209 protein-coding genes and 27 pseudogenes (2 of these 236 running past the window's edge) are annotated in these 224,323 nt (G+C 63.2%); 117 read left to right on the forward strand and 119 right to left on the reverse strand.

Going from position 1 to position 224,323, the window contains the following annotated elements:
* The 3 genes in view from ACFQDL_RS19240 to ACFQDL_RS19250 are tightly spaced (each overlapping or abutting the next) and all read right to left on the reverse strand, a layout consistent with a single transcriptional unit that may run on beyond the window.
* Positions 1–269: the 5' end (the start) of a glutathione S-transferase family protein gene (locus ACFQDL_RS19240; RefSeq protein ID WP_379910428.1), read on the reverse strand. 439 nt of this gene lie to the left of the window's left edge; the window shows 269 of its 708 coding nt (coding positions 1–269); the start codon lies at positions 267–269; the stop codon falls past the left edge of the window.
* Positions 266–748 (reverse strand): 2-hydroxychromene-2-carboxylate isomerase, encoded by a 483-nt coding sequence (locus ACFQDL_RS19245; RefSeq protein WP_379913189.1) that lies wholly within the window; start codon positions 746–748, stop codon positions 266–268. The genes ACFQDL_RS19240 and ACFQDL_RS19245 overlap by 4 nt, the downstream gene beginning before the upstream one ends.
* A complete protein-coding gene (locus ACFQDL_RS19250; RefSeq protein WP_379913191.1) occupies positions 643–879 on the reverse strand; it encodes a DsbA family protein in 237 nt (78 codons plus the stop codon). Before ACFQDL_RS19250 ends, ACFQDL_RS19245 begins: the two co-directional genes overlap by 106 nt.
* Before the next feature lie 255 nt (positions 880–1,134).
* On the opposite strand from ACFQDL_RS19250, the gene ACFQDL_RS19255 reads away from it, so the two are divergent.
* A complete protein-coding gene (locus tag ACFQDL_RS19255) occupies positions 1,135–1,347 on the forward strand; it encodes a DUF3820 family protein (RefSeq protein WP_379910429.1) in 213 nt (70 codons plus the stop codon).
* A 23-nt stretch (positions 1,348–1,370) separates the two neighbouring features.
* Here the strand turns inward: ACFQDL_RS19255 and ACFQDL_RS19260 are convergent, their stop codons facing one another.
* On the reverse strand, positions 1,371–2,762 hold the full coding sequence (locus ACFQDL_RS19260) for a diguanylate cyclase domain-containing protein (RefSeq protein ID WP_379910430.1): 1,392 nt from the start codon (positions 2,760–2,762) through the stop codon (positions 1,371–1,373).
* A gap of 492 nt (positions 2,763–3,254) precedes the next feature.
* On the opposite strand from ACFQDL_RS19260, the gene ACFQDL_RS19265 reads away from it, so the two are divergent.
* From ACFQDL_RS19265 to ACFQDL_RS19275, 3 genes are read left to right on the forward strand one after another with little or no spacing between them, the layout of a single operon-like run.
* Positions 3,255–3,695: a DoxX family protein gene (locus ACFQDL_RS19265; protein ID WP_379910431.1), complete on the forward strand. Its 441-nt coding sequence runs from the start codon at positions 3,255–3,257 to the stop codon at positions 3,693–3,695.
* Between the two features lie 9 nt (positions 3,696–3,704).
* Complete coding sequence (locus tag ACFQDL_RS19270; protein WP_379910432.1) at positions 3,705–4,127, forward strand: pirin family protein; 423 nt, start codon at positions 3,705–3,707, stop codon at positions 4,125–4,127.
* Between the two features lie 5 nt (positions 4,128–4,132).
* A complete protein-coding gene (locus ACFQDL_RS19275; RefSeq protein ID WP_379910433.1) occupies positions 4,133–4,450 on the forward strand; it encodes a pirin family protein in 318 nt (105 codons plus the stop codon).
* On the opposite strand, the gene ACFQDL_RS19280 is transcribed toward ACFQDL_RS19275, so the two are convergent.
* From ACFQDL_RS19280 to glaH, 9 genes and pseudogenes are all read right to left on the reverse strand, one after another.
* Positions 4,411–5,367: a choline sulfate utilization transcriptional regulator gene (locus ACFQDL_RS19280; protein ID WP_379910434.1), complete on the reverse strand. Its 957-nt coding sequence runs from the start codon at positions 5,365–5,367 to the stop codon at positions 4,411–4,413. The genes ACFQDL_RS19275 and ACFQDL_RS19280 overlap by 40 nt on opposite strands.
* A 46-nt stretch (positions 5,368–5,413) precedes the next feature.
* Positions 5,414–6,316: a lysophospholipid acyltransferase family protein gene (locus tag ACFQDL_RS19285; protein WP_379910435.1), complete on the reverse strand. Its 903-nt coding sequence runs from the start codon at positions 6,314–6,316 to the stop codon at positions 5,414–5,416.
* Positions 6,199–7,871, reverse strand: a pseudogene (locus tag ACFQDL_RS19290) (fatty acyl-AMP ligase). Before ACFQDL_RS19290 ends, ACFQDL_RS19285 begins: the two are co-directional and overlap by 118 nt.
* Before the next feature lie 5 nt (positions 7,872–7,876).
* Entirely contained in the window at positions 7,877–8,221 is a 345-nt protein-coding gene (locus ACFQDL_RS19295) for an acyl carrier protein (RefSeq protein WP_379910436.1), read from the reverse strand.
* 55 nt (positions 8,222–8,276) lie between these two features.
* Positions 8,277–9,491, reverse strand: a complete 1,215-nt coding sequence (locus ACFQDL_RS19300) for a quaternary amine ABC transporter ATP-binding protein (RefSeq protein ID WP_379910437.1) — start codon at positions 9,489–9,491, stop codon at positions 8,277–8,279.
* Positions 9,484–10,383 carry an ABC transporter permease gene (locus ACFQDL_RS19305; RefSeq protein WP_379910438.1) on the reverse strand — a complete coding sequence of 300 codons (900 nt, stop codon included), beginning with the start codon at positions 10,381–10,383 and terminating at the stop codon, positions 9,484–9,486. Before ACFQDL_RS19305 ends, ACFQDL_RS19300 begins: the two co-directional genes overlap by 8 nt.
* A gap of 81 nt (positions 10,384–10,464) precedes the next feature.
* Positions 10,465–11,463 (reverse strand): ABC transporter substrate-binding protein, encoded by a 999-nt coding sequence (locus tag ACFQDL_RS19310; RefSeq protein ID WP_379910439.1) that lies wholly within the window; start codon positions 11,461–11,463, stop codon positions 10,465–10,467.
* Between the two features lie 140 nt (positions 11,464–11,603).
* Positions 11,604–12,821 carry an L-2-hydroxyglutarate oxidase gene (gene lhgO, locus ACFQDL_RS19315; protein ID WP_379910440.1) on the reverse strand — a complete coding sequence of 406 codons (1,218 nt, stop codon included), beginning with the start codon at positions 12,819–12,821 and terminating at the stop codon, positions 11,604–11,606.
* A gap of 329 nt (positions 12,822–13,150) precedes the next feature.
* A pseudogene (glaH, locus tag ACFQDL_RS19320) lies at positions 13,151–14,109 on the reverse strand (glutarate dioxygenase GlaH).
* Positions 14,110–14,269: 160 nt separating this feature from the next.
* Here glaH and csiR point away from each other — a divergent pair.
* Positions 14,270–14,959 carry a DNA-binding transcriptional regulator CsiR gene (gene csiR / locus ACFQDL_RS19325; RefSeq protein WP_379910441.1) on the forward strand — a complete coding sequence of 230 codons (690 nt, stop codon included), beginning with the start codon at positions 14,270–14,272 and terminating at the stop codon, positions 14,957–14,959.
* 193 nt (positions 14,960–15,152) lie between these two features.
* Here csiR and ACFQDL_RS19330 read toward each other — a convergent pair whose 3' ends face one another.
* Complete coding sequence (locus ACFQDL_RS19330; RefSeq protein WP_379910442.1) at positions 15,153–16,085, reverse strand: LysR family transcriptional regulator; 933 nt, start codon at positions 16,083–16,085, stop codon at positions 15,153–15,155.
* 187 nt (positions 16,086–16,272) lie between these two features.
* Between ACFQDL_RS19330 and aptA the strand changes: the two genes are divergently transcribed.
* From aptA to ACFQDL_RS19355, 5 genes are all read left to right on the forward strand, one after another.
* Positions 16,273–17,589, forward strand: a complete 1,317-nt coding sequence (gene aptA, locus ACFQDL_RS19335; RefSeq protein WP_379910443.1) for an omega-aminotransferase AptA — start codon at positions 16,273–16,275, stop codon at positions 17,587–17,589.
* 299 nt (positions 17,590–17,888) lie between these two features.
* Entirely contained in the window at positions 17,889–18,668 is a 780-nt protein-coding gene (dctP, locus tag ACFQDL_RS19340) for a TRAP transporter substrate-binding protein DctP (RefSeq protein WP_379910444.1), read from the forward strand.
* Positions 18,628–18,903, forward strand: a complete 276-nt coding sequence (locus tag ACFQDL_RS19345) for a type 2 periplasmic-binding domain-containing protein (RefSeq protein ID WP_379910445.1) — start codon at positions 18,628–18,630, stop codon at positions 18,901–18,903. The genes dctP and ACFQDL_RS19345 overlap by 41 nt, the downstream gene beginning before the upstream one ends.
* Positions 18,904–19,033: 130 nt before the next feature.
* A complete protein-coding gene (locus ACFQDL_RS19350; RefSeq protein WP_379910446.1) occupies positions 19,034–19,582 on the forward strand; it encodes a TRAP transporter small permease subunit in 549 nt (182 codons plus the stop codon).
* Positions 19,572–20,888, forward strand: a complete 1,317-nt coding sequence (locus ACFQDL_RS19355) for a TRAP transporter large permease (protein WP_379910447.1) — start codon at positions 19,572–19,574, stop codon at positions 20,886–20,888. Before ACFQDL_RS19350 ends, ACFQDL_RS19355 begins: the two co-directional genes overlap by 11 nt.
* Before the next feature lie 133 nt (positions 20,889–21,021).
* On the opposite strand, the gene trpA is transcribed toward ACFQDL_RS19355, so the two are convergent.
* Together trpA and trpB are read right to left on the reverse strand one after the other, a co-directional pair.
* Entirely contained in the window at positions 21,022–21,795 is a 774-nt protein-coding gene (trpA, locus tag ACFQDL_RS19360; protein ID WP_379910448.1) for a tryptophan synthase subunit alpha, read from the reverse strand.
* Positions 21,792–23,027 (reverse strand): tryptophan synthase subunit beta, encoded by a 1,236-nt coding sequence (trpB, locus tag ACFQDL_RS19365; protein WP_379910449.1) that lies wholly within the window; start codon positions 23,025–23,027, stop codon positions 21,792–21,794. Before trpB ends, trpA begins: the two co-directional genes overlap by 4 nt.
* Before the next feature lie 84 nt (positions 23,028–23,111).
* On the opposite strand from trpB, the gene ACFQDL_RS19370 reads away from it, so the two are divergent.
* Positions 23,112–23,639 carry a TetR/AcrR family transcriptional regulator gene (locus ACFQDL_RS19370; RefSeq protein WP_379910450.1) on the forward strand — a complete coding sequence of 176 codons (528 nt, stop codon included), beginning with the start codon at positions 23,112–23,114 and terminating at the stop codon, positions 23,637–23,639.
* 160 nt (positions 23,640–23,799) lie between these two features.
* On the opposite strand, the gene ACFQDL_RS19375 is transcribed toward ACFQDL_RS19370, so the two are convergent.
* From ACFQDL_RS19375 to pspA, 5 genes are all read right to left on the reverse strand, one after another.
* Entirely contained in the window at positions 23,800–24,411 is a 612-nt protein-coding gene (locus ACFQDL_RS19375; protein ID WP_379910451.1) for an antibiotic biosynthesis monooxygenase, read from the reverse strand.
* Positions 24,412–24,494: 83 nt separating this feature from the next.
* On the reverse strand, positions 24,495–24,617 hold the full coding sequence (locus ACFQDL_RS19380; protein WP_379910452.1) for a hypothetical protein: 123 nt from the start codon (positions 24,615–24,617) through the stop codon (positions 24,495–24,497).
* The gene (locus tag ACFQDL_RS19385; protein WP_379910453.1) at positions 24,614–24,883 is read right to left on the reverse strand and encodes a PspC domain-containing protein; all 270 of its coding nucleotides are present in this window, start codon (positions 24,881–24,883) and stop codon (positions 24,614–24,616) included. Before ACFQDL_RS19385 ends, ACFQDL_RS19380 begins: the two co-directional genes overlap by 4 nt.
* Before the next feature lie 18 nt (positions 24,884–24,901).
* Complete coding sequence (gene pspB, locus ACFQDL_RS19390; protein WP_379910454.1) at positions 24,902–25,159, reverse strand: envelope stress response membrane protein PspB; 258 nt, start codon at positions 25,157–25,159, stop codon at positions 24,902–24,904.
* Complete coding sequence (pspA, locus tag ACFQDL_RS19395; RefSeq protein ID WP_379910455.1) at positions 25,159–25,836, reverse strand: phage shock protein PspA; 678 nt, start codon at positions 25,834–25,836, stop codon at positions 25,159–25,161. Before pspA ends, pspB begins: the two co-directional genes overlap by 1 nt.
* A gap of 190 nt (positions 25,837–26,026) precedes the next feature.
* On the opposite strand from pspA, the gene ACFQDL_RS19400 reads away from it, so the two are divergent.
* Both ACFQDL_RS19400 and ACFQDL_RS19405 read left to right on the forward strand, forming a co-directional pair.
* Positions 26,027–26,548, forward strand: a complete 522-nt coding sequence (locus ACFQDL_RS19400; RefSeq protein ID WP_379910456.1) for a sigma 54-interacting transcriptional regulator — start codon at positions 26,027–26,029, stop codon at positions 26,546–26,548.
* A 2-nt stretch (positions 26,549–26,550) separates the two neighbouring features.
* Complete coding sequence (locus tag ACFQDL_RS19405) at positions 26,551–27,054, forward strand: AAA-type ATPase lid domain-containing protein (RefSeq protein ID WP_379913193.1); 504 nt, start codon at positions 26,551–26,553, stop codon at positions 27,052–27,054.
* Between the two features lie 3 nt (positions 27,055–27,057).
* Here ACFQDL_RS19405 and ACFQDL_RS19410 read toward each other — a convergent pair whose 3' ends face one another.
* A complete protein-coding gene (locus tag ACFQDL_RS19410; RefSeq protein ID WP_379910457.1) occupies positions 27,058–27,303 on the reverse strand; it encodes a DUF6455 family protein in 246 nt (81 codons plus the stop codon).
* A 211-nt stretch (positions 27,304–27,514) separates the two neighbouring features.
* On the opposite strand from ACFQDL_RS19410, the gene ACFQDL_RS19415 reads away from it, so the two are divergent.
* Entirely contained in the window at positions 27,515–28,432 is a 918-nt protein-coding gene (locus ACFQDL_RS19415) for an aldo/keto reductase (protein WP_379910458.1), read from the forward strand.
* An 88-nt stretch (positions 28,433–28,520) separates the two neighbouring features.
* Here the strand turns inward: ACFQDL_RS19415 and ACFQDL_RS19420 are convergent, their stop codons facing one another.
* The 5 genes from ACFQDL_RS19420 to ACFQDL_RS19440 form a co-directional block, all read right to left on the reverse strand.
* Positions 28,521–30,917: a patatin-like phospholipase domain-containing protein gene (locus ACFQDL_RS19420; protein ID WP_379910459.1), complete on the reverse strand. Its 2,397-nt coding sequence runs from the start codon at positions 30,915–30,917 to the stop codon at positions 28,521–28,523.
* Positions 30,918–30,929: 12 nt separating this feature from the next.
* Positions 30,930–32,801: a GMC family oxidoreductase gene (locus tag ACFQDL_RS19425; protein WP_379910460.1), complete on the reverse strand. Its 1,872-nt coding sequence runs from the start codon at positions 32,799–32,801 to the stop codon at positions 30,930–30,932.
* A 31-nt stretch (positions 32,802–32,832) separates the two neighbouring features.
* Positions 32,833–33,366 carry a hypothetical protein gene (locus tag ACFQDL_RS19430; protein WP_379910461.1) on the reverse strand — a complete coding sequence of 178 codons (534 nt, stop codon included), beginning with the start codon at positions 33,364–33,366 and terminating at the stop codon, positions 32,833–32,835.
* Positions 33,264–35,333 (reverse strand): hypothetical protein, encoded by a 2,070-nt coding sequence (locus ACFQDL_RS19435; RefSeq protein ID WP_379910462.1) that lies wholly within the window; start codon positions 35,331–35,333, stop codon positions 33,264–33,266. The genes ACFQDL_RS19430 and ACFQDL_RS19435 overlap by 103 nt, the downstream gene beginning before the upstream one ends.
* 451 nt (positions 35,334–35,784) lie before the next feature.
* Complete coding sequence (locus ACFQDL_RS19440) at positions 35,785–35,922, reverse strand: hypothetical protein (protein WP_379910463.1); 138 nt, start codon at positions 35,920–35,922, stop codon at positions 35,785–35,787.
* 18 nt (positions 35,923–35,940) lie between these two features.
* Between ACFQDL_RS19440 and ACFQDL_RS19445 the strand changes: the two genes are divergently transcribed.
* The 3 genes and pseudogenes from ACFQDL_RS19445 to ACFQDL_RS19455 all read left to right on the forward strand — a co-directional run bounded on the left by ACFQDL_RS19445 (position 35,941) and on the right by ACFQDL_RS19455 (position 38,868).
* On the forward strand, positions 35,941–36,513 hold the full coding sequence (locus ACFQDL_RS19445; RefSeq protein ID WP_379910464.1) for a metallophosphoesterase: 573 nt from the start codon (positions 35,941–35,943) through the stop codon (positions 36,511–36,513).
* Between the two features lie 61 nt (positions 36,514–36,574).
* Positions 36,575–37,080: pseudogene (locus ACFQDL_RS19450) on the forward strand (DUF255 domain-containing protein); the annotation flags it as partial.
* Positions 37,081–38,430: 1,350 nt separating this feature from the next.
* The gene (locus tag ACFQDL_RS19455; RefSeq protein ID WP_379913195.1) at positions 38,431–38,868 is read left to right on the forward strand and encodes a protein-disulfide reductase DsbD domain-containing protein; all 438 of its coding nucleotides are present in this window, start codon (positions 38,431–38,433) and stop codon (positions 38,866–38,868) included.
* 195 nt (positions 38,869–39,063) lie between these two features.
* On the opposite strand, the pseudogene ACFQDL_RS19460 reads toward ACFQDL_RS19455, so the two are convergent.
* A pseudogene (locus ACFQDL_RS19460) lies at positions 39,064–39,216 on the reverse strand (hypothetical protein); the annotation flags it as partial.
* Positions 39,183–39,782 (reverse strand): annotated as a pseudogene (locus ACFQDL_RS19465) (phytanoyl-CoA dioxygenase family protein); the annotation flags it as partial. The pseudogenes ACFQDL_RS19460 and ACFQDL_RS19465, both read right to left, overlap by 34 nt.
* A 459-nt stretch (positions 39,783–40,241) precedes the next feature.
* On the opposite strand from ACFQDL_RS19465, the gene ACFQDL_RS19470 reads away from it, so the two are divergent.
* Positions 40,242–40,802 carry an ISAs1 family transposase gene (locus tag ACFQDL_RS19470; protein WP_465263970.1) on the forward strand — a complete coding sequence of 187 codons (561 nt, stop codon included), beginning with the start codon at positions 40,242–40,244 and terminating at the stop codon, positions 40,800–40,802.
* 422 nt (positions 40,803–41,224) lie between these two features.
* Here ACFQDL_RS19470 and ACFQDL_RS19475 read toward each other — a convergent pair whose 3' ends face one another.
* The 15 genes from ACFQDL_RS19475 to ACFQDL_RS19545 all read right to left on the reverse strand — a co-directional run bounded on the left by ACFQDL_RS19475 (position 41,225) and on the right by ACFQDL_RS19545 (position 56,849).
* Positions 41,225–43,711, reverse strand: coding sequence for an efflux RND transporter permease subunit (locus ACFQDL_RS19475; RefSeq protein ID WP_379910465.1), 2,487 nt, complete (start codon positions 43,709–43,711; stop codon positions 41,225–41,227).
* 15 nt (positions 43,712–43,726) lie between these two features.
* Positions 43,727–44,326: an ABC transporter substrate-binding protein gene (locus ACFQDL_RS19480; protein WP_379910466.1), complete on the reverse strand. Its 600-nt coding sequence runs from the start codon at positions 44,324–44,326 to the stop codon at positions 43,727–43,729.
* A 151-nt stretch (positions 44,327–44,477) separates the two neighbouring features.
* Positions 44,478–45,650 carry a DesA family fatty acid desaturase gene (locus tag ACFQDL_RS19485; RefSeq protein ID WP_379910467.1) on the reverse strand — a complete coding sequence of 391 codons (1,173 nt, stop codon included), beginning with the start codon at positions 45,648–45,650 and terminating at the stop codon, positions 44,478–44,480.
* A 204-nt stretch (positions 45,651–45,854) separates the two neighbouring features.
* Positions 45,855–46,181, reverse strand: a complete 327-nt coding sequence (locus tag ACFQDL_RS19490) for a DUF4387 domain-containing protein (protein ID WP_379910468.1) — start codon at positions 46,179–46,181, stop codon at positions 45,855–45,857.
* A gap of 15 nt (positions 46,182–46,196) precedes the next feature.
* Positions 46,197–47,558 carry an acyclic terpene utilization AtuA family protein gene (locus ACFQDL_RS19495; protein WP_379910469.1) on the reverse strand — a complete coding sequence of 454 codons (1,362 nt, stop codon included), beginning with the start codon at positions 47,556–47,558 and terminating at the stop codon, positions 46,197–46,199.
* A gap of 489 nt (positions 47,559–48,047) precedes the next feature.
* Positions 48,048–48,938 carry an ISAs1 family transposase gene (locus ACFQDL_RS19500; RefSeq protein ID WP_465263971.1) on the reverse strand — a complete coding sequence of 297 codons (891 nt, stop codon included), beginning with the start codon at positions 48,936–48,938 and terminating at the stop codon, positions 48,048–48,050.
* 221 nt (positions 48,939–49,159) lie between these two features.
* The gene (locus tag ACFQDL_RS19505; RefSeq protein ID WP_379910470.1) at positions 49,160–50,173 is read right to left on the reverse strand and encodes a sigma-54 interaction domain-containing protein; all 1,014 of its coding nucleotides are present in this window, start codon (positions 50,171–50,173) and stop codon (positions 49,160–49,162) included.
* 30 nt (positions 50,174–50,203) lie between these two features.
* A complete protein-coding gene (locus tag ACFQDL_RS19510; RefSeq protein WP_379910471.1) occupies positions 50,204–50,701 on the reverse strand; it encodes a carcinine hydrolase/isopenicillin-N N-acyltransferase family protein in 498 nt (165 codons plus the stop codon).
* Complete coding sequence (locus ACFQDL_RS19515; protein ID WP_379910472.1) at positions 50,701–51,165, reverse strand: C45 family peptidase; 465 nt, start codon at positions 51,163–51,165, stop codon at positions 50,701–50,703. Before ACFQDL_RS19515 ends, ACFQDL_RS19510 begins: the two co-directional genes overlap by 1 nt.
* Positions 51,166–51,274: 109 nt before the next feature.
* Complete coding sequence (locus tag ACFQDL_RS19520) at positions 51,275–52,327, reverse strand: ABC transporter ATP-binding protein (protein ID WP_379910473.1); 1,053 nt, start codon at positions 52,325–52,327, stop codon at positions 51,275–51,277.
* 26 nt (positions 52,328–52,353) lie between these two features.
* Positions 52,354–53,385, reverse strand: coding sequence for an ABC transporter ATP-binding protein (locus ACFQDL_RS19525; protein ID WP_379910474.1), 1,032 nt, complete (start codon positions 53,383–53,385; stop codon positions 52,354–52,356).
* A gap of 13 nt (positions 53,386–53,398) precedes the next feature.
* Entirely contained in the window at positions 53,399–54,292 is an 894-nt protein-coding gene (locus ACFQDL_RS19530) for an ABC transporter permease (RefSeq protein WP_379910475.1), read from the reverse strand.
* Complete coding sequence (locus tag ACFQDL_RS19535) at positions 54,289–55,296, reverse strand: ABC transporter permease (protein WP_379910476.1); 1,008 nt, start codon at positions 55,294–55,296, stop codon at positions 54,289–54,291. Before ACFQDL_RS19535 ends, ACFQDL_RS19530 begins: the two co-directional genes overlap by 4 nt.
* A gap of 24 nt (positions 55,297–55,320) precedes the next feature.
* A complete protein-coding gene (locus ACFQDL_RS19540; protein WP_379910477.1) occupies positions 55,321–56,370 on the reverse strand; it encodes an ABC transporter substrate-binding protein in 1,050 nt (349 codons plus the stop codon).
* Complete coding sequence (locus ACFQDL_RS19545) at positions 56,289–56,849, reverse strand: ABC transporter substrate-binding protein (protein ID WP_379910478.1); 561 nt, start codon at positions 56,847–56,849, stop codon at positions 56,289–56,291. The genes ACFQDL_RS19540 and ACFQDL_RS19545 overlap by 82 nt, the downstream gene beginning before the upstream one ends.
* A 319-nt stretch (positions 56,850–57,168) precedes the next feature.
* On the opposite strand from ACFQDL_RS19545, the gene ACFQDL_RS19550 reads away from it, so the two are divergent.
* The 3 genes from ACFQDL_RS19550 to ACFQDL_RS19560 all read left to right on the forward strand — a co-directional run bounded on the left by ACFQDL_RS19550 (position 57,169) and on the right by ACFQDL_RS19560 (position 59,144).
* Entirely contained in the window at positions 57,169–57,351 is a 183-nt protein-coding gene (locus ACFQDL_RS19550) for a hypothetical protein (protein WP_379910479.1), read from the forward strand.
* 94 nt (positions 57,352–57,445) lie between these two features.
* The gene (locus tag ACFQDL_RS19555; RefSeq protein ID WP_379910480.1) at positions 57,446–58,495 is read left to right on the forward strand and encodes an alkene reductase; all 1,050 of its coding nucleotides are present in this window, start codon (positions 57,446–57,448) and stop codon (positions 58,493–58,495) included.
* Positions 58,496–58,586: 91 nt separating this feature from the next.
* Positions 58,587–59,144 (forward strand): NnrU family protein, encoded by a 558-nt coding sequence (locus ACFQDL_RS19560; protein ID WP_379910481.1) that lies wholly within the window; start codon positions 58,587–58,589, stop codon positions 59,142–59,144.
* 80 nt (positions 59,145–59,224) lie between these two features.
* Here the strand turns inward: ACFQDL_RS19560 and ACFQDL_RS19565 are convergent.
* The 3 genes and pseudogenes from ACFQDL_RS19565 to ACFQDL_RS19575 all read right to left on the reverse strand — a co-directional run bounded on the left by ACFQDL_RS19565 (position 59,225) and on the right by ACFQDL_RS19575 (position 62,626).
* A pseudogene (locus tag ACFQDL_RS19565) lies at positions 59,225–60,003 on the reverse strand (SDR family oxidoreductase).
* Positions 60,004–60,091: 88 nt separating this feature from the next.
* On the reverse strand, positions 60,092–61,306 hold the full coding sequence (locus ACFQDL_RS19570) for a CaiB/BaiF CoA transferase family protein (protein ID WP_379910482.1): 1,215 nt from the start codon (positions 61,304–61,306) through the stop codon (positions 60,092–60,094).
* A 134-nt stretch (positions 61,307–61,440) separates the two neighbouring features.
* Positions 61,441–62,626: pseudogene (locus ACFQDL_RS19575) on the reverse strand (acyl-CoA dehydrogenase).
* A 138-nt stretch (positions 62,627–62,764) separates the two neighbouring features.
* Between ACFQDL_RS19575 and ACFQDL_RS19580 the strand changes: the two are divergent.
* The 3 genes and pseudogenes from ACFQDL_RS19580 to ACFQDL_RS19590 all read left to right on the forward strand — a co-directional run bounded on the left by ACFQDL_RS19580 (position 62,765) and on the right by ACFQDL_RS19590 (position 65,517).
* Positions 62,765–63,532, forward strand: coding sequence for a FadR/GntR family transcriptional regulator (locus ACFQDL_RS19580; protein WP_379910483.1), 768 nt, complete (start codon positions 62,765–62,767; stop codon positions 63,530–63,532).
* A 93-nt stretch (positions 63,533–63,625) separates the two neighbouring features.
* Positions 63,626–64,605: pseudogene (gene ubiU, locus ACFQDL_RS19585) on the forward strand (ubiquinone anaerobic biosynthesis protein UbiU).
* Positions 64,606–64,653: 48 nt separating this feature from the next.
* Complete coding sequence (locus tag ACFQDL_RS19590; protein ID WP_379913197.1) at positions 64,654–65,517, forward strand: U32 family peptidase; 864 nt, start codon at positions 64,654–64,656, stop codon at positions 65,515–65,517.
* A 69-nt stretch (positions 65,518–65,586) separates the two neighbouring features.
* Here the strand turns inward: ACFQDL_RS19590 and ubiT are convergent, their stop codons facing one another.
* Both ubiT and ACFQDL_RS19600 read right to left on the reverse strand, forming a co-directional pair.
* Positions 65,587–65,916, reverse strand: a complete 330-nt coding sequence (ubiT, locus tag ACFQDL_RS19595; RefSeq protein WP_379910484.1) for a ubiquinone anaerobic biosynthesis accessory factor UbiT — start codon at positions 65,914–65,916, stop codon at positions 65,587–65,589.
* On the reverse strand, positions 65,886–66,068 hold the full coding sequence (locus ACFQDL_RS19600) for a hypothetical protein (RefSeq protein ID WP_379910485.1): 183 nt from the start codon (positions 66,066–66,068) through the stop codon (positions 65,886–65,888). The genes ubiT and ACFQDL_RS19600 overlap by 31 nt, the downstream gene beginning before the upstream one ends.
* Before the next feature lie 166 nt (positions 66,069–66,234).
* On the opposite strand from ACFQDL_RS19600, the gene ACFQDL_RS19605 reads away from it, so the two are divergent.
* From ACFQDL_RS19605 to ACFQDL_RS19615, 3 genes are all read left to right on the forward strand, one after another.
* A complete protein-coding gene (locus ACFQDL_RS19605; protein ID WP_379910486.1) occupies positions 66,235–67,977 on the forward strand; it encodes a ribonucleoside triphosphate reductase in 1,743 nt (580 codons plus the stop codon).
* A 336-nt stretch (positions 67,978–68,313) separates the two neighbouring features.
* The gene (gene nrdD, locus ACFQDL_RS19610; protein ID WP_379910487.1) at positions 68,314–68,463 is read left to right on the forward strand and encodes an anaerobic ribonucleoside-triphosphate reductase; all 150 of its coding nucleotides are present in this window, start codon (positions 68,314–68,316) and stop codon (positions 68,461–68,463) included.
* Between the two features lie 122 nt (positions 68,464–68,585).
* On the forward strand, positions 68,586–69,308 hold the full coding sequence (locus ACFQDL_RS19615) for an anaerobic ribonucleoside-triphosphate reductase activating protein (protein WP_379910488.1): 723 nt from the start codon (positions 68,586–68,588) through the stop codon (positions 69,306–69,308).
* A gap of 38 nt (positions 69,309–69,346) precedes the next feature.
* Here ACFQDL_RS19615 and ACFQDL_RS19620 read toward each other — a convergent pair whose 3' ends face one another.
* The 4 genes from ACFQDL_RS19620 to ACFQDL_RS19635 all read right to left on the reverse strand — a co-directional run bounded on the left by ACFQDL_RS19620 (position 69,347) and on the right by ACFQDL_RS19635 (position 75,623).
* Positions 69,347–71,071 carry a protein kinase domain-containing protein gene (locus tag ACFQDL_RS19620; RefSeq protein WP_379910489.1) on the reverse strand — a complete coding sequence of 575 codons (1,725 nt, stop codon included), beginning with the start codon at positions 71,069–71,071 and terminating at the stop codon, positions 69,347–69,349.
* Positions 71,072–71,195: 124 nt separating this feature from the next.
* Positions 71,196–72,668, reverse strand: coding sequence for a NarK family nitrate/nitrite MFS transporter (locus ACFQDL_RS19625; protein WP_379910490.1), 1,473 nt, complete (start codon positions 72,666–72,668; stop codon positions 71,196–71,198).
* 448 nt (positions 72,669–73,116) lie between these two features.
* On the reverse strand, positions 73,117–73,767 hold the full coding sequence (gene narL / locus ACFQDL_RS19630; protein ID WP_379910491.1) for a two-component system response regulator NarL: 651 nt from the start codon (positions 73,765–73,767) through the stop codon (positions 73,117–73,119).
* Complete coding sequence (locus tag ACFQDL_RS19635) at positions 73,764–75,623, reverse strand: type IV pili methyl-accepting chemotaxis transducer N-terminal domain-containing protein (RefSeq protein ID WP_379910492.1); 1,860 nt, start codon at positions 75,621–75,623, stop codon at positions 73,764–73,766. The genes narL and ACFQDL_RS19635 overlap by 4 nt, the downstream gene beginning before the upstream one ends.
* Before the next feature lie 236 nt (positions 75,624–75,859).
* Here ACFQDL_RS19635 and ACFQDL_RS19640 point away from each other — a divergent pair, with 236 nt between their 5' ends.
* Together ACFQDL_RS19640 and ACFQDL_RS19645 are read left to right on the forward strand one after the other, a co-directional pair.
* Positions 75,860–77,209 carry a nitrate/nitrite transporter gene (locus ACFQDL_RS19640; protein WP_379910493.1) on the forward strand — a complete coding sequence of 450 codons (1,350 nt, stop codon included), beginning with the start codon at positions 75,860–75,862 and terminating at the stop codon, positions 77,207–77,209.
* A gap of 98 nt (positions 77,210–77,307) precedes the next feature.
* Positions 77,308–78,711 (forward strand): NarK family nitrate/nitrite MFS transporter, encoded by a 1,404-nt coding sequence (locus tag ACFQDL_RS19645; RefSeq protein WP_379910494.1) that lies wholly within the window; start codon positions 77,308–77,310, stop codon positions 78,709–78,711.
* A gap of 59 nt (positions 78,712–78,770) precedes the next feature.
* On the opposite strand, the gene ACFQDL_RS19650 is transcribed toward ACFQDL_RS19645, so the two are convergent.
* The 5 genes from ACFQDL_RS19650 to ACFQDL_RS19670 all read right to left on the reverse strand — a co-directional run bounded on the left by ACFQDL_RS19650 (position 78,771) and on the right by ACFQDL_RS19670 (position 85,064).
* On the reverse strand, positions 78,771–79,610 hold the full coding sequence (locus tag ACFQDL_RS19650; RefSeq protein WP_379910495.1) for an efflux RND transporter permease subunit: 840 nt from the start codon (positions 79,608–79,610) through the stop codon (positions 78,771–78,773).
* Positions 79,607–81,169 carry an efflux RND transporter permease subunit gene (locus ACFQDL_RS19655; RefSeq protein ID WP_379910496.1) on the reverse strand — a complete coding sequence of 521 codons (1,563 nt, stop codon included), beginning with the start codon at positions 81,167–81,169 and terminating at the stop codon, positions 79,607–79,609. Before ACFQDL_RS19655 ends, ACFQDL_RS19650 begins: the two co-directional genes overlap by 4 nt.
* The gene (locus tag ACFQDL_RS19660) at positions 81,166–82,311 is read right to left on the reverse strand and encodes a WD40/YVTN/BNR-like repeat-containing protein (RefSeq protein ID WP_379910497.1); all 1,146 of its coding nucleotides are present in this window, start codon (positions 82,309–82,311) and stop codon (positions 81,166–81,168) included. The genes ACFQDL_RS19655 and ACFQDL_RS19660 overlap by 4 nt, the downstream gene beginning before the upstream one ends.
* A gap of 374 nt (positions 82,312–82,685) precedes the next feature.
* Positions 82,686–83,753, reverse strand: coding sequence for a helix-turn-helix transcriptional regulator (locus tag ACFQDL_RS19665; RefSeq protein WP_379910498.1), 1,068 nt, complete (start codon positions 83,751–83,753; stop codon positions 82,686–82,688).
* A 264-nt stretch (positions 83,754–84,017) separates the two neighbouring features.
* On the reverse strand, positions 84,018–85,064 hold the full coding sequence (locus ACFQDL_RS19670) for a Rieske 2Fe-2S domain-containing protein (RefSeq protein WP_379910499.1): 1,047 nt from the start codon (positions 85,062–85,064) through the stop codon (positions 84,018–84,020).
* Between the two features lie 277 nt (positions 85,065–85,341).
* Between ACFQDL_RS19670 and ACFQDL_RS19675 the strand changes: the two genes are divergently transcribed.
* The 4 genes and pseudogenes from ACFQDL_RS19675 to ACFQDL_RS19690 all read left to right on the forward strand — a co-directional run bounded on the left by ACFQDL_RS19675 (position 85,342) and on the right by ACFQDL_RS19690 (position 89,190).
* The gene (locus ACFQDL_RS19675) at positions 85,342–86,190 is read left to right on the forward strand and encodes an SDR family NAD(P)-dependent oxidoreductase (RefSeq protein ID WP_379910500.1); all 849 of its coding nucleotides are present in this window, start codon (positions 85,342–85,344) and stop codon (positions 86,188–86,190) included.
* Positions 86,191–86,239: 49 nt separating this feature from the next.
* Positions 86,240–87,164, forward strand: a pseudogene (locus ACFQDL_RS19680) (alpha/beta hydrolase).
* A 17-nt stretch (positions 87,165–87,181) separates the two neighbouring features.
* On the forward strand, positions 87,182–88,369 hold the full coding sequence (locus ACFQDL_RS19685; protein WP_379910501.1) for an NADH:flavin oxidoreductase: 1,188 nt from the start codon (positions 87,182–87,184) through the stop codon (positions 88,367–88,369).
* A 65-nt stretch (positions 88,370–88,434) separates the two neighbouring features.
* A complete protein-coding gene (locus tag ACFQDL_RS19690) occupies positions 88,435–89,190 on the forward strand; it encodes an SDR family NAD(P)-dependent oxidoreductase (RefSeq protein ID WP_379910502.1) in 756 nt (251 codons plus the stop codon).
* A gap of 99 nt (positions 89,191–89,289) precedes the next feature.
* Here ACFQDL_RS19690 and ACFQDL_RS19695 read toward each other — a convergent pair whose 3' ends face one another.
* A complete protein-coding gene (locus ACFQDL_RS19695) occupies positions 89,290–90,216 on the reverse strand; it encodes a GlxA family transcriptional regulator (RefSeq protein ID WP_379910503.1) in 927 nt (308 codons plus the stop codon).
* 117 nt (positions 90,217–90,333) lie between these two features.
* Here ACFQDL_RS19695 and ACFQDL_RS19700 point away from each other — a divergent pair, with 117 nt between their 5' ends.
* Positions 90,334–90,915: a cysteine hydrolase family protein gene (locus ACFQDL_RS19700; protein ID WP_379910504.1), complete on the forward strand. Its 582-nt coding sequence runs from the start codon at positions 90,334–90,336 to the stop codon at positions 90,913–90,915.
* A gap of 146 nt (positions 90,916–91,061) precedes the next feature.
* Here the strand turns inward: ACFQDL_RS19700 and ACFQDL_RS19705 are convergent, their stop codons facing one another.
* The 7 genes from ACFQDL_RS19705 to ACFQDL_RS19735 all read right to left on the reverse strand — a co-directional run bounded on the left by ACFQDL_RS19705 (position 91,062) and on the right by ACFQDL_RS19735 (position 99,048).
* Positions 91,062–91,823: an SDR family NAD(P)-dependent oxidoreductase gene (locus ACFQDL_RS19705; protein WP_379910505.1), complete on the reverse strand. Its 762-nt coding sequence runs from the start codon at positions 91,821–91,823 to the stop codon at positions 91,062–91,064.
* Between the two features lie 52 nt (positions 91,824–91,875).
* Positions 91,876–92,346: a nuclear transport factor 2 family protein gene (locus tag ACFQDL_RS19710; protein ID WP_379910506.1), complete on the reverse strand. Its 471-nt coding sequence runs from the start codon at positions 92,344–92,346 to the stop codon at positions 91,876–91,878.
* 109 nt (positions 92,347–92,455) lie between these two features.
* Positions 92,456–94,483 carry a methyl-accepting chemotaxis protein gene (locus tag ACFQDL_RS19715; RefSeq protein WP_379910507.1) on the reverse strand — a complete coding sequence of 676 codons (2,028 nt, stop codon included), beginning with the start codon at positions 94,481–94,483 and terminating at the stop codon, positions 92,456–92,458.
* 97 nt (positions 94,484–94,580) lie between these two features.
* Positions 94,581–95,957 (reverse strand): DUF1329 domain-containing protein, encoded by a 1,377-nt coding sequence (locus tag ACFQDL_RS19720; protein WP_379910508.1) that lies wholly within the window; start codon positions 95,955–95,957, stop codon positions 94,581–94,583.
* A gap of 23 nt (positions 95,958–95,980) precedes the next feature.
* A complete protein-coding gene (locus ACFQDL_RS19725) occupies positions 95,981–97,573 on the reverse strand; it encodes a DUF1302 domain-containing protein (protein ID WP_379910509.1) in 1,593 nt (530 codons plus the stop codon).
* 405 nt (positions 97,574–97,978) lie between these two features.
* Entirely contained in the window at positions 97,979–98,227 is a 249-nt protein-coding gene (locus ACFQDL_RS19730) for a hypothetical protein (protein ID WP_379910510.1), read from the reverse strand.
* Between the two features lie 134 nt (positions 98,228–98,361).
* The gene (locus ACFQDL_RS19735; RefSeq protein WP_379910511.1) at positions 98,362–99,048 is read right to left on the reverse strand and encodes a hypothetical protein; all 687 of its coding nucleotides are present in this window, start codon (positions 99,046–99,048) and stop codon (positions 98,362–98,364) included.
* Between the two features lie 166 nt (positions 99,049–99,214).
* On the opposite strand from ACFQDL_RS19735, the gene ACFQDL_RS19740 reads away from it, so the two are divergent.
* The 11 genes and pseudogenes from ACFQDL_RS19740 to surE all read left to right on the forward strand — a co-directional run bounded on the left by ACFQDL_RS19740 (position 99,215) and on the right by surE (position 108,964).
* Complete coding sequence (locus tag ACFQDL_RS19740) at positions 99,215–99,709, forward strand: nuclear transport factor 2 family protein (protein WP_379910512.1); 495 nt, start codon at positions 99,215–99,217, stop codon at positions 99,707–99,709.
* Between the two features lie 24 nt (positions 99,710–99,733).
* Entirely contained in the window at positions 99,734–100,222 is a 489-nt protein-coding gene (locus tag ACFQDL_RS19745; protein ID WP_379910513.1) for a nuclear transport factor 2 family protein, read from the forward strand.
* A 23-nt stretch (positions 100,223–100,245) separates the two neighbouring features.
* Positions 100,246–102,030 (forward strand): FAD-dependent oxidoreductase, encoded by a 1,785-nt coding sequence (locus tag ACFQDL_RS19750; protein ID WP_379910514.1) that lies wholly within the window; start codon positions 100,246–100,248, stop codon positions 102,028–102,030.
* Positions 102,017–102,879, forward strand: a pseudogene (locus ACFQDL_RS19755) (SDR family NAD(P)-dependent oxidoreductase). The gene ACFQDL_RS19750 and the pseudogene ACFQDL_RS19755 overlap by 14 nt, the downstream one beginning before the upstream one ends.
* A gap of 115 nt (positions 102,880–102,994) precedes the next feature.
* The gene (locus tag ACFQDL_RS19760) at positions 102,995–104,107 is read left to right on the forward strand and encodes a DUF1214 domain-containing protein (RefSeq protein WP_379910515.1); all 1,113 of its coding nucleotides are present in this window, start codon (positions 102,995–102,997) and stop codon (positions 104,105–104,107) included.
* 9 nt (positions 104,108–104,116) lie between these two features.
* Positions 104,117–105,295: a sulfotransferase family protein gene (locus ACFQDL_RS19765; RefSeq protein ID WP_379910516.1), complete on the forward strand. Its 1,179-nt coding sequence runs from the start codon at positions 104,117–104,119 to the stop codon at positions 105,293–105,295.
* A 145-nt stretch (positions 105,296–105,440) separates the two neighbouring features.
* Positions 105,441–105,986: pseudogene (locus ACFQDL_RS19770) on the forward strand (SDR family NAD(P)-dependent oxidoreductase); the annotation flags it as partial.
* A 38-nt stretch (positions 105,987–106,024) separates the two neighbouring features.
* Entirely contained in the window at positions 106,025–106,219 is a 195-nt protein-coding gene (locus ACFQDL_RS19775) for an SDR family oxidoreductase (RefSeq protein ID WP_379910517.1), read from the forward strand.
* Between the two features lie 219 nt (positions 106,220–106,438).
* A complete protein-coding gene (locus ACFQDL_RS19780) occupies positions 106,439–106,873 on the forward strand; it encodes a nuclear transport factor 2 family protein (protein ID WP_379910518.1) in 435 nt (144 codons plus the stop codon).
* Positions 106,874–106,966: 93 nt separating this feature from the next.
* Positions 106,967–107,881, forward strand: coding sequence for an NAD-dependent epimerase/dehydratase family protein (locus tag ACFQDL_RS19785; protein ID WP_379910519.1), 915 nt, complete (start codon positions 106,967–106,969; stop codon positions 107,879–107,881).
* Positions 107,882–107,995: 114 nt separating this feature from the next.
* The gene (gene surE / locus ACFQDL_RS19790; RefSeq protein WP_379910520.1) at positions 107,996–108,964 is read left to right on the forward strand and encodes a 5'/3'-nucleotidase SurE; all 969 of its coding nucleotides are present in this window, start codon (positions 107,996–107,998) and stop codon (positions 108,962–108,964) included.
* A gap of 308 nt (positions 108,965–109,272) precedes the next feature.
* Here the strand turns inward: surE and ACFQDL_RS19795 are convergent, their stop codons facing one another.
* The 3 genes from ACFQDL_RS19795 to ACFQDL_RS19805 form a co-directional block, all read right to left on the reverse strand.
* Positions 109,273–110,022 carry an SDR family NAD(P)-dependent oxidoreductase gene (locus ACFQDL_RS19795; RefSeq protein WP_379910521.1) on the reverse strand — a complete coding sequence of 250 codons (750 nt, stop codon included), beginning with the start codon at positions 110,020–110,022 and terminating at the stop codon, positions 109,273–109,275.
* 178 nt (positions 110,023–110,200) lie between these two features.
* Positions 110,201–110,797 (reverse strand): NAD(P)/FAD-dependent oxidoreductase, encoded by a 597-nt coding sequence (locus ACFQDL_RS19800; protein WP_379910522.1) that lies wholly within the window; start codon positions 110,795–110,797, stop codon positions 110,201–110,203.
* A gap of 47 nt (positions 110,798–110,844) precedes the next feature.
* Positions 110,845–112,119: a flavin-containing monooxygenase gene (locus ACFQDL_RS19805; protein WP_379910523.1), complete on the reverse strand. Its 1,275-nt coding sequence runs from the start codon at positions 112,117–112,119 to the stop codon at positions 110,845–110,847.
* A gap of 381 nt (positions 112,120–112,500) precedes the next feature.
* On the opposite strand from ACFQDL_RS19805, the pseudogene ACFQDL_RS19810 reads away from it, so the two are divergent.
* Positions 112,501–113,220 (forward strand): annotated as a pseudogene (locus ACFQDL_RS19810) (SDR family NAD(P)-dependent oxidoreductase); the annotation flags it as partial.
* Positions 113,221–113,429: 209 nt separating this feature from the next.
* On the opposite strand, the gene ACFQDL_RS19815 reads toward ACFQDL_RS19810, so the two are convergent.
* The gene (locus ACFQDL_RS19815) at positions 113,430–114,614 is read right to left on the reverse strand and encodes a flavin-dependent monooxygenase (protein WP_379910524.1); all 1,185 of its coding nucleotides are present in this window, start codon (positions 114,612–114,614) and stop codon (positions 113,430–113,432) included.
* A gap of 236 nt (positions 114,615–114,850) precedes the next feature.
* Here ACFQDL_RS19815 and ACFQDL_RS19820 point away from each other — a divergent pair, with 236 nt between their 5' ends.
* The 8 genes and pseudogenes from ACFQDL_RS19820 (at position 114,851) to ACFQDL_RS19860 (ending at position 122,498) form a co-directional block, all read left to right on the forward strand.
* A complete protein-coding gene (locus tag ACFQDL_RS19820; RefSeq protein ID WP_379910525.1) occupies positions 114,851–115,360 on the forward strand; it encodes a flavin reductase family protein in 510 nt (169 codons plus the stop codon).
* Positions 115,361–115,486: 126 nt separating this feature from the next.
* Positions 115,487–116,386, forward strand: a complete 900-nt coding sequence (locus tag ACFQDL_RS33010; protein WP_465263972.1) for an FAD-binding oxidoreductase — start codon at positions 115,487–115,489, stop codon at positions 116,384–116,386.
* A gap of 180 nt (positions 116,387–116,566) precedes the next feature.
* A complete protein-coding gene (locus tag ACFQDL_RS19835) occupies positions 116,567–117,349 on the forward strand; it encodes an SDR family NAD(P)-dependent oxidoreductase (RefSeq protein ID WP_379910526.1) in 783 nt (260 codons plus the stop codon).
* A 32-nt stretch (positions 117,350–117,381) separates the two neighbouring features.
* Complete coding sequence (locus ACFQDL_RS19840; protein WP_379910527.1) at positions 117,382–118,971, forward strand: FadD3 family acyl-CoA ligase; 1,590 nt, start codon at positions 117,382–117,384, stop codon at positions 118,969–118,971.
* A gap of 97 nt (positions 118,972–119,068) precedes the next feature.
* Positions 119,069–119,500, forward strand: a complete 432-nt coding sequence (locus ACFQDL_RS19845) for an FAD-dependent oxidoreductase (protein WP_379910528.1) — start codon at positions 119,069–119,071, stop codon at positions 119,498–119,500.
* A pseudogene (locus ACFQDL_RS19850) lies at positions 119,395–120,560 on the forward strand (FAD-dependent oxidoreductase). Before ACFQDL_RS19845 ends, ACFQDL_RS19850 begins: the two are co-directional and overlap by 106 nt.
* Before the next feature lie 324 nt (positions 120,561–120,884).
* Positions 120,885–121,601 carry a polyamine aminopropyltransferase gene (locus ACFQDL_RS19855; protein WP_379910529.1) on the forward strand — a complete coding sequence of 239 codons (717 nt, stop codon included), beginning with the start codon at positions 120,885–120,887 and terminating at the stop codon, positions 121,599–121,601.
* A 33-nt stretch (positions 121,602–121,634) separates the two neighbouring features.
* Positions 121,635–122,498 (forward strand): PA4780 family RIO1-like protein kinase, encoded by an 864-nt coding sequence (locus ACFQDL_RS19860; protein WP_379910530.1) that lies wholly within the window; start codon positions 121,635–121,637, stop codon positions 122,496–122,498.
* Between the two features lie 149 nt (positions 122,499–122,647).
* Here ACFQDL_RS19860 and ACFQDL_RS19865 read toward each other — a convergent pair whose 3' ends face one another.
* Together ACFQDL_RS19865 and ACFQDL_RS19870 are read right to left on the reverse strand one after the other, a co-directional pair.
* Entirely contained in the window at positions 122,648–123,919 is a 1,272-nt protein-coding gene (locus tag ACFQDL_RS19865; protein WP_379910531.1) for an MFS transporter, read from the reverse strand.
* 310 nt (positions 123,920–124,229) lie between these two features.
* The gene (locus tag ACFQDL_RS19870; RefSeq protein WP_379910532.1) at positions 124,230–124,694 is read right to left on the reverse strand and encodes a hypothetical protein; all 465 of its coding nucleotides are present in this window, start codon (positions 124,692–124,694) and stop codon (positions 124,230–124,232) included.
* A 632-nt stretch (positions 124,695–125,326) separates the two neighbouring features.
* Here ACFQDL_RS19870 and ACFQDL_RS19875 point away from each other — a divergent pair.
* Positions 125,327–125,572: a hypothetical protein gene (locus ACFQDL_RS19875; protein ID WP_379910533.1), complete on the forward strand. Its 246-nt coding sequence runs from the start codon at positions 125,327–125,329 to the stop codon at positions 125,570–125,572.
* 93 nt (positions 125,573–125,665) lie between these two features.
* Here ACFQDL_RS19875 and ACFQDL_RS19880 read toward each other — a convergent pair whose 3' ends face one another.
* Entirely contained in the window at positions 125,666–126,400 is a 735-nt protein-coding gene (locus tag ACFQDL_RS19880) for a GAF domain-containing protein (RefSeq protein ID WP_379910534.1), read from the reverse strand.
* 644 nt (positions 126,401–127,044) lie between these two features.
* On the opposite strand from ACFQDL_RS19880, the gene ACFQDL_RS19885 reads away from it, so the two are divergent.
* Positions 127,045–128,319, forward strand: coding sequence for a M12 family metallo-peptidase (locus tag ACFQDL_RS19885; RefSeq protein WP_379910535.1), 1,275 nt, complete (start codon positions 127,045–127,047; stop codon positions 128,317–128,319).
* A gap of 290 nt (positions 128,320–128,609) precedes the next feature.
* Here the strand turns inward: ACFQDL_RS19885 and ACFQDL_RS19890 are convergent, their stop codons facing one another.
* The 6 genes from ACFQDL_RS19890 to ACFQDL_RS19915 form a co-directional block, all read right to left on the reverse strand.
* On the reverse strand, positions 128,610–129,455 hold the full coding sequence (locus tag ACFQDL_RS19890) for a transposase (RefSeq protein ID WP_379910536.1): 846 nt from the start codon (positions 129,453–129,455) through the stop codon (positions 128,610–128,612).
* Between the two features lie 553 nt (positions 129,456–130,008).
* Positions 130,009–130,290, reverse strand: a complete 282-nt coding sequence (locus ACFQDL_RS19895) for a carboxypeptidase-like regulatory domain-containing protein (protein ID WP_379910537.1) — start codon at positions 130,288–130,290, stop codon at positions 130,009–130,011.
* Positions 130,291–130,381: 91 nt separating this feature from the next.
* On the reverse strand, positions 130,382–131,221 hold the full coding sequence (locus ACFQDL_RS19900; RefSeq protein ID WP_379910538.1) for an ion transporter: 840 nt from the start codon (positions 131,219–131,221) through the stop codon (positions 130,382–130,384).
* Positions 131,222–132,011: 790 nt separating this feature from the next.
* A complete protein-coding gene (locus ACFQDL_RS19905; RefSeq protein ID WP_379910539.1) occupies positions 132,012–134,195 on the reverse strand; it encodes an OsmC domain/YcaO domain-containing protein in 2,184 nt (727 codons plus the stop codon).
* Positions 134,196–134,537: 342 nt separating this feature from the next.
* Complete coding sequence (locus ACFQDL_RS19910; RefSeq protein WP_379910540.1) at positions 134,538–134,840, reverse strand: CopG family antitoxin; 303 nt, start codon at positions 134,838–134,840, stop codon at positions 134,538–134,540.
* 1 nt (position 134,841) lies between these two features.
* A complete protein-coding gene (locus ACFQDL_RS19915) occupies positions 134,842–135,072 on the reverse strand; it encodes a DUF4258 domain-containing protein (RefSeq protein WP_379910541.1) in 231 nt (76 codons plus the stop codon).
* Between the two features lie 246 nt (positions 135,073–135,318).
* Here ACFQDL_RS19915 and ACFQDL_RS19920 point away from each other — a divergent pair, with 246 nt between their 5' ends.
* The 19 genes and pseudogenes from ACFQDL_RS19920 to ACFQDL_RS20010 all read left to right on the forward strand — a co-directional run bounded on the left by ACFQDL_RS19920 (position 135,319) and on the right by ACFQDL_RS20010 (position 150,805).
* Entirely contained in the window at positions 135,319–136,218 is a 900-nt protein-coding gene (locus ACFQDL_RS19920; RefSeq protein WP_379910542.1) for a VOC family protein, read from the forward strand.
* A 52-nt stretch (positions 136,219–136,270) separates the two neighbouring features.
* The gene (locus ACFQDL_RS19925; RefSeq protein ID WP_379910543.1) at positions 136,271–136,420 is read left to right on the forward strand and encodes a hypothetical protein; all 150 of its coding nucleotides are present in this window, start codon (positions 136,271–136,273) and stop codon (positions 136,418–136,420) included.
* Between the two features lie 4 nt (positions 136,421–136,424).
* On the forward strand, positions 136,425–137,294 hold the full coding sequence (locus ACFQDL_RS19930; RefSeq protein ID WP_379910544.1) for a CoA transferase subunit A: 870 nt from the start codon (positions 136,425–136,427) through the stop codon (positions 137,292–137,294).
* Between the two features lie 19 nt (positions 137,295–137,313).
* On the forward strand, positions 137,314–138,129 hold the full coding sequence (locus tag ACFQDL_RS19935; RefSeq protein ID WP_379910545.1) for a CoA-transferase subunit beta: 816 nt from the start codon (positions 137,314–137,316) through the stop codon (positions 138,127–138,129).
* Positions 138,126–139,025 carry an enoyl-CoA hydratase gene (locus ACFQDL_RS19940; RefSeq protein WP_379910546.1) on the forward strand — a complete coding sequence of 300 codons (900 nt, stop codon included), beginning with the start codon at positions 138,126–138,128 and terminating at the stop codon, positions 139,023–139,025. The genes ACFQDL_RS19935 and ACFQDL_RS19940 overlap by 4 nt, the downstream gene beginning before the upstream one ends.
* A 3-nt stretch (positions 139,026–139,028) precedes the next feature.
* Positions 139,029–140,144 (forward strand): NAD(P)H-dependent flavin oxidoreductase, encoded by a 1,116-nt coding sequence (locus tag ACFQDL_RS19945; RefSeq protein WP_379910547.1) that lies wholly within the window; start codon positions 139,029–139,031, stop codon positions 140,142–140,144.
* Positions 140,113–140,763 (forward strand): annotated as a pseudogene (locus ACFQDL_RS19950) (enoyl-CoA hydratase family protein); the annotation flags it as partial. The gene ACFQDL_RS19945 and the pseudogene ACFQDL_RS19950, both read left to right, overlap by 32 nt.
* A gap of 121 nt (positions 140,764–140,884) precedes the next feature.
* The gene (locus tag ACFQDL_RS19955) at positions 140,885–141,184 is read left to right on the forward strand and encodes an acyl-CoA dehydrogenase family protein (protein ID WP_379913201.1); all 300 of its coding nucleotides are present in this window, start codon (positions 140,885–140,887) and stop codon (positions 141,182–141,184) included.
* Entirely contained in the window at positions 141,184–141,729 is a 546-nt protein-coding gene (locus ACFQDL_RS19960) for an acyl-CoA dehydrogenase family protein (protein ID WP_379913203.1), read from the forward strand. Before ACFQDL_RS19955 ends, ACFQDL_RS19960 begins: the two co-directional genes overlap by 1 nt.
* Positions 141,666–142,049 carry an acyl-CoA dehydrogenase family protein gene (locus ACFQDL_RS19965; RefSeq protein ID WP_379910548.1) on the forward strand — a complete coding sequence of 128 codons (384 nt, stop codon included), beginning with the start codon at positions 141,666–141,668 and terminating at the stop codon, positions 142,047–142,049. The genes ACFQDL_RS19960 and ACFQDL_RS19965 overlap by 64 nt, the downstream gene beginning before the upstream one ends.
* A 17-nt stretch (positions 142,050–142,066) precedes the next feature.
* Positions 142,067–143,125, forward strand: coding sequence for an acyl-CoA dehydrogenase family protein (locus tag ACFQDL_RS19970; RefSeq protein ID WP_379910549.1), 1,059 nt, complete (start codon positions 142,067–142,069; stop codon positions 143,123–143,125).
* A 216-nt stretch (positions 143,126–143,341) separates the two neighbouring features.
* Positions 143,342–144,520: an acetyl-CoA C-acetyltransferase gene (locus ACFQDL_RS19975; protein ID WP_465263973.1), complete on the forward strand. Its 1,179-nt coding sequence runs from the start codon at positions 143,342–143,344 to the stop codon at positions 144,518–144,520.
* 92 nt (positions 144,521–144,612) lie between these two features.
* Positions 144,613–145,488, forward strand: a complete 876-nt coding sequence (locus tag ACFQDL_RS19980; protein WP_379910550.1) for an SDR family oxidoreductase — start codon at positions 144,613–144,615, stop codon at positions 145,486–145,488.
* An 85-nt stretch (positions 145,489–145,573) separates the two neighbouring features.
* Complete coding sequence (locus ACFQDL_RS19985; RefSeq protein ID WP_379910551.1) at positions 145,574–146,728, forward strand: acyl-CoA dehydrogenase family protein; 1,155 nt, start codon at positions 145,574–145,576, stop codon at positions 146,726–146,728.
* Positions 146,729–146,835: 107 nt separating this feature from the next.
* Positions 146,836–147,048: pseudogene (locus ACFQDL_RS19990) on the forward strand (acyl-CoA dehydrogenase family protein); the annotation flags it as partial.
* 119 nt (positions 147,049–147,167) lie between these two features.
* A complete protein-coding gene (locus ACFQDL_RS19995; protein WP_379913205.1) occupies positions 147,168–147,929 on the forward strand; it encodes an acyl-CoA dehydrogenase family protein in 762 nt (253 codons plus the stop codon).
* Between the two features lie 12 nt (positions 147,930–147,941).
* A complete protein-coding gene (locus ACFQDL_RS20000; protein ID WP_379910552.1) occupies positions 147,942–148,724 on the forward strand; it encodes an SDR family oxidoreductase in 783 nt (260 codons plus the stop codon).
* A gap of 377 nt (positions 148,725–149,101) precedes the next feature.
* Positions 149,102–149,590 carry a MaoC family dehydratase gene (locus tag ACFQDL_RS20005; RefSeq protein ID WP_379910553.1) on the forward strand — a complete coding sequence of 163 codons (489 nt, stop codon included), beginning with the start codon at positions 149,102–149,104 and terminating at the stop codon, positions 149,588–149,590.
* A 12-nt stretch (positions 149,591–149,602) separates the two neighbouring features.
* On the forward strand, positions 149,603–150,805 hold the full coding sequence (locus ACFQDL_RS20010) for an acetyl-CoA C-acyltransferase (RefSeq protein WP_379910554.1): 1,203 nt from the start codon (positions 149,603–149,605) through the stop codon (positions 150,803–150,805).
* Positions 150,806–151,537: 732 nt separating this feature from the next.
* Here ACFQDL_RS20010 and ACFQDL_RS20015 read toward each other — a convergent pair.
* Positions 151,538–152,311: an enoyl-CoA hydratase gene (locus tag ACFQDL_RS20015; RefSeq protein ID WP_379910555.1), complete on the reverse strand. Its 774-nt coding sequence runs from the start codon at positions 152,309–152,311 to the stop codon at positions 151,538–151,540.
* An 11-nt stretch (positions 152,312–152,322) separates the two neighbouring features.
* A pseudogene (locus ACFQDL_RS20020) lies at positions 152,323–153,104 on the reverse strand (SDR family oxidoreductase).
* 129 nt (positions 153,105–153,233) lie between these two features.
* Here ACFQDL_RS20020 and ACFQDL_RS20025 point away from each other — a divergent pair.
* The 6 genes and pseudogenes from ACFQDL_RS20025 to ACFQDL_RS20050 all read left to right on the forward strand — a co-directional run bounded on the left by ACFQDL_RS20025 (position 153,234) and on the right by ACFQDL_RS20050 (position 160,097).
* Positions 153,234–154,064, forward strand: coding sequence for an alpha/beta fold hydrolase (locus ACFQDL_RS20025; RefSeq protein WP_379910556.1), 831 nt, complete (start codon positions 153,234–153,236; stop codon positions 154,062–154,064).
* A gap of 4 nt (positions 154,065–154,068) precedes the next feature.
* Positions 154,069–154,857 carry a fumarylacetoacetate hydrolase family protein gene (locus ACFQDL_RS20030; RefSeq protein WP_379910557.1) on the forward strand — a complete coding sequence of 263 codons (789 nt, stop codon included), beginning with the start codon at positions 154,069–154,071 and terminating at the stop codon, positions 154,855–154,857.
* Between the two features lie 216 nt (positions 154,858–155,073).
* Positions 155,074–155,982, forward strand: a pseudogene (locus ACFQDL_RS20035) (acetaldehyde dehydrogenase (acetylating)); the annotation flags it as partial.
* A gap of 7 nt (positions 155,983–155,989) precedes the next feature.
* Positions 155,990–157,015, forward strand: coding sequence for a 4-hydroxy-2-oxovalerate aldolase (dmpG, locus tag ACFQDL_RS20040; RefSeq protein ID WP_379910558.1), 1,026 nt, complete (start codon positions 155,990–155,992; stop codon positions 157,013–157,015).
* Between the two features lie 706 nt (positions 157,016–157,721).
* Positions 157,722–158,872 (forward strand): annotated as a pseudogene (locus ACFQDL_RS20045) (FMN-binding glutamate synthase family protein).
* A gap of 340 nt (positions 158,873–159,212) precedes the next feature.
* On the forward strand, positions 159,213–160,097 hold the full coding sequence (locus ACFQDL_RS20050) for a LysR substrate-binding domain-containing protein (RefSeq protein ID WP_379910559.1): 885 nt from the start codon (positions 159,213–159,215) through the stop codon (positions 160,095–160,097).
* Positions 160,098–160,116: 19 nt separating this feature from the next.
* Here ACFQDL_RS20050 and ACFQDL_RS20055 read toward each other — a convergent pair whose 3' ends face one another.
* The 13 genes and pseudogenes from ACFQDL_RS20055 to ACFQDL_RS20115 form a co-directional block, all read right to left on the reverse strand.
* Positions 160,117–160,632 (reverse strand): ACT domain-containing protein, encoded by a 516-nt coding sequence (locus ACFQDL_RS20055; RefSeq protein WP_379910560.1) that lies wholly within the window; start codon positions 160,630–160,632, stop codon positions 160,117–160,119.
* A gap of 68 nt (positions 160,633–160,700) precedes the next feature.
* Entirely contained in the window at positions 160,701–162,170 is a 1,470-nt protein-coding gene (locus ACFQDL_RS20060) for a sodium:solute symporter family protein (protein WP_379910561.1), read from the reverse strand.
* 405 nt (positions 162,171–162,575) lie between these two features.
* Positions 162,576–163,790, reverse strand: coding sequence for a M24 family metallopeptidase (locus ACFQDL_RS20065; RefSeq protein WP_379910562.1), 1,215 nt, complete (start codon positions 163,788–163,790; stop codon positions 162,576–162,578).
* A gap of 353 nt (positions 163,791–164,143) precedes the next feature.
* Positions 164,144–164,605, reverse strand: coding sequence for an REP-associated tyrosine transposase (locus tag ACFQDL_RS20070; RefSeq protein ID WP_379910563.1), 462 nt, complete (start codon positions 164,603–164,605; stop codon positions 164,144–164,146).
* Positions 164,606–164,777: 172 nt separating this feature from the next.
* The gene (gene ptsP, locus ACFQDL_RS20075; RefSeq protein WP_379910564.1) at positions 164,778–167,132 is read right to left on the reverse strand and encodes a phosphoenolpyruvate--protein phosphotransferase; all 2,355 of its coding nucleotides are present in this window, start codon (positions 167,130–167,132) and stop codon (positions 164,778–164,780) included.
* A gap of 97 nt (positions 167,133–167,229) precedes the next feature.
* Positions 167,230–167,583, reverse strand: coding sequence for a magnesium transporter (locus tag ACFQDL_RS20080; RefSeq protein ID WP_379910565.1), 354 nt, complete (start codon positions 167,581–167,583; stop codon positions 167,230–167,232).
* Complete coding sequence (locus ACFQDL_RS20085; protein WP_379910566.1) at positions 167,549–168,535, reverse strand: CBS domain-containing protein; 987 nt, start codon at positions 168,533–168,535, stop codon at positions 167,549–167,551. The genes ACFQDL_RS20080 and ACFQDL_RS20085 overlap by 35 nt, the downstream gene beginning before the upstream one ends.
* Positions 168,525–169,355, reverse strand: coding sequence for a magnesium transporter MgtE N-terminal domain-containing protein (locus ACFQDL_RS20090; RefSeq protein WP_379910567.1), 831 nt, complete (start codon positions 169,353–169,355; stop codon positions 168,525–168,527). The genes ACFQDL_RS20085 and ACFQDL_RS20090 overlap by 11 nt, the downstream gene beginning before the upstream one ends.
* Positions 169,348–169,917, reverse strand: coding sequence for a mechanosensitive ion channel family protein (locus ACFQDL_RS20095; RefSeq protein ID WP_379913207.1), 570 nt, complete (start codon positions 169,915–169,917; stop codon positions 169,348–169,350). The genes ACFQDL_RS20090 and ACFQDL_RS20095 overlap by 8 nt, the downstream gene beginning before the upstream one ends.
* A complete protein-coding gene (locus ACFQDL_RS20100) occupies positions 169,806–170,186 on the reverse strand; it encodes a mechanosensitive ion channel family protein (RefSeq protein WP_379910568.1) in 381 nt (126 codons plus the stop codon). Before ACFQDL_RS20100 ends, ACFQDL_RS20095 begins: the two co-directional genes overlap by 112 nt.
* Positions 170,187–170,358: 172 nt before the next feature.
* Positions 170,359–171,528 (reverse strand): annotated as a pseudogene (nhaA, locus tag ACFQDL_RS20105) (Na+/H+ antiporter NhaA).
* On the reverse strand, positions 171,465–171,704 hold the full coding sequence (locus ACFQDL_RS20110) for a hypothetical protein (protein ID WP_379910569.1): 240 nt from the start codon (positions 171,702–171,704) through the stop codon (positions 171,465–171,467). Before ACFQDL_RS20110 ends, nhaA begins: the two are co-directional and overlap by 64 nt.
* 90 nt (positions 171,705–171,794) lie before the next feature.
* Complete coding sequence (locus ACFQDL_RS20115) at positions 171,795–172,481, reverse strand: Crp/Fnr family transcriptional regulator (protein ID WP_379913209.1); 687 nt, start codon at positions 172,479–172,481, stop codon at positions 171,795–171,797.
* Positions 172,482–172,801: 320 nt separating this feature from the next.
* On the opposite strand from ACFQDL_RS20115, the gene ACFQDL_RS20120 reads away from it, so the two are divergent.
* Complete coding sequence (locus ACFQDL_RS20120) at positions 172,802–173,023, forward strand: glycine zipper 2TM domain-containing protein (protein WP_379910570.1); 222 nt, start codon at positions 172,802–172,804, stop codon at positions 173,021–173,023.
* A gap of 232 nt (positions 173,024–173,255) precedes the next feature.
* On the opposite strand, the gene ACFQDL_RS20125 is transcribed toward ACFQDL_RS20120, so the two are convergent.
* Both ACFQDL_RS20125 and ACFQDL_RS20130 read right to left on the reverse strand, forming a co-directional pair.
* Positions 173,256–173,420, reverse strand: a complete 165-nt coding sequence (locus ACFQDL_RS20125) for a DUF1328 domain-containing protein (RefSeq protein WP_379910571.1) — start codon at positions 173,418–173,420, stop codon at positions 173,256–173,258.
* Between the two features lie 63 nt (positions 173,421–173,483).
* On the reverse strand, positions 173,484–173,795 hold the full coding sequence (locus ACFQDL_RS20130; protein WP_379910572.1) for a BON domain-containing protein: 312 nt from the start codon (positions 173,793–173,795) through the stop codon (positions 173,484–173,486).
* A 346-nt stretch (positions 173,796–174,141) separates the two neighbouring features.
* On the opposite strand from ACFQDL_RS20130, the gene ACFQDL_RS20135 reads away from it, so the two are divergent.
* On the forward strand, positions 174,142–174,621 hold the full coding sequence (locus tag ACFQDL_RS20135; protein WP_379910573.1) for a hypothetical protein: 480 nt from the start codon (positions 174,142–174,144) through the stop codon (positions 174,619–174,621).
* Positions 174,622–174,627: 6 nt separating this feature from the next.
* Here the strand turns inward: ACFQDL_RS20135 and ACFQDL_RS20140 are convergent, their stop codons facing one another.
* Positions 174,628–175,335 carry a Crp/Fnr family transcriptional regulator gene (locus ACFQDL_RS20140; RefSeq protein ID WP_379910574.1) on the reverse strand — a complete coding sequence of 236 codons (708 nt, stop codon included), beginning with the start codon at positions 175,333–175,335 and terminating at the stop codon, positions 174,628–174,630.
* Between the two features lie 462 nt (positions 175,336–175,797).
* Between ACFQDL_RS20140 and ACFQDL_RS20145 the strand changes: the two genes are divergently transcribed.
* The 17 genes and pseudogenes from ACFQDL_RS20145 to ACFQDL_RS20225 all read left to right on the forward strand — a co-directional run bounded on the left by ACFQDL_RS20145 (position 175,798) and on the right by ACFQDL_RS20225 (position 190,593).
* Positions 175,798–176,310: a glycine zipper 2TM domain-containing protein gene (locus ACFQDL_RS20145; protein WP_379910575.1), complete on the forward strand. Its 513-nt coding sequence runs from the start codon at positions 175,798–175,800 to the stop codon at positions 176,308–176,310.
* Positions 176,311–176,446: 136 nt separating this feature from the next.
* Positions 176,447–176,674 (forward strand): hypothetical protein, encoded by a 228-nt coding sequence (locus ACFQDL_RS20150; protein WP_379910576.1) that lies wholly within the window; start codon positions 176,447–176,449, stop codon positions 176,672–176,674.
* Positions 176,675–176,742: 68 nt separating this feature from the next.
* On the forward strand, positions 176,743–177,531 hold the full coding sequence (locus ACFQDL_RS20155) for a transglutaminase domain-containing protein (RefSeq protein ID WP_379910577.1): 789 nt from the start codon (positions 176,743–176,745) through the stop codon (positions 177,529–177,531).
* Positions 177,532–177,584: 53 nt separating this feature from the next.
* Positions 177,585–178,430 (forward strand): transglutaminase family protein, encoded by an 846-nt coding sequence (locus ACFQDL_RS20160; RefSeq protein ID WP_379910578.1) that lies wholly within the window; start codon positions 177,585–177,587, stop codon positions 178,428–178,430.
* 127 nt (positions 178,431–178,557) lie between these two features.
* Positions 178,558–178,788, forward strand: a complete 231-nt coding sequence (locus tag ACFQDL_RS20165) for a hypothetical protein (RefSeq protein ID WP_379910579.1) — start codon at positions 178,558–178,560, stop codon at positions 178,786–178,788.
* 260 nt (positions 178,789–179,048) lie between these two features.
* Positions 179,049–180,264, forward strand: a pseudogene (locus tag ACFQDL_RS20170) (DUF2254 domain-containing protein).
* 14 nt (positions 180,265–180,278) lie between these two features.
* Complete coding sequence (gene atpD, locus ACFQDL_RS20175) at positions 180,279–181,760, forward strand: F0F1 ATP synthase subunit beta (protein WP_465263974.1); 1,482 nt, start codon at positions 180,279–180,281, stop codon at positions 181,758–181,760.
* Positions 181,735–182,139 (forward strand): F0F1 ATP synthase subunit epsilon, encoded by a 405-nt coding sequence (locus ACFQDL_RS20180; protein ID WP_379910580.1) that lies wholly within the window; start codon positions 181,735–181,737, stop codon positions 182,137–182,139. The genes atpD and ACFQDL_RS20180 overlap by 26 nt, the downstream gene beginning before the upstream one ends.
* Positions 182,132–182,467, forward strand: a complete 336-nt coding sequence (locus tag ACFQDL_RS20185) for an AtpZ/AtpI family protein (protein ID WP_379910581.1) — start codon at positions 182,132–182,134, stop codon at positions 182,465–182,467. The genes ACFQDL_RS20180 and ACFQDL_RS20185 overlap by 8 nt, the downstream gene beginning before the upstream one ends.
* The gene (locus ACFQDL_RS20190; protein WP_379910582.1) at positions 182,460–182,774 is read left to right on the forward strand and encodes an N-ATPase subunit AtpR; all 315 of its coding nucleotides are present in this window, start codon (positions 182,460–182,462) and stop codon (positions 182,772–182,774) included. Before ACFQDL_RS20185 ends, ACFQDL_RS20190 begins: the two co-directional genes overlap by 8 nt.
* Entirely contained in the window at positions 182,764–183,468 is a 705-nt protein-coding gene (locus ACFQDL_RS20195) for a F0F1 ATP synthase subunit A (protein WP_379910583.1), read from the forward strand. The genes ACFQDL_RS20190 and ACFQDL_RS20195 overlap by 11 nt, the downstream gene beginning before the upstream one ends.
* 176 nt (positions 183,469–183,644) lie before the next feature.
* Positions 183,645–183,926, forward strand: coding sequence for a F0F1 ATP synthase subunit C (locus ACFQDL_RS20200; protein ID WP_379910584.1), 282 nt, complete (start codon positions 183,645–183,647; stop codon positions 183,924–183,926).
* A 3-nt stretch (positions 183,927–183,929) separates the two neighbouring features.
* Positions 183,930–184,865, forward strand: a complete 936-nt coding sequence (locus ACFQDL_RS20205) for a F0F1 ATP synthase subunit delta (protein WP_379910585.1) — start codon at positions 183,930–183,932, stop codon at positions 184,863–184,865.
* Entirely contained in the window at positions 184,862–186,418 is a 1,557-nt protein-coding gene (locus tag ACFQDL_RS20210) for an alternate F1F0 ATPase, F1 subunit alpha (RefSeq protein WP_379910586.1), read from the forward strand. Before ACFQDL_RS20205 ends, ACFQDL_RS20210 begins: the two co-directional genes overlap by 4 nt.
* Positions 186,415–187,299, forward strand: coding sequence for a F0F1 ATP synthase subunit gamma (locus ACFQDL_RS20215; RefSeq protein WP_379910587.1), 885 nt, complete (start codon positions 186,415–186,417; stop codon positions 187,297–187,299). The genes ACFQDL_RS20210 and ACFQDL_RS20215 overlap by 4 nt, the downstream gene beginning before the upstream one ends.
* A 142-nt stretch (positions 187,300–187,441) precedes the next feature.
* Positions 187,442–188,683: a cardiolipin synthase ClsB gene (gene clsB / locus ACFQDL_RS20220; protein ID WP_379910588.1), complete on the forward strand. Its 1,242-nt coding sequence runs from the start codon at positions 187,442–187,444 to the stop codon at positions 188,681–188,683.
* A gap of 53 nt (positions 188,684–188,736) precedes the next feature.
* Entirely contained in the window at positions 188,737–190,593 is a 1,857-nt protein-coding gene (locus ACFQDL_RS20225) for a PHA/PHB synthase family protein (RefSeq protein WP_379910589.1), read from the forward strand.
* Positions 190,594–190,920: 327 nt separating this feature from the next.
* On the opposite strand, the gene ACFQDL_RS20230 is transcribed toward ACFQDL_RS20225, so the two are convergent.
* The 6 genes and pseudogenes from ACFQDL_RS20230 to ACFQDL_RS20255 form a co-directional block, all read right to left on the reverse strand.
* Positions 190,921–191,028, reverse strand: a complete 108-nt coding sequence (locus tag ACFQDL_RS20230) for a DUF3309 family protein (protein ID WP_465263975.1) — start codon at positions 191,026–191,028, stop codon at positions 190,921–190,923.
* Between the two features lie 268 nt (positions 191,029–191,296).
* A pseudogene (locus ACFQDL_RS20235) lies at positions 191,297–193,125 on the reverse strand (DUF6600 domain-containing protein).
* Positions 193,122–193,844, reverse strand: a complete 723-nt coding sequence (locus ACFQDL_RS20240; RefSeq protein ID WP_379913501.1) for a FecR family protein — start codon at positions 193,842–193,844, stop codon at positions 193,122–193,124. The pseudogene ACFQDL_RS20235 and the gene ACFQDL_RS20240 overlap by 4 nt, the downstream one beginning before the upstream one ends.
* 441 nt (positions 193,845–194,285) lie before the next feature.
* Complete coding sequence (locus ACFQDL_RS20245; protein ID WP_379910590.1) at positions 194,286–194,567, reverse strand: hypothetical protein; 282 nt, start codon at positions 194,565–194,567, stop codon at positions 194,286–194,288.
* Between the two features lie 144 nt (positions 194,568–194,711).
* Positions 194,712–194,903, reverse strand: coding sequence for a Thivi_2564 family membrane protein (locus tag ACFQDL_RS20250; RefSeq protein ID WP_379910591.1), 192 nt, complete (start codon positions 194,901–194,903; stop codon positions 194,712–194,714).
* Between the two features lie 163 nt (positions 194,904–195,066).
* Positions 195,067–195,627, reverse strand: coding sequence for a lipid-binding SYLF domain-containing protein (locus ACFQDL_RS20255; RefSeq protein ID WP_379910592.1), 561 nt, complete (start codon positions 195,625–195,627; stop codon positions 195,067–195,069).
* A 403-nt stretch (positions 195,628–196,030) separates the two neighbouring features.
* On the opposite strand from ACFQDL_RS20255, the gene ACFQDL_RS20260 reads away from it, so the two are divergent.
* The gene (locus tag ACFQDL_RS20260; protein WP_379910593.1) at positions 196,031–196,234 is read left to right on the forward strand and encodes a CsbD family protein; all 204 of its coding nucleotides are present in this window, start codon (positions 196,031–196,033) and stop codon (positions 196,232–196,234) included.
* A 21-nt stretch (positions 196,235–196,255) separates the two neighbouring features.
* On the opposite strand, the gene ACFQDL_RS20265 is transcribed toward ACFQDL_RS20260, so the two are convergent.
* The 3 genes and pseudogenes from ACFQDL_RS20265 to ACFQDL_RS33015 all read right to left on the reverse strand — a co-directional run.
* Entirely contained in the window at positions 196,256–197,314 is a 1,059-nt protein-coding gene (locus ACFQDL_RS20265; RefSeq protein WP_379910594.1) for a PA0069 family radical SAM protein, read from the reverse strand.
* A gap of 300 nt (positions 197,315–197,614) precedes the next feature.
* A pseudogene (locus ACFQDL_RS20270) lies at positions 197,615–197,803 on the reverse strand (hypothetical protein); the annotation flags it as partial.
* Between the two features lie 52 nt (positions 197,804–197,855).
* Positions 197,856–197,939 (reverse strand): annotated as a pseudogene (locus ACFQDL_RS33015) (hypothetical protein); the annotation flags it as partial.
* Between the two features lie 195 nt (positions 197,940–198,134).
* On the opposite strand from ACFQDL_RS33015, the gene ACFQDL_RS20280 reads away from it, so the two are divergent.
* A complete protein-coding gene (locus ACFQDL_RS20280; protein ID WP_379910595.1) occupies positions 198,135–198,605 on the forward strand; it encodes a VOC family protein in 471 nt (156 codons plus the stop codon).
* A gap of 30 nt (positions 198,606–198,635) precedes the next feature.
* On the opposite strand, the gene corA is transcribed toward ACFQDL_RS20280, so the two are convergent.
* From corA to ACFQDL_RS20295, 3 genes are all read right to left on the reverse strand, one after another.
* The gene (gene corA, locus ACFQDL_RS20285; RefSeq protein ID WP_379910596.1) at positions 198,636–199,724 is read right to left on the reverse strand and encodes a magnesium/cobalt transporter CorA; all 1,089 of its coding nucleotides are present in this window, start codon (positions 199,722–199,724) and stop codon (positions 198,636–198,638) included.
* A 226-nt stretch (positions 199,725–199,950) separates the two neighbouring features.
* A complete protein-coding gene (locus tag ACFQDL_RS20290; protein WP_379910597.1) occupies positions 199,951–200,952 on the reverse strand; it encodes a phosphoenolpyruvate--protein phosphotransferase in 1,002 nt (333 codons plus the stop codon).
* Entirely contained in the window at positions 200,949–202,118 is a 1,170-nt protein-coding gene (locus tag ACFQDL_RS20295) for a phosphoenolpyruvate-utilizing N-terminal domain-containing protein (protein ID WP_379910598.1), read from the reverse strand. Before ACFQDL_RS20295 ends, ACFQDL_RS20290 begins: the two co-directional genes overlap by 4 nt.
* Positions 202,119–202,297: 179 nt before the next feature.
* Here ACFQDL_RS20295 and ACFQDL_RS20300 point away from each other — a divergent pair, with 179 nt between their 5' ends.
* On the forward strand, positions 202,298–202,447 hold the full coding sequence (locus ACFQDL_RS20300) for a hypothetical protein (RefSeq protein WP_379910599.1): 150 nt from the start codon (positions 202,298–202,300) through the stop codon (positions 202,445–202,447).
* Between the two features lie 184 nt (positions 202,448–202,631).
* Here the strand turns inward: ACFQDL_RS20300 and ACFQDL_RS20305 are convergent, their stop codons facing one another.
* The 4 genes from ACFQDL_RS20305 to ACFQDL_RS20320 form a co-directional block, all read right to left on the reverse strand.
* Positions 202,632–202,967 carry a hypothetical protein gene (locus tag ACFQDL_RS20305; RefSeq protein ID WP_379910600.1) on the reverse strand — a complete coding sequence of 112 codons (336 nt, stop codon included), beginning with the start codon at positions 202,965–202,967 and terminating at the stop codon, positions 202,632–202,634.
* Positions 202,968–203,159: 192 nt separating this feature from the next.
* Positions 203,160–203,486 (reverse strand): hypothetical protein, encoded by a 327-nt coding sequence (locus ACFQDL_RS20310; RefSeq protein WP_379910601.1) that lies wholly within the window; start codon positions 203,484–203,486, stop codon positions 203,160–203,162.
* A 13-nt stretch (positions 203,487–203,499) separates the two neighbouring features.
* Complete coding sequence (locus ACFQDL_RS20315; RefSeq protein ID WP_379910602.1) at positions 203,500–204,567, reverse strand: metallophosphoesterase family protein; 1,068 nt, start codon at positions 204,565–204,567, stop codon at positions 203,500–203,502.
* An 88-nt stretch (positions 204,568–204,655) separates the two neighbouring features.
* Entirely contained in the window at positions 204,656–205,678 is a 1,023-nt protein-coding gene (locus ACFQDL_RS20320; RefSeq protein WP_379910604.1) for a cytochrome-c peroxidase, read from the reverse strand.
* 270 nt (positions 205,679–205,948) lie between these two features.
* On the opposite strand from ACFQDL_RS20320, the gene ACFQDL_RS20325 reads away from it, so the two are divergent.
* The 11 genes and pseudogenes from ACFQDL_RS20325 to ACFQDL_RS20375 all read left to right on the forward strand — a co-directional run bounded on the left by ACFQDL_RS20325 (position 205,949) and on the right by ACFQDL_RS20375 (position 213,860).
* The gene (locus tag ACFQDL_RS20325; RefSeq protein WP_379910605.1) at positions 205,949–206,317 is read left to right on the forward strand and encodes an SPW repeat protein; all 369 of its coding nucleotides are present in this window, start codon (positions 205,949–205,951) and stop codon (positions 206,315–206,317) included.
* A 165-nt stretch (positions 206,318–206,482) separates the two neighbouring features.
* On the forward strand, positions 206,483–207,844 hold the full coding sequence (locus ACFQDL_RS20330; protein WP_379910606.1) for a sensor histidine kinase: 1,362 nt from the start codon (positions 206,483–206,485) through the stop codon (positions 207,842–207,844).
* On the forward strand, positions 207,808–208,248 hold the full coding sequence (locus ACFQDL_RS20335; RefSeq protein ID WP_379910607.1) for a response regulator: 441 nt from the start codon (positions 207,808–207,810) through the stop codon (positions 208,246–208,248). Before ACFQDL_RS20330 ends, ACFQDL_RS20335 begins: the two co-directional genes overlap by 37 nt.
* 127 nt (positions 208,249–208,375) lie before the next feature.
* Complete coding sequence (locus ACFQDL_RS20340) at positions 208,376–208,960, forward strand: sigma 54-interacting transcriptional regulator (protein WP_379913213.1); 585 nt, start codon at positions 208,376–208,378, stop codon at positions 208,958–208,960.
* Entirely contained in the window at positions 208,957–209,175 is a 219-nt protein-coding gene (locus ACFQDL_RS20345; protein WP_379910608.1) for a helix-turn-helix domain-containing protein, read from the forward strand. Before ACFQDL_RS20340 ends, ACFQDL_RS20345 begins: the two co-directional genes overlap by 4 nt.
* Before the next feature lie 219 nt (positions 209,176–209,394).
* Positions 209,395–209,838 (forward strand): Hsp20/alpha crystallin family protein, encoded by a 444-nt coding sequence (locus tag ACFQDL_RS20350; RefSeq protein ID WP_379910609.1) that lies wholly within the window; start codon positions 209,395–209,397, stop codon positions 209,836–209,838.
* 33 nt (positions 209,839–209,871) lie between these two features.
* Positions 209,872–210,267: an Hsp20/alpha crystallin family protein gene (locus tag ACFQDL_RS20355; protein WP_379910610.1), complete on the forward strand. Its 396-nt coding sequence runs from the start codon at positions 209,872–209,874 to the stop codon at positions 210,265–210,267.
* A gap of 77 nt (positions 210,268–210,344) precedes the next feature.
* Positions 210,345–211,487 carry a monovalent cation:proton antiporter-2 (CPA2) family protein gene (locus ACFQDL_RS20360; protein WP_379910611.1) on the forward strand — a complete coding sequence of 381 codons (1,143 nt, stop codon included), beginning with the start codon at positions 210,345–210,347 and terminating at the stop codon, positions 211,485–211,487.
* Positions 211,445–211,897, forward strand: a pseudogene (locus ACFQDL_RS20365) (NAD-binding protein); the annotation flags it as partial. The gene ACFQDL_RS20360 and the pseudogene ACFQDL_RS20365, both read left to right, overlap by 43 nt.
* 260 nt (positions 211,898–212,157) lie before the next feature.
* Complete coding sequence (locus ACFQDL_RS20370; RefSeq protein WP_379913215.1) at positions 212,158–212,325, forward strand: TrkA C-terminal domain-containing protein; 168 nt, start codon at positions 212,158–212,160, stop codon at positions 212,323–212,325.
* Between the two features lie 68 nt (positions 212,326–212,393).
* Positions 212,394–213,860, forward strand: coding sequence for a Do family serine endopeptidase (locus ACFQDL_RS20375; protein ID WP_379910613.1), 1,467 nt, complete (start codon positions 212,394–212,396; stop codon positions 213,858–213,860).
* 79 nt (positions 213,861–213,939) lie between these two features.
* On the opposite strand, the gene ACFQDL_RS20380 is transcribed toward ACFQDL_RS20375, so the two are convergent.
* The 5 genes and pseudogenes from ACFQDL_RS20380 to ACFQDL_RS20400 form a co-directional block, all read right to left on the reverse strand.
* A complete protein-coding gene (locus ACFQDL_RS20380) occupies positions 213,940–214,185 on the reverse strand; it encodes a formate dehydrogenase subunit delta (RefSeq protein ID WP_379910614.1) in 246 nt (81 codons plus the stop codon).
* Between the two features lie 11 nt (positions 214,186–214,196).
* A complete protein-coding gene (fdhD, locus tag ACFQDL_RS20385) occupies positions 214,197–215,021 on the reverse strand; it encodes a formate dehydrogenase accessory sulfurtransferase FdhD (RefSeq protein ID WP_379910615.1) in 825 nt (274 codons plus the stop codon).
* A pseudogene (gene fdhF, locus ACFQDL_RS20390) lies at positions 215,021–217,869 on the reverse strand (formate dehydrogenase subunit alpha). Before fdhF ends, fdhD begins: the two are co-directional and overlap by 1 nt.
* Positions 217,870–217,888: 19 nt before the next feature.
* Positions 217,889–219,424, reverse strand: coding sequence for a formate dehydrogenase beta subunit (locus ACFQDL_RS20395; protein ID WP_379910616.1), 1,536 nt, complete (start codon positions 219,422–219,424; stop codon positions 217,889–217,891).
* Positions 219,424–219,915, reverse strand: coding sequence for a formate dehydrogenase subunit gamma (locus ACFQDL_RS20400; protein ID WP_379910617.1), 492 nt, complete (start codon positions 219,913–219,915; stop codon positions 219,424–219,426). The genes ACFQDL_RS20395 and ACFQDL_RS20400 overlap by 1 nt, the downstream gene beginning before the upstream one ends.
* Positions 219,916–220,042: 127 nt before the next feature.
* On the opposite strand from ACFQDL_RS20400, the pseudogene ACFQDL_RS20405 reads away from it, so the two are divergent.
* Both ACFQDL_RS20405 and ACFQDL_RS20410 read left to right on the forward strand, forming a co-directional pair.
* Positions 220,043–221,120: pseudogene (locus ACFQDL_RS20405) on the forward strand (substrate-binding domain-containing protein).
* A gap of 171 nt (positions 221,121–221,291) precedes the next feature.
* Complete coding sequence (locus ACFQDL_RS20410) at positions 221,292–222,317, forward strand: MBL fold metallo-hydrolase (RefSeq protein ID WP_379910618.1); 1,026 nt, start codon at positions 221,292–221,294, stop codon at positions 222,315–222,317.
* 174 nt (positions 222,318–222,491) lie between these two features.
* Here the strand turns inward: ACFQDL_RS20410 and ACFQDL_RS20415 are convergent, their stop codons facing one another.
* Positions 222,492–222,824: a DUF1840 domain-containing protein gene (locus ACFQDL_RS20415; protein ID WP_379910619.1), complete on the reverse strand. Its 333-nt coding sequence runs from the start codon at positions 222,822–222,824 to the stop codon at positions 222,492–222,494.
* Between the two features lie 379 nt (positions 222,825–223,203).
* On the opposite strand from ACFQDL_RS20415, the pseudogene ACFQDL_RS20420 reads away from it, so the two are divergent.
* Positions 223,204–224,323, forward strand: a pseudogene (locus ACFQDL_RS20420) (acyl-CoA dehydrogenase C-terminal domain-containing protein); it runs 675 nt beyond the window's last position.

The following is a 224,323-nucleotide window of genomic DNA, read 5'->3' on the forward strand; positions in this document are numbered from 1 at the left end:
TCGTCCTGCGGATAGAGTTTCCCTGTCTTGCGACCCAGGTACATCAGGATCGCGCCGGACTCGAATACCGAGATCGGCTCACCGCCGGGACCATCGGTATCGACGATGGCCGGAATCTTGTTGTTGGGCGAGATTTTCAGGAACGCCGGATCGAACTGGTCGCCCCGGGTGATATCGATCGGGTGCACTTTATAGGCCAGGCCGCATTCCTCGAGCATGATGGCAACCTTCTGGCCGTTGGGTGTCGGACTGTGGTAGAGCTCGATCATGTTGCCTCCTGGTTGATCTCGGTGAGTGCATCGGCCAGCAGCTCCAGTCGGTCCTGGCCCCAGAACTGCTCGCCGTTGAATACATAGGCCGGCACGCCGAGGATGCCGAATTCGATTGCCTGTTCGGTATTGCTGTCGTAAATCGCGGCAATCTCGTCGGCCTCTGCGCTGAGCATCACCTTCGCCCCATCCTGGCCGCAGTGTTCAAGCAGATCCAGCAGTATGTCCGGGTCGGCAATATTGCGATCTTCCTGCCAGCAGGCCGTGAGCACCTGCTCTACGAAGGCGGCCGGGTCCTGCCGCGCCTCCTGCAGCGCGATGATGCAGCGATCGGCCAGAGAGGGGTCTGCCGGGAAGAAGCGTGGCTGCAGGTTCAGGGGCGGGCACGCTTTTTCGACCAGCGTTCGAGTTCTACCAGCCGGTAGTCGCGGCGAGGCTGCGGCCTTTCGTTCAATGGCTTGGCGCCGGACGCGGTGAATACCGGGCCCAGGCGGATCGGCAGATAGCGGATGTTCGCCCCGGCATCGGCTGCGGTCTGCAGCAGCCTTGCATGGCCGAGGTAGGTGAAAGGGGAAATGGAACTGAGGTAGTAATCGATCTGTTGGCCCATGGCAAACCTCTATGAAAAGTGGACGGAGACCTGTTTTGCGTGGCTGATACACAGTGTAGAGTGTGGGAGCCCAATTTATCGCGTCCCGGGAAGCGGAGAGACACTGCGGTCGTTACGCCTTCCGCGCATGGTCCGGTCAGCGATGGGGCCATCGGAGCAAGAACTGGCAGTGGCGCAAGAAACGAGGGTCGCATATCGCTACCGACGCTGCGAAAAAATAGAGCTGTATACAACAGACAGGATGCATGAATTTCGATGTTTGAGAAACAGGATCTGCTGGATATCGCCCGCATGCCGATGCCGTTTGGCAAATATGCCGGGCGTATGCTGATCGACCTGCCCGAGGAGTACCTGCTCTGGTTCAGGAAGAAGGGCTTGCCCGCAGGCCGGCTCGGGCAGTTGCTGGCGCTGACGCTCGAGGTCAAGATCGAGGGGCTGGAAGGGGTGATCCGGCCCCTGAAAAAATAGAACAAGTCCTGCGCACCGGCATATCAGCCCCGAATTAGCGCCTGGTCGGTGATTCCGGCGCCTTCCGGAGGGCGCGGCCCATCTTCGGCTGAAAGCGACATCTTTTTGGTTTTATACATGGCGTTGTCGGCATAACTCATCAGCTCCAGCTCTGAGGTTCCATTGTCCGGGTAGAGGGCGGTGCCGATACTCGTGAAAATCTGAAACGATGCCCCGGGAAAATCGTAGCGGGCGGATAACGCCAGATGAATTTTCCCGGCAACCCGTTCCACATCGCCGGACTGCCGAATGTTCTCCAGCAGAACAACAAATTCATCGCCGCCCAGGCGGGAGACGGTATCCGATTCACGTATGCAGCCGGTCAGGCGACGTGCCACTTCCTGCAGCAGCCTGTCACCGACGATATGACCATAGGTGTCATTGACCTGTTTGAATTTATCAAGGTCCAGATAGAGTACCGCCAGCCGTGTCCGGCTCCGGTGTGCTTTTCTCAAGGCCGTTTGCAGACGGTCCAGAAAGAGCGTGCGATTGGGCAGGTCCGTCAACTGGTCATACTGAGCCATGTGTTCCAGCCTGAGAACGATTTTTTTGCGCTCCATCGCGGTGGCAACCTGGGCCGCGACAAACTGGAGCAGCTCCATGTCCTGTTCACTGAATCGCATATGGTCTGCCGAACTTAGTACCAGCAGTGCGCCGAAAACTTCGTTTTGCGACTTGATTGGAACCGCAAGCCAGTTTGCGATGTCCGGACTGATCGGCTCATTGAACTGCGATAACAGGTCGTCGGATGTCAACAGCAGGCTCTGTCCGGCATGAATCACCCGGTCTGTCAGTAGGCTGGATATCAGCGCTTCGACATGGGGCGCTGAGCGAAAGGGGTGCGCCTGATACGGGAAGTCGAGTCCCTGCATTTGCGCATCATAAACGGCGACGACGAAATTGGTGGCACATAAGAGGTCATCGACGACCTGATGAATGCGCTGAAATAGCCCTTCCAGATCACCCAGAATGTTTGCCGCATCCGAGATTGCGTATATTGCAGCCTGCAGGGACTCGGCATGTTTTCGTTCGGTGACGTCCCGGGCGACGGCGACCCGGACCCGATCTGACTCGGACCAGCGGGCAGACCACATGATATGGGCCGTGCTGCCGTCCTTGCGGACATAGCGATTTTCAAAATGAGGCTTGGGTTCGCCGGCCATGATCTCGTTGACGGCATTGAGTGTTCTTTTTCTATCACCGGGATGAATGAAGGTGATCATGTTCCTGCCGATCATTTCATCGGGGCGATAACCAAAGATTTTTTCGCTGGCCGCGCTCACATAGAGAAAATTGCCGTCACGATCAACGACACAGATCGCATCCAGAAGGAGGTCGGTAAAATTTTCAAGGGGCACTTGAGCCGTCGCTTTCATGGGATCACTGCCGCGCCTGATACGCCCTGGACCGGACCCCAAGGCTAGTCACCCGTCTGCGTTCCGACAGCGGGACAAGGGTCCTGTTGCCGGTGCGCCCGACGAGGGTCGCGAATTCCAGGTCACGGCAGAAGTCTGTTGCCATCTGTATCTGCTCAACGAAAAGAAAGCGTCCATCGATCCGTCCTTTCAGCGAGGTCTGCGCAATCGCGCGGTAGCGACCACTGCCTCATGACGCCGCAGGGCACCAGTTTGGACCGATTCGGTTCCGGGCACAAGCTGGAGCGACATGGCGCTGCACGCTTCGTTTCGACGACACCCGCATCGGATGATCACCGAACAGCACCATGCCCCGGAAGGCTCCCGGCGGGCCCGATCCGTTCGGGTTATTATTCAGTATTACTGAACTAAAGACTCGAAAAGCTCCGGTTTTTTCCCTCGAGAGGTCTCTCTATAGTGGTTTCATCAACCCGCTACCAAGAGGAAAACAGCATGAAATCACTGCACACTGTTATCGATGCCGGCCAGCACTGGTCTGGGCTTGCACTGCGTCTGCCGCTGGGGCTGATCTTCGCCGCCCACGGCGCGCAGAAACTGTTCGGCTGGTTTGGAGGATACGGGCTGGAAGGAACCGGACAGTGGATGGCGTCGATCGGTCTCGAACCCGGTTTCCTGATGGCATTGCTGGCCGGCTCTGCGGAGTTCTTTGGCGGGCTCTTCCTGCTGGCGGGCCTGCTGACCCGGCCGACCGCGCTGGTGCTGGCCGTGACGATGCTGGTGGCGATCTTCTCGGTGCATTTCGCAAACGGTCTGTTCATGAGCAACAACGGTTACGAATTCGGTCTGGCGCTGCTGGCAGGTTCCCTGTCCCTGTTGATCTCCGGTGCCGGCCGTCTCAGCCTCGATCGCCTGATCACAGAGACGCAGAGCTGAGGAGGTTTCATGATCGAGATTCGTTACGCCGACGAGCGCGGCCGTGGAAACCACGGCTGGCTCGACAGCCGGCACAGTTTCAGCTTTGCAGGCTATTACGATCCCGGGCAGATGGGGCACTCGGTACTGCGCGTGATCAACGAGGACCGGGTAGCGCCCGGCGCAGGATTCGGTACCCACGGTCACCGCAACATGGAAATCATCAGCCTGGTGCTCGAGGGCGCGCTCGAACATCGCGACAGTGAAGGCAATGTCCATTGTCTTCCGGCGGGGGAGTTCCAGTTGATGTCGGCCGGCTCAGGTATTCGTCACAGCGAATACAACGCTTCTGGCTCGGAGCCGGTGCGCTTTCTGCAAATCTGGATCGAACCGGATCAGCTAGGCGGCGCCCCCGCTATCAGCAAAAGGGCTTCGGCGGTAACCCGGGACTGACGCTGGTGGCCAGCCCGTCCGGCGCGCAAGGCAGTTTGCACGTTCGCCAGGATGTGTATCTGTATCAGTTGCTGCTGGCGCCTGGGCAGACGCTCGGCCAGACGCTGGAGACGGGGCGCAGACAGTATGTTCACCTTGTGGAGGGTGACATCGAGGTGAACGGAACCTCTCTGAATGCCGGCGATGGCGTGCGGCTCGATGAACTGGTCGAACTGGATCTGCGAGCCGGTATGCGGGGGCACGGGGGCTGCTGTTCGACCTGCCCTAAACGTTTCGACCGGATTCAGGCCCGCTTTTCGTCACCGCTCCCGCCAGCGTTTTGACTTTCGCGGATCAGCCAGTCGGCGAACTTCTGCACCATTGGCGACACCGCCTTGGTGGCGGGCAGCACCAGATGATAGCCGTAGGCCGAGGTCGTTCGTTCCGGAATGACCGGCACCAGCAGACCCGAATCCAGCATCGAGTCGACCATCGGCAACCAGCCTATGGCGGCGCCTTGGCCGGCAATGGCAGCCTGCAGCAACAGCGTATAGTTGTTGAACACCAGGTCCGGTTCCCTGGGCCGCTCGCGTATGCCAAGCAGGGTGAACAGTCGCGGCCAGTTGAACCACTTGGCGTCGTATTCCGCTTCCAGCTGCAGCAGAGGCAGCCGGCTCAGCTCGCCGGCACTGTTGACGGGCCCATGCCGTTCGAGCAGAGCCGGGCTGCAGACCGGCACCACCGATTCACGCATCAGCAGCCGCGAGGGCGCCCGGTCGTCCTGTCCATCGCCAAACAGTATGGCAATGTCGATATTCGCCTGATCGGGTGTAATCCGCTGCTGGGCCGTTACCACCCGCACTTCGACGTCGGGGTGGGCGTCACGGAATCCCGAGAGCCGGGGCAGCAGCCAGAAGGCCGCCAGCGCGAAGTCCGTGGCGACATTGATCACGTCGTGGCTGCTGTCCTGTTGTGCAGCGGCAATGCCCCTGGCAATCCGGGACAGGCCATCGGACACGTCTTCGAGCAGCTGTTCGCCGGTTTCGGTCAGGCGCACGCCACGGTACTGGCGATAGAAAAGCGTGACGCCCAGGTCCTGCTCCAGCCGGCGTATATGCTGGCTTATCGCGGACTGGGTGCTGTCCAGTTCGCGGGCCGCGGCCGTGAAATTGCCAAGCCGGGCCGACGCCTCGAATGCCTGCAGTGTCGCCAGCGGGGGAGCCTGATTTTGCGTGACATAAGTATGGCTTATCGGATGCATGGGTTGGGTCCAGTTTACAGCATCGCTACTGCCGGACAATATCGCGTCAGCGGGCCAGGTCCGGCTCCCGGCAATGCTCGAGGATATGGGTCCGGGCCGCCTTTCGCAGCGCCAGGGCCCGGGACCAGGCGTCGCTGCTGTCCAGGTTCTCCGACGGTACCGGAACGGGCGCGCCGATCACCAGGCCGATTTCGCCCCGATAGCCATACCAGCGCTGGCCGCGCAGGATCGAGCGGGTGCCCTGTATCGCGACCGGAATCAGCGGCGCGCCGGTTTCGGCGGCGCAAGCGAAAGCGCCCATTTTGAATGGCATCAGCCCGGGGCTGTCCTGCAGGGTGCCCTCGGGAAAGAACAGCAGCCGTCCGCCCTGCTGCACCCGGAGCAAGGTACTGCGGGCATCGGTCAGGCTCTGCTCCGGGTCCTGGCGGTTGACGTACTGAACCGCCAGCCGCTCCAGCAGGGTGCGAAGAAGCAGATTGTCGCGCAGCTCCTCCTTGGCGACGAAACTGATGGGCTGGCGCAGCGTTGCCAGCATGACGAACGCATCCAGATAGCTGGCGTGGTTCGCAACCAGTACACAGGGACCCGTGGCCGGGAGCTGTTCGAGGCCCGTCACGCGAAGCGGAGTGCGGGTCAGCCAGGCCCAGAGGCGGGTCAGCCGGTGCAGGGCATGCCAGCGACGTTCCAGTCCCGGCAGCAGGAGGATCGAGGCGAACGCCAGGGCGGCCAGCACAAGACCGGTGGCGAGGGCATAGCCGGCAAACAGATGATTGCCGGCTGTGCGGCGAAAACGCCGCAATAGCGGTACCGTCGTTTTCAGCAGCAACCGGGTCAGCTGCCACCAGGGGGCGCGGATGCGGTAGTCGCCGCGGCGATAGCGCTCCCGGCAATCGGAGCGGCGCAGCTTGCCGCTCGACGTCTTGAGCAGGATGCCGGGCGCAAGCAGCACGACATCGTCGGGGGCTCGCCGATCAGCCGGGTGACCCGCGATACGGTTTCCCGGCGCAGGCGTTCACGTTCCCCGTCGTCGCGGGCACGGGATTCGGCCATGATGACCAGCCGCTCGGTGCCGCTGCCGTTGTCCCGCACGCCGAAGGCGGCGACGCGGCCGCGGCGAAGCCCCGGGATTTCGCCGACGGCGGCTTCCAGCTCCTCGGGGTAGAGGTTGCGGCCGGCACGGATGATCAGGTCCTTGCTGCGGCCGGTGATATGAACCCCCTGTTCGCCCATGTAGGCCAGGTCGCCGGTGTCGAGCCAGTCGCCGCAGAAGAGCTTCGCCGTTGCCGTGGCATTGCGGTAATAGCCGCTGGTGGCCGAGGGGCCGCGGAACTGCAGCCGGCCCTGCTGCCGGTACGGCAGCTCTCGGCCGGTCTCGTCGCAGATCCGGAGCTGGTGGCCGGGCAGGGCCTGGCCGCAGCAGACGAATTCGAGGCTGTCCTCGTCCGGACCCGCAGCCGGGAGGGCACGACCTTCACGCATCAGGGTATCGCGCCGCACGCGGTCGATGACCGGCTCGGTACCGGGGGCCGGGAAGGCCAGGGCAACGCTGCATTCGGCCAGGCCGTAGACCGGATACATCGCCGTGGCGCTGAAGCCGCAGCCGGCGAAGCGGCGGGAAAAGTCGCGTAGCGTGCGCGGATTGACCGCCTCGGCGCCATTGAGCGCCAGCCTCCAGCGACTCAGGTCGAGCTCGCCGAGCATCGCATCCGGTACCTTGCCGAGACAGAGTTCATAGGCGAAGTTGGGCGCGGCCGACAGGGTGCCTCCATGACGGCTCAGTGCCTGCAGCCAGCGGGAGGGGCGGCCGAGGAAAGCTTCGGGCGGCAGGCTGACCAGCTGTGCGGCATGGTAGAGGCTGCCGAGCCAGGCGCCGATCAGTCCCATGTCGTGGTAGAGCGGCAGCCAGCTGACGAAGACGTCCCGGCTGTCCGCGCCGATCACCCGGCCGGCCGTGCGAATATTGCTCAGCAGATTGGCATGGCTCAGGATCACCCCTTGGGGTTGCCGGTGCTGCCGGAGGTATATTGCAGCAGGGCGATATCGTCGGCCTTTGACGGGACCGCTTGGAGCGCTGTCGTTGCGGCCCTTTCCAGTGCCGCCGTGGTGACCACGGCCCTCAGCCCCGGCACCTGGGCCTTGAGCAGGCGGGTCAGGGCGGCGGCCTCGGCGGGGGCGATCAGCAGTTTTGCCTGGGCGTTGTCGAGGATGCCGGCCTGGCGGCCGAGATGGTCTTCGAGCTGGCTGCGGCGCAGTGGCGGATAGATCGGAACCGGTATGGCACCGGCCAGCAGGATGCCGAAGAAGGTCACGAAATAATCCCGTCCGGTCGGCAGCATCAGCGATGCGGTCTGACCCGGCGCCAGACCGAACTGCTGCAGACCGGCGGCGACAGCGCTGGCGCCCTGCCACAGTTGCACATAGCTGAGCGTCTCGCCACTGCCCTGGTCGCTGTAGAACTGGATATGGGTACGCTGCGGATGCTGCTCGACATGCCAGGCCAGCACGTCGGTCAGGGTTCGTGCCTGCAACGGGAGACCCGCCGCCGTCTCTGGCCTGGAGGGCGGTGCGGCGTCGGCGACAGGGCCCAGGGGGCGGCCCGCGCCAGCGCCCGCAGCAGATCGCGCGGCGTTTCGGCTTCGGCGAAGGTCTGGCCGGGCAGGCTGACGCGAAAGCGCTGCTCGATACGCGAGAACAGCTCGGCCCGGCTCAGGCTGTCGAGTCCCAGGTCCCCGTCGAGGGTGCTGTCCAGCAGTACCGGGCCCTTCGGCTGGCCGGGCCGAAGCTCCGAGCTCAATTCGTCAATCAGTTGCAGTAAGGTGGCGGCCGGCTCGGCCCCGGCGCGATCATTCGGCATCGGCAGCGCCTATCCTCTGTTCGGGTACCTCAAGGATAGATGAGCGCCGCCGACTTCAGGCTGCGTTTCGGCTGGTGCCGTCTCCCAGTACATCGACGAGGCAGGCACGGGACAGTTCGCCCTGCAGCTGGCCGTCGCTGCCGACAACCGGCAACGGGTAGCGGTTGTCCAGCGTATCGGGGATTACCGACTCGATCAGCGCATCGGGCGAAACCGCGGTCGTCGCTTCCAGCAGCGAGTGATCGATCCGCTGGCCGGGGTCGCGGGCGGCGGCGGCCTTCAGTGCCTCCAGGCCCAGCGTGCCCTGGTAGCCCTCGGGACCCACGTAATAGCCATGGTCTGTGCCCGATTTCTCGACTTCGGCCAGGGCATCGCCGATGGTTCCGGCCCCGACGCAGCAGGCCGCCGGTTTCATCACCGTCGAAACGGTCAGGGCCCGCGCCCGGTTGACGTCCTTGACGAAGGCGCTGACGTAGTCGTCGGCCGGGTGCAGCAGAATGTCCACCGATGTGCCTTCCTGCACCAGCACGCCATCCTTCAGAATCGCGATGCGGTCGCCCAGGCGCAGGGCTTCGTCGAGGTCGTGGGTGATGAAGATGATGGTCTTGTGCAGTTTCTTCTGCAGCTCGATCAGCTGGTCCTGCATCTCGCTGCGGATCAGCGGATCCAGTGCCGAAAAGGCCTCGTCCATCAGCAGGATCTCGGCGTTGGTGCACAGCGCCCGGGCAAGGCCCACGCGCTGCTGTTGACCGCCCGACAGCTGCGACGGGTACTGATCCTCGTAGCCGGCCAGTCCCACGGTTTCGAGCCAGTCCCGGGCCTGCTGCTGGCGGGTGTTTTTATCGATGCCCTGGACATTGAGGCCGTAGGCGACATTGTCGATGACGGTGCGGTGGGGCATCAGGCCGAAGCGCTGGAACACCATCGACATCTTGTGGCGCCGGAACTCGATCAGCTCTTTGGGCGACAGCTTCATGACGTCGACACCCTCGACCAGGATGCGGCCTTCGGTCGGGTCGATCAGGCGGTTGAAGTGGCGGATCAGGGTCGATTTTCCGGAGCCGGAGAGCCCCATGATGACGAATATCTCGCCCTTGGCGATCTTGAGGTTGATATCCTTGAGACCGAGCGTATGGCCGGTTTCGGCGAGAATGTCATCCTTGGTCTTGCCCTGGTGCACCAGCGGCATCACCGCCTCGGGATTCGAGCCGAACAGCTTGAACAGCCCCTCGATCCGGATCAGGGGCTGCACGGCATCTACATCATGCATTTTGAGACCCGCCCATATGTTTCTGGGTGCGCCTGGCATAGGCCTGGGAGACGCGGTCGAAGATGATCGCCAGCGCCACGATCGCCAGGCCGTTCATCAGGCCGAGCGTGAAATACTGGTTGGTGATCGACTTGAGGACCGGCTGCCCCAGCCCCTTGACGCCGATCATCGACGCGATCACCACCATCGACAGCGACATCATGATGGTCTGGTTGATACCGGCCATGATGGTCGGCATCGCCAGCGGCAGCTGGACGCCAAAAAGGCGTTGTCCGGGACTGGCGCCGTAGGCGGTCGCCGCTTCGAGCACTTCGCTGTCGACCAGCCGGATGCCGAGGTTGGTGAGCCGGATCACCGGCGGTATGGCGTAGATCACCACGGCGATGACACCGGGAATCTTGCCGATGCCGAGCAGCATCACCACCGGTATCAGATAGACGAAGGCCGGCATCGTCTGCATGATATCCAGCACCGGCGTGACGAAGGCCTGGGTGCGATCCGAGCGGGCCATCAGGATGCCGACCGGTATGCCGACGGCAATCGCCAGCAGGGTGCACACCGTGATGATGCTCATGGTGCGCATGGTGTCCTCCCACATGCCGAAGTAGCCGACCGCCAGCAGCGAGACGATCACGCCGAGGCAGAGTTTCCAGGACCGGCTGGCGGCATAGGAGAGGCCGGCGATGCAGAGCAGCACGATCCACCAGGGCGAGTCGAGCAGGAGCTTTTCGAACCAGACCAGAAAGCTGAGCAGGGGGTCAAAGAAGTTTTCGATGGTTTCGCCGTAGTTGCGCGAAAAATCACGATAACCCTCGTCGAGGGTCTTGCGTATGGCCAGCAGATCACCGCGATCCAGCTGCGGCATTCGGCTCAGCCAGGATTCGTCAGCCATGAGGGTTCCCCGTGCAGAAATGGATATTCAGGCACGTCCACAGGGAGCAGGCGTACCTTCATGCATTAACCCGGTGGCTGGTCAGAAATTTTCCAGTGCCGCGTTCACCTTCGTGGCGGTATCGTCAGACAGCCAGCCGGTCCAGACATCCTGATATTCCGAAAGGAAGTGCTCCATGGCGATTTCGCCGTCGGCCTGATTATCCTCCATCCAGGCCAGCAGCTCGTTCAGCTGATCGTTGGTAAAACTGCGCGTCGCCAGGTATTCGAACACCGCGGGGGCCTGTTTCGCGAATTCGTCCGTGGTGTAGGTATAAACCGGTGACTCCGGGTACATGGTGACTTTCGGGGTCTGGCAGTCCACCTGAGTGATGCAGTCGAGAAAATGGTCCTTGTCGACGCCGCTGCCAAAGTCGACCTTGACCATCTGGTATTTGCCGAGAATCGCGGTCGGGGCCCAGTAATAACCGAACCAGGGCTGTTCCCGCTCGTAGGCGCGGGCGATGGCACCGTCGAGGCCCGCGGCCGAGCCCGGGTCGACCAGTTCGAAACCGGCGCTCTCGAGGTCCAGGGCACGGAACAGATTGGAGGAGGTGATCTGGCAGCCCCAGCCGGCCGGGCAGCCGTAGAAAGCGGAGCGGTCGGGGTCTTCCGGATGGGTGAAGAGGTCGGCGTTGGCCCTGATGCCCTCGATGGTTGCGAGGCTCGGGTCCTTGTCGACCAGGTATTTCGGTACCCAGTAGCCCTCTTCGCCGCCGTCGGAGAATACCTTGCCGGCGACCTTCAGACGGTTTTCGGCCACGGCCTTGTCCAGCGAAGCCTGGAAGGAGTTGGTCCAGAGTTCAGGCGCGATATCCGGCTCCTGCTTTTCGATCATCGAGGTACTGGTCGGCATGGTGTCGCCGGGCACGAGTTCGGCGTCACAGCCATAGCCATGTTCGAGAATAAAGCGGTCGACATTGGCGATCAGGGTGGCAGAGTTCCAGTTCATATCGGCGATGGTGACCCGGCCGCAGGATTCGTCCGCCTGTACCGCAGCGGCCGACAGCACGAGCGGGAGTGCGGCGATCAGTGCTTTCATATCAAACCTCTTGTCATTCTTTATTTTCTGACATTATTTACCTTAGCAGCCTCATTAATAAATTAAACCTATACCCCTCCTGAAACAAAAGCGTTATGGGTGACGCTTTTCACGTAACGCTCCACCCGTCACTTGTCGATTCAGGCGGCGTGCGCCGGCGTGCCGAGGTCGAAACGCCCGATCGCCGTCTCGAGGATATGCCGGCCGATCGGCAGCGCCGAGGTGGCGGCCGGCGACGGGGCGTTGCAGACGTTGATGGTGCGGGCGCTGTTGACGAAGAGGAAGTCGTCCACCAGTCGGCCGTCCTTCGACACCGCCTGGGCGCGAACACCCGCGGGGTAGGGCAGCAGGTCCGCCTTTTCGATTGACGGGCAGTACTTGCGCACCTGTTCGAGGTAGCCGGCCTTGAACAGCGAGTTTTTCAGCTCGGCGAGGCCCGGTTTCAGGTTCTGTTTCAGTACCTTGAGTATGCCCGGGTAACCGAGGGTTTCGAGGCTGTCGCGCAGCGAAATATCGGTCTTGCGATAGCCCTCCCGCTTCCAGGCCAGTACCGCATTGGGGCCGACCGTGACGCTGCCGTCGATCATCCGCGTCAGGTGGACGCCAAGGAACGGCATCGACGGGTCCGGGATCGGATAGATCAGGTGATTGACGATCTGGTTGTGCTCGGGCTTCAGGCGATAGTATTCGCCGCGGAACGGGCAGATGCGGAAACCCGGATCGATGCCCAGCATGCGCACGATGCGATCGGCCATCAGGCCCGAGCAGGAGATCAGGTGGCGTGTAGCGAAGGTTTCCTGCCCGGTTTTCACCCGCACCTCGGATGACAGTTCCTGGATGGCGCTGACGCGGCAGCCGAAGCGGATCTCGCCGCCCAGGGCGCGGAATTCCCGGCCCATCGCTTCGGTGACGGCGCGATAGTCGACGATGCCGCTCGAGGGCACGAAGATGCCGCCGAGACCGGTAATGTTCGGCTCGCGCTCCTTCAACTCCCCGGCGCTGAGCCATTCCCGCTCCAGACCGTTGGCCTCGGTGCGCTCCCAGAGGGCCTGCATGCGGGTCATCTCCAGCTCGCTGGTGGCTACCAGGAGCTTGCCGCACGCGTCGTAGGGAATGCCGTGGTGATCACAGAAAGCCCTGGTGGCCCGGTTGCCCTCGAGGCAGAACTTCGCTTTCAGGCTACCCGGCGTGTAGTAGACGCCGGCGTGAATCACGCCGCTGTTGTGCCCGGTCTGATGTTCGGCCAGCCGGTTCTCTTTCTCGATGACCAGGACCTTGCGTTCGGGGAAGGCCTGCAGCAGCTGCATGGCGGTCGACATGCCGACGATACCGCCGCCAATAATGATGAAATCGTACACCCTGACCTCGCTTGTCGCTAACGGTGGCTGGTCGCGGTTCGCGACCGGAAGTATAGGGCTGCCCTTGCCCAACAAATCCCGCTCAGCGAGTCGCCAAGGGGTCAGCCGCACGACGCATTTTCGAAGGCATAGTGGGCCTATGTCGAGAAAATGCAACACAGCGGATGACTCCTTGACGGCTCGCCCGGAGGAGTCCCCAATTCGTCCTCGACTGTGTTGCCGTTTTTGGCAAGAGAACCTCTCTTCCCTGCGAACGGCGCCTTGCCGAGAACGAATTGGGGGCTCTGAGGGGCGACTTGTGGGGCAAGGGCAGCCCAAGGGGCCCGGAATCACTGGCGGGGGTTGCGCAGTGTCTTGGCATGGGTGAAGTAGCCGCGCTGGCGCATCAGTTCGCGGCGCAGGCCCTGGTGAGCCGTGAACTTGTCGCGACCGTGCAGCCAGAAATGGTTGTTGATCAGCAGGAAGCTGCCGACCGGGACCGGAACCGACAGGATCTGCCGGCTGTTTTCGAGTGACTCGGACAGGTCGGCGAGCCAGTTGCCCTCGTCGAAGTCCTTCGGCTGCACGAACTGATCGATGTAGGACATGATCGGCCGGCCCTGGTTGTCGACGTCGAACACCGGGTGAAAGACATCCTTGCGGGTGTTCTTGCTCGGCGGCGCGGTCCAGCGCATGACCCGGTGGGCCATCGGGCCGGTGCTGAAACGGTCCAGATGTTCCCAGTCGTCCAGGTGCAGCAGCAGCGAGTTGCCACCCTCCATATTCTGTTCGTCGATTTTCAACATCAGCACGTAGTCGGTGTCCTGTTCGACGAAGGTTCCGTCGTTGTGCAGCTCCATCACCCGGTGCGCCTTGCGCAGGTAGCTGTCGGAGTTGTCGTCGTTCTGTACCACGAAGCGCGCGTAGTACTGGCCACTCATCGCATCGAAGTTGGAACGTCCGAACAGGTGGGCCACGGCGGTGGTGAACTTCACCATCTCTTCGGCCTGCTCGACGCGGTCGAGTCCCCGGGGGTGATCAGCAGGGCGCCGCTGTCGCGATCCACCAGGGTGTCGATCAACAGCGACTGCAGTCGGTTGCCGCACAGGTCGTCGAGGATCCTGCCGGCGCGAAAGCGCAGGAATGATTTGTATTCCAGTGCCTGTACCGGGTAGGGCGCCATCTGTTCCAGATAGCGACTGACGATGTCGGCATCGAATTCGAGTTCCAGCAGGCGCCCAGACTGGGAACTGGGCTTCAGGCTGAAGCCCGGGGCGTCGAAATCAAGTGCGGTGGCGGGCTGCGTCATCGGTTTGGCCTCATTTGTTACCGGGGGCAATGTCTGCGTTTTTTAAAAATATCTACATTTTTTATTTTCGTCAACATTTAATCGAAATCGGAGCTGCCTAAAGAGAGAGGGGATGGGTATAATCGGGCGTCGCTGAAGTGCAGGCAGGACAGGATGAACGATGGAATCTGAACGACAGAACCTGGCGGTGGTGGCCTACGGGCTGCTGAAGCGGGATATCACCAGCGGCCATTTCCGGCCCGGTGACAAGCTGCTGATGAGCCAGCTCAAGGAGCGTTACCAGATCGGTACCGGGCCGATGCGTGAGGCGCTGTCACAGCTGGTGACCGAGCGGTTGGTGACGGCGGCGAGCCAGCGCGGCTTCCGGGTGGCGAAAATGTCGCTGCAGGAGCTGAACGATATCTACGATGCGCGGGCCCATCTGGAAGCGATGATCGTGGGCCTTGCGGTCGAACGGGGCGACGAGCACTGGGAGGCGGAGGTGATTGCCAAGGCCCATACGCTGGCCAGTGTGGCCGAGATCCACAGCGCCGACGAGATGATGAATCTCTGGGACAAGCGTCACAAGGCGTTCCATGGCGCCATCGCTTCGGGTTGCGGCTCGGAGAAGCTGCTCGAGCTGCGGGCGGTGCTGATGGACCAGGCCGAACGCTATCGCCAGCTGTGGCTGCGCCAGACCGTATTCTCGGCCGAGGCGCTGGAGCAGAAGCGCCGCGAGCATGCGGCGATCGTCGACACCCTGTTGCGGCGCGATGCCGCCGGCGCCTCGAAGATGATGCTGGAGCACCTGCTGAGCCCGGTGCCCATCATCACCGCCATCGTGCGCGATGCCCGGCTGGTGGATGCCTAGGGTGGAATGAGCCCGAAGGCGAATTCCACCGCTACTGTCAGGCATTGGCGAGGTAAATCGGCTGATCCACGGCGTGGCCGGAGACCGATGGAATGCGATTCACCGGTGGAATTCGCAAGCTCATTCCACCCTACGCATAACGGATCAAAGAACCACTGCGGCCCGGCATGCGTCCGGTAGCAGCGAGTGGCGTTCAGCCGCTATGAGGGCTGTGCACGTCCTCGATGATGTCGAGGAACAGCGAGGTCGCCTTGTTCGGCTGACAGCTCTTTTTTGTCACTGCGGCGATGCCGAGCCTGTAATAGCGTTCCGGGCCGCCGAGACTCTTCAACTGGCCGCTCCCGACCCAGGGTTCGGCATAGGCTTCGGGCAGGAAGGCGATGAACTTGCCGGACAGAATCATCGCCAGCCGGGTTTCGTAGAAATAGGCCCGCCCCTTGAGACTCATGCCCGATAGCTGCTGGGTGGCCTCCTCGTTCGGCTTCACGCCAGGTTCCACGGCCGTGAAGCAGTTGATCACCTCGTCCGTCAGTTCGCTCTCTTCCAGTGCCAGTAGGGGGTTGTTGCGGCTGCAGTAAAGGCGGCAGACATCGCTGTAGAGGTGAATGTAGTTGAGACCATCGAGCTGGCGGTGGTAGGGCATCAGCCCGACATCGGCCTCGTCGTTCAGCACCATGCGCTCGATATCGGCGAGGGTTGCGACCTCGGTCTGCAGCAGGATCTCCGGTGCCCGGCTGCAGAAACGGGCGATCATTTCGGGAAAGCGGCTGCGCGGGTCCAGGCTGGTGCCGTCGCTGACCGCGATGCGCAGCTCTCCGGCCGGGTTCTGGCTCATTTCATTGACCTGGTTGCGAAACTCCTCGAGGGAGTCGAGCAGCCGGCTGGTCATTTCGTAGATCGCCGTTCCTTCCGGCGTCAGTGCAAAACCGCCCCGGCCGCGGCGGCACAGCCGCAGGTTCAGCCGCGACTCCAGATTGGAGATATGAATGCTGATCGTCGAACGGCTGATATTGAGTTCGGTCTCGGCGGCCGAGAAGCCGCCGTTGTCGACGACCGATTTGAATATCCGCAACTGCTTGATTTCGAAGTCGCCGACCTGCCCGAGCGAATAGTTCTTGAGACTCATGGATATCATACCGCCACAGAATTTGCGGCTATTTTACCGGCATTTACCCGAATCCGGAAAAGTGCGGTTTCTAGGTTGGGAGAATGTTTGATCGCGTTAAACCTTTAATTGCAGAGCCGGTGATTTTCCCGCCGCGCCGACCTGCCTATCGTTGACCGGGCTCAATGATGACGGTGGTTTTAGCGAAATGAAACGATACGAAAACATGGATGCGTTCTGGATGCCCTTCACGCCGAACCGGGCATTCAAGGCCAGTCCGCGCATTATCGAAAGAACCGAAGGGGTCTTCTGCTACACCGACGACGGGCGCGAGATTCTCGATGCGACCGCCGGCCTATGGTGTGTCAATGCCGGCCATGTCCGCCCGGAAATTGCCGAGGCGATCGGCCGTCAGGCGCTTGAACTGGACTATACGTCGCCGTTCGGCTTCGGTCACGATATCGGCTTCGAGTTCGCCGAGCGGCTGATTCAGCATACGCCCGGCGATCTCAACCGGGTATTTTTCGCCAACTCGGGCTCCGAGGCGGTGGAGAGCGCGCTGAAAATTGCGCTGGCCTATCAGGCCTCCCGCGGCAAGTCCGGCAAATACAAGCTGATCGGCCGGGAGATGGCCTACCACGGCGTAAATTTCGGAGGCATCTCGGTCGGAGGACTCACCCCCAACCGCAAGGGCTTTGGACCTTTGCTGCCGGTTGATCACCTGCCCCATACCCTGGATCTTGAGCGCAATGCCTTCAGCCGGGGGCTGCCGGAGCACGGCCTCGAAAAAGCCGATGCCCTCGAGGCGCTGATCCGCTTCCACGATGCAGCCACCATCGCCGCGGTGATCGTCGAGCCGGTCAGCGGTGCCGGCGGTGTCATCCTGCCGCCGGCCGGCTACCTGAAGCGGCTGCGCGAGATCTGCGACCGCCACGACATCCTGCTGATCTTCGACGAGGTCATCACCGGCTGGGGCCGGCTGGGTTCGCCTTTCGCTGCGGTCGAGTTCGACGTGGTGCCGGACATGATCGTCTCGGCCAAGGGCATCACCAACGGTATCGTGCCGCTGGGCGCGGTCTTCGTGGCCGATCCTATCCACGACTGCATCCTGGACAATGCCCCGGAAGGCGCGGTGGAGTTCTATCACGGTTACACCTACTCGGCCAATCCGGTGGCCTGCGCGGCGGGCCTGGCGACGCTCGACATCTACGAGGGCGAAAGTCTGCTGACCCGCGCCGGCGGCGATATCGGCCGGTACTGGGAGGATGCGCTGCATTCGCTGCGCGATATCGAGCAGGTCGTGGACGTGCGCAATTACGGCCTGATCGGCGCGGTGCAGTTCTCCGACGCGGCGGGCAGCGGCAAACCGGTCGGTGGCGCCTTCCAGGCGGGCTGCTACAACAATGGCGTGATGATCCGGGCGATGGGCAATATCATTGCATTCTCGCCGCCGCTGACCATCGAGAAGGCCCATATCGACCGGCTGGTTGGTGCAATCCGAATGACGGCTTCCGAGCTTTTCTGAGGCGCCCGGCCGGAGCCTGTCCGGCCTCAAGGGTCCTGTTTGCTTTTGCGAAACCGGACCGAGCCCTTCGACCCCGGGTGTACAAAGGTTTCGTCAAACCTGAGCAAGGTCAATGACTTCTCAGGTTTTATATCGCTATTTCAGAGACTTATGAAATTCGCGGGTAAAGTTTGATCGGGCTGAAACTTTAGGTGGCAAGGGCTTGATGTAACGGGCGAAGGGCCTTTGTTAACGTGTTGCGGCTGACATTCGAATGACGCTGCAACGCTATTTAAAACAATTAGAAAGGGTACAACGACATGCTCAAACTTCTTGGCAACGTAAAGAAACAGCTTATTTGCGGTTCACTTGCGGTGGCGCTGGGCCTGGGCGGCCTGGCATCGGGCGCCCAGGCGGCCGAACACAACTGGCGCTTCGCCAACCTCTATACCCGCGGCACCGCCTTCGGCGAGGTCTATGCGGGCCTGGCAGAGAATATCGAGTCCATGTCCGGCGGGCGCATCAAGGTGAAAATGATGTATGCCGGCGAGGGGGTCGACACCACCGGCATCCTGGGCGCGGTCAAGTCCGGCCTGATCACCATGGGCGCGCACTTCCAGCCGATGAATGCCGGCGAGCTGCCTGCCGGTATCGTCGAGGTCGGGTTGCCCGGCGGTACCGCCGATGTTGGCGAACTCAGCGTGCTGTTCCACGAGAAGGGCTGGGACAAGGTGCTGACGCAAGCCTACGGCGAGCAGGGGCTGGTCTGGCTCGATCCCTACATCCAGCCGCCGGTCTACCTGCTGACCAAGGAGCCGATCAACTCCATCGAGGACTTCAAGGGGCTGAAACTGCGTGCGCCCGGCGCCTATGGCAAGTTCGTCCGCAATCTCGGCGCCTCGCCGGTGTCGCTGACCTGGAGCGAAATTTACACCGGTCTCGCGACCGGCGTCATCGATGGTTCCATCGGCAGCAACCTGATCGACCATCGCGACGGCAACCATGTCGAAGTGGCCAAGTACATGTACCGCCTGCCCCTGGCCGGCGCCGGTGCTGCCGGTGGTGGTCAACCAGAAGGCCTGGAACAAGTTGCCGGATGACCTCAAGGCGATCGTCAGGGCCGCTACCGCCCAGCATGCCCGCGAGCAGATGACCAAGTCCCGCCTCTGGGAGTCCCAGGCCATCGCCGACATGGAAGCCAAGGGCATGCAGTGGAGCCCGGCGCCGAGCGACGCCGATCGCACGGCCTGGAAGGCCGCCGGCGAATCCCTCTGGGACGAGTATGCGGCTGACGACAAATACAGTAAGCAACTGGTGGATATCCTGAAGCAGTAATGGCGGTGGGCCCTGGCGGGGCCCGTTCGTCCCGGATTCATCCCGGTCCGTCCCTCCAGCCGAGGGTGCGGCCCGGGGCCGTTGCAGGTAGAGGCGATCCCTTTACCCATTCTCCATCAGGGCTGTATCCATGATCACGACCTTATGCAGAACCTATTGTGCCGCCGTCGAAAGCCTGGTGGCTTTTATCGGTCGCTCGACCTCGCTGCTGATGCCGTTGCTGGCGCTGGTGGTTGCCTTCGAGGTATTTTCCCGCTATCTGCTGAACGAACCGACGGTCTGGGCCTATGATCTGTCGCTGTTCTTTTTCGGCTATCTGGCGGCGCTTGGCGGCGCCTACGCCCAGCAGCGCAAGGCCCATATCAATGTCGATATTCTCTATATGTCGGTATCCGGCAATACCCGGCGCATCTTCAATCTGCTGTCGGCGGGACTGGCGATCTTTTTCATGCTGGTAGTCGTTGTCGTGTGCATCGACAAGTTCAACGAAGCGATCCAGTTCAACTACCGCCGGATGAGCGAGTGGGCACCGAGCATGCATCATTTCTGGATGATGCTGGTGGTCTCGGCCGCACTGCTGATCCTGCAACTGTCCAGCGACATGATCAAAGACCTTTATCATCTGGTGGCCGGCGAAGATCTGCTGCCGCAACTGCAGGGGGCGGGCGATGGCCATTGAACTGCTGACGGGCATTCTGCTGCTCTGCATCCTGGTGGCCTTTGCCATCGGCGCGCAGGTCGGGCTCGCGCTCGGCGGCATCGCCATGGCCGTGGGTTATGGCACCTGGGGCGAGGGCATTTTCAATATTCTGCCCAGCACCTTCGAGTCGACGCTGTTCAGCTTTATCCTGCTGGCGATCCCGCTCTATATCTACATGGGGCAGCTGCTGACCCGGTCCGGCATCGGCGATGCGATGTTCAATGCCAGCCAGCTGCTAATCGGCCGTCTGCGCGGCTCGCTGGCGATCAGTGTCGTCGGCGTCTGCTCGATGATCGGCGCCATGGTCGGGATCATCGGCGCCGGTATCATGACATCCGGCAGCATCGCGCTGCGGCCGATGCTGGAGCGTGGCTACGACCGGCGTCTGGCGCTGGGCGTGATCATGGCCGGCGGGGGCCTCGGGATCCTGATTCCACCGAGCGTGCCGATGATCATGTTCGCGGCCTCGACGCAAAACTCGGTCGGCAAGATGTTCATTGCCGCGCTGGTACCGGCGCTGGTCACCATCTGCCTGCTGGTGCTGTACATCATCATCAGCTGCAAGCTCAATCCGGCCCGCGCGCCCATGGGTACCGGCAAGGAAGCGGCGATGTCGCCGAAAGAGAAGTTGCGTACCCTGCGTGACGGTCTGTTTTCGGTACTGCTGATTGTCGCGGTGCTCGGCAGTATCGTCAGCGGCATAGCGACGCCGACCGAGTCCGGCGCCATCGGCGTGGTCGGCGCCATCATCCTGGCGTTCTTCTTCAAGCGCTTTCGCATGGGGATGTTCCGCATGGCCGGCGTCGAGACCGCCATGCTGGTCAGCGTCGCGATGTGGATCATTCTGGGCGCGACGCTGTTCAGCAACTTTCATCTGCTGATGGGGGTGCAGGACATGGTCGCCGGGTTCACCCGGGACCTTGGGCTGCCGCCGCTGGGCGTGGTGATGCTGATGCAACTGATCATGCTGCTGCTGGGTTTCGTCATCGACGAGTTCATCATCGTGCTGATGTGCGCGCCGCTGTTCACGCCGATCGTCGTCGATCTGGGCTTCGACCCGATCTGGTTCGGTATCCTGATGATCCTGAATATCGAGATCGCCGTGCAGACACCGCCCTATGGCTTTGCGCTCTTCTATCTCAAGGGCATCGCACCGCCGGATGTCAGCATGCTGGATATCTACAGGTCCGTGACGCCCTTCATTCTGCTCAAGCTGCTGGTACTGGTGCTCTGCATGCTGTTCCCGGAGGCCGTGATGTGGCTGCCGAATCGGGTGATGGGGTAGGGGCCGCCGGCGGTGATGCCGTGAACAGACCCCTGCGACGCTGGCGGGTTATGCGACGCCTAGCCGTGGACGCGACGTTCACAGCGAGGTGATGCGTCGCTAACCCGCCCTGCGTGGAAAGGCGCCGCGGTCCTCAGTTGCGCAGGGACCGAACCAGGTCCCTGACCGCCGCCCGCCCGCCTTGATTGTAGGCATCGAGCAGGCCGGAGCCGACAATGGCGATATCGGCCTGGCCCTGCAGCGCCGCGACCTGGGCTGGCGTGCGGATGCCGAAGCCGACCGCCAGCGGCAGGCCGGTGTGCTGTCGGATGGCGGCCAGATAGGCCTCCAGCGGCTGTGTCGATTCACCGCTCTGCCCCGTGACGCCCTTGCGGCTGACGCAGTAGAGCATGCCGGTCGCGGCCTCGCAGATCTGCCGCATCCGCGCCGGCGGTGTTTCCGGGGTCAGCAGCCAGACCGGTTCGACGCCGGCTTCAGCACAGGCGTCGCGGTAGGACGCAGCCAGCTCAATCGGCAGGTCCGGCACGATGAACCCGACGATGCCGGCGGTGGCCGCTGCCGCCGGCAGGCGCTCGAGGCCGTGGCGAAAGAGGGGGTTGAGGTAGCTCATCAGCAGGACCCGGCTGTCCGGAAAGTCCCGACTCAGCACTGCGATATCCTCGAGACAGCGTTGCAGCGTCGGCGACTGCTGCAGTGCCTCGTGACAGGCATGCAGGATCGAGGGGCCGTCGGCCGAGGGGTCCGAGAACGGGAACTGCACCTCGAGCAGTTCGACGCCGGTCTCGAGCAGGTCGCGCATCAGCGCCAGGCTCTCGTCGACACTCGGGTAGCCGTAGACGACATGGGTCATCAGCAGAACGGGTCTGGCGCTGCGCTGCTGTTCGATAAAGGTGTGTAATGCGCTCATGCCTGGGCCTCCCGTGCCAGATACCGTTGCAGAAACTGCCCGAACTCCGGGTCCTTCAACGCGCTGGCGACATTGAAGATATCCTTGTCGCCGCGACCGGAAATATTGATCACGATGCGCTCGTCCTTCGACAGTTGTGGTGCCTCGCGCAGCGCGCCGGCCACCGCATGGGCGGACTCCAGTGCCGGGATGACGCCTTCGTGGCGCAGCAGCATCTGGAAAGCGTCGATGACCTCGTCGTCAGTGGCGGCGTCCATCCGTACCCGGCCGGTTTCGGCCAGATGGGCCAGAATCGGCGAGACGCCGACGTAATCGAGACCGGCGGCGACCGAATGGGTTTCCATCAGCTGTCCCTGGTCGTCCTGCAGGAACATCGTCGAGAAGCCCTGGGCGATGCCCGGGCTGCCGAGGTTGCCGGACAGCCGGATCGAGTGTTCGCCGGGCTCGCGACCGCGGCCGCCGGCCTCGATACCGACCAGCTCCACCCGCTGATCGTCGAGGAAAGGCAACAGTATCCCGGCGGCGTTGCTGCCGCCGCCGACACAGGCGTAGATGCGATCCGGCAGGGCGCCGAACTGCTCCAGGCTCTGGGTGCGGACCTCGCGCCCGATCACGGACTGAAACTGCGCCACCATCTCCGGATAGGGGGCCGGGCCGCAGGCGGTGCCGATCAGGTAGTGGCTGCCGGAAGGGTCGGCGGACCAGTCCCGCAGCGCCTCGTCCAGCGCATCGCGCAACGTCTGGCCGCCGCTGGTGACCGGCACCACAGTGGCGCCGAGCTGTTTCATCCAGAACACATTGGGATACTGGCGTTCGATATCGCGGGCGCCCATATAGACCGTGCAGTCGAGTCCCAGGCGGGCGGCGACCAGGGCCGAGGCGACACCGTGCTGACCGGCGCCGGTTTCGGCGATGATGCGCTTCTTGCCCATGCGCTTGACCAGCAGTCCCTGGCCAATAACGTTGTTCATCTTGTGGGCGCCGCTGTGATTCAGGTCCTCGCGCTTGAGATAGATCTGGGCGCCGCCCAGTGCCCTGCTCAGGTTGGGGCAGGGTGTCAGCGGGGTGGGACGACCCGAATACTGCTGCATTTCCCGGTCGACACTGGCCATGAAGTCGGTATCCCCGGCGGCCTGCTGCCAGGCGGCCAGCAGTGCCTGCTGGCTGGCGTAGAGTATTTCCGGAATGTAGCTGCCACCGAAGCGGCCGAAGAAACCGTTGTTGCCTTGCATGGTCCAGTCCTAATTAATTAACTATACCGTTTAGTTAAAATAATAGTAGAATCCGGTTTCGTCAACTGTAATTTGGACAGCGTCATGGCCAGAGGGCGGCCCTCGAAGAAACAGCAGATACTGGACAGCGCCCGGCAGCTGTTTAGCGAGCTCGGCTATCAGGGCACCACGGTCGATCTGGTGGTGCAGACGGCGGGCGTTTCCAAGCCGACGGTGTACAGCCATTTCCCCAGCAAGCAGGTGCTCTGGCAGGCGATGCTGGAGCAGGCGATCGAGCAGTCCGAGCGTCAGCGCGCCGCCATCGCGCGCTCCGATGGTGACTGGGTCGACGCCATACTGTCGGCGTTCGGTCAGCTGGCGGCACAGCCTGAGATGCTGGCGATCTATCGCATCATGCTCGGAGAGCGGCACAAGATGGCACCCGAGGCGTTGCAACTGTTCGATGATTTCGAGCGTCGCCTGGAAAGCTGGTGCGACCATCTGCTGGAAACCGAGGGGCTCCGTCCTGATCAGGAGCGGCGCTTTGTGCTGCTGGCGCTATGCCGGGAGGGGTGCTGCAGCCCGCGCTGCGTGGACAGGAAGGGCTGCCACGCGAAAGGCTGGAGGTGTTGATCCGCAACGCGATGGACATATCGTAGGGTGGCAATGAGCCCAGCGAATTCCTCCGGTGAATCGCATTCCGGTGAATCGCATTCCGGTGAGTCGTATCCCATTGGGCTCCGGACCCGCCGTGGCTGGCGGTGGCATTCGCGCCTGCGGCGCTCATCCCACCCTACCGTTCGCTACGGTCGCGCCGGGGATAGAGCCAGAAGGCGAGCAGCTTCGTCAGCAGCGGCATCAGCACGTAGGTCATCAGCAGCGTTACCGCCACCGTCATGCCCAACGTTCTGGGTATCAAGGGTAGCTGACCGAGCCAGGGACCGAGCAGCCAGGTGATCAGGGTGATCAGCGGGAAGATCGCCAGCCAGGCCACCACGGCCATCTTGTACTTCGGCGGCGGTTTCACCGGGTTCTGCCCCGGCAGAGAAAACCAGGCCACCAGGCCCGACAGCACTTCGGTGCTGTCCGGAGCATCGAGGCAGTCCTCGATCGCATCCAGGTACTGGTTGCGCTCCGGCGACTGCTGCCAGCGGTCAAGGTCTTCCCGCGAGCGGAACTTGAAGACGATGCGGTATTCGGGATCGGCGCTGCCGGACGGTCGCAACAGCGTCGAACCGAGAAAACCGGGAAATTTCACGGCTTCCTGGCTGAGGGCGTTGCTCAGGCGCTCGAACTCCCGTTCCCGGCCGCTCTTGATACGCCTCGAAATGACCACCGTGACGGCTTCCTCGGCCGCCCCGGTGCTATTGTTCTGCGGTTCTCCAGACGGGGGCCTGTTGTCCATGTGCCTTTGATCCCAGGGATTGATCCGGTCCTGCCATCATACCCGAAGGCCCGGGGCTCTGTTCAAGGCACATTCGCGCAGGACTACAGGTCCCTGAACTCCTTGTTGAACCGGTAGCGGCTCGACGTCACGTAACGTTCCATCGATTGCAGACGCTGATCCAGGGCGCGCATTCGTTCGTTCAGCCGGCGCAGTCGGGTGCTCATGGGCTGGCCGTAGTCGAATGCCGGCTTGCGGGGGCTTCCCGCGGTGCCGCCCGCGGACGACGCTCCAGCAGCACGACGGCGACCAGATACAGCAGAACCGCCAGGCTGCCGCTGAACAGGAACAGGGTCAGGAAGATGATCCGTGCGAGCCACACCGGCTGGCCGTAGGTTTCGGCGAGCCCGGCGCAGACGCCGGCGATCCAGCCCTGGGTCGAGCTGCGGTAAAGATTGCGGTTATAGCCATTATGCTTGGTTGCCTTGTCCATCGTTTGCCTCCTTCGGGCTCAGGCCCGGCGCTCGCGGTCGTCGTCCCGGGCCGTGCGCCAGCCGGCATGTTCGCTATCGAGAATGGTCTCCAGGGTGGCGACCCGCTGCTCCAGACGCTCGGCCAGCGCCAGGGCCTCCTCGAGATGCTGGCGCTCGTCGGCCGACAGGCCCTTGTTGAGCCGGGCACGGGTCCAGTAGTGCAGAATCAGCCACATGGGCACCACGACGGTGAGAAAGATCACCGTCGGGACGAAGAAAAACACCATCGTCGACATTAGGCCTCACTCCCCTTGCCGGACCGCATGCGTGCCTTGAGGGCTGCCAGGGCCTCTTCGACCTGGTCGTCCCGCTCGAGCTCTTCGAACTCGTCGGCGAGGCTGCGGTTGCGGCCCAGGTCATGGGATTCGAGCTCGGCTTCCATGTCGTCCATGCGCCGCTCGTAGGCTTCGAACTTGCGGAACGCCTCCTCGAGCTTTTCGCGGTTGCCGGAGCGGTGCATGTCCATGCGCGAGCGGTTGGTCTGTTCCCGAACCTGCAGCGATTTCTGCTTCGCCTTGGCGTCGTCGAGTTTCTGCTGCAACTGCCCGATCTCCTCGTTGAGAATGCCGAGCTGCTCCTCGATGGCGCCGAGTTCCCGGCCGGCCTGCTGCAGCGCGTCCTCGACCGCCTGCTGCTCGGCCAGGGCCGCGCGGGCCAGATCCTCGCGTTCCTTGCTCAGCGCCAGCCGGGCCTTGCGTTCCCATTCAGAGGCTTCGCTTCGCAGGCGCTCGATACGGCGCTCGAGGGATTTGCGGTCAGCGATAACCCGGGCCGAGGTGGTACGCACTTCGACCAGGGTGTCCTCCATCTCCTGGATCATCATGCGGATCATCTTGGCCGGATCTTCGGCGCGGTCGAGTAGGGCGGTGATATTGGCGTTAACGATGTCGCCAAAGCGTGAAAAGATACCCATGGCTGCGGTCTCCTTGCTGGTGGATTCGCTCTGTTGCTTGTCAGTAGAAAAGCCAGAGACGTGCCAGCTATTGGTATCTTATTGATATTAAAGCTGTTATTGCCTGGCATACGAGGAATCACAGGAAAATTGAACTAATGTCTGTGCTTTTTTGACTAATATTTGGTTTAAATGGCTAAAAGGTGGTTTTATGCCTCAGTTCAGGCAGACGCTGATTGGCAGTTCCGACCGCTTTCACCGACTGCTGACCCAGGCCTCGCGTCTGGCGCCGCTGAGCCGGCCGGTACTGGTGATCGGCGAGCGGGGGACCGGCAAGGAGCTGATCGCCGAGCGGCTGCATTATCTGTCGACCCGCTGGCAGCAGCCCTATCTCCAGGTCAACTGCGCGGCCATGAGCGAATCGCTGCTGGAATCCGAACTCTTCGGTCACGAGGCCGGCGCCTTCACCGGGGCGACCCGCGCCCGCGCCGGGCTGTTCGAGCGTAGCGAGGGTGGCACCCTGTTTCTCGATGAGCTGTCGACCGCCTCGATCCGGGTACAGGAGAAGTTGTTGCGCATCATCGAATACGGGCGTTTCGAACGCCTTGGCGGCAGCCGGACGCTGCAGGTCGATGTGCGGGTGGTCGCGGCGACCAACGAGGATTTGCCACAGGCGGTAAGGGAGGGCGCTTTCGCGCCGATCTGCTCGACCGGCTGGCCTTCGATGTGCTGAACATGCCGCCGCTGCGTTACAGGCGCGACGATATCGCCGAGCTGGCTGAGCATTTCGCCCAGCGCATGTGCCGGGAGCTGGGTTACGACTGGTTTGCCGGTTTCGATCGCGCCGCGCTGGCGCAGCTGCTGGAGCATGACTGGCCGGGCAATGTGCGGGAGTTGAAAAACGTCGTCGAGCGCAGCGTCTATCGCAACCCGGATCCCGCCGAACCGGTCCGCCATATTGTGCTGGATCCCTTCGAGGCGCCCTGGCGCCATCCCGGACATTCAGAGACTGACGCAGAGCCCGAGCGTCAGAAAACGGCTGCGCGGGAAGCGCCGGCGAAAACCGCCGCGGGCGACCTGCGTCAGCGCGTCGCCGAGTACGAGCAGCGGCTCATCCGCCAGGCGCTGGAGGCCGCTCAGTTCAATCAGCGCCGCGCGGCCGAGGCCCTCGGGCTGACCTATCACCAGCTGAGGGCTTCGCTGCGCAAGTATCCGGGCCTGCTGTCCGGCGGCGACTGAGCTTCAGTCGCGAACGCTGTTCATCAGTTCTGCGTTGGGGCAGAATCCGGGCGCCTTTTCATGGCGATGTTCTTCGTTCAGCCATCTTTCGCACTGTTCCTCCTGTCGGCACCCCAGGCAGCGGTAGGCGGCGGAGCGGAACTGAGCATCCAGGGCGCCGGGAGACAGTTTTGTCAGGTCCGCACCGGTTGTCTCCAGCATCAGGCCCATCAGCTCAAGTCGATCGTCGATATGTCGTATAAAGCCCATGATCAGGTCCTCCCAGGGGTCTTGAGCTTTATCATGGTACGAAGCGGCGACGACGGAATTGACCGGAATCAACTCCCTGATAATTGGATACTAAAAAAATAATTAATATTGGTATTTTGTGTCGTTACTGCGTGACAGGTGGGGTCACGGATCCTGGCGGCGACTTCGTTGTCTGATGCCGATACAACACCCGGACACCACGAGGGGCGCCATGACACCGAAACCCAGTCGACGCGCACTGCTTGCGGGGATGCTCGCGGCCGGGCTATGGCCATTGCTGCCAGACCCCCTGAGGGCGATGGGGATGCATTTTCGCACCATCCCGTCCAGCGGCGAGGCGATCCCGGCCATCGGCATGGGGACCTGGCTGACCTTCGATGTCGGCGACGATGCCGAAGCTTTGAGGGTGCGTACCGACGTATTGCGAACCTTCTTCGCCGCCGGCGGCGGCATGATCGATTCGTCACCCATGTACGGTTCGTCGGAACAGGTGGTCGGGCGCTGCCTGGAGCGATTGGGCTATCCGGGCGGGCTGATATCCGCGACCAAGGTCTGGACGCCGCTGCAGTTCCACGGCCACATGCAGATCGAGCAGTCCTTCGACCTCTGGGGGCTCGAGCGTTTCGACCTGATCCAGGTGCACAACCTGGTGGCCTGGGAAGCGCAACTCGAGACGCTGCGCCAGCTCAGGTCCGACGGGCGCCTGCGTTATATCGGCGTGACCACCTCCCATGGCCGTCGCCACGACGAACTCGAGCGGATACTGCGCAGCGAGCCGCTGGACTTTGTCCAGCTCACCTACAACGTCCTCGACCGGGAGGCCGAGTCCCGCCTGCTGCCGCTCGCGGCGGAGCGGGGCACCGCGGTGATCGTCAATCGACCGTTCCGGCGCGGCGCGCTGTTCGACCGCTTCGGCCGCTATCCGCTGCCGCCCTGGGCCGTCGAGATCGAGGCGCGCAACTGGGCACAGTTTTTCCTCAAGTTCATCCTGTCTCATCCGGCCGTGACCTGTGCCATTCCGGCGACCCGGCGGGTCGATCATATGGCGGAGAACATGGGGGCGCTCGCCGGTCCGCTGCCGGGCCGGCGGATGCGCGCGCAGATGGTCGACTACCTCACGGGCCTTTGAGTCCGCGTAGGAGCCCGGCCCTCCGGGCGAAGCTTTTGTTCACCCGTAGGAGCCCGGCCTCCGGGCGAAGCTCTTCAAGGAATGCCGCTCAAGGCAGCAGCGCCATGGCCTCCTCGTTGCTGAGCAGTTGCCGGGTCAGCTGGTAGCCCAGCTCGCGATAGGCCTCGAACTGGCGTTCGTCGAAGAACTGGTCGCTGGTCGGCTGGTTCGGGTAGCTCGGGTTGGCCAGCTTGTAGGCATAAAGGTCGCCCGGCAGGTGACGGGTCAGTGCGGACTTGATGTAAACGAGGCGGCCGACGAAGGCTCTCTGGTCGCCGGCATCCGGGTAAAGGACGTCACCGATGGCATAACCGCGCTCGGCGAGCTGGTACTTCTCGTCGTAAAGGCGGACGCTGCTTTCGCTTGCGGCGGCCTGACTGCCGGGCTGAACGCCCGACATGTCGAAAGCATCGTGCGGGAAGCGAATCGAGACGCCGAAGTCGACGCGGATGCGTTCGACGGCGTTGCCGAAGTCGTCGAAGGTCGCGTCGGGGTCGGCGCTGCCGTCGGACAGGACGATCACCGAAGTGCGCCTGCGGATCAGCTCGTAGAGGCCGGTATTGTCGAAGTGCCCGCCGTCGGACAGTTCGATCATCAGGCTGCGTTCCCTGTGGCCGTAGTCGAACAGGCTGCGAAAGCCCGGCAGCAGGTAGTTCGGCCGAATGAGATGTTGCAGCGAGAACAGCGGGTGGCTCGGGTTGAAGGCCCAGTAGCCGAGGCGCAGCCCGAGGAAGGTGGCCAGGAACGACAGCAGTGGGCTGGTGACGCCGCCGGCGCCGGCCACGCCCGAATGGGGATTCTCGGCGGCGCCGGAAATCGACATCGCGGTGGCCAGCGTCAGGTTGCCGTTGGCGAACGTTTCGGTGTCGATGTAGTGAGTGGCCTGGCTGCCGCAGTAGAGAGGCGACAGCAGGAAGCTGTCGCCGAGGCGTCCGCGATAGCGCGGCGTGAGCGCATTGTTGAGAATGACGTTGCAGTTGATCAGGTGATAGGGCGACCAGTGGCCGGAGCGAGCGATCTCGGCGAGGGCGGTGTCGTTCGCGGCCTTGCCGCGGCGACAGAGTGGCGCGCTGGCGGTCACCTCCGGTGCCTTAAGGAAGGTTTCCATCAGCCGGTCACGGTACATCTTGTGCGGCGACACCTGGTTGATATTAACGAACAGCGGAATCAAAAGTGTCAGCAGTACGAACAGCACCAGCCAGGTGGCATCGTTCGTGGTGCGGTACAGCTCGTGCACGTACTCGGCGACAATGTAGGCGATCAGGAAGATGAAGAAGGTGAAGACCAGCGTCGCCAGGACCGCCAGCAAACGCCCGGCCAGGCCGGCTCGATCCGTACCTGTGTCCGAGGCCTCGGTATTGAGCCGGAACTGCCGGACCGAGAGCAGTATGCCGGCGACGCACGATACCATCGAGCTGAAAAATCCCGGGTCCTCGAACTCGAATTGACTGCCGAATACCAGGTGCGCGACCAGCGGGAGGGCGGCCAGGAAGAGGGCAAGCGCAATGCCCTTGAGCAGCAGTCCGAGTCCCCGCTGCACGCGCACGCGATAGCAGTAGGCGCGGGAAAAGGAGGCGCTGAAATAACTGCTCAGGCCGTAGACGAATACGGTCGCCAGAAAGGCCCCCGCGACGAGCAGCGCCAGGGTGAGGAAAAACACCGAGAAGGCGATCCTGTGGCCGCTGACAGCCTCTTCCCGGATCGAGGCCAGCATCCTCGGGCCCCGTGCCAGCAACGACTCGATGCTGGTGGTATCGATGAGCGTCAGGTTCAGGATGGGGTCGAGCATGCCGGTGGTGATCAGGATCGAGAACAGCAGGAACGCCAGCCCGAACATCAGGGTGTAGGCCACCACCGAATGGATCACGCTGAGCAGGATATTGCCGATCAGAGAGGCGCCGCCCAGTTGTGCCGGCGTCAGGTATTTGCCGTGCTGGCGGATATAGCCGAGGATCCGGTCTTCCTCATGCCGGCTTTGCAGGGTGCCGGCGAAGGTGTCGATATTGCCGAACGGGAAGCGGTTGAACAGCTTCTGGTACCAGGTCAGCGCCGAACCTGCATAGCCACCGCCGGAAACGGTGGACAGGTAGGCAAGACGCTCGAACACCGGCGGCTTGTTGCCGGCCAGGTAGCGGTTGCGCAGGGCCTGGATGACGCCGATGGCGAAGGAGGCCGAACGAATACCGCCGCCGGACAGCGCCAGGCCGTAGCAGGGGCGCGCCCGGTGCGGAAAGGCATCAGGATCCATGTAGGCATAATGCTTGCACACATAGTCCGGATACTGCTGCTCGACGAAGCTACGGTAATGGTCCTCGAGATAGTGCCGGTGGCTGTCGTCGAAGGCCCGGGCCTGCCCGGCCTCGATATGACGCCGCTCCGCCGCCTGAACGGTCTCGAAGTTGACCGGCTCATTGCGTTCGAGCCGCTTGCTCAGCCACTTCAGCATCTGTCGTGCACCTCAGCCGGCGTCCTTGAGAATCACGTCGGCCGCCTTTTCCGCCACCATGTAGATGGCGCAGACGATGAAGAAACCGGGGATGCGGGGAAATACCGAGGCATCGACGACCCTCAGGTTCTGCACGCCCCGTACCCTGAACCGGCTGTCGAGCACCGCCATCGAATCGTCATCGGCGCCGATCGGGCAGGTGCAGGAGGCATGGTGGCCCCAGGCCTGGTTGCGGATGAAGTCGCGCAGCTCCTCGTCGCTCTGCAGCGCTTCGCCCGGCAGCTCCTCTTCGGCGATCAGCCCCTTTTTCTTGAGTGGCCCTGTCAGTTTGCGAACAAAGCGGATGCCGGCGACCACCGAATCGAGGTCCTCGCCACTGGCGTCATTGCCCTCGTCGAAGTAGCGGAAGTTGATATGGGGGGTGTCCAGCGGGTCGGCGGAACGCAGGGTCACCGAGCCGGCGGTGTTGTTGGTATGGGCCTTGAGGATCGCCCAGGTCAGGTAGTTGAGATGCTCCGCCAGCAGTTTCGAATAGCTCGGAAAGTAACCCTTGAAGAGGCCGAGCAGGGCGAAGCAGAACAGGTCGGGCAGCGGGCGCTCCTGGAGCGAGCGCTTGATGACGGCGAGCACCGCGCCGTTGCTGGTGTAGACGCCCTCGCGCTTTTCCTCCCACTGGCGGTACTGGGGATCGCCCTTGGCGTATTTGGCACCCTTGAGCACTTCCCAGTGATCGAAGTTCATGCGGTTGACGACGCCCACCTCGTAGCGGTCCTGCAGGTTCTGCCCGACGCCCGGCAGCTCGACCCTTGTCTCGATGCCGTGCTTTTCGAGTTCGGCGCGCGGGCCTATGCCTGAGAGCATCAGCAACTGCGGGGTGTTGAAGGCGCCGCCGGCGAGAATCACTTCGCGGGAGGCGGTGGCGGTGCGTTTCTCGCCGGTCTCGCCGCGGGGCTGGCAGTGGGCGCGGTAGAGGCGGGCGCCCTTGAGATATTCCACGCCGGTGGCGCGGTTGTCGTCGTCGAACAGTATCCGGGTGACCAGTGCATCGAGTTCGATATCGAGCTTGTCCGGATGGTCCTTCTGCACGTCGAGCAGCCGCTCCCGGGCGCCCGTGCGGCGGTGGTGACTGGTTGCCAGCGGCGGATAACGCAGGCCGGTGGCATTGTCCTTGACCAGGCGCCAGTCGTTGGGGTCGCCGGTGCCCTGGCGCAGCCATTCGGCGCGCTTGCCGGGTTCGCCGAGTTCGGAGAAGGCACTGTCGACCGAGCTCACGAGCGACTCGACCAGCTCTCCGTCCCCGAGGGCGCTCTTGGGGATCGCCTTTTCGGTGCGCAGCCAGCCTGTCCAGCCATGCTTGCTGGGGTTCGACAGCCGGCTGAACAGACGATGGTCGGGCCGGTGGTGGCAGTTCTCCAGCTTCTGGAAATAGCCGCGCATCTTGAACGCATCCCAGGAGTCGTCACCGGTCAGCCGGGCGATGTGATCCCAGTCGTCATTGTGCGGATAGACGGTGATCATCGCATTGTGGGCGGTGCAGCCGCCGAGGCAGCCGGCGCGCGGATAGAGCACGCCGTCGACCGCTTCGCCCTCGTGACGGGCGGTAAACTTCGGATCCCTCTTCTGGCGCTCGTCGTCGCCGTAGTGACGCACGAAGTAGTCCCATTTCATCGCCCGGTTTTCGCTGGCGATGGCATGGAAAACCGGCACGTCGTAGTCGTCCGGCAGGCGATTCTCGTCGCTGACCGCATCGCCGCCCTGCATCACGCGGGGATCGCCGCCGGCTTCCAGTACCAGCACCCTGCGACCGTTCTCCGCCAGCCGGGCCGCGAGGGTGCCGCCGCCGGCACCGGATCCCACCACGATATATTCGTATTCCGTACTCATGTTCGGCCTCCCGACTCAGCAGGTAGATTTGTTAGAGCGTTTTCAGATAGGCGATCAGGGCCTGCTTGTCGCTGTCGCTGAGCCCCGGTTCTTCGGCCATGTAATCGGTGCCGAAGTAGTGACCCTTGTTGACGACGAAGTCGGGGCACTTGTTGACCGCCAGCAGCGGATCGACGAGGTCGGCGAATTCCGCCCGCGCCTGCTCGTCGCTGGCATCCCTGGGCAGCGACTTGAGATCCTTCTTGGCCTTGAGCAGCACGCCAAGCACCTCCCTGCGCTTCTCCATGTCGATATTGGAGAGCAGGTTGATCGGGGTGCCGGTGGGGATCGGGCCGATATCGACGCCGGACTCGCCGAACAGCCAGGGCAGAAGCCGGCTCAGCGGGCCCACGAGCGGTTGCAGGAAGTCCGGCAGATAGCCGCGATCGACCCTCAGGTAGCTGGGCTCGGTGGTGCGGTCGATCAGGCCCGGGTGGGTCTTGCCGGAGCGGGTGATGACGGTGAAATCGCCCTCGCGTTTTTCCGGCCAGAGCATCTTCTCGATGCCATCGTCGAACGAGGCCATGCGGTCTTCCACGGAGCCTGTCCACTTGAAGTCGCCGACGGTGTTGTTGAGCAGGAAGGGCGCCGACGACCAGAGGCTGACCAGCGAAGCCGGCCGGGTGTAGCCGCGTCCGCCGGCCGGCAGTTCCAGGGCCTGGGTTCGCCGGTGATCGGGTGCTGCACGCTGAGTGTGCCGGCCGATGGCAGTTGCTTGTAGGATTCCGACGAGAAGTTGTCCCAGATATTGCCTTCGATGGCATTGGTGGCCATCGGGCTGCAGGCATTGGTTTCCAGCAGGGTGACCGGAATGCGCAGCTCGGTGGAGAGGAAGTTGTTGTCCAGGAAGTCGTCCCGCTTCACGATGCTGCGCATCTGGCCCTTGAACTCGTCGCTGCGGGTCCAGTTCCAGTAGTTGGCGAAGCAATGCAGGTAGCCGTCCTCGACGCAGCCGTGGTTGGGGAAGAACTCCCAGGTTTTCTCGGGCAGTTTGCTGGAGTGGCAGCGGGCACAGGTGTCGGCGAAAACCTCCTCACCTCGTTGCAGCTCGGTCTCGTTCCGGCTCAGGTAACGCTCGCCGCCGGGGGCATTGGCCAGATAGTCGGGGCGGGCGGATGCGAGCAGGAACAGGGCCAGGTCCGGTGTCTGCGCCTCGTTGGCGTTCCAGTAACTGGAGTTGCGGCGCGCCACCTCGATCTCGAACGGTGTGATGATCTTGCCGCCGATCAGCGCCTTGAAGTGCTCCAGCCACTCCTGGCTGAACAGGCCGATATTGACGTAGACGCGGTTCAGCGCGCCGAGCGCGCCGACCGAATCGGCACCATCCTTGAGGACACGTGGGGTGAAGACGGTATCGGGCGCGTTGTAGAACTGGTTCAGCGGGCTGCTGTCGGGGACGTTCTCGAGCTGGTTGAATTGCCTGTTGTCGAGGCCGCCGCCGGCGAGCTTTTCACGCCCGAGTTTCGAGGCGATCTCCATGCGCGCGCCGAGGTTGTAGATGGCATTCATGGTGCGCGGGTTGTTGATGTAGTCCGACGAGATCAGCGAGGTGTCCAGGGCGCCGGGACGGGACGTGTGGAACAGCTGGAAGGCGAAGCTGCTGCTGTCGGCGTTCCACATGAAGATACGGTCGACCCAGAAGTACTGGGCCCCGGGATTGGAGTTCAGGTTTTCCCATTTCGGATTCTCCGGGTCCTCCGGCGGGTTGGTCGGGTTCGGACCGACATGGCAGAAGCCGCAGGACATGCCGACGCGGTAGGGTTTGACCAGGTCCTTGTCCTGATAGTAGTCGGGATCGGTGTAGTAGCGCTGCGGATCCCAGTTGGCCTCGGCCTCCTCGTCGAAATCCGGGTTCGGGAACAGCCGCAGACCGACAATGCCGGTACCGTAGCCGTAGTAGGAACCGGTCGGGATGTTCTTGCCGCGCGCGCCGATCTCGACGCCCGGGTACTTGATTTCATCCTCGAACGGATCCGGTTTGCAGGACGGATCCCGTACATCCAGCCAGAGGCCGTAACGGTCTTCCCTCGGGCCTTCGGGCTTGCGGTAGCAGGGCTCGTTGACCACCCCCAGATAGCGCCAGCGGTTATCACGGCTGAACTTCAGGTCCGGATGGTTGGACAGGGTCTTGAGAAAGTCGAGATTACCGACACTGACCCGGGATATCTCGTCCCAGAGGGCATCATTGCCGGCGGTCCAGACGATCCAGTTGTTGCGTCCGCGGACAATGGCGTCCCGGGCCTGCTGTGGCGTGATGCCCGGAATGTAGGGAGCGAGGCGCTGCGCGATTTCGTCCGAATCCTGACTGATGCCGTAGTCCATGTCGGCGAAGTAGTCCTCGGTCGAGCCCTGCAGGGAGTCGGCAGTGCGGCCGACACAGAGCGCCTCATCGCGCACCTTGCCGGCGCCCGATCCGCAGATATTGCTTTCGGTGCAGGCCTGTAGCAGCAGGGAGATCGTAGCGAGCAGTATCGATAATCGCAGGACTTTCATGTCTGTGCTCCTTGTCCGTGGCCGGTTCGGAAAAAGGCTGCGCGCCTGCCTCAGATGGGCTGAAGACAAGGGCGCAGCAGGAGTCCGGTGAATCGGGAGGCGTGCAAAACTGGCCCGGAATTAAATCGGTGGCTCAGATCTGGCTGCTCAGTGCGGGGAAACAGGAGCGTCCCTGCCGCCTTTTCACCAACATCCGCATGTCGGGTGTGCGGGGAAGTATAGATAGGCTTTTTCCTGAATATAAAATCGCAACGGCTGGATTTTAGCCGTGATTACGCTGAGTTATGGGCGGCAGGCGGCTTCGGACCCTGTTTTCTATGGCGATTAAACAGTTGTTTTAAATAAATTTTTGATGCGGTTGGTGGCTGTTTTATTCGGCTAAATAATATCGTTATAAAAATATCGTTTAATTACAGTCGATCACCATGACCGTCGCTTTATGGATACGGTTTTAGATGCGTTGCTCCGGATTTTCCGAATAGGGGCCGCGAACAGTTTCAGTCGCTTTGAGGTCAAATGTTAAATGAGGAAGCTGCAGCGATACTCGTATAACAGGACCGGCCATGATTATGCGGTTGGCGATCTGCACGGACACTACTCCCTGCTCATGACACGACTGGAGCAGCGGGCCTTCGATCCGGCACGGGACCGGCTGTTCGCGGTCGGCGACCTGGTGGATCGCGGCCCCGAGTCGCTGGCCTGCCTGGAGCTGCTGCAACAGCCCTGGTTTCACAGTATCTGCGGCAACCACGAGGCGATGATGGTGGACGCGCTGTTACATGGACGGCAGTTCGACCTGTGGATGCTCAATGGCGGCGAGTGGATCTACGAACTCAATATCGACCGCATCGCCCGCCTGTGCGACCGTCTCGTTGCCGGGCTGCCCTATGGCATCGAGGTCGAAACGGCCCAGGGCCGCGTCGGGCTGATCCATGCCGAAGTGCCGGGGGACGACTGGCGCCAGGTGGCGGCCGGTGACGCCCGGACGATGCTCTGGGCTCGGGAGCGTCTCGAGCAGTGGCGCACGGATCCTGTGCGGGGAATCGACCAGGTGGTTTGCGGCCACACCCCGGTGAAGACGCCGGTACGGCTCGGCAATATCCTCTATATCGATACCGGCGCCTACTTCACCGGCAACCTGACCCTTATTGAGCTCGGCGAGCTGTTTCAGGCGGGCTGAAAGCGCCTGATCCCAGACACGGGGGCCGCATTCAAATCATCCGGCAACAGAAGGTGGCAAGATGGCATCGGATCCGCAACTCGAACAGATCAGACAGTCGAAACAGCATCTCTACAGCCCCCGTACGCGGCACTGGCAGGGGACCGGCGTCCCGCGCTTCACCAACCGCCTGATTCGCGAAGACTCGCCCTACCTGCTGCAGCATGCCCACAATCCGGTGGACTGGTATGCCTGGGTGATGCCGCCTTCGAGAAGGCGAGACGCGACAACAAGCCGGTGTTTCTCTCGATCGGCTATGCCACCTGTCACTGGTGTCACGTGATGGAGGAGGAAAGCTTCGATGACCTCGAGGTGGCGCGGGCACTGAACGAGGGGTTCATCAGCATCAAGGTCGACCGGGAGCAGCGTCCGGACCTCGACGACCATTTCATGACCGGCGTGCAGCTGATCAGCGGCCAGGGCGGCTGGCCGATGTCGAGTTTCCTGACCCCCGACGCCAAGCCCTTCTTCGGCGCTACCTACCTGCCGAAAGCGGGCTTTCTCAACCTGCTCGGGCAGATCCGGCGATACTGGCGCGACCGCCCCGAGGCGCTGATCGAAAGCAGCGAGCGGGTGCATCAGGCCATACTGGCGCAGAACCCGGTGCCGGGTACAGCAACGGGGATCGACCCGCACCTCGTCGATCAGGTGCTGCAGGCGGTGCTGGCAGGCGAGGATCGCGCCCATGGCGGCACGGGTCAGGCACCCAAGTTTCCACACGAGCCCCAGCTGCTGCTGTTGCTCGATGAGGTGCAGCGGGCCGGCACCGGTGCGCTCGAACAGCCGGCCTGGGGCTTTGTCTGCCGGGCCCTCGACGGCATGCTGCGCGGCGGCATCTTCGACCAGGTCGGTGGCGGCTTCCACCGCTATGCCACCGATGCGGCCTGGCAGGTGCCCCATTTCGAGAAGATGCTCTACAACCAGGCACAGCTGGCGCTGGTCTATCTGCGGGCCTGGCTGCTCGGCGGCGACCCCGAATACCGGCGTGTAGCGCGCGAAACCCTCGATTATGTACTGGCGGAGATGCGCTCGCATGACGGCGGCTTCTACTCGGCCTCCGATGCCGACAGCGAGGGCGCCGAGGGGCGGTTCTTCACCTGGTCGCTGGAAGAGCTCGAGGATAGGCTGGGGCCCGGCGACCTTGCCTTTTTGCAGGCACTTTACGGCATCGATGCCGCCGGTAACTTCGAGGGGCGCAATATCCTGCATCTGGTGAAGCCGTTGCCGGACCAGGTGCCGGCGCTGGCCGCCTCGTACGAGGAGCTGCTCGAACGGCTGAACCGGCTCAAAGCGCAGCTGTACCGGACGCGTCAGCAGCGTCCGCTGCCGTTGCGCGACGACAAGGTGATCACCGAATGGAACGGCATGATGATTGTCGCCCTGGCGGAAGCGGGGCGGTTACTCAAGGTGCCACGCTATCTCGAGGCGGCGGCGGCCTGCGCCCGGGCGATCTGGCAGCAGGGGCCTGCGCCCGGTGAGCTGTACCGCAATGCCATTCATGGCCGCGCCTCGATCGCCGCGACCCTCGCCGATTACGGCTACTATCTGCAGGCGCTGATCGCCCTCTACGATGCCACTTCGGATCCCGGTTGGCTGGACCGGGCGCTGCAGGTGCAACGGCGGATGGACGAGCATTTCCGGGACGGCCAGGATGGCGGTTTCTTCAATACCGCCGCGAACGCCGGGCAGCCGGCGATCGGCCGCAGCAAGAGCGCGATGGACATGACGGCGGCTTCGGGCAACTCGGCGGCGCTGATGGCGCTGGTGCTGCTGCAGCAGCGCACCGCCGAGCCTTCCCTGGCAGCGTCGATCGAAGGCCTCGAAGCCTGCTTCGCCGACACCGTCGGACAACAGCCGCTGGCGTTTCCGGCGCTGCTGATGGCACTGGGCCGTTACCACCGGCCGCTGCCAACGACGCTGCAGTATGGTGCCGACGGGCGGGTGCGGATCGAGGCGTCTCACCAGCACCGGGGCATCGTGACGGTCCGGCTGCAGATCACCGACGGCTGGCACCTTTACAGCCATGCGCCGGAGTCGGCGGATCTGTATCCGACCGAACTGCTGAGCCGGGATCCGCAGCGTCCGCTCAGTCAGATCGAGTATCCGGTGCCGCTGAAGGTCGAGCCCGGCCCGGGCCAGGCGCCACTGGCGCAGTACCGGGGCGAGGTTCAGATAAGGGCACAGCTGCCGCCGGGCACCGAAGACGCCCTGCAGCTGCTGGAACTGAAGTTTCAGGCCTGCAGCGACAGTGCCTGCCTTGCGCCCGAAACGGTGATGCTGTTGCTGCCGCGCCGTGCGCCCGACGGACGCCGCTGACGAAGCGGCGGCTCAGAGGCTGTCGGCGGGCTGCAGCGGTGCCTGTTCCCGGCTGCTCAGGTATCCGGGTCTCGGCGCCTGTCCGCCGAAGGGTTCGACCGGACGATTTTCGCAGCTGTTGTAGACGAACATCAGCAGTCTGCGCGGCTGGTTCGAAATATTGTCCGGCGAGCCGTGCATGATATTGCATTCGTGGAAAACAACGGTCCCGGCCTTGCCATAAACCCCCGGATGCTGCGGTTTTGCAGCAGCCTGTCCATCGTTTCCGGTCGCGGTACGCCGGCCGTCTGTTTTTTCAGCGACTGCTCGTAGTTTTTCTCGGCGGTTTCGCCGGCACAGGAGACATATTCATGATGCGATCCGGGAATCACATACAGTGGTCCGTTGTGCTCGGTATTGTCATTGAGCATGATCCAGGCTGTGACCGCGCGCATTCTCGGCATGCCGTCTTCGGTGTGCCAGGTTTCGAAATCCGAATGCCAGGGAAAGGATTTTCCCCTATATGCCGGTTTTACATTGATGCGCGACTGGGCAATATAAACGTCGGAACCTAGCAGCTGTTTTGCAATATTTATAATCTGCGGATCGCGGGAAAAGCGGTCGATCAGCTCGCTGAAGGCGTAGGGTTTGAAAAGGGTTCTGAGCTCGTCGCTGTCAGGTTCCGTATAGAGTTCCTCACGGCCCTGCATCGAATCACGCAGACTTTCCATCTCCTCGAGCAGCGGTGCGACCATCTCCGGCATATAGTCGGGCAGGACGATAAAGCCGTTTTGTCCGTAAGATTCGAGCTGTTCTGCGCCGAGTGTATGCGGTACTTCCGGTTGCGGGCCGCTGTAAACAACAGGATCTTGTCTTGGAAGTATTCGTTCTTCTTCTCCACGGCGTGATGGATAAAGATCGGTTACTTCGTTCATTGATATCTCCCTGGGTTTTAAAGTTCGGATGGGTTTAATATGGGCATCCAGGTGCCCGCTTCAGATATCTCCTGTATATAGGATTGGGTTCTGCAAGCGATCGCGAATTATGGGTTGAAGGCATTTGTTATTTCAAATCGGGTGCCCCGAATGAACAGTTTTAGGTTGCTTTCAATGACCTGAATCAAACATGTGAACCAGCAAGGATAACCCGCAGTCCTCGAAGATTGCCGCGCATGCTAGGGTGGAATCAGGGCAATCGCACTATCACGAGGCGATGACAAGATCGTCAGGGTCGATGTGGTCGGGCCTGTCTGACACGCCGTGAACTCGTCCCTGAGGGCTCGGCTGCCGCCGTCCTGGCGGCAGACGGTCAGCCAGACCCGACCACATCAGCCTCGGCGAGCCCGGTACCGGTACGAAAACGGCTTACTTCCGGCATTTGCAGAAACCGTTGCCATGCTGCCGAACCCCAAGCCTTTCTTCGAATCCCTCCCCGATCCGCGCCGGACCACGCAAAACAAGCTGCATGGGCTGTCGGAGATCCTCGGTATCGCCCTTTGTGCAATACTCTCCGGCATGGATGACTGGGAAGCCGTGGCAGAATTCTTGTTCGACCTGGACGGCGTCACGGTGACGATCGACGCTATCGGCTGTCAGAAAACGGTGGCCCGGCAGATCACCGAGGGCGGTGGCGACTATGTGCTGGCCCTCAAGGGGAACCAGAGCACCTTGCATGACGACGTTCGCTTGTTCATGGACACCGAAGCCAAACACCATCCCCAGGGCCACGCCGACGCCGTGGAGAAAGACCACGGCCGGATCGAAACACGCCGCATCTGGGTCAGTGACGAGATCGACTGGCTGGCGCAGAATCTGGCCCTCATCCGGCGCTTCGCCCTGAACCTCCTGCGCCAGGCCAAGGGCTCCAAACCCGGGGTCAAGAATAAGCGGCTGCGTGCTGCCTATGACGACGCCTTCCGGGCCTCGGTGCTGCAGCTGACGCCGCGAGTGCACTGAGGGTTCTCGCCGCCGGCTTGCCTGGCCATTGTCGGGTAGCGAACCGGGTTCGGTGCGCCTGTCGGTTGGCACCGCGCTGTCGAGGGGTGGGGGTACCGCTTCAGGGCGACCGTCTGCCGCCATGGAGGGCGGCAGCCGAGCGGTCAGGGACGACGTAAAGCGTGTCGCCCGGAAACGGTACCGCCGGCCCGGACTGGCACTCACAGTCGTCAGGTAGTGCGATTGCCCTGAGGGTGGAATAAGGTCCGAAGGACCGCATTCCTCCGACGGGATCAGGCATCGGCGAAGTCAATTAAAACCGACGACGGAGCATTGGGAAAATACCGCTGGAACGCCACCGGAGTGCGACTCACCGGAGTGCGACTCACCGGAGTGCGACTCACCGGTGGAATTCGCAGGTTATTCCACCCTACATCCTCCCCTTATTTGCCCAGCGGCTTCAACAGCATCAGCAGTTTGGGCAGCAGCAGCAGGGCGCCGAGCAGGGCCGACAGCATGGCCAGGCCGGTCAGCAGGCCAAAGTAGATGGTCGGGGTGAAATTGGACAGCGTCAGAATCGCGAATCCGGCAATGATGATGACCGAGGTGTAGAACATCGCCTTGCCGATACTGCCGTGGCAGCGATAGAGGGTCGCACGGTAGTCGCGGTCCCTGGCGAACTCCCTGCGAAAGCGGTGTATGTAATGAATAGTGTCGTCGACGCCGATACCGACGGTGATGGCGGCAATGGTAATCGTCATCATGTCCAGCGGGATGCCGGCCCAGCCCATGATGCCGAGTACGGTGGCGGCCGCCAGCAGGTTCGGCGCTATGGCGATCAGGGCCAGATAGAGGGAGCGGAACAGCAGTGTGAACATCAGGGTGATGGCAACGAAGACCGCGCCGAGCGTTGCGATCTGGGAGCCGAACAGGCTCTGCAGCATGTTGTTGTAAAGCACCAGCATGCCGGTCATGCGAACCCGCTCCGGCGGGTAGCCCATCTCGTCGACGAGAAAACCCTGGATCTTCTCGAGCAGTGCCTCGCGCCTGAGGCTGCGGCTGGTTTCCATCACCCGCACATTGAGCCGGGTTTCGTTACCCTCGCTGGCGAGGTAGCTTTGAATCAGCAGCCTGCGGACATCCTCCGGCAGGTTCTTGCGCACCAGCGCCAGCTGGAAGTCGTCGATATCGTCACCGCTGAGATCTTTCAGCACCTCGTAGAGCGAGGCCAGCGACAGCACCTTGCCGGTTTCGTCCAGCGATTCGAGGAAACGATGTACCCGGGTCAGCTCCTCCAGGCCCGAACGGCTGTACCAGTAGCCGGTCTGGGGGCGCGCGGTCGTCGCAAAGGGGTCGTCCGCAGTACCCTCGCCGAAGGCGCCGGCAAAGGGGTCTTCGCTGTCGGTTTCATAAGCTGCCGTCGGCTCCGGGGCCGTCAGCAGGATATCGAGGGGGATGGTTCCGCCGAGTTCGCGATCGATCACGACCATGCCCTGGTAGATCTCGGTGGTTTCATGAAAGTAGTCGATGAAACGGTTCTCGACCTGCAGCCGGCTGATACCGACCGCACCGAGAATCAGCAGTGCCGCGCTGACGGCCAGTACCGCCGTGCCATGGTGGTCGGTGACGCGTGCAAAATAGTGGGTCAGCGGGCGGTGCCGGGGCCGGGACTCGGACCGGATCCGCGGCAGCAGCATCAGCCCGGCCGGCAGGATCGTAAAGGCGGCCAGCAGGGCGGCCAGGACGCCGATGGTCATCATCCAGCCGAAATCGATCACCGGTCGAATGCCGCTCACCACCAGCGAGGCGAAGGCCACCAGGGTCGTCAACGAGGTGTAGAGGCAGGGTTTGGCCATGAACACGAGAGTTCGGATCACCAGCTCGCGCTGGGACGCGTCCGGTGTTTCCTGCTGGTATTCTCGAAAGCGCACCACCAGATGGATGCTGACCGACAGCGTGATGATCAGCAGCAGCGCGACGAAATTGGACGAGATCACCGTCAGCTGCCACTCGAGCCAGGCGATGAATCCCAGCATCGCGCCGGCGGCCAGCAGACAGGTCGCCAGTGGCAGCACGATCCAGCGCAGGCGGCGGAAGATCACCGCCATCAGCACGATGATGAACAGCACCGTGGCGCCGCCGAAGATCAGCAGATCGTTTTCGATGAAGGCGATCATGTCGGCGGCGATCATCGGTACGCCACCGAGGAAAATGGTGGCATGGTTACGGTAACCATCCAGGATCAGGCGCACGGCTGACACCAGCTCGCGCTGGCGTTCGTTGGCCGCGACCGCATAGTCGCGGAACGCTTTTTCGGCTTGTTTCAGGGCCGCGCCTTCCTGCCCGGAAAGCCCCTCCCGTCGCTGTTTCCCGCGCAGACTGTCCCGGGCCTCGAGCAGTTCGAAATAACGCTCGTCCCGCTGCAGGTTGACCTGCAGCGCCGTGGTACCGCCGTCCTTGCCGGTCAGCAACTGGCGGTACAGCGGACTTTCGCGGAACTCCCGTGCGGCCAGTTCGCGGTCGACGTCCTGCTCATGCAGGTAACGGATATCACGGTCGAGATTGCTGAGACTGACCGGCGGACTGTAGAGCAACGGCACATCGAGGATGCTGGTCACCGACGCAACCCCGGGCAGGGCCGCCAGTTCGTCCCGCAGCCGGGCGAGGCGGCCGAGCACGGCGTCGGAATAGAGTCCGGCATCGGGCGCGTAGGTCACCAGCAGGAAGGATTCGGAGCCGTAGCGATTGTTGACCTCGCGGAACAGCTCCAGTGCCTGGTCGCCTTCCAGGACCAGCGACTCGGCCGAGGCGTCCAGCGTCAGGCGCGGAATCTGGCTGGCAAGCAGCAGCACCGCGACCAGGACCGGGATCAGGACCAGCAGCGGGTAGCGGAACAGCGCGGCGAAAAAGCGCTCGAGACGATCGTGCATGGAGTGACCTGGCCCTCAGGACGCAGGCGGCGGATTGATGGCGTCGATGACGGCGTCGATATCGTCCGCCTGCAGAACCCGCTGGATCGAACCGTTCAGCGTCCTGGTCACCACGACGCCGTCCACCGAGACATCGAAGATGCGCCAGCCGTCTTCCAGCCGGTGTAGTGCCAGATCGATGTTGTGGCCATTTTCCCGGGTATGCACACGGGTCCTCACGATACTGTAACGGCCCTTGTCGATGCTGTCGCCGACCTCGATCTGCTGGCCGTTGTAGGCCGCCAGCGCCAGCCGGTAGGTACGCTTGAGGGAAGCGAAAACGGCGTCATAGGCATCATCGGCCTTGCCCTGGGCGACGATTTCCTCCCAGCGCGGACGGAACACCTTCTTGCAGAGGGTTTCCCGGTCGACATAGGGCAGTATGTGCTGGTCGATCAGGTCATCGAGGTGTTGCTGATTCTCCAGCAGCCCCTGTTCCCGTGCTGCCATCAACGCGGTCTCGAGTTCCCGGGTCAGGGCGACGACAAAGTCTTTCGCCTCATCGGCGGCAGCGCCTGTATTCAGGCCGAACAGCAGCAACAGGAAGAGGCCGGTTCGCGTCAGTTTCTGGTACATGTGTCATATTTTCCGGCGGCGGATGCCTATTCATACTAGGCGATGCCGGCCAACTCTCAAGCGCCGGTCCGCGGCTGGCGGTTCGCGGTGCCCGCATGACTGCGAGCTTTTCACAACGGCTTGTCAGCGTCACGGCTCGAAAGAGTCGGAGTCAGGACCGTGCCAGTGCCGGGTCGCGCTGCTGAGCCCTGAGCACCAGTTCGGCGAACTCCGCCAGGCTGTCGATGCCGGACTGGCGGGCGTCCTGGCACCAGTCCTGCAGTGCGAGGCGCAGTTTGTCGGTCGAGCGGCCCGGCAGTTGCCAGAGCGCGCGCAGCCGCAGCTGATAGTCGTAGGCGATGGCGAGGCGGCGGCTCAGGGACAGCGAGCGGTCGAGGCAATGGCGCTGCTGTTCGGTGAGCTTGCGTTTCTCGCGCAGCATCAGCCAGCGCGCGCGCTTGAGCAGGCGCCGTTGGGCCCGTGTGGCGCCCCGGCATTCCCGTTTCAGCAGCGGCAGCAACACGCGCTTGCCGTAGACACTCAGGACATGCAGCCGGCTCGACCAGGTTCTCGGGCTCAGGTCGGCGGCCAGCTTGGGCAGCAGCCCGGTCTGGCGGATCCGTGCCAGGCGCAGCCAGGACAGCAGGCGGATATAGGCCCAGCCGATATCCAGTTCGAACCAGCGAAACGACAGCCGTGGCGAAGCCGGCGCCGCATGGTGGTTGTTGTGCAGCTCTTCGCCGCCGATCAGCACGGCGAAGGGGAGCAGGTTGGTCGAGGCGTCGGCGGTTTCGAAATTGCGGTAACCGCCCCAGTGCCCCAGACCATTGATCACGCCGGCGGCGAAGAAGGGGATCCAGGCCATCTGGAGCGCCCAGATGCTGAGACCGGGGACACCGAAGCAGAGCAGGTCGATCAGCAGCATCAGGCCCAGGCCGAGAGATCGGTGGCGGCTGTAGAGGTGACGCTCCAGCCAGTCGTCCGGTGTGCCCTGGCCATAGCGTTCGAGCATCGCGTCATCGCCTTTTGCTGCCTGCCGGTAGAGTTCGGCGCCGCGCCAGAGCACGCGGGAGATGCCGAGCAGCTGCGGACTGTGGGGGTCGCCGTCGGCGTCGCAGTGGGCATGGTGCTTGCGATGGATCGCCACCCATTCGCGGGTCACCATGCCGGTGGTCAGCCAGAGCCAGAAGCGGAACAGATGGCTGATCGCCGGATGCAGCGTCAGGGAGCGATGGGCCTGGGCCCGGTGCAGAAAGATGGTGACTGAAACGATGGTGCCATGGGTCAGCGCCAGCAGGGCGATCACATAGCCCCACCAGGGCAGAGGGAAAAGTCCGTCCAGCATAGGGGTCTCCTCGTCGGTCCTGCCGCCGTCCGGTCGGGCGCTCGGGATCAGGAGCCGAAAGCATTAACATTGGACGGTGAAAAGGAGGGAGAAGTTCGACCGGCAGTGCGGATTTGCGTGCATTTTTCGGCATGCCTGGAGCCTGCCGCAGTGAGAGGGCGAAAGACCCCGGGAGAGTCCTGCTCTCCCGGGCCGGCACGCTTATCAGTCGATGCAGGGGATTTCGATGTCCAGCAGTGGTGCGTACTGCTGGGCGCCGAAGATATCGGCATCGCCCGGGCTGCCGCTGGGGCGCTCGCGGTAGATCGTGAACTTGATGGCATAGGCGGGATCGTATTCGACGAAGTCGGAGATGCGCTCTTCGGGAATGCGATAGAGTTTTGCCATGGTCTCACGCGTAATGGCGCCGCTCTGTTTCACCAGCTCGTATTCCGCTCTTTCCCGGAAAATGATGTCGAAGGTGATCTTGTCGGTGCCCGCGTTCTTGCTGCGGATGGTCTTGGCGATATCGGACAGCTTTCTGGTTTTCATCGGTGCGCCCCTGGCTTAAATGCCGGCTTCGTCGGTGTGGGTCGGGAAGAGTTCAAGGCCGTCCTTTGCGGACATGGTATGGTTCAGCGTCCATTCGTAGGCGGGGCTGGCCTGCAGCACCTCGTCCAGCACGAAGGAGACGCCGCCGGCGGTGCCCTTGACGTCCGGCAGGCGGGCGTAGAACAGCTGGCGGGTACCGGTGATGGTCAGTTCCTCGGCCATCTCCTTGGTCGGCGCGACGCCCTGGCAGACGATGCACAGCTCGTGGGACTGGCTCTCGGTCACCGGTTCCAGATCGCCCATCACGCCGTTGCGGCCGAAGACGTTGTAGTACAGTTCATAGCCTTCGTCGCCGAAACGCTCGCGCACCTGGGTTTTGGCCCATTCGATGACCTGGTCGACGTGCTTGATGGTATAGGGGTCCCGCATGCCGGCGATGCCGACGTAGCGCTCGCCGAGTTTGCCGGCACCTTCCAGCTTGACCCTGAACTCCCCGGCCGGCTCGAACACCGGGCCGGTGATGCGGGTGGTTTTTTCGGCGACCTGCTCGTACTGGCAGTGGGTCATGTCGAGCTTGCCGCCGGCGACGAATTCGAAGAAGGGGTTCGAACGTTCGTACATCGCATGGCCCGCCACCGAGGCGACGGTGCAGCGCTGTTCCGGATGCATCGCGGTGACCTTGACGTCCTCCTGGGAGATCTCGCCGAGGATGGTCTCCTTGCCGCCGTAGGGTTCGGCGCAGAAGGAGGCGCACTCCATCACCTTGCCGAGGTAGTAGGACAGCGCCTCCGGATAGCCCTTGTAGAGCGCCGCGGCGGCGAAGAGGGCGCTGTCGCTGGAGCGCCCGCCGATGATTACGTCGCAACCTTCGTCCAGCAGTTTCAGATACGGATGGACGCCCGCCATGGCGACGATGCGCTCGGTGCGGTCCAGCACCTCTTCGGTCAGGTCGGCACGGGCATCGAGCCCGGTGATGGCATCGCCGGAGCGGATCTTGCTGCGCACCAGCTCCTTGTCGACTTCGGAGTAGAAGTAGCCGATCTTGAAACGCTTCAGGCCGTGCTTCTCGGCCAGCTCCTTGATGATATTGACATAGAGGTCGACGCGGCTATTTGAACCGGTGTCGCCGGCGCTGCCGATGATCATCGGCACGTCCAGGCTGCGCGAAGCCAGCAACATCTGCTCGAGGTCGTGGCGCTGCCACTGCTCCGGGCTGGTCGACGTATCGGTGCCCAGCGGAACCGGGCCGACATCGTCACTGCCGGAATCGGCGGCGATAAAATCGGGCTTGGCCTCTACGCCGTACTGAAAGCTCTGGACTTTCAGTGGGGCGAATCCCAGATGGCCGTTAGGGCAGATTATTTTCATTGTTGACATTCTGGCTTCCTCGCAGATAACGCTTAGGGTTTTCGGGTCAGTAAATGATCGCCGGCCTTAGGTCATTAGCAGGTTGTGTGCCAATCGCGCATGGAATAAAAAGCTCTTTTTTTCAATAAATTATCATTTGGCCGAACAGCCACGAGCGGGATTTGATACTGCGGTGCGTGGGGCGCACACGGCGTTGCGTGGGATCGACGCAACGGCTGGAAGGAGCAATGGACGGGCGTGGCGCCCGGCCCGTGCGGGGCCGGAAGGCGGGGGCAATCGCACTACCTGACGACTGTGAGTGCCAGTCCGGGCCGGCGGTACCGTTTCCGGGCGACACGCTTTACGTCGTCCCTGACCGCTCGGCTGCCGCCCTCCATGGCGGCAGACGGTCGCCCTGAAGCGGTACCCCCACCCCTCGACAGCGCGGTGCCAACCGACAGGCGCACCGAACCCGGTTCGCTACCCGACAATGGCCAGGCAAGCCGGCGGCGAGAACCCTCAGTGCACTCGCGGCGTCAGCTGCAGCGCCGAGGCCCGGAAGGCGTCGTCATAGGCAGCACGCAGCCGCTTATTCTTGACCCCGGGTTTGGAGCCCTTGGCCTGGCGCAGGAGGTTCAGGGCGAAGCGCCGGATGAGGGCCAGATTCTGCGCCAGCCAGTCGATCTCGTCACTGACCCAGATGCGGCGTGTTTCGATCCGGCCGTGGTCTTTCTCCACGGCGTCGGCGTGGCCCTGGGGATGGTGTTTGGCTTCGGTGTCCATGAACAAGCGAACGTCGTCATGCAAGGTGCTCTGGTCCCCCTTGAGGGCCAGCACATAGTCGCCACCGCCCTCGGTGATCTGCCGGGCCACCGTTTTCTGACAGCCGATAGCGTCGATCGTCACCGTGACGCCGTCCAGGTCGAACAAGGACAGGATCTCGGGCAGGGCCGTGATCTCGTTCGCCTTCGCGTCCACCCGGCGTTGAGCCGCCAACAGGCGAGCCTCACAGGACCAGGCATGAAGCAGGTGCAGTGCACGAGCCGCTGAACCACGATGGGAGCGGCGGACGGCTTTGCCGTCCAGTGCCAGTTGATCCAGCCTGTCGCCGCCGATTCGGGCATGGGCGGCCCAATCGAAAAACGCCGCCTCGAACGCCTCCGGGTCGATCAGGGAAAAGACGCGCCCGAAGGTGTCGTGGGAGGGGATGCCGTTGGGCAGCGGCAAGAATTGTCGCAACCAGTCCTCCTTGGTACGGCCAAATTCTGCCACGGCTTCCCCGTCATCCATGCCGGAGAGTATTGCACAAAGGGCGATACCGAGGATGTCCGACAGCCCATGCAGCTTGTTTTGCGTGGTCCGGCGCGGATCGGGGAGGGATTCGAAGAAAGGCTTGGGGTTCGGCAGCATGGCAACGGTTGCTGCAAATGCCGGAACTAAGCCGTTTTCGTACCGGCACCGGGCTCGCCGAGGCTGATGTGGTCGGGTCTGGCTGACCGTCTGCCGCCAGGACGGCGGCAGCCGAGCCCTCAGGGACGAGTTCACGGCGTGTCAGACAGGCCCGACCACATCGACCCTGACGATCTTGTCATCGCCTCGTGATAGTGCGATTGCCCTGGGGGGCAGAGCACTCAGGCGCTGTCTTCGGCATCCGATGTCGATTGCAGGCCGAGCTTGAGCATATGGTGGCGCAGCGAATGGCGCGACAGTCCCAGGGCCGCCGCGGTGTCGGTGATATTGTGGCGGTTGCGCGCCAGCGCCGATTCGATCATGGTGCGGTGCAGTTGCTCGGTCGCATCGTGAAAGCTCAGGCCGTCGTAGTCGAAGCCCTGGACCTGGCCGGTGGCAACCGCCTTGCGCGCCTGGGGTCTGTCGACTTCACGCAGGATGCGGTCGGGGATATGACGGACGAGGATCTTATTGTCCTCCTCGAGAATGAAGATGCGCTCGAGCAGGTTTTCCAGCTCGCGCACATTGCCCGGCCAGTGGTAGGCGCGGAAGATGTCCGCCACCGCCGGCTCCCAGCCGCTGATGCTGCGATCGTAGCGGGTGTTGAACTTGCGCAGGAAGTATTCCGTCAGCACCAGGCAATCGTCGCCGCGCTCGCGCAGCGGCGGGATGTTGAGCGACACCACCTGGAGGCGAAAGTAGAGGTCGTCGCGAAAGCGGCCGTCGAGCACTTCGCGATAGAGAATCCGGTTGGTCGCGGCGATAAAGCGCACGTCGACATGGATCGGGGTCACCGAGCCGACCCGACGGTATTCCTGGGTATCGAGAAAGGACAGCAGCTTGGCCTGGCGCACCAGGTCGAGATCGCGGATCTCGTCCATGAAGAGGGTGCCGCCGTCGGCGGTTTCGACCAGGCCGTTCTTGCGAGTCACCGCGCCGGTGAAGGCGCCTTTCTCGTGGCCGAAGAGTTCCGACTCCAGCAGGTCCGACGGGATGGCCGCGCAGTTGATGTCGACGAACTCCTGGGCGCTGCGGCTGGATTGCTGGTGCAGCATGCGCGCGACCACGCCCTTGCCGGTGCCGGTTTCGCCATAGATCAGCACGCTGCTGGCGGGACTGCGGGCGATCTTGCTGATCAGTGCCCGCGTCTGTTCGATGGAGGGGTGCTCCCCTATCAGTTCGCCCCGGTAGGCCATACCTTTGTTACCACTGTTGCCGAGAGGCCTTTAGGCTAACTGGAATCGGTACCAGCGGTCCAGGCAGGGATTTCCATCGGAGAAACACAGCGCCCTGTCCCGGCACAGATACAGCGACGTCGAGATGGTGCGCGGGCCATCGCCCACGGGGTGACTGCACAGTCCGGTGCGGCCGTCGCTGTCGTGAGAGGCGAAGAGCGCGGCGACCGGCGCGAGGCCGTCGCTGTCCGGCAGGCCCGGGGCGATTTCGCGGATATGGGCGAGGCGCCCGCGCGAGCTGGCGCCGATCGAATCCAGCGGCCCCTCGGGATGGCTGTCGCACAGCGGCGCGCTGAGGTAGTGGTTGGTGCGTGCGATCCAGTCGCACTCGGCGCGCTCGACCGTCGTGCCGCGATGGCCGAGCTCGACCGCGGCCCGGGCACCGGACGGGTCGGCCAGCACCAGGTTGCCGCCACCGGCATGGGGCACCGAGGCGATCATCTCGAGCGCCCGTTCGACGCTGTCCGCCTCGCTCAGCAGCCAGGTCATCAACAGGTATCGCAGGGCGCCGACGCCATGGTCCCGGGTCGGCACCGGGTATCGACGATCGCCAGCCCCCGGCCGTTGATGCCGCTGGAAAAGGCCCCGGGGCTGCCGAAACTGCCGACGCAGATCATGGCGCCCGTGGCGATGTCGGCACCCTGGTGCCGGAATACGGCCTGCAGCTGCGCATGCTCGCCGCGATAATCGCGGTTCTTGCCCAGCAATGGGCCGCAGCCGCGATGTGCGAGCGCCAGGGCCGAGCAGCCGTCGTGGATCTGCACGCCCCGGCCGCGGTCCTCGAGCACCGCGGCATGCAGGTAGGTGAAGAGGTCGTCGCCGGCCAGGCCGAAGCCCTCGGCGATGCCGTCGAGTTCGGCGACCTGCTCCGGGAACAGGCGTTGCGACAGCGCCTGCTGTTGTGCCAGGTAGTCGAGTGCATCGGCATCCAGATTCAGGCCGTCAAGCCGCATCTTGATCGCGGACTTGACCGCATCGGTCAGGTCCGGCCGCAGTCGCGCCTGGCCAGGCCGCGCTCGCGGGCGTGGCCCTCGAGCAGGACCGGCGTACCGGTTTCGGTCTTCATTCCGGGGCCTCCTGTTGCCTGGCGATGATGTTCGGGTCCAGCAGGTGGCAGGCGGCCCGGTGAGACTCGCCGGCCTGGTGATGCTGCGGTGCTTCTGTGCGGCATCGTTCGTACGCATAGGGGCAGCGTGTGTGGAACTTGCAGCCGCTCGGCAGATTGAGTGGCGTCGGCAGGTCGCCCTGCAGTCGAATGCGTTCGTGTCCCTGTTTTGCATGTCCCACGCGCGGCACCGCCGAGAGCAGAGCCTGGGTATAGGGATGGCTCGGGTTTTTCAACACCTCACGGGTGGGACCCGATTCGACGATCTCGCCCAGATACATCACCGCGATGCTGTCGCTGATGTAGCCGATCACCGAGATATCGTGGGAGATGAACAGGTAGGTCAGCCCCAGTTCGCGCTTGAGGTCGCCCAGCAGCTTGATCACCTGCGCCTGGATCGATACATCGAGCGCCGAGACCGGCTCGTCGCAGACGACGAACTGCGGATGCAGGATCAGCGCCCGGGCGATGCCGATGCGCTGGCGCTGTCCGCCGGAAAACTGGTGCGGGTAGCGCGACAGGTGGCTGGTTTTCAGGCCGACATTGGTCACGATCTCGGCGACCCGTTCGCGCAGCTCGGCCTTTTTCGTGACCCCCTGCAGTTTCAGCGGCAGACCGACCAGCTCCTCGACCGTCTTGCGCGGATTGAGCGAAGCATAGGGGTCCTGGAAGATGATCTGCATGTGCTGGCGCATCGCCTTCATCTCCGCCGGCGACAGGCTGGTGACGTCGGTGCCGTCGAACAGGATCCGGCCGGAGGTCGGCTCGTGCAGCCGCAGCAGTGTGCGGCCCAGGGTGCTCTTGCCGCAGCCGCTTTCGCCGATCAGGCCCACCGTTTCTCCACGGCGAATTTCCAGGCTGGCGCCGTTTACCGCCGCGACCAGGTTGCCCGGATTGCCGGTCAGCTTGCCCCAGAGGCCGCGGCGGCTGTCATAGTGCTTGACGATATTCTCGGCCTTCAGCAGCACCTCGGCGGGTGCGGCATCGGTCTGCGATTCGGACCTGGTCATCGTTTGGCTTGCCAGTTTTATGCTGTTCATTGCTCGATCCCCTCAAACAGTATGCATCGTACCTCCCGTTCCTCGGAAGTTCGCCGCATGGCGATATTCTGCTCGCAATCGGCTGTGCGGTACGGGCAGCGGGACAGGAAGCGGCACTGCGGCGGCAGGTCGATCAGCTCGGGCACCTGGCCCGGGATCGGCTCGATCGGGCGGCTGAGGTCCTCGAGGTCCGGGATCGAGCCCAGCAATCCCCGTGTATAGGGGTGTTTGGGGTTGCCGACGACGTCGAGCGTCGGGCCGCTTTCAACAATCTGGCCGGCATACATCACCACGACACGGTCGCAGTATTCGGCGACGACACCCAGGTCATGGGTGATGAGCACGACGCTCATGCCCAGCTCCCGGCGAATATCGGCGATCAGTTCCAGCACCTGGGCCTGGATGGTCACATCCAGCGCGGTGGTGGGTTCGTCGGCGATCAGCAGCTTCGGACGGCAGGCCAGGGCAATGGCGATCATGATGCGCTGACGCATGCCGCCGGAGAACTGGTGCGGGTATTCGTCGAGCCGGTTCTCGGCCGACGGAATGCCGACCAGCTGCATCATCTCCACGGCCTTGCGTTTCGCTTCCCGGACACGCTGTCTTTTGCTGCCGGAAAGGCTGTCGTCGTGGGCCAGGATCACCTCGAGGATCTGGTCGCCGACGGTGTAGGCGGGATTCAGTGCCGTCAGCGCATCCTGCATGGTCATGGCGATGTCCTTGCCGCGCAGCCGGCGGTAATCGCGATCGCCCATGCCGACCAGCTCACGGCCGGCGAAGCGGATCGAACCGCGGGCAATGTAGCCCGGCTTCTTGATCAGGCCCATCACCGAGGCGAAGGTCACGCTCTTGCCGGAGCCCGACTCGCCGACGACGCCGAGGCATTCGCCGGGGCGGACCTCGAGGGTGACGCCGTCGACCGCCGTGACCAGACCGTCGCGGGTCGCGAAGCAGGTCTGCAGATCCTCGATGCTGAGGATCGATTTGGACTGGACCTGCGGCTTGATATTGGTGTTGTTGGCATTCAAGGGGCAGCCCTCCTCAATCGTGGAATTTCGGGTCGAAGGCATCGCGCAGCCCCTGGCTGGCGACGTTCAGCGCCAGTACCAGCAGCAGGATGGCGAGACCCGGGAAGGTGCTGACCCACCAGGCTTCGAGCATGAAGACCCGGCCATCGGCGACCATCGCGCCCCAGGAGGCGGTCGGCGGCTGTACGCCAAGGCCGAGGAACGACAGGCTGGCCTCGAGGATGATTACATTCGCCATGCGCACGGTCGACACCACGATCACCGGCGACAGGATGTTCGGCAGAATCTCCCGCAGCATGATGTAGCGCCCGGACGCACCGGCGGCCCTGGCGGCCTCGACATATTCGACCTCGCGCGCGGCCAGGGTTTCACCGCGCACCACGCGGCAGGGGATGACCCACTCCTTGTAGACCAGCGCCAGCACGATGTTCTGCAGGCCCGGGCCGAGCATCGCCATCAGCGCGATGGCGAAAATCAGGTACGGAAAGCCGAGCAGGATGTCGACGATGCGTGAGATGACGATATCGACCTTGCCGCCGAGGTAGCCGGAGGCGAGGCCGGCGAGGATGCCGACCGCGGTCGCCAGCAGGATGACCACGAGGCCGATGAAGATCGACACGCGCGAACCGTAGATGATGCGCGAGAGGATGTCGCGGCCCAGGGCATCGCAGCCCAGCGGGTAGGCGATATCGCCGCCCTCCATCCAGAATGGCGGTTGCAGGCGCAGGAAGAGGTCGGTCTCGTTGGGGTCGTGCGGTGCGATCCAGGGCGCGAAGATCGCCAGTACACAGAACGCCAGCACCACCAGGGCCGAAATCAGGCTGAGCCGGCTGGTCGCGAACTGGCGCAGATTGCGCACCAGTGGCGATTCGGTCTGGAATTGCACGGACTGAACGGCGGCGGTCATAGCTTAACCCTCGGGTTCAGGCGGGTATAGAGAATATCCGCGAGGAAGTTCAGGAACACGTAGGTCGAGGCGTAGAAGAGCACCGCGGCCTGTACCAGCGGGTAGTTGCGCACGAAGATGCTCTCGACCACCAGCCGTCCGAGGCCCGGCCAGCCGAACACCGTCTCCACGATCATGTTGCCGCCCAGCAGCGAGCCGGTTTCGATCGCGGCGACCGTGACCGTCGGCATCAGGGCGTTCTTCAGCGCATGCTTGAAGATCACCCGGCGGCGGCTCAGCCCCTTGGCTTCGGCGAAGGTGACGTAGTCCTGCTTCAGCACCTCCAGCATCGAGGTGCGGGTGACGCGTGTCAGGATCGCCGCCATCGGCAGCCCCAGGGTGATGGCCGGCAGGATGATATGGGCCAGGGCGTCCTTGAAATTGCTCCACTGTCCCGCCAGCAGGGTGTCGATCAGCAGCATATGGGTCACGGTCGGCACTTCGGCGCCGTAGCCGATGCGACCGGAGACCGGCAGCCACTGCAGATTGACGGCGAACAGCAGCAGCAACAGGATGCCGAACCAGAAACCCGGCATCGAGACGCCGAACAGCGAACCGACGGTGGCGAGGCGGTCGACAAGGGTGTTCTTCTTGATCGCCGCCAGCACCCCGAGCGGTATCGCCGTGACCAGGGCCAGAAGCAGCGCCACCAGGCTCAGCTCGATCGTCGCCGGCAGACGCTCGGCGATGACGTCGATGACCGGACGGCGATGGTAGAAGCTCAGACCGAAATTGCCGGTGGCGGCGTTGGTCACGAACTTGACGAACCGCTCATGCACCGGCAGGTCCAGCCCCATGTCGTGACGCAGCGCCTCTTCCTGGGCTTCGGTGACGTGCTGATCGCCAAGCATGATTTCCACCGGGTCGCCCGGTGTCAGCGTCATCATGAAGAACACGATGACGCTGACGCCGAGCAGCACGGGAATCAGCTGGGCAATTCGTTCCAACAGTTTACCGTAAGACATCTAGAACGCTCCCAGGCTGTGGGTTTAGTCGACGCAGGCATCATGCAGGTTGATGCGGCTGTCGGCGCTCGGCTGCCAGCCGGACAGGCGCTTCGAGACGCCATAGATATCCTGCGGCACCCAGAGGAAGATCAGCGGCGCGTCCCGGTTCACGATCGCCTGGGCCTGGTGGTAGAGCTCGGTGCGCTTGTCGGCATCCATCAGGGTTCCGGCCTGGCTCAGCAGGCTGTCGAGTTCCGGGTTCGAATAACCGGCGGAATTGCCCCGGGCACCGGTGGCGAGTACGGGGTCGAAGATGTCGACCGGATCGAGGGAGCCGTTACCCCAGGAGGTGAACCACATGTCACCCTCTCTGGCCTGGTCCGCGCTGAGCCATTCCTGCTTCAGCATCGTCCCTTCGCCGACTACCAGCCGGGTGCGGATGCCGGCCTTGGTCAGGACGGAGCCGACCGCCTCGGCGATATCCTTGAAGCCGCCCTCTACATCCAGGGTGACATCGAGGCCGTCGGGGTAGCCCGCTTCGGCCAGCAGTTGCCTGGCCTTTTCCAGATCGTAGTCGTAGGTCGGCAGGTCAGGGTCATGGCTGAAGGCATCGGGGCTGAGAATGCCGCTGATCGGCGTCGCCTTGCCGTTGAGGATGCGGTCGATGATCAGCTTCTTGTTCAGGGCATAGTTGGCGGCCTGGCGCACGCGAACGTCATCGAACGGCGGCTTCTGGTTGTTGAGCGAGATGAAGAAGCTGCGGGTTCCGTTGACGGTCACCACCTCGGCATTGGGGCTCTGGGTCACCTGGGAGATCGCGTGGGGCGGCAGTTCGTTGATGATGTCGACGTCGCCGGACAGCAGTGCCGCGACCCGGGAGGCGCTCTCCGGAATCACCTTGAACACGGCCCGGTCGACGCAGGCCGGGCCGACCGGCGGAATTTCGCTCGAGCCGCCATAATAGTCATCGAACTTTTCCATGATGATGGCGTCGCCCTTGCGCCACTCCTTCAGCCTGAACGGACCGGTGCCGTTGACCTGGCCGGCCATCCCCTGGCTGCCCACCTCTTCGACGAATTTTTTGCTGACCACTTCCTGGAACGGCAGCATTGCCAGCAGGATCGGCCAGGGGATTCGAGGTGGAAGCGGACCGTTTTCGGGTCGACGACCTCGATGCTCTTGAGCGGCCCCAGCAGGCCGGCGCGCGGGCTGCTCTGGCCATCCATGGCACCTTCCTGGATCAGGCGGTCGAAGGTGAACTTGATATCCTCGGCGGTCAGCGCATCGCCGCTGTGGAACTTGACGCTGTCGCGGAGCTTGAACTCGTAGGTCGTCGGGTCGATCGCGGTCCAGGACTCGGCGATCTCGGGGACCACCTTCATCTGGGCATCGCGGGTGACCAGGCCGTCGTACAGGTTGCGCAGGATGGTTTCGGTTTCACGATTGCGGTGGTTGGCCGGGTCCATCGTCAGGGCATCGAGCGTAAAGCCGACACGGATTTCGGAAGCCTGGCTGCCGCCTCCGAGCAAAAGGGCCAGGGCGGCTGTACTGCATGCGACAACTTTTTTCATGATCACATTTTCCTCGATAGTTATTGTTGTAAGGCACCTTGTTAGATAGCAACTACCAGGCCAGTTTTTTATTTATAAAAATATAAGTAATTTCAACATCTTAGTACTTGTACAGGATTCTGCACGCGGTAACCCCGACGTGGGTTGCGCACTTTGCACTCTCGATGCGTGTATTGCGCGCGCCGGCCACGCACTCGTCGCCTGCTTGAAGCTTACTCATCTGACCGAGGACAGAGAGTATTCTCCGTTGACTGCATACCAACCGGTATGTTTAAATTCCGTCTACATACCGGTCGGTTTGTTTATCGGGAGGGCAAAGATGAAACTGATCCAGAATTTTCGACGTTATATTGGACGACTCCAGGCATCCCGCGCTGAGCGGCTCGATCGTCGCACGCTGCGCGATATCGGGCTGGACCCGATGCGGCTGAGTTACCGTACCGCCAAGGCCGCACAATCCGGGCAGTGCCACTGCAGGGACCCCTGGTGTCTGGCCAGCTGAGCCTGTTGTTGTTCGGTGCCAGGCCGTCGATCGTGACGACTTTAGAAAGAAGCGGAACGCCGACAGGGCGTTACCCGAAAGGAGATAGAAGATCATGGCGACACTTTTCGAGCCGGTACGGATCGGCGATATCGAGTTGAGCAACCGCATCGTGATGGCGCCTCTGACCCGCTGTCGTGCCGATGAAGGGCGGGTGCCGAGCGAGCTGATGCGCGAATATTACCGTCAGCGCGCTTCTGCCGGACTGATCATCACCGAGGCGACTTCGGTTTCACCAATGGGCGTCGGCTATCCGAACACCCCGGGCATCTGGAACCAGGCCCAGGTATCGGGCTGGCGCCGCATCACCGACGAGGTGCATGCCGCCGGTGGCAGGATCGTGTTGCAGCTCTGGCATGTCGGTCGCATCTCGGATCCGGTCTACCTCGACGGCGAACTGCCGGTGGCGCCGAGCGCCATCGCGCCGGCCGGCCATGTCAGTCTGGTCCGGCCCGAAAAGCCCTATGCGCGGCCCCGGGCGCTGGAAACCGCCGAGATTCCGGAGATCGTCGAGGCCTACCGGCTCGGTGCCGAAAATGCCCGGGCCGCCGGTTTCGACGGAGTCGAGATTCACGCCGCCAACGGCTACCTGATCGACCAGTTCCTGCAGGACAGCACCAACCGGCGCAGCGACGCCTATGGCGGTTCGATCGAGAACCGGGCCCGTCTGTTGCTGGAGATCACCGATGCGGTGCTGAGCGTCTGGGGTGCGGGGCGTGTCGGTGTTCACCTGTCGCCGCGCTGCGATGCCCACGATGTCGGCGACTCGGATCCGGCGGCGCTGTTCGGCCATGTCGCCCGCGAGCTGGGCCGGCGTCATATCGCCTTTATCTGCGCGCGCGAGGCCGAAGCTGACGACAGCCTGGTGCCACAGCTGCGCCAGCAGTTCGGCGGTGCCTTCATCGCCAATGAGCGTTTTACCGGCGAAACCGCCAATGCCTGGATCGAAGACGGCCGGGTCGATGCGGTGGCCTTCGGCGTGCCCTTTATCGCCAATCCGGACCTGCCTGAACGCCTGCGTCTGCGGGCGCCGCTCAACGCGCCGGACAGCAGTACCTTCTATGCCTCGGGCGCGCAGGGCTATACCACCTATCCGACGCTTTGAGCCGGACAGGCCGGCGGCTGCCACCGCCGGTCTGACGTCGTCCGGCTGATCTATACTCACGGGCAAACGTTCAGGGTTGTCCGGAGGGCCCATGGCTCAGATGCTGATAGGGATAGTGTTGTTTTTCGCGGTTCACCTGCTGCCGCTGTTCACATCGCTGCGACAGCGGCTGATCGACCGCTGGGGGCGCTGGCCCTACCTCGGGGTCTATTCGCTGATTTCGCTGGCGGGGCTGGTGCTGATGGTCCGGGGCTACCGGGCGATCGAGCCCGACATTCTCTGGGGGCCGTTCGGCTTTGGCCGCCTGCTGGCCCATGGGGTGATGCCGCTGGCGCTGGTGCTGGTGGTCGCGGCCTACCTGCCGACATTCACGAAGCACAAGCTGCGTCACCCGATGCTGATCGGCGTGGCGCTCTGGTCCGGCGGTCACCTGCTGGCCAATGGCGATCTGGCCTCGACCTGGCTGTTCGCGCCCTTCCTGGTCTACGCGCTGCTCGATATCGCCTTCAGCCGTCCGCGCAGGACGTTGATTCCGGTGATGCAGCCGAAAGTACTGTTCGACGTGCTGGCCGTGATCGTCGGGCTGCTGCTGTACAGCGTGCTGATCGTCAGTCACGGCCAGCTGTTCGGGGTGGCGTTGCTGGCGTAGGAGCCTCGCCCCGAGGCGAACCAATTCGGCACGACGGTCGTTCGCACCGGGGCGGCGCTCCTACGGATACAGCGCGGCTTTTACAGCGTTCCCGGAAACGCACCGCCGTCGATCAGAATGTTCTGGCCGACGATGTAGCCGGACTGGGCGCCACACAGGTAGGCACAGGCGGCGCCGAATTCGGCGGGTTGGCCGAAGCGCCGGCTCGGATTGGTTTGCATCCGCGCCTGGCGCAGCTCCTCGATGCTCTTGCCGCTGGCCCTGGCGGCACCGGCGAAGGTGGCGTTGAGGCGGTCGGTCTCGAACGGGCCCGGCAGCAGGTTGTTTATCGTGACATTGTGCTCGGCGACCTGGCGCGCGAGGCCGGCGACGAAGCCGGTGAGCCCGGTGCGGGCACCGTTGGAGAGCCCCAGTTCGGCGATCGGGGCCTTGACGGCGCCGGAGGTGATGTTGACGATGCGTCCGAAACCCCGTTCGATCATGCCGTCGATCACCGCGCGGATCAGCTGGATCGGGGCCACCATGTTGTTCTGCAGCGCCTGGTGCCAGTCACCTTCGCCCCAGTTGCGGAAGTCCCCGGGGGAGGGCCGCCGGCGTTGTTGACCAGAATATCCACCGCCGGACAGGCGGCCAGCACGGCCTCACGGCCTTCCAGAGTGGTGATGTCGCCGGCGACGGCGGTGACGGTCACGCCGTAGCGCTGGCTGATCTCGGCGGCGGTCTGTTCCAGTACCTCCCGGGTGCGGGCATTGATCACCAGATGCACGCCTTCGGCGGCGAGCGCCTCGGCGCAGGCGCGCCCCAGCCCCTTCGAGGCGGCACAGACGATGGCGTGGCGGCCCGCGATATGCAGATCCATAGGATTCTCCTGTCGTCGCGCGGCCCGGCGGGCCGCTCATAAGTGCCATCATGATAGGCCCGGCGACAACCGAAGGCGAGTCCCTGCGTCAGGCGATCACGCCCTGCTTGCGAAGCCGGCGTCGTTCGTCGTCGGACAGACCGAGCAGGCGTTTGAGCACCGGGTCGGTCTGCTCGCCGAGGGTCGGTGGCGCGGTCGGCGCATTCAGGGCCTCGCCATCGAAGCGGATCGGGTTGCCGACCAGCGAAACGGACCCCGCTTCGCGGTGGGGGCGGGTCAGCTTCATGCCGCGGTGTTTGATCTGGGGGTTCTCGAAAACCTGGTCGAGGCTGTTGATCGGCCCGCAGGGGACGCCGACCGCTTCCAGGGCCGCCAGCCAGTCCTCGGTATCGCGCCGCAGAAATATTTCCCTGAGCAGCATGACCAGCGCATCGCGGTTGGTGACCCGGGCCTGGTTGGTGACGAAACGCTCGTCGCGGGCCAGCTCGACGCAGTCCGCCACTTCGCAGAAACGCTGAAACTGACCGTCGTTGCCGACCGCCAGGATCAGGTGGCCGTCATGGGTGGCGAAGGCCTGGTAGGGCACGATATTGGGGTGGGCATTGCCGAGGCGCTGCGGCACCTTGCCGGAGCAGAGGTAGTTGAGTGCCTGGTTGGCCAGCACCGCGACCTGGACATCGAGCAGCGCCAGGTCGATATGGGTGCCCTGACCGGTGCGATCACGCTGCAGCAGTGCCGCCAGCACCGCATTGGCGGCATACATGCCGGTGAAAATGTCGGCGAAGGCGACGCCGACCTTGACCGGCCCGCCGCCGGGCTCGGAGTCCGGCTGTCCGGTCAGGCTCATCAGCCCGCCCATGCCCTGGATCATGAAATCGTAGCCGGCACGGTGGGCATAGGGGCCGTCCTGACCGAAGCCGGTGATCGAGCAGTAGATCAGGTCGGGCTTCCCGGCCTTGAGGCTTTCGTAGTCGAGACCATAGCGCTTGAGGCCGCCGACCTTGAAGTTCTCCAGCACCACGTCGCAGTTGCGCGCCAGCTCCCGAACGAGGCGCTGGCCCTCCGGCTGGGCGATATCGATGGCCACCGAGGCCTTGCCGCGATTGGCGCTGAGGTAATAGGCCGCCTCCTGGCTGCCCTCGAGCCAGGGCGGGCCCCAGGCGCGGGTATCGTCGCCCCGTCCGGGACGTTCGACCTTGATCACCTCGGCGCCGAGATCGGCCAGCTGCTGGCCGCACCAGGGGCCGGCCAGCACGCGGGACAGGTCCAGGACCCGGATTCCCTTGAGCGGTTGGGCACTCATTTCGCTACTCCTAAATTTGGCACGTTTCGCTGCTCTCCCCTGAAAACCGCTCCTGCGTTTTCAGGATTTCCACCATCCGTGGCGGTCAAGGTGCCCTACGCGAAGCGAAGCGCACCGCGTAAAACCGGAACGGTTTAACAGAATGCCTGGATGCCGGTCTGGGCGCGGCCCAGGATCAGTGCATGGATATCGTGGGTCCCCTCGTAGGTGTTGACCGACTCGAGGTTGACCATGTGCCGGATCACGCCGAACTCGTCGGAGACGCCGTTGCCGCCGTGCATGTCACGCGCCATGCGGGCGATGTCCAGCGCCTTGCCGCAGTTATTGCGCTTGATCAGCGACACCATCTCCGGTGCCCAGTTGTCGGCGTCCATCAGGCGGCCGACCTGCAGCGCGGCCTGCAGCCCCAGCGCGATCTCGGTCTGCATGTTGGCCAGTTTCAGCTGGATCAGCTGGTTGGCGGCCAGCGGGCGGCCGAACTGCTTGCGGTCCAGGCAGTACTGACGGGCGGCATGCCAGCAAAACTCGGCCGCGCCCATGGCGCCCAGGCGATGCCGTAGCGGGCCTTGTTGAGGCAACCGAAGGGGCCGGCCAGGCCGGACGCGCCGGGCAGCAGGTTCTCCTCCGGTACGAAGGCCTCGTCGAGCACGATCTCGCCGGTGATGGAGGCGCGCAGGCTGACCTTGCCCTCGATCTTCGGGGTGCTGAAGCCTTCGGTGCCGCGCTCGACGATAAAGCCCTGATCTTGCCGTCGTGGGCGTCGGACTTGGCCCAGACCACGGCGAGGTCGGCGATCGGACTGTTGGTGATCCACATCTTCTGGCCGCTGAGGCTGTAGCCGCCATCGACCTTTTTCGCCCGGGTCAGCATCGAGCCCGGGTCCGAACCGTGGTTAGGCTCGGTCAGGCCGAAGCAGCCGACCCATTCACCGGTGGCCAGACGCGGCAGGAATTTCTGTTTCTGCTCCTCGGAACCATAGGCCTCGATCGGGTGCATCACCAGCGAAGACTGTACGCTCATCGCCGAGCGGTAACCCGAGTCGACCCGCTCGACCTCGCGGGCGATCAGGCCGTAGCCGACCTGGCTGATGCCGCTGCCGCCGTATTCCGGATCGACGGTGGCGCCGAGCAGGCCCAGCTCGCCCATCTCCTGCATGATATCGCGATCGAAATGTTCGTTGCGGAAGGCCTCCAGTACCCGGGGCTGCAGGCGCTCCTGGCAATAGGCGTGGGCCATGTCGCGGATCTGACGTTCCTCGTCGCTCAGTTGCTGTTCGAGCAGAAAGGGATCGTCCCAGTTGAAAGCGCCTGTCTTGGCCATCGGTTTCATCTCCTGTGTCGGTGGGCGAGTGTCTTGGTCGCGTATTGGTATATTTATTATAATAAATAGGCTAAATCAACCCTGTACCAAAAATATCCCGACATGGCAGAATAGGTTGCCCCCAACCAAGAAGCCCCTATGAACATCGAAAACGCAGGATTCAGGCCCACCCGGCGCATCAAGCGGGCCGATCAGATCGTCGACTCGATCAAGCGCTGGGTCGTGGTCAACGGCCGCCAGCCCGGCGACCGACTGCCCAACGAACGCGAGCTGATGGAACAGTTCGACTGTGCCAAGGGTACGGTGCGCGAAGCGCTGAAGTCGCTGGAGGTGCAGGGCCTGGTCAGCATCCGAACCGGCCCCAACGGCGGCGCCGTGCTCGAGCGTGTACCCTACGAGCGCGCCAGCCAGCTGCTGCGCAACTTCCTGCATTTCGAACAGCCCGGCGGGCCCGATATCTATGCGCTCCGGACCCTGGTGGAGCCGGAAATCGCGGCCCAGGTCACACCCTTGTTGAGCGAGGCGGATCTCGAGCGGCTCGAGGCGCTGGTGCAGCGCTGCGATCATCCGGCCCGTGATTTCGACGAGCGTATCGCCCAGCGCATCGCCGAGCTCGAGTTTCATGTCGTGCTGGCCGAGCGTTGCACCAATCCGCTGCTGGCCTTTATCGGCCGTTTCCTCAACGACCTGATTCGTGATCTGGTGATTTTCAAGAAGGCGAAGCTGCCGGAGCAGCGCGAGTTCTCCTGCGCCAACCTGGAGTATCACCAGCAGTTGCTGGGGGCGTTCCGCGAGCGCGACGCCGAACGGGCGCGGGCGCTGATGCTCGAACACATGCGTTCGGCCCAGGCGTTCAATATCGAGCTGCAGGGACAGCTCGAACAGCGGATGCTGATGTCGGAGTAATCCGCAAAGGAGGCGCCTTGAGGATTGTCAAGGTCGCCACCGGTCCCGGCTTGCTACCTTGCGCTCCTTTATCAAGCGACAGGAGGAGCCGGTATGGAGCTGGTCTGTCCGGCCGGAAGTTTTCCCGCCCTGAAAGCCGCCGTCGACAACGGCGCCGATACCGTCTATTTCGGTTTCAGGGATGCCACCAACGCCCGCCACTTCGCCGGGCTGAATTTCGATCGCCGCAAGGCCGAGAAGGGCATCGACTATGCCCGCAGCCGTGGCGTGCGCGTGCTCTGCGCCATCAATACCTATCCGCAGCCGACCGGCTGGCAGCAGTGGCGCCAGGCCATCGACATGGCGGCCGGTCTGCAGGTCGATGCACTGATCGCCGCCGACATGGGCGTGCTCGGCTATGCCGCCGATGCTCATCCGCAGATGAACCGGCACCTGTCGGTGCAGGGCTCGGCGACCAACTACCAGGCGCTGAGTTTCTATCAGCAGCAGTTCGGTATCCGCCGCGCGGTGCTGCCGCGGGTGCTGTCGCTGTCCCGGTGCGCCAGCTGGCGGCGAAAAGCCCGGTGGAGCTGGAAGTCTTCGCCTTCGGCAGCCTCTGCATCATGGTCGAGGGGCGCTGCTATCTGTCGTCCTACCTCACCGACGAGTCGCCCAATACCTGCGGTGCCTGTTCGCCGGCCAAGGCGGTGCAGTGGCAGGAAACCTCGCGCGGGTTGGAGTCCCGTCTCAACGGCGTGCTGATCGACCGTTACGGGCCCGCCGAGAAGGCCGGCTACCCGACGTTGTGCAAGGGGCGCTTCGAGGTCGAGGGGCAGGTCTACAACGCCATGGAGGAGCCGACCAGTCTCAATACCCTGGACCTGATTCCGCAGCTGCGCGAAATCGGCATCACCGCGGTCAAGATCGAGGGACGCCAGCGCAGTCCGGCCTATGTCGGCCAGGTGACCCGGGTCTGGCGCGAGGCGCTGGATGCCGCCCCCGGCGCAGCCAGGCCGCAGTGGCAGAAGACCCTGACCGACCTGTCCGAGGGCTCCACCACCACCCTCGGCGCCTATCACCGGGCCTGGCAGTAATGCCGCAATCAGCCAAGGAGCAGCCAATGCGACTTTCCTGGACCCCTGCTGTATTTCTGGCCCCGCCGGCAGGTATTCGAATTCTACGAAGCGATGAGTGATGCGCCGGTCGATATCGTCTATCTCGGCGAAACGGTCTGCGCCAAGCGCCGCGAACTGCGGCTCAAGGACTGGCTCGAGCTGGCCGAACGGCTTGCGAATGCCGGCAAGGAAGTGGTGCTGTCGACGCAGGCCTTGCTCGAGGCCGAGTCCGAGCTGCTGGCGCTGGAGCGGATCTGCGGGCAGGGCCGCTTTCGCGTCGAGGCCAACGACATGGCCGCGGTGCAGCTGCTGAGCGGCCGCGGGGTCGACTTCGTGACCGGCCCCTCGATCAACATCTACAACCTGGCGACGCTGGAACGGCTTCACCGCGCCGGTATGCGCCGCTGGGTGATGCCGGTGGAACTCGGTGCCCGGACACTGGAACAGCTGCTGCAGCAGGCCCGCGATGCCGGCCTGGACGAAGGTCTCGAAACCGAGGTGTTCGGTTACGGCCGCCTGCCGCTGGCCTATGCCGCGCGCTGCTTCACCGCCCGTTATCGCAACCTGCCCAAGGACAACTGCGGTTTCTGCTGCATCGACTATCCCGACGGCCTGACGATGCGCTCCCAGGAGGAGGGGCTGTTCACCATCAACGGCATCCAGACCCTGTCCCATGCCCACTACAACCTCGAGCACCAGCTTGGCGCCATGGACCGTATCGGTGTCGATATTCTGCGCCTGAGTCCGCAACAACAGGGACTCGAGACGGTGATCCGGCGCTTTCGCCAGCGCCTCGACGGCGGGGAGCCCGCCGGCATCGCCCTGGTCGATGCCGACAGCTGCAACGGCTACTGGTACGGCGAGCCGGGGATGAAGCTTGTGAGTGTGTAGGAGCGGCGCCCCGCTGCGAAAGGTTTGGCAGGGTGCCGGTTTTGTTCGCCGCGGGGCGCGGATCCCTATCTAACCCGCCGTGGCCGGGCTGATTCGGTCGGCGAGTTTCAAGCCCCACCTGAAACCCTGCGGCAGCTCGTTCCAGTCGATGCTGTCGAGCAGATTCTTGATGCCGAGCCCGAGCTCGGTATTGCCCTCGATCAGCAGCCTGCGCTGGAAGAACAGCGTGTCCGGATCCTCGCGCCGCTGCGCCAGGCAGAGGAATTCCGCGCTGTCGCCGCGGATCCAGGTATCCACGGGCGCCTTGCCGTCATGCAGCACCAGACGCCGACCCTCGCAGCCCAGGCGCAGTTGCAGTTGCAGGTCCCTTATATCCAGTCCGATGCGGTGCTCTTCCAACAGCTCGAAGGCATCTTCCGCCAGGGGCCGGCGAAGGCGCGATTGAGCAGCGGTTCGACCAGGCGACGCTGGACGAAGAAGGGCAGCGGACGGTGCGCCAGGCGCAGCAGCGGGCGGGGATCGGGAAGTCTCGGTTTCGGTAGCCTGATCATCCTGTGGCCTCGTTACGGATGCGAAGAGGCGCCATGGTAGCCCGATCTTTTTTGGCCCCCTTGACAATGATCAAGGGGTAAAACCGGGTCGATGTCGATAATGAACAACATATGGTGTTTATGAAGAACAGGCAGCACAACATATAGTGCATAGGATGGCAGACAGATGACCCGTACAGCACAGGCCTCGCCGAGCCCGGAACAGCTTCGCAACCTGCACGCCAGCGTTGAGGTGCGCAGCGCCGTCGATGAATACCTCGAGCGCAGCGACTGGCGCGTTCAGGCCAACGCCAACCAGGGCTATTCCCTCGGCGGCCTGATCCTCAATATCTCCGGCAAGCTGATCGCCAACTACTGGCTCAACGAGGTCTACAGTCCCGAAATCGGCCACGCCCACCGCGAGGGCGACATCCATATCCACGACCTGGACATGCTGTCCGGCTACTGCGCTGGCTGGTCGCTGCGCACCCTGCTGTTCGAGGGGCTGAACGGGGTGCCGGGACGGGCCGAGAGCGGGCCGCCGAAGCACCTGTCGAGTGCCGTCGGCCAGATCGTCAATTTCCTCGGCACCCTGCAGAACGAGTGGGCCGGCGCCCAGGCGTTCAGCTCCTTCGATACCTACCTGGCGCCCTTCGTGCGCAAGGACCGGATGGACTACGACAGCGTCTACCAGTGCATGCAGGAGCTGATCTACAACCTCAACGTGCCGTCGCGCTGGGGCACCCAGACGCCGTTCACCAACCTGACCTTCGACTGGCGCTGTCCGGCGGACCTGGCCGAACAGGTGCCGGTGATCGGCGGCGAGGAGATGCCGTTCTGTTACGGCGACCTGCAGGACGAGATGGACCTGATCAACCGGGCCTATCTCGAGGTGATGATGGCAGGGGACGCCCGCGGCCGGGTCTTCACCTTCCCGATCCCGACCTACAACATCACAACGGATTTCGACTGGGACAGCCCCAATGCCGACCGGCTGTTCGAACTGACCGCCCGGTACGGCCTGCCGTACTTCCAGAACTTCCTCAATTCGGACCTCGAACCGAACATGGTGCGCTCGATGTGCTGCCGGCTGCAGCTCGACCTGCGCCAGCTGCTGATGCGCGGCAACGGCCTCTTCGGCTCGGCCGAGCAGACCGGCTCCGTCGGCGTGGTGACGATCAACTGCGCCCGCCTCGGCTACCTCTTTGCCGGCGACTGGCCGGGCCTCTACCGCCGCGTCGATGCTCTGCTGGAGCTGGCCCGCGACAGCCTCGAGCTCAAGCGCCGCGTCATCGCCGACCTGATGGACGCAGGGCTCTTTCCCTACAGCAAGCGCTACCTCGGCACGCTGCGCAACCACTTCTCGACCGTCGGCGTCAACGGCATCAACGAGATGCTGCGCAACTTCAGCGGCGACCGCCTCGATATCGCCGGCGAAGAGGGGCAGCGGGAGGCGCTGCGGCTGCTCGATCATATCAACGACCGGCTGCGCCAGTTCCAGCAGGAGACCGGCAACCTCTACAACCTCGAGGCCACGCCGGCGGAGGGCACCACCTACCGTTTCGCCCGCGAGGACCGCAAGCGCCTGCCCGGCATCCTGCAGGCCGGCAGCGCCGAACATCCCTATTACACCAATTCCAGCCAGCTGCCGGTGAGCCATACCGAGGATCCCTTCACCGCCCTGGAACTGCAGGACGAGCTGCAGTGCCGCTATACCGGGGGCACCGTGCTGCATCTGTACATGCGCGAGCGGATCTCCAGCATTCGCGCCTGCAAGATGCTGGTCAAGAGGGCGCTCGGCCGCTTCCGGCTGCCATACCTGACGGTGACCCCAACCTTCTCGATCTGCCCGCGCCACGGTTACCTGAGCGGCGAACACGAGTTCTGTCCGCGCTGCGACGAGGAGATTCTGATGAGAAAGCAGTCGTAGGAGCCTCGTACCCAAAGGGCACTTCCCCGAGGCGAATAACCACCGTGCCAGACCGATTCGCAGCGGGGCGCCGCTCCTACGGGGCATCGTGGTAAGTCGTAGGGTGCTGCTGAGTCGTAGGGTGGGTTAGCCGCCCTGGCACGGCCTGTCCGCACTACAGAAACATTGTGGCGGCGTAACCGCCATGGATGGCGGGAACCCTGAAAACGCAGGAGCGGTTTTCAGGGAACCCACCATAGGCGCCGGAGGCGCCTTGCCTTCGGTTGGCACTGTGGCTGGTACGCCGTAGATAGAGACAACAGCAAAACCAAGCACAACCAAGCCAAGGAGCGACCAATGAAAAACGAAACCCTGCTCAAGCCTGAAGAACGTCAGCGCTGCGAGGTCTGGACCCGGGTCATGGGCTATCACCGGCCGGTGGCCCAGTTCAATGCCGGCAAGCAGTCGGAGCATCGCGAACGAACGCATTTTGTCGAGAAAAGGTGACGGGTGACCGGTGACGAGTGACGCGTCACCGGTAACCCGTAACCATTCATTTCCCTGGCCCCCGGTACGGCTCTCGCCGGGCGGTGCCGGGGATTTATCGATGGCGCCATGGGAGGTTTTCGATGAAAGCGGCGACCGAACTTCAGCTTCCGGTCGGCGGTATCACGCCACTGACCACGATCGACTTTCCCGACCATCTGGCCTGCGTGCTCTATACCCAGGGCTGTCCGTTGCGCTGCGGTTATTGCCAGAATCCGCACCTGATCCCGTACCAGGGTGAAGTCGCGGCGATGACCTGGCCGACGGTCGAGGCCTGGATCGACAAACGCCGGGACTTCGTCGAGGCGGTGGTGTTCAGCGGCGGCGAGCCGACGGTTCACGCCGATCTGCGCGACGCCATGCTGCGGGTCTCGGCACTGGGGCTGAAGGTCGGTCTGCACAGCGCCGGCGTCAATTCAGGCCGGCTGGCGGAGCTGCTCGGCCTGCTCGACTGGGTCGGCCTCGACGTCAAGGCTGGCCCCGACCAGTACCGGCTGATCACCGGTCGTCCCCACCTCGAAACCCAGAATGCCCGCTGCGTCGACCTGCTGCTGGAGTCCAGCACCCCCTTCGAGTGCCGTACCACCGTCAACTGGCATCTGTTCGCGCCCGAACAGGTGCTGCGCCTGGGCGAAGACCTGGCCGGCCGCGGCGTACGGCACTATGCGATCCAGCTGAGCCATGGCCACGACTGCCTGAACCCCGAACTCGCGGCGCCCCGCCGTCCTGCTGCCAGCGTACTGGCGCAGCTGCGGGCGGGTCTCGAACGCCTGTTTCCCCGCTTCGAGTGGCGCGAGGCGGTGTGAAAAGAAGGTGACGGGTTACGAGTTACGCGTCACGCGCCTCAGCCGAGCCAGAACAGCGCCACCAGCAGCAGCGCCGAGACGAACCAGATCAGCGACATCAGTTGCCAGAACACCAGCATGCCGCGGTGTTCCGGCGGTGTGTCCCGCGGAGTCAGCAGCTCCGGGTTGGGGTGGGTCAGGTCCTGCAGGAAGGCGTCCAGACTGTCGTAGCGCTCGTCGAGGTCGGTCGACAGCGCTTTTTCCAGCGTGCGGTCGAACCAGACCGGCAGGATGGGGTTGTAGCGGCTCGACGGTATATAGGTCAGGCGCCGCAGGTCCCGGGGGCGCTGGCAGCGTTCGAGCGCATCGCCGTAGGGCAGGTGCTGGGTGAAGATCTCGTAGCAGATCGACGCCAGCGAATAGATGTCGCCCTTGATGCCGGTGCAGTGGCCGAGGCGGAGCAGCGGGTCGGAGTAGTGCACCGTACCGAGTATGCGGTCGCGCTCGAGCGGCACGAAGATCTCGTCGATGCCGGCGACATGGACCGAGCCGAAATCGACGATCTTCACCCGGCCTTCGGGGGTCATCAGGATATTGCCGGGCTTGAGGTCCTGGTGCAGGGTTTCACGGCTATGGAAGGCCTTCAGGCCGGCGGCGATCTGGCGCACGATATCGATGGCGTCGGACGGCCTCGGGTCGGGATGTTCGGCGATCCACTGCTCGAGGGTCACCCCTTCGATCTTTTCCATCAGGTAGTAGAGAAAGGTCTTGGGCCGGTTCGGTGTCACGACCCTGACGACCTGGGGGCTGTCGATGCGGCTGCCGACCCACTCCTCCATGACGAAGCGCTCGATATAGGCCGGATCGTCGCAATAATTGACCGAGGGCGTCTTCATCACGTAGAGGCGGCCGTTCTGCAGGTCCCGGACCTCGTACAGCTGGCTGCGGCTGCTGGCATAGAGTTCGGCGGTGATTTCGTAGCCGTCGAGTTTCAGGCCCGGCGAGAGGTCCGGCGGAAAGGGCAGGGCGGTCAGCTTGTCCGTCAGGTCGTCGAGGGATTCATCGCTCAGGTGTTCGACCCGCACCAACTGGCAGCTGAGGTTGTCGCCGCTGCCGCCATCGAGCGCCGCCGCCACCAGTTCATGACAGGCCTGGTCCAGGTCCTGCCGGTCGATCAGCCGTTGCAACGCATCGGTGCTGATGAAGTCGTGGATGCCATCGGTACTGAGCAGGAACAGATCCCCGGGTTCGAGCGTCACGGTGCGGTAGTCGATCTCCAGGTGGGTATCCATTCCCAGGGCCCGGGACAGGCAGCTGTTGCTCTCACTCAGACGGGTGAGGTGGTCCTCGGTCAGGCATTCCAGTTCGCCGGCGCGCAGGCGATAGATGCGGCTGTCGCCGATATGGAAAAGGTGGGCGGTACGGGATTTCAGGATCAGCACCGAGAGGGTGCAGACATGGCCGCGGCTGGTCGAGAGGTACTCGTGACTGCGGGCATAGAGGCGGCGGTTGATCGCCGTCAGCACCTTCTGGCCGGATTTCTTCACCGTCCAGATATCGGGGGTATCGAAGTAGTCGCTGAGGAACTCGCGCACCGAGTACTCGGCCGCTTCGGCACCGGCCTCGGCGGTGCTGACGCCGTCGGCGATCAGGGCGCAGGCGCCCTTGGTGGTCAGCAGGTTGCCCACCGGCATGAAGAAGCCCAGGCAGTCCTCGTTGCGGGCCTTGAGACCCGTTTCGCTGACCTGGGCGCTGGTGATGCTGATTTCGCCGTCGAGATGCATGGTTTCAGATTACTCGTTCCCTGAAAAATGCTCCTGCATTTTCAGGATTTCCGCCATCCATGGCGGTCACGGTGACGCGTGACAAGTGACGCGTCACGCCTAACCCGTCACACATCACTGGACTTTACTCGACATCGATCAGCTGCACGGTGCCGTCCGGCAGCACTTCGGCCATCTGACCGCTCGGTTCGTCCATGAACTGCACGCTGAGGAAGGCCACGGCGGCGGATGCGGCGATCAGCATGAAGAAGGTGGAGTAGTCGACGAAGGACAGGATGGTCAGGTAGCAGACCCCGCCGACGTTGCCGTAGGCACCCGCCATGCCGGCGATCTGGCCGGTCATGCGGCGCTGGATCAGCGGCACCACGGCGAACACCGCGCCTTCCCCGGCCTGAACGAAGAAGGAACACATCATGGTGGCCGCCACGGCGAGGGGGATCCACCAGCCGCCGTCGATCTGGCTCAGCACGAAGTAGCCGACGGCCAGGCCCGCGATCAGGATCGACAGGGCGTTACGACGGCCATACCTGTCGCTGAAGTGCCCGCCGGTGGGGCGCGCCACCAGGTTCATGAAGGCGAAGCCCGAGGCCAGCAGACCGGCGGTGACCGGGGACAGCCCCTCGAAGGTGTCGAGGAAGAACAGCGGCAGCATCGAGACCACGGCCAGTTCCGAGCCGAAGGTGACGAAGTAGGCGACATCCAGCACCGCGACCTGCTTGAACTTGTAGCGCTGGATCGCCGGTACGCCGTGCTTGAGGTTCTCTTCATTGACGTGATAGATGGTGCGCAGCTGGATCAGGAACAGCAGCACCAGCACCAGGTAGATGGCGTTGTTGCTGAAGTCGTCGAGCAGGCCGAGGTTGGCCGGGCCCAGTTTCCAGTTCAGTACCGCGAGCGCCGCGTACATCGGCAGGTTCATCAGGATGTAGAAGACGAAATCGCCCTTGCTGGTCACTTCCAGACCGCCATGTTTCTTGGGCTTGAAGTAGGTCGAGCCTTTCGGGGTGTTGTGGGCGATCTTGCGGTAGACCAGGCCGTACAGGATGGCCATTACGCCGGTCATCCCGAGGGCATAGCGCCAGCCGTCCTCGCCGCCGAACATCACCGCCAGGGTCGGCAGGGTCATGGCCGCCGCGGCGGAACCGAAGTTGCCCCAGCCGCCGTAGATGCCTTCGGCGATGCCGACCTGCCTGGCCGGGAACCATTCGCCGACCATGCGGATGCCGATCACGAAGCCGGCGCCGATAAAGCCGCTGAGAAAGCGCAGCGCCGCCAGCTGCTCATAAGTCTGGGCCGCCGCGAACGCCAGGCAGACCAGGCCGCCGAGTACCAGCAGCAGGCTGTAGACGGCGCGCGGGCCGTACTTGTCGACCAGGGTGCCGATGACGATACGCGACGGAATCGTCAGTGCCACGTTGAGGATCAGCAGTGCCTTGACCTCGGCCGTGGTCAGGTCGAAGGACTCCTTGATGAAGGCCATCAGCGGGGCATAGCTGAACCAGACCATGAAGGTGAGAAAAAAGGCGAACCAGGTGATATGGAGCGTCTTGATCTTGGGGTCGCCGAAGTTTAGCAACCGAAGTTTGTCGGTGGACATGAGCGTTCTCCCTGAGAAACGACCTTAAACTGGCGTCAAAGGTACTCAGTGGCGGCGCCCGCGCCTTTGATGCAAATCAACATAAACCGGAGGGACTTTGCTCGGTGGCCCTGTTTGTACCACCAAAGTGGTATAACGGGTTTTAATTATTAACAGACTGAAAATTAAAGGATTTTCTTCCCCGTCTGCATGGCGGGAGAGGGTGTAATCAGGTAAGCGGGGGCAATGGGGGTAGGATGGGTGGAGCCGCCATCATGGTGCGCTTTCCGGTTGGCACTGACGCGGACGGCGGCGCAACCCATCATATCGATCGCCGTACAGATCGATTGGCCGCGGTAAGCACGGAAAATGGTGTTGGGTTGCGCGGCTGAAAACCCGCGCGGAGGGCTGATGCTGCGTCATTTCACGCCGCTACACCCAACCTACAGTCGCTGTATCGCCTGCGCCGTTAAAGCTTCTGCTGCGTGACCCAGACCGCGACTTCGACGCGCGAGCGCAGGTTGAGCTTTTTCAGCAGGTGCTTGATATGCACCTTGACGGTACCTTCGGCGATATTGAGCTTGCGCGCGATCAGCTTGTTGGACAGCCCGCCGGCAATCAGCTTGATGATCTGCCGTTCGCGGGCCGTCAGGCTGGCCAGGTCCGCGGCGGCGCTGTTGCGGCCCGATTGCAACGCCTGGGCCAGAATGGCGGTGAGCCGTTCGCTGATCACCATCTTGCCGGCGGCCGCCTGGTTCAGCTTCTGCAGCAGCTCTTCCGGCTCGATATCCTTGATCAGGTAGCCGTCCGCGCCCTTCTTCAGTGCCGTGACCACATCCTCCTCGTAGTCCGAGACGGTGAACATCAGGATGCGTGAGGTGACGCCGGCATCGCGCAGCATCTCCAGGGTATCGAGCCCGCTGATCTCGGGCATGTTGAGATCCAGCAGGATCAGATCCGGGTCGAGCTCCGTCGCAAGCATCACGCCGTCGTGGCCGTTGCTGGCCTCGCCGACGACTTTGAGCCCCTCGTCCAGTTCGATCAGCTGCTTGACGCCGGTACGCAGCAGCGGATGGTCGTCGATCAGCAGGATGGAGGTGGTATCGGACGGCTCGGTCATTGGGTGTTCACCTGGATGCGGTTGTTACGGGACTTGATCTGGTTCGGCACGAAGCTCATCTGCACGCGCACGCCGCCCTCGGGCCTGTTGGCGATCTGCAGTTCGCCGTCGAGAATCCGGGTACGGTCCTGCATGATGATCAGGCCGTGATGGACACTGGTATCGTAGCTGCTGGCGAGCCCGACGCCGTTGTCCTCGACCGAGACCTCGATGCGGTTCTGCCGGCCGCTGACGCCGACGCGTACCTCGGTGGCCTGGGCGTGCTTGACGACATTGGCCAGGGCTTCACGCACCAGCTGCAACAGGTGGATCTCCTCGTTCGGCGTCAGCAGCAGGTGGCCGGTGTCGTAATTCAGTTCGACCGGATTCTGCAGCCGCTGCGAGAACTCCTCGACCGTGCTCAGCAGCGCCGCCTCGAGACTCGGCTGGTCGAGCTTGAGACGGAAGGTCGTCAGCAGTTCACGCAGCTGGCGGTAGGCGTTGTTGAGGCCGTTGCGCAGCTCCTCCACAACCTCGTCGATCGTTCCGGCGTCGGCACCCTTGCGTTGCAGCATCTGCAGCCGCCCGACCTGCATCTTCAGGTAGGACAGCGACTGGGCCAGGGAGTCGTGCAGCTCGCGGGCAATGACGGTGCGTTCTTCCACCAGCGACAGCTTCTGTTCCTGCTCCGCCTTGAGTTCCAGCGACAGCGCCGTCGCCAGGTTTTCGACAATGGTTTCGAGCAGCGAGATCGAGGAGTCGTCCGGGGCCTGGTCCGGCAGGTACTCGGCGCAGAGGTCGCCGAAATACTGTCCCTGCTTGCGGATCGGTATCGTCAGTGCCTGGTGTGGCCGGGCGTCGGATTCGGGCACGATGCAACTGTTGCAGCTGTCGTCCTGGCAGTCGGTCGGGCGGTGCGGCGAGCGTGTCGTGAGATGGCGGTAGCGGCGCAGGCTCTGGGGTTCGAGCAGGGTCACCGAAATGGGGCTGAACGGACCGATGGCCTCGAACTGCTTCAATACCGGCATCATGCTGTGGCAGATATCGTCGCCGTGGTTGAAGCGGCGGGTGGTCTCGTACAGCAGTTGCAGTTGCTGGTTGGTTTTCTGCAGCTGGGCGGTTTTCTTCTCGACCCGCTTTTCGAGGTCGGCATAGATGCGCGAGAGTTCATCGGCCATCTGGTTCAGGGTGCTGCCGAGCACGCCGAGTTCGTCCTGGCTCTGGTGATCGGTGCGGGCGCTGAAGTCGCCGCGACTGGCCCGGCGCGCCATCTGCACCAACTGGTGCAGCGGATTGACCAGGCTGAACTTGATATCGAAGATCGCGATACCAATCACCACCAGGGTGAAGAACAGGCTGATCGCCTGCACCAGGCTCAGCAGCCGGATGCGCGACTCGGTACTGCGCTCGAGCAGCTGCACCAGGTCGTCGATCTGCGAGACGAACAGGGCGGTGCGGTCGCTGTAGCTGGCCTGATGGAAGGGGCCGGTACCGGACAGCGCGCGCTGCACCTCCGGCAGCAGCTGCTCTTGCCAGGTCTGCTGGATCTGGAGGAACTGCTGACGGCGCTCGTTGAGCGGGTCCTCGGTCAGCACCCGGCCCAGGATCGGACTGCGCAGCCGCTCCTCGAACAGGGCCACGGACTGCTCGACATCGCGCCGGGTGGCGGGCGACGGCGCGATAAGAAACTGCTGGGTGTCGGCGAGCAGGCGGTACGACAGCATGCGCAGGGAACCGGCGACATTGATGCCGGCGGCATTGCCCTGGGTCGATTCCGCGACCAGCACCGAGCCGATCATGCTGACCAGGGCCATCAGGCTGATCGCGAACATCGCCGCGCCGAAGCGGGCAATAATGGAGTTCTTAAGAATTCTCACGCCGTCGGAATACTCACAAAGAGACAGGGGGCATTGCCGCCCCGGGCCGGGTTTGTCCGTAGCAGTGAAATTATCCGCAAAAACATCGGTTTACAAGGTTTACTGGGGTTACCACTAAAGTGGTATTGGCGGATTTTTTCATATTTTTCAGAGGGTTAGCTTTTGATTTCGATCAACAAAAGCTTGGCGGAGATTGCCTAGTCTGGCGCTGAACCCTCCAGTCAGCCAGACATGCCATGTTCGCCAACGACCAACAGCAACAGACCGCCGCCATCCTGATGGCGACGCTCGCCTTCGCGGCCTGCTTTGCCGCCTGGACGCTGATCTCGGTGATCGGGCTGCAGGTCAAGGAGGAGCTGGCGCTGAGCGAAACCCAGTTCGGCATCCTGGTGGCGACGCCCATTCTGACCGGGGCCCTGATACGGTTGCCGCTGGGACTGCTGGTGGAACGGTTTGGCGGTCGCAGTCTGTTGCTCACCCTGATGCTGGCGATCAGCCTGCCGCTGTACGGCTTGTCCCGGGCCGACAGTTTCGGCGAGTACCTGCTGCTCGGACTCGGCATCGGCCTCGCGGGCGGCGCTTTCACCCTCGGCATCCACTTCGCGTCGGCCTGGAGCGACCCCGTCCATCAGGGACTGGCGATGGGCACCATCGGCGCCGGCAATCTCGGTGCCGCCCTGACCAACCTGATGGTCCCGATCATTGTCATGGCCTATGGCTGGCGCACCGTACCGGTGGTCTATGCCGTGGTGCTGGCGCTGCTGGCGCTGCTTTTCTGGTCCCTGACCCGCGACGATCCGGGTCAGATCCGGCGTCGCCGCGAAAGCCGGGCGCTGAGCCTGACAACCCAGCTGGCACCGTTGCGCGATGCCCGGGTCTGGCGCTTCGGCCTCTACTACTTCTTCGTGTTCGGCGGTTTCGTGGCGCTGACGCTCTGGCTGCCGGACTACTATCACAGCCACTACGGCCTGGACTTCAGCAGCGCCTCCTTTCTGACGCTGATGTTCACCGTGCCCGGCGCTCTGACCCGCATCGTCGGGGGCTGGTGCGCCGATCATGTCGGTGCCCGCCAGGTGAACTGGACGGTGTTCTGGGTCTGCCTGGTGTGCCTGTTTTTCCTCTCCTATCCGCCGACCACCATGACCATACACGGCATCGACCGGGACGTGACCCTGAGCCTCGAGATGCCGCTGCCGGTCTTCACCGCACTGGTCACGGTGGTCGCTGTTGCGATGGGGTTCGGCAAGGCCAGCGTCTTTCGCATCATCTACGACTACTACCCGGAACGCATCGGGGTAGTCGGTGGCATGGTCGGGGCGATCGGGGCGGTCGGGGGCTTTGTGCTGCCGGTGATGTTCGGTGTCGCCGCCGATGTGCTGGGTGTGCGCAGCTCCTGCTTCATGCTGCTCTACGGCCTGCTGGCGCTGTGCATGATCGCAATGTACTACGGCATTGCCCACGACAGCCGGCAGCGTCGGCTGCAGGAGGCGATCGCCAACAATTTTCTCAGGGAGTCCGCCATGCCAGACGCTGAGCCACAGCGCCGGGATGCGGGGGCTTTCGAACCTGAACCCCGCCGCGGATGACGGGATTCAGGTCAGCAACTTCGGATGGGCCGGCAGCCGCCGGTGATCCCAAGTCAATGTCCAGTGACGGGATGACTGCCATCCCAAAGGAGTCGAAGATGACGACAACCACCCTGCAGCCCGCTCAGGTCGGGCATGTATTACACGACTGGCGTCCGGAGGACGAGGCCTTCTGGCGCGAACGCGGTGCCCGCATCGCCAATCGCAACCTCTGGATCTCGATTCCCTGTCTGCTGCTGGCCTTCTCGGTCTGGATGGTCTGGAGTACGGTGGTCGTCAAGATGGAGGCGATCGGCTTCAACTTCAGCGTCCAGGAGCGCTTCTGGCTGGTGGCGCTGCCGGGGCTGTCCGGTGCGACCCTGCGTATCTTCTATTCCTTCCTGGTGCCGATCTTCGGCGGCCGGCTCTGGACGGCGCTCAGTACCGGCTCGCTGCTGATTCCGGCGCTCTGGATCGGCTTCGCGGTGCAGGATCCGGAAACGCCCTATCTGTCCTTCGTGCTGATCGCGCTGCTGTGCGGTTTCGGCGGCGGCAACTTCGCCTCCAGCATGGCCAACATCTCCTTCTTCTTCCCGAAGGCCAAGCAGGGTCTGGCACTGGGCCTGAACGCCGGCCTCGGCAACCTGGGTGTGTCGGTGATGCAGTTCACGGTGCCGCTGGTGATCACCGGTGCGGTGTTCGGCGCCCTGGGCGGCGACGGTCAGACCCTCAGTGACGGTACCCGCATCTGGCTGCAGAACGCCGGTCTTATCTGGGCGCCGTTCATCCTGATCTTCACCGTGGCGGCCTGGTTCGGCATGAACGATATCGCCAGCGCCAACGCTTCGTTCAAGGAGCAGGCGGTGATCTTCAAGCGCAAGCACAACTGGCTGATGACCTGGCTCTATATCGCCACCTTCGGCTCCTTCATCGGCTACGCCGCCGGCTTCCCGATGCTGATGAAAACCCAGTTTCCGGACGTCGACGTGCTGAAATACGCTTGGCTCGGCCCCTTCGTCGGCGCCATCGCCCGTCCGCTGGGCGGCTGGGTCGCCGACAAGCTTGGCGGCGCCCGCGTGACCCTGTGGAACTTCGTCATCATGATCGGCGCGGTGTTCGGTGTGCTGGCCTTCCTGCCGTCGAACGGAGAGGGTGGCAACTTCGCCGGCTTCTTCGCCATGTTCATGCTGCTGTTCATCACCACCGGTGTCGGCAACGGCTCGACCTTCCGCATGATTCCGGTGATCTTCCGTACCGAGCGCGAGCGTGCCGCCAAAGGCAAGGGCAAGGAGGCGATGGCCCAGGCGCTCAAGGATGCCGGCAAGGAATCCGCCGCGGTGCTGGGCTTCAGCTCGGCCATTGCCGCCTACGGCGCCTTCTTCATCCCGAAATCCTACGGTACCTCGATCTCCCTGACCGGCGGTCCGGAAGCCGCGCTCTACACCTTCATCGGCTACTATGTCACCTGCATCCTGGTGACCTGGTTCTGGTACTCCCGCAAGGGCGCAGAAGTCCCCTGCTGATTGCCTGACAGGAGATCCGGCAAACAGCATCGAGGGCCCCTAGGGGCCCTCTCTTTATTTCAGGCCGCCACGCGGGTGGTCGCCGGCTGCCCGGCCGTTTCGGTCCGCGGTGCCGGCCGCACCAGCAGCCGGGCCAGGGCCGGCAGCACCACCAGGGCGCCGAGCATGTTCCAGAGGAACATGAAGGTCAGCAGGATACCCATGTCGGCCTGGAACTTGATCGGCGAGAACACCCAGGTACCGACGCCGATTGCCAGCGTCAGGCCGGTGAAGGCCACCGCCTTGCCGGTGCTCCTGAGGGTGCTGAAATAGGCGTCATGCAACGACAGGCCCTGTTTCAGGTAGGTCTCCAGCCGGCTGTAGATATAGATCCCGTAGTCGACACCGATGCCGACGCCGAGCGCGATCACCGGCAGCGTCGCCACCTTGATGCCGATACCCAGCCAGGCCATCAGCGCCTGACAGAGCACCGAGGTGAAGGCTAGCGGCACGATGATGCAGGTCACGGTACGGATCGAACGGAAAGTGATCAGGCACAGCAGTGCCACCACGCCGTAGACCCAGGCCAGCATCTTGTACTGGGCGCTTTCGATGACGATGTTGGTGGCCGCTTCGATGCCGGCGTTGCCGGCGGCGAGCAGGAACCGGATGTCGTCGGAATTGTTGTCCCGGGCGAAGGCCTCGGCTGCGGCGACGACCCCGGAGAGGGTCTCGGCCTTGTGGTCATTGAGGTAAATGAGCACCGGCGTCAGGCTGCAGTCGAAATTCAGCATGCCGGCCGGCGGGCGGCTCAGCGACATGTTGGAGATCTGCTGATTGCGGTTCAGCGCCAGCCACTTGAGGCTGCCTTCGTTCATGCCGGCGATGCCGCGCTTGGAGTAGTCCGCGAGCGTCGTCACCGACTGCACCCCGGAACATTCTGCATGTGCCACTGGAAGCGGTCGATGGCGGCCAGGGTCCGGTAGTCCATGCACTGTTCAGGCGCCGTCCGGACCAGGGTGACGAAGATATCGGTACTGGCCGAATAGTTGCCGCCGATAAAGGCGTTGTCGAGGTTGTAGCGTGAATCCGGGCGCAGTTCCGGCGCACCGGTGTCGAGGTCGCCGATCTTGAGATTCTGGCCAAGGTGCAGGCCCAGACCCAGCAGCAGGGCGGCGGCCACGACGGTCAACAGCGCGGGGCGGGTGCCGGTGAGCCTCGCCAGGCCCTTCCAGACCGGGTGCGGCCGGGCGTTCTGCAGCACCAGGCGGCGCGTGCTGGCCGGGCTGACGCCGCTGTAGGACATCAGAATCGGCAGCAGCACCAGGTTCGAGAGGATGATTACCGCGACGCCGACGCTGGCGGCGATCGCCAGGTCCTGTATCACCTCGATCTGGATCACCAGCAGGGTCGCGAAGCCGATGCCGTCGCTTACAAGTGCCGTCAGTCCCGGCACGTAGAGAGCACGGAAGGCGCGGCGTGCCGCCTGCAGCCGGTCGGCGCCCTGCAGGCTCTCCTGGGCGATGGTGTTGATAATCTGGACGCCATGGCTGACGCCGATGGCGAATACCAGGAAGGGCACCAGCATCGAATAGGGGTCGAGCCCGAATCCCAGGCTTTTCAACAGACCGAGCTGCCAGATCACGGCCGTGACCGAGCAGAGCAGGGTGATCAGGCTGCTGCGCAGGCAGCGCGAATAGAGATAGAGCATCACCAGGGTGATCAGCAGCGCGACGGCGAAGAACAGTACCACCTGGGTGGCGCCGTCGATCAGGTCGCCGACGATCTTGGCGAAGCCGGTGATATGGATGCGCACCGTCTCGCTCTGGTAGCGGTCCCTGACCAGCTTCTCCAGCCGCTCGGAGAACCGCTGGTAGTCCAGCGGCTCACCGGTTTCCGGGTCCAGGTCGAACAGGGGCGCGTAGATCAGCGCCGACTGGAAGTTGTTCGCCACCAGGGTGCCGACTTCGCCCGAGCGCATGACATTGGCACGCAGGTCCTCGAGGCTGCGCGACGAGCCGTCATAGTCGTCCGGGATCACGGGTCCGCCAATAAAGCCTTCCTCGGTGACTTCTGTCCAGCGCACGTTGGGGGTCCAGATCGACTTCACCTCGGAGCGATTGACGCCGGACAGCAGAAAGACCTCGTCGTTCACCTGCTTGAGCAGCTGCTGAAAATCGCGGGTGAAGATATCGCCCTCGGTGGTTTCGACCGCGATGCGCACCGCATTGCCCAGCCCCGCCAGGTCGTCCCTGTGGCTCAGGTAGTTGGCGATATAGGGGTGTTGGGACGGAATCATCTTCTCGAAGCTGGCTTCGGGCTTCAGGCGCGAAGCCTGGTAGCCGAGCACCAGGGTGACGGCCAGGAACAGCAGCAGGAACAGCGGCCGGGAGCCGAAGAAAAGCCGTTCCAGCAGTGGCCCCCTGTCGTCGTTCGAGGTCTGGAGATGGTTGTGCAGCGATTTGTTGTTATGGGTCATGGCTTGGCCTTCGCTTCGGAAGTCGGGTTCGGAATCGCCCGGGCTCCGCCCAGGCCCACCAGAATCACACGGCCGTCATCGGTCTGGGAGGCGGCACTGTAGGGGATGCGGTCCTGGCTCGATTGCCGAAAGCTGGCGCCGCCATCCAGGCTCTCGAACACCAGCCCGGCGCTGCTGGTCAGCACGGCTTCGTTGCCGCGACAACTGCCGCCACTCAGGGTAACCGGGTCCCCGAGCGGAACCTTTTGCCAGCTTTCGCCCTGGTCGGTGGAGCGGTAGAGGTTGCCGCGCAGCCCGTACAGCAGGGTGGTATCGCTGTCGGTGCAGGTCGTCAAACCGAACCAGGAACCCTCGTAGGGAGACGCCAGTGTCTCCCAGCTGCGGCCGGCATCGCGGGAGCGGTAGAGTGTGCCGGCCTCGCCGGCCAGCAGCAGGCTCGAGCCGGACTCGGTGATGGCGTTGTAGTGGTAGCCGAAGGCGTTGTCGATATGCTCGAACCAGGGCATCCAGCTGTTGCCGCCGTCCTCGGTGCGGAAGAACAGGCCGTAGGCGCCGACAATGAAGCCTTCGCGCTCGTTTTCGAACCAGACGTCGAGAAACGGCTTGGTGGCGCCTTCGTCGACGGCGATTTCGGCGTCCTCGAGCCGGAACTGCAGTTCTTCAAGGCGCTGTTGCAGGTCTTCCTGCCGCTCGGGTCCGGCGGTCGCCAGCTCCCGTTGCACGGACTCGATTCCGCTCTCGAGCCGCTGCCGTACCAGCCGGTTGGCTTCGAAGCCGTCCAGCTGCTTTTGCCAGCGCCTGCCGCCATCACTGCTGTGCAGCACCAGTCCGTCATGTCCCACGGCCCAGCCATGCTCGGGCGTCGGGAAATACACGGCGGTCAGGGTGACGATGGCAGGTGTCTGCGCCTGCTGCCACTGCCTGCCCTGGTCGTCGGAATAGAGCACATGACCGCGTTCGCCGACGGCCACGAGCCGCTCTCCGGCACGGGTGACGTCCAGCAGCAGCGACCGAGCCGCATGCCCGGAGGCCTTTGAGGGTTGTTCGAGAAAGTCGCTGTTCGCCTCGGCGCCGGTGGCTGCGAGCGGCAGCAGCAATGCGAGCAGCCGCAGGATCGGAATACCTCGTTGTTGTTTTTTCATGTTGTCCCCGGATGCGTTGGGTCGAAGTCTGCGGTCGCGCCCGAGGGGGCGTATCGACTTCGTTCTGTTGCCGGCCAGCTGGCCCGAGTGGCTACTATCGCATCGGCTGACAATCACGGGCATCGTCCAAAAAGACTACGCATTGGGCGTGATCTATGACGGGGACTAAGTTGTAAGTTGTTGATTTTGTTATGAAAATATATGGAAAATGACGGGCGCCGCCAGGGGCGGGTGGCTGCCCCGCGGGTGTGCTGGCAACGCAGGAGCGGTTGCCAGCAGACGGGTAGCGCCACGGTCGAGGCTACGACCCTGGCGGAGAAGAATGGCGGGTGGAGGAACCGGACGCGCCCGCTGTCGCGCCCGGTCGCCAGCGTTCAGCCGAGGGAGGCAACGCTCTTGAGGATCAGACGCACCAGCATGGTCTGGCGCGTCACACCGGTCTTGGAGAAGATCGAGCGCAGGTGGGCGCGGGCGGTATTGCGGCTGATTTCCAGCTCTTCGGAGGCTTCATCGAGCGTCAGCCCGTTGGCCAGCAGCATCGCCAGCGAGGCTTCGGCCGGTGTCAGGCCGAACAGCTGTTTGACCACTTCCTGCGGTGCCTGCGCCTCCTGTTCCGGGTCGCTGATGAAGATGACCGCCGCCGGGCAGGCCTTGCCCTCCGACCATTGCATACTGGGAACGGAGCGGACGATGATACCCAGGTCCGTGCGTCCGGACGGTCGCGAAACCCGTAGCGCCTCGACCACGGTCGGTTCGGCTCGGCGCTGGGCGCTCAGGGTCCGGCTGACCATGCGCTTGAGTTCGGCGGTATCCTCGTTGGTGCCGACTTGCAGGATACCGTTCGTCAACTTGATGCCATCCAGGGCCTTGATCAGATTGTTGGCGACCTGGTTGGTCTCCATGACCAGGCCTTTCTCGTCGAGAATAATGGTGCCCACTGCCAGTTGGTCGACGGCGCCGGCGTAGACATTACGCTCAGACTCCATGCGGTTGAGGCGGTGATGCAGCTGGATCGAGCGTTCCAGGTGCGACAGCAGCAAGGAACAGATGGCCTTTTCGCGCTCGCCGAAGTCGTCTTGGTCGCGGGTACGGCACAGTCGCAGCCGTGTTTCGACTCCGTCTCGGGTCTTCAGGTCTGCCCCCATGATATGCAGCACGTCGACCGGGGCGAGGAACTGCAGGTAAAACTCGCTTTTGGTCCAGTCTTCCAGCGACAGGAACTCCTGGATCGTCACCATTTTGTTGCGCGGCAGGCCGACAAAGGGATCCAGGGCATAGAAATGGTCGCTGTAGGCTGACGAAGCCTCGGTGGAAGTGGGGCCGACATTAATGGTCAGACCCGTGTCCTCCAGAGAGGGCGAGCGCAGGATCAGGCTGCCGTACTGGGCATTGACCAGTGTCCGCAGTTCATTCAGGAAGGTTTCCCAGGGAACGGCTTCCATCGGCCCTTCATAAACGGCTTCGATGAGGCGGTTGAAATCATCGGGGGCAATTAGTTCATGCATAGAGGTTGAGTAATTATAGTTATATGGGGTGATCACCTGAGCCATGGGGCCGTCCGGTGCTTCAGTCCGTTGTATCCAGGGATCAGAGCATCCAAGGCAGTACACCGGAGACGATGGAGAGTAACTTAAAAACCGCCGCATTGTCGAAAAGCCAGCGCCCGGTCGCCACAGGGGCGACCGGAGGCTTATCTGCATATGCCATTACACCGGTTCTGCAGACTCGAAGTCGTAGGCCTTGCGTTCCTTCAGGCTGGCCGGTACGTCTGCCGCATCCATGTAGAACTGCGCGTACCACTGACGCAACTTACCCACCGGGCCGTCACCGTCGCAGAGCACCGGATTGTCGACCCGCGTCTTGGTATGCCAGATATCGACATCTTCGTAGAAGGCCGCCTGGGCCTGTTGGACGTAGGCTTCGGCCATGGCCTGGTTCTGGGCGTCGCTGAGCCCGGGGATCTTTTTTACCAGCACACCGTAACGCAGCTCAAAACTGTTCAGGTCGATCGGCACATGGCAGTTGAGCAGGATAGACTCGATCGGCGTGCCCTCCATTTCACCCTTCATGTCGACCACCTGGTACGCCGGGCCATAGTAGACCGCGTGGGTGCGCAGCTCTCCGGCGCCCGACAGGCGTTTGCTGCGGCCATGCATGATCTGGGTGGCCACGTGTCCCTCGAAAATATTGCTGAAGCGGGTCAGCGGGGAGCCGTGGACCGGGCCGAAATGCGCCTTGTCGGCGATATTGTCGACCAGCTCGCGGCAATTGGTGTCGATAACCATCTTCGCGATCACCCAGTCGGACCACTCGTCTGAATCACAGGCATCGATGCGGGGAATCGCGACTTCGGCCGGCGGCGGGTTGCCTTCCGGGTCGTTCCAGACGAACAGCAGATGGTTTTGCTCGCATACCGGCCACTGCTTGATTCGGGCCTTCGGCGGAATGCGCTTGGCATAGGGGATATCGTCACAGACCCCGTCCGCGCCCCAGCGCCAGGCATGGAACGGACAGCGCAGGGCATTGCCCTCGACGCAGCCCTTGCCGAGATCGGCCCCCATATGCGGGCAGTAGCCGTCGAGAATGTGGATTTCGCCGTCCTCTTCCCCCTGATAGGCCACCAGTTTTGTGCCGAAGATGTTCAGCGTATGGGTTTTGCCATCCTTGTAATCACTGGCCAGTCCCAGGCAATGCCAGCCACGGGCATAGCGGTCTTCGATCGGTTTCGCTTCGATTCGGTGCGGTTGCGCCATCTCTGTTCTCCTTGGAAAAGGCTGGGAGCCTCGGTCCACTCCCGATACTTGTTGTCAGGGTTTCCATGCGTGGCGGGCAACTTGGCTAAAACTGCCACGCTTTGTGTGGATTCTTGTTGCTCGGCGATATAAAGGCATCGTCCGAACAGACGATGGCGCTGCTGCTTGTCTTTGCGATAACCCTTAATAGGCAGCGGCAAGCTGCGGGTCGAAAGCGCAGGCCTGACCGGCAGCTGCAAGCGAAAAGCGATGTGCCGAAGAACAATAAGGGGACCTAATGACGGAATTCGAAGGAAAGGTGGCGGTGGTGACCGGTGCCGCCAGCGGGATTGGCGAGGCGCTGGCGCTGCGTGCCGCCGATGAAGGGATGGCGGTGGTGCTGGCCGATGTCGATCGACAACGCCTCGATGCATTGCGCCGACAGCTAAAGACAAGAGGCACCCGGGCGCTGGCCGTGCCGACCGATGTTTCCGATGCCGCTCAGGTCGACCGACTTGCACGGGAAACCCTCGCGGCTTTCGGCCGTGTCGATCTGCTGTTCAACAATGCAGGTGTACTGCTGACCGGCCGCTGCTGGGAGCGTAGCCTGCAGGACTGGCAGTGGGTCCTGGGCGTCAATCTCTGGGGCGTGATCAATGGCATCCGCAGTTTTGTTCCGTTGATGCTCGAGCGTGGCGAGCCTGCCCATATCGTTAATATGGCCTCGATGGCCGGCCTGCTCGCAGCACCGATGAATGGGCCCTATACGGTTTCCAAGCAGGGCGTCGTGGCGCTTTCGGAAACCCTCCATTTCGAGTTGCAGGCAGAGCAGTCGCCGGTCAAGGTTTCGGTGGTATGTCCGGGGCCGGTTGCCACGGCCATCGTCGACTCTGAGCAGCATCGACCATCGGAGCTGGCCAACCCGGCCGCACCAGGCCCGGCCGAAGAGCAGCCATTCGCACAGATGCTGCGCCAGGGAATCGCTGCAGGCATAGATCCGCAAGCCCTGGCCGGTCAGGTGTTCGATGCCGTGTGCCAGAATCGCTTCTGGGTCATGTCCCATGCCGGGTTTGAAGAGCCGCTCAAACGGCGTGTCGACGGTCTGGTGTCCGGCAGCAATCCCGTCTATCAGATGGCGGCGTTCTGAAGCAGAGCAGCCGCAGCCGGTTGCTCTCTTATATTTTCCAGGAGTCTCCATGCCTCTCGATCCACAAGCCAAGCTCATACTCGAACAGATCAATGCGCTGTCGATGCCGCCGGTGTCGACGCTCGAGCCGCAGGCGTATCGGCAGATCTCTGCCCAGATGTCCGTTCCGGTGCCGGATTTTCCCGGCGTCGAGGTACGGGACCTGGTCATCCCGGGTCCCGGCGGCGATCTGGCGCTGCGACTATACCGCCTGCGGGACGCCGCGGGCGGTCCCGCCGTGATGTTTTTCCATGGCGGCGGCTTTGTCATCGGCGACCTTGAAAGCCATGACGGCTTCTGCCGCATGCTGGCGCAACAGAGCGGAGCTCTGATCGTGGCGGTGGACTACCGGCTGGCGCCGGAAGCCCTTTCCCGGCGGCGCCCGAAGACTGCTTTGCCGCCACCTGCTGGGTGGCAGAGCACGCCGGCGACTTCGGCATCGATCCTGAGCGGCTGGCGGTCGCCGGTGACAGCGCCGGCGGTAATTTGGCCATTGCCGTCTGCCAACTGGCACGGGAACGTGGGGGCCGGCACTGCGGCACCAGCTGCTGTTCTATCCGGTGACCGACCATGGTTTCGATACCGCGTCCTATCTGGAGCACCGGGAGGGTTATCTGCTGTCCCGGGAGATGATGCAGTGGTTCTGGGCGCACTATCTGGCGACGCCACAGGACGGCGCTCACCCGCTGGCCTCGCCGCTGCGCAGTGACAGCCTCGAGGGCCTGCCGTCGGCGACGGTCATTACCGCCGAGTACGATCCGTTGCGGGACGAGGGCGAGGCTTTCGCCCGACGTTTACAACAGGCTGGGGTGGCAACATGCCTTCGCCGCTACGATGGGGTATTTCATGGTTTCGCCAGCATGCTACTGGCGCTGGATGCGGCACGCCGTGCGGTCGCCGAGGGCGCCGAGGCACTGCGCCAGGCTCTCGTGTAATGAAGAGGAGAAGCTGAGTGGGACTGGATAAAGCTTTGAAGCCGGTCCGGTTGGCGGGGCTTTCGTTGCGCAACCGTATTATCAAGACCGCCACCTTCGAGGGCATGTGCCCGGAGGGTATTCCGGGTGAGGATCTTATCGGGCATCACACGGCTATTGCCGCCGGCGGTGCCGGCATGACCACGGTGGCCTACTGCGGGGTCTCGCCCGATGGCCTGACTTTCAGCGACCAGATGTACATGCACGAAGGCATCGCGCCGCAGGTGCGGGCACTGACCGCGGCGGTCCATCAGCAGGGCGGCGCAGTATCGGCGCAGCTGGCCCATTGCGGCGGCTTCAGCCGCAACCGGCCGCGCACTAGCCGCCGACCGCTGGGACCGCACTTCGGCATCAACCAGTACGGCCTGTTTTCAGGACTGCCGTTCAGCGGCGCCATGACACAACGCGACATCGACAGGACGGTGCGCGAGTACGGCGAGGCGGCCGCCTTCGTCAAACGTCAGGGTTTCGATGCCGCCGAGATCCATATGGGTCATGGTTACCTGCTGAGCCAGTTCATCAGTCCGGCCACGAACCGGCGCCGGGACGCCTATGGCGGCAGCCTGGATAAGCGCATGCGACTGCCGGTCGAGGTGCTGGCCTCGGTACGCCAGGCCGTCGGCGACGACTTCCCGGTGCTGGCCAAGCTCAACCTCGGCGACGGCTTCAAGGGCGGCGTGACCACGGCGGACGCGGTGGCCGCGGCCCGGCTGCTGGCGCGTGAGGGGGTCGATGCCATCGTCATGAGCGGGGGATTCGTCAGCCGCTCGCCGATGTATCTGTTCCGCGGCGACAGCCCGCTGCCATACATGATCCCGCTGGAACCGAACCCGGTCCAGCGGCTGGCAATGAAGTTGCTCGGCGTTTCCCTGTTCCGGAGCGATCCGTTCCGGGAACTGTATTTTCTCGAGGAGGCGCGGCAGGTGCGCCAGGCCGTCGATATCCCGCTGGTCTACCTCGGTGGGGTCTCCAGCGCCGCGGCGATCGAACAGGCGATGGACGAAGGTTTCGACTTCGTCGCCATGGGGCGCGCCCTGATCGAGGACCCGAACATGATCCGGCGGCTGGCCGCCGATCCCGATCTGCGCAGCGCCTGTATCCACTGCAACCGCTGCGTCGCCACCATGTCAACGCCGCGCGGCGTGCACTGTGTGCTGCACCCTTGATCCCCCGGTTTCGTCCCATCAAAACAGGCGCCGCCGGGAGGCGGCCCCAACAAGGAGTTCCATCAATGGCAAAACTTGAAGGCAAGATTGCGCTGGTAACCGGTTCCGGTCAGGGCGTCGGTCAGGGGATCGCACTGGCATTGGCGAGCGAAGGGGCTGCAATCGCGGTCGTCGGCCGCACACTGGAGAAGCTCGAGGCGACCTGCCGGCTGATTGAGGCACGCGGCAGCGAAGCGCTGGCCGTGGAGTGCGATATCAAGGATCCCGGGTCGCTCAGTGCCTGCGTCGACCGGGTGGTGTCCCGTTTCGGCGGTATCAATATCCTCGTCAACAACGCCCAGGAGGTGCCGCTCGGCAGCCTCGAAGCGGTCAGCGACGAGGCGTTCGAGGCGGGCTGGCAGTCCGGGCCGATGGCCACCTTCCGGCTGATGAAACTCTGCTACCCCTTCCTCAAGGGCGACGGCAGCATCGTCAATCTCGCCAGCACCGCGGCCAAGCGCTGGGACGCCAGCCACTATGGCGCCTATGCGGCGGTGAAGGAACCGATCCGGGCATTGTCCCGTGCCGCGGCCTGCGAATGGGGACCGGACAATGTCCGCACCAATGTCATTCTGCCCCATGCCAAGTCGCCGGGGCTCAAGGGCTGGATCGAGCAGAACCCTGAGGAGGCGTCGGCCTTCATGGCCAGCATTCCGCTGCGCCGGATCGGCGAATGCGAGGAGGATATCGGCCGCTTCGTCGCTATGCTCTGCAGCGAGGAGGCGCGCTATATCAACGGCCAGAGCATCGCCGTCGACGGCGGCCAGGCCTACATGGGGTGATGCTTCTTTTTTGTGGGAGCGGTGCCCCGCCGCGAATAGCCACCATCGGCGCTATTTTCCATCGCGGCGGGGAAGTGCCCTTTGGGTACGCCGCTCCTACTAGGCACGGTAAAACCGCTTGCGAAAGGCGCTCGGGGTCAACCCCGTCACCCTGACGAACATCTTGCGAAAGGCGCTCAGGTCTTCGTAGCCGACATCCCAGGCGATGGCGCCGAAGGTGTCGAGGCTGCTCTCTATACGCTCGCAGGCTTTCTGGATGCGCAACCGCTGCAGATACTGCAACGGTTTCAGACCGGTGGCCCGGACGAAGCGGCGCTGGAAGGTGCGCTCGGTCAGGTGGCAGTGCGCGGCCAGCGCCGGTACCGTCAGGGCGTGGCGGTACTCCTTCTGCAACAGGCGCTGCGCCTTGGCGATGGCCCGGTCACCGTGGTCCAGTCGCGGAGCGAAGCGGCGATAGTAGCGCTGCTCCCGCCTCGCCGTATCGACGATCAGGAGGGCGCCGAGCGCGTGCATCACCGCAGGGGTGCTGAAGCGCGCCACCAGTTCCAGGCCGAGGTCCATCCAGGACATCAGGCCGCCGGCGCTGAGAAGGTCGCCGTCATCGATCAGGTTCTCTTCGCTGCGCAGCCGGACGCCGGGGTACTGACATGCGAAGGCGTCCGCCAGGTTCCAGTGGGTGGTGACCGGTCGCCCCTCGATCAGGCCGGTCGCCGCCAGGATGAAGGCACCGGCGCAGGCCGAACAGAGCAGGCTGCCCTCGTCGAAGCAGTGCCTGATCCAGGCCTGCAGGGCGGGGGAAGGGGCGCGGTAGTAGTCGCCGTCGACGCAGGGAGGCACGACGATGGCATTGTAGGACGCCTCGTCCGTGGACGGCGTCTCGCACAGGCGGATGTCGAAACGCTCGTCCCGGCCCTGTTCGGCGCAGACGCGGTTGGCGAGGGACAGCATCTCCTCGAGACCGTAGACAGCCGATTTCATGCAGCCCGGATAGAGCAGTATGCCGATGCGTATGGGACTGGCGTCCATTTGTCGTTTTTGACCTCTTTTGTGCCATTTCCGGCCTCAGTGTAACGCGTCGCACCGCCCTATGCTGGAGTCCTCAAGCCGGGCGCTTCCCGGAATCACACACCTGAGGACAATATCATGGCCAAGACTGCGCTGCTGCTGGTGGATTTCCAGAACGACTATTTCGGCTCCTTCGACGGTGCCCGCTTCCCCCTTCACGGCACCGAAGCCGCCGCCGCCAACGCCGCCGGGCTGGTGCGGGCGTTCCGCGACGCGGATCGTCCTGTAGTGCACGTTCGGCACGAGGCTGATCCCGACACCGGCGTGTTTTTCCTGCCGGGGACCGCGGGCGCGGCGATCCACGATGCCCTGGCGCCGCAGCGGGACGAAAGGGTGGTGCTCAAGCACCGGGTCAACAGCTTTCTCGACACCGAACTCAAGGCTTTACTGGACGAAGATGGGATCGACAGCCTGGTGATCGTCGGCGCCATGAGCCATATGTGCGTCGATGCGGCGACACGGGCTGCGCGGGACCTGGGTTATGCCTGCACCGTCGTGCACGATGCCTGCGCCACCCGGGCGCTGGAATTTAATGGTGTGAACGTGCCGGCGCCGCAGGTGCATGCCGCCTTCATGGCCGCGCTGGCGTTCGCCTACGCCGAGGTGGTCGATACCGACTGCGTGCTGGAGCGATTGCGCCAGGGTGATATTGTCGGGTAGGGGCATTCGCGGCGTGGCGCCGCTCCCACAAAAGCACCACCGAATGGTCTGTACCCGTAGGAGTGGCGCCCGCCACGAACGAAGCCGGCGGCGGGGCATTCGCGGCGGACATTCGCGGCGGGGCGCCGCTCCCACGGTGGCGGTTATCAGGCGCCCGGCAGTGCCCGACAATTGACGTAGCCGCCGTCGACCGGGAATTCGCAACCGGTGGTATAGGCGCTCTGCTCCGATGCCAGGAACAGCACGGTGCGGGCGACATCTACCGACTGGCCGATACGCGGCAGCGGCAGGCGGCTGACGAATTCGGCCACCTGGGGGCTCTCTTCGGGGCTCGGGGTCATGGCGGTCTGGATGCCGCCCGGATGCACCGAGTTGACGCGGATGCCGTGCGGCCCGAGTTCCGCGGCGGCGACCTTGGTCATGCCGCGTACAGCCCACTTGGACGAAGCATAGCTGACCAGGCCCGCCGAGCCTTTCATGCCGTCGACCGAGGAGATGTTGACGATGGCACCGCCGCCGCGCTTTTTCATCGGCTCGATGACGCTGCGCGTGCCGAGGAAGGTGCCGACCTGGTTGATGCTCAGCACCTGCATATAGTCCTCCAGCGAGGTGTCGGCAAAGGCCGAAAAGCGCAGGATGGCGGCGTTGTTGACCAGGATGTCGAGGCCGCCAAAGGTCTCTTCGATATCGGCGATGACGCTTTGCCAGTTGCTTTCGTCAGCCACATCCAGGTGACGATAGATCGCATTCTCGCCGAGGCTGTTGGCCAGGGCCTCGCCCTGTTCGTCGAGAACATCGGCGATGACGACGCGTGCGCCTTCGGCCACGAACAGCCGGGCTTCCGCTTCGCCCATGCCGCGTGCGCTGCCGGTGATCAGGGCCACTTTGCCTTCCAGTAATCCAGGCATTTTTTACTCCTTATCGGTGTTTGAATTCAAAATGGGGTGCAGGCGTTCGGTCTCAGGCCTCGAACGCGCCTTCCTCGAAGCCGTTGTAGAGGTGCAGCATCTTGCCCAGCGGCTGCACCAGTTCGAAGGTGCGCTTGTAGCCGGTATGGGCGATGTACCAGCGGCCGTCGATCTTGCGGTAGCGGTCCTCGTAGAAGCCGTTGCCTTCGAGACGCACTTCGTGCTCCAGGTCGATGACGATATCGTGCAGGTACCAGGTGGCTCGGGCCTCGCTGTCGCTGAGCAGTTCGATCTCCGGGTGATTGCCATGGTGCATCGACATCAGGTTGCGACGGCCGATATTGCCGCGCAGGAACGCCATCAGGCTGTCACGGTCTTCGTAGCTGTAACGCCCGTCGTGATAGTCGGTGCTGCAGTCGGGCAGCATCAGCTGCGACAGCTCGTCGAGCCGCTTCTGGTCCAGCAGGCGGAAATAGCGATACTTGAGATGCTTGATGGCTTCGATGTTCTCGTTGTTGTCCATGGCTGCCGTCTGTCCTCCAGGTTGGCATTGGGATAGTGGTGATATTCGCCGCTAGACACTGCCGCCTCATCATCCATTTGGACGAGAGCGGGCGAAAAGTACGCATACTTCAGTCTTTCAGACGGAAGGTGGCGACACGCTGCTGCAGCTTGTCGGCCAGCGCGGCCATGGCCACCGAGTCCTGCGCCGTATGATTCGACCCCTCCACGACCTGCTGACTCGAGGTACTGATGCGGAGGATGCTGCGGTCGATCTCCTGGCTGGTGGCGGCCTGCTGATCCGATGCCGCGGCGATGCGCGTATTCATGCCGACGACGGTGCCGATTGCCGCGGTGATCTCCTGCAGGCTGCTGCCGACCCGGCCGGACGCCTCGACGGTCTGGCGAGCCCGTTGATGGCTGATGGCCATGAAGTCCACCGTCTCGATCACGCCCCGCTGCAGGCGTGTGATCATCTGCTCGATTTCCAGCGTGGCGGCGTGGGTGCGTTGTGCCAGTCCCCGCACTTCGTCGGCAACGACTGCGAATCCCCGTCCCTGGTCGCCGGCACGGGCTGCCTCGATGGCGGCATTCAGTGCCAGCAGATTGGTCTGTTCGGCGATGCCCCGGATGACATCCAGTACACCGGCGATCTCATGGCTGTCTGCGGCGAGGCGGTCGATCGCCTGCATGCTGTTGTCGATATTGCCCGCCAGCTGCTGGATGTCCTCGAGCGTTCGCTCGACCTGTTCGTGTCCCTGGCGAGCCTGGCGGTCCACCGCCTGCGCCTGGGCAGACGCCTGCAGTACGATGTCCGAGATGGCCTGGGCGCCTGTGGCCAACTGGTTGATCGCTACCGCGGCCTGTTCGGTTTGCCGGTTCTGCTCAAGGGCAGCCTTGTTGCCGTCGCGGGCAACGACCGAAACGGTGTCGGAGCGCTGCGCCACCGCCAGGGCGGTTTCGCGCACCTCCAATATCAGGGCGTGGATATGCTCGACCATGCGGTTGAACTCCGCGGTCAGGTCGCCCATTTCGTCGCGGGCGTTGACATCGATCTGAACGGTCAGGTCGCCCTGAGCCAGGCGGCGGGCGGCCGATAGCGTCCTGGCGATGTTGTCGCGTACCGAGAGGTTGAAGCCGAGGTAGCAGTAACCGGAGAGCAGCAGTACCAGGGCCAGTCCTGCGAGCAGTGTGGTCAGGCGTCGTTGCTGTGCCTGGAGGCGCACCTCGAGATTGTCCGCCACCCGCTCGAGGCCACTGTTCAGCAGATCGTCGAAAGCGTCGAGATCATGGCTGAAGGCGTCGTAGTATGGCTGCCAGGGCACATCGAGGGTCTCGCCGAGCATGATGTCGGCATCCAGCCGCTGCAGGGCTTCATTGAAGCCTTCGAGCGCCCTGGTGGCGAGGGGCGCCAGCCCCGGGGCGGAGGCCGGAATGAATTCAAGGGTTTCACCGAATTGCTCCCGGGTCGAGCGCATCGCCTTGTAGAGACGGTCCAGGGAGTCGATCAGCGCCGAACTGAGGCTGCCGACGACGACGGCTCTGATGCCATAGGCACGGGCCTGGCCCAGCTCCGAAGTGATAGCCGGCGCGCTTTCCAGCAAGATTCGCAGCAACGCGAAGTTGAAGGGGTCCGGGTCCTGCGCCAGCGTCGATTCGGTGGCGAGTTGCCGGATTAGCCGCCTGTTGGCCAGTACCAGCCGGTGATAGGCATCGTAGACGGCGTGAATGTCGGCCTCGCTGGCATAGAATCCCTGCTGTTCCAGTTGCCGCCAGTCCTGCTGCAGTTGCTGCAGACTGGCCGATTCCGGTTGCCGGGCCTCGAGGTGCTCGAGTGCCGAAGCGATTCGCTGGCGCGGGCCCTCGAGACGTTGCTCCATTTCATCGCGGATTGCCGTCGGATGCAGACCCGGGACGGCCAGCAGACTGCGCAGATCGCGATAGTCGGCCAGGTCCCGGTTCAGCGCCTGGGCCCGGCGCAGCACCTCGAGGCCCTGCAGCTTGCGCGCAGTGGCCTGTTGAGCCTCGTAGAATTCGCGGGCCTGAAGAGCGCCGAGTACCAGTAGCGGAATAATGAAGATCAGGCTGATGAGAATGAACTTGTTCAAATAGGACAACCGGTTCATAAGCCGGATGCCCGGAAGCAGCAGCGTTCTCACGTTAACGTCCTGTCAGGAATTGTCGGGTCTGGATCTGGCGCATCGGGAGACGGGAGGAAAGGTGGGGGGCACGCGATGGCGCGGGCCCCGGGGGACATCAGCGATTGCCCATCTTGCGCAGATTGGCGGCGGTGTAGAAATTGTCCTCGCGCCGGCCGGTGTTGACGATCGGCATCTGCTCCTCTTCATTGATCAGGCGCTGTGCCGAATACATGCCGGAGATCAGGTCGTGATAGACCGCGACCCGTGCATGGAAGCCCTCGAGATCGTAGGCGTAGATGAAGTGCTGCATGGCCGTGCGCCACAGCTCGCCACGGGCGTCGTAATTGTCCGCCAGTACGGCGGCCCAGCTGTCCTCATCGATATAGAGTCGGCGTTTGTTGTAGATATGGCGCGCGCCTTCTCGCAGCGTGCCCTCGATCACCCAGACACGGTGCAGTTCGTAACGGGTGTGGTCGGAATTGATATGGCCGACTGTCAGCAGGTCCTCGTATTTCAGGCTCGGATCGTCCAGCGCATAGGCGTTGTAGGGGATGTAGATCTCCTTTTTCCCCAGCAGTTTCCAGTCGAAGCGGTCGGGTGATCCGTTGAACAGCCGGTCCTCGTCGACACCGCGCAGGCCGCCCGCGCCCTGGGGTGTGTCATAAGCGACGTTCGGGGCGCGGCGCACGCGACGGGTGCCGGGGATATACTGCCAGATCTGGGAGGGCTCCTGTTTGGGGTTGATAAAGGTATGGCCCAGCAGGATCTCGCCTTTCTGACGCGCCGGTGCCAGCTGGTTCACCATGAAGCTGGCCTGCAGGCCGTCGAAGTTGGTGCGGCCGAGTTGAGGGTCGTTGTAAAAGGATGCGATATCGTATTCGACCTTGTCGTACGCAATCTGACCGTTAGGGTAGACGGCGGCGCCGGTGTAGAAGGCATATTCACGGAAGGCGCTGTAATGCAGGTTGTGGTTCCAGAGCACTTCGATTCCTGACTTGGGGATCGGGAAGGGCGCGGCACCGTAGGCGTTCAAAACGCCGTTGCCGTCCGATTCGAGTTCCGCCGACAAGGCGTTTTTCTTGATGTTTTCGTAGATTCTTGGGGCCAAACCACCGTCGCGGTGACTCGGATAGACCGGCATTTTGAAGGTGTCCGGATAGTTTCCGAACAATGCCTTCTGGCCGTCGGTCAGCTTGTCCGCATACTGGCCCATGTTCTGGGCCGTAATGACGAACAGCGGCTTTTCGCCGGCATAGGGATTGGGATGAACGGTACCGGTGTCGTACTTGACGCCGTCCGGGGCTCCGACCATCGAACCGGTCCATTCGGGAATGGTGCCGTCGGCATTGCCGGCGCGCTCGGCGCCCATCGGCGTCAGTTCCGGGCCGCCGAGGCGGGCAGCCTCTTCCGGGCTGACCTTGGCCAGGGCCAGAGGAGCGCCCAGCGCAAGCAGCAGGGTGGCGGCGGCAAGCGGTTTCATCGTTGCTTTCATGACCTTGTCTCCTGTTGTGGGTGTCAGAAGCTGTACTTGACGTTGAAGGACACGAAGTCCCGGTCGCTGAGGGCGCTTTCATCGGCATCGCCGAGGAAGGCGGTATATCTCAGTTCGGTCTGGAGATTGTTGAGGTAGGTGAATGAGGCGCCGATGCTGGCGCGGTTGTCGCCTTCGCTGAAGGTACCGGCCACCGAGGATTTGCCGTTGACGCCATGGCTGAAGTTGATCGGCACCGTCATGTCGACGCCGGTGAAGACGTTGTAGTAGTCGAGGTTCAATTGGGCGGTATAGCCCCAGGCCGACTTGTCGTTGGCCAGCTCGTCGCCGTTCCGGTCCATCACCCTGTTGTAACCGGCCTCGCCGATCAGGGTGACCATATCGGCGATCGTCTTCGAGCCGAAGACGTGAATCACCGAGACCTGGGCCTGGGCGATGTCGTCGAGCACGGTCAGGTTGTTCTGGTCCAGTACCGGGGCGTCCACGCGATACGACAGCTCGCCGCTGACCTGGGTATCGCCGATCAGGGTGCTGATGCTGGCGCCGTGCAGGCGGATATCCTCGACATAGTCGAGATGATAGGTCGTCGGCACGATGACGCTGCCCGCCGGCATGCCCAGGGAAGCGGAAATGTCGGTGAAGCTGCCAAAGCCGACCTGCGGTGTCTTGTCGTGGTAGTTGAGGGTGTAGAGGCCGTATTCCGTTCCCGAGTCGGCGATATAGCGAAGCGCCATGCCCCACTGGCCACTGTCGCTGGCCTTGCGGTCATTGCCGCGGGTCAGGGCCGGAAAGAAGCCGCCCATGCCGTCGGACGCCAGTATCGACTCGCCGCCCTCGTCGAGGATGTCGGTCGTGCTGAAGTAGCTGCCGACGGCATCGATTTCGGTCTTGTTCCAGTCGTACTGGTAATAGGCCGAGGCACTCAGGTTGCCGGTCAGGTCCACCTGGGCGAAAAGCTGGCCGACTGGCAGGAAGATGTCCTTGACCTCGACGCCGGGCACATTCGCCTTGGTCGCATCGACCGGACTCTGGGCCGACGAAATGCCGTTGAACAGGAACAGGCTCTCGCCCCAGCTGACGACCTGGTCGCCCAGGCGCAGGCTCATGAAGCGGTCGTCGAAATTGAAATTGCCGTAGAGGAAGTGATCCAGCATGCGTACCCGGGCACCGTGCTGGTCCTGGGTCTCGTCGGTGAAGCTGTTGTGGTCCACCGAGAGGTTGTTGCTGGTCCCCGGCGAGTCATGGTCGTTACGGCCGAAATAGGCATCGTCGTAGAAGCCGCTGGCACGTACGAAAGCGCCGACATTGTTGTACTGCAGATCGGCCTCGGTCAGAAAGCTGAACCGATTGGAGATCAGCCCCTTGTCGAAGCTGCGGTTGCCGTCATCGGCGTTGGGGTCGGCCAGCAAGTCGTCGTCCCGGGACTCGACACGCCAGCTGGCGCCGTAATTGACCACCGTGTCCCAGTCGATCCGGACCTCGTCGCTCGGCGTGAACGAAAGCGCATGGGCTGTGCCGGCGGTGAGCGGCAACAGCCCGGCCAGAGTCATGGCCTGAAGAAGCTTGTTGGGTCTTTTCAGCCGACGCAGAGGAAGTTGTTGTTGTTTTACTTTCATAGTGTCCCCTTGAACATGGGTTGGGCGGATGAGGTACAGCGATTCCGGGGGCTTCGATTATCCTGGCGCTCCTGATGAGGGGTATTGCTCAGGCATGGCCGGAATCATGGCCGTCCGGTGGTCACTATTGCATCGACCCTTTTGGGGAACATCGTCCAATAAGACTATTAATCGACACCGAGCCAACGGGTATTTTATAGCGCCGTCAGAGCCTGTGGATGGAAGTTGAAACAAGAATGAAACAGTATGCTAAATTAACTGGCTATCGCTCTCTATTGTCTATTAAACGAATAAAAAGAGGCGGCCTATTTATTCGGCTGGCCACTTTATGCCGACTGCCGTACAGGCCCCTGGAAGGGACTAATACTAACGTTTATATTGCCGGATAAGGCCTGGTGACGGTGATTAGAATCCGATCAGGCCGAGCTTGGAAAGCCCGCGCAACTCAATGGCAGAAAGGTATAGCGTTGGATTCCCGGCTGGCGTCGCTTCCGGAGGGAGTTCGCCATTGAGTGGCGCAGGGCAGAGGTCGCAGTAGCTGACTGGCACGGCACCGCTGGCCGCTGTTGCGACGGCCTGACTGTCGTGGGAGCAGCTGGCCAGCAGGGAGGCGCTGAGCAGCAATAGGGTTGCCAGAGGTAGTCCGGTTTTCATTTTTATGTCCTTTATTATTGTATGGTGTCCGGTCGCGGGACCTGTCTTGACCGGACACTTGCATCCTATAACGCTGGCCTGGGGTCGCGCCTAGTCCGTTTGGACGATGCCCGGGCAGAAAGTTTTTGTTCCGGCTATTTCAGCCTGTACTCGCTGGTCGGTACCACATCGATCTTGTCGAAATCGATAAAGCGTACGCAGGAGTCGATCATTGCCTGCTGGCGGGCCTCGAGCTGGTCGTCGTCCGTGGCGCCGTAGAAGGCATGCTGCGAGCTCATGGCTTCGGCCGGGAAGTTCTCCTCGATGATGGCCGTCAGCGGCGGCGCACCATAGGTCAGGGGGCGGGCGATCACGTTCTGGCGATAGCCGAAGGTGCTCTGGGTGTCGATGGCGACCTGGGTATGGCTGTTCAGCCAGATGTCGAAGAACGCCTCCTCGGACAGGCGCGGCGGACGCGTCAGACAGACCGTCTGGCACATGCCGGGAACGCGGGTGTCGTTTTCCAGCGCACGGTCCACCACCAGTGGTTCGGACTCGGTCACCAGGTAGCCGGCAATGCGCAGGCCGGTTTCACGCAGTGCCTGTTCCAGCGGTGCCCGTCGAAAGGCGGTGTCGACCCAGATATGAACGAAGGCATCGGGACTGGGTCGCAGGCAGTCCTGGCGCAGTGCTTCGGCCGGCCGCACGGCGTCGTCGTCCACGCAGAGGCTCAGTCGCCGAATCTGCGGCAGTACGGGCTCGAGTGCGTTTTGCAGTTTGTGTCTGAGGGCATCGCCGCGGCAGTCGTTATTGCCCCATACCAGATACACCAGCTTCTCCATTTTATTCTCCCGGTTTTTCTGTGGCTGGAATCCGGATCCTATAACGCCGAAGTCATAATGCGCTTAGTCTCTTCGGACGATGTGAGGCTGAATTCATAGCGCAAGAATCGGTGGGCATAAACTGGCGTTCAGGGATCGCCGGTCCAATGAATAACAAGGAACGCCCATGACTGGTTCGAGCGCGATGTATTCTTCGTCTCTCCGGGAGCGAATAGAAAAACTCGAAAGTGTCGAAGAAATCCGGCAATTAAAGGCCCGTTACTGGCGCAGCTGCGACCGCAAGGATCACCGGGCGGTGCTCGACTGTTTCGTTGCCGGCGAGGTCGAGATCGATTATGGCCCGATCGGTTTTTTCAGCGACCGGGAATCCTTCGTCAAGGTATTCCGGGCGCTGGGGTGCAAGGACAATATCGTCGACATGCACCATGGTGCCAACCCTGAAATCGAGCGGATCGACGCCTACCACGCCAACGGGATCTGGGATCTCTACTTTTTCACCATCGATACCGATGGTCGTACCTTCATGCAGCTCGCCGGGCGCTACGAGGACCGCTACCTTCGGCTCGACGGCGAATGGAAAATCGAATCCACCCGCTTCGTCGCCGCGTCCCGTTTCGGCGGCCGCGTCGGTGCCGACGGTACCCTGAGCATCGCCCCCTGACCCCACAGCAAGAGGAAAACCACCATGAGCGACCTGACGGCTCTGGATGCGCGCCTGCGCGCGCTCGAGGATCTGGAGCAGATCCGCACACTGAAATATCACTACTGGCGCAGTGTCGACGCGCGGGACTTCGAGGCGGTCGAGGCTTGCTTCGCCACCGGTGCGCTGGTGATCGACTATGAGCTGTTCGGCAGTTTCGAGCGCCGCGAAGACATGGTCGAAGCGATCCGCAATGCTGGCCTCGGTGCCGAGGTGCAGGACTTTCACCATGGCCAGAATCCGGAAATCAGGCTGACCGGTCCCGACAGCGCGGCCGGACTCTGGGATATCTACTACTTCATGCTCGATCCGGCCTCCGGTACCACGCTGCAGCTGTCCGGTGCCTACGAGGACGAATACGTCAGGCAGGACGGCGAATGGAAGGTTTGCAAGAGCCGCTTCGTTGTCACGTCCCGTCTGAGCGGCCAGATCAGCGAGGACGGCCAGTATCGGGTGGCGGCGCTGGGGCGCTAGCACATCGCCACAGGAGAAAGGCAATGAACGCGATTACGGACAACCTCGAGGTGGACGTGCTGGTGGTGGGCTCGGGCGCGGGCTCTCAGGCCGCGGCGCTGCGGGCCCATGACAATGGCCTGAAGGTGCTGGTCATCGAGAAGAGCGACCGCTACGGCGGTACGTCGGCTGTGTCGGGCGGCGGTATCTGGATACCCGATAACCACCAGATTCCGGAACTGGGAGGATCCGACTCCTTCGACGAAGCCCTGCAGTACGTCAAGACGGTGACCCGCGGCATGGTGCCAGAGGCGCGTATCCGGGCCTATCTCCAGCACGCGCCCAGGATGCTGCGCTATCTGGAGGAGAATACCCGGGTCCGCTTCAAGGCGCAGCCGCAATACAGCGACTATTACCCGGAAGAGGCGGGCGCCAAGCCCGGTTATCGCTCGATGGATCCGAGCCCGTTCGATGCTCGGACACTCGGCGATGAGTTCGCGCGCATGCGCGAGCCGTCGCCCGGCACCCTGATGATGGGACGTATGGCGATGACCATGGCCGAGGCCCGGGTGCTGCTCTGTCGCGGGCCCGGCTGGATCGGCCTGACCCTGAAGATCCTGTCGCGTTATTACCTCGATATACCGGGGCGGCTGAAGTCGCGGCGGGACCGCAATCTGACCCTCGGCAACGCCCTGGTTGGCGCGCTGCGCCGCTCGCTGATGGACCGGAATCTTCCGCTCTGGCTCGAGACCGCGGCGCAGGAACTGCTGTTCGAAGAGGGGCGTGTCGCCGGTGTGCGGGCGACACGTCACGGCGAGACGGTGGAGATTCGCGCCCGCAAGGGCGTGATCCTGGGCGCCGGCGGCTTCGAGCGCAATCAGCAGATGCGCGAGCGCTACCTGCCGCGTCCGTCCCGCGCGAAATGGACGGCTGCGCCGCCGTGCAACACCGGTGACGGTATCCGGGCGGCGCTCGAACTGGGGGCGGCGACGGCGCTGATGGATCACGCCTGGTGGGCGCCGACCGTAAGAGTCGAGGGTGAGGAGAAACAACGCGCGCTCTTTGTCGAGCGCAACCTGCCCGGGTGCATCCTGGTCAACAGCGCCGGCCAGCGTTTCGTCAACGAAGCGGCACCGTACGCCGACATCGTCTATGCGATGTACGAAGCAAACCGGACTGACGCGCAGAGCGTGCCGGCCTATTTGATCTTCGATGCCGACTATCGTCACAAGTACCCCTGCGGCCCGCTGCTGCCGGGCTATGCGCAGCCGGACCGCGCGGTGCCGGCCTCGGTGCGCAAGAGTTTCAAGTGCGCCGACACCCTCGAGGCACTGGCACAGATGCTCGGCATCGATCCCGCCGGCCTGTGCGCGACGGTGGGGCGTTTCAACGAGCATGCCCGGGAGGGTCGGGATCCCGACTTCCATAAGGGCGAAAGCCTGTTCGACCGCTATTACGGCGATCCGACCGTGACGCCCAACCCCTGTCTGGCGCCGCTCGAGAAGGGGCCCTTCTACGGCATGGTGGTCGATGCCGGCGATATCGGCACCAAGGGTGGCCTGGTCACCGATACCCGTGCCCGGGTGCTGAACGAGGCGGGCGAACCGATACCGGGACTCTATGCGATCGGCAACTCCGCCGCCTCGATGATGGGGCCGACCTATCCGGGCGCGGGCTCCACCATCGGGCCGGCGATGACCTTCGGCGTTCTGGCGGCCGACGACCTGGCCGTCGACGCCGGTCAGCCGATCCGCCACGCGGTACCGGCCAGAGCCGGCACTACTGCAGTTGCACAACAGGAGGCGAGAACAGCTTATGAGCTTAGATGACAAATCCGTGGTGGTCGTGACCGGTGCCAGTCGCGGCGCCGGCAAGGGGATCGCCCTGGCACTGGCCGAAACCGGTGCCACCGTTTACGTCACCGGGCGCTCGAAAAACGAGGGCGACAGCCCTTTGCCCGGCACCGTCTTCGCGACCGCCGAGGAGATCGACCGGCGTGGCGGCACCGGCGTCGCGGTGGTTTGCGACCACGGTGACGACGACCAGGTCCGGGCGCTGTTCGAGCGGGTGCGCCAAGAACGGGGCCGGCTCGATATCCTGGTCAACAACGCCTGCGCCATCCCGCCGCAGCTGACCGAACCCGGCCCTTTCTGGGACAAGCCGCTGTCGATGCTGGATATCCTCGATGTCGGCATGCGCTCGACCTATGTCGCCAGCTATTACGCCGCGCCGCTGATGGCGGCGCAAGGGGAGGACTGGTCGTCAACACCTCCTCCTTCGGCGCCCGCTGCTACATGCACGGTCCGGCTTACGGCGCCGGCAAGGCCGCGGTGGACAAGTTCGCGATGGACATGGCCCACGACCTGAGGCCCTTCAACGTCGCGGTGCTGTCGCTCTGGATGGGCATGGTGATGACCGAACGCACGCGCGGCGTGGTCGACGCCGAACCCGACAAATACGCCCACATCGTGGCGGCGGCCGAGTCGCCGGAATTCACCGGCCGGGTGATCGCAGCGCTGGCGCGGGATCCCGAGCTGATGAGCCGCTCCGGTCAGGTCTGCATCGGTGCCGAGCTGGCGCAGGAGTACGGCATCAGCGATATCGACGGCCGCCAGCCGCCGTCCCATCGCGATTTTCTCGGCGCACCGGTGCAGGCTTCCGGCGCGGTGGTGGAGTAGTGGAGGGAGTGGTGTCCTCTTTGGGAGTGATGCCCTAAGTGGGAGCGGCGCCTCGCCGCGAACAACGTCGCACATCTGAAATCACCCAATAACGATAACAACGAAGGACAGCCCCATGACTGAAGATAAAATGGAATCCGCCCTGGTTTCGGGCGAGCTCTGGCATCGCTTCTGCGACACCCTGAAGCGCGCCGGCGATCAGGTCCTGCGTGAGGAGGCGCCGGCCGACCCGGCGACCCGGGCGGAGGGCTTTCGCTACCTGAGCCGGCTGCTGCGCATCGGCCTGGAAATGCACCTGGAGTTCGCCGATCCCGACTTTCCCGGCTTCATCAAGCCGTCCCACGAAACCGCCAAGATCGGTGCCGACAATCCCGACAACCTCTATCTCTATGCCCGGCTCAACGGCGCCGCCAGCTACCGGATCCGCGGCCGGCGCAACAGCGTGCATTACCTGAGCCTGCGCACCCAGAAGGGCGGTTACGAGAGTGACGGCAAGATGACCGAGACCGGCTTTATCGATGCCGGTGACCTGGTCCTGGACGCTGAGGGTAATTTCGAGATCGTCGTCAGCGCCCAGCCGCGGCCGGGCAACTGGTTGCCGATGGAGGCAGACACCAATGCCCTGGTGGTACGCCAGACCTTCCATGACCGCAGCCGGGAGGTCGGGGCAGAGCTCAGTATCGAACGGATCGGGGCTGATGGATCCGCGCCGGCGTCCGAGCCTGCGCAACTTGGCACCGGCCTGCTTCGCGCGGCGGACTTCGTCGAGGGCACCGCCCGGCTGTTCGCCGATTGGGCGCAGAGCTATCTGCCGCATCCCAACCGGCTGCAGCCGGCGGACCAGGCGCTGTGCCAGTCGGTGGGCGGCGATCCCAACATTTTCTACTACCACAGCTACTGGAGCCTGGCCGACGACGAGGCGCTGTTGATCGAACTCGATCGCATTCCCGACTGCGAGACCTGGAACCTTCAGGTCAACAACTACTGGCTGGAGTCGCTCGACTACCGCTATCACCGTATCTGCATCAACAAGCACAACGCCCGTTACCGCGACGATGGCGGCGTCGCCCTGGTGCTGTCGCACCGCGACCCGGGTCTGACCAACTGGCTCGAGACCGCCGGGCATCGCGACGGCACGCTCTGCTTCCGCTGGGTCGGAGCCGCGGAGCAGGTACATCCGACCACCCGGGTGGTGAAGCTCGATCAACTGTCGGCGGATGTCGCCTGAGGAGGAAAGATGATCCATCAAGCCCCCAGCCTGGATGCGGATGCGCTGATCGCCGAGGCGACGCGCGAAACCGGGCTCGACGATTTCGGTGACTGGTCGTTTCGCGAGGCCCTGGCGCAGTTGCTGCAATCGCTGGACCGCGAGGCCGCGCTGACCGATGCCGGCTGTGCCATGCAGCGGCGGCGCATCATCGATATTCTGCGTACCCGCCTGCGCTTCGAGGATTATCTGAAGCGTTACCCGGAGATCCTCGACGAGGCGATCGAGTCACCGGTGTTCATTCTCGGCCTGCCACGTACCGGCACCACCTTGCTGCAACGGCTGCTGGCGGCCGATCCGCGTTTCCATTCAGCCGCCTACTGGGAAACCCGCTTTCCGGTACCGCTCGAGGATCAGGACTTCAGCGACCCCGCGGACCCGCGCATTGCCGTGGCGCGGAACGAAGTCGAGGCGATGCTCGCGGCCGTGCCGGAACTGGCATCGATCCATCCGCTCGAGGCCGAGTCTGCGGACGAGGAGATCACGCTGCTGGAGCAGTCGTTCTACAGCACCAATCCGCTCGCCGCCGCCAATGTGCCGAGTTTCGCGGCCTGGGTCGAGTCGCAGGACCAGACCGACGGCTACCGCTACCTGCAACGGTTGCTGCAGTTCCTGCAGTGGCAGAAGCGTCAGCGAGGCCTCGAGGCCGAGCGCTGGGTGCTGAAGTCGCCGCACCATATTCACCATCTCGAGGTGCTGCTGAAGGTGTTCCCCGGTGCCCGGGTGATCCAGACCCACCGCGACCCGCTGCAGACGATCCCGTCGCTGGCAAGCTTTGTTCATACGCTGCGTCGCCTCACCAGTGACAGCTGCCGCGCCGAGGATGCCGGCAGCCAGTGGAGCCGCAAGATGGCGCGGGGCCTGGCCCACTGCCTGGCGGTCCGCGATAGCACATCCCCCGACGCCTTCCTCGATATCGCATTCGAGGAAACGGTGGGCGACCCGATGACGGTGCTGGAAAAGGTCTACCGCTTCATCGGCATGCCACTGACCGACGAGGCCGTCGCGGCGATCGAGCGCTGGCGCGCGGCCAACCCGCGCGAGAAGCGTGCGTCGCACCGTTACAGCCTGGCGCAGTTCGGCCTGACCGAGGCGCAGATCGAGCGCGACTTCGCCCGGTACCGCGAACGTTACGGCTTCGCTGGTTGATTTGAAGACAGTTCGCGGCGGGGCGCCGCTCCCACAAAAGCCAGGTGGATCCTATATCCGTGGGAGCGGCGCCCCCGCCGCGAATGCTTTTCACCCGAAAAAACAACAAGGAGCAAGAACAATGCTGCTGAAAGACAAGGTGGTGATGATCTCCGGTCTCGGCCCGGGGCTGGGTATCAAGCTGGCGACCATAGCTGCGCAGGAGGGCGCCCGCGGCCTGGTGCTGGCGGCCCGTACCGAGGCCAAACTGGACGAGGCCAGGGCCGCAATCGAAGCGCTTGTGCCGGACTGCCGCATCCTCTGTGTGCCGACCGATATCTGTGATGTCGCCCAGTGCGACCGGTTGGCTCGGCGTGCGCTGGAGACCTTCGGTCGCATCGATGCGCTGATCAACAGCGCTTACTACCACGGTAACTTCGAGCCGATCGAAAAAGCCGATCTGGACGAGTGGCGCAAGGCCGTCGAAACCAACCTGATCGGCACCATGCAGCTGACCCAGGCGTTGATTCCGGTGATGAAAGAGCAGGGCCGCGGGGCCATGGTGATGATCAATACCCAGGCCACGCGCAAGCCGATCGTGCTCGATATCGGCGGCGAGTCGGGCTATGCCGCCGCCAAGGGCGCGCTGGGCACGGCGGTCAAGTATCTGGCCAGGGAGCTCGGCGGCTACGGCATCCGGGTCAACTCGGTTCACATGGGCTGGATGTGGGGGCGCCGGTCCAGGGTTATGTGCAACGGACCGCAGCCGAGCACGGGGTGCCGGAGGAGCAGATTGTCGCCGGCATCACCCGGAATATCGCGCTGGGCAAGATCCCGACCGACGACGACTGTGCCCGTGCCGCGCTCTTCCTGGTCTCCGACTATGCCGCTGCAGTGACCGGCGCAACCCTCGATGCCAACGGCGGCGACTATATGGCGCCATGACACGTCGTAGCGGCTCCTCATGTGGGAGTGGCACCTCGCCACGAATGGCTCCGGCGCCGGGTTTATTCACGGCGGGGGAAGTGCCCTTTGGGTGCGCCGCTCCCACAAGCGCTAGTCCCACAATCGCCGCTCCGACGCCCACCGCTCATCCATTTGGACGAAGCCAGGGGCGAAGGGCTCGATAAGTTGGAGCTTCAAAAACAAGAAGCGGAGAACAAGATGAAACCGGAAATACTGCAAGATCTAATGGCGATCCAGCAACTGGTCTATCGCTATGCCCGCGCCGCCGACAATCGCGATGCCGATGCCATGGCGGCCTGCTTCGCCGACCAGATGGTGCTGCAGGGGCCGGGCTTCGAAATAGTCGAAAACGTCGCTGCGGTGGTGATCGACGGCCTGTCGATCTATGACTGGACCATGCACAACGTCCACAACCTGCTGTACGAAGTCGATGGCGATCAGGCATCCGGCGAGGCCTACTGCGTCGCCAGCCATCTGCTCGAGCAGCATGGACGGAAGGTGAAGCTCGACTGGTATATCCGCTACCGCGACCAACTGGTGCGCCAGAACGGTGAATGGCGCTTCAGCCAGCGCCGGCTCAGTGTCGAATACACCACCACTGTGCCGGTAAGCCCGTTGGGGGCGGCTGCCTGACCGGAAAGTTCCGCGATCACGACAACCTTTGGACCAACGTGCCGGTGGTCAGCGGCAACGTTTTCGAATTCTGATTACTGGATGGATAACACTATGAAAATTCTGGTTATAGGCGGTACCGGCATGATCGGCGGCCGCATTGCATGCCACTTGAGGGAACAGGGCAACGAGGTCACCATCGTGGCGCGCAAGAATCCCGCGCCGGAAACGGCGATGGCAACCTTTCCGGTTCTGCTGCGCGACTACACCAGAGGCGACTTCGCCGAGGCGGACTTCGCCGGCTTCGATGCGCTGGTCTTCGCCGCCGGGCACGATGTGCGCCACCTGCCGGAAGGAGCGGACTACGCCACTTACTGGGACGAGGTCAATTCCCGGGCGATACCCGCCCTGTTCGAGCTGGCCCGGGCCGGCGGTATCCGCCGGGCGGTGCTGGTCGGCAGCTTCTATCCACAGGTGATGCCGGCGCTGATCGACCGCGAGCCCTATGTCCGCTCCCGCCATCTCGCCGACCAGGGCGTGCGCGCGCTGGCGACGGACGCCTTTGCCGTCTGCAGCGTCAATGCGCCTTTCGTTGTCGGCACCGAGCCCGGCCTCAGTGTGCCGATGTTCGAGGCCTACACGATGTACGCCGAAGGCAAGCTCGAGGGCATGCCGGTCTATGGCCCGGCGGGCGGTTCCAACTTCATCTCGACCCAGTCGCTGGCCGAGGCCGTCTGGGGCGCGCTGCAGCGGGGCGAGTCCGGCAAGGCCTACCTGGTCGGCGACGAGAACCTGACCTTCGCCGACTACTTCGCTACCTTCTTCCGCGCGCTCGGCAGTGCGGCCGAGGTACCGTCGCTGGACCAGGAGCACCCGCTGTTGCCCGATGCGGCGATCTACACCGGACGCGGCAATATCGTTGCCTACGAGCCCGATGCCGGCGAGTCGGCGCTGCTGGCCTATCGCCGCAACGATATCCAGCGTACCGTCGATGCCATCGTGGCGCAGTATCGCAGCGACGCCGCCTGATCCTGAGGTTTCTTAGTCCGACTAGACGATGCTGTTACCTGGGAGCACTGGAATAGTGGCGGGGCGCCCCGGGGAACCGGGACGCCCTTCGACGTAAATAAGGGAGAATAAAAAATGCGATTCAATCGACTGGCTGTATGTGTGACGGCCGGGGCGGCACTGCTGCCTCTGCCGTCCCTGGCCATGAACGTTTTGCTGGTAAACGACGACGGCCTGACCGCCAATGTCCAGGCATTGCGCACGGCGCTGCTGGCCGCCGGCCACGAGGTGCTGCTGAGCGTGCCGTGCCGCAATCAGAGTGGCAAGGGGGCCTCGCTCGACTTCTTCAAGCCGATCGGGCCGCTGACGGAGACCTGCGTCGGCGAGGCGGCGACGGTCGGCGACCCGGGTGTCGGGCCCATCGACGGGCTCGACGATGCCCATTACGTCGACGGCACACCGGTGATGGCGACGATGTATGGCCTCGACGTACTGGCACCGCAGCACTGGGGCATGGCGCCGGATCTGGTGCTGTCGGGCCCGAACGAGGGCCAGAATCTGGGCACCATCGCGCTGACGTCGGGCACCGTCTCCAATAGTCAGTACGCCTTGAGCCGTGGCGTATCGGCTATCTCCGTCAGCGCCGACCACCATACCAGCAAAGACGCTTCCTTCGCGCCGGAAGTCGCGGATCTGACGTTACAATTGCTGGCGCAACTCGAGGCACGTTCTCTCGACGACGAACTGCTGCCGGACGGCGTGGCGCTGAACGTCAACATCCCCGATTTCCATCTGGGCGAAAGTACCCTGCTGCCCTGGGAAGTGACCCGCTTCGGTAACTTCGAACAGATGAATACGTTTTTCGTCACCAGCCTCGGCGACGATCCCCTGGCCGCCAGGTTGGGGCTGGCCGGCGTCGACTTGCCTGGCGTCACCTTTGCGTTTTCGAGCCCTGACGACGCCACCGCCGATACCGACCCGCAGAGTGAAGCGCTTAAGTTGCTCGAGGGCGCTATCACCGTGACGCCAATGCAGCTCGGCTACGAAGCTTCGCTGGAAGAAAGCCACCGCCTGAGCCAGTATCTCCGCCAGGCCATGCAATAACAGTGCTCTGCTCAAGGGCGGGGGATGTCCACTGACGGACTCCCCCGCCAAACTCCCTTCGGTTCCCCTCGAATTCCTCATACACGTGGGAGTGGCGCCCCCGCCACGAACGCTTTTGGGTTTTGTGCCGGGTGGCGGGGCGCCATTTCTACGGGGTCGCCTGTCCGTTGTGGGAGCGGTGCCTCACCGCGAAAATCCACCGGGCTCGAGCAAAGCGTTCTCGGCGGGGCGCCGCTCCCACAAAAAAGCGCCACTCCCACAGGGTTCGCCGGGCAGGTTGGGCCGAAGCCCAACGCCCGGCAGTGGAGTCAGAAGGAAGGGCCGGCCAGGATGCCGCCGTCGACCACGAATTCGCATCCGGTGGAGTAGGAGGCGTCGTCGCTGGCGAGATAGAGGTTCAGCGCCGCGACTTCGGAAGGTTCGGCGATGCGGCGCATCGCCACCATCTCGAGCGCCGAGCCCTCCTGGCCGGGCGGCGGCGCCGGCTGGTCCTCGGTCAGCATGCGGGTATTGACCGCACCGGGGTGCACCGAGTTGACCCGGATACCCCGCGACGCCAGCTCGAGCGCGGCGACCTTGGTCATGCCGCGTACGGCGAACTTGCTGGCCACATAGGCGACCTTGCCCGGCAGGCCCATCATCCCGGCCAGCGACGAGACGTTGACGATGGCTCCGCCCTTGTTGAGCACCGCGCCCGCGGTCTTCATGCCGAGGAAGCAGCCGAGCTGGTTGGTCGTGATCACCGCGTTGTACAGCTCGGTGCTGGTGTCGAGCAGCGGTGCCGAGCGGTCGATGCCGGCGTTGTTGATCAGGATATCGAGACCGCCGAAAGCGACCTGGGCCTGGTCGACGGCCGCCTGCCAGCCGGCCTCGTCGCCGACGTCCAGCTTCACGGCGATGGTGTCGGGCAGCTCTTCGGCGAGGGCCTGCGCGGCCTCGATATCGATATCGGCCAGCACCAGTTTTGCCCCGTTTTCGGCGAACAGGCGGGCGGTCGCCGCCCCTACACCGGCGCCGGCGCCGGTGATCAGGGCGACCTTATCGGTCAGTTTTTGCATTGTCGGTATACCCCTGCGTTATTCGAGGATACGGAATCGGAAGAGCCGGGCGGTCGCCACCCCGGCTTCGACATCAGCGCCGGTGCCGGAGAGTAAGGCGATTTTTCGCTCGGCTTTTACATTGTCCGGATGCCCTTGCGTTATTCGAGGATGTAGTCGTCGGCCTTGGGCTGCTTGGTCATCTTCCAGTAGTCGAGGATGCGGAACGGCAGGTTGGCAGTGACCCGGCCGCTGGCGTTCTTGTACCAGTTGTTGACCCGCGGCGAGCCCAGGCGGTGCCGGCGTTGATTTCGTCGACCCGCGCGTTATAGGCATCGTGGACCTCCTGGCGGCAGTCCAGGGTGCGGTTGTCGCTCTCCAGCAGGATGCGTAGGCAGCGGAGGATGTAGTTCATCTGCGACTCGGCGTTGTGGGCGATGCTGCCGGCGACCACCAGGTTGGTATTGGGGCCGTAGATGCAGAACAGGTTGGGGAAGTTCGGCACCGTGATGCCGAGATAGGCGCGGCCGTTGTCTCCCTGCCACTGCTCGGCCAGCTCGATGCCGTTGCGTCCAACGATCTTCATCGGGAACAGGAAGCGGTCGGCATTGAAGCCGGTGGCGCAGGCGATGATATCGACCTCGTGAAGCTCGCCATCCTGAGTGACGATGCCTTCGGGCACGATCTCGCGGATACCGGTGGTGACCAGCTCGACGTTTTCCTGCTGCAGCGCTTTCAGGTAGGAGCCATTGTCCTGCAGGATGCGCTTGCCGAACGGCGGATATTTCGGCAGCACCTTGTCGAGCAGCGCCGGATCGTCAACCTGGGATTCGATCCAGGCGGTCAGCCCTGGCGCATCTCGTCGTTGGCGGCGCTGACCGACAGCTCGCTGTCCCAGCTCTCGTCGACCAGGGTCTTGTCGTAGACGCCCTCGACGGTGGCGTAGAACAGCCAGAAGCGGTACCACTTGGAATAGAAAGGCAACTTCTTCAACGCCCATTTCTGACCTTCGCCAACGGCGCTATGGTATCCCGGGTTCGGGAACATCCAGGCCGGCGAACGCTGGAACACCTTGAGCGCGCCCGCGGTTTTGGCGACCTCCGGAATGATCTGGAAGGCGCTGGCGCCCGAGCCTATCACCGCCACCCGCGTGCCTTCATGCTGGCAGCTGTCGGGCCAGGCGCCGGAGTGCACCAGCTGGCCTTCGAAGCGGTCGAGACCCGGGATATCAGGCATCTTCGGCCGGTTCAGCTGACCGACGGCGCTGATCACCGCGCGGGCCTCGAGCACCTCGCGATGGCCATCCCTGTCACGTATCTCGACTTTCCAGGTCTGGCTTGGGTCGTCGAAAACCGCGCTGACGACTTCGGTCTCGAAACGGATTTTCTGCTCGACGTCGTAGTCCCGGGCGCAGCGCTCGTAATATTCGCGGATCTCGTCGGAGAGCGGGAAGTGGTTGCGCCAGTCGTGGTTGGGCTCGAACGAAAAACTGTAGCTGTGACCCGGCACGTCGACGCGGCAGCCAGGGTATTTATTCTCGAACCAGGTACCGCCGACGCCCGGATTTTTCTCGATGATCGTATAGGGAATGCCGGCCTCGTCGAGGCGGATACCGGCCAGGATGCCGCCCATGCCGGCGCCGATAATGACCACCGGAAAGTTCGCCGCCCGCGCCTTCAATACCGGATCTTCCAGCACCAGGCCGCGCTGGTCGACGCCGTCCAGCGCGATCTCCTCGTTGATGAACGCGAGGTATTCTTCGTCGAATGCCCGGCCGCTCATGTAACTGAACATCTCCGGTACGGCGCTGACATCGAACGGCGGCAGGGTGCAGCCACGCTCGCGGTAACCCTGGATCACTTCGAGCGCCTGGGCCCGTACGGATTCCATCTCCTCCAGCGTGAAGCCGCCTTCGCCGTAGCGGCTCTGGTCTTCCGATCCCGCCGACACCACATCGGTGTTCTTGGGCCGGATGGCCCCCTTCAGGATGCTGGTGTCGCCGGTCATATGAACCATCGACATGATCAGTGCCGCCGTATTCACGTCCTTCAGTGCCTCGGCGATAAAGGCATCGTCTTCGGTAATGGGTTCTGCGGAAGGCTTTAAATGCTTGCTCATCGAACGAACTCCGGTTGTTTTTGTTTTCCCCCGGCAATGGCATTAACGGGCCATTGCCGACGGCTTTATTCGTCTCGATTTTAAATAGGGGGAACAGCCGAAGATTCATCCAAACGGACGATTAACGATAAAAACACACAAATATTATGGAATTCACGACAGGCGTGGCGCACCCAAAGGGCGGTTACCCGTCACGAACAAGGCTCTACCGGCAAAATGCAATGATCGATGCCACGGACTCGTCTGAATAGAGGACGCGACGACCGGGTAATGACAATAAGGTGATTGAGCCCGGTCTGTCTGTACAGGAACCGGCTACAACCAGAAGAATAAACGGAGAATCACTATGACAGCACATATTCTGATCCTGGGGGGAGCAGCGGCATCGGTCTCGCCAGTGCCCGGCAACTGCTGGAGCAGGGCGCAACCGTCACCCTCTGTGCCCGCAATCGCGCGCGGCTCGAGGCGGCGGTGGGCGGCCTCGAGGCCGGCCACCCCGGGCGGGTGCGCTATCTGGTCGCCGACGGCATGGACGAGGCGCAGGTGCGGGACGCGGTGGCTCTGGCCTGTGACGAGCAGGGGCAACTGCAGGGGGCCGTTGCGGTGCCGGGCGGCGGTGGCTTCTGCGTCCTGACCGAGCTTCGCGCCGAGCAGATGCGCGACGAGCTCGCCGCCAATACGGTGCCGCTGCTTAACCTGATACAGGCCGCGATTCCCCGGATGCCCGAGGGAGGCAGCCTGGTGGCCATCTCGTCCATCGCAGCGTTCCAGAGCTCCCGCGGTCTGTCCAGCTACTGCGCCGGCAAGGCGGCGCTGGAGGGGTTCCTGCGCGTCGCGGCCGACGAGCTGGGGGCGCGCAACATCCGCCTCAACGGCGTGCGCCCGGGGCTGACCCGCACCAACGCCACCAGCGGCATGTTTGCCAGCCCCGAGGTGATGGCGAAGTTTCCGGCGCAGATCCCGCTCGGCCGCGTCGGCGAGCCCGACGATGTCGCCGCTGCCGTCACCTTCCTGCTGGGGCCGCAGGCCAACTGGATGACCGGTCAGTTCATCACCGCCGACGGCGGCCACGGGCTGCGGGCCTTCCCTGAACTCTTCTGATTGTCACAGTGGCTGTGACTGTGACTGTGGGAGCCGCGCCCCGCGGCGAATGGCTTCAATGCCAGGAAGGTTCGCGGCGAGGCGCCGCTCCCACAGGCGCCGCGCTTTCGTGGGAGCCGCGCCCCGCGGCGAATGGGTTTGGTGCCAGGGTTATTCGCGGCGAGGGCGCCACTCCCACGGGTGCCGCTCCTACAGGTGCCCTTGTCCTGTTACAGGAAGAAGTCGGTGTTGTCCTGGCCCATCAGCACACCGCCGAGGTTGCGGCCATACTTGTCGGGGCCGTTGGCCACGTGCACGCGTCCGGCGAGGATGTCGCGGAAGTGGCGGTTGATCGGGTGATCGTTGCGGATCGCCATGGCGCCGCAGCATTTGAACAGCTTGATGATCGCCTGCACGCATTTTTCCGGCACGACGGCCGAGTCGAAGCGCATCTTGATCCGCTCTTCCAGCGTCAGCGGCTGGCCCGCGTTGGCGCGCGCCACCATCAGGTCGAAGTTGCGGAACAGCACCGTCTTGCATTCGTCGATCACGGCCGTGGCTTCGGCGGCGACCATCTGGGCGCTTGGGTCGAGCACGGTGCGGCGTCCGTCGTTGACGCCGACGCGCTCGCGGTTGAACGCCAGGTACTCGTTCAGCGCCCCCTGCAGTGCGCCGATCGCGGACGAGGAGACCGCGCGCACGAAGATCTGGCCGAACGGCAACCGGAACAGCGGTGCGGTGTTGACGGCGTTGCCCGGGCTGTCCTGGTTGAAGCCGTCGATCGATCTATGGGTGCGGTAGTCCGGCACGAAGACGTCGTCGACGACGATGTCGTTGCTGCCGGTGCCCTCTAGACCCATGACGTTCCAGTTGTCGACGATCTCGTAGTCGGCGCGCGGCAGCAGGAAGGTGCGGTAGTCCGGCGCGTCGCCCTCTTTTTCCGGCGGCACGATGGCACCGAGGAATACCCAGTCGCAGTGCTTCGAGCCGCTGGAGAAGCCCCAGCGCCCGCTCAGGCGGAAGCCGTCCTTGACCCGCGTGACCTTGCCGACCGGCATGTAGGACGACGAAATCAGGGTGCTGTCGTCCTCACTCCAGACATCCTTTTGGGCGCGGTCGTCGAACAGCGCCAGCTGCCAGTTGTGGATCGCCACCACCCCCAGCACCCAGGCGCTCGACATGCAGCCTTCGGCCAGGGTCATCTGTACCTCGAAGAAATCGCGCGGTTCCAGCTCGTAGCCGCCGTAGCGTGCCGGCTGCAAGATGCGGAAGAAGCCGGCGGCCTGGAAGTCGTCGATGGTCGCCTGAGGCAGCTTGCCGAGCCGGGCGGCTTCCGCGGTCCGCTCCCCGAGCACGGGCACCAGCTCTCGGGCCCGCTGATGCAGCTCCTGGCGAATCTGATCCTTGTCTATCATCTCGTCTCTCCGGATTTTATTCGTTCGGTTGCGGATGCCCGCAAGCGGCATTCTTGCAGTCGCTCCCGGGCGTCACATCCTCTAAACGGATTAGGCAGACCGGCGCGAGGCCGTTAGTCCATGCGGACGATGCAGCCGCGCAGGGGGCGGTCGAAAATGCCAGCCATAACAACGCGCCGGCCGTCGTTTGCACGCTACCGGCAACAGACCCGACCCGTGGGAGAGGAGCCAGGACCATGACTCAATCAGCGGAACAGCAGCTCAAGGACCAGATGCGTACGGCGATGCGCCGGTTGGCCCAGTCCGTCACCATTATTTCCAGCAGCAACGGTCGCGAGCGCTTCGCGATGGCCGCCACGGCAGTGAATTCGCTGTCGACCGAGCCACCGTCGCTGCTGGTCTGCGTCAACCGCTCCGCGGCCATGCACGGGCCGCTGTCGGAGGGGAACGATTTCTGCGTCAACATTCTCGGTCGCGAGCAGGAGGAGCTGTCGGTCGCCTGCGGCGGCAAGCTCCGCGGCGAGGATCGCTTCAGCGCCGGCAACTGGGCGATAAGCGACGCCGGCACGCCCTATCTGAACGATGCCCAGGCCAGCCTGCTCTGCAGCCAGGACGGCGCCATCGACTACGGCACCCATACCATCTTCATCGGGCGTATCAAGGAGATCCGCAATACCGCGGAGATCGACCCGCTGATCTACCTGGATGGCGCCTATACCACCAGTGCGGCGATGGAAACGGCCTGATCCGGACAACAGAAAAAAGCGACGGCCGCAACGGGAGGAGATCGTCATGGGAGCCGCAGAACTGCCAATCAGCGAAGCGCCGGCGAAGGGGGCAAGTATCGCTACCACGCGCTGACCGTCGAGCGCGTGATCGAAGAAACCGCGGACGCCAAGTCGCTGGTATTCCGCATCCCGGAGCCGCTGCGTGCGCTGTTCGACTACCGCCCGGGGCAGTTTCTGACCCTGAGGGTGCCGTTCGAGGGCAAGCGGCTGATCCGTTGCTACTCCCTCGCCAGCTCGCCCGACGTCGATGCCGAACACAAGGTCACCATCAAGCGGGTCGACGGCGGCCGGGTCTCGAACTGGCTCAACGACCATGTTGCCGCCGGCGACAGTCTCGAAGTGATGCCGCCGGCCGGGCACTTCCAGCTGCGTCATCCCGAGCGCGACCTGGTGCTGTTCGGCGGCGGCAGCGGCATCACGCCGGTGCTGTCGATCCTGAAGTCCGCCCTGCACCTGGGCGCGGAACGCATCCGCCTGGTCTATGCCAACCGCGACGAGGACTCGATCATCTTCAAGCGTGAACTGCGCGAGATCGGCTTGGCTTGCCCGCAGCGGCTGGAGGTGGTCCACGTCCTCGACAGCGTGCAGGGATTTCTGACCGAGGCGATGGTGACCCAGCAGATCCGCGGCTTTGACGATGCCGAGTATTTCATCTGCGGGCCGGGGCCTTTCATGGATACCGTCGAGCGCGCCCTGCTGGCCGCCGGTACCGACAGTCGCCGCATCCATATCGAGCGTTTCGTCTCGCCGCCGGATCCCGACGAGCAGGACACCGCGCCCAGCGCGATGCCGGACAGCGGCGCGCCATCGGCGCAGCTGGCGATCGAGCTGGACGGCGAAAGCCATGCGCTGGAGTGCCGGACGGGGAAACCATCCTGCAGGCCCTGCAGCGTGCCGGGCTCGATGCGCCCTCGTCCTGCGAGGAGGGCTTCTGCGGTGCCTGCATGGCGACGCTGGAGGAGGGGTAACGCTGGCCGCCAATGATATTCTCTCCGAGGCGGAACTGGCCGAAGGCTGGACCCTCTGCTGCCAGGCCCGGCCCAGCAGTGCCACCTGCAAGCTTAAGTTTCCGGATTGATGTGGGAGCGGGGCGCCGCTCCCACGGTTGTAGCTGTCCTGATACTCTCGAAACACTTTAAAGAACAACAACACCAAGGAGACCCCATGAATCGACTGGAAGGCAAGGTTGCGCTGATCACCGGCGCCGCATCCGGCATCGGACTGGCCTGCGCCACCCGCTTCGCCGCCGAGGGCGCCATTGTCGTTGGTACCGATATCGCCGAGCCGCGCGACAACGGCTGGCAGACGGTCGCCGACGCCGCCCCCGATACGCTGTTTCTGACACTCGACGTCAGCGATGACGCCGCCGTTGCCGCCACCGTCGAAACCATCGTCGGGCGCTTCGGCCGTATTGACGTGCTGCTCAATGCCGCCGGTGTGGTCGGTCAGGGTGCGGCCGATGCCGTTCGTCTGGATATCTGGGACCGGACCATGGCGATCAACCTCAACGGCAGCTTCTATACCGCCCGCCATGTGGCGCCGCAGATGGTGCACCAGCGCAGCGGCTCGATCATCAACATAGCCAGCATCTTCGGCATGGCCGGCTGCGACAACAACCTCGCCTACAACGTATCCAAGGGCGGCGTGGTGCAGCTGACCCGCAGCCTGGCCGCCGATTACGGCTGGGCCAACGTGCGATCCAACTGCCTCTGCCCCGGGCTGATCGACACTCCGATGACGGAAATGGTGCGCGAGAACGAGGCTTTCCACGCCTACTTCGCCAGCCAGCACATGCTGCAGCGCGCGGGCCGGCCGGACGAGGTTGCCGCCGCGGCCCTGTTCCTGGCCTCCGAGGATGCGTCCTTCGTCTCCGGGCAGATGCTGATGGTCGACGGCGGCTTCTCGGCCGCGCGCCGTTTCGCGCCGCCGCCGGAAGCGGAGGCCTGAGGCCGGCTCGGGGATTCGGAGGACACTGGACTATGGAAGCAAAGGCAACTATGCCGCAGACGTTACCGCGCCTGATAGAGACATCCGCGAGCAGGTACGGCGATCACCCTGCGATCGAGGAGGGCGCCACTCGTCTCAGCTATCGCGGGTTGGCGCGGGCTTGTCGCGAGGCGGCCCGCGCGCTGCTCGGGCTCGGCATCGCGCCGGGCGACCGCATCGCCATCTGGGCGCCGAATATCCACGAGTGGATCCTGGCAGCCGCGGCGACGCAGTCGGTCGGCGCGGTGCTGGTGCCGCTCAATACCCGGATGAAGGGCGCCGAGGCGGGCTACGTCCTGCGTCGCAGCGGCGCGCGGGGACTGTTCTGCATCGGTGACTTTCTGGGCGCCGACTACCCGGGCATGCTGGCCGGCGAGGAGCTGCCGGCGCTGGAATGGCGCGTGATCCTGCGCGGCGAGCCGGCCGCGGGCGGCGACCTCGGCTGGAGCGCCTTCCTGGCCCGTGGCGAGGGCGTGACCGAGACGGATGTCGAAGCCCGCGCCGCCGACGTGCAGCCGGACGATACCGCCGACCTGCTGTTCACGTCCGGCACCACCGGCAAGCCGAAGGGCGTGATGTGCTCCCACCGCCAGAACCTGACAGCGGTGGGGGACTGGAGCGCCATCGTCGGGCTGCGCGCGGACGACCGCTACCTGATCGTCAATCCGTTCTTTCATTCATTCGGCTACAAGGCCGGCTGGCTGGCGGCGCTGATACGCGGCGCCACCATCCTGCCGCACCCGGTATTCGACGTCCCGGCGATTCTCGAACGTGTCGAGACGGAGCGCATCAGCGTGCTGCCGGGCCCGCCGACGCTGTACCAGTCGATCCTGGCACACCCTGCGCGCCACGATCATGACCTCTCGAGCCTTAGAATCGCGGTCACCGGCGCGACGGCGATACCGGTCGAAATGATTCATCGCATGGACCGGGAGCTGGGCTTCGAGATCATCGTCACCGCCTACGGCCTTACGGAGACCTGTGGTTTCGTCAGCATCACCCGTCAGGGTGACGGCGCCGAACGCATCGCCACCACCTCCGGCCGGGCCTTCCCGGGCATCGAGGTGCGTTGCGTCGATGCCGACGGCAGGGAAGTACGCCGGGGCGAGCCGGGCGAAGTGGTGGTGCGTGGCTACAGCGTCATGCAGGGTTACTTCGAGGATCCGGAGGCGACGGCGGAAGCCATCGACGGCGACGGCTGGCTGCATACCGGCGATGTCGCGGTGATGGACGCGGACGGCTACCTGCGCATCACCGACCGCATGAAGGACATGTTCATCACCGGCGGCTTCAACTGCTACCCGGCCGAAATCGAGAACCTGATGGCCGCCCACGAAGCCATCGCCCAGGTCGCCGTCGTCGGCGCCCCGGACGAGCGCCTCGGCGAAGTGGCAATGGCCTTCGTCGTATCCGTCGCCGGTGCCGCTATCGACGAAGCCGGGCTGATCGCCTGGTGTCGCGAGCGCATGGCCAACTACAAGGTTCCGCGCCGTATCGCGTTCGTTTCGTCGCTGCCGCTGAACGCCTCCGGCAAGGTGCAGAAGTTCGAGCTGCGTCGGCGTGCGGCCGGGACGGCCGTCTGAGCGGCTTATGACATAGTGGGAGCGGCGCCTGTGGGAGCGGCGCCCCCGCCGCGAATTCCGCATAGCTTGTGAAATAGGCCCAACTTCGAGGTGAACGATGAACCAGATCCCAAAATTCGATCCCGCCCGGGCCCTGAAACTGAACGAAGTCAGCCATTGGGACATCGAGACCGAGGTGGCGGTGGTCGGTTTCGGTGGCGCCGGCAGCTGCGCCGCGATAGAGGCGGCCCGGGCCGGTGCCTCGGTGCAGGTGTTCGAGGCCTTCTCGGCGGCGGGCGGTTCCACCGCGCTGTCCGGCGGCGAAGTCTATCTGGGGGGCAATGGCGGCACCCCGATCCAGAAGAAGTTCGGCTTCGACGACAGCACCGGGGATTTCTTCAACTACCTGATGATGCAGCACGCCCCCAGGCGGACGAGGCGAAAATCCGCGCCTACGCCGAGGGCGCGGCCGCGCACTTCGACTGGCTGGTGCAGCAGGGCGTACCGTTCAAGGAATCCTTCCTCGACGAGCGCGTCGTCGAGCCGATGACCGACGACTGCCTGATCTACAGCGGCAACGAGAAGGCCTGGCCAGAGGTGGCACAGTGCAAGCCCGCGCCCAGGGGCCATGCGGTGCAGCTGGAGGGCATGGGCGCCGGCGCCGTGCTGATGCAGCACCTGGAGCAGGTCGCGCTGGACGCGGGCGTGCAGGCCCACTACGACTGCCGGGCGCTCTGCCTGATCGTCGATGACGAGGGCGCGGTCGCGGGCCTGATGGTGCGTCAGGACGGCCGCGAACTGGCGGTGCGGGCGCGCGGCGGCGTGGTGCTCTGCGCCGGCGGTTTCGTGATGAACGAGGAGATGCTCAGGCAGTATGCGCCGCAGCTGCTGCGCGGCAATAATCCCATCGGCAATCCGGGTGATACCGGCGCCGGCATCCTGATGGGACTCTCGGTCGGCGGGCTGGCGATCAATATGCACGAGGGCTTTTTCTCGCTGCCGTTCTATCCGCCGTCAACGCTGACCTACGGCATCATCGTCAACGACAAGGGGCAGCGCTTCGTCAACGAGGATGCCTACCACGGCCGCGTCGGCACCGAGATCCTGGCCCAGGCCAGCGAGCGCTTCTACTTCATCGTCGACGTGGACGCCTACGGCAGCTACGAAGAACTCAACTTCATCAACGCCGACGTGGTGGCGACCGGCGACAGCGTCGAGGAACTGGAGCGCGAACTCGGCCTGCCGACGCAGACGCTGGTCGACACCCTGGCCACCTACAACCGTTTCGCGGAGCAGGGAAGGACCCCCTGTTCCACAAGCAGCCGGCATGGCTGCGTCCGCTCGAAACCCCGCTGGTGGCGCTGGACGTGACGCCCGGCCGCGGCGCCTTCTATCCCTACTTCACCCTCGGCGGACTCGACACCCTGCCGAGCGGCGAGGTGCGCAAAGCCGACGGCACTATCGTGCCCGGACTCTATGCCGCGGGCCGCACCGCCGCCGGCGTCCCGCGCCGCGGCCGCGGCTACAACTCCGGCATCAGCGTCGGCGATGCGACCTTCTCCGGCCGCCAGGCGGGCATCGCCGCCGCGGCACGGGCCGGCGATCGCTGATTCTCCACTCTTTTGTGGGCGCCCTACGCTGCGTGGGGCGGCAACATCTTGTAGGAGCCTCGCCCCGAGGCGAACTGCTGTAGAAGCCTCGCACCCAAAGGGCACTTCACCCAAAGGGCACTTCCCCGGTGCGAACACTACCTTGCAGGCGATTTCGCCCAGCCGGTCGATATGCGCTTTCGGGCTGAGTCCGCGGCACATAGCTGGTGATCGGGCAGTGCGAATACCGGGACAGTCTACTCGTGAATAACATTCGATAAATCCGCAAACAAGTATACTGTCCCCGGAATTCCTTAGCGTCCTCGCAACGCGTAGAATGCCGGGATGAGCACACTATTTGAAGAGATCGACTCTCAACCGTCCCCGATCGGCGATATCTCCCTGAGGCGCCGGCGTATACCCGTTATGGGAGATCGGGATATCTATGAAGTGAAACTCGGGGACGAGTTTCTGATGTCCAGCTACTTTGTCGACGGCGAGGTCGCGCTGGCTGATTGCGGGCTCCGGGCATTGAGTGGCGACGGCCTGTCGGTCGTCGTTGGCGGACTTGGCCTCGGCTACACCGCAGCCGCTGTACTCAAGCATGATAACGTCGGCGAACTCCTGGTGGTCGAGTATCTGCCGCCGGTGATCGGCTGGCACCAGCAGGAGAAGGTGCCGCTGGGCAAGGTACTCAATGCCGATCAGCGCTGTCGCTACGTGCAGGGCGACTTCTTTGCACTCAGTGCCTGCGAAGCGGGTTTTGACCCCGACAGGCCGGGCCGGAAGCTGGATGCAATTTTGCTCGATATCGACCACTCTCCCCGGGCGTTACTCAACGACGCCAGCAAACCCTTCTACAGTGAAGCCGGCCTTACGCAGCTGGCCAGCCACCTGATTCCCGGTGGCGTGTTCGGCTTCTGGTCCAATGAGCCGCCAGATGCGCCCTTTACCGAGCTGCTGCGCAGGGTTTTCCCGTCAGTTGAGGTGCACGAGGTCGATTTCCATAACCCCTTCCAGGATCGCATGGCGACCAATACCGTTTATGTGGGGATATTGTGAGCCCCGATAGTACGTCTTTAACCCGGGAGCGCCATGAAAGTCCCTAAACGCCTTATTCCCCTGTTGGAGGATGGTCTTATCGACGAGGTCCTGCGGCCGTTGATGAGTGGCAAGGAGGCCTCCGTCTACGTGGTGCGCTGCGGTGACGAGGTTCGCTGCGCAAAAGTCTACAAGGACGCTGAAAAACGCAGCTTCAAGAAAGCCGCCCAGTATCAGGAGGGGCGCAAGGTTCGCAACTCGCGCCGCGCCCGTGCCATGGAGAAAGGCTCGCGTTTTGGCCGCAACCAGACCGAAGAGACCTGGCAGAATGCGGAAGTCGATGCGCTCTACCGACTCGCCGCCAGCGGTGTACGGGTGCCCGAGCCCTACGGTTGTTTCGACGGCGTGCTGTTGATGGAACTCGTCACAGATTCCGAAGGCCGCGTTGCCCCGCGTCTGAACGATGTCGCGATGTCAGCCGACCAGGCCCGCGAGGATCACCTGATGGTGATGGAGTACGTCAAGCGGATGCTTTACGCGGGATTGGTTCACGGTGACCTGTCGGAATTCAATGTACTGGTGGATGACTACGGCCCGGTTATCATCGACCTGCCCCAGGCGGTGGATGCGGCAGCCAACAACAACGCCCGCGCCATGCTCGAACGCGACGTCGACAACATGACGCGGTACTACGCCCAGTTCGCGGAAGAGCTGCTGGAAACCCGCTACGCCGCCGAGATGTGGAAGCTGTTCGAAGCGGGAGAGTTGTCGCACGAATCCGTCTTGACCGGCATGGTCGCCGAACCTGAACAGGACCCGGATGTGGATGCGGTCATGGCCGAGATTCAGCAGATCCTGTGGGACGAGGAGCAGCGGCGCGAACGCTTGAGGGCTGACCTGCTGGACGAGGAGCGATAAGGCCCGGATTGCGATCATCCCGATTTCCTGCCCCCGGTGCGAGCACCCCCTCGCCGGCGGTTCCGCCAACCCGATCGCTAATTGCTTGCGATCGTGCCGCGCCATTCGGGGAAGCAGGATAGTGCGGGAATTCCGGTTTGTCGTGTCGGCTACGGGATTTTAGCTTCTTCCGCGACGGGCATCAGTGGCTCGCCATCCGCGTCCAGGAGCTGGTGATCGAAAGCCGCCTGGAGACCGGTATCATCCTCGACCTCCTCTTCGTGCCCCTGTTCGAGGTGGCGCGGGTACAGCGGCGACAGGATTGCCACCAGGATGCCGATCGCGGAGAACAGGGCGAACGCATCGGCGTAGCCGAATCCATTCACCAGCACGCCGACGACGGGCGAGCCGGCCGCCTGCCCGAGCGCGCACGCCATGAACGGCAGTACCGGCCCCATCGACAGCCGGCCCGGCAGCAGGCGGATGCCGGTCATCAGATAGAGCCCCGTCAGACTCATATAGGCCAGGCCGAAGACCAGCGCGGAAAATGTCGCGAGCACCAGCTGACCGGGGCTGGCAGCCAGCAATGCCAGGCTCGCGGACAGCATCATCAGCATCAGTGCATGCGTAATGGGCGGGTTGTTGCGGTCGGCCAGGTCGGCCACCACGGCACCTCCGAGGCCGGCGATGCCAACCGCCAGCCACAGCCAGCCGGTTGCGCCAGGTGGCAGGGCGCCGAGGGTGACCATCAAATCGGGCGCGAAGATCCAGTACGCGGAAGATATGAAGCCCATCACGAATGCAAACAGCGAAAGCCTGAAGAGACGCGACCACTGCAGGTTGCTGATCGGCGGCGGCGGCGCGGCGTCCGTCGGCGTGATCTTGGACACCGAGGGGATGAAGTACCAGGCGGCCACCACCCCGATGCCCGCCATGACGGCAAAGGACAGGTAGGCGAAACGCCAGGCCCCGGCCAGGAACAGTACCGTGGGTACGGCAACGGCAACGCCGATGCTGGTACCTGCGTTCATGACCGCGCTCACCCGTCCGTGCAGCGAGCGTTTCACCAGCGCCTGCATGGCGGCCGTAAGCGCCGGCATCATCAGGCCGGTGCAGATCCCGCAGGCGAACACGCCCGCGCCGAGGGACAGAGCGTCAGAGGCCTGGCTGATCAGCGCCAGACCGCCGACGCCGAACCCACCGGACAGCACCGCCGCGTTGCGGGCTCCGAGGTGATCGGCCGCGAATGGTGCGACCAGCGTGGACAGCAGGAAGCTGATGAGCGGCAGCGCGCCGATGATGCCAATCAGGTACGGCGTCAGTTCCAGCTCGGCGCGGATAGGGGGCACGAAGAGCCCGAAGGCGAAGCGCGCGAGCCCGTAACTGATCGCGACCAGCGCTGCACCGAACAGCGCGAATCCTGTGCTCGAGAGAGGCTTCATGGCGCCTCCTCCCGACCGGCATCGAGGAGTCCGGCCCTTTCCGCTTCCAGGCGCCGCCCCTGCCGCCCGATGACCGCCCGTTGATGTTCGAAATCCGTTTTTGCTTCGATGACCATGAAACGCTCACATTCAAAGGGATCTGAAAGGGGGCAGGACCTGTCCTTTGCCTCACCGACAGTCCCGCTTACCCGCGACCCGTGCAGGCCGAAGAATTCTGCTGTTGTCCACATACTATAGCTGCCATTGGCGTACGCTTTGAAAATCGCACCGTCCTTGACCAACCGGACGGCGGGCTACGTCCGGTCGAAGCTTATTCGGCCCTGGCATCGGCGCCATGCTCTGAGAGCTGAGCGCCAAACCACCGATGTATCGCCGTCAGCAGCCGCAAATCATCCGTTTCGAAGCTCAGCTGGGCGCCCTCCGGCAGCTCCGAGTAGGATACCTTGACCGCGGCGGGGTTCGCCTGCAGCTCTGCAAGTCCTGGCATCCCGGCGCCATGCAAAGTGGCCGGATCGGAGTAGTCGCCATGGCTGAACCGCTCGGCTTCGTGTTTCAGGTGCTGGCGAATGAGCGTTATCTGGTCAGCCTCACCCGGTTCCCTTGCCAGGACGCGCTGGATACCACCGGACTCGGTCATCCTGAAGACGTGCACCGTCTTTGCCATCTCGAAGGGCATCACCTGATGCGACATCTGATGAACCCGCTCCTGGGAGGTTTCCGCGAATACGTCCGCCTGGACAAAGAACAGGGCGAGGGCGAAGAGCCTGGCACGCACAGAAGAGACACCTTTGGACAAAATCATGAGCGTTCCCTCGAAGTTGAATGCTTTATTTATCAGGAAATCCGGAATTCCCGGTGGCGTGTCGCGCCGCCGCGGCCAGGGCTGGCGGTCGCCGGTCCTCCAAGCTTTTGTGGGCGCCCCAGGCTGCGTAGGGCGGCTACATCTTGTAGGAGCCTCGTTGTAGGAGCCTCGCCCCGAGGCGAACTGTTGTCGGAGCTAACTGCGCGGGGATACCGGCACCATGCCTGAATGATAGGGTAGGGTGCCGGTAAGCGTAGCGAACCGCACCGCATGCGGCCAACCGGATATGCCCGACCATCCGGTTGGCAGCAGCCGGGCAGCGTGGCCGGTCCCAAAGGTCTTTCCACCAACCTGTCCCCGGAACCCCTTGTGTCGCCAATCCCGGACAGCATAAACCATTGAAAGGCTGATATTTCCATCGGCCCGGACCTGAGGCGTCGGGGAATGGATACGGTTACCGTTGCCATCTACCGCAGGGAGCGCCTAATTCCCGGTTTGCTTCCGGTGTTTCAGACGTAAAGTGATTATTTTTTAAACAGTTGCAAAAGGTGGCACGTTCATTGACTGGTACAACCTGGTACAAACCTGATGAACGGGAGATCACCATGAAGAAAGTAATCACGACAATCGGTGCCGTACTGTTGATGACAGCCGGTGCGGTCTATGCGAACACGGCGGACGAGCTGATCAAGGCGCTGGACGCCGACGGCGACGGGCAGGTCAGTCTGGAAGAGGCGGCTGCCAATCCCGATATCGAGGCGCAGTTCGCGGTCCTCGATGCCAATCAGGACGGTTACCTGACCGCCGATGAACTGGCAGCGGAACCGCAGCCGGAAGAAACCCAGGGCTAATCGCTGGCCCGGGATCCCACCTAGGGCGGCCTGTCGGCGTATCCGCCGATACGCCGCCGGCTATCTGCCCCTTTCCTCTCGCCTACGGAAAGACTAACGCTTGCGGGTGATGGCGTCAGTGACGTGGCCGATGATTTCGGTCGCGATCATAAGGATGTGGTCCTGCGCGAAACCGGCCTCCTTCATTTCGCGGTACAGGGTAAGGGCTATGAGCCGCGCCATCCGTTCGTGATCGCCCGTCAGGGCGGCCTGTCGCCTGCTCTGGTCTTTTTCTGTTGCACGGAGCAGGGCGTTTTGTATGAAGTGGGTCTTGAGCAGGCCTTGAAGGTTGTGAATGTGGATGGACTTCGCGACGACCAGCGCGAGGATGCCTGCAAGTCGAAGATCTTCGGGACCCAGGTGACCGCCGTGGACCGGTGAATCCACGTTAATAACGCCAATGACCTGCCGGTCGAGCAGGATCGGGACCGAAATGACATCATCCGGGCCGGATGCGTCGCGTCTTGCGAGTGGGGCATAAGGCGACTGGTGGAGGTTATTGATCAGCAGCGGTTCGCCGCTGCGTGCGACCTGCCCGGAGATACCGGCGTCGAGGGCGATGGAGGTCCGGTAGGCTTCATCGGGGAGGCAGCCCACATGGGCCTCGACCCGAAGATGCGGTTCGCCCGTTTCGGGATCATGCTTGATCAGCAGGATCGAGCAATGCCGGCACGCCATCGCCTGACCGGCCAGGTTGGCGAGGGTCTTGAGTTCCTGTACGGGAGACTCCACCCGTTCAACGAAGTCGGCCAGTTCCGTGAGGGCATGCGTGAAGTCCTGATCGCTCATCGCTCCATCCTTGCTTCGGAGAGGAATTCAGAGACAGTATACTCCTGAATAACACGCGCCACCTGGTCTTCAAACCCCATAGCCCCCGACCACCGATAAAATCTGCCCGCGATAGTGAAGGGTCATCAATAGTGAAGGGTCAGGTCTCACAATTCACGCGGGTGCTAAGGGACAGGTCTCACATTTCACACTCGAACCATGAACATTGGAAACTGTGAAATGTGAGACCCCGTCTCCCTGTCCCGGGCGCCCATTCCATCTCTGCTTAGAGCTGATTGTTATATCGCTAAAGAGAAGTATTCTCTTTAGCTACATGACTGTGGACTATGCTGCTTGTACGTCGAAACATGTTTTCAGCTTCCATTAAGCAAAAGGGGGGCTATGCGATATTCCCTTTGGTCCGCAATGGCTGGCGCGTTCGTATTGGTGACGCTTCTGTTTTCCTTTCCCGCAGATCGCGTTATCGCAGAAAATGGTGATCGAGGCGACGACAAAGGTGACGATAAAGGCTTTTCTGGCTGGAGTGTTGGTGCAGCTACATTCCGTGCAGCCACCGACGCAGAACTTGATTTAAATGGTTGGCCATCGGGAACGAACCTCGTCCTGAAGTCCCCCACGAGGTGCGAGGCGACGGTGTGCTCCCGGTGGTCTTTGCGCCTGATAACGTAAGATTGCTGCAATTGGACTTCTTGTCACAGCATACCGAAACTGAGTTTCACGAACTGTCCTTCCATGGTTACACGGAACCGGAAAAAACGACTCCGACCTTCGAGATCTACGAATCTAAAAATCGATCTAAGTCGAGTGGGCATGTAATCATTGAGATCGAGGATAGGGCCACCACCGCCCTCGTCGCGGACGTTTCCTTTAATGACGAACGCCGCGAGGTGCTAAGCGCCGAGAAGAACATGAATTTCGAGCAAATCCTTCTGCCCGATGGACGCGAGCCGGACCCCTCGTCGATCCTTGTGATACTCCCGCCAACGTCATCGTCTCCGGCGTCTCCTTCTCAGTCGTTAACGATCGAGGACCCGTCGAATCCCCGAAACATGGCGATCTTCGGTACCATCTACTGGTGCCAGTTGCACCCAGACAATTGGCGCGCGCTGATCGCTGAAACGGCCTTTGAAATTCGGGCGGCATTTCGCAAGAAGCTCGACGTGCAGGGTAACGGCACCACCGACACGGGCTGGGACATCGTGCTGGCCAAGAGCTGGTGCATGTTCTATGACGCATCCGACTACAGCGACTTTGCCGTAGACGAAGCCAAGTTCTGCGAATGGGGTCTGCGCCCCTCCTCAGGTGGTAACAGTTGCGAGGCGAATATTTGCGGCGACGCGCAAGGGATGGAGTATCCGCTCACCGGCTGCTATCGGCAGAGTGAATGTTTCGTTAACAAGGTCTGGGACGCCGTCGAGTACGCGGATCATTACCTGGATCTGCCGAATCTCGAACTCGCGATGGCGCAGACATGGGGCTCGCTCCAAAGTGCCGACAACAATGCAGTGGTTCCAAGCTGCCCGGACGATACCGTTCCTGAGAACGTACCTATCGTCTGCGGACTCGCCAAGGCTCCCGCCGCGGTGAGCGGCGACTTGGCCGGCGCCTCAGTCACGCCTGGACGGCCCTACTCCCTGTGGCCGCCGACAGAACCTACGCTGGACGCCTGCGCCGGTCCCTTCATCTGGAGTCATGAGACCGGGCATAACTTCGGCGCCTTCCATACTGGCGATTTTATGCTGGCCCCGAATAATAATCCTAGCTGCGATCAGTACAACACGCTGATGACCAACCAGACTGGCGGTCCTCCTGGCACGTGCGAGGTCAATGCCTTCAGTGTCGACATGCGCAACCACATGGTGAACACCTGCTCACCTGCTAACTGTCCGAGAACTACTCCGTACGTGGATCAACACTGATTGTGGAGCACGGCGGCTCCCGGTCATGGGAGCCGCAGGTAAATCATGAACAAGTGAAGGGTAAGGTCTCACAATTCACGTTCGCCCAATGATTTGCCTCAGATTGTGAAATGTGAGGTGTGACCCCTGGCCCTGTTAATTTTATCGTTCCCATATTGGGGGATACTTAACCTTAGTTACAAGCTCATGCAGCGAAAGAAGTGACAGATGGATTAACGCCGACACTTCTTTCAGCTCTTTTACTGATACAGTTTCCACCTTTGTTTTTAGAGCACCTCTTGTAAACGGTGTCAGGTCTTGCCTTTTGCCTCACTGACTATCCTGCTTACCCGCGAGTAGTGCAGGCCGAAGAACTCTCCTATTACCTTCATACTATAGTTGCCACTGGCGTATGCTTTGACAATCGCTTCGTTACGCGACGAAGTCACTTTGATGTAGTATTCCAAGGGTTTCGCAAGCGGCCGCCGCTGGGCCGAAGGGATTTCGAGCAAGCGGTCCGCATCGTCAATACGCTTCTGCAACTCATCGACAAACTGCTCGCTGCCAAGATAAACCTGATTGCGCAATTTGCCCCAGGGTGAGGGTTGATGCCTGCCTTCTGCGACGAAACGCTCATAGCGCTCTATTGCCCGGCCACGCTGCTTGCCGAAAGCCAGCAGAATCCCGTCTGTGTTAAGCGCATTCAAGTCAGATTTGTAGCCGACCGTTGCCCGATAACTGCTCCAGGGCCACTCGACGGCAGACCGGACCATTTCGGCCCGCACCGGATTGAGTACGATATACCGGGCCAGCTCCAGCAGATAGGCGCCTTTCTCAACGAGAATAGCCTTGTAACGTCCCTGAAAAACGTGACCTACCCGGCTATGGTGGCGGTTGAACCTTTGTGTGTAGACACCATTGAGCTGCCGCATACCATGGCAGAGATTGCCTTCCGGGGTCTCGATCAAAAGATGGTAATGATTCCCCATGAGGCAATAGGCATGGCATATCCAGTTGAAAGCTTCACAGACATCGTCAAGCACGCCTAAGAACAGGCTTCTGTCCTCATCCGTCTCGTAGATCGACTCGCGCCTATTACCTCGCGAGGTCACATGGTACAGCGCACCTGCGAACTGCAATCGTAACGGTCTGGCCATCCTTGGCTACTCACCGGGCATTGATCTAAGAGTATAGGCCTTATACGCAGGCACTGAGCTTTAAACCAGGAGACCGAAGCAAAAGGCAAGACCTGACCCCGTGACTGACCCCGTGACTGACCCCGTGACCTTGGTTATTACTTGATGATCTTTGTCTCAAATCCGGCGAAAAGTCAGGCGCTGCCTGCCGTTCAGTCACTGTATCTGATCAGAGTCAGGACGAACACTAGGGGTCAAGTCTTGTCATTTGCCGTCAGCATATCCAGACTACCTCAATGGACAAAACGCAAGACCTGCCCCCAATGTCCAATACGAGCTATCCTAGCTATATGAAACCTTCTTGTTCAAGAATGCTTTTATCTGAAACGACATTAGGTTGGATCGGTGAAATAGGTATACTGTCCCTAGAGTGTCAAAAAATTTTGTAATTGACTTTGATCATCCAAAAATGACTGGATTATACTAGGGTTCATCGCCTAGATCTATATATTGAATTAAATGTCGATTCAAGCAGGGGCGCAGATTTTCTGCGCCCATACCTTGCATTGTGAGATTATTTTTTAGATAGATCCACATCCACGATTTCGTTCGTTGATTTCACCGTCCTTGTGTAGATGTTGTAACCTGGCGCGTTGACCAACATCGTATCACCAGGAATAAAAGAGCCAGTTACTCGATAACTACCAAGCGCATTAGTCGTTGCACTATCTCTATTTATCACTACATGTGCCGACGGAATTGGCGTTCCTGATTCTTTATCACGGACAACTCCTTGCATACTTGAGCATGCAGTTAAAATAAGAGAAGAGCACAAAATAACTAGTTTCTTTTTCATGACTTTCCTTAAACGGTTGTTTGGAAAATATAATGACTAGATAAAGGACGCCAAAGCCATAGCGAAGCGGCGGTTTTGGTGTCCAGTTTCTTTACTTTTTAGCTGCTTCTTGCTGTCGACGCACCGCCGACAAAGCTGAAGCAACTATGCCTGTTGGGACGGCCACTAAGCCAAGGCCAACCATTAAAACAACAAATGTAAAAAAGCGGCCGCCAGTGGTTACAGGATAAATATCGCCATAGCCCACGGTTGTCAATGTTGCCACAGACCACCACAGGCAATCGAATAATGACCGAAATATATCTGGTTGAGCAGCGTGCTCAAAGTGGTATATGCCAACAGCGGCGAAGTACAGCACCATAAAACTAGCGAGAGTAAAAATAATTAACTCTTCTTTTGCCAGATATAACGCACTGGAGAATCTCTGAATGGCTGTATTGTAACGAGCCAGTTTCAATAGACGAGCCAGGCGAAGAAGTCTGACCAAACGTAGAGTACGCAAGTCTACTGAGAATGCTAAGTAAAATGGCAATATTGATATTAAATCAATTAGGCCGTAGAAGCTGAAGATAAACCTCAGCCTGTTCTTAGAAAGAGTTACTCTGATTATATACTCAATTGTAAACAGTATGACTACAACAATTTCCGAGTAATGTAGAAAAGTATTTGCTGCATCATCTAGATCGGAAAGCGTTTCAAGAGAAAAGCAAAGCGCCGAAAATAAAATTATTCCGGTTATACACCAAGAAAATTCCGGCTTATCCAAAAATGTCTCATCGTCAGTTCGTTGGTTCATTTCTTTCTCGATGCTCAATATTTTGGAGGCAGAATACCCATTTCCATCTACGTCTTTCCCTTTCGTCTCTGACCTCTTGTGACAAGTGATTTTCCAGTAACGCGGGATCAAGATATTCAACGAAGTCGGTTTCACCCAGAGGCCTGCCGGTTCTCGTATGGGGATTACCATGTTGAGTCACATTATGTGTGCTTACCGGTAAAACAACTCGAGCGATCTTGGCTAAATGAGCCTCCTCGTTCAACAATGCTTCTATCATGCTACGATATTAGGTCGGGTTGCGCGGATCAGGAATTAGGTATACTGTCCCCGGAATTGAAGTTGTTTTTTATAGATGGCAGATAATTTGTTTAATCTAAAACAAAAGTTAGACCATCTACAAATTTGAAAATAGCCCAGTGCTAGAAGTTCTTGCCATCTTGCCATCTTGCTGGTGGCGTCAGGAATACCGAAATCCCACGCTACCGCCCTTCCTGTAACAGAATGCAAGTGGCGCTGGGCGCAGGTCAGTTGAGTATGGAAGAAAGGAAGAGGGGGAGGGATCACCCAGCCTGGCTTCCGTGCTCAGCTGACGATTGTCGGTGGTGCTTTGGCGATGTTGCCTGTGCCCGGGCGCCTGGCTGTCGTTGCCGGTGCGCCTGGCATTGTCCGCTTTGCAGGGCGCATCCGCTGCGATGCCTGCGGTGTCTCTAAATCCTGACAGAATGATGCACATTACAACAGGGATGCCGTGCTGTACAGGCGGTTGGTATGGGCCCGGCTGAGCGCTATGTCTTCAGCCGGGCGACAGGGGAGTGCGTAGGAGCCCGGCCCTCCGGGCGATTCCTGTATCAGGAGCGAACAGGGTGCCGGCCCGAAGAGCGTGTTCGCCCGGGGGCCGGGCTCCTACGAGTGTGGGGTTAGTGCAACGGTGCCGGTGCCTGATTCAGCCTGCCAGCTTCCCGCCTCTTGCGGCGTGCAGCTTCTTGTAGCTTTCGATCAGGCGCAGGTGCTTGTCGAGGCCTTCGAGCTGCATGTTGGTCGGGGTCAGGCCGTGGAAGCGCACGCTGCCGTTGACCGAGCCGATGACGGCTTCCAGGGTCTGTTCGCCGAACATCCGGCCGAGGTTGACGCGGTAGTCGTCGAGCTCGAGCTCGTCGTCGAGGGTGATTTCCAGCACGGCGTTGACGGCGCGGTAGAAGAGGCCGCGCTCGACGGTGTTGTCGTTGTACTGCAGGAAGCTTTCGACCAGTTCGAGGGCTTCCTCGTGGCGCTGCAGCGCCAGGTAGATCAGCAGCTTCAGCTCCAGGATCGTCAGCTGTCCCCAGGCGGTGTTCTCGTCGAACTCGATGCCGATCAGGGTGATGATGTCCTTGTAGTTGTCGAGCTGGCTTTCCTCCAGGCGTTCCACCAGGTCAGCCAGCTGCTCGTCATCCAGGGAATGGAGGTTGAGGATGTCCTCGCGGTAGTCCAGGGCCATGTTGGTGTTGTCCCAGATCAGGTCCTCGACCGGGTAGACCTCCGAATAGCCCGGCACCAGGATGCGGCAGACCGGCGCGCCGAGGTCCTCGTACAGGGCCATGTAGGCTTCCTTGCCCAGCTCTGCGAGGATGCCGAACAGGAAGGCGGCTTCCTCCTCGTTGCTGCCGGAGAAGTCCCATTCGCAGAAGTCGTAGTCCGACCGGGCGCTGAAGAAGCGCCAGGACACCACGCCGGTCGAGTCGATGAAGTGCTCGACGAAGTTGTTGGGCTCGGTGACGGCGAGGCTGTTGAAGGTCGGCGGCGGCACGTCGTTGAGGCCTTCGAAGCTGCGGCCCTGCATCAGTTCGGTGAGGCTGCGCTCCAGCGCGACCTCGAAGCTCGGGTGCGCGCCGAAGGAGGCGAAGACGCCGCCGGTTCTCGGGTTCATCAGGGTGACGCAGGCCACCGGGAACTGGCCGCCGAGCGAGGCATCCTTGACCAGCACCGGGAAGCCCTGTTCCTCCAGCGCGCGGACGCCTTCGAGGACGCCGGGGAAATTTTCCAGCACCTCGACGGGGACGTCGGGCAGGGCGATCTCGTTCTCGATCACTTCCCGTTTCACCGCCCGCTCGAAGATTTCCGACAGGCACTGCACCTGCGCTTCATAGAGGGTGTTGCCGGCGCTCATGCCGTTGCTGAGGAAGAGGTTCTCGATCAGGTTCGACGGGAAGTACACCGTCTCGCCGTCCGACTGGCGCACGAAGGGCAGGGCGCAGATGCCGCGCTCGACGTTGCCGGAGTTGGTGTCGATCAGGTTCGAGCCGCGCAGTTCGCCGTCCGGGTTGTAGATCTCCAGACAATGGTCGTCGAGGATGCCTTCGGGCAGTGCGTCGTCGGGACCCGGCTTGAACCATTCCTCGTTCGGGTAGTGGACGAAGGCGCTGTTGGCGATCTCCTCGCCGAAAAACTGGTCGTTGTAGAAGAAGTTGCAGTTCAGGCGCTCGATGAACTCGCCCAGCGCCGAACAGAGGGCGCTCTCCTTGGTGGCGCCCTTGCCGTTGGTGAAGCACATCGGCGAGGCGGCGTCGCGAACGTGCAGCGACCAGACGTGGGGCACGATATTGCGCCAGGAGCCGATCTCGATCTTCATGCCGAGCCGTTCGAGGATGCCGGTCATGTTGGCGATGGTCTGCTCCAGCGGCAGGTCTTTGCCGAGGATGTAGGTGGACTCGCCCCGGGGGATCTCCATCAGCAGGGCCTGGGCGTCCTGCTCAAGGTTCTCCACCGCCTCGATCCGGAACTCGGGGCCGGTCTGCACCACCTTCTTCACCGTGCAGCGATCGATCGAGCGCAGGATGCCGGCACGATCCTTCTCGGAGATGTCTTCCGGCAGCTCGACCTGGATCCTGAAGATCTGGTTGTAGCGGTTCTCGGGGTCGACGATGTTGTTCTGCGACAGGCGGATATTGTGGGTTGGAATGTTGCGCGACAGACAGTAAACCCGGACGAAATAGGCCGCACAGAGCGCCGACGACGCCAGGAAGTAGTCGAAGGGGCTCGGCGCCGAGCCGTCGCCCTTGTAGCGAATGGGCTGGTCGGCGATGACGGTGAAATCGTCAAACTTGGCTTCAAGTCTGAGATTGTCGAGAAAGTTGACGTTGATTTCCATTACGGAGGTACCGGGTTCGTGAATTTCGCGCGCGATGGGCTCAGGTGGCCGCCATTATCCAGTTTTTGCCCTCCGGCGTCTCGGCCATCTGCAACAGAATCAGGGCGGTCGCACTATAACCCAAGGCCAATCCAGACCGGCGGCAGCCGAGCCCTCAGGGACGAATTCACGGCGTGTCAGACAGGCCTGGTCATATTGAGTCGATTATCCAGTCAGCGCGAGAAGATAGTGCGATTGCCCTGGCAACGGAATGCGACTCCCTGGCGCTCAGGCTGGCCCTGACCAAGTGCAATCAGAGGGCAACAGGTGACGTGTTCGCGGTTCCTTCTACCAGCGGCGCGCTCAGCGCGTCCGCTGACCTGGCTTGTCGGCAGCGATGTCCTTGAGGCCGCCGGAAACATACTTGTGCAGGACGCTGGAGACCAGCGACTGGTAAGGAATTCCTTCTTCCAGCGCGCGACGCTGCAAAGCTTCCAGATCGCGACTGGAAATGCGGATATTGATTCGTTTGTCTTTTTTGAAGGACTCTTCTGCTGTCCTGGCAAGGTATTCCCGGCGTTCCTCATCCAGGTCAGACTCAAACTCACCTGCCTCGTAAGCTTCCAGCAGCTCCTGTTCCTCTTTGTCCAATCTGGTTTTACCCATGCTACCCCCTCAAATACTCTTTGGTGGCCTTGCGACTGGGAATGATCGTCTTGAGAAAAAACGCCTTGTCATCCTCAACGTACGGCACCAGCCAGGCGTAGTCATCAATTCTCACTACAAAGATGCGCTGGTTTGGATACCTTTCCTTGTTTGGATGAACCAGATCATCAAGCAGGCCGCCCGATTGCAACGCAAAGACGACATCTTCGAAGGAGACGCCACGTTCGCTCATCAGAACCTGATTCTTTTCAGCATTCCAATTGATGTGCTTCATGCGCAGAGTGTAGCAGCGTGTGTGCCTATTGGCATCTTTCTGGCAAGTTGTATCGCAGCCGGATGGGCCACTCAACCCCTCATGAATCGTTCCTGTTAGTCCCCTTAGACGATGTCCGCGGTCGTCGCGCCCGCAATAATCCTGATCATCGGTAGGCCCCGTTGCGGGGCCGGCTTCTATATCCAGAACAAGAGGAAGACCGGAATGGATATTCGCGGACTGGGATATGTATGCGTCGAGTCGACGGATCCGCAGCAGTGGCTGGACTACGGCACCGGGGTGCTGGGGATGATGGTCGCGCCGGGGATGCCCGACAACGGCGCGGCCTATCTGAAGATGGACGAGCGTCCGTTCCGGATCGCGGCCTTCGAGAGCGACCGGGACCGCTTCGGCTGCGCCGGCTGGGAGGTGGCCGATGCCGCGGCGCTGGAAACGGCGGCGCGCGAGCTCGAGCAGGCCGATGTCGAGGTGGTGCGCGGCACGGCCGGGGAGATCGCGGCGCGCAGGGTGCAGGACCTGATCAGCTTCCGCGACCCGGACGGCAACCGCCACGAGATCTTCTGGGGTCCGGCGATGGACTTCGCCCGTTTCGTCTCGCCGGTCGGCGTGAGCCGTTTCGTCACCGACGGCCTCGGGCTCGGTCATGTGGTGCTGCCGGCGCCGCAGTTCGACGCGACCCGTGCCTTCTATGCCGAGGTGATGGGCTTCGGCCTATCCGACCTGATGAAGGTGCGCTTCACCACCGACCCGAACGAGCCGGAAAAACGCCTGCACTTCATGCACTGCAACAACGGCCGTCACCATAGCCTGGCGATCTTCGAGGCGCCGATGCCCAGCGGCTGCGTGCACATGATGGTCGAGGTCGAGTCGATGGACGAGGTCGGCCGCGCGCTGGACCGCATGGAGGCCCAGGGTGTCAAGCTCTCGGCCACCCTCGGCAAGCATACCAACGACGAGATGATCTCCTTCTACATGAAGACGCCGGGCGGCTTCGACATGGAGTACGGCTGCGGCGGCAAGGTCGTCGACTGGGACGCCCACACCACCTTCGAGAGCACCGTGACCAGCCACTGGGGCCACGATTTCAGCATCGGCTTCAAATAAAGAGCGTCCATACCCGGCCCCTCCGACTGCACAGACTTGATAGGACACAACAATGGATAAACGCATGAGTCCGGCCGAGATCGTCGGCCAGCTGGCGGTTTTGGGATGGCGGCATGACCATCGGTATTCGCGTTTTGTATTCGTCAGCCATGAGCCGCCGGTTTCCCGCTGCAAAGAGTTTGAAGGACAGAGAAATGGATAAGCGAATGACCCCAACTGAAATCGTCAGCCAATTGGAAGATGGAATGACCATCGGTATCGGTGGCTGGGGTCCCCGGCGCAAGCCGATGGCGCTGATCCGCGAGATCCTCCGTTCGGATCTCAAGGACCTTACCGTCGTCGCCTACGGCGGCGCCGATGTCGGCATGCTCTGCGCGGCCGGCAAGGTGAAGAAGGTGGTCTTCGCCTTCGTCTCGCTCGACTTCATTCCGCTGGAGCCCTTTTTCAGAAAAGCCCGCGAAGGTGGCGCCATCGAGGTGATGGAGATCGACGAAGGGCTCATGTTGCTGGGCCTCCAGGCCGCGGCGATGCGCGCGCCCTTCATTCCGACCTGCATTGGCCTGGGCACCGACGTGCTGCGCTGCAACCCGGAACTCAAGACCATCGATTCCCCCTACGGCGACGGCCGGGAGTGGCTGGCGATGCCGGCGCTCAAGCTCGATGCGGCGCTGCTGCACGTGGACCGCGCCGACAGCCGCGGCGTCTGCCAGATCAAGGGGCCGGACCACTACATGGACGACCTCTTCGCCCGCGCCGCCGACAGGACCTTCGTCAGCTGCGACGAGCTGGTCGATACCGACTTCTTCCACCGTCATCCCGAGGAGGCGCGCTACGTCTTCTGGGAGCGCAGCGAGACCACCGGCGTCGCCGAGCTTCCGGGCGGCGCCCATCCGAGCTCCTGCGCGCCGCTGTACGGCTTCGACGTGGCGCATTTCAAGGAATACGCCGCCAGCGTGAAGGAGGAGGGCGGCTGGCAGGCCTACGTCGACAAGTATGTCGCCGTCGGCGAGGCCCGCTACCTGGAACAGGCCGGTGGCCTGGACGCCATCAAGCAGCTGCCGCTGCCGATCTTCTAAGCCGAGCGAGGACAACAGAATGAGCAATGAATACAGCCTGGCCGAACTGATGATCTGCGCCGCCAGCGAGGCCTGGCGCGACGGGGGCGAAGTGCTGGCGACCGGCATCGGCCTGCTGCCGCGCCTGGCGGCGTCGCTGTCGATGCAGACCAGCAACCCCGACCTGATGATGACCGATTCCGAGGCCTGGATCGTCTCCGAGCCGGTGCCGGTCGGCCCGCGCGGCGACTACGAGCCGAAACGCGAAACCTGGATGGGCTTCTCGCGCATCTTCGACAACGTCTGGGGCGGCAAGCGTCATGCGCTGGTGGGCCCGACCCAGATCGACCGCTTCGGTCAGGCCAACATCTCCTGTATCGGCGACCAGGCCAGGCCGAAGGTGCAGATGCTGGGGGTGCGCGGCTTCCCGGGCAACTCGATCAACCATGCCAACTCCTTCTTCGTGCCGTCTCACAACAGGCGGGTCTTCGTCGACGGCGAGGTCGATATGGTGGCGTCCATCGGCTATAACCCGGCGCGGCTGCCGAAGGGTTACAGCTTCGACGACATCGATATCCGCCTGATCGTCACCGACCTGTGCGTGCTGGATTTCCAGGGCCCGAACAGGGCGATCCGCGTGCGCTCGCTGCATCCGGGCGTGACGCTCGAGGAGGTGCAGGCCAATACCGGCTTCGAGCTTCACGCCGACGACAGCCTGCACGAAACCCCGGCGCCGACCGCGGAACAGCTGGTGCTGATCGCCCAATTAGATCCACATAGCCTGCGCGCCCGCCAGTTGAAAGACAATCCGCCGGGCGTGCGCCGCTCTCTCGCAATAGACGGAGGTGCCGCATGACCGCCGCCCCGATTTCCGCTGCGGAAACCGCTGCCGAAGAGGTGGTGCTGTACGAGGTGCGTGACGACATCGCCCTCGTCACCATGAACCGCCCCGAGTACCACAACGCCCAGAACTCGGCGATGACCTATGCGCTGGATGCCGCCTTCAGGCGAGCCTGCGACGACAACGACGTCAAGGTGATCGTGCTGCGCGGCGCCGGCAAGCACTTCTCCGCCGGCCATGACATCGGCACGCCGGGGCGCGATGTCGACAAGAGCTTCGACCGCGTCAGTCTCTGGTACGACCATGTCGATAAGCCGGGCGGCGAGTTCCTCTATGCCCGCGAGCAGGAGGTGTACCTCGGCATGTGCCGGCGCTGGCGCGACATGCCCAAGCCCACCATCGCCATGGTGCAGGGCGCCTGCGTCGCCGGCGGCCTGATGCTGGCCTGGGTCTGCGACCTGATCATCGCCTCGGACGACTCCTTCTACGCCGATCCGGTGGTGCGCATGGGCATCCCGGGCGTCGAATACTTCGCCCACGCCTACGAGCTCAACCCGCGCCTGGCCAAGGAGTTCCTGTTCCTCGGCGAGCGCATGAGCGCCGAGCGCGCCGAGCGCATGGGCATGCTCAACCGGGTGGTGCCGCGGGCCGAACTCGAGGCCGAGACCCTGGCCATCGCCGGACGCATCGCGAAGATGCCGCGCCTCGGGCTGCAGCTGACCAAGCAGGCGGTCAACAACGTCGAGGACCTGATGGGCAAGCGCAGCGCCATGGAGATGGTGTTCGGCCTGCACCATTTCGCCCATGTGCACAACGAGCTGGTGTCCGGCGACAAGCTGGGCGGCTACGACGCCAGGGCGATGGCCTCTTCTCAGAGGGTAGAGAGCCAGCGCGAAGAGGCGAAGGAGTAAGCCATGGCCGATGCGCTCAAAACAAGACTCTGCGACCTGCTGGGCTGCGAATACCCGATTATTCAGACGGCCATGGGCTGGGTCGCCGATCCGAAGCTGGTCGCCGCGACCTGCAATGCCGGCGGCTTCGGCTTTCTCGCCGGCGCCACCATCCCGCCGGCCGAGATGGAGGCGGCGATCCTCGAGACCCGCGCGCTGACCGACCGCCCCTTCGGCGTGAATTTCCACATGTACCAGCCCAACGCCGCCGAGATCGTCGAGCTGGTGGTGAAGTACGGCGTGCGGGCGGTGAGCTACAGCCGCTCCCCCGGCAAGGCGATGATCGCCCGTCTCAAGGATAACGGTGTCGTCTGCATCCCGACCGTCGGCGCGCTCAAGCATGCGGTCAAGGCGGTCGAGCTCGGCGCCGATGCCGTCACCGTCCAGGGCGGCGAGGGCGGCGGCCACACCGGCAGCGTGCCGACCTCGATCCTGCTGCCGCAGGTGGTCGATGCGCTCGAGGTGCCGGTGGTCGCCGCCGGCGGCTTCAAGGACGGCCGCGGCCTGGTGGCGGCGCTGGCCTGGGGTGCCGACGGCATCGCCATGGGCACACGCTTCCTGATGACCAGGGACAGCCCGGTGCCGGACGCGACCCTGGCGCGCTACGTCGCCGCCGACAATCCGGCCTCGATCATCGTCAGCCGCGCCATCGACGGCATGCCACAGCGGATGATCAGCAACGAGCTGCTGACCGAACTCGAAGGCGCCGGCCATCTCGGGCGCCTGGTGCTGGCGCTCAAAAGCGGCCTGGCCTATCGCCGGTACAGCGGCATGACCATCGGCCAGATGCTGAAAACCGCCTTCGGGATGCGCAGCGGCGGCCTGACCGCGGCCCAGACCCTGATGGCCGCCAATGCGCCGATGGTGATCCAGAAGGCGATGGTCGAGGGTCGGCCCGCCGAGGGCGTGCTGCCCGCCGGCCAGATCGCCGGCGCCATCGACAGCCTGCTGAGCTGCGACGACCTGATCGACGGCATCGTGCGCGAAGCACGCGAGCGTCTCGCCGCGCTGGGCGCGCCGCAACCACAACAACATTTTGGAGAACGCCATGAGCACGCCATTCAAGACATCTATCGATAACGGCATTGCCGAGCTGGTGTTCGACCATCCGCCGGTCAACGCCTTCGACAGCAGGGGCTGGGCCGCCATCGCCGCCGAGATCGAGGCGCTGGGCAACAACGAGGCGGTGCGCGTCATCGTGATTTCGGCCGCAGGGCGCGGCTTCTGCGCCGGCGTCGACATCAAGGAACTGGCCGCCGACGGCAGCCTGATCACGACCGTCAACAAGGGCAATTACGACACCTTCAGGGCGATCCACCGCAACCCCAAACCGGTCATCGTCGCGGTGCACGGTTTCGTGCTTGGCGGCGGCATCGGCATTTCCGGCGCGGCGGACATCATCGTCGCCAGCGACTGCGCCCGCTTCGGCGTGCCGGAGGTGGATCGCGGCGCCATGGGCGGCGGCGCCCACCTGACGCGCATGTTCCCGGTGCAGAAGGTGCGCCACCTGTACTTCACCGGCGAGATGATCGATGCCGCCGAAGCCTACCGCCTCGGCGCCGTCGAGCGGGTGGTGCCGCGCGAGCAGCTGCGCGAAACGGCTCTGTCCATTGCCGCGAAGATCGCCGAGAAGAGCCCGCGCATGATCCGCCTGGCGAAAGAGGCGCTGACCGGTGTCGAGGACGGCGACCTGGAGGCGAAGTACCGCTGGGAGCAGGGCTTCACCCTCGAGGCCTACACCTCCAGCGACTCCCGGAAGCGCGCGACGCCTTCGTGCAGAAGCGCGACGCGGCATTCTGATCAACGAGAAGGGGACAGACATGGATCTCGCCTTTACCGAACAACAGCGGGCCTTCCGCGCCGAAGTGCGCGCCTGGCTCGAGCAGAACGTGCCGGCCGGGCCGCTGCCGTCCTTCGACACCGAGGAGGGCTTCCGCCTGCACCGCGACTGGGAGCGCAGGCTCAACGAGGGGCGCTGGGGCATGGTCACCTGGCCCGAGGCGCTCGGCGGGCGCGGCTGCGACCTGATCGAGTGGCTCATCTTCGAGGAGGAGTACTACCGCGCAGGCGCCCCGGCCAGGTCAACCAGAACGGCATCTTCCTGCTCGGTCCGACGCTGATGGAGTACGGCACCGAAGAGCAGAAGGCACGCTTCCTGCCGAAGATGGCCACCGGCGAGGAGGTCTGGGCCCAGGGCTGGTCCGAGCCCAACGCCGGCTCCGACATGGCGGCGATCCGCTCGAAGGCCGTGCGCGACGGCGACCACTACGTCATCAACGGCCAGAAGACCTGGTCGACGCGGGCGGTCTGGGCCGACTGGACCTTCGGCATCTTCCGCACCGATCCGGAATCGAGCCGTCACCGCGGCCTGACTTTCATCCTGGTGCCGCTCGACGCCGAGGGCGTCACGGTGCGGCCGATCCCGCAGCTCGACGGCCTGCCGGGCTTCGCTGAGATCTTCTTCGACGACGTCCGGGTGCCGGTGGAAAACCGCCTCGGCGAGGAGGGCATGGGCTGGAACGTGGCGATGGCCACCGCCGGCTTCGAGCGCGGCCTGATGCTCCGTAGCCCTGCGCGTTTCCGGAAACGGCGCGCCGGCTGGTGCAACTGTACCGCGACAATCGCGCCGCGGCCGACGTCGATCCGACGGTACGCGAAGCGGTAATGCGCGCCTGGATGGATGCGGAGGCCTATACCCTCAACACCTACATGACGGCCTCGCGGCTGATCAAGGGCGGCCGGATCGGGCCCGAGTCGAGCACCAACAAGATCTTCTGGTCGGAGCTGGATCAGCAGATGCACGAAACAGCGCTCAGCATTCTCGGGGCCCGGGCCGAGCTCAAGCCGCACTCGGCCGGCGCGGACGGTGTCGGCCGCTGGCTCGAGGGCTTCCTGTTCGCCCAGGCCGGTCCCATCTACGCCGGCACCAACGAGATTCAACGCAACATCATCGCCGAGCGCATGCTGGGCATGCCGCGTAACTAGGGCGGGGGAAGAGCACTATGGACTTCACATTCAGCGACGATCAGCTGGCGTTCCAGGACAGCGTCAGAAGCTTTCTCACCAACGAGGTGACGCCCGAGGTGATCCGCGAACTCTGGCAGCGCGACGGCGGGCGCTCCGACGAACTCTGGACCCGGCTGGCCGGGATGGGGCTGACGGCCCTGACGGTGCCGGAGGGCTTCGGCGGCCTCGGGCTCGACGAGCTCGACTTCGTGCTGCTGGCGCAGGAGTGCGGCTATGCCGCCCTGCCGGAGCCGCTGGTCGAGACCGTGATGGTGGCGGTGCCGCTGCTCGCCGCCCTCGACGACAGCCATTATCAGTTGCAGGAGCACTGGCTGTCGCGGGTCGCCTCGGGCGAGGCGCGCCTGGCGGTCGGCCATCCCTGCAACCCGCTGGTGGCCGATGCCCATGTCGCCGACCTGCTGCTGCTGTGCCACGGCGACGAGATCCATGCGGTACCGGCGACCCGGGCAACGCTGAGCGCCGGCGAAAGCGTCGATCCGTCGCGCCGGCTGTTCCGGGTCGACTGGACGCCGTCGCCCGAAACCCTCGTCGCGTCCGGCGAGACCGGACGCCGGCTGCAGGCCGACACCCTGAACCGCGGCGCCCTGGCCTGCGCGGCGCAGCAGCTGGGTCTGGCCAACCGCATGGTCGACATCGCCGTCGACTACAGCTTCGAGCGCAAGCAGTTCGGCAGCGCCGTCGGCGCCTTCCAGGCGGTCAAGCACCATATGGCGAACGTGGCGGTGAAAGCCGAGTTCACCCGTGCCGTGCTCTACTGCGCCGCCTACGACGTGGCCCGGGGACTGTCGAGCGCCACCGTCGCCGTCTCCCACGCCAAGATCGCCGCGACGGAAGCGGCGCTGCTGGCGGCGAAAAACGGCATCCAGGTCCACGGCGCCATGGGTTACACCTGGGAAGTGGACCTGCATATCTTCATGAAGCGCGCCTGGGCGCTGGACAACGCCTGGGGCAGCCGCGGCGTCCACAAGGCCCGGGTCGGCGACTTCGTCTTCGCCGACGGCGCCCCGCTCGGCACCGGCGCGACGTTCGGGTAAATCGTGGGAGCGGCTTTAGCCGCGAATAGAGGTGGCACCGCGGGTTTTTCGCGACTGAAGTCGCTCCCACCGGTTCAACGGGCGCCTGTAGGAGCGGCTTTAGCCGCGAACAGGGTTTGGCACCGCGGGTTTTCGCGGCTGAAGCCGCTCCCACAAAAGCCGCTCCCACAAAAGCGGCCTCCACAAAAGTCGCTCCCACAACAGGAGACAAACAACATGGCAGAAGCCTATATCGTCGACGCGCTGCGCACGCCCACCGGGCGGCGCAAGGGCGGCCTGGCGCATATCCACGGCGCCGACCTCGGCGCCCATGTACTGAAGGCGCTGGTCGAGCGCAACGGCATTCCGGACGACGACTACGACGACGTCATCTTCGGTTGCGTCGACACCATCGGCCCGCTGGCCGGCGATATCGCCCGCACCTGCTGGTTGGCCGCGGGCCTGTCGCAGGCGGTGCCGGGCACCACCATCGACCGCCAGTGCGGCTCGTCGCAGCAGGCGGTGCATTTCGCCGCCCAGGCGGTGATGAGCGGCACCATGGACGTGGTGGTCGCCGGCGGCGTCCAGACCATGACCCGGATCCCGATCTCGTCGGCGATGACCGCCGCCGAACCGCTGGGCTTCAGCGATCCTTTCAGCGGCTCGACCGGCTGGGTCGCGCGCTACGGCGACATGCCGCCGACGCAGTTCCGTTCGGCGCAGATGATCGCCGACAGGTGGGGCCTGTCGCGACAGGATCTCGAGGCCTATTCGCTGGAGTCCCACCGCCGCGCGCTGCAGGCGATAGAGGAGGGGCGCTTCGAGCGCGAGATCGTGCCGCTGGCGGGCGTGACGCAGGACGAAACCCCGCGCCGCACCTCGCTCGAGCAGATGGCGGAGCTCGACACCCTGTTCGACTGCGACAAGGTCACCGCCGGCGTCGCCAGCCAGACCTGCGATGCCGCCAGCGCCCTGCTGGTGGTCAGCGAGGCGGCGCTGAAACGCTACGGTCTGACGCCGCGCGCCCGCATCCATCACCTGAGCGTGCGCGCTGAAGACCCGATCTGGATGCTGACCGCGCCGATCCCGGCGACCGAATATGCGCTGAAGAAGGCCGGGATGACACTGGACCAGATCGACCTCGTCGAGATCAACGAGGCCTTCGCCTCGGTGGCGATGGCCTGGCTCAAGGAGACCGGCTATCCGCACGAGAAGACCAACGTCAACGGCGGCGCCATCGCCCTGGGCCACCCGCTCGGCGCCACCGGCACCCGGCTGATGTGCACCCTGCTGCACGAGCTCGAACGCACGGGGGCCGCTTCGGCCTGCAGACCATGTGCGAAGGCGGCGGCCAGGCGAACGTCACCATCATCGAACGGCTTTGAGTGGGAACGGCTTTTGTGGGAACGGCTTTAGCCGCGACAGGGATCCGCACCACGGCTGTTCGCGGCTAAAGCCGCTCCCACAGGCGTTTTTAAGAAAGCCCGCGGATATATTGGAGATAAAAAATGGGAATCTGTAACGAGCGCGTCGTGATCATCACCGGCGCCGGTGGCGGCCTGGGCCGCGCCTACGCCCTGGCCTTCGCGGCCGAGGGCGCCAGGGTCGTAGTCAACGATATCAATCCGGAGGCGGCCGACAGGGTGGTCGGCGAGATCGGCGAAGCCGGTGGCGTCGCCGTCGCGAATAGCGACGACATCACCGACTATTCCGCCTCGGCCAATATCGTCAGACAGGCGGTGGAGACCTTCGGCGACCTGCACGTGGTGGTCAACAACGCCGGCATCTGCCGCGACCGCATGTTCGTCAGCCTCAGCGAGGCCGACTGGGACGCGGTTATGGCGGTGCACCTGAAGGGGCATTTCTGCATCGCGAGCCATGCCTGCCAGTACTGGCGCGAGCAGAGCAAGGCCGGCAAGGCGGTGCAGGCGCGGATCATCAACACCAGTTCCGGCGCGGGCCTGCAGGGCTCGATTGGGCAGTCCAACTACTCGGCGGCCAAGGGTGGCATCGCTTCGCTGACGCTGGTGCAGGCGGCGGAGCTGGCGCGTTACGGCATCACCGCCAACGCCCTGGCGCCGGCGGCCCGTACCGGCATGACCGAAGGGGTGTTCGGCGACAGCATGAAGAAGCCGGAAGATGGCTTCGACTACTTCGACCCGGCCAACGTCGCGCCGCTGGTGGTCTGGCTCGGCAGCGAAGCGTCCGGTCACGTCACCGGCCGGATGTTCGAGGCCGAGGGCGGCAAGATCTCAATCGCCGACGGCTGGCGCACGGGCCCTGTCCGCGACAAGGGCGCGCGCTGGGAGCCGGCCGAAATCGGCGACGCCGTCGCCGGCCTGCTTGACGACGCCGTGCCGGCGCAGAAGGTGTACGGGAGCTAATCCATCCGGACTAGTTGCTTGTAACGATTTGCCGGCGCGGGCTTGCCGATATGCTCGCCGTTAAAGAGACAAAGAGGTACCTGGGATGGATTTCGCTTTTACCGATGAACAGGAGATGATCCGCGAGTCCGCGCACGCCTTTCTGGCCGACGTCTCGACGTCGGCGGCCGTGCGCGCGGCGATGGCGACGGAGCGCGGCTACGACGAGGCCCTCTGGGGCCGCATCTGCAACGAGCTCTGCTGGCAGGCGATCCATATTCCGGAGGCGTACGGCGGTCTGGGGCTGGGCTTCGTCGAGCTTGCGATCCTGCTGGAGCAGATGGGGCAGCGGCTGCTGTGCTCGCCCTTCCTCTCCACCGTGGGACTGGCGACGAATGCGCTGCTGCTGGCCGGCAGCGAGGCGCAGAAGCGCCACTGGCTCGGGCAGATCGCCGAGGGCCGTCTGACCGCGACCCTGGCCTGGACGGGCGCGGGCGGGGGCTACGAGGCGGCCTCGGTTGCCGCCGAGGCGCGCCTCGTGGGCGGCGAGTACGTGCTCTCGGGCACCCTGCGCCATGTGCCGGACGGTCATACAGCGGACCTGCTGATCGTCGCGGCGCGCACGCCGGGCAGCGAGGGCGAGTCGGGCATCAGCCTGTTCGCCGTTCCGGCCGACACCGTCGGCGTCGAGCGATGCTGGCTGCCGACGATGGACCAGACCCGCCGGCAGGCCGAGATTTGTCTCGACCAGGTGCGTCTCGAATGCGAAGCCTTGCTGGGCGAGGCCGGCGAGGCCGGTCCGGCGCTGACCCGGACACTGCAACTGGCGGCGGTCTGCGTCGCCGCCGAACAGCTCGGCGGCGCCCAGGCGGTGTTGGATCTGACCGTCGATTATACGAAGGAGCGCGTCCAGTTCGGCCGCCCGGTCGCCGGCTTCCAGGCGATCAAGCACCGCGCCGCCGACATGATGCTGCAGGTCGAGGCGTCGCGCTCGGCGGTCTATTACGCCGCCTGCGTCGCCCAGGAGGCGCTGTTCGGCGGCGAGGCGGGCGCCGAATTGCCGCTGGCCGCCTCGCTGGCCAAAGCCTGGTGCTCCGATGCCTTCTTCCACTGCGCCTCGGAATCGATTCAGCTGCATGGCGGCGTCGGCTTCACCTGGGAATACGACCCTCATCTCTATTTCAAGCGGGCCAGGTCCAGCGAGACCTTCCTCGGCGCCAGTGCCTGGCACCGCGAAAAGATCGCCCAGGCGATCCTGTAACTGCCCCGGAGGAATAAAATGAAAATCAGCTTCAGTGCCGAAGACGAGCGCTTCCGCGACGAGGTGGCCGGTTGGCTGGCCGCGAACCTGGGGGTGAATTCGAGCCGTTGCGCTTTCGCGGCGGCCCCGGCGACGAACACAGCTTCCCGCAGGCACGCAAGGCCTGGGAGCGCAAGCTGGCCGAAGGCGGCTGGACCTGTGTCGGCTGGCCCGAGGATGCCGGAGGGCGGGGCCTGTCGATCAATCAGCAGGTGATCTTCCACGAGGAGTACGCCCGCGCCGGCGGACCGGGCCGCATGGGCCATATCGGCGAGGGGCTGGCCGGGCCGACGCTGATCGCCTTCGGCACGCCGGAACAGAAGGCGCGCTTCCTGCCGGCATCCTCGCCGGCACCGAATACTGGTGTCAGGGCTATTCGGAGCCGGGCGCGGGCTCGGATCTGGCCAACGTCAAGACCCGGGCCCAGCTCGAAGGCGGACAGTGGCGCATCAACGGCCAGAAGGTCTGGACCTCGCTGGCCCACGAGTCGGACTGGTGTTTCGTCATCGCCCGCACGGAGCCGGGCTCCGTGGGGCACAAGGGGCTTTCGTTCCTGCTGGTGCCGATGGACCAGCCGGGTATCCAGGTGCGGCCGATCGAGCAGATCACCGCAACCTGCGAATTCAACGAGGTGTTCTTGGACGACGCCGTCACCGATGCCGACAATATCGTCGGCCAGCCCGGCGACGGCTGGAAGATCGCCATGGCGCTGCTCGGCTTCGAGCGCGGCGTCTCGACGCTGGGCCAGCAGATGCAGTTCCAGAACGAGCTCGACCAGATCATCGCCATCGCCCGCGACAACGGCCAGGCGCAGGACCCGGTGATGCGCCAGCGTATCGCCGACGCCTGGATCGGACTGCGCATCATGCGCTACAACAGCCTGCGCATGCTCTCCGGACCCCAGGACGGCAGCCTGTCGAAGGCGGCGATGATCTACAAGCTGTACTGGGCCAGCTGGCACCGGGATCTCGGCAAGCTGGCGATGGACGTGCTGGGCCCGGCGTCCGAGATCCTCGAGGGCGCGCCCTACGACCTGACGCGGCTGCAGTCGCTCTACCTCTTTACCCGCTCCGACACCCTCTACGGCGGTACCAACGAAATCCAGCGCAACATCATTGCCGAGCGGGCGCTCGAAATGCCCCGCGAGCCACGCATCCGCTAAAGGACAGAGACCATGCAAGTACCCAACTACGTCGAAGGCCACGATCTGCTGGCCGGCAAATCGGTGCTGATCACCGCCGCCGCTGGCGCCGGCATCGGCTATGCCGCCGCCCGGCGCTGTGCCGAAGAGGGCTGCCGCGCGCTGATGATCAGCGATATCCACGAAGGGCGGCTCGTCGAGGCTGCCGAGCGGCTGCGCCAGGAAACCGGGCTGCAGGATATTTACACCCGGGTCTGCAACGTCACCGACGAAGAACAGGTGCAGGCGCTGGTCGAGGCGGCCGATGACCAGCTCGGCGGCGTCGATGTCCTGATCAACAACGCGGGCCTCGGCGGCTCGAAACTGCTGGTCGAGATGGGCGACGACGAATGGCACCGGGTGCTCGACGTGACCCTGACCGGCACCTTCCGCATGACCCGGGCGATGCTGAAGAAGATGCAGCCGCGCGGCGCCGGCGTCATCGTCAACAACGCCTCGGTGCTCGGCTGGCGCGCGCAGAAGGAGCAGGCGCACTATGCCGCGGCCAAGGCCGGCGTGATGGCGCTGACCCGCTGCTCGGCGGTCGAGGCGGCCGAACATGGCGTGCGCATCAATGCCGTGAGCCCGAGCATCGCGCTGCATGACTTCCTGAAAAAATCCGCGCCGGCCGAGCTGCTGCAGCAACTGGCGTCCCGCGAGGCCTTCGGCCGCGCCGCCGAGGTCTGGGAGGTCGCCAACGTCATGGTGTTCCTGGCCAGCGATTACGCGTCCTATATGACCGGCGAAGTCCTGTCGGTTTCGTCGCAGAGGGCCTGAGCATGAAGATCAATTGCACAAGACTTTTTAGGTTGAAGGAGTGCGAAGGGCGTGAAGGCAGCGATTACTCCCTGTCCCTTGGCATGACCGGCGAAGTCCTGTCGGTTTCGTCGCAGAGGGCCTGAGCATGAAGATCAATTGCACAAGACTTTTTGGGTTGAAGGAGTGCGAAGGGCGTGAAGGCAGCGATTACTCCCTGTCCCTTGACATGACCGGCGAAGTCCTGTCGGTTTCGTCGCAGAGGGCCTGAGCATGAAGATCAATTGCACAAGACTTTTTGGGTTGAAGGAGTGCGAAGGGCGTGAAGGCAGCGATTACTCCCTGTCCCTTGGCATGACCGGCGAAGTCCTGTCGGTTTCGTCGCAGAGGGCCTGAGCATGACGACCGTTTTCAAGACGCCCGCAGAACTGCAGGCCCGCGTTGGCGAGGCACTGGGCGCCAGCGACTGGGTTGCCGTCGAGCAGTCGCGCATAGACCTCTTCGCCGAGGCGACCGGCGATCACCAGTGGATCCACGTCGATCCGGAGCGCGCCAAGGACGGGCCCTTCGGCGCCTGCATTGCCCACGGCTACCTGACGCTCTCGCTGGTCAACCTTTTCCTGCCGCAGATCCTCGAGGTGCAGGGCATCTCGATGGGCGTCAACTACGGCTGCGACAAGTTGCGCTTCCCGAGCGCCGTCAAGGCCGGCAGCCGCGTGCGTGGCCGCGGCGAGCTGGTCGCGGTGGAAGAGATCAAGGGGCGGTGCAGGCGACGGTCCGGGTCACCGTCGAGGTCGAGGGCGCCAGTCGCCCGGCCTGCGTGGTCGATACCATTTCCCGTTATTTCCCGGCCCCGGCCGCGCCACGTGATCTCTCGAATTAAATAAAAGGAACGAATCATGAAAGAAGCCGTTATTGTTTCCACCGCCCGCACGCCGATCGGCAAGGCGTTTCGCGGTGCCTTCAACGATACCGAAGCGCCGGCGCTAGGCGGTCACGCGGTGCGTGAAGCCGTAGCCCGCGCCGGGATCGAGCCGGGCGAGGTCGACGATGTGCTGATCGGCGCCGCGGCCCAGCAGGGCACCCAGGCCTACAACCTCGGCCGTCTCTGCGCCATCGCCGGCGGTCTGCCGGACAGCGTCGCCGGTATGGCGATGGAACGCCAGTGCTCGTCGGGCCTGATGACCATCGCCACCGCCGCCAAGAGCATCATCTGCGACGAGCTCGACATCGCCGTCGCCGGCGGCCTGGAGTCTATCTCCCTGGTGCAGAACAAGCACAAGAACCAGTACCGCAATGTCTCGAAGACGGTCACCGCCATCGATCCGACCGCCTATATTCCGATGATCGAGACCGCCGAAATCGTCGCCGAGCGTTACGGCGTCTCCCGCGAAGCCCAGGACGCCTACGCCTACCAGAGCCAGATGCGCACTGCGGCGGCGCAGCGCGCCGGGCTGTTCGAGGGCGAGATCGTGCCGATGGACAGCATCAGGGCGCTGTTCGACCGGGAAACGAAGGAAACCAGCTACGAGCCGGTTCGCCTCATGCAGGACGAGTGCAACCGTGCCTCGACCACCCTCGAAAGCCTGGCGGCCCTGGAGCCGGTTTGGAAGGACGGCCACTGGGTCAAGCAGGGCCGCTTCATCACCGCCGGCAACGCCTCGCAGCTTTCCGACGGGGCCTCCGCCTCGGTACTGATGAGTGCGACGCTTGCCGAGCAGAAGGGCCTGCAGCCGCTCGGCATCTACCGCGGGCTCGCGGTGGCCGGTTGCGGCGCCGACGAGATGGGCATCGGTCCGGTGTTCGCGATTCCGAAGCTGCTCAAGCGCAACGGCCTGAAGATGGACGATATCGGCCTCTGGGAGATCAACGAAGCCTTCGCCTCCCAGGTGCTGTACTGCCGCGACCGGCTCGGCATTCCCGACGAGCAGCTTAACGTCAACGGCGGCGCCATCGCCATCGGCCACCCGTTCGGCATGTCCGGCGCGCGGATGGTCGGCCATGCGCTGCTCGAGGGCAAGCGCCGCGGCGTCAGGTACGTGGTGGTGAGCATGTGCATCGGCGGCGGCATGGGCGCGGCCGGCCTGTTCGAGGTCGTGTGACGCCATTCCCGGGCAAGGGGGCGAGGCTCCTACGGTCGTTGTCCCCAAACCGACTGTTACCCATACACACAGCGACTGCTACCCGGGCGTTCCCATCGGTAACACTTTCTACCCCCGGTGACGGTAACAACCGGTAACACAAAATATAAAACTGTTTTAATTCAGTTTCTTACGTGTTTTGGCACGGTGCGTGCTTTTATAGGAGCACAATAAAAACAACAGGTTCGTAAGAACAACAACAAAGACAACGGCGCCCGAGCCCGGCAATAAAAATAACAAGCCAAGAGCCCGGACGCGCCACCGCCTCGAATAAAAATAACAACGAGGCTCGTGCTGACCGCTGATACGGTGTCACGATGGTCCCCAAACCGCGCCTGACTATAAAAATAAGACTTCAGGCCTGAACAGTCGACCAGCGGTCAGCTTGCTGCCTTTCTGCCCATCTTCGTAACATCCCATGTTTTTCGACACCAAGCTGCTGGCATCCGAGGCCGGCTTTCGCACGTCTGTACGATATCGAACCTAGGAAATCGTAGGATGGGTGGAGCCGCAACGGTACTTCGCTATCGGTTAGCTGCGGATTCAATGCGGCGCAACCCATCAATGGCTTCCGCTTCCGCGGTACTGAATTGGCATTCCAAGATGGGCTGCACGACGCCCCAAGCCGCTTCAGGATCGGATGTCCCGTGCACAGGCGCCGTTCCGCCCATCCTACGAACTTTCCAGGTGTGTTCAGACGAAGCGGGAAAAGTCGGGGCTGCGTTTCTCGACGAATGCCTGCAACGCTTCGGCCGCTTCCTCGCCCTGCAGGCAGGCACAGAACCGCCGCGCCTCCTCGACCAGCACTTCGTCCAGGGTTTCGGCATTGGCCGCCTTCATCATCCGCTTGGTCAGCCGCAATGCCGCGGGCGGCTGCATCGCCAGCCGGCGGGCGGCGTCCAGGGCTTCGGCAAAGGCGTCCGGCGCCCCGGTTACGGCGTTGATCAGGCCGAGCTCCCGAGCTTTTTCCGCGCCGAAGGTCTCGCCGAGCAGCAGCAGTTCTGCCGCCTGCCGCTGACCCAGGGTTCGGGGCAGCAGCAGGCTCGAGCCACCCTCCGGGCAGCAGCCGAGACTGACGAACGGCAGCTTGAAGCGGGCGCCGGCGCTGGCATAGGCCAGGTCGCAGTGCAGCAGCAGGGTGGTGCCGATGCCGACCGCATGGCCGTTGACGACGGCGATCAGCGGTTTTTCCAGCCGGTTGAGCGCCCGCAGGAAGCGGAACACCGGACTGTCTTCGTCCCGTGGAGGGTGCAGCACGAAATCCTCGAGATCGTTGCCGGCGCAGAAACTTTCGGCATCGCCTGCGATCATTAAGACCCGCACCGCCGTGTCCCGGCTGGCCTCGTCGAGCAGCCGCGTCAGCTCGACATACATCGCTTCGGTCAGTGCATGCTTGCGGGCCGGGCGGTTGAGGCGGATCAGGAAAATACCGGCTTCGCGCCTTTCGGCCAGTACCTCGTCGTTCATGGTCGCTCCCATCAGCTGTTGGCCGCATCGAGGAAGGCGGGTTTTTCGCCGCCGCCGTGCACGGTCAGACTGCTGCCGCTGACATAGCTGGCCAGCGGCGAGGCCAGGAACAGGCAGGCGTCGGCGATGTCGTCCGGCTGCGCCATCCGGTTCAGCGGAATGGTCGAGGCGACGGCGGCCACGCCTGCATCGTCGCCGTAGTGCAGCTGCGCCTGTTCGGTCAGGATCAGGCCGGCGGTGACGGCCACGACACGCACCTTCGGCGCCCATTCCACGGCCAGCGACTGGGTGAGGTTCAACAGGCCTGCCTTGGCGGCGCCGTAGGCGGCGGTACCGGGGAGGGGCGGATGGCGCTTACGCTGGCGATATTGATGATGACGCCGCCTTCGGGCTGCTGTTGCATCAGGGCATTGGCCTGCTGCGCCAGGTTCAGCGGTGCCAGCAGGTTGAGCCGGATGATCGATTCGGAGAAGCGCGGCGAGGCGGTGGCCGCTTCGGCGAAGGGCGCGCCGCCGGCGTTGTTGACCAGCACGTCGAGGCGGCCGAAGCGCTCGCGTGCCAGGCCGATCAGGCGCTGGGTCTGCTCCGGGTCGCGCACGTCCAGCGCCATAAAGAGCGCCTCTTTGCCGTTGGCCGTCGGCAGCGTCTCGGGTTCACTGCGTCCGCAGATCAGCACCTCGGCGCCGGCGGCGAGAAAGCGTTCGCTGATACCGCGTCCGGCACCCTTGCCGCCGCCGGTGACGATCACGACCTTGCCGGAAAAATCCAGTGGTTTCTGCATAGAAGGCTCCATTGCTGTATCCCTAATTGCGTTGTTGCCAACTTAGCGGGCGATGCGGCCGGGGGCGTCGTCCGTCCGGACGATGCAGCAGAGGGGCAGTCTTGGAAAAATGCACTCAACTCAGGACCACTGGAGCGGAAAATGAACAACAATTGCCTCCCGACCGGTCAGCTCCTGCAGGTTGGCAAGGGTCTCGAATTGCATTACCACGACGCAGGCCAGGGTCTGCCGGTGATCTTCATTCACGGCAGCGGCCCCGGCGCCAGCGGCTGGAGCAACTTCAAGCAGAACTACCCGCTGTTCGCCGAGGCGGGCTATCGTGCCATCGTGCCGGACCTGCCGGGTTACGGCCTTTCGAGCAAGCCGGAAACCGAATACGTGCTGGACCTCTTCGTCGAGGCGCTGTTCGGCCTGGTCGATGAGCTTGGCCTCGAGCGCTACGCCCTGGTCGGCAACTCCCTCGGTGGTGCCATCGCCATCAAGATGGCGCTCGACCGCCCGCAGCAGGTCAGCCGGCTGATCCTGATGGCGCCCGGCGGGCTGATGGAGAAAGAGGCCTATTTCCAGCAGATGGAGGGCATCCAGAAGATGGCGGCGGCCTTCATGGGCGGCGAGCTGGATCACGATGGCATGCGACGGCTGCTGGGCCTGCAGCTGTTCGACCCGTCGCTCATCACCGATGAGATCGTCAACGAGCGCGTAGCGGTGGTGCAGAACCAGCCCAGGTGCGTGCTGTCGACGATGCAGGTGCCGAATATGGCCGGCCGGCTGGACGAGCTGCAGTGCCCGGTCCTCGGCTTCTGGGGCCAGAACGACAAGTTCTGCCCGGTCAGCGGCGTGCAGACGATGATGGAAGCCTGCAGCAGGATCCGGTTCGTCCAGCTCAGCCAGTGCGGTCACTGGGTCATGGTCGAGCACCGGGACCTGTTCAACCGCGAGTGCATCGACTTTCTCGACGAAGGCGAGGAATGAGCCGATGAATCAGGAGCAGATCGGCCGCTACGGCGACGAACTCTACGAGGCGCTGCGAACCGGCAAAACCCTGGCGCCGCTGACCGGGCGGGAGCCCGATATCAGCATCGACGACGCCTACCATATCTCGCTGCATATGCTGCACCGGCGCCTGGCCGACGGCGACAGCATCGTCGGCAAGAAGATCGGCGTTACCAGCGAGGCGGTGCAGAAGATGCTGAACGTGCACCAGCCCGACTTCGGCTTCATCACCCGTGAGATGTGGTTCGACAACGGCGCCGCCATCTCCATCGCCGGCAACCGGCTGATCCAGCCGCGCGCCGAGGGCGAGATCGCGTTCAAGCTGAAGCGGGACCTGGTCGGGCCCGGCATTACCGAGGCAGAGGTGCTGGCGGCGACCGAGTACGTCACGCCCTGTTTCGAGATCGTCGATTCGCGCATCCACAACTGGCAGATCCGCATCCAGGACACGGTGGCCGACAATGCCTCCTGCGGCGTCTTCGTGCTCGGCGATGACCGGATCGACCCGCGCGAGATCGACCTGGCCGCCTGCCAGATGCGGGTGTTCAAGAACGGCCAGCCGCTGAGCACGGGCCTCGGCTCCGCGGTCCAGGGCAATCCGCTGACCGCGGTGGCCTGGCTGGCCAACACCCTCGGGCGCTTCGGCATCCCGTTCAAGGCCGGCGAGATCATTCTCTCGGGTTCGCTGGTGCCGCTGGAGCCGGTGAAGGCCGGCGATCTGATGGAGCTGGAGATCGAGGGCATGGGCCGCGCGTCGGTGTCCTTTACCTGACACCTTGGGTTGATATCTGCCCGTAGGAGCGCCGCCCCGGTGCGAATGACCGCGGTGCTGGATTCGTTCGCCTCGGGGCGAGGCTCCTGCGAGCGGCGGGTAGATTACCCCTCCGTAGGAGCGCCGCCCCGGTGCGAACAGGTCAGGCACAGAGCCCATTCGCGTCGAGGGCGCCGCTCCTACGATGCATGCCAATAGCGAATACAGGGTTTAATCATGACTAAAAAACTCAAAGCCGCCATCATCGGTCCCGGCAATATCGGGACCGATCTGCTGATGAAGATGCAGCGCTCCGAATGGATCGAGCCGGTCTGGATGGTCGGTATCGACCCCGAATCCGAGGGCCTCAGACGCGCCCGCGAGATGGGTATCAAGACCTCAGCCTCCGGCGTCGACGGTTTGCTGCCGCACGTCATCGCGGACGATATCCGCGTCGCCTTCGATGCCACCTCGGCCTATGTCCATGCCGAGAACAGCCGCAAGCTCAACGAGCTCGGCGTCATCATGGTCGATCTGACCCCGGCGGCGCTCGGTCCCTACTGCGTGCCGCCGGTCAACCTGCAGGACCACGCCAAGAACCTCGAGATGAACGTCAACATGGTCACCTGCGGCGGCCAGGCCACCATCCCGATGGTGGCGGCGGTCTCCCACGTGCAGGCGGTCGAGTACGGCGAAATCATCGCCACTGTGTCGTCCCGCTCGGTCGGGCCCGGCACACGCCAGAACATCGACGAGTTCACCCGCACCACCGCCGGCGCGGTGGAGAAGGTCGGCGGTGCGAAGAGGGGCAAGGCGATCATCGTGATCAACCCGGCCGAGCCGCCGCTGATCATGCGCGACACCATCCACTGCCTGACCGAGGGCGAACCGGATCAGGGTGCGATCACCGAATCCATCCACGCCATGGTGGCCGAGGTGCAGAAATACGTGCCGGGCTACCGCCTGGTCAACGGTCCGGTGTTCGACGGCAACCGCGTCTCGGTATTCATGGAGGTCGAGGGTCTGGGCGACTTCCTGCCGAAGTACGCCGGCAACCTGGACATCATGACCGCGGCAGGACTAAGGACCGCGGAGATGTTCGCCGAGGAAGCGGCGAACGGTTCCATAACATTGCCGGCACGGGGGAATAAACATGAATTTGAAGGGCAAGAACGTCACCCTGCACGATATGTCCTTGCGCGACGGGATGCACGCCAAGCGGCACCAGATCAGCCTGGAGGAAATGGTCAGTGTCGCCACCGGGCTCGACGAGGCAGGAATGCCGCTGATCGAAGTGACCCATGGCGACGGACTCGGCGGCGCCTCGGTCAACTACGGCTTTCCGGCGCACTCGGACGAGGACTACCTCAACGCCGTGGTGCCGAAGATGAAACAGGCGAAAATCTCGGCGCTGCTGCTGCCGGGTATCGGCACCGTCGATCATCTGCGCATGGCCCGGGATCTGGGTGTCTCGACCATCCGCGTCGCCACCCACTGCACCGAGGCCGATGTCTCGCAGCAGCATATCAGCCTGGCCGCGAAGATGGAGATGGACTGCGTCGGCTTCCTGATGATGGCGCACATGGTCTCGGCCGAGCAGCTGCTCGAGCAGGCGAAGCTGATGGAGTCCTACGGCGCCAACTGCATCTACTGCACCGACTCGGCCGGTTACATGCTGCCGGACGAAGTGACCGAGAAGATCGGTCTGCTGCGCAGCAAGCTGCAGGCCAATACCGAGATCGGCTTCCACGGCCATCATAATATGGCGATGGGTGTGGCCAACTCCCTGGCGGCGATCGAGGCGGGCGCCGCACGCATCGATGGTTCGGTGGCGGGTCTCGGCGCCGGCGCCGGCAACACCCCGCTGGAAGTGCTCTGTGCGGTATTGGATCGCATGGGTGCCAACACCGGCATCGATCTGTACAAAATCATGGACGTGGCCGAGGACCGGGTCGTGCCGCTGATGGATCAGCCGATCCGCGTCGACCGCGACGCCCTGACCCTGGGCTGGGCCGGCGTCTACTCGTCCTTCCTGCTGTTCGCCCAGCGTGCCGAGAAGAAATACGGCATCCCGGCCCGCGATATCCTGGTCGAACTGGGCCGTCGCGGCACCGTTGGCGGCCAGGAGGACATGATCGAGGATCTGGCCCTGACTATGGCCAAAGCGCGCAACGGCTGAGATCAGCATCCCTATTGCCTGGTTTTCGTCATGCATCCCCAGGCTCTTTCGCCCCGCCGCCCGGCGGGGTTTTTTATGTACAGCAGTCGCTATGGGGCGATGCCGAATACCTGGCATAGCCGGAACATCTTCGATTACCCTGTGCCAGACTTGTCGATAGTTTGCGCCGGTTTATGCCGGTGTCTCCCGATCCAAACCGACAGGGCATAGCATGAAGAAATTTGCCGACCCGGCCGTGCGCTACGGCGCTCTTTCAGTGTTGACACTGGTAACGGCCATCACCGTGCTGGCGGGGTTGTTCGGGGCGGGCTGGAGTGCCTGGCTGCTGATCCTGCTGCCACTGACCGGGCTCGGCCTCTGGGATATGCTGCAGCACCGCCATACACTGTTGCGCAACTATCCGCTGGTGGGCCATCTGCGTTGGCTGTTCGAGCTGACGCGCCCCTATCTGCGCCAGTATATCGTCGAGAGCGATCTCAGCGGCCGGCCCTACAATCGAGAACAGCGCTCGCTGGTTTACGAACGCGCCAAGGATGTAGTGGACTCCCAGCCGTTCGGCACCGCGTTCGACGTCTACGACAACCAGTACGAGCTGATGACTCATTCGATCATCGCCCGAACGATCGGTGATACCGATTTTCGCGTGCGTGTCGGCGGTCCGCAGTGCAGCCGGCCCTACGAGGCCTCGCTGCTGAATATATCGGCGATGAGCTTCGGCGCCCTCGGCGGCCGCGCGATCGAGGCGCTCAATCTCGGCGCGCGCCGTGGCGGTTTCTACCACGACACCGGCGAGGGCGGCATCAGCGTCTATCACCGCCGCCATGGCGGCGATCTGGTCTGGGAGATCGGCACTGGTTATTTTGGCTGCCGCGACCGCGATGGCAATTTCGACGTCGCACTGTTCGAGCGCGAGGCCCGGAGCGACCAGGTCAGGATGATCGAGATCAAGCTCAGTCAGGGCGCCAAGCCGGGTCATGGCGGGGTGTTGCCGGGACGCAAGGTCACCGCGGAGATCGCCCGCGCCCGCCATGTGCCCGAGGGCACCGAGTGCGTTTCGCCGCCGGCCCATAGAGCTTTCTCGACGCCGGTCGAGCTGCTGGAGTTCGTCGCGCTGTTGCGCGAGCGCTCCGGCGGCAAGCCCGTCGGCATCAAGCTCTGTGTCGGCCATCCCTGGGAATTTTTCGCGATCTGCAAGGCGATGCTCGAGACCGGTATCCTGGTCGACTTCGTCGTCGTCGACGGGGCAGAGGGGGCACCGGGGCCGCGCCGGAGGAGTTCTCCGACCATGTCGGCATGGCGCTGCGCGAGGGGTTGGTACTGGTGCGCAATGCGCTGGTGGGCACCGGGCTTCGCGGCGATATCCGTATCGCCGCCAGCGGCAAGGTCTACAGTGCCTTTTCGATGGCACGCAGTCTGGCGCTGGGCGCCGACTGGTGCAACGCCGCCCGTGCCTTCATGTTCGCCCTGGGCTGCGTGATGTCGAAGAAATGTCATACCGACCGCTGTCCGACCGGCGTCGCGACCCAGAACCCCTACCGTCAGCGCGGGCTGGTAATCGACGACAAGGCTTGGCGCGTCGCCCACTTCCACCGCAATACCCTGAAACGCCTCGGCGAGCTGATCGGTGCCGCGGGCCTCGAGCAGCCGGGCGATCTGCGTCCGCATCATCTGCACCATCGCACCGGCCCCAACTCGGTGGCGACGATGGACAAGATCAAGGACTTCCTTGCCCCCGGCATTCTGCTGGAGGACCCGAATTCGACGCCCTATGCCGAGTGGTGGGCTGCAGCCACCCCCGACAGTTTCGAGCCGCTTCAGACCACCGGACCGCGGCAGCATAAAGGGCCGCAAGACTGAGCCTTGACGCGGCGGGGCGCTGCTACAAAGCGGTACGATCGTTAAGGTGGCGTAGGAGATTCTATGGCTCGTGATAACTCCTGATTGTGGGAACGGCTTCTGTGGGAGTGGCTTTAGCCACGAGCGGAAATGGCATCAAAGGCGGTTATTCGCGGCTGAAGCCGCTCCCACGGGTTAGTGCCAGGGCCGATAATTCGTAGGAGCAGAGGGCGCTCTTGTAAACACGGCGCGATTTCCGGTGTGGGGAAGTATTTATTTTTACAATGTTTATGCTGGGTCTATTTAATGTGCTAATGCGGTGCGATACCCTTGGCAGACGACAGCGCACGCGGAGATCGCCATGAAAAACCTGCCGATGGACCTTCTGAGGACCTTCGTCACCATCAATGACCTGGGCGGTTTCACCCAGGCCGGCGAGGTGCTGGGACGCTCGCAACCGGCCGTCAGCCTGCAGATCAAGCGCCTCGAGGAGTTGATCGAGGTATCGCTGTTCAATCGCAACGGCGGGCTGCGACTGACCGAGGAGGGACAGCTGCTGTACGGTCATGCGCGCAAGATCCTGGAGCTGAACGACACCGCGATTTCCCAGCTGACCACGCCGGCGGTGAGCGGTTCGGTACGGCTCGGCATTCCAAACGACTTTGAGGTGTCCTTTCTGCCGATGACCCTGTCGAAGTTCAGCAACGCCTATCCCGGCGTGACACTGGATGTCAGCAGCGACCTGAGCGTGCATCTGCGACAGGCATACCGTCGTGGCGCCTATGACCTGGTGATGAGCATGGACGAGCACCCGTCGGAGGAGATTCTGCCGGGCGATGCGATCGTCGAACCGCTGTCCTGGGTCAGCGGACCTTCGTTCCGGCTCGATCCGCTGGAGCCGGTGCCACTGGTGCTGTACCCGCAGGGCTGCGTCTATCGTCGCCATATTACCGAAACCCTCAACCGGGCCGGCATCGCCTGGCGGATTCTGTACTGCACCTCCAGCCTGCTGGGGATCCAGGCCGCGGTGGAGGCGGGGCTCGGCGTCAGTGCACTGGCGAACAATACGGTCCCGGGCAAGCTGAGAGCCGATAAGGTGCTGGGGCACCTGCCGCCGTTAGGGGAGGTCACGATCGGTTTCAATTATGATGTCGCCAACCTGTCGCCCGCCTCGACACGATTGCTCGACTACCTGCGTAACGGCCTGCAGCAGAGCCAGCGTTTCACGGTCAACGGCAGCCTTTGACGGGGCGTGATCCGGCCCGTTATACCGGGCCGGAGAGATCGATGGAGAGGTCCTGGTTCAAGCGTAGCAGGGTCTGCTGCAGTCGATCCCCGCAGAGGTCCCGTGTCAGGCGTGCCTGAATATTGGCCTGAAAGTTCACCCGGTCGTTCGTTGCGGCGGCTACGGCCTGCTGGTTGTAATGCTCGATATCGGCACCGTGACTCTCCAGGATGATGCGGATGTCCTGGTCCAGACCCAGACGGTAGGGACCGCTGATCTCGACGCTGAGTTTGGGGCTCCGGGGCGGCATCGAACTCAGTTGTTCACGCGCGACCAGGTAGAGACCGGCGGCCGCGAAGTCTTCCAGGCGCTTCCAGGCCCAGGCGACATTTTCCTGCGGCAATCTGATGCGGTACAGGCCACTGAGCCGGCCGGCCATGCTGACCAACTGGTGATCGAGCAGGGAGCCTTCGCACAGGGCGATCGTAGCGGTAAATTGCTGCAACAGTTCGGGGTCGTCGTTTCCGACAACGGTGAGCAGCCAGGTCTTATCCATGGTGACAGCCTTGGTGTTGTGGTGAATGAACTAGAGCCCCGGGGGCATACCCCGGGGATTGCCGAAGTTCAGCCTGCGGCGGCTTGACGGTGGTCTGGGCGGGGCGCCCGGGCGAACGTCAGCTTGCTGACGCTGACGTAGAGTAGGCTCGATACCGCACAGCCGATCAGGGGCCCTTCGACCCAGCCGAGGTCGGTGAACAGCAGGCAGCCGCCGCTGGTGACCAGGCCGGACAGCATTGCCGCGAGGGCGCCGTAACTGTTACCGCGCCAGATCGACGAGACGAATACAGGTCCGATCAGTACCGCCAGCAAGGTGCCGGTGCCGAGAATTCCCAGCCAGGAGAGCATGAAGGGCGGGGCATAGAGCATCATGACCAGACCCAGAATACCGAGAATCACCACCCAGCTGCGGTTCAGCCAGAGTACCCGCGATGCCGATGCCCGGCTGTTCGCAAACAGTGCCTTGCGCAGGTCGTGAGAGGCGGCGGACGATACCGTGTGCAGCAGCGAGTTGGCGGTCGACTTCATCGCGAAGAGAATGAAAAGTGTAATGACGCCGCCCACTATCGGGTGCAGGTAATTGGCCAGGTAGTAGGGCATCGCCTGGTCAGCCTCGGCCAGCTCCGGATGTTTGGCGCGCACATAGAGTCCCGCGATCGGGACGAGGCTCAACAGGCAGCCCAGCGGCGCGACCCAGATCGCAACCTGATGAAACCGCACACCCGGTTTGAAGGCGAGAAAACGAACGGCCATATAGGGCAGTACGGCGGTAAACAGGAAGGCGTAGGGCAACACCAGGAACACCGAGCTCTGGTTTTCTCCATACGGCTGGGCGGTAACCGGATTCAGCAGACCGGGATCCATGGCGTTCAGCCGTTCGATCAGCTCGCTGGGGCTGAGGTCGGTGAAGATCTGTACCATCATGACGATCGCGGCCAATGCCATGCCGCAGACCATCAGCGTATCGGTCCAGGCGACAGCGGCGAGCCCGCCGAGCATGGTGTAGAGGATGATGACGCCAATCATCATCGCGGCGCTGGAGTTCAGGTCGATGCCGAGCCAGGAGGCGCCCAGCAGGCCGACCGCCTTGATCTGGCTGGTTAGAAACACCAGAAGCAGCAGTATGGTAATGATCGCTGCCATGCCCTGGACCAGGCGGGCCAGTGGCCCCGAGCCGTGTAACTGGGCGATGTATTCGGGAATGGTGCAGCTACCGAGGCGGTCGGCCTGTTTTCGAAGGAAGGAGGCAAAGTAGAGAACGGCGATCACCATCGCCGGGGCAAAGAAGAAGTTGCCCAGAACCTCCACTGCGCCGAACTCGAAGGCGACGCCGGGCGATCCCATAAAGCCCCAGCCGCTGAAGCCGGTGGCGACGATCGTGCCCGCACCCACGAAGGGACCGAGCGAGCGTCCTGCGATCAGAAATCCCGATTCGTCATCGCTATTAACGACTCGGCTCGAAACGAATCCCATGTATATCAGTACCGCGAATGAGACCAGCAACAGGGTCCAGTTCAGCCAAATATAATTGTTCATGCGCTGTCTCCTGTCAGTCCGTGGATGAGGTAATGAGTTCGCGCCGAGCATAGGCCGCCGCAGTGAGCGTGAGCAGCGCCAGGTTGAGAATAATGAACCAGTCCAGAGTCCAGGCTTCGATGATCATGAGTTGCACCTTCTCCAGCAGGAGTCTCGCTCCTGACGTTTATTGTTTTGCAGGTATTTGTAGCTGGATAGGGAAAAGCGTTATTCGCTTTTCTAATTTACCGATATTGCACATGCGACATGAATATCCCCGTCGGGGTGGAGTGCTACCGGATGTGGGGCTCCGGTACCACTCCTGGTTGGCAACTTTGGCGTTGCCGAAAAAGGGCGGGCCGGTGCAAGAATGTGGGGTTCCTGTTACCGGCTGGCGTAGTTGACCCAACAGGGCACTACGCCTGCCTAGCCCTTGATGATGTTGTACTCCGGTCCGAACGGGAAGCGGGTGATGTTTTCGGCACCGCTCTCGCCGACCACCAGGATATCGTGCTCGCGGTAGCCGCCGGCGCCCGGACGGCCTTCCGGGATCATCAGCATCGGCTCCATCGACACCACCATGCCCGGCTCCAGAACGGTGTCGACATCCTCACGCAGTTCGAGACCGGCCTCGCGACCGTAGTAGTGGCTCAGGGTGCCGAACGAATGGCCGTAACCGAAGGTGCGATACTGCAGCACATCGTGCTCGGCGAAGATCTCGTTCAGCTCGGCGGCGATATCGCAGCAGCGCGCACCCGGCTTGATCAGCTCGAGACCGCGGCGGTGAACCTTGCAGTTGATTTCCCACAGCTCCAGGTGGCGGTCCGACGCGTGTTCGGCGAACAGGGTACGTTCCAGCGCGGTGTAGTAGCCGGCGATCATCGGGAAGGTGTTGAGGCTGAGGATATCACCGGCCTGCACCTTGCGCGAGGTCACCGGGTTGTGGGCGCCGTCGGTGTTGATGCCCGACTGGAACCAGACCCAGGTGTCCATCAGCTCGCCGTGCGGGAAGGTGCCGGCGATCTCGCGCACCATCGCCTGGGTGCCGGCGAGGGCGATTTCATATTCAGGTACACCGACCGCGATGGCGTCACGGATGGCCGCACCGCCGACGTCGGCGACGCGCGCGCCCTGCTTGATCAGCGCGATCTCCTCGTCGGACTTGATCATGCGCATCTTCATGGTCGGCACGCCGATATCGACGAACTCGGCCGCCGGCAGCGCATCCTTCATCTTCTGCAGGTTCTGCAGCGGCATGTGGTCGTACTCGACACCGACCTTGCCGCCATCCCTGATCAGCTGCTTGACGGCATAGAAGAAGTTGTCTTTCTGCCAGTCGGTGTAGACGACGTTGTCGCCCAGCTGATTGCGGCGATACGGCTGGCCGCCGTCGATGTTGGCGGTGACGGTGGTGTAGCTGTCCTGGGTGACGACCAGACCGTAATCGCGGCCGAAGCGGCAGTAGACGAAGTCGCTGTAGTAGTTGATGTTGTGGTACGAGGTAAAGAGCACGGCCTCGACATTCTGCTCGGCCATAAAGGCGCGCAGCTTGGCCAGGCGGGACTCGAGTTCGGCTTTGGTGAAGGTCGGTCGTACCTTGTCGCCGTTGGGGATGGACAGGGTCTGGGGCATCTTCAACATCTTGTTACTCCCAATTGTTCTTGTGGGTGTCGTTATGGGCCAGTGGCCGGGCGTCAGCGCGGATATCGGATGTCCGTCGCGCGGAGCCGGCAGTTCTCACTGGCTTGATTCGATCCTATCCCTGTGCCGCACATAACAGAAATCAATAGTTCAAATGAATACATTTGTGATATAAATGTGGCGTTGGCGGTTCTATGGTTCCTGACAACTCCCGATTGTGGAAGCGGCTGCGGGAGTGGCTGTGGGAGCGGCTTTAGCCGCGAATAGCCGGCATCGGTGCCACTTCCATTCGTGGCTAAAGCCACTCCCACAAAAGCCCCCACACGTCTGTTTCTCCCAGCCTTACAAGAATCTCAAAGCCAGATAGCATCCCAGAAGGGGTAATCGCCCAGGCTAGTCACCAGTCCCCCACGCAGAGGATTGGCGACGACATACCGCGCCAGTGCTCGCAAATCCTCGTCATTGCGTACCGCATGATCATGGTAGCCCGGCTGCCAAACGGACCCGGATCGCCCTAGCAAGCGGTTGATGCGGTAGGCGCTGATACCCTTGATTCGATGCATCAGCCGATGCAGTTCGGTGTCGCTCCGAAGCTGAAACAGCCAGTGCAGATGGTCAGGCATGATGACGTAGGCCAGCGTCCGTGCGTGGGCGTCCTCGTTTCTCAGCACGGATGCAAGCGACTGGCCACACCGGAAGTCCCGGAACAGCCTTTCCCTCCCATGAGTGACTGTGGTGATCAGATACAGATGGTGCTGCATCGAGACTCGCCCATTGCGCAGGTCTCGACTGTGGAAGTTCGGCATCCTTGCCATTCTGGAATCTCCCGTGAATCCTGACTCCAGGTAAGCATAGCCAGTGATAGCGGAGATCCTTGAACGGAAATGGCACCAAAGGCGGCTATTCGCGTGGGAGCGGCTTTAGCCGCGAATAGCCACCGTCGGTGCTCTCCGCCTTCTCGGCTGAAGCCGCTCCCACACTCGGGAATCAGGTGGAGTTGCCCGGATGCACCAGGGCGCCGAGGCCGGCGTCGACCAGGACCTGGACCAGCATGGCGCGGATGGCGCTGGCCTGTTCGAGATTGAGGGCGCGTGACAACAGTTCGCGGGCCTGCTGGCGCTTGAAGGAGCGCAGGACCCACTTGATGCGCAGCAGGTCGCTCGGGCTCAGGCTTAGGCTCTCGACCCCCAGGCCCAGCAGCAGCAGCGCAACGGCGGGATCACCGGCGGCCTCGCCGCAGACACTGACCGGCTTGCCGTAGCGCTGGCTGGCGGCGACGACCTGGATCAGTGCCCGGATCACGGCCGGGTGCAGGGCGTCGAACCATTTCGCCACCCGTTCGTTGTTGCGGTCGACCGCCAGCAGGTACTGGGTCAGGTCGTTGGTGCCGACGCAGAGGAATTCGGCGCGGCGCGCCAGTTCCTCGGCCTGGTAGACGGCGGCCGGTACTTCGATCATCACCCCCAGGCGCGGCATGCGGATGGCGTCGTCGTCGTCCTGCAGCTCGTGGCAGGCGCGCGCGATCAACACCATGGCCTCGTCGAGGTCCTCGACACGGCTGATCATCGGCAGCAGCAGCTGCAGGTTGCCGAGCCCTGCATTGGCCCTGAGCATGGCGCGGATCTGGGTCAGGAAGATATCGGGGTGGTCGAGGGAGATGCGGATGCCGCGCCAGCCGAGATAGGGGTTCTCTTCCTGCACCGGGAAGTAGGTCAGGGCCTTGTCGCCGCCGATATCGAGGGTGCGCAGCGTGACCGGGCGGGGATGGAAGGCTTGGAGCACCTGGCGATAGAGCGCGAACTGCTCCTCCTCGGTCGGGAAGCTGTCGCGTACCATGAAAGGAAACTCGGTGCGGTAGAGCCCGATGCCTTCGGAGCCGCGGGCGAGCGAATGGCTCAGGTCCGACAACAGGCCGGCATTAGTATAGAGCGGGATACGCACGCCATCGGGCGTCTCGGCCGGCAGTTCGAGCAGCCGCTGCAACTCCTGGGACAGCTTCTGCTCCTGGTGTCGCATCCTGCGGAACTCGTTTCGCAGCGCCTCGCTGGGGTCGAGGTGGATCTGGCCCTGATAGCCGTCGACGATCAGGGTCCGGCCGTCGAGTTCGGTGAGGGGAAAGTCGCCGGCCACGCCCATGATCGCCGGAATCTCCATCGAACGCGCCAGGATCGCCAGGTGTGACAGGCTCGAGCCGTGGGCCGAGATCACGCCCGCCAGACGGTCCTGCGGTACCGCCGTCAGGTCGACCGGCCCCAGGCTCTCGCCGACCAGCACTGTCTGTTCCGGATAGTGGCGCTCGCCGGGCTCTTCTTCCTCGAGCAGGCGAGCCAGCAGGCGGCGGCCGATATCGCGGATATCCTGGGCGCGTTCGCGCAGGTAGGGATCGTCCATCTGCTCGAACAGCCGCACGTGATCGAGCACGCTGTCACGCAGGGCCGCCGGTGCCCAGTGGTTCTGGCGGATGCGGACGACCGTGGCATCGTAGAGTTCGCTGCTGCGGGCGATCAGCGCATAGGCCTTGAACAGCGCCCGGTCCTCGGCGGTCAGGCCGGGGTCCATACGTTCGCCGAGCTGCTCGAATTCGCCGGCGACCCGCTCGATCGCATGGCGCAGCAGCTCGATTTCACGGTCGATATCGCCGGCGGGGCGGTCCGGCACCTTTTCCGGCTCGGCCGGCGGATAGATCACCACGCCGGTCCCCATGGCGATGCCGCTGGCACCGGCCCCGCCTTCGATGCGGATCGGCCCGGTAGCGGCGATATCGGCTTCGCCGACGGCGGCGCCGTGGGCCAGCGAGAGGGCGATGGAGCCGGCCAACTGGGCCGCCAGGGTGACCAGGAACGCGACTTCCGACTCGCGGAAGCGGCGCTCGGCCAGTTGCTGGGCCACGAGTACCCCCAGCAGCTCGTCGCGGTGAACGATGGGGACGCCGAGAAATCCGTGGTATACGTCTTCGCCCGAACCTGGCAGGGCACGGTACAGACGCTGGGCCGGCGCGTTGCGGACATTGACCGGCTTGCGGCGCCGGGCGACCAGACCGACAAGGCCTTCGTCCTGCTGCAGTTGCAGCTGGCCGACGATCGCCGGGTTCAGCCCTTCAGTGGCCATCAGCACGTAATGGCGGTGGGCCTGATCGGTGAGAAAGACAGAGCAGGCTTCGACCTGCATGGTCGAGCGCACACCGCCGACGATGGCATCGAGCGCCGTTTCGAGGTCCGCAGCCTGGCTGACCCGCTGCACGATCCGATGCAGCGCCGTCAGCTTGGTCAGGGCGCTGGCGGGTCTGTGCGGTTGCGACCGCCCGGGTGTTTCCACCGGCTCCGGCTTTGCCTTGGGCGTCATGATTCCACCTCCGGTCACCGTCGCCGATGCGGCAACGGTCTGGTATTGATGAAACAGACTGCTGTTGACAGGTTACTCCCGCGCTCGGCAACCGTCATCACAGCAGTCCGGACAGCAGGGTGGCAAGGCCGAGGAAGCTGAACATGCCGACGACATCGGTGACGGTCGTCAGAAAGATGCTCGACGACTGCGCGGGATCCTGTCCCAGCATGGTCAGCAGAACCGGGATGGTGGCACCGGCCATGCCGGCGATCACCATCGACAGCACCATTGCCAGACAGATGACCAGCACCAGCCCGTACGAGCCGCTCCAGAGCCAGACCCCCAGGGAGGTGACACCGGCAATGGCCAGACCGTTGAGGCTGGCCGCGGCGGCTTCCTTCGCGATCAGCTGTCCCCAGTGGCGCGCGCTTATCTCACGCAGCGCCAGGCCGCGCATCGTGACGGCCATCGCCTGGGCACCGGTGTTGCCCGACTGTCCGGCAACCACCGGCAGCAGCACCGCCAGGGCGGTGAACTGGGCGATGGTGCTCTCGAACAGACCGACGACCGCGGCGGCCAGAAAGGCCGTCAACAGATTGATCTGCAGCCAGGGCTGGCGCTTGCGCACGGCGAAAGACACCCTCGACAGGGCCCGCTCCTCCTTGCTGCTGCCGACCATGGTCTGCAGCGTCGCGCTGGCCTCGTTTTCCACGGCCGCGACCAGGGCCTGGGGGGACGACGCCGAGCAGCCGGCCATCGCGGTCGATCACCGGCAGGTCGATCAGGCGATACTCGTCCAGTCGTTCGACGAGTTCGTCGCGTGGCGCCAGCGCCTCGACGAAGGCCCGCACGGGCTGCATCAACTCGTCCAGGCGGTCGGCGGCGCGCGACATGGCCAGCAGCTGGATCGGAATGAAGCCGGCCAGCCGGTTGTCGTCATCCAACACGAACAGGCTGAGAATATCCTGGCGGCGGCTGTCGCGTAGCCGGCGCATGGCTTCACGGACCGTCATGGCCGGCCGGAATACCAGTACGCGCGGGTCCATCAGCGAGCCGGCGCGGTCTGGCGGAAAGCTCATCAACAGGCGCAGTTCGCCGGCTCTGCCGGCATCGAGCTGGTCGAGATAGCGTTCGCGAACCTCCGGCTCCAGCCCCGTGAGCCAGGCGATGCAGCGGTTGGGGGTGGCCCGGGACAGCAGCTCCCGGATGCGCGGCAACGGCAGCGACTCGAGCACCCGGCCTGCGATGTCCGGGACCAGCCGCTCCCAGACCGGCAGGGAGGGCTCCAGCGGCATGTCGCCGAGAATGCGGCCGATCTGATCGGCCGGCAGTTTCTCCAGCAGCTGGGTGGCCTCGCCGGGATACTGCTGCAGGTAGGCCTGCTGCAACAGCGGCACGGCGCCTGTCCGGTCAGTCGTCATGCTGACCGTCCTTCGTGGCCGGGTCGTGTCGGGCCGGGATCAGCAAGGTGGCGGCCGTTGACCAGAACAGGTCGATCAGGTCCAGCATCGGGTTAGCCGGACTGACCTTTGCATCGGATTCAGCCGTCAGTGTACTCACCATCCGTGCCTGGCTCAGAACGCCGAGCAGCAGGCCCCGTCGGTCCGTGACCGCTACCAGGGTGTCCCGCGTCCATATCGGGTGATGCTCGATCGCCCGCAGCGGGGTACGGGGCAAAAAGTGGGCGACGTCGGACTGAAGCAGGCTGCCGACGCTTAGCCGCGGGGCGCGCGCGACCAGGTCCTGGACCGCGACCTGGCCGACCAGCCGATGCGCGTCGTCCAGAACGAATACCAGATGGTGCGGAGGCTGCGGACCCTGACGCAGCCGTCTCAGTGCCTCGTCGACACCGAGGTTCGAAGGCAGCGTCCGAACCCGGGTGTCCATGGCGGCGCCGACCGAGCCCTCGGGAAAGCTGCGTACCAGGCGCAGTGCGCGATTGATGCCGGGCGGCATCGCCTGCAGCAGGCCGTCGCGAACGTCGGGAGCCAGCACCTGCAACAGGGAAACGGCCAGGCCGGTGGGCAGTCGGGCCAGCAGCCCGGCACCCCTGTCCGTCGGCAATGTTTCGAGGCAGCGGGCTGTCGTCAGGGGCGGCAGATGCTGCAACACGCGGACGACGGTTCTTTCGGGAATGCCGGCGAAAAGCTCGGCCAGATCCGTTGCGGCGAGGCCTGCCAGCGCTGCGGCGGCCGCTTCGGGGTGATCGTCCATGAAACGGGTTGCCAGCAGATCAGACATCGCTGTCGGCCCTCTGCTTGAGCAGCGAAACGCTGTCATTGAACAGCCTGGCCGGGACAAGGGCCCGTCCCTCCGCGGTGTCGAGCACCACCGCCGTCGAGGTGATCTCGAGGATTTCGCCCTCGGTGCCGTCGATCCGCACCTGCTGACCGACCCTGTAGAGCTTGCGCAGCTGGTGGGACGCCAGAATATTGCTGACCTGGTCCCGGGCGCCGATGCCGAATCCCAGCCCCAGTCCGCCCAGAATCGCGGCTGCGGCAATGGTCACCAGGTTGGCCAGCAGGCCGACATCGAGACCGAGGTGGCCAATGCCCAGGATGGCCGCGAAGGTAACGGCCAGCCCCCGGGTCATCAGTCCAAGCGCCTCGGCCGAATCCAGGCCCCGGGCCAGCGCCGCGGTGCGCATGAAATCGCCGCCCAGGGTACCGAGCAGATAGCCCGCGACCAGAATCAGGCCGCTGACGACCAGGCGCGGCAGAAACTGAATGAGCTGGTTGATCCAGTCGGCCAGGCCCGGCAACCCCAGCGATTCGACGGCTGCGGCAATGAAGAACAGCAGCACCAGCCAATAGAGGATCCGCGCCACGATGCCGGTATCGTGTTTGCGCAATGGCAGTCCCGCCCCCAGGGCCGGCGCCGCAGAGCTGCGGTCAGGCGGTCGAGGCCGGAGCCGAAACGCAGCCAGAGCGTCCGGACCAGCCGGGCGCAGAGCCAGCCGAGCAACAGCAGCAACAGGGCGGTGATCAGGTTGGGCAGGTAGGCCAGCAGAATTTTCAGGAACTCGCCAAAGCTGTTGGCCAGAATGTCGCGGATGTTATCGAAGGTGTCCATCGTGTCCGCTGTGCCTGTCTCGAAGGGGACGGAAGCTCGCTTAACCTTTTAAGACTAGCCACAGCGGGCCGGCGCCGCCATCGACCGGATAGATCTCGCTGCGGGGCGGTGCAAAACCGTTGGCCGGATCGGAGAGGGTGCCGCGGCCCTTGAACGGCCTGGCGGTAACCTGTCAGTCGCGATCGGCCGCAGGGGGCCGGGCCTGCGCGGGCAGCGGCAGCAACAGCGCGATACCGGCAATGGCGGAACCAACCGAGGCCAGCAGGATGCCCAGCTTGGCGCTGTCGATCTGATTTGGGCCGAAGGCCAGGTGGGCAATGAACAGCGCCATCGTGAATCCGATGCCGGCGAGCAGGCCACCGCCTGCCAGCAGCCGCCAACTGAGGTCCGGCGGTCGAGTCGCGATTCCGGACCTTGTTGCCAGCCAGCTGAACGTCAGAATGCCGATGGGTTTTCCGAGAACGAAGCCGAAGAATACGGCCGCGGTGACGGAACCGTCCAGTGCGTCGAACGACAGTGGCAGGCCGGCGTTGGCAAAAGCGAAAAGCGGCATGATGACAAAGCCGACCCAGGGTGCAGCGCCATCTCCAGCCTTTCGACCGGAGACAGCGTTTCGCGCGCCGCGATCTCGGCCGCCCGCAACGTCTGGCGGTCCCGGGTATCCCCGCTGCCCTGATCATCGGCCGGATGGGCGATGACCTGGCTCAGTATGGCGTACAGGCGCTCGTCGCTGACCCAGCGGCGGGCCGGCGTCATCAGACCGAGAATCACGCCCGTAATGGTGGCGTGAATACCGGATGCATCCACCAGCAGCCAGATCAGGGCACCCAACAGAAAGTACAGCGGAAAGCCACGGATGCCCAGTACCGCCATTGCGCGAATGACCGCGAGGCCGGCCGCCGCCAGCGCCAGTGCGCCCCAGGAGAGGTCGCCGCTGTAGCCGATCGCCACGACAAGAATGGCGCCGATGTCGTCGACGATCGCCAGCGACAGCATGAACAGGCGCAGGCTCGGCGGAATCCGCCTTCCCAGCAGTGCCAGGCAACCGATGACAAAGGCGGTGTCCGTCGCCATCACCGTGCCCCAGCCCGTCACCCCGGGCTGGCCCCACTGCAGCGCCAGGTACAGCGCTGCCGGCACCAGCATGCCACCTGCGGCGGCCGCTATGGACAGCGCTGCCATGCGCGGCTTGCTCAGCTCTCCCAGCACCAGCTCCCGCTTGAGTTCCAGGGCGACGAGGAAAAAACAGCGTCATCAGGCCGTCGTTGATCCACTCTTTCAGCGGCCGGGCGAAATCGAACGCGCCGACCTGAAGCCCGACCCGGGTCTCCCAGAGATCCAGAAACGGATGGGCCCAGGGGAGTTGGACAGAATCAGTGCCGCGGCCGTGAACAGCAGCAGAACGGCACCGCCGGCGGCCTCGATGTGCAGAAAGCGGGCAAAAGGTTTGGTCAGCCGATCGACGTAGGCCGACGGCAGCCGGGTATACGGCGGCTCCGCCTGCGGATCATCCGTCATGGAATACACCCAAAAGGCGTATCTGCCTGCAGGCGTCTGCACGATCCGCTGCGCTGGCGCGCGGGTGGCGGCCGAGTCCGCGCGGCGTGATTATGCAACGCCGCTCCCCGGCAGCAGTCGGTCGTACTCGCGTTTGACCACTGCATAGCACTCGCAGGTCCTGGCCTCCAGTCCGGCCCGGTCCACGATGGTGATGTGGCCGCGGTGGTAGTGGATCAGGCCGGCCGCCTGCAGTTTGCCGGCGGCCGCGGTGACACCCTCGCGGCGCACGCCGAGCATGTTGGCGATCAGCTCCTGGGTCATCAGCAGCTCGTCCGATGGCAGCCGGTCGCGGCTCAGCAGCAGCCAGCGGCAGAGTTGCTGGTCGAGCGAGTGATGGCGGTTGCATACCGCGGTCTGCGCCATCTGGGTCAGCAGTGCCTGGGTGTAGCGCAGCAGCAGGTGCTGCAGCGCGATCGAGTCCTGGAACTCCCGCTTCAGCAGTTGTCCCGGCAGCCGGTAGGCCTGGCCGGCGCTCTGTACCACGGCGCGATTGGGCATGGTTTCGCCGCCCATGAACAGGGCAATGCCGATGATGCCGTCGTTGCCGACCACGGAGACTTCGGCCGAAGCGCCATCGAGCATGACGTAGAGCAGGGAGACGATGGAATCGGTCGGGAAATACACGTGGCGCAACTCGTGGCCGGATTCGTAGAGCACCTGGCCGAGCGGCAGCGAGACGCTTTCCAGGTGCGGGGCGAGGCGCGCATATTCATCCGTCGGCAGGGCTGCGAGCAGGTGGTTCTGTCGCGGGTCATGAAGGGGGGCACGGTCGAGCTCCTGTTCCGGTCACCGGGCAGGCACCGAACGGCCTTTCCGGTGTGGTTTCTTCACTGCTTGACGTCCTGCCAGTATAGACGACTTGCCCGGGCCGGCAATTGATCGCGGCCGCAATGACCGGGCCCATGCGCGCTATGAGCGCTGGCGTACAGAAGCTGTCCCGCATTCGCGAGATGATGGAAACAAGGATCGGCGTTCGCATGGAAACTGCCCCGGTATCGGAGCGGTGAACATCTGAACGACCCGTCCCGTGCAGCCACTGAGATAGAGGTTAATCCATGAAAACGCTACAGAATTTTGCGCTCGGCGCACTGATCGCAGGTATGCTGCTCGGTCTGGCGGGTTGTTCCGGCATGTCGAAACAGGACACCAATACCGCCATTGGCGCCGGTGTCGGTGCCGTCGGCGGTGCCATCCTGACCGGTGGCAGCACGACCGGCACCGTGGGCGGTGCCGCGGTCGGCGGCATCATCGGCCACGAGATCGACGATTCCGAATAGTGCCCGCCGCGTCCTGAACAATACTGTCGCCTGCGCGGGGCTGCGCTCTGGCGCTGCCCCTCATCGAATGAACGAGCGTCGAATGAACGCGAAATAATCCGGTTGCCCGCCAAAAAGGGAGGGCCCCGGATTTTTTTTCGGCTTTTTCAGGCCTTTGTCCCGGGCTTCGGCATGCCGGAACCCCGTGGTTGCCGCATGGCACGCCCGTGCCGGCCGTTGCGCGGGTCCGGGGTCATTTGCGACGCTTCAGTCCCATGATCAGCGAGACGACAAACAGCACGATAAAAACGACAAACAGGATCCTGATGATCTCGACGGCGCCCGCTGCGATACCGGTAAAACCCAGTAAGCCGGCGACCACGGCGGCGATAAAAAACACAAAGGCGTAATACAGCATCCGTTTTTCTCTCCCGTTGCGCGGTCAGCAAGGCTGCATGCGGGCCTATTCAGCGTACGGCCGTCACTTGACCCGCATGTCGTTTCGGACCGCTTTCACACCCTCGACACTTCGTGCCACCTCGACGGCCCTGTTGATATCGGCCTGGGAATTGACGAAGCCGCTCAACTGCACCACGCCCTTGAAGGTCTCGACGTTGATCTCCGCGGATTTCAGTGTGGGTTCGTTGAAGATCGCCGCCTTGACTTTGGTGGTCAGAACAGTGTCGTCAATGTACTCGCCGGTGCCTTCCTGCTGCGCAGTGGAGGCGCAGCCCACGAACAGGGCCAGTACGGCCATCAGGAAAAAGGCGTGGAATTGCTTCAGTGATTGCATGGTTCTGTTCTCCGGATAGGCTGGGGAGCGCTGGCGGGCGGGTGTGCGCTGCCGGCTGCATTGGCAGCCGCACGCTCGCCCGTCATCGCCACTAGGATTGTTCAATCCGGGACCTGCGTCTGTGCGCAAGCGCACATTGCGTCGGTTCATTGCGGACTCCGGCCATTGTGTATGACAGCGTACCGACGGGGTGGGGGGCAAATGGATAGCCTTGTACCTGAACTCGGCCCCCGGACAGGGAGGCCTTCGAGCCTGACAGGCACAGAGCCCTTCAGCCAGCCCCCAGCCCCGCACAGGTGCGTGAAGGGTACGCCACGGGCGGATCGCGACGATACAGGACACAGCCATGACTAACGACCGGGCATTCACGAAGGTGCAGGCTGAAGATATCCGAATGGCTGTTGCGCGGTCGCCGGCGATAGCCGGCGTCCGGTCGCGCGGTCGTATTCCGGCGCCATTAGACGCAGCCGCCGATTCAGATCTGAGCCGGGAAGTGCTCGCGAATTCGGATGGCTGTGCCGGTCTGACCGAGTGGGTAGCGCAACTGTCCGATGGACTCGCGCGACTGGGCCGGGCCGGGGGCGAAATGCTCATGATCGACCTTACGCTGCCCGGCGATCAGCGCATAGCGGCCTTCAATCGGCTGTTTCAGGCGGCGCCCGGTGCGCTGGTTCTTATCCACCTGAATGCCATTGGTCCTGTCGATCCGGCCGTTCTGGACCCCTTGCCCGGGCCTGCCCCGTCGGTCTGCCTGTATCGACTCGAGCTGACATGGCTCGATAGCCGTCAGCGGCTCGCAGTCTCCTCGTTGCCGATACCGGTATGACAAGGTCTACTCCATGATTCGGGCATAGAGCGACTTGTCGAGCCGGAAACAGCTGCAGGCCGACGCTTCCAGTCCGCCGCGGTCGAGGATCCTGATATCCCCGCGGTGGTAACGGATCAGTTTGCGGTTTTGCAGGGCGCTGGCCGCCTTGGTGATGCCGACACGACGTACGCCCAGGATCCGGGCCAGGAATTCGTGGGTGACATGGAAGCAGTCCGAATGCGCCCGGTCCTGCGCCATCAGGAGCCAGCGGGCGAGGCGTGCCTCCAGCAGATGGAAGCGGTTGCAGACCCCGGTCTGTGCCAACTGGCCCATCATCACATAGAGATAGCGTTTCAGCAGACCCGGCAATGCGGTACCGCGTTCGAGTGCGCGGCAAAACTGAGCGGCCTCCATGCGCAGTGCCTGGCCCGGACCCTGTACGCTGGCGTGCAGGGGAGACCGGTTCAGGCCGAGTATCAGGGAGATGCCCAGCATGCCTTCATCCCCGACCAGCAGCAGCCCCAGACGGGCGGGCCCGTTCATCGTTGTCGTCAGGGATATGAAGCTTTCCGTGGGGAAGTAGACATGCGAAATGGGGGCGCCAGGTTCGGCCAGAATCTCGCCGAAGGCCAATGTCACCGGCTCGCAACCCGCCAGAAAGCGCTGTCGTTCCGGGTGTGGCAAGGCCGCGATCAGTCGATTGACGGCAGGGGCAGGTTTCGTAGCCGGCACAATGATCTTCCTGGCATTGGAAACAGAGCTGGCGGTATCGGTCAAGAAAGGTCACACCGATAGCGCCCCTTGACACTGATGTGTCCACTTCAGCTTGACGTGAAAGCGGGTGATTGTCTGGGCGCTAGCGTACATATCAAGCCGGTATGAAAATACCGTTCATGATCACTGCCTTCCGTGTACGCCAAGGCCGCTGCCCGTTGCCCGGGTCTTTCGCCACCGCTCGCGGTAGCGAGACCATTTGGCCGCTATGAGCGCTAGCGTACAGAAGTCCGTCCCGAAAGTGGGCGATGATGGCCATGAGGACCGACACAGGCACCCGGATCGAACGGTCGTGCACGCGTCATCGACGCATGGAATCCCTGTCCGGTGGCCATCACTAGGAACGCGTGCGGGACCGCGGGGAACGAATGCGATGCCGGCGTCCAGGGCACCCACTTCAGGTTACGCAGGAGACTGGTCATGAAATTAAGGTATGGATTCGGTTCAGTGCTGGCGCTGATAACGGTTTTGATGCTGGGTGGCTGTGAAACCCTGAACAACCCGTCCTACAGGTCCGATTCCGGCACATCCGACTACCGGTCATCCGATTACGGCAACGGCTATCAAACCACCATCTATTCGGGTTACGGAGTCATCCAGTCCATTGAACTGGTGCGGCAGGACAGCGGGGACAGCGGGGGCAGCGGTGTGGGCATGGGCACCATCGCCGGAGCCGTTGTCGGGGGCGTGGTCGGCAGTCAGGTGGGGTCCGGCAGCGGCAGTACGGCGGCGACGATCATCGGTGCGGCCGGTGGCGCCTATATCGGCCATGAGCTGGAAAACCGGCCACAAGAGCAGACCGCCGAGGTATTCAGAGTCCGGGTGCGCATGGAGAACGGTTCCATGCAAACGCTGCTGCTGAGCAACAACAACCCCGGCTTCCGGGTGGGCGACCGGGTCAGAATCAGCAACGGCGTCATGGAACGGTACTGACAGGACAGCCGCTAGTCCGGTCCGGCAGAACCCTGCCGGCCGGCATGAAGTTTCGAGCCCGGTTGCCCCGCAGGGACGACCGGGAAGGGTTCGCCAGGTTCCCTGGCGGACACCGAATAAACGGGAGGTATGGAGCATGAAAGGGGTCAAGACCGTCAGCGCTTTGCTGTTCACGGGTGCGCTATTGGCCGCATTGTCCGGCTGCGAGAAAGAGGAGGGGCCGGCAGAGAAGGCCGGCGAGGAGATCGACAAGGCGATGCAGGAGGCCGGCGAGGAAGCTGACAAAACAATGGACAAGGTCGGCGAGCAGATCGAACAGACCGGCGAAGATATCCAGGAGGCGGCCAAGGACGACGACAATTAGGATGAAGCCGCTGTTCGAGTCTTTCTCCGACCGTAATAGCGGTTGCCGGTGCTCGATGGAGGGATAATATGTGGTTACGTGCCAGTTGTGACTTGACGTTCGATATCGGGGTAGCGACCCCGTTTATTCTCATGTTGAGGCCGCGCAGCGGCGCGAATCAATGGGTTTCGCGCGAAGAATACAGGATCGAACCCGTCGTGCCGGTTTTCGAATTCACCGACGGCTACGGTAACCTGTGCCAGCGGCTGGTCGCTCCGCCGGGAAGCTTTTCGGTCAACACCGTGGCTGACGTGATGGTCGCCGATGATGTCGACAGGGCGCCCGGCGCACCCTTCGTCAATGTGCAGCATCTGCCGGATGGCGTGCTCTATTACCTGCTGCCGAGTCGCTACTGCGAGTCCGACCACTTCAACGAGATGGCCGCCGAAATCACCGCGGGGCGGCTGTTGGGGTACGATCAGGTGGCGGCGATCGAGGCCTGGTTGCGCAGCGCATTCCGTTATGTGCCGGGCAGCACCAGCGCCACCTTGTCCGCCGTGGAGGTGAACGCCAGGCAAGTCGGTATTTGTCGTGATCTGGCGCATCTCGGCATCGCCTTGTGCCGCAGTCTCAGCATTCCGGCGCGTATGGTCGTGGGTTATCTGCATCAGTTGGAGCCCATGGATCTGCACGCCTGGTTCGAGGCCTACGTGGGCGGCCGCTGGTATACCTTCGATGCCACGCAGTCAGCGCTAAGAGGCGGGTACGTGGCGCTTGGCTACGGGCGGGATGCCGCCGATGTCGCGGTCTTCAATCAATTCGGCCCCGCCTCTTTTGCCACTGCGCAGTCGGTGCGCGTCGAACGCCTCCACGACTGACCCTGGGCAGGAATCAGGAAACCTTCAATCATCTGCTGACGAGGACCGCCTGCTTGATATTCAACATCCGACATCGCACCCGCTACAACTATTCTCAACCCGTGCGGCTGAGCCCGCAGCAGCTGCGCTTTTACCCGCGCAGCGACGGCTCGCAGCGCGTCGTCGCTCATCGGCTCAACATCAGCCCCGCACCGCAGGGGCAGAATGAACATCTCGATCTGGAAGGCAATCGCGTCACTCAAGTCTGGTTTGAGGGCGAATCCCAACATTTCGAGATCGAGGTCGACATGCAGGTCGAAACACTGCGCAAAAACGCTTTCGATTTCATGTTGGCGCCGGAAGCAATGCTGTTGCCGATCGACCACGATCAGGATGCGATCTGCGCCAGGGCTTATCTCGATCGCAGCCGAGCGGACGACGCGGTGACCGCCTTTGCGGCGGAACTCAGCCTGGGCGTCAATCGTGATACCTTGCGATTTCTCGATCGCCTCAATCGGCAGTTGTACAACGAGTTTACCCAGATTCATCGTCACTCGGGCGCGCCGCAGGCGCCGGCGTTCACCTTGCAGAGCCGGCGCGGCGCCTGTCGCGATCTGGCGGTGCTGTTCGTCGACTGCTGTCGGGCCGAGGGCATAGCGGCGCGCTTTGCCAGTGGCTATCAGAAAGGCAACCTGCAGAGCGATCGCCGGGATCTGCATGCCTGGCCGGAGGTGTATCTGCCGGGTGCCGGTTGGCGCGGATTCGACCCGACCCATGGTTGTATGGTCGCCGATACGCATGTGACCATCGCGGCGGCGGCGCACGCGCGCGATACCCTGCCCGTCAGTGGTGTTTTTGTCGGTGGGGGCGCGAGAAGCGCGCTCGACTTCGCGGTGCAAATCCAGGTCTCGGACCCCTAACAGCCTGCTAAGCGGTGATTCCGCCTGGTGCACCAGGACCCGAGCGTATGACCCTCATCGTTTCGCAGGCGGAACACCCCGGCTTCCGGGTGAGCGGCCGGCTCCGAATCAACAAGAGGCATGGATCATGAAAGGGCTCAAGACCGTCGGCACGCTACTGTTCACCGGAGCGTTGCTGGCCGCATTGTCCGGCTGCGAGAAAGAAGGGCCGGCAGAACGTGCCGGCAAGGAAATCGATAAAGCCATGGAGCAGGCCGGCGAGCAAGCCGAAGAAGCGGCGGATCAGGTCGGGAAGCAGCTCGAACAAGCCGGTGAGAACATCCAGGAAGCGGCGAAGGACGACGGTGGCGGCAACTGACCGGCGTGCGTGTATTGGCCTCGCCCGTTGTCGTTCTCCGGGAGAAGGCCAGGGTCTTCTTGAACCTGATCGTCCAGGGAATCGATTTGCCTGACGCCAAATCCGCTACCCGCAATATGCCGCTAGACTGTAGCCAGACAGTAAGAGCTACGGGCTAGCCGGCCCGCATTTGCGAACAACCGGAGGCTGGCGCAATGGGTGATCGATTCAGGTTCTTTATTCGTCGCATCCGTGAACGACTATGGGTCAGGCCGTTTTCGATGGCGGTGCTGTCGGTGGCCGTCGTGTTCCTGGCGAAGACAGCGGACGATCATGACGTCGGTCGGCTTGTTCCGCCGATCACCCAAGATTCAATCGAGACACTGCTTGCCATCATATCGGCCAGCATGCTGGTGATCGCCACTTTTGCAGTGGCATCGATGGTCGCCGCCTATACTTCGGCCAGCAGCACCGCAACCCCTCGCTCCTTTTCCCTGATCATCTCCGACGATATATCCCAGAACGCACTGTCGACCTTTGTGGGGGCCTTTATCTTCAGTATCGTTGCGCTGGTTGCCCTGAAAAACGGCTATTACGACAGAGCCGGACGTTTCGCCCTGTTCGTCATCACCGTACTGATCCTGGCCATGGTGATTGTGACCTTCGTGCGCTGGGTCGACTGCATCGCACGGCTGGGGCGCCTCACGAGCACCGTCGGGAAAGTGGAAGCGGTGACGGCAACGGCGCTGCGGCGACGGCGACGCGTACCGAACCTGCGCGGAATCCCCGCGGGACGGTGGCAGGATCGGGGAGAGGCCGTCTACGGCGGGTCGATTGGGTATGTACAGCGCGTCGAGGTCACGGCATTGCAGACCTATGCCGAAAAACGGGGTTCAGATCCGGGTGGCGGCATTGCCCGGCACCTTTGCTGCGCCGGACCGGGTACTTGCCTTTGTCACGGCGGACTCTGGGGGCCCCGCTGCTGTCGACCCGGCCCCGATCGCACGGGCTTTTGTAATCGGGCAGCACCGGGAATTCGACGAGGACCCCCGCTTCGGTCTCGTTGTTCTGTCCGAAATCGCCAGCCGTGCACTGTCACCGGCCGTCAACGATCCGGGTACGGCAATCGGCATTATCGGATCCTTCGTGCGACTGTTTGCGCTCTGGGCCGAGCCTGTCGATGACGACGACATACCCATTTCCGAATGTGATCGCGTAGCGGTGCCCGAGCTATCCGTGCAGGACATGTTCGATGACGCCTTCACCGCCATTGCCCGTGACGGAGCCGGTGCCATTGAAGTCGCAGGCAGACTGCAGAAAGCGTTTGCATCCCTGGCCTTTGTGGGTGACGCCGCGATGCGGGATGCCGCGACACATCATGCCCGCCTGGCACTGGCCCGGTCCGAATCGGTGCTGGCGCTTCCAGAGGATCTGGAGGTGATACGACGGCTGGCTGCATTCGCCCCTTCTGTGCAACGGGATGCGGCCGAGGCATGAGAAGGAGGCGTCCAGTGGCACCGAATCGGGATCACGAACAGAGCCGCGGTATCTCGAACACCGGCGAGGTGGTTTCGGTGCGCGGCAGTGTCGTGGATATCCGCTTCGCCAGGCAACTGCCGCCGATCTACTCGCTGCTGCGTGCCGGCGAGGAACAGCAGATCGTGATCGAAGTGCTGGCTCAGCGCGATGCCTGTCATGTGCGCGGTATCGCCTTGACGCCCACCCAGGGACTTGCCCGCGGGATGACGGTGCATGACACCGGCGGGCCGCTGCAGGCGCCGGTGGGCAAAAGCATTGTGTCGCGCATGTTCGATGTGTTCGGCAATACCATCGACCGCGAAGGGGCCCTGTCCGATGTTCAGTGGCGTTCGGTACATCGGGCACCGCCGCCACTGGCACGACGCTCCACCCGCGCTGAAGTGTTTGAAACCGGCATCAAGGTGATCGATGTGCTGCTGCCGCTGGAGCGTGGCGGCAAGGCGGGCCTGTTCGGCGGTGCCGGAGTGGGCAAGACGGTACTGCTCACCGAGATGATCCACAACATGGTCGGGCACCAGGAGGGCATCAGCATCTTTTGCGGTATCGGTGAACGCTGTCGCGAAGGCGAGGAGCTCTACCGCGAGATGAAGCAGGCTGGCGTGCTGCCGGACATGGTGATGATCTTCGGCCAGATGAACGAGCCGCCGGGCAGTCGTTTTCGCGTGGGCCATGCCGCGCTGACCATGGCCGAGTATTTCCGGGACGACGAACACCGCGATGTGTTGCTGCTTGTCGATAACATCTTTCGCTTCATCCAGGCGGGCATGGAGGTCTCGGGCCTGATGGGACAGATGCCCTCGCGTCTGGGTTATCAGCCGACGATGGGCACCGAGCTGTCGCAACTGGAGGAGCGTATCGCCAATACCGACAGCGGCGCGATCACCTCGATCCAGGCGGTCTATGTGCCGGCGGACGACTTCACCGATCCGGCCGCGGTGCATACTTTTTCACACCTGTCCGCCTCCATCGTACTGTCGCGAAAAAGGGCCAGTGAGGGACTCTATCCGGCCATCGATCCGTTGCAGTCCAGTTCCAAGATGGCCACGCCGGGTATCGTCGGCGAACGCCATTACCGCCTCGCGCAAGAGATCCGCCGCACCCTCGCGCAATACGAACAACTCAAGGACATCATCGCCATGCTCGGCCTCGAGCAGTTGTCGCCGGAGGACCGCAAGGTGGTCGCCCGCGCCCGGCGGCTGGAGCGATTTCTCACCCAGCCCTTTTTCACCACCGAGCAGTTCACCGGCCTCAAGGGCAAGCTCGTCAGCCTGGATGAGGCGCTGGACGGATGTGAGCGCATCCTGCGCGATGAATTCCAAGACTACCCGGAGAGCGCGCTGTACATGATCGGTTCGGTGGACGAGGTGCAGCAGAAAACAGCCACCGGCGCACCGCCGGCCGATACCATCCCTGAAGCGGAGGTCAGGCATGGTGCCGATGAAGATGAACCTTAAGGTACTGCTGCCGTACGGCATCTTTGCCGAGAAAACCGGGGTTTCGCGCATCGTGGCGGAAACGCAGGCGGGCGCGTTTGGGCTCCTGCCACACCGTCTGGATTGCGTCGCGGCGCTGATGCCGGGGATTCTGACGTACGAAACCGAAGCGGAGGGCGAAGTGTTTGTCGCGGTGGATGAGGGCGTGCTGGTCAAGGCCGGACCGGACGTGCTCGTTTCGGTGCGCCGCGCGCTGGCCGGCGCGGACCTCAAGCAGTTGCGCAATCAGGTGGAGCAGGAGTTTCTGACCCTGGACGAACACGAGCGGAGCCTGCGCTCGGTCATGGCTAAACTGGAAAGCGGTTTTCTGCGCCGTTTTGCGAGCTTTAAACATGACTGACGAGCCTGAAAAAGACGCGCAGAAGACGCCGGATTTTGCCGCCGAGGTCGGCGCCAAGGCGGCACGCAAGCTCAAGGCCCGGCGCCATGCCACGCCGGGTGTCTGGTTTGGTCTGGGGATGATGGGGCTGATCGGCTGGTCCGTCGTTGTGCCGACGCTGCTGGGGGCCGCCATCGGCTTCTGGTTGGACAAGCACAGTCCCGGCCAGTATTCGTGGACGCTGGCGCTGTTGATGGCCGGGCTGGCGATCGGCTGTTTCAATGCCTGGCACTGGGTGGCCAAAGAAGACCAGGCGATGCGCGAAGAACAGGAGGATACGGATGAATGAGACGTTGATACTGGTCCTGAACGGCAGCGCCGGCCTTGGCCTCGGCGTGTTTTTCTTCGGCGGCCTGTGGTGGACGATTCGCAGGGGCGTCTCGTCGCAACGCCCCGCGCTGCTGTTTTTCGGTAGTTTGCTGCTGCGCACGGGCATCACCCTGGCGGGATTCCATCTCGTGTCCGACGGTGACTGGCAACGAATACTGGTGTGCCTGCTGGGATTTGTCATTGGGCGCCTTATCGTCACGCGCCTTGCCGGCCCGCCACTGGAACAGCTTCCGGCTCCGGTGAAGGAACCCGATCATGCGTCTTAGTCCCGACGAGATCGTTTTCTGGCAATACGGCTTCATCCAGCTCAACGCCACCATTTTGTACACTTGGCTGTTGATGCTGGTGCTGGCTGTCGGTGCCAAACTGATTACCCGCAAACTTGCCACAGGGCTGGCGCGTTCCCGCTGGCAAAATCTGCTGGAGATCATTGTCACCGCGATCATGAAACAGATCGAAGAGGTCGGTCTGTCCCATCCTCGGACCTATCTCGGTTTTCTGGGTACGCTGTTTCTGTTCATTGCCACCGCCAGCCTGTTTACCGTTGTTCCCGGCTACCAGCCGCCGACAGGCTCGCTGTCGACCACGGTGGCGCTGGCGCTATGCGTGTTCGTGGCGGTGCCCCTGTTCGGCATCGAGGAGCAGGGATTGGCCAACTACCTCAGGTCCTATGTGCAGCCGACCTTCATCATGCTGCCGTTCAATCTCATCAGCGAGCTGTCGCGTACCCTGGCCCTGGCGGTCCGCCTGTTCGGTAACATGATGAGCGGGGCGATGATTATCGGCATTTTGCTCAGCATCACGCCGTTTGTCTTTCCGATCGTCATGACGCTGCTTGGCCTGCTCACGGGCATGGTACAGGCTTACATTTTCAGCATTCTGGCCGCGGTCTACATTGCGGCGGCCACGCGGGTCCGCACCCGGAGCACCGAACTGGGGACCAGCACCGGAAAGTATTAACCCGGCGGGTTAATACATGAAGCAGGGACGCTTCATCATTGGCCGCAGGCCAATGCGAGCGCCACGGAAACCAGCATGTCCGCGCACCTGCGCCCGTTTCCGTGGCGTGATGTGTAAATAGGTAGGGAACCTATTTGCACGCCAGATTAGTAACCTGGTTAATCCAAGGAGATCCTATGGATAGCATGACACTCATTGCCATGGTCTCGATTGTCATCGCCGGCCTGACCACCGGTTTCGGCACCATGGCACCCGCGCTGGGCGAGGGCCGGTCGGTGGCGGCGGCACTCAGTTCGCTGGCGCAGCAGCCCGACGCCGCCGCGACCATCACCCGCACCTTGTTTGTCGGTCTGGCGATGATCGAATCCACCGCCATCTACTGCTTCGTGGTCTCGATGATTCTCATTTTCGCCAACCCATTCTGGAATTATGCGATCGCCCAGGCCGCAGGACGCTAAGCCATGCTCATCGATTGGTTTACCGTTGGTGCCCAGATACTCAATTTTCTCATCCTGGTGTGGTTGATGAAGCGCTTTCTGTACCGGCCCATCCTAGACGCCATCGACGCGCGGGAAAAGCGGATCGCCGCCGAGCTGGCCGACGCCGCGGCGAAACAGACCGAAGCCGAGCAGGAGCGCGACGCCTTTCACCACAAAAATGCAGCATTCGACCAGCAGCGTGCCACGCTGCTGAGTCAGGCGGTGGAGGCGGCGCAAGCGGAACGCCGGCGTCTCATTGATGAAGCCTGCCAAGCGGCCGATAGCCTGAGCGTGAAACGCCGGGAAGCGCTGAGTCAGGAGCAACAACGCCTGAAGGATGAACTCGCCCAGCGTACCCGGGATGAAGTCTTTGCCATCGCGCGCAAGGCGCTGGCGGATCTGGCCGGAGTCGGTCTGGAGGCACGCATGAGCGAGGTGTTCGTGCAGCGCCTGCGAGATCTGGACAGCGCCACTCGCGACGACCTCGTCAGCACCCTGACGCCCGGGGCCGGTCCGGTGCTGGTCAGCAGCGTCTTCGATCTGCCGCCGCCGCAACGCAGCGCGATACAGGCGGCGCTTGAGGACCTGTTTCCAGCCGAGATCCAGGTACGGTTCGAGACCGCGCCGCAACTGATCAACGGTATCGAACTCAGTGCCAACGGACGCAAATTGGGCTGGAGCATCACGGATTATCTTGCGGCAATGGAAAAAAGCGTCGGCGAACTGCTGACGGTGCCCACTGGCCCCGATGCAGATGCCGATGCCGACGCCGAGCCCGCAGCCCCAGCCAAAACCCCTGAGTCCAAGTCCAAGTCCAAGTCCAAGTCCAAGTCTGAGCCTGAGCCTGAGCCTGAGCCTGAATCCGAATCTGAGTCGTCTGAGTCGTCCGGGCAGACCGGGCAGGAGCCGCGCGAATGAGTGCGCCGGCCGATACCCTGCAGGGCGTATTTGACCGCACCTTTGCCGATTTGCGGCAGGGGCGCGATGCCTTCACCCCGCAATTGACCGCACAGGAGGTGGGCAGGATCACCAGCCTGTCCACCGGCATCGCACGGGTCAGTGGTCTGCCCGGCGTCGGGTCCGATGAGCTGGTCACCTTTGGGGACGGTGTGTTCGGTATCGCGTTCAACGTGGACGAGGACGAAATCGGCGTGGTGCTGCTCGGCGAATACTGGCATCTGCAGGCCGGCGACGCCGTCGAGCGCACCGGCCGGGTCATGGACGTGGGGGTAGGAGAGGGCTTGCTGGGGCGCGTCATCGACCCGCTCGGCCGGCCCCTCGATGGCGCGGGCCCCGTTGTCGCCAGCGCACGCCTGCCGATCGAACGCCCTGCACCGCCGATCATGGATCGCGCTCCCGTCACCGTGCCGCTGCAGACCGGCCTGAAGGTAGTTGACGCGCTCATTCCCGTCGGTCGAGGCCAGCGTGAGTTGATCCTCGGCGACCGCCAGACCGGCAAAACCGCCATTGCCATCGATACCATCCTGAATCAGCGCGGCAAGGATGTGCTCTGTGTCTACTGCGCCATCGGCCAGCGCGCCTCTGCCGTGGCGAAGGTCGTGGCCACCTTGCAGGAGCAGGGGGCGATGGAATACTGCGTCGTCGTGCTGACCGAGGGCAACGACCCGCCGGGCCTGACCTACATCGCGCCCTATGCCGCCACCAGTATCGCCGAGTATTTCATGGCGCAGGGCCGCGACCTGCTGATGGTTTACGACGACCTGACCCACCACGCCCGCGCCTATCGCGAGCTGTCTCTGCTGCTGCGCCGGCCGCCCGGTCGCGAAGCCTTCCCCGGCGACATCTTCTATATCCATTCGCGACTGCTTGAACGCGCGACACGGCTGCGGCCGGAATGCGGTGGCGGCTCGCTCACCGCGCTGCCGATCATCGAAACCGAAGCGCAGAATATCTCCGCCTACATCCCCACCAATCTGATTTCCATTACCGACGGCCAGATCTACCTGTCGCCGTCGCTGTTCGAGCTGGGGGTGCTGCCGGCGGTCGATGTCGGCAAGTCCGTTTCCCGCGTCGGCGGCAAGGCGCAACGGGCGGCGTACCGGGCCGTGGCGGGCGATCTCAAGCTCGCCTATGCCCAGTTCGAGGAACTGGAAACCTTTGCCCGCTTCGGCGCCCGTCTGGACGAAGACACCCGCAAGGTGATCGAGCATGGCAGGCGCATCCGCGCCAGCCTCAGGCAATCAGAATTCTCGCCGGTGGCCCTGTCCGTGCAAATCACCGTGCTGCTGGCGCTGGTCGAGGGGCTGTTCGATCCGGTGCCGATGGACCGGATGGCAGAGGCCGAGCGTGCGGTGCGCACGGCAGGCCGCGAGATGCCGGACGACGTCTGCGCGCGGCTGGACAGCGACGACAGCCTTAGCGATGCGGATCGCGCAATGATCCTGGCGCTTGCCCGCGCGGCACTCGAAGGCTTAGCCGCGCAACCCGGGCCGACTGGAGAAAGGGCATGAGCAATACCACAGAAAGCCTGCGCCGCAAAATCGATAGCGCCACGGATCTGCAGTCCGTTGTCCGCACCATGAAGGCGCTGGCGGCGTCGAGTATCAGCCAGTACGAGCAGGCAGTGCGTGCGCTGGGGGAATACGCTCGCAGCGTGGAACTGGGGTTGAGCGTCTGTTTTCGCGGCTCCGACGCCATACGATCGATGACAGCCGAAGCTGTCAACACGAAAGAGCGCGCGCTGGGGGCCGTGGTCTTCGGCTCCGATCAGGGACTGGTGGGGCAATTCAACGATGTCGTCGCCGACTATGCTCGCCAGACGCTGACGCCTCAGCCGCAACCCTTGATCTGGGCGGTCGGCGAACGCGTGCATGCACGCCTGGAGGATGCGGACCTGCCATTGGCAGGAGACTTCACCGTGCCGAACTCGGTCAGGGCGATCACCCAACTGGTCGGGCAGATTCTGGCCGAGAGCGAGGCGCGGCTGAGTCAGGGCGAGATCGGCGGACTCTGTTTGTTCTACAACCGCCCCTCCTCCGGGGCGGTCTACGCGCCGGTCAGTCAGCGGCTGCTACCGCTGGATGCCAACTGGTGCCGCCAGCTGGCCGAGCGCCCCTGGCCGACGGGCAACCTGCCCGAGGTCTTCGGTACGGGTACGACAACGCTGCAGGCGCTGATCCGCGAATATCTGTTCGTCTCGCTGTTCCGGGCCTGCGCCGAATCCCTGGCCAGCGAAAACGCGAGCCGACTGGCGGCGATGCAACGTGCCGACACCAACATCGGCGAGCTGCTGGAGGACCTTAACATGACATTCCACCGGGTGCGCCAGGGCGGCATCGACGAGGAACTTTTCGACGTCATCTCCGGTTTCGAAGCGCTGCCCAAGCGCTAGCTGAAATAAGCCCAAGGAGTCCACAATGTGCATACAGGCCACGTTCTGCAAAGCACAGGTCCGCTACTTCGATCGCAACGATGGCGCCGAGGCACGGAAATGGCTCGAACGAGAGAACAGTACTGACTGAGGAGCCGGCAGGATGATCGACATGTCTCAGGGGACGCCGCACCGCCGGTGGCGGTATCGAGCGCAGCGGCTGGCGGGTGGATCCAGTTTCGTTGCCGGTAATCAGCTCACCCTGTTGCAGAACGGACAGGCGTACTTCCCGGCCATTGAGGCGGCGTTCGATCGGGCCCGGCATGAAATTCATCTGCAAACCTATATCTACGAAAATGACGCCACCGGACAGCGGGTGACGACCGCCCTGCGACGGGCGGTCCTGCGCGGCGTAAGGGTCTGCGTGCTGATCGACGGCTTCGGCTCCCGGAATCTGCCACCCGAGGTGCGCAAGCGGATGCGATCCGATGGGGTGAATCTGCTCATATACCGGCCCGAAATATCGCCCTGGACGTTTCGGCGCAAGCGACTGCGCCGCATGCACCGGAAAATCGTGGTGGTGGATCGGGACATCGCCTTTGTCGGCGGCATCAACATCATCGGTGACGGCACGGCCAGCGACGCCCGGGCTCCCCGTTATGACTATGCCGTCGCCGTGGAAGGGCCGCTGGTGGAGGCAATCCGTCTTGCCGCCCAACGCTTGTGGTCGCGACTGGCCTGGCGCTCTTTGCGCAAGGAATTGGCGCGCAGAGTGGAACTCCCGACTTCGACCGTTGCCGGGGGATCCATGAGCGCGGCATTCCTGCTGCGCGACAACGTTCGCCATCGCCGCGACATCGAGGCCGCGTATCTGCAGGCGATCCGGCAGGCGCAGTCCGAGATCCTGCTTGCCCATGCCTATTTTCTGCCGGGGCTCGAATTCCGCCATGCACTGGCCGGTGCCGTGCGGCGCGGGGTGCGGGTGGTGGTGCTGTTGCAGGGAAAGGTCGAATATCGTCTCGAGCATTATGCCGTGCAGGCGCTCTATGGCAGCCTCCTCGACAAGGGCATCGAAATTTACGAATACCGCAAGAGCTTTCTCCATGCCAAAGTTGCGGTGATTGACGGCCATTGGGCGACCATTGGGTCTTCGAATATCGATCCGTTCAGCCTGTTGCTTTCGCTCGAGGCCAACCTGGTCGTCGACGATGAGGTTTTTGGCGCCCGCTTTGCCAGGATGCTGAAGGAGACCGTCAAAACCGATGGCTGGCGCATAGAGGCGAAAAGCTGGAATCAACAGCCCGCCTATTTACGCTTCTTCAGCTGGCTCAGTTACGGACTGCTGCGACTGATGAGAGGGCTCAGCGGTTATGTGCGTGAAAACGACCGGGCAAGGGGCGAGTGAATGCCTGGTGCGGCAATAGTCGAGACTCCGGGTGGCCGGGGCAGGAGAGAAAGATGACGACAAAAGAAAATCCACCTGAAGTGCCAACGCCAGCGCCAAATGAACCGGCCGCAGCAGAAAATACATTCTGCGGCCAGCATCGTAAACTGCCGCCCGTCAAGGTCATCGCCGGGGAGGATGTGCCGCTGCTCGACCGGCTGTTGCACGTCGCCCTGGGGCAGGTATATGGCCTGTCTCCGGCGGCGCTGGGGCTGACCTACGCCGACTGGCTGACCCATCTTGCCCTTGCACCCGGGAAGCAGGCTGAGCTGGCCGGCAGTGCCACGGACAAGATGATGCGGCTTGCGGACCTTATGCTGCGGCAGGCGCTTGGACCAAAGCCCATGGAGTGTTGTGTCGAGCCGCTGCCGCAGGATCGCCGCTTTGTCGATCAGGGGTGGCAGGAGTGGCCCTTCAACCTGTACCAGCAGGCTTTCCTGCTAACCGAGCGCTGGTGGCAGGAGGCGACCAATGTACGCGGCATGACGCGGCACCATGCCGCCATACGGCCTTTTATCGCCCGGCAAATTCTGGATATGTGGTCGCCGCTGAACTTTCCACTGACCAATCCGCACATCATGAGAGTCACCGCGGAGCAGGGCGGACTCAACTTCTTCAGGGGCTGGCAGAATTTTATGGATGACTGGCAGCGGGCTGTTACGAAGCAGCCTTCCGCCGGAATGGAGGCCTATGAGGTGGGTGTGAACATTGCGGTGACCCAAGGCAAGGTTGTTTATCAGAACGGCTTGATCGAACTGATCCAGTATGCACCGGCCACCTCCGATGTGTATGCCGAGCCGCTGCTGATTGTCCCGGCATGGATCATGAAATATTACATTCTCGATCTTTCGCCCGAAAACTCGCTGGTGAAATATCTGGTCGAGCAGGGACATACCGTTTTCATGATTTCATGGAAGAATCCAGGCGCGGAGGACCGCGATCTCGGGAACAGGGATTATCGTGAGCGCGGCATCATGGATGCGCTCGATGCAATCAACGCGATCGTGCCGGAGCAGAAGATCCATGCCGTCGGGTACTGTCTTGGCGGGACGCTGCTGTCCATCGCGTCGGCGGCGATGGCGCGGGACGGCGATGATCGGCTCAAGAGCGTCACGCTGTTCGCGGCCCAGATCGACTTCGAGGAAGCGGGAGAATTGCTGATGTTCATCGACGAAAGCCAGCTCGCATGGCTCGAGGACATCATGTGGGAGAAAGGCTATCTCGACCGTCAGAAGATGGCAGGTACCTTCCAGTTGTTGCGTTCCCGCGATCTGTTTTGGTCGCGCATGATCGAAAACTACCTGCTGGGAGAGCGCACGCCGCCAAACGATTTGATGGCATGGAATGCCGACGCGACGCGCATGCCCTTTCGAATGCACAGCGAATATCTGCGCGAGCTGTTCCTGAATAACGACCTTGCGGAAGGGCATTTTGTTGTCGGCGGCAGGCCTGTCGCGCTGACCGATATCCGCGTGCCCCTGTTTGCCGTCGGCACGCAACGGGACCACGTCGCGCCCTGGCGTTCCGTGTACAAGATCAACCTGCTGACCGACACGGATGTGACCTTCCTGCTGACCAGCGGCGGCCACAATGCCGGCATCGTCAGCGAGCCGGGCCACCCGCGCCGTACCTATCAGGTCGCGACCCTGAACAGCCAGGACAAATTCGTTTCACCCGAAGAGTGGTGTGCCCGTACACCGACCCATGAGGGATCCTGGTGGCCGGAATGGAATGCGTGGCTGACCAAACATTCAGACGGAAAATCGAAACCGCCTGCAACCGGCGCACCGCGCAAGGGTTACCGCATCCTGCGCGATGCGCCGGGCGAGTATGTGCTGGTCAAATCGCCGGTGAAGGGGCAGGCCGGGTGAGATCGGATACCGACAGGCTCAGCTCAGGCGCCGTCAGTTGCCGTAAGGTTCCTGGCGACGCCTGCGTCCACCACGACAACCGTCGAACCGACCCCGACCCCCAGCCGTTCGATGTTTCGAGATGGTTCACGGCCTTTTCGCTCACTCCTATCCGATACCTGTACAACCTCAAAGACTACCGTCAGAGCTTTCCTTCCCGAATACCGTTGTTGACAACGCAACAAGTCGAATATCGACTTCCTTGAGTCGCCGCAGGACGGCAACATCGGCAGATCGTCCGCGACTACAGCTTGCCCAGCAGCAGCAGAATCAATACCACCAACAATATCAGGCCAATCCCCCGCTCGGGGCATATCCCCATGAACGGCTATGGGGCCATGTTGGAATGGCGCCGATCAGCAATAGAATCAGAATTATCAGCAGAATGGTTCCCATCTCGTTATATCTCCGAACGTAAGCCTTGATACCAATCCGATGGCCGTTCCCGGCCCGTCAGATTCCAAATGAAAGCGCCTCTTTGTACGAAATCGTACGACTGAGTGCGACGATCCGACCTGCCTTGCATGAATCATTTCCTCACTCATCGGGATGTTGGGTTCGCACACCGGATGCAAGTACTAAGTTAGTCGCCGGGGCAGTCTCGGTCTGTACTCTGGCGTACATAACGCCAGAACTCTCCGGGTCGAACATCACTTTATGAAGCTCATTGCAGATCCCTGCACTGGCTTGCATCCTGGTGCAGCCTGCGTGCCTCCCGCTCGCATTCCCGCTGACGCTCGCTCAGGGGCAGCTGCACGTTCTCGCTTCGACCGGCGGGCGCAGATGTCGGTGGTTGGCGTACCTGCCCCTTTTGCTGAGCATTGTCTACCTTGCGCTCCAGTGGCTCCTGCTGTTGATCCGCCGGCCGGTCACTGTCGGCCTTGCGTTGCTGCCGTTCCTGCTGCTGCTTTTGCTGCTCCTGCTGCTGCATTTGTTCCTGCTGCTGAGCCGCCTTCCGGTCACTGTCGGGCTTGCGTTGCTGCCGTTCCTGCTGCTGCTTTTGCTGCTCCTGCTGCTGCATTTGTTCCTGCTGCTGAGCCGCCTTCCGGTCACTGTCGGCCTTGCGTTGCTGCCGTTCCTGCTGCTGCTTTTGCTGCTCCTGCTGCTGCATTTGTTCCTGCTGTTGATCCGCCGGCCGGTCACTGTCGGCCTTGCGTTGCTGCCGTTCCTGCTGCTGCTTTTGCTGCTCCTGCTGCTGCATTTGCTCCTGCTGCTGAGCCGCCTTCCGGTCACTGTCGGCCTTACGTTGCTGCCGTTCCTGCTGCTGCTTTTGCTGCTCCTGCTGCTGCATTTGCTCCTGCTGCTGAGCCGCCTTCCGGTCACTGTCGGCCTTGCGTTGCTGCTGCTCCTGCTGCTGCTTTTGCTCCTGCAGCTGCTGAGCCGCCTGTCGGTCGCTGTCGGCCTTGCGTTGCTGCTGCTCCTGCTCCTGCTCCTGCTGCTGCATTTGCTCCTGCAGCTGCTGAGCCGCCTGCCGGTCGCTGTCGGCCTTGCGCTGCTCCTGCTCCTGCTCCTGCTGTTGAACCGCCTGTCTATCATTCCTGGTCTTGCCGGGCTCGGGTCTTCTCTTCGGCTCGACCGAGCGATCCAGCGGCTGCGGCTGAGCGGAGTCGCCAGCGGGGCCAGAGCCCGAGGCGCGGACGTCCACGGCGTCCTTTTGCTCGCCCAGCACCCGTATATTCTTCCGACGTTTGCTGGTGCTGTCTTGTACGGTTTCGACAACGGCAGGTTCCAGCGTCCGTCCAGGCTGTTTCCGCAAGAGATTTTCGCGCTGGGAAAACGGCGGCTCGGCAGGCGGTGGCGGATTGCGTGCGACGACCCGACGGTCGAACACCTCCGGTGTCGGTTGCGCCTTGGCGACCTCGCCACTGCCGATCACGCTGCGCGTGCTGGGGGCAATAGGGGCGATACGCAGGGTTTCGCCGGATGAGATTGCCTGGCGGTCAATACGCATCGCTGCCGAACGCACCGGATGTGCATTCTCAAATACAGTGCGGGGCACCACGGTGACGGCCTGTTCCCTGTGGCGGTTGGCGTAGTCGATTGTGTCGATATTGATTGCGCCACTGGAGTAATAGTTGTTGTAGACGTTGGTGATGGTCGTGTTCTGGATCACCGTGTTGTTCACGTTGACCCGCTTGAAATAATCGCGACTGACATGATACGAGGGCACATAGACTTCTCTCGGTCCAAGCGGAAACCAGCCGATGGGGGATGCGTCGCCGCCCAGCGACAGTGACAGGCTCCAGCCGCTGCCACCGATGAAGGCAACCAGCGCCGGCGCATAGACCGGACGTACCTGGCGCGGACCCGGCACCCAACCCCATCGATTGTCGACGTGGATCCATCGGCCGTAGTGCGATGGCGCGAACCCCAGGGGGCGTTATCCACCCAGGTCCAGCCCCAGGGCTCCTGCCAGACCCAATGACCGTCGCGGTAAGGCGCCCAGTCGGCGGATATTCTGGTTGGGAACCATACGTGACCCTGACCGCTCACGGGGCGCCAACTGCCGTATTCATCCAGATCGCTGTAGCCGGCCAGATCGTCGTCGACATAGCGCAGAGACTCGGAGCGCTGGAAACGCCGGTCCCGGTCCAGACTGTAGCGGTCAAAATCGTCCTCACGGGGCAGGCCGTACAGCTGGTAGTCGTGCAAATCCGTGTCGTAGAAACGCACCGTATCGCCCGCGCGCAGGCTGAAGTGGGCGTTTTCGCCGTAGACTTCGCCCCTGCCTTCCCACACCACAATGGTGGTGTCTCCGTGTCGCGGATCGACGTCGATCCGATAGCGACCGCTGCCGCTGATGACGAATGCCAGCAGGGGGTGGCTATCTCGACTTGCTGATCCCTGTACTGGCGCCGCACGCTCAGGCTAAGCGCGCCCTGGGTCAACTGGAGCTGCACAATGCGATCGTTCAGGTCGAGAATCTCGAGGCTGCTGTTTGCGTCGATCCGCACGGCAGAGCTGCCGACCTGAAATTCGGCGCGGGCATCGCGATCGGTCCATAGCCGGTCGCCGCGAATCAACGGGCGGTTGCGCACGACACTGAGCCACTGGTCCTCGCCGGAAGGCGAATAGCTGACCTGGCCATAGCTGTCGCTCAGGTGGCCCACGCGCCCGGAAGGATCGGCATTGGCGCCGCCGGCGAACAGTGCGGCGTACAGGGCAAACAGCAGCAAGCCGACCAGGGCAGGCAACCGAATTGGATTCGACATAATGTATTCCTCCAGGCTAATGCCCGAATGACCGACTGGTCACGCGTCAATGACTTCCAAAGAGGTGGGACGTTCAGGCGGTATTACTCATTCCCTGCCATGGGAACACAATGTATTGCTCCCCGATGGACCCAACCTACAGCGCATGACCAGCAGGTTCTGTACGTTGCCGAACAAAGAGCCTGTATTTGTTCCGTCGACCCTGGATGACACAGCGGTGCTTGATCGTCTCCTGAGGTTTTAGGATCCGAGTCGGCACCATGGTTTTAATGGGGGCTGTCGCCGGCAGAGTTTGAAAGATTCAATGGCAACGTTTCCGTGATCCAGCCTGGCCGTGAAACGGTGACGTTTGCTGTAAACAGCAAACAACCGGCGTCCCTGCCGGGTTAAGAAAACGGGTCTGTTTTCGTCAATCCCGTTTATTCAATAGATTCGTTGGTTCTATTTATTCAAGGAGGCGCATCTGGCGCATTGTGTTACACCGGCCTGGTTTTTATTTTCCCTTGCCGGGCTTGGAATCTTGACTGCGGGGTGTTTGCTGTGGCTCTGTCTTGGGCTCGGTATCAAATCCTTTGGGGGCTGCTGTGCCCTTGCATTGGACTCCGCTGTATCTTTGCGATGCTGTTGCTGTTGAGCGCCCGCCTGTTGTTTTTCCTGTGGGCGCGGCTGATCCTCGCGTTTTTTTGGAGCCGTGCCGCCTTGTTCTTTACGGTTCGTGTCCATTATAACTACCTTCTGAGGGATGCTCGTAGTATGCGACATTGCAAACCAGCGAGGTGTATAACATCGCAGATACAAGGTACCGCGTCGGTGCGTTGTCGCACTTAAAGCCTTCGAATAGTCGGGGATTCAGAAATCACCCGCCCGTCAGTTGCCGATACGTATGCTGTCCAGGGACCCCAGCACGCCGAAAACCTGCAGCAGCCATAGCACCACGACGATGACGACTACGATATTCAGGATATTCTTGATTTTTCGGTCCATGGGTATGTAGGCGTTGACGAGCCAGAGCAGCACGCCAACCACGATCAGGACGATGACCAGATTAATCAGGGGCACGAGGATTCTCCTTTAGCATCATGGGGTCTCCGGCAGCGCGACCGCATCTTCGGGTACGGACAGATGTGCTTCATCTATTAACCCTCCGGGTTAAAACTCACTCGGCTGTAGCGGGCTGCCGGCGAATCGGGACAGGCGCCGGTCGCGTCTGTCCGTTTCGGGTTCAGCGGTTGATTCGGGAAATTTTGGTACCCTCGATGCTGATGCCAGCCATCAATCCCTGCTGGCTGAAAATAAACGCATAGGCGTCATGCTTCAGCGTGGATGTCGAGAGGTTCCTGGCGACACCTTCGTCAACCAGGACGACGGTTGGACCGACACCGAGTTCCCAGCCGTTCGACTCTTCGAGATAGCGAACGGCCTCGTCTGTCATCAGAAAAACGGCATATCCATAGGACTGGGCACCAAATTGCAGGCCCCAGGACCCGGTAATGGAGTTGTAATAATCGGCAACGGTCGAACCCTTGAACAAGACGCCTTCGCCATAGCTGCCGCCGAATACCAGGCCGGCCTTAACGATATTTGGAAAAACGAGTATGCCCTTGGCCGACTGCGAAAGTTTTTCCGCAACGGGTTCTGTCTGATAAAGGGTCTGCAGGGCCTGCAGCGAATCCCTGTCCAAATCCTCGGCGGTTGCCGCCCTGGCCTGATTCATCACCCCCATTGCGACGAGGGTGGCCGTCATGAGTATGAGCGCGAGAACATGGCGTTGTATGCTGTACATGTCAAAACTCCTCCCGGGTTGGGATCCTGTTCATACGCCGGCTGATGGATAAGTCCATTGCGCGCCTTCATGTCGCAACCGGTTCTTCGCCGCACAACTTCCTGCGCAGCGGCAGCCTGGAGCCATTGGATGGAACTCCGGATGTCATCACAAGGCTAACCGTCTGAAAGGCGCGGGTCTGTACGCCGGCGCACAAAACGCCACAAGCGGGGTCCACCGAGGAGAGCGTAGCGGCGTGCCGGTCCTGATATCGGATCCTGCCCCGACGGCGTCGGAATATAGCCTCCCGGGTGTGCGTCAGCGTACCGACGTGGGGCGGTCATCCGATTAGGCTTGGGTAGCTGTAAATGGAGACATCGATTGGCGATTTCTCCCCTGAGATCCGGAACAGGAGGCGTACGACATGAACTGGGATATCATTGAAGGCAACTGGAAGCAGTTCAAGGGCAAGGTGAAAGCACAGTGGGGCAAGCTCACCGACGATCACCTCGATGAGATTGCCGGCAAGCGTGACGAGCTGGCGGGCAGGATCCAGGAGGCTTACGGCGTATCGAAAGACGAAGCCGAAGCGCAGATCAAGCGGTTTGAAGAGCAAACCAAGGACTAGTCGTCACGCGTATCGCCGCACCTAAAGCAGCGACAGCTGATCCCCGGCCTGCGGCGGCACCTCGAACAGGTCGGTGCGCAGTTCGATACCGAGCCGGGGCTGCAGGCCATGGCGTTTGAGGGCGACGCGAAAGCGCTGGGCGATCATTTCGGCGAAGACGCCTTCGCCGCGCATGCGGTTGCCGAAACGGCTGTCGTTCTCGCGACCGTTGCGGCTCTGGCGGATCAGGCTCATCACATGTTCGGCCCGCTCCGGGTAGTGGCAGTCGAGCCATTCGCGGAACAGGTCCTTTACCTCACGGGGCAGACGCAGGAAGACGAAGCCCGCCGAGCGGGCACCGGCCGCGGCACTGGCTTCGAGGATGGACTCCAGTTCGCGGTCGTTGATCATCGGAATCAGCGGCGCGACCAGCACGCCGACCGGCACCCCGGCGGCGGAGAGTTGGTGGATCGCATCGAGGCGGGTGCGCGGGCCTGCAGCGCGCGGCTCCAGGGTGCGCTTCAGTTCCGGGTCCAGGGTGGTCATGCTGATCATCACCGAGCAGAGCTGCTGCTGCGCCATCTCCGCGAGGATGTCGAGGTCGCGGGTGATCAGTGCGCCCTTGGTGATGATCGAAAACGGATGGCGGAAGCGGACCAGTACTTCGAGCAGCTCGCGGGTGATGCGCCGCTGCTGCTCCAGCGGCTGGTAGGGATCTGTGTTGGCGCCGAGGGTGATCGGCCTGCAGCGATAGTGCTTCGCACGCAGCTCCTGCTCCAGCCGCTCGGCCGCGCCTTCCTTGCAGATGATATGGGTCTCGAAATCGAGCCCCGGCGACAGATCCCAGTAGGCATGGCTCGGACGGGCGAAACAGTAGATGCAGCCGTGCTCGCAGCCGCGATAGGGATTGATCGACTGCTCGAAGGGGACGTCCGGCGACTGGTTGCGGCTGATGATCGTCTTCGGCCGCTCCTCTATCTGGACGGTGGCGATGCGCGCCGGCACCTCGCCGTCGTCGACGGGCTCGAGGTCGCTGCGGGTCGGCGCGAAACGGTTGGCCGGATTGGAGAGGGCGCCGCGGCCCTTGAGCGGTTTCGACATCCCGGTACCCCTGGAATTAAGTACTGTTTAAATATACAGTATAATTATGCATTGGGGCGAGCATCACTCTCAGGGCAATCGCACTACCTGACGACTGTGAGTGCCAGTCCGGGCGGGCGGTACCGTTTCCGGGCGACACGCTTTACGTCGTCCCTGACCGCTCGGCTGCCGCCCTCCCTGGCGGCAGACGGTCGCCCTGAAGCGGTACCCCCACCCCTCGACAGCGCGGTGCCAACCGACAGACGCACCGAACCCGGTTCGCTACCCGACAATGGCCAGGCATGCCGGCGGCGAGAACCCTCAGTGCACTCGCGGCGTCAGCTGCAGCACCGAGGCCCGGAAGGCGTCGTCATAGGCAGCACGCAGCCGCTTATTCTTGACCCCGGGTTTGGAGCCCCTGGCCTGGCGCAGGAGGTTCAGGGCGAAGCGCCGGATGAGGGCCGGATTCTGCGCTGCATGTCCGATTCTTGCCCTTGACGGGTCCTCTGCCTTCCCAGTCATCCATGCCGGAGAGTATTGCACAAAGGGCGATACTGAGGATGTCCGACAGCCCATGCAGCTTGTTTTGCGTGGTCCGGCGCGGATCGGGGAGGGATTCGAAGAAAGGCTTGGGGTTCGGCAGCATGGCAACGGTTTCTGCAAATGCCGGAATTAAGCAGTTTTCGTACCGGCACCGGGCTCTCCGAGGCTGATGTGGTCGACCCTGACGATCTTGTCATCGCCTCGTGATAGTGCGATTGCCCTAGCATCACTCTAATGATAGATATCGTGACTAAGCTGTGCTGTGCCCAGAGAGCAATCAACCAGAGGAGCGAGTGTCATGAGCGTTAAACCGATACCCGAAGGCTTTCACACGGCGACCCCTTATCTGGCGATCAAGGGGGCGGGGGAGGCGATCGATTTCTACAAGCGGGCCTTCGGCGCCACCGAGCGTTTTCGCATGAATACCCCGGACGGCGGCGTCGGCCACGCCGAGATCGTCATCGGCGACAGCTGTATCATGCTGGCTGACGAGTGCCCCGAATCCGGCTTCCAGAGCCCGGCGAGCCTGGGCGGCTCGAGTTTCGGGCTGCACCTCTACGTCGAGGACGTGGACGCGCGCTTCGAGCAGGCGGTGGCGGCCGGTGCGACGGTCCTGCGGCCGGTACAGGATCAGTTCTACGGCGACCGTCTCGGTGCCCTCAAGGATCCGTTCGGTCATGTCTGGTTCGTCTCGACCCACAAGGAGGATCTGACCGAAGCGCAGATTGCCGAGCGGGCCCGGGCGATATTCCAGCAGAGCGGAGACTGATCCGGCCGCGCCATTGCACAGGTGCGGTCGTCACCACCATCCCCGGCGCTTGAACTGGATCACCATGCCGAGGGCGATCAGGATCATCAGGCCCCAAATCAGAAAGTAGCCCCAGGACCATTCCAGTTCCGGCATGTGGCGGAAGTTCATGCCGTAGACGCCGACAATGAAGGTCAGCGGTATGAAGATGGTGGCGATCATTGTCAGCAGTTTCATCACCTCGTTGAGACGCTGGCTGACGGTCGACAGCGAGGTATCGTGGAGGCTCGCGAGAATATCGCGGTAGCCCTCGACCATCTCGATGGTCTGGACGATATGATCGTAAAGGTCGCGCATGTAGATACCGGTTTCCGGTGCGATCAGCGGCGAGTCGCTCTTGTCGAGAAAGCCGATCTCTTCGCGCAGCGGCCAGACCGCCTTTCGCACCCGGATAGCGTCGCGTTTGAGGCGGTGTATCTCCTGGATATGCGAGGTTTGCGGCGAGTCGAGGATCGCTTCGTCGAGGCTTTCGATATAGTCGCCGAACTGCTCCAGCGCGAGAAAATAGTGATCCACCACAGCATCGGCCAGGGCGTAACAGAGATAGTCGGGACCCTGTCCGCGGATGCGACCTTTTTTCAGCCGGATGCGTCTGCGCACCGCATCGAAAACGTCGCCCCCGTCCTCGAGAAAGGTCAGCACGAACCCCTGACCCAGGATCAGGCTGATATGCTCGATCTCTACGGCATTGCGCTCGGCATTGTAGCGCAGCATTTTCAGGGCGATGAACAGATAGTCGTCGTATTCCTCCACCTTGGGGCGCTGGGTGCTGTTGACGATATCCTCCAGCGTCAGCGGGTGCAGTTCGAAGACCGAGGCGATTTCGGTGATCAGGCCGACATCGTGCAGACCGCCGACATTGACCCAGGTAACGCTGTCGCTTGCGCGCAGCCGCCGGCAGTCGTCGGAGTTCACGTCGTTGTATTCGTCGAGCCGGGCCCGGGTGTAGTCCAGAATCTGAATCCGCGCCTGGTCGAGCTTGCGTTCGCCGACGAACACCGGCGTGCCGGGCGACAGGCCCGGCTGTGTCGTCCAGGTATCGGTCGCCGGCACCGGGTCGGACGGGGTGCTGATGGGCATGGCGGGGGCTCCTGTTCGGGTTCGAGTCCGGGGATTCCTGACTGTCTCCAAGTGAAGACCAAAGCATGGCGGCTGCGCCAGTCCCGGATTGAATTGTCTGCGGCCAGACCGGGCGCTCCTGTCGAGATGTCCGTGTGCCGTCACCGGGACCGGACCAGGACGCCGAGGCCGGCTTCTTCCAGGGCGCCATCGAGCAATTCCTGGACGTCGAATCCATCCTCCATGGTCAGCGCTTCATCGAGCAGTTCCTCGCCCGGCGCTGCGTGAAGCTGCGGATGACCCACTTGATGCGCGCCAGACTGGTCGGATTCATGCTCAGGGAGTCGGCGTCCATGCCCAGCAGCAGCAGCGCCGACGCCGGATCGCCGGCCATCTCGCCGCAGACACTGACGGGCGTGCGTTGCCGGTGTGCGCCTTCGATCACCTGGCGAACGGCATTGATCACGGCGGGGTGCAGGCTGTCGTACGGCGTCGCCACCTCGGCATTGTTGCGGTCGACGGCGAGCAGGTACTGGGTCAGGTCGTTGGTGCCGATCGAGAGGAAATCCACGCGCCGTGCCAGGGCTTCGGCCAGGTAGACCGCAGAGGGCACCTCGATCATCACGCCGACCCGCGCCTTTGCCGTCGCCACACCTTCTTCCAGCAGCTCGCGATGGGCGCGGGCCAGCAAGCCGAGGGCCTCGTCGACCTCGCCGACCTTGCTGATCATCGGAAACAGCAGCTGCAGGTTGTTCAGCCCCGCGTTGGCCCGCAGCAGGGCGCGCAGCTGCATCAGAAATATTTCCGGATGGTCCAGCGTAAAGCGGATGCCCCGGCACCCGAGCGACGGGTTTTCCTCCTCGACCGGGAGGTAGGACAGGATCTTGTCGCCGCCCACATCGAGGGTGCGCATCGTCACCGGTTTCGGCGCAAAGGCCTCCAGCACCCGGCGATAGAGCGGGTACTGCTCCTCCTCAACCGGCAGGGATTCGCGTATCAGGAAGGGAAACTCCGTGCGGAACAGGCCGATGCCCTCGCCGCCGCTGGCCTGGGCGAACGGAAGCTCGTCGACCAGGCCGATATTGACGTGCAGAGGTATGCGGACTGCGTCCCGCGTTATGGCCGGCAGCGCATGCAATGCCTGTAGTCGGGCGCTCAGATCCCGCTCATCGCCCAGGCGTTGCCGGTAGGCCCGGAGCACGCTGCGCGAGGGGCGAATATGGATGCGTCCCCGGTTGCCGTCGATCACGGCGGCGCGACCGTCGAGCCGCCCCAGGGCAGGGCGGCCAGGCTCGTGACCGCCGGGATGCCCATCGCCCGTGCCATCACGGCGGTATGGGACAGGGTCGAGCCATGCTGGCTGACGATGCCGCAGAGGCGATCGAAGGGCACGGCGGCAATATCGGTTATGCCCACCGTCTCGCCCATCAGGATGCAGTGTTTGGGGTATTGCCTCGGGGCAGGGCTGCGGGCTTGCATATGGGTCAGGACACGGTCGCCGAGATCGCGGATATCCTCTGCGCGGGCACGCAGATAATGGTCGTCCATGTTTTCGAAGACCCGGGCGTGGTCGGCAATGGTGTCGCGCCAGGCGCCGGGTGCCCAGTTGCCGGCCTGAATGCGCTGCAGGGTGTCGGCAGTCAGGCTGTCGCTTTCAAGCAGTTTGACGTAAACGTCGAACAGCGCGAGCTCGTCGTCGGGCAGCTCCCCCGCCAGTCGCGCGCTGATGGCGTTCAACTCCTCCCGGGTGGCGTTCAGCGCGCAGGCGAAAGCAGCCGCTTCGGCTTCGTTGTCCGGGACGCTGCGATTCGCAACGGAGGTCAGTCTGGGCTGTGGGTCGAGCAGTGCGATGGTACCGACCGCCACGCCCGGCGCCGCCTGAATGCCCTGAATATAGGTGCTGTCCGAAGCCCCGCCGTTCAGTTGCCTGAGGACGTTACCCAGGGCTGCCGCCTCGTGGATCACTTTCGCCAGCTGGGCCGCAAGGGTGACGAACAGTGCCACGTCCTCTTTATCGAACGGGCAGGGCGCGCTTTTCCAGGCGACCAGAACGCCCAGCACCCGATGGTAGTGGATGAGGGGAACGCCGAGCACCGCCGCGTAGCGTTCCTCCCCGGTATCGCCCGAGCAGAGGTAGCGGGGGTGACTGGCCGCATTGGCGAGGTTGATCAGTTCCCGGCGCTCGCCGACCCATCCCACGATGCCTTCGTCGAGACCCAGCCGTACATGGCCGATTGCACCGGCATTGAGCCCATCCGCGGCCATCAGGGTGTAGTGGTTCTCGTCGGCGAGATAGACGGCGCAGGCATCGATCGGTATGGCCTTCTTGACCAGGCGCACGATGAGCATGAGCGCCTCGTCGAGATCCCTGGCGGCCTGGACCTCCTTCAGGATACGCCGCAAGGTCACAAGCATTGGGTTCACCCCTGGGAACGAAATATCGACGGTGGAGGATTTTCGCGGTCAAGCGGCGTTTCGGGCCGGACCGATAGCAGGCTCCTGCTTCAAGTGTACTCCTGTGCCGGGTGTCTGTCGGATATATCGCAGATACCGCAAGCGGCTACGCTTTAGGGAGGTAAAGAGGAGCGGCCGTCGTGATTCCATCCATTGCATTATCGCTGTTGCTGATGGCGGGAGCCTGTGCCGCCGAAGTACAGCTGTACGAAGTGCCCTTGGGCGAGGGCTCGGCACCCCACGGCGTCATCCAGGGTCCGGCTGGTGCTGATCCGTACCCGGTAGGCTGACGGGAGGCGCCGGTTTGTCACTGGTGGATCCGGAGCTGATCCGTCGGTTGGTCTGAGGCTGAAAGCCGAAGCCCAACACCGGCTGATGATGCAGCTTCGCTGGCATTCGCTCATGCAATGCCAGGCTTCCCACCGTCCATGGCGGTTGCTGCGCTCTGCGGCATCCTACGGCGCTGGAAGCCGGTCAGCGGCGGTTGAAGGCCTGGAATTCCTTCTCGACTATCTGTTCCAACGCCTGGCTGCGGGTCGAATGTGACAGGTAGGCGAGGGTGTCGGAGCGGGTCGGTTCCAGCCGGTAGAAGCCGCCGTGGGTCGAAAGCTCCGGCAGGGCGCCCAGTATGCGGTAGCTCCCCATCGGCGTCAGCGCCAGGGTCTTGTTGCTGCCGTAGGCGAAGCCCACCAGCGGATGCTGGGTGGTCGAGGCGATCTCGCCATATTCCGGATCCCAGGTGTATTCGATGACCCAGAACTCCAGCGACGGGTTGGTGATGACTGCATAGCTGGAATCTATTCCGCTCATGGCCGGCTAATCCTCCTGATGTCCATTTTCTCGGTCCGGCGGTCGGACACCCGATGTCCGCATCATAACCCAGAATCGCGGCCGATGCCGAGGCTCCGTTCGGCAATCGCCGGCGACCCGTTCCGGCTCAATGCTTGCCGGGCGCCAGCGGTACGCCCTGGCGCTCCCGGTAGATGTAGGCCTGGATGGCATTCATCTCCGGGCTGTCGGCGGCCAGGGTTCGCCTTCGAGCGGGTTGCGCAGGCACCAGTTGATCATCTCCCAGATAGGTACGACCCGCCCCAGCTGTTTCTGGAACTTGGGGTAGGTTTCCGGGTGGGTGTTGGCGGCATTGGGGTGGCACTGGGCGCAGGCAACGCCGTTGGTGCCGAGGTCCGGACTGGTCCAGAGCTTGCGGCCCTCGTCTGCGACCTCGTCGAATTGCGCCTGCCAGCGGGCGACGTCCCCGGCGCTGAACTCGTCGGCCAGCGCCGGCTGGACGATGAGCAGGCCGGCGAAAAGGGCATGTCGTATATTCATGGTCTGGAATCCCTCAGTAGTGGGTCTGGGACGGGATGCGGGCATCGGTGCTCTGGTAGTCCCGGTCGACCGGGTGACCGCTTTGGTCGTCCCAGGCGACGGTGCGGTTCTGGTTGCTGTAAAGGTTGAAGCGCACATCGGCACGCCCCGAGTGCAGGTTCATGAACTGCCAGCCGGTGGCGTCGCGCTCGTCGAAGGGGTCGGCGCGGTTCATCGGCACCGTCAGGATCGGCACATGGCTGCCGGCCTGGGAATAGCTGTCCGGATAGGGCCAGGGCCAGGCGGTGGACATCACCGAGCTGAAGGCGATGTTGCCGATCTGGTTGTACTGGATCTGGTGCACGTGACCGTAGATGACGTTGGCACGGTCGAAGCGCGCCAGAAGTTGCTGTACCTCGTCGGCATCCTCGGTCCAGAAGTTCCAGCCTTTGTAGATCTTCTGGATCGGCGAATGGGAGAACACCACCACCGGCGTCTTACTGTCGAGCCCGGCCAGGTCCTGCTTCAGCCATTCGATCTGCTTCTGGCCGACCATGAAGGGCGAGCCGTTGGGGTTGTCGAGGCCGGCCATCTCGACCATGCGTCGCTCGGCCGACTCCCAGCGATCGAAGGTCCAGTCGTCGTAGGTGAGGATGCTGTTGAGCACCACGAAGTGCACGCCCTTGTGGTCGAAGCTGTACCAGTGGTCGCCGAACAACTCGCGCCAGTACTCGCCGAGGTCCAGGTAGTAGTCGTGCTCGCCCATCACCATGTAGACCTTGCCGTGGAGCGCGGCCAGCATTTCGGCGCCGTGGTCCAGTTCCGGCTTGTTTCCGAGCTGCGCCAGGTCGCCGCCGAAGACGATGAAGTCGGGCCGCGGTACCAGCAGGTTGGCCTCGGCAACGGCGCGCTTCAAGCCCTGGTCCCAGTTGCGCACGAAATCGTTGCCCTTGATCTGCTGGATATGGGAATCCGAAATATAGGCGAAGGTGAAATCCTGGCTGGACTCGGCGAAGGCGAGCCGTACCAGGCTGATCGGCAGCATGCCGGCAATCAGGGCGGTGGAACCGAGTTGCAGAAAGTGTCGTCTCGAGGAACTCATGATTGGGGCCTCCTTCAGTTGCCGGACTCGATGCCGGGGGAGGTCAGGGATTCCATGAAGCTGACCAGGTCGTCGATCTGTTCGTCGGTCAGATCGAGGGGGCGCATTGCACCGCTGAGAAAGGGCGTGATCGGCTTGTCCTCGGTCTCGGCGCCGCCGTTGTTGTAGTGCACGACCACATCGCGCAGGTTGTCGATACTGCCGTCGTGCATGTAGGGGCGGTCAGGTCGACGTTGCGCAGCGTCGGCGTCTTGAAGCCGCCGAGATCGCTGAGCTCGTCGCTGACGGCGAAGCGCCCGAGATGTGAAGTGTCCGCGTCCGACAGCACGGCGACGTCGACATCGATACCTTCGGCCTTGGCCTTGAGAAAGGCCTGGGCCAGCGGTGCGACCTTGTCACCCAGGTCGTTGACCCCGACGCCGATGTTGTGGAACTTGTGGTCGGTGAAGAGTGCATGGTCCTGCTCGATGGTATGGCAGGCGACACAGCGGCCCTGGTTCATGAAGACGTCGAAGCCGCGTTTCTGGGCCTCGGTCAGCGCCGACTCGTCGCCACCGAACCAGAAGCGGTCGAAGGGGCTGTCGCCGGCGATCCGGGTGCGCTCGAAGGCCGCGATGGCCCGCAGCACCTCGTCCATCGACACCTGGTCGCCGCTCTTGCCGAAGACTTCCTGGAAAGCCTGCCGGTAATCGTCATCGCCGGCGATGGTATCGAGAATCGGCTGGTGGTCCCTGAGCCCCATCTCCACCGGATTGACGAACGGATGGCGTGCCTGATCCTCGAGGCTCGGTGAGCGGCCGTCCCAGAACTGGGTCCTGTTGTAGGCGGCGTTGAGTACGGTCGGGGCGTTGCGGGTGCCGGTGAGGCCCTCGATGCCCTCCGAGACCTGCAACGGACTGTCGGTGAAGGCCTTCTTCGGGTCATGACAGGTGGAACAGCTCACCTCGCCGGTGGCGCTGAAACGGGTATCGGTAAAGAGCTTTTCGCCCAGGGCGATCTTGGCATCGCTCTGGGGGTTGTCCGCTGGAATCGGGACTTCGGGCAGTCCCAGCGGGGCGGCGGTACTGCCGAAAGCGATCAGCGCCAGCGGCAGGATCAGGTACTTTCTCATTATGGGGACCCTCCTCGTTGAAGAGGCACCAGACTGCTTCCTCCTGAACTGGGTACCGTTTACATAAGTAAAGACGAATTTAAGGCGGGTGCAAACGCGTACAGGCAGATTCCCCGGCCAAGACGCACAGTTTTAGCCTTAAATGAAACTTCGGCAATTTGTCATTATCTGATAAGTGGAGGAAGTTGATCTGATTGATGTTTTTGTTCAATGCAAACGGACTGTCTGAATGGCTCATAAGCAACCGGACGACCGGTTGGGAGGTGTACTATGAACATTGCGCAGTTCAGAGAACATTGGCGTGACTGGCTGATGCTGGTGCTGGGGGCCTGGCTCCTGGTGTCCCCCTGGCTCCTGGGCATCGCCGGTGCAGAATCCACTATGATCCTGTGGAATGCCGTGATCGTCGGCGTTGCGGTATTGGTGTTCGCCGTTGCTGTACTCAGGAAGACGCAGGTCTGGGAAGAGTGGGTACTGCTCGCACTGGGGGCCTGGCTCATCCTTTCCCCCTTCCTGCTGGGATATGCCGGCGTCACGACTGCTCTTTGGAACAGCGTGATCGTTGGGCTGCTGGTGGCAGCTGACTCGGTGTGGTCGCTTATTGTCATGCTGGGTCATGGCGGACGCAAGACGGTCTGACAGCGGGGCGTACATCCGCGCCAACAAGCGGGGGAAGGCTTTACGGAGCCTTCCCCTTTTATTCTTTAAGACATCACGCTTGCCTGTGAGAGCGACTGCCCATATTGGGTTTTCGGCGGCCGGGGACATAGACTTCGAGTATCCGATACGGGACTCCGGCGGCCAATGATCCGATCCAAATTCGCAATTACGCGACTCGTTCTGTTGCCCTATGGCACGCTATTGGCGCTCTACTTGCTGACGGTTGGGGGAGGCGGTACCTGGCTGTACTATCAGGTCCGCGCTGTCCAGACCGAACTGGTGGTCGATGAGGTTCTGACGGCGATCGAGCCCCTGGCCTCGGAGCTGCGCCAGGTTGATGCCATTGCCTTTGTGCGACAACGCGAGCCCAGGCTTATACGGGAGGTCGAGACACTCTTCAGGCGCATTCCCGCACTGCGCAATATTAGGATCCGCGGAGCCGATGGCGGTGTTCGTCTGGATAGTGGTAGCGATGGAAAGATCCTCATCCGGACGACATCACCGCTGCCAGCCGATACCGGATCGATAGAGAGCTTTTCGTCAATGGCGCGGCGCCTGCATGCCGAGTCGAGCGCGCTGTTTCTCATTCCGTTTGACCTGTACGCGCAACCGGCCACCCAGATACGACTGGAGTTTACGTTCGACCGTATCATGATGCTGTCGAGAGTCAACGACGGCCTGACCAGGATTCGTCATGCGGTCATGGGCTTTGGTCTTGCCGGAGCGCTGGGCATCCTGCTCGCGCTGGGGATTACGCTCAGGGCCATGCACATGACCCGCAGACTGGAGGAGCATTTCCAGGAGATTTACCAGCGAGCCGCCCTGACCGGGATGGCGGCCCAACTGGTGCACAGCCTGCGCAATCCGCTGGCCGCACTGCGTGCCAACGTCAAGGCTTTGCTGGTGTCGCCGGCGCAGACCGCCGAGATCGTCGAGGAGCTTGACCATGATATTGTCAGCCTGAACGACCGGCTGACCGCTTTTCTGAAGCTGACGAGGCGACATGACGAACCTTTCGAGCCGGTGGATCTGCGCGAGCTGGCGGAAGAGGCGGCGCGCCTGGCGGAACCGGCCCTGGCCGAAAGGGGCCTCGCGACAGAGCTCGATATTCCATCGGGGCTTTCCCGCCCCGAGGTGCAGAGGACTGCCATTTGCGATGCGCTGGTCAACCTGTTGCACAATGCGGCCGAGAGCGGACAGTTGCAGGGCAAGGTCCGGATCAGGGCTCGGCAACAGGGCGAGGTGCTGAAAGTCCTGGTGGAGGACTCGGGGCGGGGCATCCCTGCGGATCAGCTGAGGCATATCTTCGATGCCTTTTACACCACCCGGGCTGACGGCAACGGCCTGGGGCTGGCCATCGTGCAGCGGATCCTGGCCGCCCATGGCGGACGCGTGGCGGCTGAAAGCCGCAAAGAAGGTGGTGCCAGAATCGTGCTGACATTGCCATTACGGCAACAGGAGACCCCCTCGTGGTGGAACAGACTGAAAAAGAGCTTCCCGACCTGAGCGGCCTTTCGCTGCTGGTGGTGGATGATGACCCGGGTATCGTCCGGGGATTCATTCGGGTGCTGGCGGGACTCGGGGCCGAAGTGTCCGGGGTCGGTTCCCTGCGAGAGGCCCGGGCCTCGCTCGACGAGGCATTGCCGGACGCGTTGCTCGTCGACCTGCAGCTCAAGGACGGTAACGGTCTTGCGCTGCTGCCGGATTATCTTGGCCGCCGACCCGACGGCGCTTTTTACATGGTGACCGGTCACGGCAGTATCGACAATGCCGTGGCGGCGCTGCGCCAGGGGCACGGAACTATTTCGAGAAGCCGGTCGACCCGATCGCGCTTGCATCTCAGCTGGAGGCGGACCTCGCGGGCCGCCGGCACCGCGACAGCCTGGCACGGACGCTCGAGCCGTATCTGATGTTCGAGGATCCGGCTATGACCGAAGCACTGAGCGACCTGCCGCTATTTGCCGGCAGTGACGAGCCGGCGCTGATCCAGGGGAGACCGGCACCGGCAAGGAGCTGGTCGCGCGAGCCCTGCATGGAATAGGGTCCCGCTCGCAGGGGCCCTTCGTGGCCGTCAACTGCGGCGCCATTCCCGAAAGCATGCTTGAGGCGGAACTGTTCGGATTCGAAAAAGGCGCCTTTACCGGTGCCGGCCGGCAGCATCGCGGGCGCTTCGAACAGGCTCACCGGGGCACCCTGCTGCTCGATGAAATCGGCGAAATGCCACTGGCGGCACAGGTCAGCCTGTTGCGGGTGCTGGAGGAAAAAGCGGTCAGCCGGATCGGTGGCGAACAGCCGGTTCCCGTCGATGTCCGCGTGATCGCCGCGACCCATCAGCCACTCGAAGAGCGGGTCGACGCAGGCCTGTTTCGCGAGGATCTGCTGTTTCGTCTCAACGTCCTGCTCGTCCGGCTTCCGCCGCTGCGCGACCGCCCCCGCGATATCGAACTGCTGGCCAGGCATTTTCTGGCCAGGAGTCGGCGCGACATGGGCGACAGGGCGGCACCGCCGCGCCTGAACGCCGGTGCCGTCGACTGGCTGCAGGCCTATCCCTGGCCCGGCAACGTGCGTGAGCTCCGCAATCTGATGGCGCGGCTGGCGGTACGCCTGGTGTCTGCGAAGTGAGTGCCAGCATGCTGGCGCCGCTGCTGTCCGAGCGCAAGGTCGACAGAGTCCGGCGCGACGACGGCATCCTGATCCCGCGGGGAACCAGCTTGGCCGATGCCGAATGGCTGCTGATCGATGCCGCCCTCCAGGACAGTGGCTACAACCGCTCCCGGGCAGCCAGGTTGCTCGGTATCGGCGAGCGCACCCTGCGGCGCAAGCTGAACAAATCCTGATCTCATCACGCCGCTGTCGGGGTCGCTGGTCCGCGTCCCGATGCGGCCAATCTGGCCGGTGTCGGACCGGCTGATGCGGCCGTTCTGACCGCTCTGGCCTGTGCCGGGGGCGGCCAGGCCCGAAAAATGGTCAGCGACAATCTGGTATGAAGGTTGCCTTATCTTAAGTGGAACATCGGAGACGGTGGTAACTTTCATCAAGCCAACAGGAGGTGTGACATGTTCGGCAATCTTGGTGTTTTCGATCGTGACCTCTTCGGCCAGATGGAGCGCATGCGCCGTGAGATGGAACAGTTGTTTGGGGACTGGCGCGGCGCCAGCGGCATACGTTCGGTGGCTGCCGGCAGTTTCCCGGCCATCAATATCGGCGGTTCGCCGGAGCAGGTCGATGTTTATGTCTTCGCGCCCGGCATCGATCCGAAGCAGTTGGATGTTTCGCTGCAGCAGAATCTGCTCACCCTGACGGGCGAACGTCCACTCAGCTATCCGGAATCGGTACAGTTCTATCGCCGGGAACGTTTCGACGGCAAGTTCCGGCGCGTCCTGTCGCTGCCCGAAGATGTGGATCCGGACAAGGTGACCGCGCACTATCGCGACGGTGTGCTGCATATCCAGGTCAAGCGGGCCGAGACGGTCAAACCGCGCCGTATCGAAGTGCAATAACGTCGTCTGAGTCGAGTATCGAGGAGGTGAATCATGGACACCAGCAAAGATATTCAAACCCGCCGGAAAAGCGAGTTGCAGTCGCAGGGCGAACAGGAGGTGTTTTTACGGCCCGCCGTGGATATCTACGAGGATGACAAGGGCATCACCCTGATAGCCGATCTGCCCGGGGTCTCCCGTGACCGCCTGAACCTGCAGCTGGAGGGCGAGACGCTGTCGATCGAGGGCGAGATGGTCGTCGAAATGCCCGAAGGCATGGAGGCCCTGTATGCCGACGTCAAAACGACCCGTTTCCGCCGCAGCTTTACGCTGAGCCGGGAACTGGAAAGCGATCAGATCCACGCCAGTATGAAAGACGGGGTCCTGACGCTGCAGCTGCCCAAGCGAGCCGAACTCCAGCCGCGCCGGATCGAGATCAGTGCGGCCTGATGGACGACTCCCCGACAGGCTTTGGCGCCTTGGGCACCAAAGCCTGTCTGTAACCGACTGCCGACGGTGTAGCCGCTATGGACGCTGCGCTCTCTGTCCAGCTGATCCTGATCCTGACCCTGAGTACCGTGGCTGTTGCCCTGTTTCAGCAGCTGCGGCTTTCCCCCATCCTCGGTTACCTCACCACCGGGGTGCTGGTGGGGCCATCGGTACTGGGTTGGATTCCGGACAGCCAGACCATCCAGCCGCTGGCGGAGCTGGGCGTTGTACTGTTGATGTTCACCATCGGGCTCGAGTTCTCTCTGCCACGGCTGTTGGCCGCGAAGCAGCTGGTGCTCGGGCTCGGTTTTGCCCAGGTCGGGCTGACGGCCCTGCTGTTCGCAGCAGCCGGCGGCTGGTGGTGGGATCTCTCGCCGGGCGAGGCCTTTATTGTCGGTGGCGCCCTGGCGATGTCATCGACCGCGATCGTGCTCAAACAGCTGGGCGAGCAGATGGAACTGCAGACGCATCATGGACGGGTCGCGACCGGAATCCTGCTGTTTCAGGATCTGGCGACCGTTCCGATGCTGGTGGTGCTGCCGGTTCTGGCGGCGGACCCGGCCCGCCTGGCCGGGCAATTGAGCCTTGCGCTCGCCAAGGCGGCACTGGTGTTCGGCGGCCTGGTCCTGATCGGACGCTGGCTGTTGCCGTCCCTGTTGCACTGGGTCGCGTCGAAACGTTCACTGGAGCTGTTCATGCTGGTCGCCCTGTTGTTGGCGGTGTCCGCGGCCGCTCTGACCGGGCTGGTCGGGCTGTCGCCGACGCTGGGCGCCTTCATGGCCGGCATGCTGCTGGGGGAGACTCTGTTTCGTCATCAGATCGAGGCGGATATCCGGCCATTCCGTGACCTGATGCTGGGGCTGTTTTTCGCCACCATCGGCATGCAGCTCGATATGTCTGTCCTCTTCCGGGCGCCGCTTGCGCTGGGCCTGATTCTGCTGCTTCTGTTGCCGGGCAAGGCGGTCATACTGGTGCCTCTGGTACGGTTGTTCGGCCTCTCCGGCCCGGTGGCGCAACGCGCGTCCCTCACGCTGGCGCAGGGAGGGGAGTTCGGTCTCCTGCTGGTTTCCAGCGCCCTGGCGCTGGACGTGCTGGAGCCGCCGCTGGCCCAGCCATTGCTGGGGGAATTGTCCTCAGTATGGCGTTCGCGCCGGTGTTGCTGCGATATGGCGACGTTCTGACAAGGCTGGTCCCGACGGGTCGGCCGGCTGCGAACGGCGAAGACGCCGAAGCGCAGATCGCCGAGGCCAGCAGCGACTTCGACAACCATGTCATTGTCTGCGGCTATGGCCGCCTTGGGCAGAACCTGGTGCGTCTGCTGACCGAAGAGGGAGTCCCGGCGCTTGCACTGGACCTCGATGCGGAACGGGTCCGTCAGGCCGCGGCGGTGGGCGAGCCGGTGCTGTTCGGCAACGCCCTGCAACCGGGCATTCTGCGGGCGGCCGGAGTCGAGCAGGCGAGTGCACTGGCCATCACGATCGAAGATACCGCGCTGGCCGGCCGTATCCTCGGTTATGCCCGTCATCTGCATGAGGCGCTGCCGATACTGGTGCGCAGCACAAGCGGTCGCGAGGACGATGCGCTTGTACAAGCCGGGGCCACGGTCTTTCCCGAAGGCCTGGAGTCCAGTCTGGCCTTTGCCGGTCAACTGCTGGTCCTGCTGGGCATCCCGCCGTCCCGTGTCGAGGCGCGACTCAATGCCGTCAGAGCGGACGATTATGCCCCGCTGCGCACCTTCTTTCACGACTCGCAGGAGCAGGCCAGCGGGGCTGATGCCAGGATTATCCGGTACAGACAAGGGCCGTCGTTATCGAGGAGGGACATCGAGCCGCGGGACGCACGCCACAGGAGCTGGGACTCGCCGAGCAGGGTGTCGACCTGGTCGATGTACGACGTGGGGCTTTGCGAGTGCCGGGCCGTCTGCTGGATACCCGTCTGAGGCCGGGGGATGTTCTGCTGTTGACCGGGAAGCGGGAAGCGCTCGACCGGGCAAGCGCACGGTTGCTCGAGGGCGCCTGACAGGGTGTTGAAATGCGTTGGCGCTCGCCTGGTGACCCACGACCAGCGTACGAACGAAGGAGACCATCATGAAAAAATCATTGATTACCGTCATTACGCTACTGGTATGGCTGTTCATGGTACCGGCCCATGCGGTCGACGAAGGGCTCGAAAACCTGCGGCAAACCGGCAAGGCGTTCGCATCGGTGGCCCGACTGGTTTCCCCGTCGGTAGTCTTCGTGCAGGTCGAAAGCAAGGTAGCGGCGCCGACCGGACCGGTGTTGCCGTCGCCCTTTGGCGATGAATGGCCCTTTGGCGACGACTTCTTCGAACGCTTTTTCGGCGAAGGCTTTCCCGCCGTTCCCCGGGGCCCCGGCGTGCCTCGCGGCGAACGTCGCATGAGGGGCCAGGGGTCCGGTTTCGTTTTCGCCTCGAAGGACGGGCTGCTGTCCGACAGGACCTATATTCTCACCAACAACCATGTGGTGGAAAATGCCGAGGACATAGAGGTCACCTTTCAGGACGGTCGCCAGTTCGATGCCGTTGTGACTGGACGGGATCCGCAGTCGGACCTGGCGGTCATCGAAATCGCTGTCGGCGGCATGCCCGAGCTGGACTGGGCAGACTCGCAGACGCTGGAGGTCGGCGAGTGGGTCGTGGCAATCGGCAACCCGTTCGGGCTGAACCACACCCTGACGGTGGGTGTCGTCAGCGCCAAGGGGCGCACCAGTCTCGGTATCAACGATTACGAAGACTTCATTCAGACCGATGCGGCGATCAACCCGGGAAACTCCGGCGGCCCTCTAGTGAACCTGGAAGGGAAAGTCGTCGGCATCAATACCGCTATCTTTAGCCGCAGCGGCGGCTATATGGGTGTCGGCTTTGCGATTCCGAGCAACCTGGCGCGCGTGATATCCAGTCAGCTGATCGAGGATGGCGAGGTCACCCGCGGCTACCTCGGTGTCGTCATCCAGCAGCTGACGGCAGATCTGGCCGAGTCGTTCGGTATCGAGCCGGGGCGCGGGGTCGTCATCGCGCAGGTGAGTGACGGATCACCGGCGCAGCGGGCGGGGTTGCGTCAGGGCGATGTGGTCCTGTCCTACCGGGGAGAGCCGGTGACCGATGTCGGCAACTTCCGCAACCGGGTGTCGCTGACGCCGCCCGGTACCGGGGCATCGTTGACGGTGTTGCGCGATGGCGAGCGCAAGCTGCTCAGTGTCACCATTGGCAGGCTGGACCGGGAAAAGCTGGCGATGGCGGACGATCAGCAGCGCAGCAGCGATGAAATCGGGCTGACGGTGCAGACATTGACGCCACAGCTGGCGGAGAAGTATGGCGGCAAACCGGGGGAAGGGGTGGTCGTCACCGACGTACAACAAGGCTCCATTGCCTCGATGGCGGGGATCGAACCCGGCACCCTGATTCTGCAGGTCGATCGCAAGACGGTCAACAGTGCCGCCGAGTTCGAGCGCGCGGTCCGGCAGCGCAGCCGCAACCGCCTGCTACTGCTCATCCGCGAACAGAATGTGCAGCGCTATCTGGTGTTAAGCTGGTAATAACGGCTGCAGGGGCGCGGAGCCGGAGAAACCCTTATGGCACGGTGCCGTAAGGGTTTCTTTGCTAGGCAGGGCGCTATCAGGCGGCGTCTGTGGCGCCGGGTCTGACCTCGAGCTTGGCGATGGCCGCTTGGGCGATCGGCGACAGCTGGCTGCCGTCTTCGTGCAAATAGTCGATGATCTGCTGCTTCATGCTGCGGGCCCAGAACTTCTTCAGGTGGACGCGCACGCGCTCGGCGGCTTCGGCCTCGCTGCCGTAGTGGCTGTTGTTGGCGGCGATCTGGTTCGCCATGTGGATCAGGGTGTCGAGTGGATTGTGACTCATGTTGATTATCCTCAGCCGGCGGCCCGGGCCTTTTTGGCCTTGGCGGTCGAAGCCGGTTGGTTGTAGATAAGGTGGCGACCGGAACGGGCGAAGCCGACCAGCAGCAGACCGGCCTCCCGGGCCTGTTCGATCGCGAGCGAGGTTGGTGCCGAGACGGCAACCAGGCAGCCGATGCCGGCACTGCAGCTCTTCTGCACCATCTCGTAGCTGGCGCGGCTCGAGACCAGGGCGAAGCCCCGGCTGAGGTCCACGCCGTCGCGCACGAGGGCGCCGATCAGCTTGTCGAGGGCGTTGTGCCGGCCGACATCCTCCCGGGCAAGCCGGATGCGGCCGTCGAAGCCGCACCAGGCGGCGCCGTGGGTGGCGCCGGTGTCCTGCTGCAGCGGCTGGTGCCGCTGCAGCTCCGCCAGCGCGCGCTGGATGGCGTCGTCGCCGATGTGCGGTGCCTGTACCGCGGCGACCGGGCGGATCGCCTGCGACAGCGACTCGGTACCGCAGAGACCGCAACCGGTGCGCCCGGCGAGGTTGCGCCGGCGCTGCTTCAGCTCGGCCAGGCGCTGGGCGCTGATCTCGAGTTGCACGGCGATGCCGGCGGCCTCCTCGCGGACCTCCAGGTCGTATAGCTCGTCCGGCGAGCGCAGGATGCCCTCGGTCAGACTGAAACCGAGAGCGAAGTCCTCGAGGTCGGCGGGCGTGGCCATCATCACGGCATGGGAGATGCCGTTGTAGACCAGCGCCACCGGCACCTCGACGGCGATGCAGTCCTCGGCGAGCTCGCAGCCATCCGCCCGGCGTATGTTCACCTTTTGGTGGCTGCGGGTGCGGCCGGCGCTCATCAGAGGGCCTTTTCGCCGCGCAGCAACTGGTGCTGCAGCTTCTCGAACGACTGGAACTGACGCTGCCATTCCGACGGCTGACTGACCTTTTCCACCTGCACCGCGGTCACCTTGTACTCCGGGCAGTTGGTGGCCCAGTCGGAGCTGTCGGTGGTGATGACGTTGGCGCCGCTGCCCGGGTGGTGGAAGGTGGTGTAGACCACCCCCGGCAGCATGCGGTCGCTGATGCGCGCGCGCAGCACCGTCTGGCCCGAGCGGCTGCTGACGCCGAGCCAGTCGCCGTCCTGGATGCCGCGCAGTTCGGCGTCGGACGGGTGTACCTCGAGCACGTCCTCGTCGTGCCAGACCTGGTTGTCGGTGCGGCGGGTCTGGGCGCCGACATTGTACTGCGACAGGATGCGGCCGGTGGTCAGCAGCAGCGGGAAGCGGCTGGTGGTGCGCTCCTCGGTGGCGACGTACTCGGTGATCGCGAACTGGCCGCGGCCGATCGGGAAGTCCTCGACGTGCATCGTCGGCATGCCGTCCGGGTACTGGTCGTTGCACGGCCACTGGATGCTGCCGAGCGACTCCAGCTTGTCGTAGCTGACGCCGGTGAAGGTCGGGGTCAGGCGCGCGATCTCGTCCATGATCTCGGACGGGTGGCCGTAGTTCATCGGGTAGCCGAGGGCGTTGGCCAGGTCCTGGGTCACCTCCCAGTCTTCCTTGCCGGCGACCGGCGGCATCACCTTGCGCACGCGGTTGATGCGCCGCTCCGCGTTGGTGAAGGTGCCGTTCTTCTCGAGGAAGGTCGAACCCGGCAGCAGCACGTGGGCGAACTTGGCCGTTTCGTTGAGGAAGATGTCCTGCACGATCAGGCAGTCGAGGGACTTGAGCGCCGCCTCGACGTGATGGGTGTTGGGGTCGGACTGGGCGATGTCCTCGCCCTGCACGTACAGCGCCTTGAAGGTACCGGCGATGGCCGAGTCGAACATGTTCGGGATGCGCAGGCCCGGCTCGTCGTCGAGCTTGACGCCCCAGACGTCCTCGAAGCGGGCGCGGGCGGCGTCGTCGGCGACGTGCTGGTAGCCCGGCAGCTCGTGCGGGAAGGAGCCCATGTCGCAGGAGCCCTGGACGTTGTTCTGGCCGCGCAGCGGGTTGACGCCGACGCCTTCGCGACCGATGTTGCCGGTGGCCATCGCCAGGTTGGCGATACCCATTACCATGCTCGAGCCCTGGCTGTGTTCGGTGACGCCGAGGCCGTAGTAGATGGCACCGTTCGGGGCCTTGGCATAGGTGCGGGCGGCGCGGCGGACCTTCTCGGCCGGTACGCCGGTGATCGCTTCGACCGCTTCCGGTGCGTGGCGATCGTCGAGAATGAATTCGCGCCAGGCCCGGTAGGCCTTGTCGTCGCAGCGGCTGGCGATGAAGTCCCTGTCTTCCAGCCCTTCGCTGACGATGACGTGCGCCAGCGCATTGACGACGGCGACGTTGGTGCCCGGGCGCAGCGGCAGGTGCTGGGCGTCCTTCAGGTGCGGGGTCTTCAGCAGGTCGATGCGGCGCGGGTCGACGACGATCAGCTCGGCGCCCTCGCGCAGGCGCTTGCGCATCAGCGAGCCGAACACCGGGTGGGCGTCGGTCGGGTTGGCGCCGATGACGACGATGACGTCGGACTGCATCACCGAGTCGAAGGTCTGGGTGCCGGCGGACTCGCCGAGGGTGGTCTTCAGGCCGTAGCCGGTCGGCGAGTGGCAGACGCGGGCGCAGGTGTCGGTGTTGTTGTTGCCGAAGGCCGCGCGTACCAGCTTCTGTACCAGGTAGGTTTCCTCGTTGGTGCAGCGCGACGAGGTGATGCCGCCGATGCTTTCGCGGCCGTACTTGCCCTGGACTTCCTTCAGGCGTTTGGCGGCGAAGGCGATCGCTTCCTCCCAGCTGACCTCGCGCCGGGGTCGGTGATCGCGTTGCGGATCATCGGGCTCTTGAGGCGGTCCTGGTGGGTGGCGTAGCCGAAGGCGAAGCGGCCCTTGACGCAGGAGTGACCGTGGTTGGCGTCACCGCCTTTGTACGGCACCATGCGTACGACCTGGTCGCCCTTCATCTCGGCCTTGAAGGAGCAGCCGACGCCGCAGTAGGCACAGGTGGTGACGACGCTGTGCTCCGGCTGACCCATCTCGATAACGCTCTTCTCCATCAGCGTCGAGGTCGGGCAGGCCTGGACGCAGGCGCCACAGGAGACGCACTCGGAGTCCATGAAGGCTTCGTCCTGGCCCGGCGACACCTTGGAGTCGAAACCGCGGCCGTCGATGGTCAACGCGAAGGTGCCCTGGACCTCCTCGCAGGCCCGCACGCAGCGGGAGCAGACGATGCACTTGCTCGGGTCGAAGCTGAAGTAGGGGTTGGAGTGATCCTTCTCGGCGTCGAGGTGGTTCTCGCCGTCGAAGCCGTAGCGCACCTCGCGCAGGCCCACGGCACCGGCCATGTCCTGCAGCTCGCAGTTGCCGTTGGCCGGGCAGGTCAGGCAGTCCAGCGGGTGGTCGGAGATGTACAGCTCCATGATGTTGCGGCGCAGCTTGGCGAGCTTGGCGTTCTGCGTCGAGACCTTCATGCCGGCTTCGGCCGGGGTGGTGCAGGAGGCCGGCAGACCGCGGCGCCCTTCGATCTGCACCGCGCACAGGCGGCAGGAGCCGAAGGCTTCGAGGTTGTCGGAGGCGCAGAGCTTGGGGATGTTGATATCGGCCAGGGCGGCGGCGCGCATCACCGAGGTGCCTTCCGGCACGGTCACTTCAACGCCGTCGATTTCGAGGGTGACGAGTGTCTCGGACAGACTGGCCGGGGTACCGTAGTCTTTACTGGGATCAAAATGTTGCAACATAGTTCGGGTCTCCGTCGGCTCAGCGCTGCAGATCTTCGGGGAAGTGTTTCATCACGCTCTGAACCGGGAAGGGGGTCATGCCGCCCATCGCGCAGAGAGAGCCATCCACCATGGTTTCACAGAGGTCTGTCAGCAGTTCGAGGTTGGCATCCCTGTTTTCGCCTGCCCGGATGCGGTCGATCACCTCGACGCCCCGGGTCGAGCCGATACGGCAGGGGGTACACTTGCCGCAGGACTCGACGGTGCAGAACTCCATCGAGAAGCGCGCCTGTTCGGCCATGTCTACAGTATCGTCGAACATCACCACTCCGCCATGGCCGAGCACGGCGCCTTCGGCGGCGAAGGCCTCGTAGTCGAGCGGCAGGTCCCACTGGCTTTCCGGCAGGTAGGCGCCGAGCGGGCCGCCGACCTGGACCGCGCGCAGCGCACGGCCCGAGAAGGTACCGCCACCGAAATCTTCCATCAACGCGCGCAGGGTGGTGCCGAATGCCAGCTCGATCAGGCCGCCGCGCTTGACGTTGCCGGCCAGCTGCAGCGGCAGGGTGCCACGGGAGCGGCCCATGCCGTATTCGGCGTAGGCCTCGCCGCCCTTGTCGAGGATGAAGGGCACGGCCGCCAGTGACAGCACGTTGTTGACCACGGTGGGCTGGCCGAACAGGCCGACGATGGCGGGCAGCGGCGGCTTGGCGCGGACCAGGCCGCGCTTGCCCTCGAGGCTCTCGAGCAGTGAGGTCTCCTCGCCGCAGATATAGGCGCCGGCACCGAGGCGTACTTCCAGGTCGAAGCGCTTGCCGCTGCCGAGTATGTTGTCGCCGAGGTAACCAGCGGCTTCGGCGCGGGCGATCGCTTCGTTCAGAATGCGGTGGGCCACCGGGTATTCCGAGCGCAGGTAGATGTAGCCCTGGGTGGCGCCGACGGCCAGGCCCGCGATGGCCATGCCCTCGATCAGCATGTAGGGATCGCACTCCATCACCAGGCGGTCGGCAAAGGTGCCGGAGTCGCCTTCGTCGGCGTTGCAGACGATGTATTTCTGTTCGGCCGGGGCGTTCAGTACGGTCTGCCACTTGATGCCGGTCGGGAAGGCGGCGCCGCCACGGCCGCGCAGGCCGGATGCCTTGACCTCGTCGACAATCGCCTGGGGTTCGCGTTTCAGCGCATTCTCGAGGCCCTTGAAGCCGTCGTGGGCACGGTAGTCGTCGATCGACAGCGGATCGGTGATGCCGGCGCGGGCGAAGGTGAGGCGCTGCTGTTTCTTCAGGTACGGGATCTCTTCGGTGAGACCCTGGCTCAGCGGGTGTTCGGTCCCGCCGTTCAGCAGGCCGGCGTCGAACAGTGCCTCGACGTCATCCTCCTCGACCGGGCCGTAGGCGACGCGTCCGGCAGGGGTCTCGACCTCCACCATCGGCTCGAGCCAGAACAGGCCACGGGAGCCGTTGCGGACCAGTTCGATTTCGACGCCGTGCTTGCGCGCCTGGGCCTCGATGCGGGCCGCCACTTCATCGGCGCCCATCGCCAGCGCGGTGGTATCGCTGGGGACAAAAATCTTCGTGCTCATCACTTCACCTCCAGCGTGCGGGTGCTCAGGCTGTCGACCAGGCGGTCGAACTTCTCCGGCGTGACCCGGCCGTGGATGCGGTCACCGATGCGCACCGAGGGCGCGCAGGCGCAGTTGCCGAGGCAGTAGACGGCTTCCAGGGTGATCTCGCGGTCGGCAGTGGTCTGGTGATAGTCGACGCCGAGTTTTTCCTTCGCATGTGCCTCAAGGGCGCGGGCCCCCATCGACTGGCAGGCCTCGGCACGGCAGATCTGCAGCGTCTGGCTACCGGGCGCGGAGGTGCGGAAGTGATGGTAGAAGCTGATCACGCCATGCACTTCGGCACGGGTCTGCTGCAGCGATTCGGCGATGATCGCCACCGCTTCGGACGGGATATAGCCGAAACGGTCCTGGATGGCATGGAGGATGGGCAGCAGGGCGCCGGGCTTGTGTTTCAGGGCGTCGATCTCGTCCTGAATCAGTTGCGGGGTCCACTCGGAGAAACCACTCATTGAGATCACCTGGGCTCTTTATCTATTATTTATGCACCGAAGTGCATATTTGTGGTTATATAACCTCATTTATTGGGGGCAAAAGTAGCACCTGTAGTCCTGATTAAAAATATGAAAAAGACTTCATATGAAGAAAATTCAGATTGAACCGGCCTGGTCCTTTACCGATGAGGCCGGCAACCGGCTCGATCCGCAGCTGTTCGGGCTGCTGCATGCCGTGCATCAGAGCGGCAAGCTGACGGTGGCGGCGGCCGAGGCCGGCATCTCCTATCGTCATGCCTGGAACCTGCTGAACAAGTGGGCGGACTTCTTCGGCGTCGGGCTGGTGGAGATGCAGAAGGGGCGGGGGCGAAGCTGTCGCCGCTGGGCGAGAAGCTGCTCTGGGCCGAGCAGCGGGTCGCGGCTCGGCTCGGGCCCCAGCTCGAGAGCCTGGGCTCGGAGCTGAATCTCGAGATACAGCAGCTGCTCGAGGGCGTCAAACCGGTGCTGCGCATGCATGCCAGTCATGGCTATGCGGTGGCGCTGCTGCCGAAGTTCGCGACGGAATTCCAGCTCGATCTGCAGTACTGCAGTCCTCAGGAGGCGCTGGCCGCGCTGAATCGCGGCGGCTGCGACGTCGCCGGTTTCCATATGCCGACCGCGGCGATCAGCGGACCGCTGACGAAAGGCTACCGGCGCCAGCTGAAGCCGCGCAGTCACCGCATCATCCGCTTCATCACCCGCTGCCAGGGACTGATGGTCAAGCCGGACAACCCCAGGGCATCGAGGGCCTGGCGGATCTGGTGCGCAATGATGTCCATTTCATCAACCGGCAGAAGGATTCCGGCACGCGGGCGCTGCTCGACGGTCTTTTGCGCGATGCCGGTCTGTCGGTGCGCAAGATCCGTGGCTACGAACTCGAGGAGTACACTCACTCCGCGGTTGCGGCCTATATAGCAGCCGGGATGGCCGATGTCGGTTTTGGCGTCGAGGCGGCGGCGCGGCAGTTCGGCCTCGGCTTCGTGCCGCTGGCCACCGAACAGTACCTGATGGTCTGCCACCGCCAGTCGCTCAACGACCCCAAGCTGCAGCGGCTGATCGCGATGATCGAGAGCGATGCTTTCCGCCAGGCCGTGTCGCAACTGCCGGGCTATTCGCCCAGCCACTGCGGCGAGGTCTGTGGCGTCGACGAGTTGTTCGATGCGCAAGTCGACGCCGAAGATTGACCGTTTGTGTCAACCGATTGACCGGGATGGTTATTGAGGCAGGTGAGTAGACAGCGGTAGGTTGGGCCTTGGCCCAACAACTGTTTCGGCACGGCACCCTGACCGGTCGGGTGTCGGGCTTCGCTGCGCTCCGCGCCGACCTACGATCTGTTAACTGTCGTCTGGATACTTATGAACGCTATTCGTACCGCCTTCTCCAATATACCTGAACCGGGCTCGGTTCAGGCTGTGACCGAGGGCGTGCTCTGGCTGCGCATGCCGCTGCCGTTCTCGCTCGATCATATCAATCTCTACCTGATCGACGATGGCGATGGGTGGATCGCGATTGATTGCGGCATCGGCGGGGGCGCCACGCGGGATGTCTGGCGTCGGGTGGTCGCGCAGGAGCTGGGCGGCAAGCCGCTGAAGGCGCTGCTGGTGACCCACTTTCATCCCGACCATCTCGGCGCCGCCGGCTGGCTCTGTGGCGAATACGGTCTGGGGCTTTGGATCACGGAGCCGGAGTACCGGACCGCGGCCGACCGCATGATAGGGAGTGCCGCGACCGACTCCGACGCGACCCGCGCTTTTTATCGCACGCTCGGCATGAGCCCTGAACAGATCGATAGCGTACACGAGATGATGGGTCTGATGGGCGCCGCCTATGATCCGCTGCCGACGGTCGAGCGTGTGCTCGCCGGGGAGGACAGGCTGACGCTGGGCGGCCGGGAATGGCAAGTCCGGGTGGCGACGGGGCATTCGCCGGCCCATGCGGTGCTCTACAGTCCCGACCTCGAGCTGATGATCTCCGGCGACCAGGTGCTGCCGCGGATCAGTTCCAATGTCGGCCTTTACCCCGACCGTCCCGATGAAGATCCGCTGGGGCATTGGCTGGAGAGCCTCGAGCGCCTGAACGAATGGCCGGACGATACGCTGGTGCTGCCGTCCCACAACGAACCTTTCTACGGCCTGCACCGGCGCCTGCAGGAGTTGCAGGACGATCATGCCGGCAAGCTGGAACAGCTGCTGGAATTCTGCGCCGGGCCGGCAACGGTCATGGAACTGGTGCCGCGTCTCTATCCCCGCGAACTCGGCAAGATGGATCTGATGCTCGCCGCCGGTGAATGCCTGGCGCACCTCGAATACCTGGTGCGGCGCGACCGGCTGATGCGCGAGACGGACGAGCAGGGCCTCTGGCGCTTCTGTAGGTTGGAATGATGCCCCGAAGGGGTGAATTCCGACGGGAGGTTTTCCGCGGAAATCAAAACCCCGAATTCGCGCTCATTCCAGGCTACAAGCTACGGAATGGTCGAGCCACCCGGAATTCGCCTGGCGCTCATTCCAGGCGACGGGCTACCCTGCCTGCGAGTCGATCCATTCTCGCAGAGCCCGTTACCGGCTGTCCCACATCACATCCTTGCCGTCCCGGGCGGCCGCCTCGAGCATCTCGAGCAGCGGATAGGCCCTTTGGGTCAGGCTGACCGGCGGTGGCTGTTCCTCGTCCTCGTCCTCGTCCTCTTTCTTTTTCGACTTCGGCTTCGCGTCCGCCGGTTCCGGTGGCTGCTCGAGCGCCTTTTTAAGGTTTGCGAGCGCATCGGGCACGTCCCCGGCGAGGAGGGCGCCCGGCACCACGACGCTATGGCCGCTCAGGCGTATCAGTTGCTTGGCGATATCGCCGAACATGGTGATGTCGGCATAGGCTTCGGAGCGAAAGGTGATCAGCATGGGTATCTCGTCCTGGATTTCTGGAAATGGTTGCTGCTGTCAGTGTAGTGGCTTATCGCCAGCCTGAGTACGGACGCGTGCCATCGTGGCCGCCAGGAAGGTGTTGGTGTCCGTTTAAGTCAAATTTTCGGCTCGCTTTGTTATTGCCGGTCGGGTCCGCCTCGATCAGACTATTATCCATGCACTCCGAAACTGCATTCCCTGAGATTTCTTGCACTCTGTCGTGCCACGGACGGCGCATTTTTTTGGCCTGGAATCCGGACAGCTGTTGCCCGGCGAGGTCCAGGCTGGTGAAGGCGGGCAGTTTGGGACGTCTCGAATAATCTGATCGTCGTTGCCGGAGTGGCAGCGGCCGCACCGCGTCTGAGAGGTAACCACCATGCCCGAATACAAAGCCCCGTTGCGTGATATCCGCTTTGCCATGCAGGAGCTGCTGGATTTCGACAAGCACTATCAGAGCCTGCCCGGGGGCGAAGAAGCCAGTCCGGACATGGTCGAAGCCATTCTCGAAGAGGCCGCCAAGTTCGCCGCCCAGGAGCTGTCGCCGCTGAACCCGTCCGGCGACAAGGGCTGCACCCTGACCGAAAACGGCGTCGTAGCACCCGCAGGCTTCAAGGAGGCCTACGCGCGCTATATCGAGGGCGGCTGGCCGTCACTGGCGCAGGACCCGGCGTTCGGCGGCCAGGGGCTGCCTGAATCCCTGGCCTCGGTGGTGGCCGAAATCAACGGCAGTGCCAACTGGTCCTGGACCATGTACCCGGGACTTTCCCACGGTGCCATGACCACCCTGATGACCCATGCCACCGAGGAGCTGCGGGCGCAGTACCTGCCGCCGCTGGTCGAGGGGCGCTGGACCGGCACCATGTGTCTGACCGAGCCCCAGGCCGGGTCCGACCTGAGCCTGTTGCGCACCAAAGCCGAGCCCAGCGGCGACGGCAGCTACAGCATCACCGGTACCAAGATCTTCATTTCCGCCGGCGAACACGACATGTCCGAGAACATTCTCCATATCGTGCTGGCCCGCCTGCCCGACGCGCCAGCCGGCAACAAGGGCATCTCGCTGTTCCTGGTGCCGCGCTACAACGTCAATGCCGACGGCAGTCTCGCCGGGGCCAATGCGGTCAAGGCCGGCTCCATCGAACACAAGATGGGCATTCACGGCAACGCCACCTGCGTGATGAACTTCGATGCCGCCCGCGGCTTCCTGCTCGGCGAGCCCAACCGCGGCCTGGCCTGCATGTTCACCTTCATGAACAATGCCCGGCTGTTTATCGCCCAGCAGGGTGTCTGCCACGCCGAGTTGTCGTACCAGGGCGCCCTGGCCTACGCCCGGGAACGTCTGCAGATGCGTTCGCTGCGTGGACCCGCGGCGCCGGAGAAAAGCGCCGATCCGATCATCGTACATCCGGACGTTCGCCGCATGCTGCTGACCCAGAAGGCCTATGCCGAGGGGGCCGTGCCTTTATCTACCTCTGCAACCAGCTGGTGGATCTGGCCCA

Source organism: Marinobacterium aestuariivivens, from assembly GCF_042661465.1.
GTDB classification, from domain to species: Bacteria; Pseudomonadota; Gammaproteobacteria; order Pseudomonadales; family Balneatricaceae; genus Marinobacterium_A; species Marinobacterium_A aestuariivivens.

Excerpts from the sequence above, each read along its gene's own strand:
- ACFQDL_RS20310 (WP_379910601.1), bottom strand. The coding sequence starts at position 203,486 with ATGAATATACGACATGCCCTTTTCGCCGGCCTGCTCATCGTCCAGCCG.
- ACFQDL_RS19695 (WP_379910503.1), bottom strand. The coding sequence starts at position 90,216 with ATGGACGCCAGTCCCATACGCATCGGCATACTGCTCTATCCGGGCTGC.
- ACFQDL_RS19730 (WP_379910510.1), bottom strand. The coding sequence starts at position 98,227 with ATGAAAACCGGACTACCTCTGGCAACCCTATTGCTGCTCAGCGCCTCC.
- ACFQDL_RS19380 (WP_379910452.1), bottom strand. The coding sequence starts at position 24,617 with ATGAGCACCCGACTGCGCCGGCTGAACGAACGAATGCGCGCCCTGGAT.
- ACFQDL_RS19600 (WP_379910485.1), bottom strand. The coding sequence starts at position 66,068 with ATGATCAGGCTACCGAAACCGAGACTTCCCGATCCCCGCCCGCTGCTG.
- csiR (WP_379910441.1), top strand. The coding sequence starts at position 14,270 with ATGGAATCTGAACGACAGAACCTGGCGGTGGTGGCCTACGGGCTGCTG.
- ACFQDL_RS19905 (WP_379910539.1), bottom strand. The coding sequence starts at position 134,195 with ATGGAAATCAACGTCAACTTTCTCGACAATCTCAGACTTGAAGCCAAG.
- ACFQDL_RS20000 (WP_379910552.1), top strand. The coding sequence starts at position 147,942 with ATGCAAGTACCCAACTACGTCGAAGGCCACGATCTGCTGGCCGGCAAA.
- ACFQDL_RS19560 (WP_379910481.1), top strand. The coding sequence starts at position 58,587 with ATGGCTCAGATGCTGATAGGGATAGTGTTGTTTTTCGCGGTTCACCTG.
- ACFQDL_RS19875 (WP_379910533.1), top strand. The coding sequence starts at position 125,327 with ATGAAGAAAGTAATCACGACAATCGGTGCCGTACTGTTGATGACAGCC.
- ACFQDL_RS19690 (WP_379910502.1), top strand. The coding sequence starts at position 88,435 with ATGGCAAAACTTGAAGGCAAGATTGCGCTGGTAACCGGTTCCGGTCAG.
- ACFQDL_RS20070 (WP_379910563.1), bottom strand. The coding sequence starts at position 164,605 with ATGGCAAGGATGCCGAACTTCCACAGTCGAGACCTGCGCAATGGGCGA.
- ACFQDL_RS19615 (WP_379910488.1), top strand. The coding sequence starts at position 68,586 with ATGAAAGCGGCGACCGAACTTCAGCTTCCGGTCGGCGGTATCACGCCA.
- ACFQDL_RS19940 (WP_379910546.1), top strand. The coding sequence starts at position 138,126 with ATGACCGCCGCCCCGATTTCCGCTGCGGAAACCGCTGCCGAAGAGGTG.
- ACFQDL_RS19295 (WP_379910436.1), bottom strand. The coding sequence starts at position 8,221 with ATGCCGAATGATCGCGCCGGGGCCGAGCCGGCCGCCACCTTACTGCAA.
- ACFQDL_RS19625 (WP_379910490.1), bottom strand. The coding sequence starts at position 72,668 with ATGTCCACCGACAAACTTCGGTTGCTAAACTTCGGCGACCCCAAGATC.
- nrdD (WP_379910487.1), top strand. The coding sequence starts at position 68,314 with ATGAAAAACGAAACCCTGCTCAAGCCTGAAGAACGTCAGCGCTGCGAG.
- ACFQDL_RS19895 (WP_379910537.1), bottom strand. The coding sequence starts at position 130,290 with ATGAAAAAGAAACTAGTTATTTTGTGCTCTTCTCTTATTTTAACTGCA.
- ACFQDL_RS19305 (WP_379910438.1), bottom strand. The coding sequence starts at position 10,383 with ATGGCTGACGAATCCTGGCTGAGCCGAATGCCGCAGCTGGATCGCGGT.
- ACFQDL_RS19960 (WP_379913203.1), top strand. The coding sequence starts at position 141,184 with ATGGAGTACGGCACCGAAGAGCAGAAGGCACGCTTCCTGCCGAAGATG.
- ACFQDL_RS19860 (WP_379910530.1), top strand. The coding sequence starts at position 121,635 with ATGAAAGTCCCTAAACGCCTTATTCCCCTGTTGGAGGATGGTCTTATC.
- ACFQDL_RS19935 (WP_379910545.1), top strand. The coding sequence starts at position 137,314 with ATGAGCAATGAATACAGCCTGGCCGAACTGATGATCTGCGCCGCCAGC.
- narL (WP_379910491.1), bottom strand. The coding sequence starts at position 73,767 with ATGACCGAGCCGTCCGATACCACCTCCATCCTGCTGATCGACGACCAT.
- ACFQDL_RS19945 (WP_379910547.1), top strand. The coding sequence starts at position 139,029 with ATGGCCGATGCGCTCAAAACAAGACTCTGCGACCTGCTGGGCTGCGAA.
- ACFQDL_RS20180 (WP_379910580.1), top strand. The coding sequence starts at position 181,735 with ATGGTGCCGATGAAGATGAACCTTAAGGTACTGCTGCCGTACGGCATC.
- ACFQDL_RS19785 (WP_379910519.1), top strand. The coding sequence starts at position 106,967 with ATGAAAATTCTGGTTATAGGCGGTACCGGCATGATCGGCGGCCGCATT.
- ACFQDL_RS20085 (WP_379910566.1), bottom strand. The coding sequence starts at position 168,535 with ATGACGACTGACCGGACAGGCGCCGTGCCGCTGTTGCAGCAGGCCTAC.
- ACFQDL_RS19980 (WP_379910550.1), top strand. The coding sequence starts at position 144,613 with ATGGGAATCTGTAACGAGCGCGTCGTGATCATCACCGGCGCCGGTGGC.
- ACFQDL_RS20055 (WP_379910560.1), bottom strand. The coding sequence starts at position 160,632 with ATGGATAAGACCTGGCTGCTCACCGTTGTCGGAAACGACGACCCCGAA.
- ACFQDL_RS19700 (WP_379910504.1), top strand. The coding sequence starts at position 90,334 with ATGGCCAAGACTGCGCTGCTGCTGGTGGATTTCCAGAACGACTATTTC.
- clsB (WP_379910588.1), top strand. The coding sequence starts at position 187,442 with ATGATCGACATGTCTCAGGGGACGCCGCACCGCCGGTGGCGGTATCGA.
- ACFQDL_RS20240 (WP_379913501.1), bottom strand. The coding sequence starts at position 193,844 with ATGTCGAATCCAATTCGGTTGCCTGCCCTGGTCGGCTTGCTGCTGTTT.
- ACFQDL_RS19260 (WP_379910430.1), bottom strand. The coding sequence starts at position 2,762 with ATGAAAGCGACGGCTCAAGTGCCCCTTGAAAATTTTACCGACCTCCTT.
- ACFQDL_RS20195 (WP_379910583.1), top strand. The coding sequence starts at position 182,764 with ATGCGTCTTAGTCCCGACGAGATCGTTTTCTGGCAATACGGCTTCATC.
- pspA (WP_379910455.1), bottom strand. The coding sequence starts at position 25,836 with ATGGGTATCTTTTCACGCTTTGGCGACATCGTTAACGCCAATATCACC.
- ACFQDL_RS19265 (WP_379910431.1), top strand. The coding sequence starts at position 3,255 with ATGAAATCACTGCACACTGTTATCGATGCCGGCCAGCACTGGTCTGGG.
- ACFQDL_RS20150 (WP_379910576.1), top strand. The coding sequence starts at position 176,447 with ATGAAAGGGGTCAAGACCGTCAGCGCTTTGCTGTTCACGGGTGCGCTA.
- ACFQDL_RS19415 (WP_379910458.1), top strand. The coding sequence starts at position 27,515 with ATGACACCGAAACCCAGTCGACGCGCACTGCTTGCGGGGATGCTCGCG.
- ACFQDL_RS19480 (WP_379910466.1), bottom strand. The coding sequence starts at position 44,326 with ATGTACCAGAAACTGACGCGAACCGGCCTCTTCCTGTTGCTGCTGTTC.
- ACFQDL_RS19930 (WP_379910544.1), top strand. The coding sequence starts at position 136,425 with ATGACCCCAACTGAAATCGTCAGCCAATTGGAAGATGGAATGACCATC.
- pspB (WP_379910454.1), bottom strand. The coding sequence starts at position 25,159 with ATGTCGACGATGGTGTTTTTCTTCGTCCCGACGGTGATCTTTCTCACC.
- ACFQDL_RS19520 (WP_379910473.1), bottom strand. The coding sequence starts at position 52,327 with ATGACCAGGTCCGAATCGCAGACCGATGCCGCACCCGCCGAGGTGCTG.
- ACFQDL_RS20090 (WP_379910567.1), bottom strand. The coding sequence starts at position 169,355 with ATGTCTGATCTGCTGGCAACCCGTTTCATGGACGATCACCCCGAAGCG.
- ACFQDL_RS20145 (WP_379910575.1), top strand. The coding sequence starts at position 175,798 with ATGAAATTAAGGTATGGATTCGGTTCAGTGCTGGCGCTGATAACGGTT.
- ACFQDL_RS19765 (WP_379910516.1), top strand. The coding sequence starts at position 104,117 with ATGATCCATCAAGCCCCCAGCCTGGATGCGGATGCGCTGATCGCCGAG.
- ACFQDL_RS19890 (WP_379910536.1), bottom strand. The coding sequence starts at position 129,455 with ATGGCCAGACCGTTACGATTGCAGTTCGCAGGTGCGCTGTACCATGTG.
- ACFQDL_RS19820 (WP_379910525.1), top strand. The coding sequence starts at position 114,851 with ATGACTCAATCAGCGGAACAGCAGCTCAAGGACCAGATGCGTACGGCG.
- ACFQDL_RS19420 (WP_379910459.1), bottom strand. The coding sequence starts at position 30,917 with ATGCTGAAGTGGCTGAGCAAGCGGCTCGAACGCAATGAGCCGGTCAAC.
- ACFQDL_RS20135 (WP_379910573.1), top strand. The coding sequence starts at position 174,142 with ATGACTAACGACCGGGCATTCACGAAGGTGCAGGCTGAAGATATCCGA.
- ACFQDL_RS19640 (WP_379910493.1), top strand. The coding sequence starts at position 75,860 with ATGTTCGCCAACGACCAACAGCAACAGACCGCCGCCATCCTGATGGCG.
- ACFQDL_RS19555 (WP_379910480.1), top strand. The coding sequence starts at position 57,446 with ATGGCGACACTTTTCGAGCCGGTACGGATCGGCGATATCGAGTTGAGC.
- ACFQDL_RS19925 (WP_379910543.1), top strand. The coding sequence starts at position 136,271 with ATGGATAAACGCATGAGTCCGGCCGAGATCGTCGGCCAGCTGGCGGTT.
- ACFQDL_RS20400 (WP_379910617.1), bottom strand. The coding sequence starts at position 219,915 with ATGAGTGGTTTCTCCGAGTGGACCCCGCAACTGATTCAGGACGAGATC.
- ACFQDL_RS19735 (WP_379910511.1), bottom strand. The coding sequence starts at position 99,048 with ATGGAGAAGCTGGTGTATCTGGTATGGGGCAATAACGACTGCCGCGGC.
- ACFQDL_RS19515 (WP_379910472.1), bottom strand. The coding sequence starts at position 51,165 with ATGCGGCTTGACGGCCTGAATCTGGATGCCGATGCACTCGACTACCTG.
- ACFQDL_RS20130 (WP_379910572.1), bottom strand. The coding sequence starts at position 173,795 with ATGCAATCACTGAAGCAATTCCACGCCTTTTTCCTGATGGCCGTACTG.
- ACFQDL_RS19910 (WP_379910540.1), bottom strand. The coding sequence starts at position 134,840 with ATGGGTAAAACCAGATTGGACAAAGAGGAACAGGAGCTGCTGGAAGCT.
- ACFQDL_RS20375 (WP_379910613.1), top strand. The coding sequence starts at position 212,394 with ATGAAAAAATCATTGATTACCGTCATTACGCTACTGGTATGGCTGTTC.
- ACFQDL_RS19570 (WP_379910482.1), bottom strand. The coding sequence starts at position 61,306 with ATGAGTGCCCAACCGCTCAAGGGAATCCGGGTCCTGGACCTGTCCCGC.
- corA (WP_379910596.1), bottom strand. The coding sequence starts at position 199,724 with ATGCCCATCAGCACCCCGTCCGACCCGGTGCCGGCGACCGATACCTGG.
- ACFQDL_RS20355 (WP_379910610.1), top strand. The coding sequence starts at position 209,872 with ATGGACACCAGCAAAGATATTCAAACCCGCCGGAAAAGCGAGTTGCAG.
- ACFQDL_RS20060 (WP_379910561.1), bottom strand. The coding sequence starts at position 162,170 with ATGAACAATTATATTTGGCTGAACTGGACCCTGTTGCTGGTCTCATTC.
- ACFQDL_RS19425 (WP_379910460.1), bottom strand. The coding sequence starts at position 32,801 with ATGAGTACGGAATACGAATATATCGTGGTGGGATCCGGTGCCGGCGGC.
- ACFQDL_RS20125 (WP_379910571.1), bottom strand. The coding sequence starts at position 173,420 with ATGCTGTATTACGCCTTTGTGTTTTTTATCGCCGCCGTGGTCGCCGGC.
- ACFQDL_RS19620 (WP_379910489.1), bottom strand. The coding sequence starts at position 71,071 with ATGCATCTCGACGGCGAAATCAGCATCACCAGCGCCCAGGTCAGCGAA.
- ACFQDL_RS19720 (WP_379910508.1), bottom strand. The coding sequence starts at position 95,957 with ATGAAAGCAACGATGAAACCGCTTGCCGCCGCCACCCTGCTGCTTGCG.
- ACFQDL_RS19835 (WP_379910526.1), top strand. The coding sequence starts at position 116,567 with ATGAATCGACTGGAAGGCAAGGTTGCGCTGATCACCGGCGCCGCATCC.
- ACFQDL_RS19550 (WP_379910479.1), top strand. The coding sequence starts at position 57,169 with ATGAAACTGATCCAGAATTTTCGACGTTATATTGGACGACTCCAGGCA.
- trpA (WP_379910448.1), bottom strand. The coding sequence starts at position 21,795 with ATGAGCGCATTACACACCTTTATCGAACAGCAGCGCAGCGCCAGACCC.
- ACFQDL_RS19400 (WP_379910456.1), top strand. The coding sequence starts at position 26,027 with ATGCCTCAGTTCAGGCAGACGCTGATTGGCAGTTCCGACCGCTTTCAC.
- ACFQDL_RS19970 (WP_379910549.1), top strand. The coding sequence starts at position 142,067 with ATGGACTTCACATTCAGCGACGATCAGCTGGCGTTCCAGGACAGCGTC.
- ACFQDL_RS20050 (WP_379910559.1), top strand. The coding sequence starts at position 159,213 with ATGAAAAACCTGCCGATGGACCTTCTGAGGACCTTCGTCACCATCAAT.
- ACFQDL_RS19855 (WP_379910529.1), top strand. The coding sequence starts at position 120,885 with ATGAGCACACTATTTGAAGAGATCGACTCTCAACCGTCCCCGATCGGC.
- ACFQDL_RS19270 (WP_379910432.1), top strand. The coding sequence starts at position 3,705 with ATGATCGAGATTCGTTACGCCGACGAGCGCGGCCGTGGAAACCACGGC.
- ACFQDL_RS19915 (WP_379910541.1), bottom strand. The coding sequence starts at position 135,072 with ATGAGCGAACGTGGCGTCTCCTTCGAAGATGTCGTCTTTGCGTTGCAA.
- ACFQDL_RS20320 (WP_379910604.1), bottom strand. The coding sequence starts at position 205,678 with ATGAGAAAGTACCTGATCCTGCCGCTGGCGCTGATCGCTTTCGGCAGT.
- ACFQDL_RS19280 (WP_379910434.1), bottom strand. The coding sequence starts at position 5,367 with ATGCATCCGATAAGCCATACTTATGTCACGCAAAATCAGGCTCCCCCG.
- ACFQDL_RS20265 (WP_379910594.1), bottom strand. The coding sequence starts at position 197,314 with ATGTCGAAACCGCTCAAGGGCCGCGGCGCCCTCTCCAATCCGGCCAAC.
- ACFQDL_RS20260 (WP_379910593.1), top strand. The coding sequence starts at position 196,031 with ATGAACTGGGATATCATTGAAGGCAACTGGAAGCAGTTCAAGGGCAAG.
- ACFQDL_RS20200 (WP_379910584.1), top strand. The coding sequence starts at position 183,645 with ATGGATAGCATGACACTCATTGCCATGGTCTCGATTGTCATCGCCGGC.
- ACFQDL_RS20030 (WP_379910557.1), top strand. The coding sequence starts at position 154,069 with ATGAATCAGGAGCAGATCGGCCGCTACGGCGACGAACTCTACGAGGCG.
- ACFQDL_RS19880 (WP_379910534.1), bottom strand. The coding sequence starts at position 126,400 with ATGAGCGATCAGGACTTCACGCATGCCCTCACGGAACTGGCCGACTTC.
- ACFQDL_RS20245 (WP_379910590.1), bottom strand. The coding sequence starts at position 194,567 with ATGGACACGAACCGTAAAGAACAAGGCGGCACGGCTCCAAAAAAACGC.
- ACFQDL_RS20330 (WP_379910606.1), top strand. The coding sequence starts at position 206,483 with ATGATCCGATCCAAATTCGCAATTACGCGACTCGTTCTGTTGCCCTAT.
- ACFQDL_RS19435 (WP_379910462.1), bottom strand. The coding sequence starts at position 35,333 with ATGAAAGTCCTGCGATTATCGATACTGCTCGCTACGATCTCCCTGCTG.
- ACFQDL_RS19310 (WP_379910439.1), bottom strand. The coding sequence starts at position 11,463 with ATGAAAGCACTGATCGCCGCACTCCCGCTCGTGCTGTCGGCCGCTGCG.
- ACFQDL_RS19660 (WP_379910497.1), bottom strand. The coding sequence starts at position 82,311 with ATGAAAAAACAACAACGAGGTATTCCGATCCTGCGGCTGCTCGCATTG.
- ACFQDL_RS19750 (WP_379910514.1), top strand. The coding sequence starts at position 100,246 with ATGAACGCGATTACGGACAACCTCGAGGTGGACGTGCTGGTGGTGGGC.
- ACFQDL_RS19455 (WP_379913195.1), top strand. The coding sequence starts at position 38,431 with ATGGCACTGGGCCGTTACCACCGGCCGCTGCCAACGACGCTGCAGTAT.
- ACFQDL_RS20185 (WP_379910581.1), top strand. The coding sequence starts at position 182,132 with ATGACTGACGAGCCTGAAAAAGACGCGCAGAAGACGCCGGATTTTGCC.
- ptsP (WP_379910564.1), bottom strand. The coding sequence starts at position 167,132 with ATGACGCCCAAGGCAAAGCCGGAGCCGGTGGAAACACCCGGGCGGTCG.
- dctP (WP_379910444.1), top strand. The coding sequence starts at position 17,889 with ATGCTCAAACTTCTTGGCAACGTAAAGAAACAGCTTATTTGCGGTTCA.
- ACFQDL_RS19920 (WP_379910542.1), top strand. The coding sequence starts at position 135,319 with ATGGATATTCGCGGACTGGGATATGTATGCGTCGAGTCGACGGATCCG.
- aptA (WP_379910443.1), top strand. The coding sequence starts at position 16,273 with ATGAAACGATACGAAAACATGGATGCGTTCTGGATGCCCTTCACGCCG.
- ACFQDL_RS19300 (WP_379910437.1), bottom strand. The coding sequence starts at position 9,491 with ATGCATGATGTAGATGCCGTGCAGCCCCTGATCCGGATCGAGGGGCTG.
- ACFQDL_RS19530 (WP_379910475.1), bottom strand. The coding sequence starts at position 54,292 with ATGACCGCCGCCGTTCAGTCCGTGCAATTCCAGACCGAATCGCCACTG.
- ACFQDL_RS19605 (WP_379910486.1), top strand. The coding sequence starts at position 66,235 with ATGACCCGTACAGCACAGGCCTCGCCGAGCCCGGAACAGCTTCGCAAC.
- ACFQDL_RS19475 (WP_379910465.1), bottom strand. The coding sequence starts at position 43,711 with ATGCACGATCGTCTCGAGCGCTTTTTCGCCGCGCTGTTCCGCTACCCG.
- ACFQDL_RS19840 (WP_379910527.1), top strand. The coding sequence starts at position 117,382 with ATGGAAGCAAAGGCAACTATGCCGCAGACGTTACCGCGCCTGATAGAG.
- ACFQDL_RS19410 (WP_379910457.1), bottom strand. The coding sequence starts at position 27,303 with ATGGGCTTTATACGACATATCGACGATCGACTTGAGCTGATGGGCCTG.
- ACFQDL_RS20015 (WP_379910555.1), bottom strand. The coding sequence starts at position 152,311 with ATGAACGACGAGGTACTGGCCGAAAGGCGCGAAGCCGGTATTTTCCTG.
- ACFQDL_RS20190 (WP_379910582.1), top strand. The coding sequence starts at position 182,460 with ATGAATGAGACGTTGATACTGGTCCTGAACGGCAGCGCCGGCCTTGGC.
- ACFQDL_RS19445 (WP_379910464.1), top strand. The coding sequence starts at position 35,941 with ATGACACGACTGGAGCAGCGGGCCTTCGATCCGGCACGGGACCGGCTG.
- ACFQDL_RS20315 (WP_379910602.1), bottom strand. The coding sequence starts at position 204,567 with ATGAGTTCCTCGAGACGACACTTTCTGCAACTCGGTTCCACCGCCCTG.
- trpB (WP_379910449.1), bottom strand. The coding sequence starts at position 23,027 with ATGCAAGGCAACAACGGTTTCTTCGGCCGCTTCGGTGGCAGCTACATT.
- ACFQDL_RS19795 (WP_379910521.1), bottom strand. The coding sequence starts at position 110,022 with ATGCAAAAACTGACCGATAAGGTCGCCCTGATCACCGGCGCCGGCGCC.
- ACFQDL_RS19985 (WP_379910551.1), top strand. The coding sequence starts at position 145,574 with ATGGATTTCGCTTTTACCGATGAACAGGAGATGATCCGCGAGTCCGCG.
- ACFQDL_RS19865 (WP_379910531.1), bottom strand. The coding sequence starts at position 123,919 with ATGAAGCCTCTCTCGAGCACAGGATTCGCGCTGTTCGGTGCAGCGCTG.
- ACFQDL_RS20350 (WP_379910609.1), top strand. The coding sequence starts at position 209,395 with ATGTTCGGCAATCTTGGTGTTTTCGATCGTGACCTCTTCGGCCAGATG.
- ACFQDL_RS19710 (WP_379910506.1), bottom strand. The coding sequence starts at position 92,346 with ATGGACAACAACGAGAACATCGAAGCCATCAAGCATCTCAAGTATCGC.
- ACFQDL_RS19815 (WP_379910524.1), bottom strand. The coding sequence starts at position 114,614 with ATGATAGACAAGGATCAGATTCGCCAGGAGCTGCATCAGCGGGCCCGA.
- ACFQDL_RS19760 (WP_379910515.1), top strand. The coding sequence starts at position 102,995 with ATGACTGAAGATAAAATGGAATCCGCCCTGGTTTCGGGCGAGCTCTGG.
- ACFQDL_RS19495 (WP_379910469.1), bottom strand. The coding sequence starts at position 47,558 with ATGTCAACAATGAAAATAATCTGCCCTAACGGCCATCTGGGATTCGCC.
- ACFQDL_RS19250 (WP_379913191.1), bottom strand. The coding sequence starts at position 879 with ATGGGCCAACAGATCGATTACTACCTCAGTTCCATTTCCCCTTTCACC.
- ACFQDL_RS20255 (WP_379910592.1), bottom strand. The coding sequence starts at position 195,627 with ATGTACAGCATACAACGCCATGTTCTCGCGCTCATACTCATGACGGCC.
- ACFQDL_RS19375 (WP_379910451.1), bottom strand. The coding sequence starts at position 24,411 with ATGGACAACAGGCCCCCGTCTGGAGAACCGCAGAACAATAGCACCGGG.
- ACFQDL_RS19975 (WP_465263973.1), top strand. The coding sequence starts at position 143,342 with ATGGCAGAAGCCTATATCGTCGACGCGCTGCGCACGCCCACCGGGCGG.
- ACFQDL_RS19485 (WP_379910467.1), bottom strand. The coding sequence starts at position 45,650 with ATGCTGGACGGACTTTTCCCTCTGCCCTGGTGGGGCTATGTGATCGCC.
- ACFQDL_RS20305 (WP_379910600.1), bottom strand. The coding sequence starts at position 202,967 with ATGAGCGGAATAGATTCCAGCTATGCAGTCATCACCAACCCGTCGCTG.
- ACFQDL_RS20395 (WP_379910616.1), bottom strand. The coding sequence starts at position 219,424 with ATGAGCACGAAGATTTTTGTCCCCAGCGATACCACCGCGCTGGCGATG.
- ACFQDL_RS20230 (WP_465263975.1), bottom strand. The coding sequence starts at position 191,028 with ATGGGAACCATTCTGCTGATAATTCTGATTCTATTGCTGATCGGCGCC.
- ACFQDL_RS20025 (WP_379910556.1), top strand. The coding sequence starts at position 153,234 with ATGAACAACAATTGCCTCCCGACCGGTCAGCTCCTGCAGGTTGGCAAG.
- ACFQDL_RS19330 (WP_379910442.1), bottom strand. The coding sequence starts at position 16,085 with ATGAGTCTCAAGAACTATTCGCTCGGGCAGGTCGGCGACTTCGAAATC.
- ACFQDL_RS19350 (WP_379910446.1), top strand. The coding sequence starts at position 19,034 with ATGATCACGACCTTATGCAGAACCTATTGTGCCGCCGTCGAAAGCCTG.
- ACFQDL_RS20380 (WP_379910614.1), bottom strand. The coding sequence starts at position 214,185 with ATGAGTCACAATCCACTCGACACCCTGATCCACATGGCGAACCAGATC.
- ACFQDL_RS19745 (WP_379910513.1), top strand. The coding sequence starts at position 99,734 with ATGAGCGACCTGACGGCTCTGGATGCGCGCCTGCGCGCGCTCGAGGAT.
- ACFQDL_RS19370 (WP_379910450.1), top strand. The coding sequence starts at position 23,112 with ATGGCCAGAGGGCGGCCCTCGAAGAAACAGCAGATACTGGACAGCGCC.
- ACFQDL_RS19845 (WP_379910528.1), top strand. The coding sequence starts at position 119,069 with ATGAACCAGATCCCAAAATTCGATCCCGCCCGGGCCCTGAAACTGAAC.
- ACFQDL_RS19545 (WP_379910478.1), bottom strand. The coding sequence starts at position 56,849 with ATGAAAAAAGTTGTCGCATGCAGTACAGCCGCCCTGGCCCTTTTGCTC.
- ACFQDL_RS19955 (WP_379913201.1), top strand. The coding sequence starts at position 140,885 with ATGGATCTCGCCTTTACCGAACAACAGCGGGCCTTCCGCGCCGAAGTG.
- ACFQDL_RS20280 (WP_379910595.1), top strand. The coding sequence starts at position 198,135 with ATGAGCGTTAAACCGATACCCGAAGGCTTTCACACGGCGACCCCTTAT.
- ACFQDL_RS19500 (WP_465263971.1), bottom strand. The coding sequence starts at position 48,938 with ATGCTGCCGAACCCCAAGCCTTTCTTCGAATCCCTCCCCGATCCGCGC.
- ACFQDL_RS19780 (WP_379910518.1), top strand. The coding sequence starts at position 106,439 with ATGAAACCGGAAATACTGCAAGATCTAATGGCGATCCAGCAACTGGTC.
- ACFQDL_RS20415 (WP_379910619.1), bottom strand. The coding sequence starts at position 222,824 with ATGCTGATCACCTTTCGCTCCGAAGCCTATGCCGACATCACCATGTTC.
- ACFQDL_RS19490 (WP_379910468.1), bottom strand. The coding sequence starts at position 46,181 with ATGAAAACCAGAAAGCTGTCCGATATCGCCAAGACCATCCGCAGCAAG.
- ACFQDL_RS19405 (WP_379913193.1), top strand. The coding sequence starts at position 26,551 with ATGCCGCCGCTGCGTTACAGGCGCGACGATATCGCCGAGCTGGCTGAG.
- surE (WP_379910520.1), top strand. The coding sequence starts at position 107,996 with ATGCGATTCAATCGACTGGCTGTATGTGTGACGGCCGGGGCGGCACTG.
- ACFQDL_RS19705 (WP_379910505.1), bottom strand. The coding sequence starts at position 91,823 with ATGCCTGGATTACTGGAAGGCAAAGTGGCCCTGATCACCGGCAGCGCA.
- ACFQDL_RS19580 (WP_379910483.1), top strand. The coding sequence starts at position 62,765 with ATGAACATCGAAAACGCAGGATTCAGGCCCACCCGGCGCATCAAGCGG.
- ACFQDL_RS19655 (WP_379910496.1), bottom strand. The coding sequence starts at position 81,169 with ATGACCCATAACAACAAATCGCTGCACAACCATCTCCAGACCTCGAAC.
- ACFQDL_RS19670 (WP_379910499.1), bottom strand. The coding sequence starts at position 85,064 with ATGGCGCAACCGCACCGAATCGAAGCGAAACCGATCGAAGACCGCTAT.
- ACFQDL_RS19430 (WP_379910461.1), bottom strand. The coding sequence starts at position 33,366 with ATGGCCTCGTTCGACGATGGCATCGAGAAGATGCTCTGGCCGGAAAAA.
- ACFQDL_RS19675 (WP_379910500.1), top strand. The coding sequence starts at position 85,342 with ATGACGGAATTCGAAGGAAAGGTGGCGGTGGTGACCGGTGCCGCCAGC.
- ACFQDL_RS19740 (WP_379910512.1), top strand. The coding sequence starts at position 99,215 with ATGACTGGTTCGAGCGCGATGTATTCTTCGTCTCTCCGGGAGCGAATA.
- ACFQDL_RS20225 (WP_379910589.1), top strand. The coding sequence starts at position 188,737 with ATGACGACAAAAGAAAATCCACCTGAAGTGCCAACGCCAGCGCCAAAT.
- ACFQDL_RS19535 (WP_379910476.1), bottom strand. The coding sequence starts at position 55,296 with ATGTCTTACGGTAAACTGTTGGAACGAATTGCCCAGCTGATTCCCGTG.
- ACFQDL_RS20215 (WP_379910587.1), top strand. The coding sequence starts at position 186,415 with ATGAGCAATACCACAGAAAGCCTGCGCCGCAAAATCGATAGCGCCACG.
- ACFQDL_RS20325 (WP_379910605.1), top strand. The coding sequence starts at position 205,949 with ATGAACATTGCGCAGTTCAGAGAACATTGGCGTGACTGGCTGATGCTG.
- ACFQDL_RS20210 (WP_379910586.1), top strand. The coding sequence starts at position 184,862 with ATGAGTGCGCCGGCCGATACCCTGCAGGGCGTATTTGACCGCACCTTT.
- ACFQDL_RS20100 (WP_379910568.1), bottom strand. The coding sequence starts at position 170,186 with ATGGACACCTTCGATAACATCCGCGACATTCTGGCCAACAGCTTTGGC.
- ACFQDL_RS19805 (WP_379910523.1), bottom strand. The coding sequence starts at position 112,119 with ATGAGCAAGCATTTAAAGCCTTCCGCAGAACCCATTACCGAAGACGAT.
- ACFQDL_RS20360 (WP_379910611.1), top strand. The coding sequence starts at position 210,345 with ATGGACGCTGCGCTCTCTGTCCAGCTGATCCTGATCCTGACCCTGAGT.
- ACFQDL_RS20080 (WP_379910565.1), bottom strand. The coding sequence starts at position 167,583 with ATGGCCGTCACGATGCGCGGCCTGGCGCTGCGTGAGATAAGCGCGCGC.
- ACFQDL_RS19725 (WP_379910509.1), bottom strand. The coding sequence starts at position 97,573 with ATGAAAGTAAAACAACAACAACTTCCTCTGCGTCGGCTGAAAAGACCC.
- dmpG (WP_379910558.1), top strand. The coding sequence starts at position 155,990 with ATGAATTTGAAGGGCAAGAACGTCACCCTGCACGATATGTCCTTGCGC.
- ACFQDL_RS20165 (WP_379910579.1), top strand. The coding sequence starts at position 178,558 with ATGAAAGGGCTCAAGACCGTCGGCACGCTACTGTTCACCGGAGCGTTG.
- fdhD (WP_379910615.1), bottom strand. The coding sequence starts at position 215,021 with ATGAGCGCCGGCCGCACCCGCAGCCACCAAAAGGTGAACATACGCCGG.
- ACFQDL_RS20295 (WP_379910598.1), bottom strand. The coding sequence starts at position 202,118 with ATGCTTGTGACCTTGCGGCGTATCCTGAAGGAGGTCCAGGCCGCCAGG.
- ACFQDL_RS20010 (WP_379910554.1), top strand. The coding sequence starts at position 149,603 with ATGAAAGAAGCCGTTATTGTTTCCACCGCCCGCACGCCGATCGGCAAG.
- ACFQDL_RS20110 (WP_379910569.1), bottom strand. The coding sequence starts at position 171,704 with ATGACGGATGATCCGCAGGCGGAGCCGCCGTATACCCGGCTGCCGTCG.
- ACFQDL_RS19505 (WP_379910470.1), bottom strand. The coding sequence starts at position 50,173 with ATGGCCTACCGGGGCGAACTGATAGGGGAGCACCCCTCCATCGAACAG.
- ACFQDL_RS19645 (WP_379910494.1), top strand. The coding sequence starts at position 77,308 with ATGACGACAACCACCCTGCAGCCCGCTCAGGTCGGGCATGTATTACAC.
- ACFQDL_RS19665 (WP_379910498.1), bottom strand. The coding sequence starts at position 83,753 with ATGGAAGCCGTTCCCTGGGAAACCTTCCTGAATGAACTGCGGACACTG.
- ACFQDL_RS19510 (WP_379910471.1), bottom strand. The coding sequence starts at position 50,701 with ATGACCTGGCTGCTGAGCGAGGCGGACAGCGTCGAACGGGCGCTCGAG.
- ACFQDL_RS20155 (WP_379910577.1), top strand. The coding sequence starts at position 176,743 with ATGTGGTTACGTGCCAGTTGTGACTTGACGTTCGATATCGGGGTAGCG.
- ACFQDL_RS19355 (WP_379910447.1), top strand. The coding sequence starts at position 19,572 with ATGGCCATTGAACTGCTGACGGGCATTCTGCTGCTCTGCATCCTGGTG.
- ACFQDL_RS19470 (WP_465263970.1), top strand. The coding sequence starts at position 40,242 with ATGCTGCCGAACCCCAAGCCTTTCTTCGAATCCCTCCCCGATCCGCGC.
- ACFQDL_RS19385 (WP_379910453.1), bottom strand. The coding sequence starts at position 24,883 with ATGGACAAGGCAACCAAGCATAATGGCTATAACCGCAATCTTTACCGC.
- ACFQDL_RS19255 (WP_379910429.1), top strand. The coding sequence starts at position 1,135 with ATGTTTGAGAAACAGGATCTGCTGGATATCGCCCGCATGCCGATGCCG.
- ACFQDL_RS20410 (WP_379910618.1), top strand. The coding sequence starts at position 221,292 with ATGAACGCTATTCGTACCGCCTTCTCCAATATACCTGAACCGGGCTCG.
- ACFQDL_RS20005 (WP_379910553.1), top strand. The coding sequence starts at position 149,102 with ATGACGACCGTTTTCAAGACGCCCGCAGAACTGCAGGCCCGCGTTGGC.
- ACFQDL_RS20065 (WP_379910562.1), bottom strand. The coding sequence starts at position 163,790 with ATGTTGAAGATGCCCCAGACCCTGTCCATCCCCAACGGCGACAAGGTA.
- ACFQDL_RS20120 (WP_379910570.1), top strand. The coding sequence starts at position 172,802 with ATGAAAACGCTACAGAATTTTGCGCTCGGCGCACTGATCGCAGGTATG.
- ACFQDL_RS20205 (WP_379910585.1), top strand. The coding sequence starts at position 183,930 with ATGCTCATCGATTGGTTTACCGTTGGTGCCCAGATACTCAATTTTCTC.